General features: G+C 72.8%; 194 protein-coding genes, 1 tRNA gene and 5 pseudogenes. 118 read left to right on the forward strand and 82 right to left on the reverse strand.

Annotated elements, in window-relative coordinates; genetic code table 11:
• Positions 1 to 449 precede the first annotated feature (449 nt).
• The 3 genes from ABZ793_RS11845 (at position 450) to ABZ793_RS11855 (ending at position 3,644) form a co-directional block, all read left to right on the forward strand.
• Positions 450 to 1,499: a mechanosensitive ion channel family protein gene (locus ABZ793_RS11845; protein ID WP_350708517.1), complete on the forward strand. Its 1,050-nt coding sequence runs from the start codon at positions 450 to 452 to the stop codon at positions 1,497 to 1,499.
• A gap of 230 nt (positions 1,500 to 1,729) precedes the next feature.
• Positions 1,730 to 3,163, forward strand: coding sequence for an MFS transporter (locus ABZ793_RS11850; protein WP_357456215.1), 1,434 nt, complete (start codon positions 1,730 to 1,732; stop codon positions 3,161 to 3,163).
• Positions 3,164 to 3,254: 91 nt separating this feature from the next.
• Positions 3,255 to 3,644 (forward strand): globin, encoded by a 390-nt coding sequence (locus ABZ793_RS11855; RefSeq protein ID WP_357456218.1) that lies wholly within the window; start codon positions 3,255 to 3,257, stop codon positions 3,642 to 3,644.
• Between the two features lie 145 nt (positions 3,645 to 3,789).
• Here ABZ793_RS11855 and ABZ793_RS11860 read toward each other — a convergent pair whose 3' ends face one another.
• The 4 genes from ABZ793_RS11860 to ettA all read right to left on the reverse strand — a co-directional run bounded on the left by ABZ793_RS11860 (position 3,790) and on the right by ettA (position 7,381).
• Entirely contained in the window at positions 3,790 to 4,377 is a 588-nt protein-coding gene (locus ABZ793_RS11860) for a YbjN domain-containing protein (protein ID WP_350708519.1), read from the reverse strand.
• Positions 4,378 to 4,526: 149 nt separating this feature from the next.
• Positions 4,527 to 5,240 (reverse strand): hypothetical protein, encoded by a 714-nt coding sequence (locus tag ABZ793_RS11865; protein ID WP_357455700.1) that lies wholly within the window; start codon positions 5,238 to 5,240, stop codon positions 4,527 to 4,529.
• A complete protein-coding gene (locus tag ABZ793_RS11870; protein WP_350708522.1) occupies positions 5,237 to 5,683 on the reverse strand; it encodes a thioesterase family protein in 447 nt (148 codons plus the stop codon). Before ABZ793_RS11870 ends, ABZ793_RS11865 begins: the two co-directional genes overlap by 4 nt.
• 21 nt (positions 5,684 to 5,704) lie before the next feature.
• Entirely contained in the window at positions 5,705 to 7,381 is a 1,677-nt protein-coding gene (gene ettA, locus ABZ793_RS11875; protein ID WP_350708524.1) for an energy-dependent translational throttle protein EttA, read from the reverse strand.
• 325 nt (positions 7,382 to 7,706) lie between these two features.
• Here ettA and ABZ793_RS11880 point away from each other — a divergent pair, with 325 nt between their 5' ends.
• Positions 7,707 to 9,107 carry a trehalose-6-phosphate synthase gene (locus ABZ793_RS11880; RefSeq protein WP_357455705.1) on the forward strand — a complete coding sequence of 467 codons (1,401 nt, stop codon included), beginning with the start codon at positions 7,707 to 7,709 and terminating at the stop codon, positions 9,105 to 9,107.
• Entirely contained in the window at positions 9,104 to 11,710 is a 2,607-nt protein-coding gene (gene otsB / locus ABZ793_RS11885; RefSeq protein WP_357455708.1) for a trehalose-phosphatase, read from the forward strand. The genes ABZ793_RS11880 and otsB overlap by 4 nt, the downstream gene beginning before the upstream one ends.
• A 50-nt stretch (positions 11,711 to 11,760) precedes the next feature.
• On the opposite strand, the gene cobA is transcribed toward otsB, so the two are convergent.
• The 3 genes from cobA to cobC all read right to left on the reverse strand — a co-directional run bounded on the left by cobA (position 11,761) and on the right by cobC (position 15,354).
• Positions 11,761 to 13,008: a uroporphyrinogen-III C-methyltransferase gene (gene cobA, locus ABZ793_RS11890; RefSeq protein WP_357455711.1), complete on the reverse strand. Its 1,248-nt coding sequence runs from the start codon at positions 13,006 to 13,008 to the stop codon at positions 11,761 to 11,763.
• A 64-nt stretch (positions 13,009 to 13,072) separates the two neighbouring features.
• A complete protein-coding gene (gene cobT, locus ABZ793_RS11895; protein ID WP_357456221.1) occupies positions 13,073 to 14,185 on the reverse strand; it encodes a nicotinate-nucleotide--dimethylbenzimidazole phosphoribosyltransferase in 1,113 nt (370 codons plus the stop codon).
• Entirely contained in the window at positions 14,185 to 15,354 is a 1,170-nt protein-coding gene (cobC, locus tag ABZ793_RS11900) for an Rv2231c family pyridoxal phosphate-dependent protein CobC (protein WP_357455714.1), read from the reverse strand. Before cobC ends, cobT begins: the two co-directional genes overlap by 1 nt.
• Positions 15,355 to 15,475: 121 nt before the next feature.
• Between cobC and ABZ793_RS11905 the strand changes: the two genes are divergently transcribed.
• A complete protein-coding gene (locus ABZ793_RS11905; RefSeq protein ID WP_357455717.1) occupies positions 15,476 to 17,608 on the forward strand; it encodes a transglycosylase domain-containing protein in 2,133 nt (710 codons plus the stop codon).
• Positions 17,609 to 17,624: 16 nt separating this feature from the next.
• Here the strand turns inward: ABZ793_RS11905 and ABZ793_RS11910 are convergent, their stop codons facing one another.
• Positions 17,625 to 18,194 carry a GNAT family protein gene (locus tag ABZ793_RS11910; RefSeq protein WP_357455719.1) on the reverse strand — a complete coding sequence of 190 codons (570 nt, stop codon included), beginning with the start codon at positions 18,192 to 18,194 and terminating at the stop codon, positions 17,625 to 17,627.
• Complete coding sequence (locus ABZ793_RS11915) at positions 18,191 to 19,582, reverse strand: cobyrinate a,c-diamide synthase (protein ID WP_357455722.1); 1,392 nt, start codon at positions 19,580 to 19,582, stop codon at positions 18,191 to 18,193. Before ABZ793_RS11915 ends, ABZ793_RS11910 begins: the two co-directional genes overlap by 4 nt.
• A 245-nt stretch (positions 19,583 to 19,827) precedes the next feature.
• On the opposite strand from ABZ793_RS11915, the gene ABZ793_RS11920 reads away from it, so the two are divergent.
• Both ABZ793_RS11920 and ABZ793_RS11925 read left to right on the forward strand, forming a co-directional pair.
• On the forward strand, positions 19,828 to 20,655 hold the full coding sequence (locus ABZ793_RS11920) for an SURF1 family protein (protein WP_357455725.1): 828 nt from the start codon (positions 19,828 to 19,830) through the stop codon (positions 20,653 to 20,655).
• Between the two features lie 112 nt (positions 20,656 to 20,767).
• Entirely contained in the window at positions 20,768 to 21,511 is a 744-nt protein-coding gene (locus ABZ793_RS11925; RefSeq protein ID WP_357455728.1) for a hypothetical protein, read from the forward strand.
• 43 nt (positions 21,512 to 21,554) lie between these two features.
• Here the strand turns inward: ABZ793_RS11925 and ABZ793_RS11930 are convergent, their stop codons facing one another.
• The 4 genes and pseudogenes from ABZ793_RS11930 to ABZ793_RS11945 all read right to left on the reverse strand — a co-directional run.
• Entirely contained in the window at positions 21,555 to 23,138 is a 1,584-nt protein-coding gene (locus ABZ793_RS11930) for an ATP-dependent DNA ligase (protein WP_357455731.1), read from the reverse strand.
• A gap of 72 nt (positions 23,139 to 23,210) precedes the next feature.
• A complete protein-coding gene (locus ABZ793_RS11935; RefSeq protein ID WP_350686124.1) occupies positions 23,211 to 23,417 on the reverse strand; it encodes a hypothetical protein in 207 nt (68 codons plus the stop codon).
• A 77-nt stretch (positions 23,418 to 23,494) separates the two neighbouring features.
• Entirely contained in the window at positions 23,495 to 24,847 is a 1,353-nt protein-coding gene (locus ABZ793_RS11940) for a dipeptidase (RefSeq protein ID WP_357456224.1), read from the reverse strand.
• A pseudogene (locus ABZ793_RS11945) lies at positions 24,840 to 25,608 on the reverse strand (hypothetical protein); the annotation flags it as partial. The gene ABZ793_RS11940 and the pseudogene ABZ793_RS11945, both read right to left, overlap by 8 nt.
• A gap of 260 nt (positions 25,609 to 25,868) precedes the next feature.
• On the opposite strand from ABZ793_RS11945, the gene ABZ793_RS11950 reads away from it, so the two are divergent.
• A complete protein-coding gene (locus ABZ793_RS11950; protein WP_357456227.1) occupies positions 25,869 to 26,270 on the forward strand; it encodes a rhodanese-like domain-containing protein in 402 nt (133 codons plus the stop codon).
• 254 nt (positions 26,271 to 26,524) lie between these two features.
• Here ABZ793_RS11950 and ABZ793_RS11955 read toward each other — a convergent pair whose 3' ends face one another.
• The 3 genes from ABZ793_RS11955 to ABZ793_RS11965 all read right to left on the reverse strand — a co-directional run bounded on the left by ABZ793_RS11955 (position 26,525) and on the right by ABZ793_RS11965 (position 30,453).
• Positions 26,525 to 28,069, reverse strand: a complete 1,545-nt coding sequence (locus ABZ793_RS11955) for a cobyric acid synthase (RefSeq protein WP_357455735.1) — start codon at positions 28,067 to 28,069, stop codon at positions 26,525 to 26,527.
• Complete coding sequence (locus tag ABZ793_RS11960; RefSeq protein ID WP_357456230.1) at positions 28,066 to 29,241, reverse strand: cobalamin biosynthesis protein; 1,176 nt, start codon at positions 29,239 to 29,241, stop codon at positions 28,066 to 28,068. The genes ABZ793_RS11955 and ABZ793_RS11960 overlap by 4 nt, the downstream gene beginning before the upstream one ends.
• 453 nt (positions 29,242 to 29,694) lie before the next feature.
• Complete coding sequence (locus ABZ793_RS11965; protein WP_357455739.1) at positions 29,695 to 30,453, reverse strand: single-stranded DNA-binding protein; 759 nt, start codon at positions 30,451 to 30,453, stop codon at positions 29,695 to 29,697.
• A gap of 345 nt (positions 30,454 to 30,798) precedes the next feature.
• On the opposite strand from ABZ793_RS11965, the gene ABZ793_RS11970 reads away from it, so the two are divergent.
• Entirely contained in the window at positions 30,799 to 31,227 is a 429-nt protein-coding gene (locus ABZ793_RS11970) for an HPF/RaiA family ribosome-associated protein (RefSeq protein WP_357455741.1), read from the forward strand.
• A gap of 95 nt (positions 31,228 to 31,322) precedes the next feature.
• On the forward strand, positions 31,323 to 32,360 hold the full coding sequence (locus ABZ793_RS11975) for an alpha/beta hydrolase (RefSeq protein ID WP_357455745.1): 1,038 nt from the start codon (positions 31,323 to 31,325) through the stop codon (positions 32,358 to 32,360).
• Positions 32,361 to 32,379: 19 nt separating this feature from the next.
• Here ABZ793_RS11975 and ABZ793_RS11980 read toward each other — a convergent pair whose 3' ends face one another.
• Positions 32,380 to 33,078, reverse strand: coding sequence for a hypothetical protein (locus ABZ793_RS11980; RefSeq protein WP_357455748.1), 699 nt, complete (start codon positions 33,076 to 33,078; stop codon positions 32,380 to 32,382).
• Between the two features lie 166 nt (positions 33,079 to 33,244).
• On the opposite strand from ABZ793_RS11980, the gene ABZ793_RS11985 reads away from it, so the two are divergent.
• Both ABZ793_RS11985 and ABZ793_RS11990 read left to right on the forward strand, forming a co-directional pair.
• Positions 33,245 to 33,320 (forward strand) — tRNA-Arg (locus ABZ793_RS11985).
• A gap of 112 nt (positions 33,321 to 33,432) precedes the next feature.
• Positions 33,433 to 34,320: a tyrosine-type recombinase/integrase gene (locus tag ABZ793_RS11990; RefSeq protein ID WP_357455751.1), complete on the forward strand. Its 888-nt coding sequence runs from the start codon at positions 33,433 to 33,435 to the stop codon at positions 34,318 to 34,320.
• Positions 34,321 to 34,345: 25 nt separating this feature from the next.
• On the opposite strand, the gene ABZ793_RS11995 is transcribed toward ABZ793_RS11990, so the two are convergent.
• Together ABZ793_RS11995 and ABZ793_RS12000 are read right to left on the reverse strand one after the other, a co-directional pair.
• A complete protein-coding gene (locus ABZ793_RS11995; protein ID WP_357455754.1) occupies positions 34,346 to 34,963 on the reverse strand; it encodes a hypothetical protein in 618 nt (205 codons plus the stop codon).
• A gap of 155 nt (positions 34,964 to 35,118) precedes the next feature.
• The gene (locus ABZ793_RS12000; RefSeq protein WP_357455757.1) at positions 35,119 to 35,574 is read right to left on the reverse strand and encodes a helix-turn-helix transcriptional regulator; all 456 of its coding nucleotides are present in this window, start codon (positions 35,572 to 35,574) and stop codon (positions 35,119 to 35,121) included.
• Between the two features lie 195 nt (positions 35,575 to 35,769).
• Between ABZ793_RS12000 and ABZ793_RS12005 the strand changes: the two genes are divergently transcribed.
• The 53 genes and pseudogenes from ABZ793_RS12005 (at position 35,770) to ABZ793_RS12265 (ending at position 69,903) form a co-directional block, all read left to right on the forward strand.
• Positions 35,770 to 36,042, forward strand: a complete 273-nt coding sequence (locus tag ABZ793_RS12005) for a helix-turn-helix transcriptional regulator (RefSeq protein ID WP_357455759.1) — start codon at positions 35,770 to 35,772, stop codon at positions 36,040 to 36,042.
• The gene (locus ABZ793_RS12010; protein WP_357455762.1) at positions 36,039 to 36,272 is read left to right on the forward strand and encodes a hypothetical protein; all 234 of its coding nucleotides are present in this window, start codon (positions 36,039 to 36,041) and stop codon (positions 36,270 to 36,272) included. The genes ABZ793_RS12005 and ABZ793_RS12010 overlap by 4 nt, the downstream gene beginning before the upstream one ends.
• Before the next feature lie 91 nt (positions 36,273 to 36,363).
• Positions 36,364 to 36,708, forward strand: coding sequence for a hypothetical protein (locus ABZ793_RS12015; RefSeq protein WP_357455765.1), 345 nt, complete (start codon positions 36,364 to 36,366; stop codon positions 36,706 to 36,708).
• On the forward strand, positions 36,705 to 36,962 hold the full coding sequence (locus ABZ793_RS12020; RefSeq protein WP_357455769.1) for a hypothetical protein: 258 nt from the start codon (positions 36,705 to 36,707) through the stop codon (positions 36,960 to 36,962). Before ABZ793_RS12015 ends, ABZ793_RS12020 begins: the two co-directional genes overlap by 4 nt.
• Positions 36,959 to 37,144, forward strand: a complete 186-nt coding sequence (locus ABZ793_RS12025; protein WP_357455772.1) for a hypothetical protein — start codon at positions 36,959 to 36,961, stop codon at positions 37,142 to 37,144. The genes ABZ793_RS12020 and ABZ793_RS12025 overlap by 4 nt, the downstream gene beginning before the upstream one ends.
• The gene (locus ABZ793_RS12030) at positions 37,144 to 37,491 is read left to right on the forward strand and encodes a hypothetical protein (protein WP_357455775.1); all 348 of its coding nucleotides are present in this window, start codon (positions 37,144 to 37,146) and stop codon (positions 37,489 to 37,491) included. The genes ABZ793_RS12025 and ABZ793_RS12030 overlap by 1 nt, the downstream gene beginning before the upstream one ends.
• A complete protein-coding gene (locus tag ABZ793_RS12035; protein ID WP_357455778.1) occupies positions 37,491 to 37,721 on the forward strand; it encodes a hypothetical protein in 231 nt (76 codons plus the stop codon). Before ABZ793_RS12030 ends, ABZ793_RS12035 begins: the two co-directional genes overlap by 1 nt.
• Positions 37,718 to 38,098, forward strand: coding sequence for a DUF4326 domain-containing protein (locus tag ABZ793_RS12040; RefSeq protein ID WP_357455781.1), 381 nt, complete (start codon positions 37,718 to 37,720; stop codon positions 38,096 to 38,098). Before ABZ793_RS12035 ends, ABZ793_RS12040 begins: the two co-directional genes overlap by 4 nt.
• A gap of 82 nt (positions 38,099 to 38,180) precedes the next feature.
• Complete coding sequence (locus tag ABZ793_RS12045) at positions 38,181 to 38,633, forward strand: hypothetical protein (RefSeq protein WP_357455784.1); 453 nt, start codon at positions 38,181 to 38,183, stop codon at positions 38,631 to 38,633.
• Positions 38,630 to 38,884, forward strand: a complete 255-nt coding sequence (locus ABZ793_RS12050) for a hypothetical protein (RefSeq protein WP_357455787.1) — start codon at positions 38,630 to 38,632, stop codon at positions 38,882 to 38,884. The genes ABZ793_RS12045 and ABZ793_RS12050 overlap by 4 nt, the downstream gene beginning before the upstream one ends.
• Positions 38,881 to 39,096: pseudogene (locus ABZ793_RS12055) on the forward strand (WhiB family transcriptional regulator); the annotation flags it as partial. The gene ABZ793_RS12050 and the pseudogene ABZ793_RS12055, both read left to right, overlap by 4 nt.
• A gap of 200 nt (positions 39,097 to 39,296) precedes the next feature.
• Positions 39,297 to 39,827 carry a hypothetical protein gene (locus ABZ793_RS12060; protein WP_357455790.1) on the forward strand — a complete coding sequence of 177 codons (531 nt, stop codon included), beginning with the start codon at positions 39,297 to 39,299 and terminating at the stop codon, positions 39,825 to 39,827.
• Positions 39,824 to 39,967 carry a hypothetical protein gene (locus ABZ793_RS12065; RefSeq protein ID WP_357455793.1) on the forward strand — a complete coding sequence of 48 codons (144 nt, stop codon included), beginning with the start codon at positions 39,824 to 39,826 and terminating at the stop codon, positions 39,965 to 39,967. Before ABZ793_RS12060 ends, ABZ793_RS12065 begins: the two co-directional genes overlap by 4 nt.
• Positions 39,964 to 40,113, forward strand: coding sequence for a hypothetical protein (locus ABZ793_RS12070; RefSeq protein ID WP_357455795.1), 150 nt, complete (start codon positions 39,964 to 39,966; stop codon positions 40,111 to 40,113). The genes ABZ793_RS12065 and ABZ793_RS12070 overlap by 4 nt, the downstream gene beginning before the upstream one ends.
• Positions 40,110 to 41,117: a hypothetical protein gene (locus tag ABZ793_RS12075; protein WP_357455798.1), complete on the forward strand. Its 1,008-nt coding sequence runs from the start codon at positions 40,110 to 40,112 to the stop codon at positions 41,115 to 41,117. The genes ABZ793_RS12070 and ABZ793_RS12075 overlap by 4 nt, the downstream gene beginning before the upstream one ends.
• Before the next feature lie 64 nt (positions 41,118 to 41,181).
• Positions 41,182 to 41,664: a hypothetical protein gene (locus ABZ793_RS12080; RefSeq protein ID WP_357455801.1), complete on the forward strand. Its 483-nt coding sequence runs from the start codon at positions 41,182 to 41,184 to the stop codon at positions 41,662 to 41,664.
• A 107-nt stretch (positions 41,665 to 41,771) separates the two neighbouring features.
• A complete protein-coding gene (locus ABZ793_RS12085) occupies positions 41,772 to 44,558 on the forward strand; it encodes a hypothetical protein (protein ID WP_357455804.1) in 2,787 nt (928 codons plus the stop codon).
• Positions 44,559 to 44,886: 328 nt separating this feature from the next.
• Positions 44,887 to 45,228 (forward strand): hypothetical protein, encoded by a 342-nt coding sequence (locus ABZ793_RS12090; protein ID WP_357455807.1) that lies wholly within the window; start codon positions 44,887 to 44,889, stop codon positions 45,226 to 45,228.
• Between the two features lie 9 nt (positions 45,229 to 45,237).
• Positions 45,238 to 45,915: a RusA family crossover junction endodeoxyribonuclease gene (locus tag ABZ793_RS12095; RefSeq protein ID WP_357455810.1), complete on the forward strand. Its 678-nt coding sequence runs from the start codon at positions 45,238 to 45,240 to the stop codon at positions 45,913 to 45,915.
• 11 nt (positions 45,916 to 45,926) lie between these two features.
• Positions 45,927 to 46,325 carry a hypothetical protein gene (locus ABZ793_RS12100; protein ID WP_357455813.1) on the forward strand — a complete coding sequence of 133 codons (399 nt, stop codon included), beginning with the start codon at positions 45,927 to 45,929 and terminating at the stop codon, positions 46,323 to 46,325.
• Between the two features lie 3 nt (positions 46,326 to 46,328).
• Entirely contained in the window at positions 46,329 to 46,865 is a 537-nt protein-coding gene (locus tag ABZ793_RS12105; protein ID WP_357455816.1) for a VUT family protein, read from the forward strand.
• On the forward strand, positions 46,825 to 47,619 hold the full coding sequence (locus tag ABZ793_RS12110) for a hypothetical protein (protein WP_357455818.1): 795 nt from the start codon (positions 46,825 to 46,827) through the stop codon (positions 47,617 to 47,619). The genes ABZ793_RS12105 and ABZ793_RS12110 overlap by 41 nt, the downstream gene beginning before the upstream one ends.
• A gap of 8 nt (positions 47,620 to 47,627) precedes the next feature.
• Positions 47,628 to 48,299: a hypothetical protein gene (locus ABZ793_RS12115; protein WP_357455821.1), complete on the forward strand. Its 672-nt coding sequence runs from the start codon at positions 47,628 to 47,630 to the stop codon at positions 48,297 to 48,299.
• Positions 48,299 to 49,468: a DNA cytosine methyltransferase gene (locus ABZ793_RS12120; protein ID WP_357455824.1), complete on the forward strand. Its 1,170-nt coding sequence runs from the start codon at positions 48,299 to 48,301 to the stop codon at positions 49,466 to 49,468. The genes ABZ793_RS12115 and ABZ793_RS12120 overlap by 1 nt, the downstream gene beginning before the upstream one ends.
• A 133-nt stretch (positions 49,469 to 49,601) precedes the next feature.
• On the forward strand, positions 49,602 to 49,850 hold the full coding sequence (locus tag ABZ793_RS12125) for a hypothetical protein (protein ID WP_357455827.1): 249 nt from the start codon (positions 49,602 to 49,604) through the stop codon (positions 49,848 to 49,850).
• Positions 49,851 to 49,975: 125 nt separating this feature from the next.
• On the forward strand, positions 49,976 to 50,251 hold the full coding sequence (locus ABZ793_RS12130; RefSeq protein ID WP_357455830.1) for a hypothetical protein: 276 nt from the start codon (positions 49,976 to 49,978) through the stop codon (positions 50,249 to 50,251).
• Entirely contained in the window at positions 50,248 to 50,976 is a 729-nt protein-coding gene (locus ABZ793_RS12135) for a recombinase family protein (RefSeq protein ID WP_357455833.1), read from the forward strand. The genes ABZ793_RS12130 and ABZ793_RS12135 overlap by 4 nt, the downstream gene beginning before the upstream one ends.
• A gap of 14 nt (positions 50,977 to 50,990) precedes the next feature.
• Complete coding sequence (locus tag ABZ793_RS12140) at positions 50,991 to 51,335, forward strand: hypothetical protein (RefSeq protein WP_357455836.1); 345 nt, start codon at positions 50,991 to 50,993, stop codon at positions 51,333 to 51,335.
• Positions 51,332 to 51,649: a hypothetical protein gene (locus tag ABZ793_RS12145; protein ID WP_357455839.1), complete on the forward strand. Its 318-nt coding sequence runs from the start codon at positions 51,332 to 51,334 to the stop codon at positions 51,647 to 51,649. Before ABZ793_RS12140 ends, ABZ793_RS12145 begins: the two co-directional genes overlap by 4 nt.
• 492 nt (positions 51,650 to 52,141) lie before the next feature.
• Entirely contained in the window at positions 52,142 to 52,378 is a 237-nt protein-coding gene (locus ABZ793_RS12150; protein WP_357455842.1) for a hypothetical protein, read from the forward strand.
• 163 nt (positions 52,379 to 52,541) lie between these two features.
• Positions 52,542 to 53,015, forward strand: a complete 474-nt coding sequence (locus tag ABZ793_RS12155; RefSeq protein ID WP_357455845.1) for a hypothetical protein — start codon at positions 52,542 to 52,544, stop codon at positions 53,013 to 53,015.
• Positions 53,002 to 54,042 (forward strand): hypothetical protein, encoded by a 1,041-nt coding sequence (locus ABZ793_RS12160; RefSeq protein ID WP_357455847.1) that lies wholly within the window; start codon positions 53,002 to 53,004, stop codon positions 54,040 to 54,042. Before ABZ793_RS12155 ends, ABZ793_RS12160 begins: the two co-directional genes overlap by 14 nt.
• Positions 54,039 to 54,617 (forward strand): terminase TerL endonuclease subunit, encoded by a 579-nt coding sequence (locus ABZ793_RS12165; protein ID WP_357455850.1) that lies wholly within the window; start codon positions 54,039 to 54,041, stop codon positions 54,615 to 54,617. The genes ABZ793_RS12160 and ABZ793_RS12165 overlap by 4 nt, the downstream gene beginning before the upstream one ends.
• 15 nt (positions 54,618 to 54,632) lie before the next feature.
• Positions 54,633 to 55,973 carry a phage portal protein gene (locus ABZ793_RS12170; protein WP_357455853.1) on the forward strand — a complete coding sequence of 447 codons (1,341 nt, stop codon included), beginning with the start codon at positions 54,633 to 54,635 and terminating at the stop codon, positions 55,971 to 55,973.
• Between the two features lie 4 nt (positions 55,974 to 55,977).
• The gene (locus ABZ793_RS12175) at positions 55,978 to 56,868 is read left to right on the forward strand and encodes a hypothetical protein (protein WP_357455856.1); all 891 of its coding nucleotides are present in this window, start codon (positions 55,978 to 55,980) and stop codon (positions 56,866 to 56,868) included.
• A gap of 48 nt (positions 56,869 to 56,916) precedes the next feature.
• Complete coding sequence (locus tag ABZ793_RS12180; RefSeq protein ID WP_357455859.1) at positions 56,917 to 57,465, forward strand: hypothetical protein; 549 nt, start codon at positions 56,917 to 56,919, stop codon at positions 57,463 to 57,465.
• Positions 57,466 to 57,488: 23 nt separating this feature from the next.
• Positions 57,489 to 58,421, forward strand: coding sequence for a phage major capsid protein (locus tag ABZ793_RS12185; RefSeq protein WP_357455862.1), 933 nt, complete (start codon positions 57,489 to 57,491; stop codon positions 58,419 to 58,421).
• Between the two features lie 10 nt (positions 58,422 to 58,431).
• A complete protein-coding gene (locus tag ABZ793_RS12190; RefSeq protein ID WP_357455865.1) occupies positions 58,432 to 58,770 on the forward strand; it encodes a hypothetical protein in 339 nt (112 codons plus the stop codon).
• Positions 58,771 to 58,792: 22 nt separating this feature from the next.
• On the forward strand, positions 58,793 to 59,392 hold the full coding sequence (locus ABZ793_RS12195) for a hypothetical protein (protein WP_357455869.1): 600 nt from the start codon (positions 58,793 to 58,795) through the stop codon (positions 59,390 to 59,392).
• A 1-nt stretch (position 59,393) separates the two neighbouring features.
• The gene (locus tag ABZ793_RS12200; RefSeq protein WP_357455872.1) at positions 59,394 to 59,804 is read left to right on the forward strand and encodes a DUF6093 family protein; all 411 of its coding nucleotides are present in this window, start codon (positions 59,394 to 59,396) and stop codon (positions 59,802 to 59,804) included.
• Complete coding sequence (locus tag ABZ793_RS12205) at positions 59,804 to 60,208, forward strand: hypothetical protein (RefSeq protein ID WP_357455875.1); 405 nt, start codon at positions 59,804 to 59,806, stop codon at positions 60,206 to 60,208. Before ABZ793_RS12200 ends, ABZ793_RS12205 begins: the two co-directional genes overlap by 1 nt.
• Positions 60,205 to 60,612, forward strand: a complete 408-nt coding sequence (locus tag ABZ793_RS12210; protein WP_357455878.1) for a hypothetical protein — start codon at positions 60,205 to 60,207, stop codon at positions 60,610 to 60,612. The genes ABZ793_RS12205 and ABZ793_RS12210 overlap by 4 nt, the downstream gene beginning before the upstream one ends.
• Before the next feature lie 26 nt (positions 60,613 to 60,638).
• Positions 60,639 to 60,839, forward strand: coding sequence for a hypothetical protein (locus ABZ793_RS12215; protein ID WP_357455881.1), 201 nt, complete (start codon positions 60,639 to 60,641; stop codon positions 60,837 to 60,839).
• Complete coding sequence (locus tag ABZ793_RS12220) at positions 60,836 to 61,342, forward strand: hypothetical protein (RefSeq protein WP_357455884.1); 507 nt, start codon at positions 60,836 to 60,838, stop codon at positions 61,340 to 61,342. Before ABZ793_RS12215 ends, ABZ793_RS12220 begins: the two co-directional genes overlap by 4 nt.
• Positions 61,339 to 61,917: a hypothetical protein gene (locus ABZ793_RS12225; RefSeq protein ID WP_357455887.1), complete on the forward strand. Its 579-nt coding sequence runs from the start codon at positions 61,339 to 61,341 to the stop codon at positions 61,915 to 61,917. The genes ABZ793_RS12220 and ABZ793_RS12225 overlap by 4 nt, the downstream gene beginning before the upstream one ends.
• Positions 61,918 to 61,928: 11 nt before the next feature.
• Entirely contained in the window at positions 61,929 to 62,279 is a 351-nt protein-coding gene (locus ABZ793_RS12230) for a hypothetical protein (protein WP_357455890.1), read from the forward strand.
• Positions 62,280 to 62,282: 3 nt separating this feature from the next.
• Positions 62,283 to 64,445 (forward strand): hypothetical protein, encoded by a 2,163-nt coding sequence (locus ABZ793_RS12235; RefSeq protein ID WP_357455892.1) that lies wholly within the window; start codon positions 62,283 to 62,285, stop codon positions 64,443 to 64,445.
• Positions 64,446 to 64,455: 10 nt separating this feature from the next.
• Positions 64,456 to 66,291, forward strand: coding sequence for a hypothetical protein (locus ABZ793_RS12240; protein WP_357455895.1), 1,836 nt, complete (start codon positions 64,456 to 64,458; stop codon positions 66,289 to 66,291).
• 10 nt (positions 66,292 to 66,301) lie between these two features.
• Positions 66,302 to 67,924 carry a hypothetical protein gene (locus tag ABZ793_RS12245; protein ID WP_357455898.1) on the forward strand — a complete coding sequence of 541 codons (1,623 nt, stop codon included), beginning with the start codon at positions 66,302 to 66,304 and terminating at the stop codon, positions 67,922 to 67,924.
• Positions 67,925 to 67,942: 18 nt separating this feature from the next.
• Entirely contained in the window at positions 67,943 to 68,167 is a 225-nt protein-coding gene (locus ABZ793_RS12250; RefSeq protein ID WP_357455901.1) for a hypothetical protein, read from the forward strand.
• Positions 68,167 to 69,081 (forward strand): N-acetylmuramoyl-L-alanine amidase, encoded by a 915-nt coding sequence (locus ABZ793_RS12255; RefSeq protein ID WP_357455904.1) that lies wholly within the window; start codon positions 68,167 to 68,169, stop codon positions 69,079 to 69,081. Before ABZ793_RS12250 ends, ABZ793_RS12255 begins: the two co-directional genes overlap by 1 nt.
• Positions 69,082 to 69,085: 4 nt before the next feature.
• The gene (locus tag ABZ793_RS12260) at positions 69,086 to 69,502 is read left to right on the forward strand and encodes a hypothetical protein (protein ID WP_357455907.1); all 417 of its coding nucleotides are present in this window, start codon (positions 69,086 to 69,088) and stop codon (positions 69,500 to 69,502) included.
• On the forward strand, positions 69,502 to 69,903 hold the full coding sequence (locus ABZ793_RS12265; RefSeq protein ID WP_357455910.1) for a hypothetical protein: 402 nt from the start codon (positions 69,502 to 69,504) through the stop codon (positions 69,901 to 69,903). The genes ABZ793_RS12260 and ABZ793_RS12265 overlap by 1 nt, the downstream gene beginning before the upstream one ends.
• 1 nt (position 69,904) lies before the next feature.
• On the opposite strand, the gene ABZ793_RS12270 is transcribed toward ABZ793_RS12265, so the two are convergent.
• Positions 69,905 to 70,093 carry a hypothetical protein gene (locus ABZ793_RS12270; RefSeq protein ID WP_357455913.1) on the reverse strand — a complete coding sequence of 63 codons (189 nt, stop codon included), beginning with the start codon at positions 70,091 to 70,093 and terminating at the stop codon, positions 69,905 to 69,907.
• Between the two features lie 93 nt (positions 70,094 to 70,186).
• Between ABZ793_RS12270 and ABZ793_RS12275 the strand changes: the two genes are divergently transcribed.
• A complete protein-coding gene (locus ABZ793_RS12275; protein ID WP_357455916.1) occupies positions 70,187 to 70,537 on the forward strand; it encodes a hypothetical protein in 351 nt (116 codons plus the stop codon).
• 81 nt (positions 70,538 to 70,618) lie between these two features.
• Here ABZ793_RS12275 and ABZ793_RS12280 read toward each other — a convergent pair whose 3' ends face one another.
• Positions 70,619 to 71,017: a hypothetical protein gene (locus tag ABZ793_RS12280; protein WP_357455919.1), complete on the reverse strand. Its 399-nt coding sequence runs from the start codon at positions 71,015 to 71,017 to the stop codon at positions 70,619 to 70,621.
• Positions 71,018 to 71,150: 133 nt separating this feature from the next.
• Between ABZ793_RS12280 and ABZ793_RS12285 the strand changes: the two genes are divergently transcribed.
• Positions 71,151 to 71,393 (forward strand): hypothetical protein, encoded by a 243-nt coding sequence (locus ABZ793_RS12285; protein ID WP_357455922.1) that lies wholly within the window; start codon positions 71,151 to 71,153, stop codon positions 71,391 to 71,393.
• 4 nt (positions 71,394 to 71,397) lie between these two features.
• Here the strand turns inward: ABZ793_RS12285 and ABZ793_RS12290 are convergent, their stop codons facing one another.
• The 6 genes from ABZ793_RS12290 to ABZ793_RS12315 form a co-directional block, all read right to left on the reverse strand.
• On the reverse strand, positions 71,398 to 73,494 hold the full coding sequence (locus ABZ793_RS12290) for a hypothetical protein (protein WP_357455926.1): 2,097 nt from the start codon (positions 73,492 to 73,494) through the stop codon (positions 71,398 to 71,400).
• 32 nt (positions 73,495 to 73,526) lie between these two features.
• Positions 73,527 to 73,931 (reverse strand): hypothetical protein, encoded by a 405-nt coding sequence (locus ABZ793_RS12295; protein WP_357455929.1) that lies wholly within the window; start codon positions 73,929 to 73,931, stop codon positions 73,527 to 73,529.
• A gap of 1,131 nt (positions 73,932 to 75,062) precedes the next feature.
• On the reverse strand, positions 75,063 to 75,251 hold the full coding sequence (locus ABZ793_RS12300; RefSeq protein WP_357455932.1) for a hypothetical protein: 189 nt from the start codon (positions 75,249 to 75,251) through the stop codon (positions 75,063 to 75,065).
• 27 nt (positions 75,252 to 75,278) lie between these two features.
• Complete coding sequence (locus tag ABZ793_RS12305) at positions 75,279 to 75,455, reverse strand: hypothetical protein (RefSeq protein WP_357455935.1); 177 nt, start codon at positions 75,453 to 75,455, stop codon at positions 75,279 to 75,281.
• A gap of 2 nt (positions 75,456 to 75,457) precedes the next feature.
• A complete protein-coding gene (locus ABZ793_RS12310) occupies positions 75,458 to 76,366 on the reverse strand; it encodes a DUF2637 domain-containing protein (protein ID WP_357455938.1) in 909 nt (302 codons plus the stop codon).
• On the reverse strand, positions 76,363 to 76,560 hold the full coding sequence (locus ABZ793_RS12315; protein ID WP_357455941.1) for a hypothetical protein: 198 nt from the start codon (positions 76,558 to 76,560) through the stop codon (positions 76,363 to 76,365). Before ABZ793_RS12315 ends, ABZ793_RS12310 begins: the two co-directional genes overlap by 4 nt.
• 142 nt (positions 76,561 to 76,702) lie before the next feature.
• Here ABZ793_RS12315 and ABZ793_RS12320 point away from each other — a divergent pair, with 142 nt between their 5' ends.
• The 4 genes from ABZ793_RS12320 (at position 76,703) to ABZ793_RS12335 (ending at position 80,853) form a co-directional block, all read left to right on the forward strand.
• Positions 76,703 to 77,347, forward strand: coding sequence for an NUDIX hydrolase (locus ABZ793_RS12320; RefSeq protein ID WP_357455944.1), 645 nt, complete (start codon positions 76,703 to 76,705; stop codon positions 77,345 to 77,347).
• 235 nt (positions 77,348 to 77,582) lie between these two features.
• Positions 77,583 to 77,801: a winged helix-turn-helix domain-containing protein gene (locus tag ABZ793_RS12325; RefSeq protein WP_357455947.1), complete on the forward strand. Its 219-nt coding sequence runs from the start codon at positions 77,583 to 77,585 to the stop codon at positions 77,799 to 77,801.
• Between the two features lie 199 nt (positions 77,802 to 78,000).
• Positions 78,001 to 79,488, forward strand: a complete 1,488-nt coding sequence (locus ABZ793_RS12330) for a tyrosine-type recombinase/integrase (protein WP_357455950.1) — start codon at positions 78,001 to 78,003, stop codon at positions 79,486 to 79,488.
• A gap of 267 nt (positions 79,489 to 79,755) precedes the next feature.
• Entirely contained in the window at positions 79,756 to 80,853 is a 1,098-nt protein-coding gene (locus tag ABZ793_RS12335) for a pentapeptide repeat-containing protein (protein ID WP_357455953.1), read from the forward strand.
• Between the two features lie 6 nt (positions 80,854 to 80,859).
• On the opposite strand, the gene ABZ793_RS12340 is transcribed toward ABZ793_RS12335, so the two are convergent.
• Positions 80,860 to 81,378: a DUF4265 domain-containing protein gene (locus ABZ793_RS12340; RefSeq protein WP_357455956.1), complete on the reverse strand. Its 519-nt coding sequence runs from the start codon at positions 81,376 to 81,378 to the stop codon at positions 80,860 to 80,862.
• A 233-nt stretch (positions 81,379 to 81,611) separates the two neighbouring features.
• Here ABZ793_RS12340 and ABZ793_RS12345 point away from each other — a divergent pair, with 233 nt between their 5' ends.
• On the forward strand, positions 81,612 to 82,646 hold the full coding sequence (locus ABZ793_RS12345) for an NAD-dependent epimerase/dehydratase family protein (RefSeq protein ID WP_357455958.1): 1,035 nt from the start codon (positions 81,612 to 81,614) through the stop codon (positions 82,644 to 82,646).
• Here ABZ793_RS12345 and ABZ793_RS12350 read toward each other — a convergent pair.
• Positions 82,626 to 83,894 carry a hypothetical protein gene (locus tag ABZ793_RS12350; RefSeq protein WP_357455961.1) on the reverse strand — a complete coding sequence of 423 codons (1,269 nt, stop codon included), beginning with the start codon at positions 83,892 to 83,894 and terminating at the stop codon, positions 82,626 to 82,628. The two genes, ABZ793_RS12345 and ABZ793_RS12350, sit on opposite strands and share 21 nt — an antisense overlap.
• 146 nt (positions 83,895 to 84,040) lie before the next feature.
• Here ABZ793_RS12350 and ABZ793_RS12355 point away from each other — a divergent pair, with 146 nt between their 5' ends.
• The 10 genes from ABZ793_RS12355 to ABZ793_RS12400 all read left to right on the forward strand — a co-directional run bounded on the left by ABZ793_RS12355 (position 84,041) and on the right by ABZ793_RS12400 (position 92,003).
• Complete coding sequence (locus ABZ793_RS12355; RefSeq protein WP_357455964.1) at positions 84,041 to 84,283, forward strand: helix-turn-helix domain-containing protein; 243 nt, start codon at positions 84,041 to 84,043, stop codon at positions 84,281 to 84,283.
• A gap of 340 nt (positions 84,284 to 84,623) precedes the next feature.
• Positions 84,624 to 84,863, forward strand: a complete 240-nt coding sequence (locus tag ABZ793_RS12360; RefSeq protein WP_357455967.1) for a DUF6284 family protein — start codon at positions 84,624 to 84,626, stop codon at positions 84,861 to 84,863.
• 13 nt (positions 84,864 to 84,876) lie between these two features.
• Entirely contained in the window at positions 84,877 to 85,251 is a 375-nt protein-coding gene (locus tag ABZ793_RS12365) for an RRQRL motif-containing zinc-binding protein (protein WP_357455970.1), read from the forward strand.
• Positions 85,248 to 85,457 (forward strand): hypothetical protein, encoded by a 210-nt coding sequence (locus ABZ793_RS12370; protein ID WP_357455973.1) that lies wholly within the window; start codon positions 85,248 to 85,250, stop codon positions 85,455 to 85,457. The genes ABZ793_RS12365 and ABZ793_RS12370 overlap by 4 nt, the downstream gene beginning before the upstream one ends.
• Positions 85,454 to 86,329 carry an ABC transporter permease gene (locus tag ABZ793_RS12375; protein ID WP_357455976.1) on the forward strand — a complete coding sequence of 292 codons (876 nt, stop codon included), beginning with the start codon at positions 85,454 to 85,456 and terminating at the stop codon, positions 86,327 to 86,329. Before ABZ793_RS12370 ends, ABZ793_RS12375 begins: the two co-directional genes overlap by 4 nt.
• Before the next feature lie 91 nt (positions 86,330 to 86,420).
• Complete coding sequence (locus ABZ793_RS12380) at positions 86,421 to 88,628, forward strand: cell division protein FtsK (protein WP_357455979.1); 2,208 nt, start codon at positions 86,421 to 86,423, stop codon at positions 88,626 to 88,628.
• A 141-nt stretch (positions 88,629 to 88,769) separates the two neighbouring features.
• Positions 88,770 to 89,021 carry a hypothetical protein gene (locus ABZ793_RS12385; protein ID WP_357455982.1) on the forward strand — a complete coding sequence of 84 codons (252 nt, stop codon included), beginning with the start codon at positions 88,770 to 88,772 and terminating at the stop codon, positions 89,019 to 89,021.
• On the forward strand, positions 89,018 to 89,320 hold the full coding sequence (locus tag ABZ793_RS12390; protein ID WP_357455986.1) for a hypothetical protein: 303 nt from the start codon (positions 89,018 to 89,020) through the stop codon (positions 89,318 to 89,320). Before ABZ793_RS12385 ends, ABZ793_RS12390 begins: the two co-directional genes overlap by 4 nt.
• Before the next feature lie 179 nt (positions 89,321 to 89,499).
• Entirely contained in the window at positions 89,500 to 90,408 is a 909-nt protein-coding gene (locus ABZ793_RS12395) for a bifunctional DNA primase/polymerase (protein ID WP_357455989.1), read from the forward strand.
• Positions 90,405 to 92,003, forward strand: coding sequence for a YfjI family protein (locus ABZ793_RS12400; RefSeq protein WP_357455992.1), 1,599 nt, complete (start codon positions 90,405 to 90,407; stop codon positions 92,001 to 92,003). Before ABZ793_RS12395 ends, ABZ793_RS12400 begins: the two co-directional genes overlap by 4 nt.
• 277 nt (positions 92,004 to 92,280) lie before the next feature.
• Here the strand turns inward: ABZ793_RS12400 and ABZ793_RS12405 are convergent, their stop codons facing one another.
• Both ABZ793_RS12405 and ABZ793_RS12410 read right to left on the reverse strand, forming a co-directional pair.
• Positions 92,281 to 93,771, reverse strand: a complete 1,491-nt coding sequence (locus ABZ793_RS12405) for a hypothetical protein (protein WP_357455995.1) — start codon at positions 93,769 to 93,771, stop codon at positions 92,281 to 92,283.
• 501 nt (positions 93,772 to 94,272) lie between these two features.
• Positions 94,273 to 94,875 carry a hypothetical protein gene (locus ABZ793_RS12410; RefSeq protein ID WP_357455998.1) on the reverse strand — a complete coding sequence of 201 codons (603 nt, stop codon included), beginning with the start codon at positions 94,873 to 94,875 and terminating at the stop codon, positions 94,273 to 94,275.
• Between the two features lie 278 nt (positions 94,876 to 95,153).
• Between ABZ793_RS12410 and ABZ793_RS12415 the strand changes: the two genes are divergently transcribed.
• Both ABZ793_RS12415 and ABZ793_RS12420 read left to right on the forward strand, forming a co-directional pair.
• On the forward strand, positions 95,154 to 96,047 hold the full coding sequence (locus tag ABZ793_RS12415; protein ID WP_357456001.1) for a septum formation family protein: 894 nt from the start codon (positions 95,154 to 95,156) through the stop codon (positions 96,045 to 96,047).
• A gap of 57 nt (positions 96,048 to 96,104) precedes the next feature.
• Positions 96,105 to 96,929 (forward strand): class I SAM-dependent methyltransferase, encoded by an 825-nt coding sequence (locus ABZ793_RS12420; RefSeq protein WP_357456004.1) that lies wholly within the window; start codon positions 96,105 to 96,107, stop codon positions 96,927 to 96,929.
• A 495-nt stretch (positions 96,930 to 97,424) separates the two neighbouring features.
• Here the strand turns inward: ABZ793_RS12420 and ABZ793_RS12425 are convergent, their stop codons facing one another.
• From ABZ793_RS12425 to ABZ793_RS12470, 10 genes are all read right to left on the reverse strand, one after another.
• A complete protein-coding gene (locus tag ABZ793_RS12425; RefSeq protein ID WP_357456007.1) occupies positions 97,425 to 98,405 on the reverse strand; it encodes a DJ-1/PfpI family protein in 981 nt (326 codons plus the stop codon).
• 4 nt (positions 98,406 to 98,409) lie between these two features.
• Positions 98,410 to 99,018, reverse strand: coding sequence for an isochorismatase family protein (locus tag ABZ793_RS12430; RefSeq protein WP_357456009.1), 609 nt, complete (start codon positions 99,016 to 99,018; stop codon positions 98,410 to 98,412).
• Between the two features lie 94 nt (positions 99,019 to 99,112).
• Positions 99,113 to 99,862 carry a lysophospholipid acyltransferase family protein gene (locus tag ABZ793_RS12435; protein ID WP_350708577.1) on the reverse strand — a complete coding sequence of 250 codons (750 nt, stop codon included), beginning with the start codon at positions 99,860 to 99,862 and terminating at the stop codon, positions 99,113 to 99,115.
• 152 nt (positions 99,863 to 100,014) lie between these two features.
• On the reverse strand, positions 100,015 to 102,075 hold the full coding sequence (locus ABZ793_RS12440) for a glycogen debranching N-terminal domain-containing protein (RefSeq protein ID WP_357456012.1): 2,061 nt from the start codon (positions 102,073 to 102,075) through the stop codon (positions 100,015 to 100,017).
• Positions 102,075 to 102,452, reverse strand: a complete 378-nt coding sequence (locus ABZ793_RS12445; RefSeq protein WP_350708581.1) for an SCP2 sterol-binding domain-containing protein — start codon at positions 102,450 to 102,452, stop codon at positions 102,075 to 102,077. Before ABZ793_RS12445 ends, ABZ793_RS12440 begins: the two co-directional genes overlap by 1 nt.
• Before the next feature lie 267 nt (positions 102,453 to 102,719).
• Positions 102,720 to 103,136 (reverse strand): CBS domain-containing protein, encoded by a 417-nt coding sequence (locus tag ABZ793_RS12450; RefSeq protein ID WP_357456015.1) that lies wholly within the window; start codon positions 103,134 to 103,136, stop codon positions 102,720 to 102,722.
• Positions 103,137 to 103,291: 155 nt separating this feature from the next.
• A complete protein-coding gene (locus ABZ793_RS12455) occupies positions 103,292 to 103,732 on the reverse strand; it encodes a PPOX class F420-dependent oxidoreductase (protein ID WP_357456018.1) in 441 nt (146 codons plus the stop codon).
• A 116-nt stretch (positions 103,733 to 103,848) separates the two neighbouring features.
• Entirely contained in the window at positions 103,849 to 104,874 is a 1,026-nt protein-coding gene (locus ABZ793_RS12460; RefSeq protein ID WP_357456021.1) for an aspartate-semialdehyde dehydrogenase, read from the reverse strand.
• Between the two features lie 277 nt (positions 104,875 to 105,151).
• On the reverse strand, positions 105,152 to 106,498 hold the full coding sequence (locus tag ABZ793_RS12465; RefSeq protein WP_357456024.1) for a pitrilysin family protein: 1,347 nt from the start codon (positions 106,496 to 106,498) through the stop codon (positions 105,152 to 105,154).
• Complete coding sequence (locus ABZ793_RS12470; protein WP_357456028.1) at positions 106,498 to 107,790, reverse strand: pitrilysin family protein; 1,293 nt, start codon at positions 107,788 to 107,790, stop codon at positions 106,498 to 106,500. Before ABZ793_RS12470 ends, ABZ793_RS12465 begins: the two co-directional genes overlap by 1 nt.
• A gap of 89 nt (positions 107,791 to 107,879) precedes the next feature.
• Between ABZ793_RS12470 and ABZ793_RS12475 the strand changes: the two genes are divergently transcribed.
• The gene (locus ABZ793_RS12475) at positions 107,880 to 108,620 is read left to right on the forward strand and encodes a phosphodiesterase (protein WP_357456031.1); all 741 of its coding nucleotides are present in this window, start codon (positions 107,880 to 107,882) and stop codon (positions 108,618 to 108,620) included.
• Here the strand turns inward: ABZ793_RS12475 and ABZ793_RS12480 are convergent.
• The gene (locus ABZ793_RS12480; protein WP_357456034.1) at positions 108,587 to 108,802 is read right to left on the reverse strand and encodes a hypothetical protein; all 216 of its coding nucleotides are present in this window, start codon (positions 108,800 to 108,802) and stop codon (positions 108,587 to 108,589) included. The two genes, ABZ793_RS12475 and ABZ793_RS12480, sit on opposite strands and share 34 nt — an antisense overlap.
• Before the next feature lie 301 nt (positions 108,803 to 109,103).
• On the opposite strand from ABZ793_RS12480, the gene ABZ793_RS12485 reads away from it, so the two are divergent.
• From ABZ793_RS12485 to ABZ793_RS12495, 3 genes are all read left to right on the forward strand, one after another.
• On the forward strand, positions 109,104 to 110,201 hold the full coding sequence (locus tag ABZ793_RS12485) for a 3-deoxy-7-phosphoheptulonate synthase (RefSeq protein WP_357456037.1): 1,098 nt from the start codon (positions 109,104 to 109,106) through the stop codon (positions 110,199 to 110,201).
• A gap of 471 nt (positions 110,202 to 110,672) precedes the next feature.
• A complete protein-coding gene (locus ABZ793_RS12490) occupies positions 110,673 to 110,921 on the forward strand; it encodes a hypothetical protein (protein ID WP_357456040.1) in 249 nt (82 codons plus the stop codon).
• Positions 110,922 to 111,014: 93 nt separating this feature from the next.
• The gene (locus ABZ793_RS12495; RefSeq protein WP_357456043.1) at positions 111,015 to 111,224 is read left to right on the forward strand and encodes a hypothetical protein; all 210 of its coding nucleotides are present in this window, start codon (positions 111,015 to 111,017) and stop codon (positions 111,222 to 111,224) included.
• Between the two features lie 96 nt (positions 111,225 to 111,320).
• Here the strand turns inward: ABZ793_RS12495 and ABZ793_RS12500 are convergent, their stop codons facing one another.
• From ABZ793_RS12500 to ABZ793_RS12510, 3 genes are read right to left on the reverse strand one after another with little or no spacing between them, the layout of a single operon-like run.
• Positions 111,321 to 111,857: a DUF1360 domain-containing protein gene (locus ABZ793_RS12500; RefSeq protein ID WP_357456046.1), complete on the reverse strand. Its 537-nt coding sequence runs from the start codon at positions 111,855 to 111,857 to the stop codon at positions 111,321 to 111,323.
• A 38-nt stretch (positions 111,858 to 111,895) separates the two neighbouring features.
• On the reverse strand, positions 111,896 to 112,216 hold the full coding sequence (locus tag ABZ793_RS12505; RefSeq protein ID WP_357456049.1) for a hypothetical protein: 321 nt from the start codon (positions 112,214 to 112,216) through the stop codon (positions 111,896 to 111,898).
• Positions 112,216 to 112,539: a DUF6158 family protein gene (locus ABZ793_RS12510; protein WP_357456052.1), complete on the reverse strand. Its 324-nt coding sequence runs from the start codon at positions 112,537 to 112,539 to the stop codon at positions 112,216 to 112,218. Before ABZ793_RS12510 ends, ABZ793_RS12505 begins: the two co-directional genes overlap by 1 nt.
• A gap of 121 nt (positions 112,540 to 112,660) precedes the next feature.
• On the opposite strand from ABZ793_RS12510, the gene ABZ793_RS12515 reads away from it, so the two are divergent.
• Complete coding sequence (locus ABZ793_RS12515; protein ID WP_357456055.1) at positions 112,661 to 113,077, forward strand: hypothetical protein; 417 nt, start codon at positions 112,661 to 112,663, stop codon at positions 113,075 to 113,077.
• A 26-nt stretch (positions 113,078 to 113,103) separates the two neighbouring features.
• The gene (locus ABZ793_RS12520) at positions 113,104 to 113,433 is read left to right on the forward strand and encodes a DUF3817 domain-containing protein (protein WP_357456058.1); all 330 of its coding nucleotides are present in this window, start codon (positions 113,104 to 113,106) and stop codon (positions 113,431 to 113,433) included.
• 6 nt (positions 113,434 to 113,439) lie between these two features.
• Here the strand turns inward: ABZ793_RS12520 and ABZ793_RS12525 are convergent, their stop codons facing one another.
• The gene (locus ABZ793_RS12525) at positions 113,440 to 113,874 is read right to left on the reverse strand and encodes a DUF6232 family protein (protein WP_357456061.1); all 435 of its coding nucleotides are present in this window, start codon (positions 113,872 to 113,874) and stop codon (positions 113,440 to 113,442) included.
• Between the two features lie 594 nt (positions 113,875 to 114,468).
• Between ABZ793_RS12525 and ABZ793_RS12530 the strand changes: the two genes are divergently transcribed.
• A complete protein-coding gene (locus tag ABZ793_RS12530) occupies positions 114,469 to 115,443 on the forward strand; it encodes an NlpC/P60 family protein (protein WP_357456065.1) in 975 nt (324 codons plus the stop codon).
• A gap of 72 nt (positions 115,444 to 115,515) precedes the next feature.
• On the opposite strand, the gene ABZ793_RS12535 is transcribed toward ABZ793_RS12530, so the two are convergent.
• The 3 genes from ABZ793_RS12535 to ABZ793_RS12545 all read right to left on the reverse strand — a co-directional run bounded on the left by ABZ793_RS12535 (position 115,516) and on the right by ABZ793_RS12545 (position 119,000).
• On the reverse strand, positions 115,516 to 116,505 hold the full coding sequence (locus tag ABZ793_RS12535) for a sigma-70 family RNA polymerase sigma factor (protein ID WP_176737563.1): 990 nt from the start codon (positions 116,503 to 116,505) through the stop codon (positions 115,516 to 115,518).
• Positions 116,506 to 117,132: 627 nt separating this feature from the next.
• Positions 117,133 to 118,089 (reverse strand): N-acetylmuramic acid 6-phosphate etherase, encoded by a 957-nt coding sequence (murQ, locus tag ABZ793_RS12540; RefSeq protein WP_357456070.1) that lies wholly within the window; start codon positions 118,087 to 118,089, stop codon positions 117,133 to 117,135.
• The gene (locus tag ABZ793_RS12545; protein WP_350708619.1) at positions 118,086 to 119,000 is read right to left on the reverse strand and encodes a MurR/RpiR family transcriptional regulator; all 915 of its coding nucleotides are present in this window, start codon (positions 118,998 to 119,000) and stop codon (positions 118,086 to 118,088) included. Before ABZ793_RS12545 ends, murQ begins: the two co-directional genes overlap by 4 nt.
• Positions 119,001 to 119,303: 303 nt before the next feature.
• Between ABZ793_RS12545 and ABZ793_RS12550 the strand changes: the two genes are divergently transcribed.
• The gene (locus ABZ793_RS12550) at positions 119,304 to 119,996 is read left to right on the forward strand and encodes an SDR family NAD(P)-dependent oxidoreductase (protein ID WP_357456074.1); all 693 of its coding nucleotides are present in this window, start codon (positions 119,304 to 119,306) and stop codon (positions 119,994 to 119,996) included.
• A gap of 41 nt (positions 119,997 to 120,037) precedes the next feature.
• On the opposite strand, the gene ABZ793_RS12555 is transcribed toward ABZ793_RS12550, so the two are convergent.
• A complete protein-coding gene (locus ABZ793_RS12555; RefSeq protein WP_357456077.1) occupies positions 120,038 to 120,754 on the reverse strand; it encodes a dTMP kinase in 717 nt (238 codons plus the stop codon).
• Between the two features lie 101 nt (positions 120,755 to 120,855).
• Between ABZ793_RS12555 and ABZ793_RS12560 the strand changes: the two genes are divergently transcribed.
• Genes ABZ793_RS12560 through ABZ793_RS12575 form a run of 4 tightly spaced genes read left to right on the forward strand, consistent with a single transcriptional unit; the run spans position 120,856 to position 122,683 of the window.
• Positions 120,856 to 121,491, forward strand: coding sequence for a nucleotidyltransferase (locus tag ABZ793_RS12560; protein WP_357456080.1), 636 nt, complete (start codon positions 120,856 to 120,858; stop codon positions 121,489 to 121,491).
• Positions 121,488 to 121,763, forward strand: a complete 276-nt coding sequence (locus ABZ793_RS12565; RefSeq protein ID WP_350678265.1) for a hypothetical protein — start codon at positions 121,488 to 121,490, stop codon at positions 121,761 to 121,763. The genes ABZ793_RS12560 and ABZ793_RS12565 overlap by 4 nt, the downstream gene beginning before the upstream one ends.
• Before the next feature lie 9 nt (positions 121,764 to 121,772).
• Entirely contained in the window at positions 121,773 to 122,549 is a 777-nt protein-coding gene (locus ABZ793_RS12570) for a metallophosphoesterase (RefSeq protein WP_357456084.1), read from the forward strand.
• Positions 122,540 to 122,683, forward strand: coding sequence for a GPGG-motif small membrane protein (locus ABZ793_RS12575; RefSeq protein ID WP_018786997.1), 144 nt, complete (start codon positions 122,540 to 122,542; stop codon positions 122,681 to 122,683). Before ABZ793_RS12570 ends, ABZ793_RS12575 begins: the two co-directional genes overlap by 10 nt.
• A gap of 176 nt (positions 122,684 to 122,859) precedes the next feature.
• Here the strand turns inward: ABZ793_RS12575 and ABZ793_RS12580 are convergent, their stop codons facing one another.
• Positions 122,860 to 123,633, reverse strand: coding sequence for a peptidoglycan DD-metalloendopeptidase family protein (locus ABZ793_RS12580; protein WP_357456088.1), 774 nt, complete (start codon positions 123,631 to 123,633; stop codon positions 122,860 to 122,862).
• 247 nt (positions 123,634 to 123,880) lie between these two features.
• Here ABZ793_RS12580 and ABZ793_RS12585 point away from each other — a divergent pair, with 247 nt between their 5' ends.
• The 5 genes from ABZ793_RS12585 (at position 123,881) to ABZ793_RS12605 (ending at position 130,193) form a co-directional block, all read left to right on the forward strand.
• Entirely contained in the window at positions 123,881 to 125,221 is a 1,341-nt protein-coding gene (locus ABZ793_RS12585) for an ABC transporter substrate-binding protein (RefSeq protein WP_357456091.1), read from the forward strand.
• Positions 125,222 to 125,292: 71 nt separating this feature from the next.
• Positions 125,293 to 126,342: a sugar ABC transporter permease gene (locus tag ABZ793_RS12590; protein WP_357456094.1), complete on the forward strand. Its 1,050-nt coding sequence runs from the start codon at positions 125,293 to 125,295 to the stop codon at positions 126,340 to 126,342.
• Position 126,343: 1 nt separating this feature from the next.
• Positions 126,344 to 127,312, forward strand: a complete 969-nt coding sequence (locus tag ABZ793_RS12595; RefSeq protein ID WP_357456097.1) for a carbohydrate ABC transporter permease — start codon at positions 126,344 to 126,346, stop codon at positions 127,310 to 127,312.
• A 60-nt stretch (positions 127,313 to 127,372) separates the two neighbouring features.
• A complete protein-coding gene (locus ABZ793_RS12600) occupies positions 127,373 to 128,452 on the forward strand; it encodes a LacI family DNA-binding transcriptional regulator (RefSeq protein WP_357456100.1) in 1,080 nt (359 codons plus the stop codon).
• Between the two features lie 64 nt (positions 128,453 to 128,516).
• Positions 128,517 to 130,193 (forward strand): alpha-amylase family glycosyl hydrolase, encoded by a 1,677-nt coding sequence (locus ABZ793_RS12605; RefSeq protein WP_357456233.1) that lies wholly within the window; start codon positions 128,517 to 128,519, stop codon positions 130,191 to 130,193.
• Positions 130,194 to 130,227: 34 nt separating this feature from the next.
• Here the strand turns inward: ABZ793_RS12605 and ABZ793_RS12610 are convergent, their stop codons facing one another.
• The 4 genes from ABZ793_RS12610 to xylA all read right to left on the reverse strand — a co-directional run bounded on the left by ABZ793_RS12610 (position 130,228) and on the right by xylA (position 135,549).
• Positions 130,228 to 131,652 (reverse strand): MFS transporter, encoded by a 1,425-nt coding sequence (locus ABZ793_RS12610; RefSeq protein WP_357456103.1) that lies wholly within the window; start codon positions 131,650 to 131,652, stop codon positions 130,228 to 130,230.
• Between the two features lie 62 nt (positions 131,653 to 131,714).
• Positions 131,715 to 132,827 (reverse strand): DUF5925 domain-containing protein, encoded by a 1,113-nt coding sequence (locus ABZ793_RS12615; RefSeq protein ID WP_357456106.1) that lies wholly within the window; start codon positions 132,825 to 132,827, stop codon positions 131,715 to 131,717.
• A 40-nt stretch (positions 132,828 to 132,867) separates the two neighbouring features.
• A complete protein-coding gene (gene xylB / locus ABZ793_RS12620; protein ID WP_357456109.1) occupies positions 132,868 to 134,349 on the reverse strand; it encodes a xylulokinase in 1,482 nt (493 codons plus the stop codon).
• A gap of 12 nt (positions 134,350 to 134,361) precedes the next feature.
• On the reverse strand, positions 134,362 to 135,549 hold the full coding sequence (gene xylA / locus ABZ793_RS12625) for a xylose isomerase (RefSeq protein WP_357456112.1): 1,188 nt from the start codon (positions 135,547 to 135,549) through the stop codon (positions 134,362 to 134,364).
• A gap of 76 nt (positions 135,550 to 135,625) precedes the next feature.
• On the opposite strand from xylA, the gene ABZ793_RS12630 reads away from it, so the two are divergent.
• Positions 135,626 to 136,864, forward strand: coding sequence for an ROK family transcriptional regulator (locus ABZ793_RS12630; RefSeq protein ID WP_357456115.1), 1,239 nt, complete (start codon positions 135,626 to 135,628; stop codon positions 136,862 to 136,864).
• 371 nt (positions 136,865 to 137,235) lie between these two features.
• Positions 137,236 to 137,985, forward strand: a complete 750-nt coding sequence (locus ABZ793_RS12635; RefSeq protein ID WP_357456118.1) for a PP2C family protein-serine/threonine phosphatase — start codon at positions 137,236 to 137,238, stop codon at positions 137,983 to 137,985.
• A gap of 56 nt (positions 137,986 to 138,041) precedes the next feature.
• Here the strand turns inward: ABZ793_RS12635 and ABZ793_RS12640 are convergent, their stop codons facing one another.
• Positions 138,042 to 138,581 carry a MarR family transcriptional regulator gene (locus tag ABZ793_RS12640; protein ID WP_357456121.1) on the reverse strand — a complete coding sequence of 180 codons (540 nt, stop codon included), beginning with the start codon at positions 138,579 to 138,581 and terminating at the stop codon, positions 138,042 to 138,044.
• Positions 138,582 to 138,678: 97 nt separating this feature from the next.
• Between ABZ793_RS12640 and ABZ793_RS12645 the strand changes: the two genes are divergently transcribed.
• Complete coding sequence (locus ABZ793_RS12645; protein WP_357456124.1) at positions 138,679 to 139,809, forward strand: PP2C family protein-serine/threonine phosphatase; 1,131 nt, start codon at positions 138,679 to 138,681, stop codon at positions 139,807 to 139,809.
• Positions 139,810 to 139,824: 15 nt separating this feature from the next.
• Here the strand turns inward: ABZ793_RS12645 and ABZ793_RS12650 are convergent, their stop codons facing one another.
• From ABZ793_RS12650 to ABZ793_RS12690, 9 genes are all read right to left on the reverse strand, one after another.
• The gene (locus ABZ793_RS12650; RefSeq protein ID WP_357456127.1) at positions 139,825 to 141,306 is read right to left on the reverse strand and encodes a sugar transferase; all 1,482 of its coding nucleotides are present in this window, start codon (positions 141,304 to 141,306) and stop codon (positions 139,825 to 139,827) included.
• A gap of 215 nt (positions 141,307 to 141,521) precedes the next feature.
• Positions 141,522 to 143,282 carry a substrate-binding domain-containing protein gene (locus tag ABZ793_RS12655; protein WP_357456130.1) on the reverse strand — a complete coding sequence of 587 codons (1,761 nt, stop codon included), beginning with the start codon at positions 143,280 to 143,282 and terminating at the stop codon, positions 141,522 to 141,524.
• 132 nt (positions 143,283 to 143,414) lie between these two features.
• Positions 143,415 to 144,452 carry a lactonase family protein gene (locus ABZ793_RS12660; protein ID WP_357456133.1) on the reverse strand — a complete coding sequence of 346 codons (1,038 nt, stop codon included), beginning with the start codon at positions 144,450 to 144,452 and terminating at the stop codon, positions 143,415 to 143,417.
• Positions 144,453 to 144,574: 122 nt separating this feature from the next.
• Positions 144,575 to 145,177 carry an ATP/GTP-binding protein gene (locus ABZ793_RS12665; RefSeq protein ID WP_350708658.1) on the reverse strand — a complete coding sequence of 201 codons (603 nt, stop codon included), beginning with the start codon at positions 145,175 to 145,177 and terminating at the stop codon, positions 144,575 to 144,577.
• On the reverse strand, positions 145,158 to 145,547 hold the full coding sequence (locus ABZ793_RS12670; protein WP_357456137.1) for a DUF742 domain-containing protein: 390 nt from the start codon (positions 145,545 to 145,547) through the stop codon (positions 145,158 to 145,160). The genes ABZ793_RS12665 and ABZ793_RS12670 overlap by 20 nt, the downstream gene beginning before the upstream one ends.
• A complete protein-coding gene (locus ABZ793_RS12675; RefSeq protein WP_350708741.1) occupies positions 145,537 to 145,962 on the reverse strand; it encodes a roadblock/LC7 domain-containing protein in 426 nt (141 codons plus the stop codon). The genes ABZ793_RS12670 and ABZ793_RS12675 overlap by 11 nt, the downstream gene beginning before the upstream one ends.
• Positions 145,959 to 148,604: a nitrate- and nitrite sensing domain-containing protein gene (locus ABZ793_RS12680; RefSeq protein WP_357456140.1), complete on the reverse strand. Its 2,646-nt coding sequence runs from the start codon at positions 148,602 to 148,604 to the stop codon at positions 145,959 to 145,961. The genes ABZ793_RS12675 and ABZ793_RS12680 overlap by 4 nt, the downstream gene beginning before the upstream one ends.
• Positions 148,605 to 148,832: 228 nt before the next feature.
• Positions 148,833 to 150,323 carry a catalase gene (locus tag ABZ793_RS12685; protein ID WP_357456143.1) on the reverse strand — a complete coding sequence of 497 codons (1,491 nt, stop codon included), beginning with the start codon at positions 150,321 to 150,323 and terminating at the stop codon, positions 148,833 to 148,835.
• A gap of 32 nt (positions 150,324 to 150,355) precedes the next feature.
• Positions 150,356 to 150,709 (reverse strand): transcriptional repressor, encoded by a 354-nt coding sequence (locus ABZ793_RS12690; protein ID WP_357456146.1) that lies wholly within the window; start codon positions 150,707 to 150,709, stop codon positions 150,356 to 150,358.
• Positions 150,710 to 150,954: 245 nt separating this feature from the next.
• On the opposite strand from ABZ793_RS12690, the gene ABZ793_RS12695 reads away from it, so the two are divergent.
• From ABZ793_RS12695 to ABZ793_RS12705, 3 genes and pseudogenes are all read left to right on the forward strand, one after another.
• Positions 150,955 to 151,548 (forward strand): hypothetical protein, encoded by a 594-nt coding sequence (locus ABZ793_RS12695; RefSeq protein ID WP_357456149.1) that lies wholly within the window; start codon positions 150,955 to 150,957, stop codon positions 151,546 to 151,548.
• 295 nt (positions 151,549 to 151,843) lie between these two features.
• Positions 151,844 to 152,050: pseudogene (locus ABZ793_RS12700) on the forward strand (hypothetical protein); the annotation flags it as partial.
• Positions 152,051 to 152,807: 757 nt separating this feature from the next.
• A complete protein-coding gene (locus ABZ793_RS12705) occupies positions 152,808 to 153,191 on the forward strand; it encodes a hypothetical protein (protein ID WP_357456152.1) in 384 nt (127 codons plus the stop codon).
• Between the two features lie 244 nt (positions 153,192 to 153,435).
• Here ABZ793_RS12705 and ABZ793_RS12710 read toward each other — a convergent pair.
• A pseudogene (locus ABZ793_RS12710) lies at positions 153,436 to 154,024 on the reverse strand (glycoside hydrolase family 6 protein); the annotation flags it as partial.
• 231 nt (positions 154,025 to 154,255) lie between these two features.
• Between ABZ793_RS12710 and ABZ793_RS12715 the strand changes: the two are divergent.
• Together ABZ793_RS12715 and ABZ793_RS12720 are read left to right on the forward strand one after the other, a co-directional pair.
• Positions 154,256 to 155,311 carry a hypothetical protein gene (locus tag ABZ793_RS12715; protein WP_357456155.1) on the forward strand — a complete coding sequence of 352 codons (1,056 nt, stop codon included), beginning with the start codon at positions 154,256 to 154,258 and terminating at the stop codon, positions 155,309 to 155,311.
• 1 nt (position 155,312) lies between these two features.
• Positions 155,313 to 156,005 carry a class F sortase gene (locus ABZ793_RS12720; RefSeq protein WP_357456158.1) on the forward strand — a complete coding sequence of 231 codons (693 nt, stop codon included), beginning with the start codon at positions 155,313 to 155,315 and terminating at the stop codon, positions 156,003 to 156,005.
• 163 nt (positions 156,006 to 156,168) lie between these two features.
• Here the strand turns inward: ABZ793_RS12720 and ABZ793_RS12725 are convergent, their stop codons facing one another.
• Positions 156,169 to 161,220 carry an NAD-glutamate dehydrogenase gene (locus ABZ793_RS12725; RefSeq protein WP_357456161.1) on the reverse strand — a complete coding sequence of 1,684 codons (5,052 nt, stop codon included), beginning with the start codon at positions 161,218 to 161,220 and terminating at the stop codon, positions 156,169 to 156,171.
• Positions 161,221 to 161,507: 287 nt separating this feature from the next.
• On the opposite strand from ABZ793_RS12725, the gene ABZ793_RS12730 reads away from it, so the two are divergent.
• Positions 161,508 to 163,472 (forward strand): penicillin-binding transpeptidase domain-containing protein, encoded by a 1,965-nt coding sequence (locus ABZ793_RS12730; protein WP_357456164.1) that lies wholly within the window; start codon positions 161,508 to 161,510, stop codon positions 163,470 to 163,472.
• A 664-nt stretch (positions 163,473 to 164,136) separates the two neighbouring features.
• Here ABZ793_RS12730 and ABZ793_RS12735 read toward each other — a convergent pair.
• The 6 genes and pseudogenes from ABZ793_RS12735 to ABZ793_RS12760 all read right to left on the reverse strand — a co-directional run.
• Positions 164,137 to 165,072 (reverse strand): annotated as a pseudogene (locus ABZ793_RS12735) (arginase family protein); the annotation flags it as partial.
• Between the two features lie 66 nt (positions 165,073 to 165,138).
• A complete protein-coding gene (locus ABZ793_RS12740) occupies positions 165,139 to 166,056 on the reverse strand; it encodes a tetratricopeptide repeat protein (RefSeq protein WP_357456167.1) in 918 nt (305 codons plus the stop codon).
• Positions 166,057 to 166,217: 161 nt separating this feature from the next.
• Positions 166,218 to 167,906, reverse strand: coding sequence for a methylmalonyl-CoA mutase family protein (locus tag ABZ793_RS12745; protein WP_357456170.1), 1,689 nt, complete (start codon positions 167,904 to 167,906; stop codon positions 166,218 to 166,220).
• A gap of 109 nt (positions 167,907 to 168,015) precedes the next feature.
• Positions 168,016 to 168,429, reverse strand: a complete 414-nt coding sequence (locus ABZ793_RS12750) for an Asp23/Gls24 family envelope stress response protein (RefSeq protein ID WP_350708685.1) — start codon at positions 168,427 to 168,429, stop codon at positions 168,016 to 168,018.
• Positions 168,430 to 168,513: 84 nt separating this feature from the next.
• Positions 168,514 to 169,518, reverse strand: coding sequence for a methylmalonyl Co-A mutase-associated GTPase MeaB (meaB, locus tag ABZ793_RS12755; RefSeq protein WP_357456175.1), 1,005 nt, complete (start codon positions 169,516 to 169,518; stop codon positions 168,514 to 168,516).
• A gap of 112 nt (positions 169,519 to 169,630) precedes the next feature.
• Positions 169,631 to 170,830, reverse strand: coding sequence for an acetyl-CoA C-acetyltransferase (locus ABZ793_RS12760; protein ID WP_357456178.1), 1,200 nt, complete (start codon positions 170,828 to 170,830; stop codon positions 169,631 to 169,633).
• A gap of 62 nt (positions 170,831 to 170,892) precedes the next feature.
• On the opposite strand from ABZ793_RS12760, the gene mce reads away from it, so the two are divergent.
• The 5 genes from mce (at position 170,893) to ABZ793_RS12785 (ending at position 178,368) form a co-directional block, all read left to right on the forward strand.
• Positions 170,893 to 171,363 (forward strand): methylmalonyl-CoA epimerase, encoded by a 471-nt coding sequence (gene mce, locus ABZ793_RS12765; RefSeq protein ID WP_350708691.1) that lies wholly within the window; start codon positions 170,893 to 170,895, stop codon positions 171,361 to 171,363.
• Positions 171,364 to 171,643: 280 nt separating this feature from the next.
• A complete protein-coding gene (gene ccrA, locus ABZ793_RS12770) occupies positions 171,644 to 172,999 on the forward strand; it encodes a crotonyl-CoA carboxylase/reductase (RefSeq protein WP_357456236.1) in 1,356 nt (451 codons plus the stop codon).
• A 276-nt stretch (positions 173,000 to 173,275) separates the two neighbouring features.
• Positions 173,276 to 174,538 carry a cell division protein DivIVA gene (locus tag ABZ793_RS12775; RefSeq protein ID WP_350708693.1) on the forward strand — a complete coding sequence of 421 codons (1,263 nt, stop codon included), beginning with the start codon at positions 173,276 to 173,278 and terminating at the stop codon, positions 174,536 to 174,538.
• 174 nt (positions 174,539 to 174,712) lie between these two features.
• On the forward strand, positions 174,713 to 176,824 hold the full coding sequence (locus ABZ793_RS12780; RefSeq protein WP_357456183.1) for a hypothetical protein: 2,112 nt from the start codon (positions 174,713 to 174,715) through the stop codon (positions 176,822 to 176,824).
• 275 nt (positions 176,825 to 177,099) lie between these two features.
• On the forward strand, positions 177,100 to 178,368 hold the full coding sequence (locus tag ABZ793_RS12785) for an AI-2E family transporter (RefSeq protein WP_357456186.1): 1,269 nt from the start codon (positions 177,100 to 177,102) through the stop codon (positions 178,366 to 178,368).
• Positions 178,369 to 178,443: 75 nt separating this feature from the next.
• Here the strand turns inward: ABZ793_RS12785 and ABZ793_RS12790 are convergent, their stop codons facing one another.
• From ABZ793_RS12790 to ABZ793_RS12820, 7 genes are all read right to left on the reverse strand, one after another.
• On the reverse strand, positions 178,444 to 179,253 hold the full coding sequence (locus tag ABZ793_RS12790; RefSeq protein WP_357456189.1) for an alpha/beta hydrolase: 810 nt from the start codon (positions 179,251 to 179,253) through the stop codon (positions 178,444 to 178,446).
• Positions 179,254 to 179,319: 66 nt separating this feature from the next.
• On the reverse strand, positions 179,320 to 179,646 hold the full coding sequence (locus tag ABZ793_RS12795) for a hypothetical protein (protein ID WP_176737387.1): 327 nt from the start codon (positions 179,644 to 179,646) through the stop codon (positions 179,320 to 179,322).
• 56 nt (positions 179,647 to 179,702) lie between these two features.
• Entirely contained in the window at positions 179,703 to 180,755 is a 1,053-nt protein-coding gene (locus ABZ793_RS12800; RefSeq protein ID WP_357456194.1) for a hypothetical protein, read from the reverse strand.
• Positions 180,752 to 181,246, reverse strand: coding sequence for a SigE family RNA polymerase sigma factor (locus ABZ793_RS12805; RefSeq protein WP_357456197.1), 495 nt, complete (start codon positions 181,244 to 181,246; stop codon positions 180,752 to 180,754). The genes ABZ793_RS12800 and ABZ793_RS12805 overlap by 4 nt, the downstream gene beginning before the upstream one ends.
• 40 nt (positions 181,247 to 181,286) lie before the next feature.
• Complete coding sequence (locus tag ABZ793_RS12810) at positions 181,287 to 183,077, reverse strand: 3-hydroxybutyryl-CoA dehydrogenase (protein ID WP_357456200.1); 1,791 nt, start codon at positions 183,075 to 183,077, stop codon at positions 181,287 to 181,289.
• A 152-nt stretch (positions 183,078 to 183,229) separates the two neighbouring features.
• A complete protein-coding gene (locus tag ABZ793_RS12815) occupies positions 183,230 to 184,297 on the reverse strand; it encodes an alpha/beta hydrolase (protein ID WP_357456203.1) in 1,068 nt (355 codons plus the stop codon).
• Between the two features lie 74 nt (positions 184,298 to 184,371).
• Positions 184,372 to 184,917, reverse strand: a complete 546-nt coding sequence (locus tag ABZ793_RS12820) for an FHA domain-containing protein (protein WP_357456206.1) — start codon at positions 184,915 to 184,917, stop codon at positions 184,372 to 184,374.
• Positions 184,918 to 185,239: 322 nt separating this feature from the next.
• Between ABZ793_RS12820 and ABZ793_RS12825 the strand changes: the two genes are divergently transcribed.
• Positions 185,240 to 186,736, forward strand: a complete 1,497-nt coding sequence (locus ABZ793_RS12825; protein ID WP_357456209.1) for an aldehyde dehydrogenase family protein — start codon at positions 185,240 to 185,242, stop codon at positions 186,734 to 186,736.
• A gap of 18 nt (positions 186,737 to 186,754) precedes the next feature.
• Here the strand turns inward: ABZ793_RS12825 and nucS are convergent, their stop codons facing one another.
• The gene (nucS, locus tag ABZ793_RS12830) at positions 186,755 to 187,414 is read right to left on the reverse strand and encodes an endonuclease NucS (RefSeq protein ID WP_076472317.1); all 660 of its coding nucleotides are present in this window, start codon (positions 187,412 to 187,414) and stop codon (positions 186,755 to 186,757) included.
• A 71-nt stretch (positions 187,415 to 187,485) separates the two neighbouring features.
• Between nucS and ABZ793_RS12835 the strand changes: the two genes are divergently transcribed.
• A complete protein-coding gene (locus ABZ793_RS12835; RefSeq protein WP_350708713.1) occupies positions 187,486 to 188,103 on the forward strand; it encodes a DUF4126 domain-containing protein in 618 nt (205 codons plus the stop codon).
• A 136-nt stretch (positions 188,104 to 188,239) separates the two neighbouring features.
• Here ABZ793_RS12835 and ABZ793_RS12840 read toward each other — a convergent pair whose 3' ends face one another.
• Positions 188,240 to 188,836 carry a hypothetical protein gene (locus ABZ793_RS12840; RefSeq protein ID WP_357456212.1) on the reverse strand — a complete coding sequence of 199 codons (597 nt, stop codon included), beginning with the start codon at positions 188,834 to 188,836 and terminating at the stop codon, positions 188,240 to 188,242.
• Positions 188,837 to 189,390 lie beyond the last annotated feature (554 nt).

Consider the following 189,390-nt stretch of genomic DNA (forward strand, 5'->3'; position numbering starts at 1 on the left):
GCCCTGCCTGTGCTGCCTGGGGTGGTCACGCACCGTCGAGCCGGCCGGCACCTCCCCGGCACCGGCCGGTCCCGACGTGACCCCCGCCGCCCACCGGGCGGTGTGAGGGTCCAGATGGCCCGCTGTGGCCCGCCCCATCAACCGGTGGGGAGTCGCTCGCCAATTCGGCGAGGATCCACAACCCCACCGGAAACCCGGTGAACGTTAGTGGACACAGCACTAGGAACTGGTGAGGTATTGCGCCATGGTCGAGGGTGGGCCGTCCGTGCGGCATCGCCAACCGGGGATCGCACGTACCAATCCGGGGTCACTCCGGAAGGGTTTCCCCGTCCGTCACGATGACCGGTTCGCCCTCGTACGGACCGCCGCGACCCGCGCCGCGCGGGGCCCCGGTCACGGCCCGGAGGGTCGGCGGGAGTACGAGGCCCCCGGTGCGGTACGAAGACAGCGTGACCGCCAGCCTCCTGCCGCTCGCCCTGCCCGCCGTCGAGGCGCCGACGCCGGACCCGTCGCCGACCTGCCTGGACGACGCGCTCTGCCGCAGCGTCTTCGACATCACCAACTCGGTGTGGTTCGCCGAGGGCAGCTACTGGATCCTGCTCAAGCCGCTGCGGATAGTCATGATCCTGCTGCTGGCGGTCGCCGCCCGGTGGCTGGTGCACCGGACGATCAGCCGGCTGGTGCGCACCACCACCGACGCGGGCGTGCCCACCATGCTGCGGCCCCTGCGCGAGCGGATCCCCACCGCCGCCGCCGAGCCGGGCGAGTTCGTCCCGGAGCGGCGCCGCCAGCGGGCCGAGGCGATCGGATCGGTGCTGCGCAGCCTCAGCACGGCGTTCATCTTCGGCATCGCGGTGCTGATGGTGCTCAAGGAGTTCAGCTTCGACCTGGCCCCGCTGCTCGCCAGCGCCGGCATCGCGGGCGTGGCGCTCGGCTTCGGCGCGCAGAGCCTGGTCAAGGACCTGCTCGCCGGCCTGTTCATGCTGATCGAGGACCAGTACGGCGTCGGCGACACGGTGGACCTCGGCGAGGCGACCGGCGTGGTGGAGTCGGTCGGGTTGCGGGTCACCACCGTCCGCGACGGGCGGGGCGTGCTCTGGTACATCCGCAACGGCGAGATCGTCCGGGTGGGCAACAAGAGCCAGGGCTGGGCCCTGGTCGTGGTGGACCTGCCGATCGGCTTCGCCGGCACCGAGCAGGCCACGGCGGTGCTGCGGACCGCGGCCGCCTCGGTGGCGGTGGACCCGGAGCTGGCGCCGGAGATCGTCGAGGCGCCCGAGGTGCTGGGCGTCGAGCAGATGACGGTCGAGGGCGCGGTGATCCGTACGGTGGTCAAGACGACCGCCGACGGGCAGTTCGCGGTCGGCCGGGAGCTGCGGCGCCGGCTGGCCGAGGCGCTGGAGAACTCCGGCATCACCGCGAAGATCGCGGCCGCCCGGCTCTATCCCGGCGTGCCGATCGCCGCCCCCGGCGAGACCGGGCAGGGCGGCGCGACCTGAGCCGGCCGGGAGGCCATCGGCGGGGGTCGCGGTCCGGGCGGCCCCTCGGGTATCGTCCGTTCGTTCAGTCGGAGATGCGACGATCAATCCGTTCGCCCTAGCCAGTTGTCAGACGATCGGGCAGAATCCGGTGCACGCGCTCCCCCAGAGCGTGATCACGTCCTCGCTGATCCGTGAATCTGACGACGGTTCCCGGGCCCGTCCATCACGAGTGGACCGCCCCGGGAACGATGGAGGCGACGGTGCCCGACGAGCGACCATCCCCGGAAGGGCCGGCAACCTTCCGTGAGGTGTTCGTCGATCGCGAATACCGCGCCGTCTTCACGGCGAGCGCTCTCTCCTGGATCGGCGACTACATCGCCAAGGCCGCGGTCACCCTGCTGGTCTACGAGGCGACCCGGTCGGTCGCGCTCTCCGCGGCCGCGTTCGCGGTGAGCTACCTGCCCTGGCTGGTCGGCGGCCCCCTGCTCGCGACGCTCGCGGAGCGGCACCGCTACCGGCAGGTCATGGTGGTCTGCGACCTCGTCCGGATGGTGCTGATGGTCGGCATCGCCATTCCCGGCATTCCCGTCCCGCTGATCCTGGCGCTGCTCTTCGCCACCACCCTGGCCAACCCACCCAGCCAGGCCGCCAAGTCCGCGCTGATCCCCCTGATCCTCACCGGGGACCGGCTGGTGCTGGGGCTGTCGATCAACAGCAGCGTGGGCCAGGCCGCCCAGGTCGTCGGCTACCTCGCCGGCGCCGCCATCGCCGCCTTCAACCCCACGGTCGCGCTCCTGATCAACGCGGCGACGTTCGCCCTGTCGGCCGCGCTGGTCCGCTTCGGGGTGGCGGACCGCCCGCCGGCGATGACCGCCGCGCACCGCAGCCACCTGTTGCGGGAGACCGCGGAGGGCTTCCAGATCGTGTTCGGCACCCCGGTACTGCGGGCCATCGCCGTCCTGGTCTTCGCCGCCATGCTCTTCTCCGTGGTGCCGGAGGGCCTGGCCGCCGCCTGGGCCAGCGAGCACGCCGGTCAGCTGGACGCCGGCACCGCCCAGGCGATCATCATGGCGGCCAGCCCCGTCGGCTTCATCGTCGGCGGCCTCGTGGTCGGCCGGGCGTTCGGGTCGGACCGGCGGCTGACCATGATGCGGCCGTTGGCGGTGCTCTCCCCGCTGGCCCTGGTGCCCGCCCTGTTCGACCCGCCGGCGCTGGTGGTGGCGCTGCTCGCCGCGGCCTCCGGGTTCGCGGTCGCCGGCATGCTCCCCGTGGCCAACGGCCTCTTCGTCCGGGCCCTGCCAGCCGGCTTCCGGGCGCGCGCCTTCGGGGTGATGGCCACCGGCCTCCAGGTGATCCAGGGCCTGGCCGTCCTGATCACCGGGCTGCTGTCCGAGCGCTACCCGATCCCGATCGTGGTCGGGGTGTGGAGCGCGGTCGGCGTCCTGCTGATGGCGCTCGTCGCCCTGCGCTGGCCGAGCCGGCCGGCCGTCGAAGCGGCCGTCGCGGGGGCCGAGGCGGCGGGCAGGGCGACAGCGGGCACGGCGGTCCCGCTGGCCGCCGGTGCCGGTACGGAGACGGGGTCGTCGGGGGACGGCCGGCGCGGCCCGTCGGAGCAGCTCGACGGCGATCCGGTGGGCGGCCGGCCGGGCGAGCCGGGCTACCAGCGGCACGCGGTGAGCTGACGCACAGCCGCCACCCCCCGACGCCGCGGATGGCACCTGGCAGGATGGAACGGTGAATCCCGCAGGTGAGTCCGACCGTCCCGGCGCGTCGATGACCCTCTTCGAGGCGGTGGGCGGCGAGCCCACCTTCCGCAAGCTGGTGGACGAGTTCTACGCCGGGGTCGCCACCGACCCGCTGCTGCGTCCCATGTATCCCGAGGAGGACCTCGGCCCCGCCGCGGACCGACTGGCCCTGTTCCTCATGCAGTACTGGGGCGGCCCGCACTCGTACTCCGCCCAGCGCGGGCACCCCCGGCTGCGGATGCGCCACGCGCCGTTCCGGATCGGCGCCGCCGAGCGGGACGCGTGGCTGCTGCACATGCGCCGCGCCGTCGACCGGCTCGACCTGCCGCCGGAGATCGCCACCGCGCTCTGGGACTACCTGGAGCGGGCCGCGTACTTCATGGTCAACATGATGGAGGACCCGGCCGGGCCCGCCTGACCGCGCGCCGGGCACGGGGGTCGGCTCGGGGCGGGCCGCGTCGGCCCCGGACGGTCTCGGGTCGACGCACGGCCGTCTCGGCTCGGCGCACGGCCGCCTCCGCTCGCAGCGCGGCCGTCTCGGCTCGGAGCAGGACGACCTCGACTCAGAGCAGGGCGCCCTCGTCGTGCAGCCAGTCGACGAAGCTGGTGGCGACCGCCGCGCCACAGTCGAGCATCTCGACCAGGAGCGCGTCGTGCGCCCCGGCGCCGAACGGCACCTGCAGCTCCGCGTAGATCGGCAGCTGCCCGCGCTCTGTCGGGTCGCCGATGTAGGCCTTGCAGAAGCGGCGGGTGTGGTTCCACTCGTTGACCACCCGGTAGGCCCGGTCGGCCCAGTCGGGCGGCACCGTCGCGTGTGGACGGGCCCGCATCACCAGGATCTCGTCCTCGGGGCCCTCCAGGGTGACCAGCACCGCGTGCCGCTCCCACATGGCCAGCAGGTTCCCGTCGCCGTCGGCCAGGTAGCGCACGTCGAGCAGGTCGAGCGCGTCGCAGACACGGCGCAGGGTGACCGGCTCGACGGTGGCCGGCATGTCCGCCATCACGGGTCGCTCGGCCGCCGGGCAGTCGTCTCCCGGCTGACGGGGGGCCGGTGGTCCGACCCGGACGGTGCCCTCCACTGTGATCCCGCTCCGACTGTCCGGATCGCCGCCACCGTTGGCGGGACCGGGGCGCCATGACCACCACGGCATCGTTCGCGCACCTCACTCCCCAGCGGATCCAGCCGCCTACGGTGCGTTGGATCCGAGGATGGACGGTACCCGGACAGCCGGGTTGAAGCACCCCCCCAACGACAGCCCCAGGACAGAAGAATGACCATGGGTCATCCGAACGGATGACCTCAGAGGGGCCGCACGGCAAGATCCGTAGCCTTCTGCGACCAGATCGCTCCGTAAGGTCCCACGAGTCCGACCCAACGGCCGACCGTACGCACCTGGACGTCGCCCGCGCCGGTCGCGTCGGCAGCCTCCCCGGCGGCGCCGAGGAAGCCCATCCGGACCAACCCCTGGACCATCCGCTGGGTCACCTCGACCGGCTCGCCGGGCGGGTCGTCGGGGGTGACCACCACCGGCACGTGGTCGAGCAGCGCGTCGCGCAGCGCCCGCTGGCCGACCGCCCGGCCGGCCACGCCGTGCGCGGCGGCGTCGCGCAGGGTGCCGGCCGCCGCCGCGGCGATCCGCCGCAACTCCTCCGCCGGCAGCGTCTCCACCCGCCGGCTGGCCGGGGGCGGCAGCGGCCAGCGCCACCGCTCGTCCCGGCGCCGGGGCAGCGCCCCGCCGCCGGCTGCCAGCTCGGCGAGCAGCTCGCCGGCCCCGACGGTGACGTCGCCGGGGCCGTCGCCGGCCACGGTGCGGACGACCAGCACCCCCCACGGCAGGCGCCCCCAGAGGGCCGTACGCCCCGCCACGCCGGTCGGCCGCAGCCGCACCGGCGCGTCCCGGTCCAGCCGCACCAGGCGGGCGAGGAAGGCCCCCGCGTCGGCCGCGTCCACGATCCCGTGCCCGCCGCCGGCCGCGCCCGCCGGAGTGGGGGCCGGCCCCCCGGCCCCCGTCACGCCGGCCCGAGCCGCGGCGCGTACGAGAGCAGGAACTCGCGCTCCTCCGGGCTGACCCGCCGGGGCGTCTGCCGGGTCAGGTCGAACGGCACCAGCACGGAGCGGGCCCGGCTGGCCAGCACGTCGCCGTCGTACAGCTCGTAGGCGACCGTGAAGGACGCGGCCCGGATCTCCTCCACCCACAGCTCGATGCGCACCGTCGGAGCCGCCTCGGCGGTGGCCCGGCCGAGGGCGTAGTCGACCGGGCGCAGGTAGTCGACCTCGTGCCGACGGATCACGACCCCGTCGGCGAGCGAGCCCACGCCCCACGCCCGGCCACCGGCGAACATCAACGCCACCCGCGCCTCCTCGTAGAGGGTGAGGAAGCGCGAGTTGTTGACGTGGCCGTACGCGTCCAGGTCCGACCACCGCAGGGTGCAGTGGTAAACGAATCGGTCACTCATGTTCGGCAGCGGTCCGCCGCGTCAGTCACGGGTCAGCTTGCGGTAGGTCACCCGGTGCGGGCGGGCCGCCTCGGCGCCGAGCCGGTCGACCTTGTTCTTCTCGTACGCCTCGAAGTTGCCCTCGAACCAGAACCACTTGGCCGGGTTCTCGTCGTCGCCCTCCCAGGCCAGGATGTGCGTGGCGACCCGGTCGAGGAACATCCGGTCGTGGGAGATGACCACGGCGCAGCCGGGGAACTCCAGCAGCGCGTTCTCCAGGCTGCCGAGCGTCTCGACGTCGAGATCGTTGGTCGGCTCGTCGAGCAGGATCACGTTGCCGCCGATCTTCAGCGTCAGCGCCAGGTTGAGCCGGTTGCGCTCGCCGCCGGAGAGCACCTTGGTCGGCTTCTGCTGGTCCGGCCCCTTGAAGCCGAACGCCGCGATGTACGCCCGGGACGGCATCTCGACCTTGCCGACCAGCAGGTGGTCCAGCCCGTCGGAGACCGTCTCCCAGACCGTCTTGTCCCCCGCCAGGCCGGCCCGGCTCTGGTCGACGTACGACAGCGAGACGGTGTCGCCGACCTTCACCGAGCCGGAGGTCGGCTCCTCCAGCCCGACGATGGTCTTGAACAGGGTGGTCTTGCCGACGCCGTTCGGGCCGATCACGCCGACGATGCCGTTGCGCGGCAGCGAGAACGACAGGTCGTCGATCAGCACCCGGTCGCCGAACGCCTTGACCAGGCCGTTGACCTCGATCACCGTGCTGCCCAGGCGCGGGCCCGGCGGAATCTGGATCTCCTCGAAGTCCAGCTTGCGGGTCTGCTCCGCCGCGGTGGCCATCTCCTCGTACCGCTCGAGCCGGGCCTTGGACTTGGTCTGCCGGGCCTTGGCGTTGGAGCGGACCCACTCCAGCTCCTCGTCGAGGCGCTTCTTCATCTTGGCGTCGCGGCGCCCCTCGACGGCCATCCGGGCGGCCTTCTTCTCCAGGTAGGTGGAGTAGTTGCCCTGGTAGCCGATGGCCCGACCGCGGTCCAGCTCCAGGATCCAGCCGGCCACGTTGTCGAGGAAGTACCGGTCGTGGGTGATCGCGATGACCGTGCCGGCGTACTTGGCCAGGTGCTGCTCCAGCCACTGCACGCTCTCCGCGTCCAGGTGGTTGGTGGGCTCGTCGAGCAGCAGCAGGTCGGGCGCCTCCAGCAGCAGCTTGCAGAGCGCGACCCGCCGGCGCTCGCCACCGGAGAGCTTGGTGACGTCGACGTCCGGCGGCGGGCAGCGCAGCGCGTCCATGGCCAGCTCGAGCTTGGAGTCGATGTCCCACGCGTCGGCGTTGTCCAGCTCCTCCTGGAGCCGGCCCATCTCCTCCATCAGCTCGTCGGAGTAGTCGGTCGCCATCTGCTCGGCGATGGCGTTGAACCGCTCCAGCTTGGCCTTGGTCTCCGCGACCGCCTCCTCGACGTTGCCGAGGACGGTCTTGGCGTCGTTGAGCGGCGGCTCCTGGGCCAGCATGCCCACGGTGTAGCCGGGCATGAGCCGGGCCTCGCCGTTGCTCGGCCGGTCCCACCCCGCCATGATCTTGAGGAGGCTGGACTTACCGGCGCCGTTCGGACCGACCACACCGATCTTGGCCCCCGGGAGGAAGCTCAGCGTCACGTTGTCGAGCACGACCTTGTCGCCGTGCGCCTTGCGCGCCTTTTCCAGGACGTAGATGTACTGGGCCACGGTGCGGGCTACCTCCGTAGGTTGCGACTGGGGGCCGGCGGGCGCGGGCTGCGACTTCCGTCCGCCGCCGCCGGCCGCTGGCCGGCTGCACGCACGCCGTCGTCAATCCTGACAGGTACGCGCCCCCGCGCCCACATCACCCCGCCTTCGCCGGCCGGGCGCGCCGCGTCGCCGCCGCAGGCGACCGGCACTGTCGACAAGATCACGTACGGGGTTGCGCCGACGTGGACCGGGTAGGTGACTCCGGCACGGGGCCCCAGACGCCGCAGCTAGGCTCAGTACGCTCATTCGCGGTTGACCCGTCAGCACCCGGAGGTGGCCGAACGTGACCGTCCGCAGCTCCTTTGTCGTAGTGGCGAACCGGCTACCGGTCGACGAGGTGAGCACACCCGAGGGACGGCAGTGGCGCCGCAGCCCCGGGGGGTTGGTGACCGCGCTGCACCCCGTCCTCGCCGAGCACCAGGGCACCTGGGTCGGCTGGGCCGGCGGCACCGGCGCCGCCCCCGAGCCCTTCGACCTGGAGGGCATCCGGCTGCACCCGGTGCCGCTGAGCGCGGAGGAGCTGGAGCGCTACTACGAGGGCCAGTCCAACGCGACGATCTGGCCGCTCTACCACGACGCGGTGGAGACGCCGGCCTACAAGCGCCGCTGGCGCGAGGCGTACCGCCTGGTCAACGCCCGCTTCGCAGAGGCCGCGGCGGAGGTCGCGGCCGAGGGGGCGACGGTCTGGGTCCAGGACTACCAGCTCCAGCTCGTCCCGGCGATGCTCCGCGAGCTGCGGCCCGACCTGCGGATCGGCTTCTTCCTGCACATCCCGTTCCCGCCGATCGAGCTGTTCATGCAGATGCCGTTCCGCACCGAGATCCTGCGCGGCCTGCTCGGCGCGGACCTGGTCGGGTTCCAGCAGCGGCTCGCCGCGCAGAACTTCGTCCGGCTGGCCCGGCACCTGCTCGGGCTGCGCTACGAGGGCCAGATGATCCAGGTCGACGGCCGCCAGGTGAAGGCCGGCGCGTTCCCCATCTCGATCGACACCAAGGAGATGGAGCGGCTGGCCGCCGACCCGGCGATCCAGGCCCGCGCGAAGGAGATCCGCGAGGAGCTGGGCAACCCGAAGACGATCATCCTGGGCGTCGACCGGCTCGACTACACCAAGGGCATCGAGTTGCGGCTCAAGGCATTCCGCGAGTTGCTCGCTGACGGAAAGTTGACAGTCCCGGACGCGGTTATGGTGCAGGTGGCCACGCCCAGCCGCGAGCGGGTCGAGCACTACCAGGCGCTTCGCGTCAAGGTGGAGCGGGAAGTTGGTCGGATTAATGGCGAATTCGGCAGGGTCGGCGTGCCGGCGGTGCATTATCTGCATCAGTCGTACAGTCGCACTGAGCTGGCCGCGATGTACGCCGCTGCCGACGTGATGATGGTGACCCCGCTCCGGGACGGAATGAATCTGGTGGCCAAGGAGTACGTCGCATCACGCGCCGACCAGGGCGGTGCGCTCGTGCTCAGTGAGTTCGCCGGCGCGGCCACCGAGCTGCGTCAGGCGTTCCTGTGCAACCCGCACGACCCCGACGCGGTCAAGGACGCCCTGCTGCGGGCCGTGCATGTCGAGAAGCCGGAGGCCCGCCGCAGAATGCGGACTATGCAACGCCATCTACGCACCCACGACGTGGGGCACTGGGCCAAGTCCTTCCTCACCGAGCTCGGTGTGCCCGAGGCGGAGGAAGCGTGAACGCCGCCAGCGACATCGTCACGCCCGCGGCGGGCACGATGGACCCGGAGCTGCGCGCCGCCATCGGCCGGATCGCCCGGGTGCCGCAGCTCCTGATCGCCTGCGACTACGACGGCACCCTGGCGCCGATCGTGGAGGACCCGAGCAAGGCCGTCCCGCTGCCGGAGTCGGTGGCCGCCGTCCGGGCGCTGGCCGCCCTGCCCCAGACCACCGTGGCGGTGGTCTCCGGGCGGGCCCTGCGCGACCTGGCCGCGCTCTCCCGGCTGCCCAGCGAGGTGCACCTGGTCGGCAGCCACGGCTCCGAGTTCGACATCGGCTTCGTCGAGCGGCTCTCCCCCGAGCTGATCGCCGTGCGCACCCGGCTGCGGGACGCGCTGCGCGAGATCGCCACGGCGCACCCGGGCATCCGGCTGGAGCGCAAGCCGGCGAGCGTCGCGGTGCACACCCGCGGGGTCGACCCGCAGGTCGCCGCCGCCGCCATCGAGGCGGTCCGCACCGGCCCCGCCACCTGGGAGGACGTCACCGTCACCCAGGGCAAGGAGGTCATCGAGCTGTCGGTGGTCGCCACCCACAAGGGCACGGCCGTCGACCAGCTGCGCACCCAGCTCTCCGCCAGCGCGGTGCTCTTCATCGGCGACGACGTCACCGACGAGAACGCCTTCGGCAACCTGCACGGGCCGGACGTCGGCATCAAGATCGGCCCCGGCGACACCCAGGCCGGCTACCGGGTGGCCGACCCGATCGAGGCCGCCCGGGCCCTCGGCCTGCTGCTCGAGACCCGCCGGCACTGGCTCTTCGGCGAGCGGGCGGTGCCGATCGAGCGGCACTCGATGCTGGCCAACGGCCGCACGGTGGCGCTGCTCACCCCCGAGGCCAAGATCACCTGGCTCTGCCACCCCAAGCCGGACTCGGCGGCGATCTTCGCCGACCTCGTCGGCGGCAGCCCGGCCGGGCACTTCAGCGTCGCCCCGGAGCGCGGGGGCATCCCGCTCGGCCAGCGCTACCGCTCGGGCACGATGACCGTCGAGACCCGGTGGTCGGGCCTGACCGTCACCGACTGGCTGGACAAGCCGGCCACCGAGACCACGCCCGACGGCCCGGCTGTCATCACCGGCGACTCGACCCTCGTCCGGGTGCTCACCGGCTCCGGCCGGGTCCGGCTGGAGTTCGCGCCCCGGCCCGAGTTCGGCCAGGTCGCGGTGCAGTTGCAGCCGCTCGGCGACGGCCTGCTGGTGCTCGGCTCCAACGAGCCGGTCGCGCTCTACTCACCCGGGGTCGAGTGGCAGGTCAGCAGCGACGGCGGCAACTACGAGACGGCCAAGGCGGTCGTCGACCTCTCCGCCGCCGGCGGGCAGGTCGTGCTGGAGCTGCGCTTCGCCACGCACAGCCTGGAACACCACCGGCTGCCGGTCCACGAGCGGCAGGCCCTCGCCGAGCAGCCGTGGAAGGACTGGGTCGCCTCGCTCCGGCTGCCCGGCACCGCGCGGGACATGGTGGCCCGCAGCGCGCTGACCCTGCGGGGGCTCTGCCACGAGGCCACCGGCTCGATCCTCGCCGCCGCGACCACCTCGCTGCCCGAGGAACTGGGCGGCGTCCGCAACTGGGACTACCGCTACTGCTGGTTGCGGGACGCGGCGATGACCGCGCGGGCGCTGGTCGACCTGGGCTCGATCGAGGAGGCCGAGGCGCTGCTGCGCTGGGTCGACGGGTGCATCGAGCGCACCGGCGGGCACCCGGAGCGGCTGCACCCGCTCTACACGGTGGACGGCTACGAGCTGGGCGCCGAGGCGGTCATCGACACGCTGCCCGGCTACGCCGGCTCCCGGCCGGTCCGCGTCGGCAACCTCGCCAACCACCAGCTCCAGCTCGACGTCTTCGGCCCGATCGCGGACCTGATCGCCGCCGTCGCCGACGCCCGGGGCTCGGTCCGCGAGGACGAGTGGCGGGTGCTGGAGAACATGGTCGAGGCGGTCCGCCGCCGCTGGCACGAGCCCGACCACGGCATCTGGGAGGCCCGCCTCCCCCCGCGGCACCACATCTTCTCCAAGGTCATGTGCTGGATGACCGTCGACCGGGCGTTGCACGTCGTACGCCAGCACGGCGGCGAGGACCGGCCGGAGTGGGTGGAGCTGCGCGACCGGATCGGCGCCAACGTGCTGGAGTACGGCTGGCACGAGGCCGTCGAGGCGTACAGCGTGGCGTACGGGGACGAGGACATGGACGCCTCGTCGCTGTGGATCGGGCTGTCCGGCCTGCTCCCCGGCGACGACCCGCGCTTCCTCTCCACGGTGCTGCGGATCGAGGCGGACCTGCGCAGCGGGCCGGTCGTCTACCGCTACCACTGGGACGACGGCCTGCCGGGGCGCGAGGGCGGCTTCCACATCTGCACGGCGTGGCTGATCGAGGCGTACCTGCGCACCGGGCGGCGTACCGACGCCGAGGAGCTGTTCGCGCAGATGGTGGACACCGCCGGCCCGACCGGCCTGCTCCCCGAGCAGTACGACCCGCTGGCCGAGCGCGGTCTGGGCAACCACCCGCAGGCGTACAGCCACCTCGGGCTGATCCGCTGCGCCCTGCTGCTGGACAACATGCTCAAGCAGTGACCTGACCAGCTCAGACGGCGGCCGGAGACCCAGTCTCCGGCCGCCGTCGCTCATCCCTCAACACCAGCCCCGGCGAGGGCAGTGACCACGTCTCCCACCACGACGACGGCCGGCGGCCGCAGGTCGGCGGCGACCACGTCGGCGGCCACCGCGCCGAGCGTGGAGCGGAGCACCCGCTGCGAGCCGGTCGTCGCCTCCTGCACCACCGCGGCCGGCGTCTCGGCCGGGCGGCCGTGCGCGACCAGCGTCGCGGTGATCGCGGCGAGGTTCTTCAGCCCCATCAGGACGACCAGCGTGCCGCGCAGCCCGGCCAGCGCCTCCCAGCGGACCAGGGAGGCCGGCGAGTCGGGTGCGACGTGCCCGGAGACCACCGTGAACTCGTGGGCCACCGCCCGGTGGGTGACCGGGATGCCGGCCGCGGCCGGTGCCGCGACGGAGCTGGTCACGCCGGGTACCACTGTCACCGGCACGCCCGCCGCCGCGCAGGCCAGCAACTCCTCGCCGCCCCGGCCGAAGACGTACGGGTCGCCGCCCTTGAGCCGCACCACGAACTTCCCGGCCAGCGCCCGGTCCACCAGGATCCGGTTGATCTCCTCCTGGGCCCGGGACGGCCCGTACGGGATCTTCGAGGCGTCCACGAGTTCCACGTCGGCGCGCAGCTCGTCGAGGAGCAACCCCGGCACCAGCCGGTCGGCGACCACCACGTCCGCCTCGGTGAGCAGCCGCCAACCCTTCACGGTGATCAGCTCCGGGTCGCCGGGCCCGGCCCCGACGAGCGCCACCCGCCCGGCCCGGGCGCGCGGCCGGGTCCCTTCCCCCACCGCAGGCGTCGGAAGGGGGCCCGTCCCCGCATCCAGCAGGTCGCGGACCGCGTCGCGGACGGCCATCGCCCGGCGCGGGTCGCCGCCGCCGAGCACCGCCACGGTCACCGGCCCGTGTCGGGTCACCGCCGGGGTCCAGGCGGTGGCGGCGGCCCGGTCGTCGGCGCGTACGCAGAAGATGCGGCGCTCGGCGGCGGCGGCGCTGACCGACGCGGCGGCGAGCGGGTCGTCGACCGCGACCTGGACCAGCCACGCGCCGTCCAGGTCGTCGGGGGCGAACCGGCGCGGCGCCCAGTGCAGCCGTCCGGCGTCGACGTGCGACCGCAGCGCCGGGGTCAGCTCCGGCGCGACGAGGAAGACGTCCGCGCCGGCGTCGAGCAGGGCGGGCACGCGGCGGGTGGCCACCGTTCCCCCACCCACCACGACCACCCGCCGGCCGGCGAGCCGCAGGCCCAGGGGGTACGGGTTGCCGCTCACGCCGCCCCCTCACTCCGCGCCCCGACGCGGGGCGCCACGCCACTGGGCCGGATGGTTCGCCCGCTCACTTCTCGGCCACTCCCGCCGAGTCGAAGGTGGCGACCTCGTGCAGCACCCGGACCGCGCCGGTGACCACCGGCAGCGCGAGCAGCGCGCCGGTGCCCTCGCCGAGGCGCAGCCCCAGGTCGATCAGCGGCTCCAGCCCCAGCCGGCGCAGCGCGACGGTGGCGCCCGGCTCGGCGGAACGGTGCCCGGCCACCATGGCGGTCACGGCGTGCGGGGCGAGGGCCGCCGCGGCGAGGGCCGCGGAGACCGCGATGACCCCGTCCAGCAGGACCGGGGTCCGTCGGGCGGCGGCGCCCAGGATCAGTCCGGCCAGGGCGGCGTGCTCCAGGCCACCGACGGCGGCCAGCACGCCCAGCGGGTCGGCCGGGTCGGGGGCGTGCCGGCGCAGCGCGGCGCGCACCACGTCCACCTTGCGGGCGTATGTGGGGTCGTCGACCCCGGTGCCCCGGCCGGTCGTCTCCGCCGGGTCGATGCCGACGAACGCGGCGATCAGGGCGGCGGCCGGCGTCGTGTTGCCGATGCCCATGTCCCCGGTGAGCAGGATGCCCGCGCCCGCGTCGACCAGCTCGCCGGCCACCCGGATGCCGGTCTCCACCGCCGCCCGGGCCTCGTCCCGGGTGAGCGCGGCCGTGACCGCCAGGTCCCGGGTGCCGGGTCGGACGTTCGCCGCGACCAGCCGGGGCACGTCCCGGGCCGGCGCGCCTCCGGTGGCGCCCGCCCCGGCGGGGTCCGCCGCCGGCGCGTCGGGGACCGGCAGCGGGGTGGCCACGCCGACGTCGACCACGGTGACGGAGGCACCGGCCTGCCGGGCGAACGCGTTGACCACCGCCCCGCCGGCCAGGAAGTTCCCGATCATCTGCGCGGTGACCTCCTGCGGCCAGGGGGTCACCCCCTGGGCGTGCACGCCGTGGTCGCCGGCGAAGATCGCGACCGCGGCCGGCTCCGGCAGCGGCGGCGGGCAGTGCCCGGCCAGGCCGGCGAGGCGTACGGAGAGCTCCTCCAGGGCGCCGAGCGAGCCGGCGGGCTTGGTCAGCCGCCCCTGCAACTCCCGGGCGGCGGCCATCGCCGGCTCGTCCGGCGGCCGGATCGCCGCGATCGTGGTCTCCAGCATCATGCCTCCAGGATCTCCACCAGTACCTCGGTGAACGCGTCGGTGGTGGCCGGGTCGCGCACGGCGATCCGCAGCCAGTCCGGCCCGAGACCGGGGAACGTGTCGCCCCGGCGCACCGCCCAGCCGCGCTGCCGCAGGGCGGTGCGCACCTCGGCGGCCCCGGGCAGGTGCACGAGCACGAACGCGCTGGCGGGCCGGCCGGCGACGCGTACGCCGGGCAGGGCCGACAGGCGGGCGACCAGGTGCGCGCGGTCGGCGGCGAGCCGGGCGGCGATGGCGCGCTCGGCCTCGACCGCGACGGGCGTGGCACAGGCCGACGCGGCGGCCAGGGCCGGGGTGGAGACGGCCCACAGCGGCTGGGCGGCGGCCAGCCGCTCCAGCAGCGCGGCCTCGCCGAGCAGGTAGCCGATCCGCAGGCCGGCCAGTCCCCAGGTCTTGGTGAGGCTGCGGACCACCACCAGGCCGGGCAGGTCCCGGCGGGCGGCCAGGGACTCCGGTTCGCCGGCCACCCCCGCCGCGACCGTGGTGTCGGCGAACGCCTCGTCGACCACCAGCACCCGGCCGGGCCGGGCCAGCGCGGCCAGGTCGGCGGCGGGGTGCAGCACGGAGGTGGGGTTGGTCGGGTTGCCGATCATGACGAGGTCGGCGTCGGCGGGCACCCGGGCCGGGTCGAGCCGGAAGTCGTCGCCCGCGTCGAGCAGCACCCGCTCCACCTGGTGCCCGGCCGCGCGCAGCGCCGCCTCCGGCTCGGTGAACTGCGGGTGCACCACCACCGGCCGGCGTACGCCCCGCAGCGCCCGGGCCAGCAGCACGAAGCCCTCGGCCGCGCCCGCGGTCAGCAGCACCTCGGCCGGCGGGCGCCCGTGCCGGGCGGCGACGGCGGCCCGCGCCGGCCCCGGGTCGGGGTACGCGGCGAGGTCGCCGAGGGCGGCGGTGATCGGGTCGGCCAGCCAGTCCGGCATGGCGTCCCGCCGCACGTTGACGGCGAGGTCGACCAGCCCGTCGCCCACCTCGGCGTCCCCGTGGTGGGTGAGGTCGGGCTCGTTCCCCGCGGGGTCGGGTGCGGGCGTCGCGGGGTCGGGTGCGGGCGTCGCGGGGTCGGGTCCGGTTCCCGTGGGGTCGGGTCCGGGCTCGGCGGCGGGGAGGGTCTCGGTCGGCTGACCACGCATGTCCGCGATCCTGCCGGGAAGGCGGCGCACGGGACAGCGGATCGCGGCGTGGGGCGCGTCACCACACGGGCGTTTATGAATATTTCTCAGGTGCGAATCGGAATTGTCATAACTTGGCCCTGTGAGCAACCGACCCCTTGCTGCCGCTGGTCGTCTCCTTCCCCTTCTCCGCGCCGGGCTGATCGCCGGCATCGTGGTCGCCGCCGTGGCCTACCCGGTGGCCGCCGCCACCGGCCTCGGCGCGAAGGTCACGGCGCACGCCATGGAGCACAAGACCAAGATCCTCACCACCGCGCTGCCGGCCGAGACGTCGTACCTCTACGCGCCCGACGGCAAGACGGTGCTGACGATGTTCTACGAGGAGTACCGGCAGTACACGAAGCTGGCGGACATCTCGCCGAACATGCAGCAGGCGATCGTCGCCGCCGAGGACAACCGCTTCTACCAGCACCGGGGCGTCGACCCGAAGGGCGTCGCCCGCGCCTTCGTGGCCAACGCCCGCTCCAGCGGCGTCTCCCAGGGCGCCTCCACCCTCACCATGCAGTACGTCCGGATGGCGCTGCGCGACAGCGCGAAGACGCCGAAGGAGGTGCAGGAGGCCACCCAGCAGACCAGCCTGCGCAAGGTCCGGGAGATGCGGATGGCACTGGACCTGGAGAAGGAGCTGAGCAAGGAGCAGATCCTCGAGCGTTACCTCAACTCCGCCTACTTCGGGCACCGGGCGTACGGCATCTACGCGGCCAGCGAGATCTTCTTCTCCAAGCCCCCGAAGGACCTCACGCCGGTCGAGGCGGCCACCCTCGCCGGGCTGGTCAAGTCCCCGTCCGAGTACGACCCGGCCACCTCGGACCAGAAGGACGCCACCGGCCGGCGCAACTACGTGCTGGACCGGATGAGCCAGCTCGGCTACCTCTCGCCCGACGACGTGGCGCAGGCCAAGACCGAGCCGATCCGGCTGAAGCTGACCTACCCGCCGAACGACTGCGCGGCGGTGCCGGAGAAGTGGAACAGCTGGGGCTTCGCCTGCGACTACCTGAAGAACTGGTGGAGCGCGCAGCCCGCGTTCGGGGAGAACCGGCTGGAACGGATGGACAAGCTGCGCCGGGGCGGCTACCGCATCGTGCTCAGCATGGATCCGAAGATCCAGGCGGCCGCCGAGCAGAACGTCGGCAGCAAGGAGAACACCGGCAGCCCGTTCGCCAACGGCATCGTGGTCTCCGAGCCCGGGACCGGACGGGTGAAGGCGATGGCGGTGAACCGGACGTACTCGCTGAAGCTGGACGAGAACCCACCCAGCTCCAACCCGGAGGCCGGGCCGAACGTCAAGGCGAACTACCCCAACACGGTGGCGCCCCTGCTCGGCGGCGGTGACCTGCCGGGCTACCAGGCCGGTTCGACGTTCAAGATGTTCCCGATGCTGGCCGCGCTGAACGCGGGCATGCCGCTGTCCACCTCGTTCAACGCCCCGTACCGGTACCGCTCCGAGGTCTACGACGGCTGGGCGCCGTCCAACGCCAGCGGCGCGATGTCCGGTAACCAGACCATGTGGTCCGGCTTCGGCAAGTCGGTGAACACGTACTTCGTGTGGCTGGAGGAGCAGGTCGGCGCCGACAAGGCGGTCCGCCTCGCCGAGCAGCTCGGGCTGCGCTGGCGCACCGACGTCGACCGGGAGCACGCGTCCCCGGCCAAGGCGAAGACGTGGGGCGCGTTCACCCTGGGCGTCTCCGACGCCACCCCGCTGGAGATGGCGAACGCGTACGCCGCGATCGCCGCGGACGGCCGGTACTGCGAGGCGATCCCCGTGCAGGCGATCTACAACCGGGACGGCACGCCGACCACCTGGAAGACCGCCTCCGGGATCGAACGCGAGGTCGCCAAGCCGCGCTGCCGGCAGGTGGTGAACGCCGACGCGGCCCGGGCCGCCACCGACGCCGCCCGCTGCCCGACCGGCGACACCCCGGCCCGCGGGAGCTGCGGCGGCTGGTCGACGGCGGACAGCGTACGGGGCACGGTCGGTCGGCCGGTCGCGGGCAAGACGGGCACCACCGACAGCACCCGGTCGGCCTGGTTCGTCGGCTACACCCCGGAGCTGGCGGCGGCGAGCTTCATCTCCGACCCGGACAACCCGTTCAACGCGGTCGGCGACGGCCAGTCCCAGATCCCGATCGCCGCGGTCGCGGAGACCCTCCGTGACGCGCTCAAGGGGAAGCCCACCCGCCAGTTCACCCCGCCCTCGGACCGCATCGTCGGCTGACCCGGCAGCCTCACGGTCAGCGGAGGTCGGCGGCGACGAAGGACCAGACCTCCAGGTCGACCCGGCCGCCCCGGACGAAGCCGGCGTTGCGCAGCAGGCCCTCGTAGCTGAAGCCGGCCTTCTCGGCGACCCGGCGGGAGGCCAGGTTGCCGGGGGCGACGCGCAGCTCGACGCGCTGGAAGCCGTGTTCGAGGATCAGCGCGATGGCGAGCGCGTCGACCGCCTCGGCGGCCAGCCCGAAGCCCCGCGCGTGCGCCGCCATCGCATAGGAGACCTCGGTGCACCGGGCGCCCCAGTCGGTGCGCCGGGTCCACAGGCAGCCGACCACCCGGTCGTCCTCCCGCCGCACCACCGCGTAGTGGTCGCCGTCGCCGCTGTCACGCCGCTGCCGGGCCAGGTCGGTGCACCAGGCCAGCCCGTCGATCTGGCCGGACGTGTCGACCAGCGGCAGCCACCGCTGGGTCTGCCGGTCGGCGAAGACCTCGTCGGCGGCCTTCGCGTCGGCGGCGGTCAGCACGCGTACCTCGGTGCGGGGCGTGGAGACCGTCAGCGTCGGGAAGCGGCGCACCGCCACCTGGCCGATCACGCGGGCACCCCGCCGAGCCGGGCGGTCGCGGGGTCGGCCGCCGCCTCCGCCGCCGCGTCGACCAGCCGGGCGGCGAGCTGCGGGTACGCCGCCCAGTGCACGGTGAGCTGCGAGGCGTGCACGGCCCGCCAGACGAAGCCCTCGGGCGCCCCGCCGTCCCAACTCCAGGCCGCACGCGCGCCGGCGCGCGGGGTGAGCACGGCACGGTGCTCCTTGTGCCCGGTCACCACCGTGCCCGCCGGCGCCACCACGCCGTCGGTCAGGGCGGTCGCCTCCCGGTAGCCGACGACCAGGCCGTCCCGGCTGGTCCCGACCGCGTCGAGCACCCCGCACATGGGCAGCCCGTCCAGCTCCCGGGCCAGCCAGAGCAGGCCGGCGCCCTCGGCGACGACCGGCCGCCCGGTGCGGGCCAGCTCGGCGACCGCGATGCAGAGCCGCCGGTTGGCGGAGAGCTGCTCGGCGTACGACTCGGGAAGCCCGCCGCCGACGACCAGCGCGGCGGCACCGGCGGGCAGCGCCTCGTCGTGCAGCGGGTCGACCGTCACCACCTCCGCGCCGGCCGCCCGGAGCAGCTCCGTGGCCTCGGCGTGGCCGTAGCTGCCGCCCGCCGCCCCGGCGACCGCGACGACCGGGCGCGGGCCGGCGGCGGGCCGGTCGGCCGCGGGCGACCACGGCGGCGCCGGCAGGGGCGGGGCGGAGCGGGCCAGCCCCAGCAGCCGGTCCAGGTCGACCGTGGCGGCGACCGCCTCGCCGAGCCGGCGTACGGCGCGGGTGGCCTCACCGGTGCGGGCGAGCGCGGGGACCGCCCCGTGCCGGCGCGACGGCAGCACCGCCGGCAGGTCGTGGCGGCGCAGCACCCCGTAGACCGGTACGCCGATGTCGTCGAGCGCCGCGCGCAGCAGCTCCTCGTGCCGCGCCGAGGCCACCCGGTTCAGGACCACCCCGCCGAGCCAGAGCTGCTCGTCGTACGCCCGGAAGCCGTGCACCAGGGCGGCCACCGACTGCCCCATCGCGGCGACGTCCACCGCCAGCACGACGGGGCTGCGCAGCGCGGCCGCCACGGCGGCCGTCGACTCGCTCTCCGGACGGCCGGCGAGGCTGTCGTACAGCCCCATGCTGCCCTGCACCAGCGCGAGCCCGGCGCCCGAAGCCCCGTGGGCGACCAGCGGGGCGATCCGGTCGGCGCCGACCAGCCGGGGGTCGAGGGTGCGACCGGGGCGGCCCGCGGCCAGCCCGAGGTACGCGGCGTCGACGTGGTCCGGACCGATCTTGAACCCGGCGACGTCGACGCCCCGGTCGGCGAACGCCGCGAGCAGCCCGATCGCCAGCGTGTTCTTGCCGTGGCCGGAGGACGGCGCACTGAGCACCAGGCGCGGCACGACGGTCATCATTGACTCCCTGCGGGGCGGCGGGGGAACCCTGCGGCGGGCCGACCGCGCGGTCCGCCCGCGTGACGATAGCCGACGCGGGCGGCAGGTGGCCGCCGCCGAGCGGACCTGTCGGGCGCGCGGCGCCGGGGGCGGATCGGGGCCGCCGAGACCGGTGACCCGACGCGGATCGGGGCCGCCGAGGTCGCTGGCCGGCGCGGATCGGGGCCGTCGAGGGCGGTGGCCCGGAGCACAGGGGTAGCCTCGTGGTCGTGTACCGGTTCCTGCTGACGCCGCGCTGGCTGGGCATCCTCGCGCTGACCCTGGTCGCCGCGGCGGTGATGGTGCTGCTCGGAAACTGGCAGCTGGACCGCTACCACGGGCGTACGGCGATCAACGAACGGATCGACGCCGGCCTGCGGATGGACCCGGTCCCGCTGCGCGACGTGCTGCCCGCCCCGACCGGCGGCAGCGGCACGGCCGGACCCGCGCCCGCCGAGGAGAGGTCCTGGACCAAGGTCACCGTGACGGGCCGGTACGACTCCGCGAACGTCGTCCTGGTCCGGGGCCGCGCCGTGGAGCGCACGGTCGGCTTCGAGGTGCTCACCCCGCTCGTGCTGGCCGACGGCACGGCGGTGCTGGTGGACCGGGGTTGGATCCCGCCGGCCCCGGGCGGCGACGCGACTGTCCAGCCGGACGTGCCGCCCGCCCCCACCGGTGAGGTCACCGTGACGGGCCGGGTGCATCTGAGCGAGAGCGGCTCCGTCGGCGTCACCCGGCGCGACGGCAAGCTGGAGACCCGGCGGATCGGCGTGCCCCGGCTGGCCCAGGAGCTGCCGTACCCGGTGCACGGGGCGTACCTGCTGCTGGACGAGCAGACCCCGGCGGCCGACCCGACCTTCAAGGACGTGCCGGTCGGGCACACCAACAACTGGCAGAACTTCGGCTACGTCGTGCAGTGGTGGATCTTCGCCGCGATGACCCTCTTCGGCTACGGCTGGGTGGCCCGCCGGGAGGCCCGCCGGCTGGCCGGCGTGGGGCAGGAGCGGCCCACCGACCGCGCCGCGGAGCCGGCGTCGCACAGCGTCGCCTGAGCGACGCGGTCCGCCGCGCCGTCCGGGGCGCTGGACGGACGATCCGGGGTTCCTCGGCCGCACCGGTCCCGTTGTAGGGTCCGCTAATGATCAATTTGTGTGGGGGTTCGCGGTGACCCCTGATCCCACCATGCCGCTGCCGCCCTCGGAGCCGGCGACTCAGCCGCACCCGACGACCGATCCCTGGGCAGCCGCCCCGGTCTCGACCGGCCACCAGGCGCCGCCGGCAGCGCCGCACCACCTCGCACCGCCGTTCCCGGGCCCGGACTCCGCCCCGCCGGCAGCCGCGCAGTACTCCGCCCCACCGGCCCAGCCTTACTCCGCCCCGCCGGCAACCGCGCAGTACTCCGCCCCGCCCGCCCAGCCCTACTCCGCCCCGCCCGCCCAGCCCTACGCGGCGGCGCCCGGTACGGATCTGGTCCGGCCGGGACCGCACCCGCCGGTGATGGCGCCCGCGGCCGGGCAGCCGGGCCCGCTGCCGGCCGGCTACCCGCCGTCCGCGCAGGGCGCGGTGGCGGTGCAGATCGGCGAGATCATGGTGAGCCCGCCGGTGATCCGTACGCCGGCCGGCGTGCTGCCGCTCGCCGGCGCCTCCTGGCACGTCGTCGACCACTGGCAGCAGGAGCAGAAGACCGCCACCTGGGCGGTGGTGTGCGCCATCGTCGGTTTCTTCTGCCTGACCTTCTTCAGCCTGCTGTTCCTGCTGATCAAGGAGACCCGGCACCACGGCACCGTGCAGGTCACCGTGTCGAACGGCGCCCAGCAGTACGTGGCCCGGATCCCCGTCGCGAACCAGGCCCAGGTGCAGCACATCAACAACCAGGTCAACTACGCCCGGTCGCTGTCGAACATGTGACCCGCCCACGGCTCGCGCCGCCCGGCACACCCCCGCCGGGCGGTCAGCCGCCGGCCCGCCCTGCGTGGATCGCGCGTACGGCGTCGATGGTGTCGGCCTCGGCCGCCGTCTTGTCGTCGCGGTAGCGCACCACCCGGGCGAAGCGCAGCGCCACCCCGCCCGGGTAGCGGGAACTGCTCTGCACCCCGTCGAAGGCGATCTCGACCACCTGCTCGGGGCGGACCCGCACCACCCAGTCGCCGCGCTCGACGGCGAGGGAGAGGAACCGCTCGGTCTGCCAGCGCAGCACCTCGTCGGTCAGGCCCTTGAACGTCTTGCCGAGCATCACGAAGTCGCCGGTGCGCGGGTCCCGCGCGCCGAGGTGCAGGTTGGACAGCCAGCCCTGGCGCCGGCCGCTGCCCCACTCCACCGCGAGCACCACCAGATCGAGGGTGTGCCGGGGCTTCACCTTGACCCAGGCGGCGCCCCGGCGGCCGGCGTCGTAGGGGGCGTCGGGCGCCTTCACCACGACCCCCTCCTGGCCGGCGTCGACCGCGGCGGCGAACGCCTCGCCGGCCCGTTCCGGGCCGTCGACCTCCATCCGACCGACCAGCAGCGGAGGGTCGACGGCCGCGGCGAGCGCGGCCCAGCGCTCCCGGCCGGGCAGGTCGATCAGGTCGTTGCCGTCGAGGTGCAGCAGGTCGAAGAAGTACGGCGTCAGCACCGTCTCGCCGGTGGACTCGGCGGCGGCGAGCACGGCCGGGGCGACCGGGGCCCGGCCGGTGGTGCTCGGCGTGGTGCGCCGCGCCGCGCGGCTCGACGTCTCCTGGAAGGGCAGCGGCCGGCCCGTCGCGTCGAGCCCGATCGCCTCGCCGTCGAGCACCAGCTCGCGGGCGGGCAGCGCCCGCACGGCGGCGACCACCTCGGGCACCCGGGCGGTGATGTCGTCGAGGCTGCGGGTGAAGACGGCGATGTCGTGGCCGGAGCGGTGCACCTGGATCCGGATGCCGTCGAGCTTGACGTCGACAACGGCGGGCGTCCCGGTGGCGGCGAGCGCCTCGTCCACCGAGGGCGCGCTCTGGGCCAGCATCGGCGCGAGCGGGCGGCCGACCTGGAGGCCGAAGGCGGCCAGCGCCGGCGCGCCGCCGTCGAGCGCGGCGACCGCGACCGCCCGCAGGTCGCCGGCGAGCAGCAGAGCCCGGCGTACGGCGGCGACCGGCACGTCGGCCGCCCGGGCCACCGCGTCGGCGAGCAGCCCCGCCTGGGCGCCCTGCCGCAGCTCGCCGCTGAACAGGCCGGTCAGCAGCCGCTGCTCGTCGGCGGTGGCGGCGGCGTAGAGCGCACCGAGCAGCGCCCGGCGGCGGGCCTGCGAACCCGGCCCACGCACCGCCGCGATCTCGTCGACGGCCGCGTCGACGGCGGCCACGGTCAGGGTCGGCTCGGCCGCCGGGGGCGGCAGGTCACGCAGGCTCGCCCAGCCCACCCCGGTCTGCCGCTGGCGCAGCTCGCCGGCCAGCCACCCCGAGCCGGCCGCGACCTCGTCGGGGTCGAGCGACCGCAGCGCCTCGGCGAGCAGCTCCACCTTGGCCCGCCGGGCCCGGGTGGCGCCGACGGCGGCGGAGGTGGCTGCCAGGTCGATGAACCGCACGGGTCCATCCTGCCAGCCACCCCCGACACCACCCGGGCATTGCCGTGCCCGGGTCGTCACGCGGCCGGGCGGTCAGGCCGAGACGGGCTCCTCGATGCGGAGCCCGCGGGCGCGGATCTCGTCGGCGACCCGGGAGAGCACCGTGTCGAGCGCGACCAGGGCGGCGGAGAGCTCACCGAGCTGTTCCTTGAGCGTGTCCTCGGGCCACGCGGAGACATCAACGTCCCCCAGAGCGCTGACGGCGGCTTCGAGCCGGCTCATCACCTCGTTCGTACGCATGTTCGAGAGGCTATAACAAGCCCGCGCCCGACACACCGCAAACTCCCACATCGACCCGGAAGTTACGGTTCCGACACCTAACGCCCGTCGGCGCCCGCCTCGGCGACCTTCTTCAGCAGCAGCGCCTCGGCCAGGCAGACCCGGGCGAACTCGCCGAGGTGCAGGCTCTCGTTCGGGCCGTGCGCCCGGGCGTGCGGGTCCTCGACGCCGGTCACCAGGATCGCCGCCCGCGGGAACATCTCCTGGAAGGTGGCGATGAACGGGATCGAGCCGCCGACGCCGATGTCCACCGGGTCGGTGCCGTCCCAGGCGGTCCGGAACGCCGAACGGGCGGCGTCGAACATCGGGCCGGACGCGTCGATGACACACGGGTCACCGTCGTGCTCGAAGGTGACGATCACCCGCGCACCCCACGGCGCGTACTTCTCCAGGTGGGCGCGCAGGGCCGCGTACGCCCGCTTGGGGTCGTCGCCCGGCGCGAGCCGCACGCTCAGCTTCGCCTTCGCGGTCGGAACCAGGGCGTTCGGCGCCTCGCCGGTGGCCGGGGCGTCGATGCCGAGCACCGCGAGGGCCGGCTTGGTCCAGAGCCGGTCGGTGATCCGCCCGGTGCCGATGAAGTCGACGCCCTCGCTCAGCCCGGCCTCGGCGCGGATCCGCTCCTCCGGGTAGTCGACGACCGCGCCCTCCCGGCCCACCAGGCCGTCGACGGCGACGTCGCCGGCGTCGGTGTGCAGGGTGGCCAGCAGCCGGACCAGCGCGGTCAGCGCGTCCGGCACCGCACCGCCGAACATGCCGCTGTGCACGGCGTGGTCGAGGGTGCGCACCTCGACGAAGCAGTTGACGATGCCACGCAGCGAGGTGGTCAGCGCCGGCACGCCGATGTCCCAGTTGCCGGAGTCGGCGATGACGATGACGTCCGACGCGATCTCGTCGCGGTGCTCGGCGAGCAGCCGCTCCAGCGAGTCGGAGCCGTACTCCTCCTCGCCCTCGATGAACAGGACCACGCCCACCGGCAGCGCGTCCCCGAACGCGCGCAGCGCCGCGACGTGCGCCATGATGCCGGCCTTGTCGTCGGCGGCGCCCCGGCCGTAGAGCCGGCCGTCCCGCTCCACGGGCTCGAACGGGTCCGACTCCCACAGCGACAGGTCGCCCACCGGCTGCACGTCGTGGTGGGCGTAGAGCAGCACCGTCGGCGCACCGGGCGGGGCGGGCTTCTTCCCGATGACCGCCGGCTGGCCGCCGGAGCGCACGATCTTGACGTCGAGGCCGCAGCCGCGCAGCAGCTCGGCCACCGCCTCGGCGGAGCGCTCCACGTGCGAGTGGTCGAAGCCCTCGAACGCGATGCCGGGGATGCGGACGAGGCGTTCCAGGTCGGCACGGACGCCGGGCAGCTCCCGCTCGACGGCGGCCCGGACCTCGGACTCGGACATGATCGGTGTGGTCATGACCGGCATCGTATGCCGGCCTTACCGGTCGCCTCGCCCGAGGCCATGGCCACGCTGGCTGGTCAGGGCCGCCGCACGTAGTAGCGGGCGGCGTCGTGCGGCAGGGTCGGCGCGCCGTCGACCACCAGGTCGGCCCGGGCCTCGGTGCGGTCCGCGGCGAAGTGCGCCCGCTCCCCGAGGTGCCAGCGGCGCAGCTCCGGCAGGATCCCGGAACCGTCCCGCCGCACGGCCCGGGTGAGCCGCAGCGGCGCCGGGGCGGTGACGAAGACGGCGAGGGTGCGGTCGGCCGCGGTTGCGACCCGCGCCGCGCTGACCCCCTCGACCACCAGCACCGGCGCGACCGGCACCGGCACCGGGCGGGGAAGGAAGACCCGGCGGACCCAGCTGTACCGGCGGTACGCCCCCGGCCGACCGGCGCGCAGCGGCGCCAGCACGCACTCTTCGAGCCGGGGCCAGAAGGTGAGCTGGTCGTCCCACCCGTCGAGCAGGTCGTCGGTGTGCACCACGGGCGGCCGCCCGGCGCCGGGCAGGTCGGCGAGGGCGTCCGCGAGCCGCGCCGCGAACACGCTCTTGCCCGCGCCGCTCGGCCCGTCCACCACCACGAGCCGGGTCCGCCCCAACCGCGCCGGCCCGGCGAGCACCCGCCGGGCCAACCGGTCGTACGCCTCGACCACCGCCACCGCCACCTGGCCGACGGTAGTGGGAGGCGCGGAGCGGACCAACGACGGGCGAGCCACGCGGAGCAGCCCGACGGGCGAGCCACGCGGAGCAGGCCGACGTGCGAGCCACGCGGAGCGGACCGACGGGCGAGCCGCGCGGAGCGGACCGACGAGGGCGAGCCACGCCGGACGGCGCGTGGGCCGGCCTCTGCGGGGCGTCGGGGGCGACCGCCCTGCGGGCACACCGATCGGGGGTCGCCCGAACGAGCGGTCGTCGGGCTGGCCGGGGCGTTCGGTCGGCGGGGCCCCGGACCGGGCGGGATGATCGGCTGGTGTCCCACAGCGTGATGAGTCCGGGCGTCGACGCCCTGCTGGAACAGGCCCGCGCAGGGGTGCGCCGGCTGACCCCGCACCAGACCGTCGAGGCGGTCCGCACCGGGGCGTTGCTGGTCGACACCCGCACCGACGTGCAGCGCCGGGAACAGGGCGACCTCCCGGGTGCCGTCGTGATCGACCGGACGGTGCTGGAATGGCGGCTGGACCCGGCCAGCGCCTGGCGGATCCCCGAGGCCACGGGTTACGACCGGCGCATCGTCGTGGTGTGCCGGCAGGGCTACGCCTCCAGCCTCGCGGTGGCGAGCCTGCGGGCGCTCGGGCTGCACCGCGCCACCGACATGATCGGCGGCGTACAGGCGTGGCGCGACGCGGGGCTGCCCATGTCCGACCGCCCGGCCGACATCCGCTACTGACTCCGCACCGACGGGTCCGATCCGGCGGGTCTGGTCCGGCGGGTCTGGGTCCGCCGCCCACCGTCCGGCCACTGTCGAGCTGCCCCGTCCATAGAACCACCATCGGTGGCGCGAAGGTGCGCGGCACGGGGCACACCGCAAGCGCCGGCACCACCGCAAGCGCACGCCGCACGGCGTAGGCGCACGCCGCAAGCGCCGGCACACACCGCACGGCAAGGCCGGCACGGCACGGACGTGCGCGGGGCGGGGCGTCGTCAGGGGGCCGGTGGGGCGCCGGGTGGGATGAAGGGGAGGCCGGCCGGCGGGCCGGTCTCGACGAGGCGCCAGAGGGCATCGGTGTCCAGGTGCTCCTCGACCAGGTCGCCGAGCAGGTCAAGGGAGCGCTCGCGGGCGGCGGCGAACGACGTGTCCGGCGCGACCCGGAAGCCGGACCGGCCGGCCAGCCGGGCCACCTCGGTCAGGAAACGGCGGCGGAATTCGTCGGACTCGAAGGCTCCGTGCCAGTGGGTGCCGTGCACGGTGCCCGCCACCGCGCCCTCGCCGCTGCCGTCAGCGCAGGTCAGCAGCGGGGTCAGCGTGGGATCGGCGTGCGAGACGTAGCCGTGGTGGATCTCGTAGCCACGGACCGGGACGTCGCCGCCGGCGGTCCCGGCCGACTGCCGGACGGTCTTGCGTGGGTCGAAGGTGACCTCGATCGGCAGCAGGCCCAGCCCCGGCACGCTCCCCTGCCGGCTCTCCACCGGGTCGTGGATGGCCCGGGCCAGCATCTGGAAGCCGCCGCAGATGCCGAGCAGCGGCCTGCCCGCCGCCGCGTGCGCCAGCACCGCGTCGGCGAGCCCGGTCTCCCGCAGCCAGGCCAGGTCCGCCACCGTCGACTTCGAGCCGGGCAGGACGACCAGGTCGGCGGCGGCCAACTCGGCCGGCTCGACGGTCAGCCGCACCCGTACGCCGGGCTCGGTGGCGAGCGCCTCGACGTCGGTGGCGTTGCTGATCCGGGGCAGCCGGACCACGGCGACGTCCAGCCAGTCGGTGCCGCGCGGGGCGGCCGGCCGGCCGAGCACCCGCCCGTACGCGAGCGAGTCCTCGGCGTCGAGCCAGAGGTCGAGCGCCCAGGGCAGCACCCCGTACGTCGGCCGACCGGTGACCCGGTGCAGCATGTCCAGCCCGGGCCGGAGGAGCCCGAGGTCGCCCCGGAACTTGTTGATCACGAACCCGGCGATCAGCGCCTGGTCGGCCGGGTCCAGCAGGGCGACGGTGCCGAACATCGAGGCGAACACCCCGCCCCGGTCGATGTCGCCGACCACGATCGTGGGCAGGTTGGCGTGCCGGGCCAGGCCCATGTTGACGTAGTCGCCGGCCCGCAGGTTGATCTCCGCCGGGCTGCCCGCCCCCTCGCAGATCACCACGTCGTACGCCTCCCGCAGCTCGGCGAGCGCCGCGTACGCCGTCTCGGCGAGGCGGGGCCGCAGCTGGCGGAAGTTGCCGGCGGTGACCGTGTCGACGGCCTCGCCGAGCAGCACCACCTGACTGGCCAGGTCGCTGCCCGGCTTGAGCAGGACGGGGTTGAACCGCAGGTCAGGGGCGAGCCCGCAGGCCGCCGCCTGCATCGCCTGGGCCCGGCCGATCTCGCCGCCCCGGCCGTCCGCGCCGACGACCACGGCCGAATTGTTGGACATGTTCTGGGCCTTGAACGGCGCCACCTTCACGCCCCGGCGGTGCAACCACCGGCAGATGCCGGCGGTGAGCACGCTCTTGCCGGCGTCGGAGGTCGTGCCGGCGACCAGCAGCCCGCCGCTCACCGGCCGCTCACCCGCCCCGCCGTCACCGCGACGCGGCGACCGGTGGCGCCCACCAACGGACCGGCGGCGCCCGCCAGCCGACCGGTGGCGCCCATCAGCGGGCTGGCGGCGCCCACCAGCGGGCCGGTGGTGCTTCGATTCCCGTCGCGCTGCCCGAGGATGCCCTGCCCGGTGTCGGGCCGCCGCAGCGCGCGCCGCACCACAGCACCCCGGCCGAGGGCGCGGCGGCCGACGGCGGTCACCAGGCGACCGACGGTCAGCGGGTAGGCGGCCGCCAGGCCGAGCGCGGCCAGCCCGACCGCGCCCGAGATCCGGGCGGCCCGCTTCAGGTGCCGCGCCTCGGGCCGGGGGCCGTCGCCGAGGAACGGCCGCACCTCCGAGCGGCCGAAGTAGACGTTGCGCCCGCCGAGCCGTACGCCGAGGGCGCCGGCCATCGCGGCCTCGCACTGCCCGGCGTTCGGGCTGGGGTGGTCGTCGCGGTCCCGGCGCCACACCCGCCAGGCGCGTTCCCGGTCGCCGTCGGCGGTCGGCGCGACGGCGATGGTGAGCAGCCCGGTCAGCCGCGCGGGCACCAGGTTGAGCAGGTCGTCGAGGCGAGCGGCCGGGGTGCCGAACCGGGCGTAGCGGGGCGAGCGGTGCCCCACCATCGCGTCGAGGGTGTTCGCCGCCCGGTAGCCGAGCAGGCCGGGCAGGCCCGCGACCGCGCCCCAGAGCAGCGGGGCGACGACGGCGTCCGACGTGTTCTCGGCGACCGACTCCACGGTCGCGCGGGCCAGCTCGGGCTCGCCGAGCGTCGACGGGTCCCGGCCGCAGAGATGACCGAGCCGCTGCCGCGCCGCCGGCAGGTCGCCGTCGCGCAGGGCCCGCCCCATCACGGCGGCCTCGTGCCGCAGGGTACGCCCGCCCAGCACCGTCCAGGTCCCGGCAGCGACCAGCGCGGCCCGGGCCACCGGGCGGTTTCGGGTGGCAACCGTCGCGGCCACGCCGAGCAGCACCGGCGCGCCGACCGCCAGCGCGGCGAACGCCGTGCCGGCGCCCCTGTCCGGGCGGTAGATCCGCCGCTCCAGGGCTCCGGCGGCGCGGCCGAAACCGGCCACGGGGTGGTAGCGGCGGGGGTCTCCGAGGAGCGCGTCGAGTGCGTACCCCGCGACCAGTCCCGCCGCGGTCGCCACCGGCGTCGCCTGTCGCACCCGCCATCACCTCCGGCCGGCCAGCCTAGCCGAGCGCCTTCCCGCCATCGGGCGGGAGCGACCGGAACTCGCGGGTCAGCGACCGGGCGGCCCGCCGACAGGGGCCGTGCCACGCCGACAAGGCCCACCGACAGGGGGTGCCCGCCGACAAGGACCCCCGGCAGGGGCCGTGCCACGCCGACAAGGACCGCCGACAGGGGGTGCCCGCCGACAAGAGCCCCCGGCAGGGGCCGTGCCACGCCGACGAGGGCCGTGCTCGCCGACAGAGTCCCCCGACCGCCACGGGCCGCGCCCGCCCGCTGCCGGGGGACGCGCCCGCCGACACCAGCCGGGTCGCCGGGCCGGATCGCCGGACCGGGGCGCGGGAGACACGCGGGGTGACGACGGCGTGGCCGACGTCACCCCGCCCCCGTCGTGTCGCCCGGGCCCGCCCGGTCACGCCGGCTGCGGCACCCGCCCCCGACCCCGTCGGCCGCGCCCGTTCGAGGTGAGGCCCGGGCCGGTCTCCTCGGGGCGCGAGCCCGCTGGCGCGTCGGACTCCTCGGGCACCGACGTCGGGTCGCCGGCCTCCGGCGCGGGGCCGTCGGGTTCCTCGTCGCGGCTGCCGTCCGCCGGGTCGTCGAAGGGGTCGAGCGAGCCGTCGAAGCCGGCGTCGGCCGGCAGGCCGGGGCCGGCCCCGGACGGGCCGAAGTCGGGCAGCTCGAACTCGACGTCGAGCAGCCGGCCGTCGGGCAGGGCGGGGGCGTCCTCGTCCGGCACCGGCTCGGTCGCCTCGCCGTGCACCCGGTGCTCGGCCTCCGCGTCCTCGACGGTGCTGGTGGTCATGCTCGGCCGGTTGCGCATGAACCGGCCCCGGCCCCGGGACAGGTCGTGACCGACGGCGACCGCCTCCAACTCGTAGAGGGCGCGGTGGTTTCCGGCGTCGTCGGTCCAGTCGCGGGTGTAGAGCCGCCCGCAGACCACCACCGGGTCGCCGACCATCACCGAGGCGGCCACGCCCTCGGCGAGCTTGCGCCAGCAGTTGACGCGGACGCGCAGGCTGTTGCCGTCGACCCAGCGACCGCTGTCGCGGTCGAGCCGGCGCGCGGTGGAGGCGACCTTGAAGTTGGCCACCAGGGTGTTGCTCTGGGTGGTGCGGCGCCACTCCGGGGCCGTCAACACGTTGCCCACGATCGTGACGTAGGTGTCGAACATCGTCCCTCCAGGGGGAGATCGGGCTTGCCATCGCGAGTCGACTCGGTGTCGAGCCTGGGCCGTCGGGCACGACCGGCGCCACCGTCGCCCGCCGGCCTGTGGACAGCCGGACCGCCTGTGGACAAAGACCTGATCAAGGTCCCGGTGTGCTAGGGCCGAGCGGCCCTGGGGGCGCGCACGGCGTCCGGCAGATGATCGGGACACCGGAAAGGTCACGTTCCGGACGGAAGGCGGCGGGGTATGGATTCGATCAACCGCACCGCCGACAGCACGACGAACGAGAGGGTCAGCGATCATGATGATGACCAGCACCGCAACCGCCTTCGTCTCCGGCCAGGTGCGGCGATGAGCGCTGTCGCCAACCCGGCCACCGTCGCCGAGTGCCTGCGGGTCGGCGCCGGGTTCTCCCAGGGCGACCGGAACTGGATCGCGGAGCAGTTCGCCACGCTGGACGCCCGGCTGGCCGGGTTCCACGCCGACGCCACCGAGCTGGAACTGTCGGTGAAGGACCGGGAGGCCAAGGGACAGAAGGTCACCCTGGAGTGTTGGATCGCCGGCCGGCAGAAGATCGTCACCACGTCCGCCGAGGAGGACCTGCACGCCGCGCTCAACGACGTCCGGGACGACCTGCGGCGGCGGCTCAACGACGCGAAGACCAAGCAGGAGCCGCGGCACAACAAGCACCTGCGGGACGTCGGCCAACCGGCCGCCGAGACCGGGACCGGGAGCGACCCGGACACCGACCCGGCCCGCGCCGAGGTGGAGACGGTCTGAGGCGTACGCCCGAGGCCCCGTCCGTGGTGCGGGCGGACGGGGCCGGGGCACGGCGGGGCTACCGCCCGGTAGCTCGCCGGCGTACCGTCGCGTTCGTGGAACCGGACGTGCTGGGCCCGCCGTACGAGCGGCAGACGATCGACCTGGGCACCGACGACGAGGGGCCGGTGGTGGCCACCCTGGTCCGTCGCCGCGCCGACCGCCCGACCCGGCGGGCCGTGCTCTACACGCACGGCTTCACCGACTACTTCTTCCAGGCCCACCTCGGCCACTTCTTCGCCGAGCGGGGGTGGGACTTCTACGCCGTCGACCTGCGCAAGCACGGCCGCAGCCTGCTGCCCCACCAGACCCCGAACTTCTGCCGCGACGTCAGCGACTACTTCCCGGAGCTGGACGCCGCCGCGACGATCATCCGCGAGGACGACGGGCACGACACCCTGCTCGCGATGGGCCACTCCACCGGCGGCCTGATCATGCCGCTCTGGGCGCACGCCCGCCGCGACGCCGGGATCATCGACGGGCTCTTCCTGAACAGCCCCTTCTTCGACATCAACGCCCCCTGGGCGGTACGCCGGCCGCTCGCCGCCGCCGTCGCCCCGCTGGGCCGCCGCGCGCCGCGCCGCGTCCTGCCGTTCGGGCTGGGCACCGTCTACAGCCAGACCATCCACGCCGACCACCACGGCGAGTGGAACTACGACCTGGCGTGGAAGCCGCTCGCCGGGTTCCCCGTCCGGGCCGGTTGGCTGAACGCCATCCGCACCGCCCAGCGGCAGCTCCGCGCCGGGCTGGACATCCGGGTGCCGGTGCTGCTCGCCTGCTCGACGCGCTCGTTCAAGGGCACGAAGTGGCACGAGTCGGCCGCGCTCGCCGACGCCGTCCTCGACGTCGAGCACATGGTCCGCTGGGCGCCCCGCCTCGGCCGGCACGTCACCGTGGCACGCTTCGACGGCGGCATGCACGACCTCACGCTCTCCGGCCCCGCCGTACGCGAGAAGGTGTTCGCGGAGGTCGGGCGCTGGGCCGACGCGTTCTTCGACGCCGGGCCAACGGTCCGTGACGGGGAGCGGCCACCGGCGAGCCGGCGGCCCGCAGACGGGGCCGACCAGGCGGGCGTGCCCGCGCAGGGCGGCTGAGCCGGCGGCCGACGCATCCTCAGATGGCGGCGACGGCCTCGCGGATGCGGTCGAAGGTGGCCAGCGGGTGACCGCCGTCGCGGGCCGGCAGGACGAGTCCGAGACACCGCAGGCCCACCTCACCGTCGCCGGCCTGGACCCCGAACACCGGCGCGCCGACGTAGCCGAGCGGCAGTTCCGCGGTGATCCGGACGGCGTCGCCCACGCGCGTCACCCGCTCGATCGCCACCTCCAGCGGCCGGGCGCCGTCCGCGCCGGCCCCGTGGGCGAGCACGATGGCCGAGCCCGGCTCCGCGCCGATCCGGGCGATCGCGTCCCGGTCGGCCGCGATCCCGTCCGGCACCTGCTGGGTACGCCACCGCCAGCCCTCGCCGTCGGCGTGCTCGTGCAGGCCGCCGGTGGGCATGACGGCGACGCCGAGATCCTCGCGATGGTGCCACCGCGCGGCGTAGTCCGGCAGGGCCACGGCCTCCGCCGACACCCCGGCCGGCTCGGTCACGCTCGCCCGCAGCCCGATCTCCCCGGCCGAGGCGTGGGTGAGGGCGTCGGCGGTCAGCAGGTACTCCCGCCCCTGCCCGGTGAAGAAGAACGCCGTGCCCTCGTCCCGGCCGCCGTCCGCCGGCCCGGCGTCGGTCCGGCGGATGGGCAGGATCGCGCGGCCGAGGAGCTGGCACAGCTCGTAGGCGACGTCGTTCTCGGTGTCCGGGTCAAGCAGCACCAGCCGAGGGTACGACCCGTCGGCCGCCGGGCCGCGCCGACGGCGGAACCCGGGTGACCTCCGCCGGGGGTGCGTGCGACCCTGATCGACGACGTGGGACGCGACCACCCGTTCCACCGGCCACCCCGTGGTCGGCGGTACCCTTCTGGCGCGACACGTACGCCGCGCGCCCGTAGCTCAGCGGATAGAGCAGGGGACTTCTAATCCCAAGGCCGCAGGTTCGAATCCTGCCGGGCGCACCACCAGCATAAATAGAGATCAGATCGCCCCGCAAGGGTTGCTACAGCGGTACCAGGACAGAGTATTCTCCTCCCAACACCCTAGCGCTGTAGCAACCTGGGGAGGCCCCCGCCGATGGACGTGAACGAGCTGCACCTGGCGTCGTACGAGCGATACCACCGCACCAAGCGCACCTCCCCCGACACGGTGAAGAGCTACCTCATCACGCTCCAGCAGCTCGCCGAGTTCCGGCCCGGACAGCCCATCGTCGACCTCGGCCGCGAAGACCTCGAGGAGTTCCTCATCGCCGCCGCGGCCGTCAACGCCAGCGCGACCGTCCACAAGAAGTTCCGCAACCTGCGCGCGTTCTACCGGTGGTGCGAGGCCGAGGAGATCATCGACCGGACGCCGATGGCCCGCATCGCCGAGCCGAAGGTGACCAGCAAACCGGTGCCGATCGTGCCCGACGACCAGATCGCCGCCCTACTCAAGGCGTGCTCCGGCCGCGAGTTCGGCGACCGACGCGACACCGCGATGATCCGCCTCTGGTGCGAGGCCGGGTCACCCCGCGTGTCAGAGATGGTCGGCATCTGCCTCGACGACCTCGACATGCGCCACGACAAGGTCACTCTCCACGGCAAGGGCGACAAGATCCGCGTCATTCCGTTCGGTGCGAAGACTGGCCAGGCCATCGACCGGTACCTGCGGGTCCGCGCCCGCCACAAGGACGCGAACAAGCTGGACAACCTGTGGCTCGGCCAGCTCGGCGGGGCGCTCACCACCTCCGGCGCCTACCGGCTGCTGGAGCGCCGCTGCCGCGAGGCAGGCATCCCCCGCATCCACCCGCACAAGCTGCGGCACCTGGCCGCGCACCTGTGGGCCGACGCCGGCGGCAGCGAGGGCGACGCGATGGCCCTGTTCGGGTGGTCGTCGGCGGAGATGCCGCGCCGCTACGGCCGGTCGGCGCAGGTGGAGCGCGCACATAGAGCGGCCCGCCGGGTCTCCCAGGCGGACCGCTTCTAGGCCACAGTGTGACCGAACTTGCCTATCAGTCTTCCGGGGGCACGACGTACAGCCCGCCGCCTGGCAGGCGGTGGCCGTCGTTGACGGCTTGGCGCAGTTGCAGTTCGGCGTCAGCGTCGGCCACACCGATGACGTCGGCCATCTCGCGGCGGACGGCGGCCACGCTTGTGGCGAGCTGTCGCATGAGCTGCATCTGCTCGGCCTGCCGGTTGGCGAGGTCGTTCATGCGGTGAGATAGGGCGTCTTGCCGGGCGGACAGCTCCTGGTTTCGGGCGAGGATCCTCTCACCAATGCTGATGAAGGCTTGGTGGTTGCGGTGCATCCGGTCACGGACGATGACGATGGCCACCGCGATCCATGAGGTGGCGGAGCCGGTGGCCAGCAGCAGCATGGTGGTGTGGGTGACGACCGGTGCGTTGCGTGTCTCCTCGATGGCAGCGAGGGCGACGGTGGCGGTGAGGACGACGGTGGCGATGCAGATGATGGCGGCGAGCAGCCCGGACATGCCGCTGGGTGGGTTGCTGGTGGCGCAGTAGAGGCCGGCTTTGGAGACGATGGGGAGCTGGATCTGACTGGTGTCGCCGTCGATGGCAGGGGGTGTGTGGTCGCCGGGGTCCGGAGGGTTCCCCGAGGCGGTTGTCATGCTGGCCCTCCCTGAGGGATGGGGTTCGTACGTATGTACGACTCAGGATCGATGATTAGCGAAACCTTAACGGTGATCTTTCCCGCACGAAAGGCGACCACGGGATAAAATTCCCACGGACGCCAATCCCGCCCGCATGGACACCTGCGGATGCGTCACGCAGTGTTGCGACGGCTCCGAGACCTCAGCCTCGCCGACCGGCGGTAGGGCTCAAGGTACTGGTCCAGGAACGCAGCGATGGCCTTGCGCTCCGCCTCGGGTAGCGGCGAGCTGTCAGCGAGGAGTCCGTCGATCTCGCGGGCAAGTGGGTGACCGACGACCTTCGGCGGCTCGGGGGCCGCCTCGAGGCCGAGATCCTCGGGCCGAACCCGGCAGGCGAGGACGAGCAGATCACGCAGCGGAGCCTTGATCACGGGCGCCAGCTTCTCCAGGCTCTTCACGCTGGGCTGCTCGGCCCCGGAGAACCATTTGGAGTAGACGCCTGGCTTGATCTGGGTGGCTCGGGCCAGGTCGGCAACGCTTTCGATGCGCGCGTTGGCGTTGGCTGCCATCCGTAGCACGTACGAGCGGAAGGCCGCTCCGGCCTCGGGACCCCACGCTTGGGTGCTCACGTGCACGAACCCTATGGCATTTCGCGCACGAAAGCGAGCGGCCCCCCTATCAAACGGCCGACAGTGGCCTACCTGTCCGTCTAGCGGTTCGATCATGCACGTAACCCTATACGGAGATTTCGTGCGCGAAAGTCACCCGAACGGGTGAGTTAGTGGATGTTGCTTTCGAGCGGCCACAGCGCTAGCGTCTGTTTCGTGCTCGAAACACAAGGCCGGCAGACCCCTGACCAGCCGCGCGTTCGACTCCGCCTCGACCAGATCGACCGGATAACCACAGCGCTCGGCCACACCACCGACTCCGACCGCGCCGCGTTCCTCGGCATCAGCCCCGCCGCTCTGTCGAAGATCCGCAACGGCGTCAACGCACCCAGCGAGAAGACCATCGCCGCCATCTGCTCCGCGCTCCCCCGGGTGCCCTTCGAGCGGCTCTTCGTCATCACCACCGATTCGGAGGAGAAGAAGGGATGAACCACGCAACCGCAGGACGCATCGGCGCCCACAAGCGGTGGGGACGGACCCCCGACCGCAGCGCCGCCACCGAGCCGGCACGCAAGGCCGCCGCCGACAAATGGCTCCGCGAGATCCAGGTCGAGTTCCCGGATCTCGACCTGGCCACCCAGCAGCAGATGGCCGACAGCCGGCGACGCGAACACATGATCCGCATCGCCCAGCTCCCCCGCCGCCGCAAGGCCGCCTGATCCACCCGGTGCCCGCCCGGGCCCGGAAACAGACCAGCGCTCCGTATCCAGCCACGGACATCACGGAGCGCCGACCGAAAGGAATTAGACCATGACCGACACGGTCACCACCCCCACCGAGGACAGCAACACTGCCGACGCCCTGCGCGGCCCGTGGCAGGCGTGCCTCACCGACGACTACGGCTTCGTTCTCGACAACCTGGACGACAGCGACCCGGCCGACGAGGTCCGCATCTCGATCCGCCGAGGCTCGGCGCTGCCGAAGGACCGGCACGGCAACCTGCGGCTGCCCGGCACCTGCCTGTCCGGTGACGTGATCGACCTGTGGGACGGCATCTACGTCGAGGACGGCGACCTGTCCACCGACGCCGCCGCGCGGTGGGCGCAGGCGCAGGCCATGGCCGACGGACTCAACGCCGCCGGCGGCACCCGATGAGCCGCATCAACCGCGCCCAGGCCGCCGCCGACCTGCACGCCTACGCCGACGCCATCACGGCCGGCACCGCCAACGTCCCCGCCCTCCGGCACGTCAACGACAGCAGCGGCAACCGGATCCGGGTCGTGCCCCGCGCCATCCACAACGTGCTGTGCGGGTGGCGGGTCGGCACCGCCCAGGACACCACCCCGGTTGTCATCGGCTGCGCCGGGTGCGGCCTGGCCTACCCCCGCGAGGGCGGTGAGCCCCGATGACCGCCCCGCTCGACCTTGCCGGCCTGGCCGCCTGGGTGTCCCGCCCCGACGCCACCCCCGCCCCCACCACCACCGACTGCGGGCACATCGCCGGCGACCGGTGCACCGACACCTGCCAGAACACCCGCGACCTGATCGAACTCGCGTACGCGCCGGTCTGGGACCTGCGGGAGGTGTCGTGATGGCCACTGACACTCACACCACCGCAGTCGACGAACTGGCACCCCTGCACCCCGACGCCGTCGGCTTCACCCTCTTCCGCGTTCTCCCCAACGGGGGAAGCCGCGCCTACACCGCCGTTGAGTTCACTCGCGGATGGGCTGGAGCCGACCACTTCCTCCGGCAGCTCCGCGCCTGCGGCTACGTCCGCAACAGCAGCACCGCCCCCGACGGCTGGCACGTCCTCGACGTGCTGGACGCGAACGGCGACATCGTCCAGGACTACGCGATCCCGCCTCACCCGAGCCGGGCGTTCGCCTACATCAAGCGGAAGCTGAAGCTGACGGTGGCGTCCGAGGACGGTGCCTGATGGCCCGCCTCGCCGTCGCCCTGATCGCGCTCACCGCATGGTCCGTCCTGTGCTTCACCGCCGGCGGCTGGCACCTGCGCTGGCGGTCCTACCGCCACCAAGTCCAGGCGACCGTCACCGCCGTCCGCGACCCGCAGCTACGCGCCGACGCCCTCGCCTGGCACCGCCGGCAACTGCCCCGCGTGCTGCGGCTGCACCTGCCCCACTTCCACCTCAGGAGCGTCCGATGACCGCCCCGAAGCGCATCCAGCGCAAGCGCACCGCCGGCTGGCGGATGCCCGAGAACACCGTCTACGTCGGCCGGCCCAGCCACTGGGGCAACCCGTACCGCACCGACACGCCGACCGTCTGGGGCGTCCGCCCCGACGGCACTCGCTACCGCATCGATCGGGTGCTCACCCCCGCCGAGGCCGTCGAGTTGTACCGCATCACCGAGACCTGGGGCGACTGGCTGCCGGTGTTCACCGCCGCCGTCCGCCGCGAGCTGGCCGGCAAGAACCTCGCCTGCTGGTGCCCGCTCGACCAGCCCTGCCACGCCGACGTGCTGCTGGAGATCGCCAACGCGCCCGCCGTCATCGACGTCGCGCTGCCCGGGGTGTCCCGGTGAGCCGCCGCCGCACGTGGGGCCTCGCCGGCCTCATCTCCGCCGCCCTCTGGGTCGCCGCCATCTCCCTGATCGGAGCCGTCGCATGACCACCAACGACACGACCGCCACCACCGAGCCCATGACCGTCGCCCGTCAACTCGCCATGCTCGTCGGCAAGGAGAACGCCCGCACCGCCATTGAGGCCGGGTGGGCAGCCATCCGCAGCCTCAACGCCGAGCACACCAACCCGTTGGTTCACCCCGGCGTCGCCGACTACGTGGCAACCGCCGCCATCCTCGCCGCCGTCGAAGCCGGCCTGTGCGACACCGCCGAGTTGACCACCGCCCACACCGAGGGCGCGCCGTCGTGGGACGACTGCGCCGCAGTGGCCAACGCCCTCACCGCCGCCCCAGGCACCGGCGAAATCTGGCGGACCCACAACGGAGACATCACCGGCGAGCCCCTGTCGCTCGCCCGCGTAGCGGTAGAGGCGCTGGCCAACGCTGGCCGGCTGGCTCCGTCCTCTGCCCCCGCGTCCGAGGCGGTGGCCCGATGACCGACCTCGACCTGCTGCCCATCACCATCGCCGCCCGCATCGCCACCCGCCGCCACAAGCGCAACTACACCGGCCGCCACCACACCCGGCGCAACGCCCCCGCCACCTGGCGGCTCAGCCCCGCCGCCTACCAACTCGTCACCCGCACCACAGAGCACGTCCCCGCCACCCCCGACCAGGACACCGGCCTGCTCGACCTCACCGCCATCCGCGCCGCCGTGAACAGCATCAACACCCGGGAGGAGCTGTGAGCATCGTCCCCGAGTGGCAGGAGCGCGCTCTCTGCCAGCAGACCGACCCCGAGGCGTTCTTCCCCGAGCTGGGCAAGCCCTCCGACCCCGCCAAGCGCATCTGCGGGCTCTGCGACGTCCGCACCGAGTGCCTCGACTACGCCCTCACCACCAACCAAGAGTTCGGAATCTGGGGAGGCACCACCGAGCGGGAACGCCGCAAGCTGAAGAAGGAGCGGGCCCCGCGCGGCGGACCCGTCACCCCCATCCGCAAGCGGCAGCGCGCCGGCATCGCCGACCACCACCACACCATCGTCGAGATGCTCGCCCGCAAACCGGAGCCGGCCACCTGGGCGGAGATCGCCGACGCCATCGGCTACAGCCTCGACGCCGTCAAGACCTACTGGCAGCGCCAAAAGCAGGCGGTGGCGGCATGACCATCGACCACCCGGGCGATGCCGCCGCCCGCAACGCCCTCGCCCGCCGCCTGCGTGGCATCCGCGAAACCGCCGGTATCAGCCAGTGGGCACTCGCCGACGCCCTCGACATCACCGGAAGCGGCACCTCCGACCTGGAGCACCGCCGCAACTGGAAGGTCGCCACCGTCCAGGCGTGGACCCGGGCGCTCGGGTTCCGCCTCGACATGAGCATCGACGGCCTGACCGTCCCCGACGACGGCGACGCGCTTGCCGCCCTCTACGCCGCCCAGCAGCCCACCTCGGCCGCCGCCGAGGACCGGCTCGACCTGCGGACCATCGTCAACAACCTCGCCCGGATCCGCCGGGCGCAGGACGTCACGCTCGCCGAGCTGGGCGCCCGGCTGGGGTGCAGCGAGTCGGCGGCATGCCGCCGGGAGACGCACCCCGACCGCCTCATGCTCCCCACGCTCCAGGCGCACGTCCGGGCCCTGGGCGGGGTGCTGATCCTCGGCCTGGCCTACGTCCCGACGGCGGTGGCCGCATGAGCACCGTCCTGCCGATGGGCTGCGCCCGCTGCGGAGCCGTCCGCCGCCAGCACGACGCCGACGACCACCGCTGGATCAGCCCCACCATGCGCACCGTGCTCGCCCGCGCCGAGGCATGGCGAAAGCAGGTGGCGGCATGAACACCTGCGTCACCTGCGACCTGCCCGAGACCCGCTGGGACCCCACCGACCCGCTCCACATCGACGGCACCCACCAGTGCCCCGACTGCACCCGCGTCGACCTCGACGCGGAGAAGCTCCTCGACCACGCGGAGGCGACAGCATGAGCGTCGACCAGGCCACCCTCGACTCGGTCATCGCCAGCCTCACCGCCAAGAAGGCGGCGCCGGCGGCGGCCCAGCCGAAGCCGTACTGCCTCGCCAACTGCGGCGAGCGCCTTGACCCGATGCTCGTCATCGACCCGGCCACCGGCTCCGGCTGGCACATTGGCTGCGAGCCCGAACCGGCGCCAGCGCCGGAGCCGGTAACCATCGCCACGCTGCCGGCGGCAAGCGGCAAGAGCGCGGCGATGGAGCGGTTCGTCAGGGCCGTCACCAGCCCGCCGCCGCCCACCCTCGACGACCTGCGCGCCGTCCTCTACGACCACGAAGCCAACTCGGCGCGCAGCCGGCAGAAGAAGATCGGCCCGTCGGAGATCGGCGTGCCCTGCCAGCGGGCCCTCGCCTACAAGCTCGCTGGCGCCCCCGAGCAGCCCGACCTGCGGCTGCCGTGGGCGCCCATCCAAGGCACCGCCGTCCACGCCTACATCGCCGACGCCCTCACCGCCCACAACGAGATCCTCGGCCGCGAACGGTGGATCGTCGAGCAGAAGGTATGGCCCGACGACACCATCTCCGGCTCCGGCGACGCCTACGACTGCGACACCGGCACCGTCATCGACTGGAAGCTCGTCGGCGACTCCTCCATCACCAAGTACCGCAAGCAGATGCGCCCCGAGTACCGGGTGCAGGCCCACCTGTACGGCCTCGGCCACCAGCGCGCGGGCCGCGATGTCCGCTGGGTGCGCGTCGTCTGCCTCTCCCGCAGCTGGGACTACGGCAAGTCGTGGGAGTGGACCGAGCCCTACGACCCCGAGCTCGCACAGAAGGCCCTCGACCGGCTCTACGCCACCGAGAGCCTCCTGACCGACCTCGACGTCGCCAACAACCCGGCCATGTGGGGCGCCGTCCCGGCCACCCCCACCAAGGACTGCCGGTACTGCCGGTTCTTCCGACCCAACACCCCCGCCGACGACACCGGATGTCCCGGCAACCCCGACCCCTGGGCCTGACAGCCCAGGCGCACCACCCCAACCCGGCCCGGCCCGAGCCCGGCCCAACCTGAAGGAGCACCACATGTCCGTTTGGGACGACCCCGAGATCCGCGAAGGCGGCGCGTTCGTCAAGTTCGAGAACGTCGGCGACACCGTCTCCGGCACTGTCACCGCCGTCCGCTCCCACCGCTTCGACGACGGCAAGGTCGCGCCGCAGATCCTGCTGACCACCGACGACGGCGAGGAGCGCACCGTCACCGCCGGCCAGGTCCGCCTCAAGGCGGCTCTCGCGGAGAAGCGGCCCGAAGCCGGCGACCACCTCACCGTCACATTCACGCAGAACGAGAAGCGCGCCGGCGGCAAGACGCTGAAGCACTTCGAGGTGACCGTCCGCCGAAACGGGACGGCCGTCGCCGCGCCCGCGCCGGCCGTCGAGCCGGCGCCCATCACCGCCGGGCCTTCCGCCGTCGGCGAGCTGGTCAAGCCGGCCGCCGTCGACCAGGCCCTCTGGGACGTCCTCGGCCCCGAGCAGAAGGCCAAGGTCGTCGCTGCCGCAGCGGCCTAGGAACTGGTGCCCCCGCGTCGCCGGCCGGCCACCACCTCACGGCCGGCCGGCGGCCCCGGAGCCCCAGCACCACCCTCCCCGAACCAACCAGCTCAGGAGCCAGATAGATGACGAGCACCGAGCACCACACCACCGTCCTGGACGCCACCCTGGCCCGGACGTGGTTCGACGTGCTCTACGTCAACACCCCCGGCCTCGTGCACGTCAGCTCCACCGGCAACTGGACCGGGCAGACGTTCGCCGACTACGACCAGGCCGCCGCCTACGTTACGCACCTCGACAAGGCCCAGCCCGAAGGCATCTACCTGCGGGTCACCACCCTCAAGGGCAAGCCCGGCACCGGTGGCCGCGGTAGCGCCGCCGACAGCCTCGCCCTTCCCGGCCTGTGGGCCGACATCGACATCGCCGGCCCCGGACACAAGCACGACGTCTGCCCCGCCGACTGCCAACTCAAGGACCGGCACGTCTGCGTCACCCGACCCCTGCCGCCCACCGAGGACGCCGGCCGCCAGATCATCGCCGAGTCCGGGCTGCCCGAGCCCACCCTGTGGGTCCACTCCGGCGGCGGCCTCTACCCGTGGTGGCTGCTCAACGAGCACATCGACATCACCGCCGACAACCTCGCCAACATCAAGGAGTTGTCTGCCCGCTGGCAGACCGTCATCGCCCGCTCCGCGGCCAAGCTCGGCTACCACTATGGGCCCGTCGGCGACCTCGCCCGGATCCTGCGCATCCCCGGCACCGTCAACCGCAAGGAAGGGCTTGCCCGTCCCTGCCGTATCACCGACGCCCGGCCCGACCGGCACAGCCGCGGTGACATCCGCGCCGGCCTCGCCGCCGCCCTCAAGCAGCACCCGGACCCGCAGCCCACCCTCGCCGCGCCGCGGCGCCTCGAAGTCGTCCGGCCCGCCGGGCACATCACCCCCAACGACGACTTCGAGCAGCGCGTCGAGTGGGACGACCAGATGCTGCTGGGCGGTGCCGGCTGGCGGGTCGCCTCCGGCCAGCCCGGCGCCTACTGCGAATGGGTACGGCCCGGCAAGACCACCGCCGGTATCTCCGCCACCACCGGCAAGGACCCCGCCCGCGACCGCCTGTGGGTGTTCTCCACCGACTCCGGGCTGCCCACTGAGGAGCCCATGACCAAGCCGTACGTGTACGCCCTGCTCAACCACGGCGGGGACAAGAAAGCCGCCACCCGCGAACTCGCCCGCCTCGGCTACGGCACCCCGCTACCGCCTCGGGAGAAGCCCGCCGCCCCGCCGCCGGCCGCACCGCGGACCATCGCGCCGGTTGACGGCACCGCCGCCCGCGTCATCGCCACCTCCGACGACACGATCAAACGGTCCATCAAGCTCGACGGCGACGCCGACACCATCCGCCAGGTCCAGGACGCCATCAACAACGGCGCCCTCCCCGACACGTACGTCACCAACGGCGAACTCGTCGAACTCACCCGCGTCTCCGGCGACAGCTCCGCCGCCGGCCTCGCCCCCGCAGAGCAGCCGCCCCTGCCCGTCATCTCCACCCCGCTCAGCCCCGACGGGCTCGCCGCGCTGCTCGCCCACCACACCTACACCCACCGCATCAAGAAGACCCGCGACGGCGACCTCTACGAAGAGGAAATCACCCCACCCGCCCGGACCCTCGCGTCTGTGCTGTCCCGCCGCTACTGGCCTGGCGTGCCCGCCCTCCACGGCATCGTCGGCTCCCCGGTGCTGCGGCCCGACGGCACCCTGCTCCAGAAGCCCGGCTACGACCCCGCCACCGGCCTCTACTACGCCGCCACCGTCGCCGTCCCGCACATCCCCGAACAGCCCGGGGCCGAGCTCGTCGACCAGGCCCGCCAGTTCCTCCTCGGTGACTTCCTCGGCGACTTCCCGTGGGTCGACCCCGCCGACCGCGCCAACTACATCGGGCTGCTCATCGCCCAGATCCTGCGGCCCTACCTGCGAACCATCACCCCGTTCGGGCTCATCTCCGCCGCCAGCCCGTCATCCGGCAAGACGATCCTCTCCGAAGGCATCGGCCTGCTGTTCGGCCAGCGCGTACGCACCTGGGTCCGCTCCGAGAACGAGCAGCGCAAAGCCATCACCGCGGTGCTCGACGAGAACGCGCCCACCGTGGTGTTCGACAATATCCGCGAAGGCGAAATCATCGACTCGCCGGTCCTCGCGATGCTCATCACCACGCCCGTGTGGACCGACCGGCTGCTCGGCACCAACAAGACGTTCACCGCCGCCAACGACCGGCTGTGGCTGGCCACCGGCAACAACGTGCGCCTCGGCGGGGACATGGCCACCCGCACCGTGCTCGTGCGGCTCGACCCGAAGACGCCCCACCCCGAACTCCGCACCGGCTTCGCCATCCCCGACCTCGACCGGTGGGTGAAGACGCCCAGCAACCGCACCACCCTGCTGAGGCACCTCCTCATCCTCGTTATGGACTGGATCGCCAACGGCGCCGCCCGCACCGGCCACACCATGCGCCAGTTCTCCACCTGGGCCGCGGCCACCGGAGGGTTCCTCGCGCACCACGGCATCGACGGGTTCCTCACCAACGCCGACGCCGTCCACGAGCTCGACGAGCAGAAGTCGGAGTGGATCGGCTTCCTCGCCCGCTGGCACAACCTGTACGGCAGCACCCCCAAGCTGGCCCGCGACATCCGCCAGTCCGCCGACGTCGAGTTCAACAACGGCACCACCTACGACCGGTGGCAGGGCGACTTCATCACCGACGGCGAGAGCAACCTGCCGAAGAACGCGGTCGCCCTCAGCGCCCGGCTCCGCGGACACGTCGACCGCTTCTACGGCGACTTCGTCCTTCGGGCGAAGCGCGACACCGACAAGAACGTCACGTGGTGGTGGGTCGAGCAGGGGGGTGAAGAGGCGTGAGCACCCCGTCGCCGGAGTTGACCCGGAGTTGCAACTCCGGAAATCCGGTTAACTCCGGGTCAACTCCGGGTCACGTTTCCGCAGGTCAGAGCCAGTGCCCGAAGATCAACCGGAGTTACCGGAGTTGGATCGGTGACTTTACGCGCACACGCGGGAGAGAGATTGAAGGCGTCTCGCGCACATGCGCGTATGGAACGGCCGAATCAACTCCGGCAACTCCGGGCCGCGCCGACATCCACGCCCTGACCAGCAACAACGACTCCCGGAGTTACCCCCGGAGTTGGCGTCGCGGGCCGGAATCAGCTCCGGGACAACTCCGGGAGCTCCGATGACCGGGCCGCTGATCACCACCGCCATCAAGGTCACCACCCACCCCCGCTGCGGCGCCCCCGTGCTCACCGGCCACGCCGAAGGGCTCCTCGCCCGCGTCGACCTGATCCCGCTCAACCGCGCCGGCGAAATCCACGCCCTCGTCGCCGGATTGCAGACCTACACGCTCACCCGCCTCGGCCTCATCCACCGCGACGCCGGCCGCATCGCCGGCACCGCCCTACGCGACGCCGGCCCCGTGCTTGCCGAACACCGCTGCTGGCGGCAGATCCCCGCCGACCAGCGCGCCACCACCACCCCAACCGCCGCACCCGTCGCTGTCGACGGCTGCCCGTTCTGAGGAGAAGCCGTGAGCACCCCGCCGCACGTCCTCGCCTGGCTCCAACAAGCCGCCACCAACCACACCCCCGGCACCATCGACGACCCCGACCGCCTCCGCGCCCGCATCCAAGGAGCAGCCGTGACCACCCCGCTGACCATCAAGGTGTACGGGCAGCCCGCCCCCCAAGGCAGCAAGAAGTCCTACGGCCCCGGCCGCATGGTCGAGTCATCCAAGAAGGTCAAGCCATGGCGCGAAGACGTCCGCGCCGCCGCCGAGCAGATCGTCCGCTGCACCTGCCCCGACGACTGCGGCGGCCTCGCCCCCGGCTACCCGCTCGACGGGCCGCTGGTCGCCCGCATGGTGTTCACATTCGCCCGCCCGAAGGGCCACTACCGGACCGGCCGCAACGCACACCTACTCCGCGACAACGCACCCGCCCAACCGCAGGGCACCCCCGACCTGTCGAAGCTGATCCGCTCCACCGAAGACGCCCTCACATCGGCCGGCGCCTGGCGGGACGACGCCCGAGTCGTCGAATACCAGCGGGCGGCGAAGGTGTGGGCCGGTGAGGACCCGGAGGCGCTGGACGCGCCGGGCGTGGTCATCCGCATCTGGCTGCTGGAGCAGCTCACCGCCGAGCCCCGGCCCGTCGTCGTGCCCTACAGCGCCACCACCCCGCCCGCCCACACCATCCACCAGCCCTGAGGAGCCCCGCCATGAGCGCCCCGGACCCGGCCTGCCCGGACTACCCGAACGAGTGCGTGCATCCGTGGGCGCACGCCCGCACCCGCCGCATCGCCCTCGACCGGCCCACCCCCGACGAGCAGATCCGCAACCTCACCCACGAACTCAGCCGGCACGTCGGCGCCCTTCAGGACGCCAACCGCCGGATCGACAGGCTGGAAGCCGACCTGCGCAGCGCTCAGCGGGCCCTCGCCTCGGCGCTCGCCGAACGGGACCAGGCCCGGCGGATCGCCGAATCCCTCAAGGACGACCTCGCCGACGCCGCCCGCGAGATCGCCGACCAGGCCGCCCTCATCGAACGGATGCGCGAGCACGACGAACAGCGCGACCGCATCTGGCCCGACCACGACACGAGCGGACAGGAGGGCTGACCCGTGAAGACCCTCGCCCTCTCCGCCGCCTACATCGCCACCATCGCCACCGCCAACCTCGCCACCACCCACTTCAACCTCGTACACCTCGGCCCCATTGCCGTCACCGCCGGCACCTTCGCCATCGGCCTGTCATTCGTCGCCCGCGACGCCCTCCACGAATCCGCTGGCCGCCGCCGGATCGTCCTCGCCGCCATCGCCGCCGCAGCCGCCATCTCCGGCGCCCTATCCCCAGCGCAACTCGTCGTCGCCTCCGGACTCACCATCCTCGCCGCCGAGCTGGCCGACATGGCGGTGTTCACCCGCCTCCGCGAACGCCACCGCCTCGGCGCGTGGATCGCTTCCAACGTCGTCGCCGCCCCCATCGACTCGGTGCTGTTCCTGTGGCTCGCCGGCTTCCCCCTCGCCGGCTGGTGGGGGCAAACCGCCGTCAAGGTTGCCGTCGGCACCCTCATCCCGCTGCTGTTCGCCCGCGCCCTGCGCAAGGAGGTGACCACCAGTGATCTACTACGCCACCGCCTCCACCGAGCGAGTGCGTGACGCCATGCGCGCCGACCTGCTCGGCCAGATCATCACCCCCGCCGCCGGCAACCGGCTGGAGGACTGGGTCGACTGGATCGCCGACAACGGCATCTACTCCAACGCCTACCCCGGCGACAAGGGCTACCTGCGCTGGCTTGACAGCCACGCCGACCAGCGGGCCCGCTGCCGCTTCGCCGTCGCCCCCGACGTCGTCGCCGACCATCAGGGCACCTACGCCCGGTCCCTGCCGATGTTGCGTCCCATCCGCGAGGTTGTCGGGCGGGTCGCCTTCTGCGCCCAGAACGGTGCAACCCCGACCACCATGCCGTGGGACCAGATCGACGCCGTGTTCCTCGCCGGCATCGTCGAATGCGTGCCCTGCGGGTGGGTGCCCGCCATCGAAACCCTCCCGCAGACGATCTGCCGGCACTGCGGCAGGCAGCTCGTCGAGTGGAAGGTTTCCGACATGGCCGCCGCCATCACCGCTGAGGCCAAAAGCCTCGGCAAGTGGGTGCACATGGGCCGCGTCAACTCCGAACAACGCCTCACCCGCGCCCGCGAGATGGGTGTCGACTCCGCCGACGGCACCTACATCGCCTACGGCCCCGACATCAACCTCATCCGCCTCCTCGGCTGGCTCTACCCCAACGACTTCCGGTGGATGCGCGCCGAGCAGCGCACCACCGCCCGACCGAAGCCCGCCAGCGTCACCGCCCTGCCAACCGAGCTGGACGGTCAGGGCGACCTGTTCGAGTTCGTCACCGCCGCTTGAGGAGCACCGTGACCCACACCGCCGCCCTCCACGCCCGAGCCGCCGCCCACAGCCTCGGCGACGCCCTCACGGCCCTCCGCCGGACTGCCGCCGCTGAGGCCGCCCACATCGCCTGTGAGGGCCTGTACGCCGCCGACGGGCTCCGCTCCACCACCTACGGCGTCCGATACGGCAGCGGCGGCCACAGCGACCCCACCGCCACCACCTACCTCACCGCTGGCGAGCCGTTCCGCGTCAACCGCAGCCGGGCGCTGCTGGACGACATCAGCGAGCAGCTCCACCGGCTCGCCCAACCCCTGCCGCCGCTGCCAGCCTTCGCCGCCCCGACCATCACCGGCACCGGAGACATCCGCTGGGAGGCGCAGACCCGCGACACGCCCCTCGACCGGATCCACGCCGCCATCCCCAACCAGCGGCCCGACACCGCCGCCCGCCTCGCCGACGCCCTCACCCGGCTCGACGAGGTCGCCCGCCGGCACCTGAAGCTGCCGCCCGCCCGCGAACCCCTCACCGGCCAGCCCTGCCGCTGCTGCGGGCAACGCCGCCTGGAGGCGACCACCGCCGGGCCGGTCGCCGAGCGGGTGGTGGTGTGCGCCGCCTGCAACGCCGTGTGGCCCCGCGACACCGTCATCGGTGCGGTCGCGGGGGCCGCACCCGCTGCCACCGCCAAGGAGGCGTGATGCTCAAGCTCGGCTCCCTCTGCACCGGCTACGGCGGGCTCGACCTCGCAGCAGAGCACGTCCTCGGCCCGCTGGAGCACACCTGGCACGCCGAGATCGACCCCCACGCCGCCAAGGTGCTTGCCCACCACTGGCCCACCACCCCCAACCTCGGCGACCTCACCACCGTCGACTGGACCACCGCCCCCGCAATCGACGTGCTCACCGCCGGCTACCCCTGCCAGCCCCTGTCCCTAGCCGGCCGCCGCGCCGGCCTCACCGACGAAAGATGGATCTGGGATGACGTCCACCGCGCCATTCGCGCACTACGACCCCGACTCGTGCTGCTGGAGAACGTCGCAGGGCACCTTTCCCTGGGCTTCGGACGAGTTCTCGGAGACCTGGCCGCGGCGGGGTTCGATGCGGAGTGGGGCTGCTTCCGAGCGTCGGACGTCGGCACCCCGCACCGCCGCGAACGCGTCTTCATCGCCGCCTGGCCCGCGGACTGCCCGCCCGATGCCGGAACGCTCGCCGGGCGAGTGGGAGTCGGTGCCGCTGCCGCTGACGGCGTGACCCTGCTGCCGACGCCCCGAGCGTCCGACACGGGCACACCGGGCCGCCGGGCGTCGGAGGGCTTCCGGCCGCCGCTGTCCGAGGTGCTGCTGAACCTGCTGCCGACGCCCACCCGAGCGGACGGTGAGAGGCGTTCGCACACCTACGCCCGGGGCAACCCGACGCTCATCGGGGCGCTGTTGCCGACTCCGACCGGGCGTGACGGGATGTCCGGCCCCGGACACGCAGCGTCCGCGGAGGGATCACCGGACCTCCGCACGACCGTGACCCTGCTGCCCACCCCGATGGCCGCGGACGGTGGCAGTGACCGTGCCAGCTCCGCCGGGTTCGGGCTCCGCGACACCAGCCGGCAGATCCCCGACCAGTGGGGGCAGTACGCGCCGGCCATCGCCCGCTGGGAGGCCGTCACCGGTCGACAGGCACCCAGCCCCACCGAGCCCGGCAAGAACGGCCAGCCGCGACTGGCGCCGCCCTTCGTCGAGTGGCTCATGGGACTTCCCGCCGGCTGGGTCACCGACCACCTCGGCCGCGGCCCGTCGCTCAAATGCCTCGGCAACGGGGTCGTCCCCCAGCAGGCCGCCCACGCCTACGCCGAACTGCTGGGAGCGGCGGCGTGAGGGGGTGTGCCACTTCCAACACAGAGGCCCAGGGCGCGACAGTCACCGCCCGTCGCGTCCGGGCCGAGGGTTGTGGCGCAGCTTCCGGCCCACCCCTGATCCGCGACACCAACCACTGACCGAGGAGACCGAGATGAAGCGACGCGTGAAGCTCGCCAAGCGACTGTTCGATCGCAGCAGGGCAGCCCGGACCCTGTTCGTGCTCACGGTGTGGCCGCCGCTGCACCTCGCCGACCGGGTGCGGGGTGCGATCGAGGGATGGCGGGACGTTGACGCCGCGTCGTGGCGGGCTGGCCTCGACTGGGCGCGCACCGGCGACGCCGACCACCTGCCGACCATCCCGACCAGCGACACCCCGGCCGTCGTTCGTCGCCAGTCCTGATCCGCGATAACTCCCCGGTCCCACGAACCAGAGCACCACGAACCACCCCGAACCAGACACCCAAAGCGCCGGACCTATCTCAATAGCTACGGCACCGCAGGTCAGAGCACATGAGAGGACGAGAGATGAGCGAGATCCCCACGGTTCGGGTCGGCCAAGTCTGGGCCGACAACGACAAGCGCAGCGAGGGCCGCCGGGTCCGCGTCATCGCCATCGAGCCCGCCCAGCCCGCCGCGCCCCACCACCGGGCCGTCCCCGCCCGCGCGGTTGTGGAGCGCGTCGACGCGAACGGGCAGGCGATGACCAACGGCAAGGGGACGGTGCCGCATACCCGCATCCGCCTCGACCGGTTCCGCCCCACCAGCACCGGCTACCGGCTCATCCAGGACGTCCAGCCGTGATCGCTCTGCCGCCGCTGGTCGCGTACCTCCGCGTCAGCACCGACCGCCAAGCCGAAGACGGCTACGGCCTCGACGTCCAAACCGAAGCCATCAAGGCGTGGGCCAAGACCAACAAGCGGCGCATCATCGACTGGCACCGCGACGACGCCAGCGGCACCCTCGCCGAACGCGACGGCTGGGCTGACGTCGAACACGACATCGCCACCAAGCGCGCCGGCGGCGTCGTCATGTTCAAGCTCGACCGCCTCGCCCGCGACATGATGATCCAAGAGACCTTCATGCAGGCCATCTGGAAGCTCGACGGCGAGGTCTACTCCACCGCACCGAACGAGAACAACCTCCGCGACGACCCGGAGGACCCGACCCGCAAGTTCGTGCGCCGGATGTTCGGCCTGATGGCCGAGTACGAGCGGGACATGATCGTGCTCCGCATGCGGCGCGGCCGACGCATGAAGGCCACCAAAGGCGGCTACGCCTACGGCAGCCCCGCCTTCGGCCAGCGGTCCGTCAACAAGCAGCTCGTCAAGGACCCCACCGAGCAGAAGACGCTCAAGCGGCTCATCGAGCTGCGCCAGGGCGGCGCATCCACGCGGCAGGTCGCCGCCCAGCTCAACGCCGAAGGCCACACCACCAAGCGCGGCCGGCAGTGGACCTCCGCCGGCGTGTCCGACGTGCTGCGCCGCCACGCCACCGGCCGCCACCGAGGCAAGACCACCATCCGCTGAGGGAGAATCGAACCGTGACGAGCATCCTCGACACCATCGACAACGCCATCACCGACTACGAGACGTCGACCGATGCCATGCGGTGGACGCCGGAGCCGCCGGCCACCCCGCCGGCCCCTCCCGTGCTGCTGCCTGCGATCACGATCACGCCCGAGCAAGCCGAAGCCATGCGCGCCCGCCTCGCCGCCGCCTTCGAGCCCGTGCGAGCGCACCTCGCCCGGATCGGCGAAGCGCTCAAGCAGTCGTGGGACGGCATGCAGCCGATGCTGAGCGAGGCGCAGAGGTTGGAGCAAGCCCGCGCCGCCCGGGTCTCCCGCATCCGGGGCGACTACCGGGCCAAGCGAGGACGGCGCTGGTGACCTGCTGGCACTGCGGATCCCGCCTCGACGCCACCGGCCAATGCCCCGGCACCCAACCCCTGCTCGACCCCCGCCGCGACGGCCACCTGTGGGGAACCGCCGCCCAACTCGCCCACCACTTCGGCACCGACGTCACCACCGACATGGTCCACAACTGGCGGAAACGCGACGGCCTGAAGCGGTACCGCGTCGGCCGCGACGTGTACTCGCCCGTCGACCAAACCGCCAGCATCGAACGCGACAAGCGGCTCCAACTCGAAGAGACCGGCCGCGGTCGGCCGCGTCGACTTGACGCCACCCTGGCCGCTGCCTGATCATCGAATTGACCACCTGACTGACAGGTGGTCTGTGCCCACAGCCCGGCAGGTTGACCCCCCAGGTCCCGCCGGGCTGTCGCGTACCCGGGAGCGGGACGCAGGGCGAGGGGAATGCGGGCAGGCCAAGCGGCGGGCTGGCCTGCCCGCACACGCCCACCACGGAGGCGGAGATGCCCCGCGCGCTGAAGGTTTGCTCCACGCCAGGCTGCCCCGAACTGACACCAGGCGGGCCATGCGCCACGCATAGACGACAGGCAGACAAGGCGCGAGGCAGCAGACAACAGCGAGGCTACGACCGGGCACACGAACGGGAACGTGAACGGTGGCGCCCAGCCGTCGAGCAAGGCGAGGTGGACTGCGCCGCACCCACCTGCGTCATGTCGACCCGCCGAATCCTGCCCGGCCAAGCGTGGGACCTCGGGCACACCGAGGACCGGACAACCTGGCGCGGACCTGAGCACATGCAGTGCAACCGAGGATGGAGACGCAATGGCTGAGCAGCCGGCCGGCCCCATCCTCGATGGCCTCGGCATCACGCTCAACCTGGATGACGGCGACCTTGTGGCCAGTGCCATGGTGGTAGCCAAGGTGATCCGAGAAGACGGACAAGCCACGCTGCTCATCGAGGACAGCGAAGGCATGACCTGGCTCGACCAGTACGGACTCATCGCTGCCGCGTCCGACCTGATCCGCGAGCCGCGCTTCGAGCGCGAGGGCGACGACTGACCGTCACAGCGCGTGACGACAGGGGTGGGGGGTGACCCCCAACGCCGCAGGTCAGAGGACCGCCGGGGAGGTGGCCCGCTGGTCCGCAGGGTTCAGACGTTCCCGACTGTGACGCAACGTGACGGTCGGTGGTGCCGCGAAACGTGGCGAGAGGTGAGCAACCATGTCCCGTGGAGGTGCGCGTAACCGGTCCGGGCCGCAGCCGGATGAGAACTCGCTGAAGTCGGCGAAGACGGGCTACTCGCTGACGGCGTTGCCGTCGGAGGGCTACCAGGGTGAGATCCCTGCGTTCCCGCTGCCGGACGCCACCACCCGCGAGGCGGAGGTGTGGCAGCAGGCGTGGCGGACCCCGCAGGCCGCCGCGTGGTCGATGCAGGCGTGGCGGCACCGCACGGTGGCGTTGTGGGTGCGCTGGTCGGTGCGAATGGAAGACCCGGAGGCCGGCGCCGCGCTGGGCAACGTGGTGGTGCGGCTGGCCGACCAGATCGGCATGACCCCGGCGGGGTTGAAGGAGAACGGCTGGAAGATCGCCACGGATCAGGTAGCGGCGAAGCGCGCCGACAAGCAGACCGAGACGGCCCCGGCGGCGCCGTCGGCCCGGGACCGGTTGAAGGCGATTGCTGGTGGAGGGGCGTAGCTCGCAACCTCTGGCGGTCGCGCTCGACTGGATTCCCCGGCACTGCGTCATCCCTGACGGGTTCCGCCGCGGCCGGCCGTTCGCCCTCTACGACTTCCAGTTCACCTACCTGGCGAACTTCTACCTGGTGCGCGGTACCGCCCGCTGGCAGCCCGACGATCCGATCCTCGGGCCGGCGTTCGTGTACCGGCGTGGCCTGCTGGTGGACCCGCAGAAGAAGGGCAAGGGCCCGCTGTCGGCGGCGCATATCTGCCTCGAGGGGGCGGGCCCGGCGTTGTTCGCTGGCTGGGCTGGACGCGACGACGGGTATGTCTGCGCCGAGCATGGCTGCGGCTGCGGGTGGGAGTACCCGTACGAGTCGGGTGAGCCGATGGGCATGCCGTGGCCGACGCCGCTGATCCAGATCACCGCGCTGTCGGAGGAGCAGACCGACAACATCTACGGCGCGCTGCGCCCGATGATCGACCTCGGGCCCTTGGCGGACCTGATCCCGAAGACGGGCGAGGAGTTCATCCGCCTGCCCGGTGGCGGCCGGATCGACACGGTGACCAGCTCGGCGCAGTCGCGGCTCGGTCAGCGGGTGACGTTCGTGCCGCAGGACGAGGTCGGGCTGTGGACGAAGGCGAACCGGATGCTGCACGTCGCCGACACCCAGTACCGCGGCTTGGCCGGCATGGGCGGGCGGGCCAGCCTGACGACGAACGCGTGGGATCCGGCGGAGCAGTCGGTGGCGCAGTTGCAGTTCGAGTCGCAGGCGCAGGATGTGTACCGGCAGTTCCGGCAGCCGCCGGCGAACCTGTCGTACCGCAACAAGCAGGAGCGACGGCGCATCCACCGGTATGTGTACGGGGAGGCGTTGAAGGAGAACGGCGGGCACGTCGACCTCGACAGCATTGAGGCTGAGGCGGCGGACATGCTGGAGCGGGATCCGGCGCAGGCGGAGCGGTTCTTCGGCAACAAGCTGGTCTACGGGCAGGGTTCGTGGCTGCGTGAGGGCCTGTGGGACTCCCGGGCGGTGCCGGCGTGAAGCGGCAGGTGTGCCTCGGCTTCGACGGGTCGCTGAACAACGACTGGACGGGCATCCGGGCGGAGACGCTCGACGGGTTCCAGTTCACGCCCCGCTACGGCCCGGACCGGCGGCCGACGGTGTGGGATCCGGCGCAGTGGGGCGGCGAGATTCCTCGCGGCGAGGTGCGGGCCGCCGTCGATGAGCTGTTCTCAACGATGGACGTGGAGCGGTCGTACTGGGACCCGGAGGACTGGGAGTCCGACATCGACGAGTTCGCCCTGCTATACGGGGAGAAGCGGGTCATCCAGTGGCGCACGAACCGGACGACGCAGATGTATGAGGCGATCCGCCGCATGGAGACGGATCTGATCACGGGCGCGATCACGCACGACGGCTGCCCGATCACGGCGGTGCATGTGGCGAACGCCCGGAAGGTCGCGAAGCCGGGCCAGAAGTACGTGCTGGGGAAGCCGAACGAGCATCAGAAGATCGATATGGCGATGGCGTCGATCCTCGCCCACGAGGCGGCGGCGGACGCCCGGGTGGCGGGTTGGGGTAAGCCGGTCGACCGGAGGGTGGTCGTGTTCCGATGAGAGGTGGTGACGGCCGTGGCACTGTCCGCTGACGAGTCCGCCGCGGTCGAGCGCCTCTCGCAGAAGCTGATGGACGCCGAGCCGGCGCTGCGGGCGGCGCACGCCTACTACGAGGGTGAGCAGCGGCTGCGGCAGCTTGGTCTGGCGGTGCCTCCGTCGTTGCAGCAGTTCCTGACGATCGTGAACTGGCCGCGGATGGCCGCTGACGGCGTGGAGGAGCGTCTCGACATCGAGGGTTTCCGCTTCCCGGGTGTGGACGAGGCCGACGACGAGCTGTGGCGGATCTGGCAGGACAACAACCTCGACGAGGAGTCCCAGCTCGCCCACCTGGATGCGCTGATCTACAGCCGGTCGTACATCTGCGTGGGTGCGAACGAGGACGACGATGCGACGCCGCTGGTGACGGTGGAGTCGCCGTTTGAGCTGGTGCATGAGATGGATGCCCGCCGGCGGGCGGTGGCCAGGGCGCTGCGCCTGTACGACGTGCAGAACGGCCGCGCCCAGCAGGGCACCCTGTACCTCCCGGACGCGACGGTGTGGCTGTCCTGGGACGGCTCAGGGGGCCGCTGGGTGGACGTGGACCGAGACGACCACCGCATGGGTGTGGTGCCGGTGGTGCCGGTGGTGAACCGGGCTCGGGCGTCGAACCGGGGCGGGGTGTCGGAGATGAAGGACGTCATCCCGCTGACGGACGCCGCAGCCCGGTCGTTGACGAACTTGCAGGTGGCGCAGGAGACGCACATCGTGCCGCAGCGGTTCGTGGTCGGCGCGGCGGCGGGAGACTTCGTCGACCAGCACGGCAAGCCGTTGACGAAGTGGGAGGCGTACTTCAACAGCGTGTGGACGCTGGCCAACGATCAGGCCAAGGTGGGGCAGCTCCCGGCGGCGGAGTTGAGGAACCTCACCGAGACTGTCGACCACTACGCGCGGCTGGCCAGCGGGGTGTCGGCGCTGCCGCCGAACTACTTCGGTTTGGCCGCCGACGACGCTGCGAGCGCGGACGCGATCCGGTCGCGGGAGGCGCGGCTGGTGAAGCGCTGCGAGCGGAAGCAGACGGCCTGGTCGGGGGCGTGGGAGCAGGCGATGCGGCTGGTGCTGTACGTCGCGACTGGCGAGGAGAGCCCGGAGGCCCGCCGCTTGCAGACGCTGTGGCGGGATCCGGCGACGCCGACGCGGGCGCAGCAGGCCGACGCGGTGGTGAAGCTGGCGCAGGCGGGCATTCTGCCGCGTGAGGGCGCCTGGGATGACCTGAAGTACAGCCCGGCGCGGCAGGATCGGCTGCGGGAGCAGTTCCGCCGGCAGGAAGAGTCGGACCCGGTTGGCGTGCTGACCCGGGCGGCCGGCCAGGTCGCCTGATCCGGTGGGCGCCCTCGACATCGCCGACCGGCACGCCCGGCGGCAGGTCGTTCTCGCCCGTCGCGCCGCTCTCGAGGTGGCGCGGCTGTGGGCGCGTGTGGACCGGCAGCAGATCGGCTCGTCGTGGGCGGCGTCCGTGCCGGCGGCGGTGCAGGTGCTCGGGTCGGCGCAGGCGATCGCGGCGGCGTCCGCGGGCGTCTACCTCGACGACCTGCTTGACGCGTACGGCCTGGACTCGCAGCCGGAGGGTCGGGTGGTCGCGGAGGCGTTCGCCGGTGTCGCGTCGGACGGCCGGGATCTGGCGGGCCTGCTGTACCAGCCGGCTGTTTCGGCGCTGATGGCGTTGAAGGGCGGGGCGACCGAGGCGCGGGCGATGGCGGCGGGCCGGTTCTCGGCCGACATGATCGTGCGGTCGCAGGTCGCCGATGCCGGCCGGGTGGCTGACGGGGTGGCGTTGGCGGTGCGTCCGCAGCTCGCCGGTTACGTGCGGATGGTGGTCGGCGGCACGTGCGACCGGTGCCTGATCCTCGCCGGCCGTTGGTACCGCTGGAACGCCGGCTTCGAGCGTCATCCGCGCTGCGACTGCCGGCACATCCCTGCGTCGGAGGACGCCGCGGGGGACCTGCGGACGGATCCGAAGGCCGCGTTCGAGGCGATGTCGGCCGCCGAGCAGGAGCGGGTGTTCGGCAAGGCCGGGGCGGAGGCGATCCGGGACGGCGCCGACATGGCGCGGGTGGTGAACGCGCGCCGCGGCATGCAGGTCGTCGGCCAACGCAGGTTCACCACGGAGGCGGCCGGTCGTCGGCCGCGGCTGATGCCGGAGCAGATCTACCGCGACGCCCGGGACCGCGACGACGCGATCCGGCTGCTGCGGCTGCACGGCTACATCACCTGACCATCCGTCCCGCAACGGGGCGGCGTACCCGAAACGGGAGTGCACCACATGTCGGAGAGCAGCACCGCGACCGAAACCACCACCACCGAGACGGCCACCGCAACGGAGACCGTCGACTGGAAGGCCGAGGCGGAGAAGCACGCCGCCGAGCTGGAGAAGTGGAAGGGCCTGTCGCGGAAGCAGGAGGAGCGGGCCAAGGCCAACGCTGCCGCCGCGAAGGAGCTGGAGCAGCTCCGTGCGGCGCAGATGACGGAGGCCGAGAAGATCGCCGCCGAGGCGGAGAGCCGGGGCCGCAGTGCCGCGCTCGCCGAGGTCAGTCAGCGGCTGGTGCGCGCGGAGTTCGCCGCCAGGTCGCAGGGTCGCATCGGCGCCGACGTCCTCGACGACCTCAACCTGGCGAAGTTCCTCACCGAGGACGGGGACGTGGACACCGCAGCGATCGACAAGGCGGTCGCCCGGCTGGCCCCGCCCGCCGAGCAGGAGACCAGCCGCAAGCCGGGGCCGCGCCCGGACCTGTCGCAGGGCTCCAGCAGCACCATGGCGCTCAACGGTGACCCGCTGCTCGAAGACCTCAAATCCAAGCTCGGCATCGGCTGATGCCGCTCCCGTAGGAGGACACCGTGGCGATCACCGCCGCAACCCAGACCAGCAACTTCTCGGGGTTTCTGACCCCGGACCGGGCCGCCGCCATCTTCGAGCGCGCCGCCCGCATGTCCGTCATCCAGCGGCTGGCCCGGCAGGTGCCGCTGGGCGCGAACGGGGTGGAGATCCCCGTCGTGACCGGCCGCATGTCCGCCGGGTGGGTGTCGGAGGCCGGGCAGAAGCCCGCCAGCTCCGGCTCGATGGCGCTGAAGACCATCACCCCGAAGAAGCTCGCCGCCATCGCCGTCGTGTCGGCCGAGGTGGTGCGGGCGAACCCGGGCAACTACATGAAACTGCTGCGCGAGCAGATCGCGGAGGCGTTCGCGATCGCGTTCGACAACGCCGCGGCGCACGACGCTGGCCCGGACGGCACCGCCGGCGCCGGCCCGTTCTCGACCTACCTCGACCAGACCGCCAAGGCCGTCGAGCTGGGGTCGACCGCGCAGGCCAACGGTGGCATCCACGGCGACCTGGTGGCGGCGCTGACGCTGCTGGTCAACGACGGCAAGAAGCTGACCGGCTGGGCGCTCGACGACCGGGTGGAGCCGCAGATCCTCGGCGCGGTCGACTCGACGGGCCGGCCGCTGTACGTGGACCTGCCCACCGACGAGACCAGCCAGGCGGTGGCCCGCCCGGGCCGGCTGCTGAACCGGCCGAGCTTCATGGGCGAGGGCCTGTACTTCAACACCACCGCCGACATCTACGGCTACGCCGGCGACTGGACGCAGGCCGCGTGGGGTGTCGTGGGCGGCATCTCCTACGACGTCTCGACCGAGGCGACCGTCACCATCAACGGCGCCCTGACCAGCCTCTGGGAGAACAACCTCGTCGCGATCCGCGCCGAGGCGGAGTACGGCTGGCTGGTCAACGACACCGCCAGCTTCGTGAAGCTCACCGAGAACCTGCCGTAAGGAGAGCCTGATGGCTGAGAAGAAGACCAGCGAGGAGGCGGTGGCGTTCACGCTGCCGTCGGGCACGCGGGTGTCGGCGTCGAAGGAGCTGGCGGACCGGATGCAGGGCAAGGCGTCGGGGTTCGGTGGCGGGGACCGTCGCAGCTCGGACCAGGTGACGACCCTGGACAGCCTCGGGGTGTCGCGGACCAGCGACTTCGAGCAGCAGTTCGCGGACCAGCCGGGTGGCGGCCGGGTTCCCGGCTCGGACCCGGTCGCCGGTGAGCCCGGCTTCCGGCAGGTCGAGTCGGACGGCAACACCCGCCCGGCCCGGCGCAGCTCGCGGTCGAGCAGCTCCGACAAGTCCTGACGATGGAGGGTGGTGAGGTCCGGTGGCGGACCAACTGGCATCGCTGGCGGACCTCGCCGCCCTGCTCCACGTCGAGGTGGCGGACCTGCACGCGCCGGCGGCGACGCTGCTGATTGAGTGTGCCACCGCGGTGGTGCAGGAGACGGCCGGGCAGCGGATCGTGCGGGCCACGTCCACGGTGACGTTGGAGCCGGGCCCGGGCCGCTGGCTGTGGCTACCGCAGTTGCCGGTCGTGTCGGTGGCGTCGGTGAGCCTGGACGGCACGGCCCTGGTCGTCGGCGAGGGCTACAGCGTGCGGGGGCATCGGCTGTGGCGGTCGGCGGGCTGGCAGTCGGTCGGTTCGTGGGAGACGGCAGGCAGTGTGGCGCCGTCGGAGGTGGTCGTCGAGTACACGCACGGCTACGAGGCGGGCGCGCAGGAGTTGCAGCGGGCCCGGCAGGCGGTGGTGGCTCTGGCGGGGGCGGTGTACGCGAACCCGTCGGGTGTCACCCGGGCGCAGATCGACGACTACGCGGTGGCGTTCGAGGCGATGTCGGCGCGGATGGAAGCGGCGCCGTACCTGCGGGATGGGCTGCGGCGCTACTACGGCCGGTCGGCGGGTCTGATCACGTTGGGAGGCTGACGTGTCGGTGGACATCCTGCTCGCCTCCGGCCGGCGCGCGATCGAGCGGCTGATGGTCGACGAGTGCGTCATCGAAGCGGTGACGGGCTCATCGACGGACCTGGAGACGGGTGAGGTCGTCGACACCGTGGAGCAGGTGTACGCGGGGAAGTGCCGGGTGCAGCAGGGTGCTTCGAGAGGCGGCGTTTCCGCTGCTGACACGACAGTTGGTGAGGCGCACTTACTGATGCTCCAGTGGGTGCTTCAGTTGCCGGTGCTCGCGTCGGCGGGTGTGCGGGCCGGTCACCGGGTGCGGATCACCGCGTGTGTGCATGACCCGGACATCGTCGGGCGCCGGTTCACGGTGCGGGCCGAGTTCGCCAAGTCGCACGCGACATCGAGGCGGGTCGGGATCGAGGAGGCGACGAGCTGATGCGCTTCAACGTCACCGTCTCCGGCCTGGACCGGCTCGTCAGTGACCTGGACAAGGCGCCGGAGAGGGCGCACCGAAACAGCCTGAAGGCTGTCGAGTTCACCGCGAACGGCATCAAGCGCACGGCCCGGGCGACTGCTACGGGCATCTCGTACGCCCCCGACTACCCACGGAAGATCACCTACGACGTGGATGACCGCGGGGTGGGCGACGGGGCGTCAGCCGAGATCGGCCCGGACAAGGCGCTCGGCGGGCAGGCACCCCTGGGCGTGTTCCTGGAGTACGAGTACGGCACGCCGTGGTCGGCGCCCCGCCCGCATCTGGGACCGGCGCTGGACAGGTGGACCCCCGATTTCGTGAAGGGCCAGGAGATCGCCGTAGTGGATGCGCTGGAGGGATCGTGAGCGACGATCCGCACGCTGTGGCGTTCCTGTCCCTGCTGCGCGCTGTGCCTGGCCTGCGGGTGTTCCCGACCCCGGACGGCTTGTACCCGGACGCCCAGACGGCGCTGCCGTACGTGGTGGCGTGGGTGAGTGTCCGCTACGACCTGGGCCCGACGCTCGACATGCGGTCCAGCCGTGGGGTGGCCACCGGGACGATCCACTCGGTTGGCGCCAACGACACCGCTGCGCGGGTGGTCGCCGGACGGGTGCGGGGGGCGCTGCTGGACGTGGTGCCCGCCATGTCTGGCCGGCGGGCCTTCCCGATCCGACACGACGATGGGCCGCCGGCCCGCGTTGACGAGTCCACCGGCCGACGGGTCGTCGATCAGGTGGACGTGTACCGACTGGAATCCCTGCCGGGCTGATCCGGCACCACACCTGAGGAGGAGTCGTGCCGGACCTGGTGCGTATCCGCGACAAGAACACAGGCACCGAGTACAGCGTTGGCGCGCGGCGGGCGGAGCAGCTCGTGGAGCGCGGCGGCGTCGAGGTCGTGAAGGACGGCGACGCGACCGACAAGCTCGGCCGGGCGTTGCCCGCCGCCGAGACCACCACCAAGAGCAAGACCGCGAGCAAGGAGTCGAGCCGATGACGTCCCCGCTGCCCACCTCGGTGCCGTCGGACGGCACCCTCCGCATCGACTTCGTGCCCGGCCCCATCGCCGACCGGAACGCCCCCACCGTGGCGGAGTTGTCGGCGGCCGGCGCCCAGGAGTTGGCCGGCTACGTTACCGGTGACGGGTTCGCCCCGTCGGGTGAGCAGGCCACGGTCACCGACGAGCGGATCGCGTCCACGCAGACGTTCGAGCAGCCTGGCCGCAAGACGAAGTCGCTGTCGGTTACGTACGTCCACAACCCGGACGACGCGACGAACAACGAGGCGTACCTGACCCTCACCGAGGGCGTCACCGGGTACATCGTGACCCGGTACGGGGTGCCCCGCGCGCAGGCGTACGCGGCCGGCGACATCGTCGACATCTGGCCGATCACCGCCGGGGAGCCGATCAAGAACTGGAACGGCGCGAACAGCGTCCACACGGCGACGCAGCGGCTGTTCGTGACCGGTGACGTGGTCATCGACGCGGTGGTCGCGTGAGCGACTTCGACGCCATCCTGACCGGGGCGCGGCTGCCGGAGGACCAGGTGCCGGTGTGTACGCGCGCCGACCTGGTCGCCGAGTGGAAGCGCCTCGCCCAGCAGTTGACGGAGGCGAAGGCCCGCGACGCCGCCGACCCGCGGCTTGCCGGTGGGGCGACGGCCGCGCTGGTCGAGCGGATGGAGGCGCTGCGCGGGCAGGTGGAGGAGTCGACCGTCGAGTTCCGGCTGCGGGCGTTGCCCCGCAAACGCTGGAATGAGCTGGCCGACGCCCACCCGCCCCGCCAGAAGGACGGGAAGGTCCACCCCGACGATGTGGCGCTCGGCGTCAACATCGAGACGTTCCTGCCGGCGCTGGTCCGCGCGTCCACCGTTGAGCCGAAGCTGAAGGACAAGACGTGGGCGGCGCTGCTCGACGCCGAGGGTGAGCTGCTCGGTGAGCAGCAGTGGCGGCGGCTGTGGAAGTCCTGCTGGAACCTGAACGTCGCGGACGTCAACGTCCCTTTCTCCGTCGCCGGATTGCTGACGAGCCCGGGTTCCGGCAGCGAATCCGGCTCGCCCGAACCCTCGGCGTAGCGCCGCGGCGGTTGGACGGATGGGAGCCGTCCACCGTCTACGAGTACGACGAGCAGGGCCGGCTGGTGCGGTCGACGCCGGAGCCGGAGTGGACTGACCAGCAGGTGGCGCTGCTGGTCGCGTTGGAGGAGTACGAGGCGGGCTTGTGCAAACGCTGCGGCACCGCGCTTGAGGAGTCCACGGATCCGGCGTACGACTTCAACAACCCGCTCGGCAAGGCGTTCTATGCGCCGGCGCCGGGCACGCCCGTGCAGTGCCACTGCTGCGCTGCGCTGGAGCGGTCTGAGCAGCAGACCAACGCGCAGAACCCGCAGCATCCGCAAGCGATGCTGCACGCCGTCCATCTGGTGCCGAGGAGGTGAACGGTGGGCCGTACCGTCAAGGTCGGTTTGGACGTCGACGAGGCCCCGTTCGTCCGTGGGATGGGTCGGGCGGCGGGTGCGGCGGAGAAGCTCGACGACGCGCTCGACGACGTCTCCGGTGCTGCGAAGGAGTCGGCGGCATCGACGGACCGGGCGAAGGCATCCGCCGATGACCTCGGTGACGCGGCGAAGGACGCCGGCAAGGATCTGGCGCGGCTGCGGGCGGACGCTGAGCGGCTCGATCGGCAGATCGACGAGACGACCGGCAGCATCCGTGAGCTGGCCCGGGCCATCGCCGCCACCTCCGATGAGGCGGCCCGGGCGGACCTGACGAAGAAGCTGAATGTTGAGCAGGGGCGTCTGCGTGAGACGGTCACGCTGCGGAAGCTGATCGACGTTGACTCGGCGTCGGATATGGGCGCGGAGCTGGCTCAGGGCGTCTCGGTGTCGTTCGTGCAGCGGCTCGGTCCGATGATCGCCCGGGTGCCAATGTCGGGTGCGGTGATGAACCCGGCGGTGGCCGCGATCGGCGCACCGCTGGTCGCTGGCCTGGTCACGCTGGTCGGTACGGCGGTGGGCGGCGCGATCGTCGGTGGGACCGCAGTCGGCGGCATCATCGGCGGCCTCGTCCTCGCAGCGAAGGACCCTGCGGTGAAGGCCGCAGGCACGCAGTTGGGCACTGATCTGGCGGCGGCGATGGGTCGGGCGTCGTCGGCGTTCGTGCCGGAGACTCTCGGCGCGATCGACACCATCCGCGACCGGGTGCTGAAGCTGGAGCCCGAGTTCAATCGGGCGTTTACTTCGGCGGCCCGATATGTGGATCCGCTGTTGGACGGGCTGCTCGACGCCGGTGAGAACGCCCTGCCGGGGATCATCGATGCGATCGACGCGGCCGGCCCCGTCATCGACGTGGTGGCGCAGGGAGCCCGCGACCTGGGTGACGCGCTCGGCGACGGACTGTCTGACCTTGCCCCCTACGCCGATGAGGGCGCCCGCGCTCTCGATGTGCTGTTCTTCGTGATGGAGGGCGGCGTCCGTACCGCGTTCGCGCTGGTCGAAGGCATGGCGGCCCTGTACGAGGTGGCGGAGTTGGTTGGTGCGCTGATGACCGGCGACGTGGCCCGCTTCTGGGCCCTCGCCACCGCGCAGGACGGGGCGAAGTCGTCGTCGACGGACCTGTCGGGTGTGATCGGCGAGCTGGGCAACAAGATCCGGGCGACGGGTGAGGAAACGAAGTCGGCGGCCGACGCCGCACGCGAGATGAAGACCGCCTTCGACGAGCTGTTCGGCGGCGCGATGGGCTACGACCGCGCCGTGATCGCCTACAAGGAAGGCGTCAAGGAACTCAACGCCGAGCTGCGTGAGGGCAAGCGGTCGCTCGACACGAACACCGAGGCGGGCAAGGAGAACGCCACGGCGGTTCTCGACCAAATTCAGCGAATCAAGGACCTGCGGGATGCCCGCCTGGAGCAGGGCGAGTCCATCGACGTCGTCAACGGCAAGTACGCGACGGAGATCGGCCGTATTCGGGCGAAGCTGTCGGCGCTCGGCTACGAGCAGTCGGAGATCGACGAGCTGATCGGCAAGTACGAGGCGATCCCCGGCCGGGTGTCGACTCGGGTTGACGCGGAGACGATCCAGGCGGAGCGGAACCTGGCGAAGGTCCGGTCCCTGATCGCGCAGATCCGGTCGAAGCGGGTGGTCATCACCACCCAGCACAACCAGATCGTCACCCGGTCTGAGGGCCGGAACGTGCCCATCGGCGACGGCGTGGGTGGCCGACGGTGGGGTGGCATCACCGAACACGCCCAGGTTGGGCTGCTACGCGAGGCGGTCATCGAGACGCCGCGGGCGCCCGCCCGGTACGCGTGGGCGGAACCCGCCACCGGCGGTGAGGCGTTCATTCCCCGCTTCGGTGACCTGGCGCGTAGCCGGGGGATCGCGGAGAAGGTCGTCACGGACTGGCTGGGTGGTCAGGTGCAGTGGCGCGGCAGCCAGGCCGCTCCCGCCAGCGGCGGCACCACCGCGGCGGGCGGTAACGGGCTGGGCTCGCCCGAGCAGCTCGCCCGGGCTGTGCGGTCCGCGCTGATGGGGGTGTCTGTGCAGATGGACGGCCGGACGGTCGGCTACATCCAGGGCCGGCAGGCCGACATCTTGAGCAGGTGAGGGGCGTGCGGTGAGCTACGACCTGCGGTTCGTCGACAGTATCTCCGCCACCCCGAGTGTGCGCTTGGATCTGATGGCGGCGCCGTGGGCGGTGCAGTCGTCGACGGACTTCGGTATGCCGGAACTGCGTCGAGCCACGGCGGGAACGCTGCTCGTTGACGGCGAGCAGTATCCGGCCGCCGCGTACGGCAATCGGGCTATCACGCTCGTCGCGCGGGTGAGGGATGTCGCGGAGGACGAGACGGCGGCGGCGTTGCAGGCGCTCTACCGGGAGTTGAATCGGGCGTCGAACCTGCTGGAGTACCGGCCCGCGACCTCCGCGCCGGTGTTCTTCCGCACCTTCAGGGCGGCCCCTGACTCGGTGGTCTGGGATCCGTTCGTGCGCGAAGTGCGGGCGGTCATCCCCGCGGAGCCGTTCGCGTACGGGCTGAAGGAGACCATCGGCGGCACCCTCAACGCCGACAGCAGCTTCGAGGCTGGCGCCGGCGGCTGGACGGGGCTGGTGGCGTCGGTGGCGCAGTCGCCGACGGTGGCCCGCACCGGCACCTACTCGCTGCGGATCACGCCAGTTACCGGCGGCGGGGTGCAGGGCGCCCGGTCGGAGCTGGTGCCGGTCACGGCGGGCCTGCCGTACGTGGGGTCGGCGTGGCTGTACTCGACGGCGGGCTGGGCGTCGGGTGCCTCGATGGTGCTGGACTGGTGCGACAGCGGCGGCACCGTGCTGTCGTCCACGTTCGGGACGGCTGTGGCGATCCCGGTGGCGTCGTGGACCCGGTACCAGGCGGCGGGGGTTGTCCCGGCCGGTGCGACGCACGTGCAGATCCGGCCGCGCATCGCGGGCTCACCGACGTCGGCTGACCTGGTGTATGTCGATGACGCGACGGTCGGTCAGTACCTGACGGTCTCCAACGATCCGGCGGCGGCGATCAACGGCTGCTGCTTCGACGTCAGGAACATCAAGGGCGACGTGGAGACGCCGCTGTTCCTGCGGCTCGATCAGGACGTGATCGGCTCCGTCTACGACTACCGCAACGTGGTGATGGGAGTGCGCCGGCGCGGCACGCCCGCCCAGGCTCCGTTCGTCCTCCAAGCGGAGGCGATGACGACGGGCACCAACACCACGTTGGGCGCAGCCACCGATCCGCTGATGTCGGGGTCCGGCCAGAACTACATGCGGATCGCCCCTGCGGGAGCACTGATGGAGCAGCGGCTGTACATGCCGCTGTGGCCGACGGCGGCGACCCCGGACGTGCGGGGCCGGTATCGGGTGTTGGCCAGGATGCGCATCTCTGCTGTGACGGACGTGTGGTCGGTGCAGTTCGCGTACGGGGCGAACGCCACTGTGCCGATCCGAAACGAGGCGGTGCGGGTGACGCAGACCTCCGAGATCGCCTACTACGACCTGGGCACCATCCAGGCCCCGGTCGGGTCGGATCCGGTGGCGGACGGCTACTCGGGCACCGAAACGCCGGTCGCTGGCACCCGGATCGCGGTGTGGGCACAGCGAGCGGCCGGCACCGGAAGCCTCGACGTCGACTGCCTGGTGTTCGTGCCGGCCGACGACCGGTATTCGGTGACGCGGGTGTGGTCGGACACTGGCGCGTCTGCGGGAATCATCGACGGCGCCCAGCACATGGCGTACGCGGTGGGTGGGTCCGGTGAGGTGCGCATGCCGGCGCAGCCGGACGCGCCGGTCGGTGGGTTGCCGATGCTGTCGCCTGGCACGACGAACCGGATCGTGTGGCTGGTGGATGGGGGCAGCCCTCGCGACATCCTGTCGTCGACGTCGACGCTGACCCCGTACTACTGGCCCCGGTACCTGTACACGCGCCCACCGTCGAGCTGAGGAGGGTGCCGTGAGCCTGCCGATTCCGCTGACGGTTCGGCTGCGCACCGCCCGCGCGGACCGGCATGTCACCGCCGACGCCCGGGACCTGGTGATGCGGTGGACCGACCCGGGCGGGTACGCGTCGTGCACGGTGCCGCTGGACCGGCCGCTGACCTTGCAGCCCGACGAGGTCGCCTACTACGGGCAGGTCACCGTCTACGACGCCCGCGACGGTTCGGTGGCGTGGGATGGCCGCATGGAGGACCCGGGCCGGTCGGCACGCGACGGCCAGGTGTGGGACCTTACCGCCGTCGGCGGGCAGGCACACACCCGCGACCGGACCGTGCCGCTGTTCTACGTAGACGACCCGCTGCCGTCCATGGACCGAGTCGGCATCAACGCCCCGGGCGGCACCGACAGCCGCGGCGAGGACCCCGGCGGCTCTGGCGACGACGCCTTGATCCTCCAGTTTCCGCAGGGTCAGACGCTCGCCACGGGCGCGCGGGTGGCGATGCGGTACCGGGCGTTGTGGGATGCCGGTCAGAAGCTGGCCCGGTTCGACTACTCGTGGGACGCCGGGGTTACCGACGCCGGGTACACGATCGAGGGCCTCGCAGGCACGGGCACGGGTGCGGCGGAGACGCCACGCACGCAGACGCTGTCGACCGCTGGCGGCGGCAGCTCCCCGCGGACGGTGGTCACGACCTTCGCGAACGGCCGCGACATGCTGTACGTGCGGCTGGTGCGTACCGGTGCGGGCGTGACCGTCGCCAACGACAACACGTGGGTGTCGATCCGGTCGATGCGGGCCACCGCCATGCGGTACCTGCGGGGCGGGGGCGAGCAAACCTCCGGGTACGCCTCGACGGTGCTGGCGTCGGAGGTGGTGGCGGATCTGCTGGGCCGGCTGCTGCCGGACTTCGACGGCACGAACGCCACCATCGCACCCACCACCTACCCGATCGACCAGCTCGCCTACCCCGACGGGGTGACGGCGGCGCAGGTGCTCGACGACCTGCTCGCTCTGGAGTCGGGGTTCACGTGGCGGGTGTGGGAACGCACGCAGGCCGGCGGCTACCGGTTCGAGTGGGTTGCCCGGCCGTCAACGGTCCGCTACGAGGCGGATGTGGCGGACGGCTACGACTCGCAGGGGTCGGCGGATGGCCTGTACAACGCGGTGACGGTGCGGTGGCGGGACACGGCGGGCCGGGTACGCACCACCACCCGCACTGCGGTGGTGCCGGATCTGGTTGCCGCCGATCTGACGCGTCAGGCGTCCATTGACCTCGGGTCGGATGTGGGCAGCCTCGCGGCGGCGCAGCGTGCCGGGGATCAGTTCCTGGCTGAGCATCAGGCGGCGCCGAACGCGGGCCGGCTGCGTGTTGCCCGCCCGATCCTGGACCTGGAGACGGGTCGGATGGTGCAGCCGTGGGAGATCCGGCCCGGGCTGATCCGGGTGCGCGGGATCCTGCCCCGCGCCGACGAGCTCAACGCCACCAGCCGTGACGGCGTCACGGTGTTCCGCATCGTTTCTTCGGAGTTCCGCGCGTCGGACGGCGCGGCGACATTGGAGCTGGACTCGTACGCCAACACCACCCCGCGGCTGCTGTCGACGCTGATGCGCCGCATGGCCTCGTTTCGGCGCCGCTAACCCCCTTGGAGGACTGAGATGACGTACGCGCTGCCCGATCCGCCGGGCACGAGCATGGTGCTGGACAAGGACGGGATCGAGTGGCGGGGGCAGGACGGGTTGTGGACGGCGTCGCCGTGTCCGCAGTGCCGCACGCGGCTCGGCACGATGACGTGGCCGGAGCTGCTGCACATCCGGGGTCCGCTCTCGGACGTGCCGTTGCCGCCGGCGGGAATGGCCACCGCCGCAGGTGGTGAGGGCTGATGCGTCTGACCTGGCTGCCCGAGGTGCTCCGCGCCGCCGGCCTGACCGTGCACGGCGCGTCCGGCTGGAATGAGCGCGGCTCGTCGAGCTGGGGCCCGATCGAGGGCATCACCATCCACGAGACCCGGGGCTCTCGCACCAGCACTGACGCGGGCGAGATCCGGGTGCTCATCCACGGCTCCAACTCCGCGCCGCCGCCGATCGCGCAGCTCTACCTGTCCAGGTCGGGCGAGTGGTGGGTGATCGCGTCGGGTCGCTGCAACCACAACCTTGTCGGATGGGCCGGCCCGAACAGAGGGCTCGGCAACTCGCGGCTGCTCGGCATCGAGGCGCAGCACGCTGCTGGTGAGGCGTGGACGGCCCGCCAGTACGACTCGTACGTCCGGGGTGTCGCCGCGCTGGTGCGGCACCTGCGGATCCCGGTCGGCCGGGTGGCCGGCCACAAGGAGCACCAGCCCTGGCCGGCGCCCGCCGGGCAGACATCAACGAAGTCGGACCCCGAGTTCGACATGACCAAGTTCCGCCGCGACGTCGCGGCGAGACTCACTGGAGAGGACGACAACGTGACCCCTGCCGAGTTCCTGACCATCCTGAAGGACCCGAAGGTTTCCGCCGAGCTGTCGCGGCTTCCGTGGGCGTTCAAGCCCGCCGACCACGACGGGGAAACCGCGCACGGCATCGTGCTGAACAACCTCACGCACAGCCTGCTGACGGCGAACAACCTGGCCACGAACGCCGACACCAAGGCCACCCAGATCCTGGCCCGCCTCGACGGCCTCGACGAAGAGATCCTCGCCGGGCTGGGTGGGCAGCCGGCGCCGGAGGTTGCGCAGGCCCTCGTCGCTGCCGGCCAGGACCCGGCCGCCCTCGCCGCCGAGCTGACCAAGCTGGCCGGCACTACTCCGCAGGGGTAGCCGAGTGGCGACGATTGTCGTCACCGGCCGCCACCGCCCCCACGAGGTCATGTTCCTGATCCTTTCCGCCATCGTGGGGGCAGCGTTCGCCGCTGGCGCGAAACCCCCCACCACCCTCGAACGGCTCGTTGCCCCGTGGGTGCTGTGGACGTGGTATCTGCTGCTGCTCAGCTCCGGCGTCATCGGTCTGGTCAGCATCGCCATCTCGGACACCTACCGGGCGCTCGTGCTGGAGCTCGCCGCGATGCACGGGCAGACTGCGGCGCCGCTGCTGTACGGGCTGGCGTTGCTGTCCACCGGGCGGGCGCCCGCGATATTCGCTATCGCGTTCTACGCCACGTGGGCGGGGGCGTCGGCGTGGCGGGGCTGGCAGGTGTGGCAGGGCATGCGCGGTTTACGTCAGGCGGGGGAAGACGAGTGATGAACAACGTGTGGGCGCTGCTCGCGGCGGCCGTCGGCGGCGGGGGGCTCGCGGGTGTCATTGGCACGCTGATCACGGGAATGGTGTCCCGGCCGAAGGTCCGCGCGGACGCTGTCGCCACGCTCACCGAGTCCGCTCTTCAGCAGGTCAACGAGCTGCAGGAGAGGACCAAGGAGGCGGAGGAGGAGGCGAGAGCGGCCCGGGCTGAGCTGGTCCAAACCCGCAGGGAGATGCGGGCGCAGATGCGGGAGCAGATGCGGGAGCTGAACGAGGAGATCGACGCGGCGGTGGCGACGCTGCGGACGTGGCGGGCAGCGATCCTGAATCCGGCGGTGGACCTGGACCAGCTTCGGCTGATGGTCCGCGATCCGGGCGGCACCATCAACGGCCGCCACCTGTAAATCAGTACCCGTCGTGGCGGTGGACCTGCCACTGGCCGTGCGGAACGCCCTCGGCGTAGATGCTCTCCACCACCACCCGCGCGGACGCCTCATCAGGGCGTTCCCAGCGTTTCGGCTGCTGCTGCTCGGCGGGGCTGTTCAGCAGCACCTCCCACACACCTGACCCGTCCATCCGCTCGATGAGGCGCACCAGCGCCAGCGGGATGTCCGGGTCGTCGCCCGTACAGCCAGGCCGACTCGCGGACCTGCGGTTGACCTGCCATTCCCTGACCTTAGGAGAACCGTGAAGATCTTCGGACGCGAGCCCACCCTCTACATCCAGGCCCTGTCGGCGCTGCTCGGCGTGTTCGTGACGTTCGGGCTGCCTGGCCTGTCCGCGACGCAGGCCGCCGCGATCGTGGCCGCGCTGACCGCCGTCACGACCGCCGTGAACGCCGCGATGGTGCGTCCGGTCGCGCCGGCCGCGTTCACCGGCGTCGTCACCGCGCTGGCGGTGCTCGTCGCCGCGTACGGTCTCGAGGTCAGCCAGGAGACGGTGGGTGCGGTGCAGGTGGCCGTCGTGGGCGTGCTGGCGCTGCTGACCCGAACGCAGGTCACGCCGACAGCCGACCCACGCCAGTCGATCCGCACCTGACCGCACCGCCCCAACGACTGCGCCCCCTCTCTGCCGCCCGGTTCGGGCTGGTAGAGAGGGGGCGCTTCGTCGTTCGTGGGGCTACTCCCAAGGGCCGTCGCCGAACTCGTCGGCGCACGCCTTCGCCACCGCGATCACGGCCCGGTCCAAGGCCATGTTCGCGTCGAACCCGGGCTCGGCCACGGCGTCGTTCGCGGCGTTGACGAGGTCAAGGCCGGCCTGCTTGATGCCGGGCACCGTGGATTCGGCGGCGAGCGCGCCGGCGTCGCGGTACGCAGTCGGCTCGGACTTACCGTCGAGGGCGTCCACGGCACGACAGCCCCGCTTGTCGTCGACGCTGGGGGACGGGCTCGGGGCGGCGCTGGTGGGGGCGGGCGCCGACGTGGTGGGGGCGGCGGCCGGCTCAGGGTCGCTGGTACAGCTGGCCAGCACAGCGGCGGCCAGGGCTAGGGCGGCGGCGTAGTGGGGGAGGCGGGTCATCCGGGCAGGGTAGCTGCCGTCCGCCCGCGGGGCAGGGCATCGTCGGGTTGCGGACGCAGAAGCGCCCCCGTCCAGGCTTTCGGGCCGGGCGGGGGCGCTTCTGCGTGTCGCTCAGCTATGGCATGGTGGAGGCATGGAGACTGACGCCGCTCGCTGGACCCGCCGCGTCGGCGACGCCGCGACCGAGGCCGTGCTCGCCGGCGCCGACCCCGCTGACCTGCTCGCCGCCGTTCAGGCCGGCATCCGCGAAGGTCAGCGCGTCCACGCCCTCCGCAACCCGGCCGCCACGCCCGCGCAGGCTCCCCGCCCGACGACTGTCACGCCGGCAGCCGGCAGCGCCGTAGAGCGGCTTCTGCGCGCCACCAACGCCGCCTGACCGTTCACGGCAGCTCGTAGCCGGTGCCAACCTGACGCACCTCCCCCTTGCTGGTCAGCGCGGTGAGAAGCTGGTGCACGCGCTGCGGTGACACCTCATATCCCGCCTCAACGACCCGGGCGTGGACCTGCGCGTTGGTGAGCAGGTCGGGGCGGGCGTCCCGCAGCACCAACAGGATCGCCTCCCGCGCCGTCGCGGGCCGCGACCCCGACTCGCCAGGGGTGCCGTCGAGCGCAAGGTGCTCCGGCGACAGCAGCGCCTCCGCCTCAGCCAGCATGTCCCGCTGCCCGGCCGGCTCCGGCTCGGGACGCCGCGGCTGCGGGGCCGGCTGCTCCACAACCACACCGGTGCCGAGCAGGAGACGCTCCGCCGCGCTGCCCGGTGCGGCAACAGTCGGACGGTCCGGGACCGCCGCCGGCAGCAAGGCCGGCTCGTCGTCGGGCACGTCCTCGCCACGCAGCTCCGCGAGCATCGCCGCCTTGCGCTCCCAGCGGCCCTCGTACGCCCGCCCGTTCTCCACATCCCGCATGACCGGCAGTCGGGCGATGTCCGGGTTGTCCCGCGGGTCACGGCCGTCGAGGACATCCTGCACGGTGACCTTCGCCGCGACCTGCTGGGCCCGCTCATCGAGCCGGGGGCGCAGGCGGGCGGTGGCGACGGCGTGCTGCTCGATGCTGTCCAAGTCCACGTCGACGGTCCGCGCCAGCACCGGCCGGTAGTCGGTGTCGGTGCGGTACACGTACGTCGATCCGATGTGCAGCAGCCGCGCCCGACCCGGGTTCACGCCCAGGACGTGGTCGTACTCGCCTTCCTCTTCCATTCGCAGGCACACCCGCACTCCGGCAACCGAGCGGAGTCCCTTGCCGAGCAGGTCGCCGGTCCCACGCAGGACGCTCATCACGACCCGGCCGCCCTCGGCGCGGGCGATCTGCGCGAGCCGGGCGATGCCGTCGTCGACGAGCCGGGCCAGCAGGCCGGCGGCCTGCCGCACTTCGCCGCCCTCGTCGGTGAGGATCACGAACGCGGGTAGATCCTTGTCGACGGGCAGGACGGTGGTGTTGGCCGCCCGCTTGCGGCGGATCGCCTCCCGGCTGGTCTTGCGGTCCTTGGCGATCGCCCGGCCCACCGCCAGCATTACGGCCGCCTCCTCCGGCGTGTCCGCCACCCAATCGACCACCGGGGCGGAGGCCGCACCGACAGCCCACGGGCGGATCCACGGGGCGGCGACGCCGCCGCCGTTGAAGTCGACCACCCAGACGAGGGTGTCGGTGCAGCGGGCCAGGAAGAAGATGATCCGGTGCAGCAGGGTCGTCTTACCGGACCCGACGGTGCCGCCGATGACGGCCGACTTCTGCCGCAGGCACACCGTCAGCTCCTCGCCGCGGGCGGTGGTGGCTACATCGAACGAGTCGTTGATGCTGGCCGGGCTGGTCGGCTCGGCGATGACCCGGCTGTCGCCGGCGAGGCAGTCCCGCAGCATCACGTCGAGCACGGCGGAGCCCTGGTGGGCGCCGTCCTTGGCTTCGACGACGCAGCCTTGCGGCAGTCGCCGACCGGCGGCGATCTTGTCGCAGATCGCGGCCAGGTCCTTCACCGTCATGTCCACCGGCAGGTCGACGTGGATCTGCTGCCCGTCGCTCGGCCGCGCCCACGGCCGGATCTCCCGGACGTGCAGCTCCTTGCGGGTGAGCTGCCGCAGCAGCGTCTCCCACGACAACACCTCCGTCGGCCGCCGGTCGACCGCCTCGGCGGTCTGCCCGACCCAGCCGATCGGTGCCGGGCGGGCACCCGGGATCGCGTACTCCAGGGCGGCCACGATGAGCGCGCCGCCGACGATGGCTACGGCCCGCCCGTCTGTCCAGCCCGACCGGGCGACCATCGCCGCCCACAGGCACGCGCCTGCCACCGCCAGGGCGCGGTGCGGGACGGCGAACGGCCGGTCCTGGGCGAAGGACACCACCACGGCCACGATGACCGCGACGGGCGCGAACCCCAGCGGCATCCACCACGACATCGGGACGGCGCCCGTGCCGAGCGCGTGAGCCACCAGCATGGTGCCCACCGTCCAGGCGGGGACCCACTTCCAGCCGTTCGCCTCCACGACGAACCTCCTTCCAGATCAGAGTTGGGGGATCAGGTGTCCTGCTCGGCGTGGGCGACGTCGGCGCGCTTCTCCCGCGCCCGGGAGCCGCGCTCACCGGCGAGGCGCGCCTCGTCGGTTTCGTGCTGCCGCATGTACGAGGCGCCGAGAGCGTCGGCGCGGGCCGCGAGTTGCCGCAGCTTTCCCGCCGCCGCCTCGTGCTCGGCCTGGGCCTGCTTCAGTTCGGCGGCGATGGCTGCCGCCTCGGCGGTGACGGTCGGGTGCGCCGGCAGGTCCGTCTCGCCCTGCGTGGCGAGCTTCTGCACGCTGGTGGCGATCGCACCGGCGAGCCGGGTGTGCTGGTCGGCGGCCCGGGCGAGTTCCTCGATGGCGGGGCTGACGGTGCGGAGGTTGCGACCCCAGCGCTGGAGGCTGGCGTCGTCGGAGTGCTGAACCATGCTGTGGGTTCCTTTCGTTTCGGGCCCGGCTTGGTGGCGCGGACGCGGCATGTGGGTGGAGCCCTTGGGCGGCTCCGGCTTGGACGGCACGGGCTTGGCTGCCTCTGGCTGCGGCTGCAGATTCTTGGCCGCGGTCGGGCCGGGTGACGGCTTGCGCTTCACCGCGTCGGCTCCCTGCCGGACGCCCTTAACGAACTCGGCCAGCCCTGACGGCTGCGGCTTTCCGCCCTTTCGGCGGGGGGCGCCGCCGAGCAGGTTGCGGAGGGACCGGCCGGCGCCGGACGCTCGGGCGGGCCGCGCGGGCGCGCCTTTGCTGGAGCCGCCGGGCCGGGATGCCCGGCCGCCGAGCAGGCGCCGGCCGCCGCCGGAACGCATCCGCCCGAGCGCGCCGCCGAGGCCGCCCCGCCGACCAGACCCGGTCCGGCCGCTGACGGCACCGGCGCCGGTACCGGACCGGCGACCCCCAAGCAAGCCCCGGAGACCGGAACCCGCCCGGCCAGCCCCCCTCGACTGACCGGCCGGCACCCCGGCTCGGCTGGCACCGGAACCGGAACGCCGGCCGGCACCGAACAGCCGCCCCAGCCCGCCCTTGCGTCCAGACCCGCCAGCACCAGCGGTCGAACCGCCGCCGCTGCGGCCAGAGCTGGTGCGTCCCCGCCCGAGCAGGCGACCCAGCGGCCCGCTCCTGCCCTTCGCTGCCGGACCCGACTGCACCTGACCGCCCGCCCCCCGACCGGCAGCGGCGGAGGCGGGGGCGACCTGGCGACGCCACCACGACAGCAGCCACCGCAGCGACCCCAGCAGGACCAGCACCAGCAGCACGTTGATCGCAGCCCACCACAGCAGGCCAACCACCGCCCACAGCGCGACCTCGCCGAAGACGAGCAGAAGGCCGGCGGTGACGAGCACGGGCGGGGAAAGCAGCGGGTGCGGCTTCTTCTTCGCTGCACGGCTGGTCGTCTTCGCCACCGCGTCGGTTACGGGGCGTGACGGATCAAGGGGTTGAGGTGTCAAGGGGTTGACGGTGCTGCTGGGAGCCGGGTTCGGGGGGACGTCCCCGGTCGTCGGCTGCTCGTCAAGCCCTTGACGGGGTTGACGCTTCAAGGCGTTGATGTCACGCACGGTTACCCCTCAGGCGGTCAGGTCGATGTCGAGGCGCTTCCACCACGGGAGGCGCTTCTCGGAGCGGATGACACGGGCATTGGCAGCCAGGTAGGCGGGCGTCACCTCACGGTCCCGGTCGCTGACGCGGGCCAACTCGCGGCGGGCGGCCCGGTGTGCGGCCCGCGCCTTGCGGGTCTTCTCGCTCATGCGAAACATGGCGGCTCCTCCTTGGCGGTGGATGGGTCAGTCCTCGAATCGCTGCCAGCCGGTGATGACCAAGTCCGGCAGTTGCGGGGTCGTCAACGCGCGGGCCACCGCGTGGACGTCACGGATGTCGCGGATCGGCCTCGGGAGGGTGATCTCCGCGTTGCCGGGGCGGCCGTCCGAGACGAAGGCGATGAAGTAGCGGTGCTGCTGCATGGTCAGTTGCCCTTCGTGGTTGATCCGGCCAGCTCGAACTGGTGGCCGTTGGTCTGCGTCGCCTCGCGGCGCTTGTTCACCTCGCGCCGCAGCGACGCCTCCGGCACGTCCGCGTCACGGGCTGCGCCACGGATCGACGCGCCGCCCTTCAGCACCGCGTCAAGCGCCTGCGCCATCGCCGCGTCACGGTCGGCCGGAGGGGCGCTAACCGGGCGACGCATGACAACCTCGCGGGTGCGTCGCGGCAGCGCGTCGGCCTGCGTCACGAACCGCGTCACCGCAGGTTGCGCGGGCTTCGGGGCCGCTGACGCGGGCGCGCCAGACGGTGCGGCAGGAGCCGCGTCAACCGCCTGCGTCACGACCGGCGCGGGCCGCGTCACCGGCAGCGGCGCGGGCGCGTCGGCTGGCTTATCCGCAGGTGCGTCAGCAGGGCGCTGCGGGGGTGCGTCACCCTCGCCGGCACCAAAGACGCTGGCGGCCTCAACGAGCGTCACGAGCAGGTGCACCGACAACGCCAGCATCACCGCCGGGATCGCCGACACCGCGAACCGGACCCAGCGCTCCGGGATAACCAGTTCAGCGCCGGCCGGCGGAATGGCATGCAGCCCGTTGCAGGCGATCGAGATGGCGGCACCGATGAGGACGACCACCCACGGGTAGACGGCAGTCTTGCCGGTCATCCGGCGCAGCACCACGGCGGCGATGGTGCCGACGGCCATCGCCCCGTCGACGGAGACGGGCAGCAGCCACGCCCACTCGGTGCGGATGCGGGAGGCGATGCCGACAGCCCGGATGGCGTCGTAGGAGAGCGCGAAGCCGGCGACGGTCACGGCGATCGTGCCGGCGGAGGCGACGACTCCGGCGAGGATCCCGAAGGCGATGGTGCGGATCTTCGGCCAGTTCCAGTTCATCGCTCGGCTCCGACCATCGCGACGTGCTGGGCGCGACCGTGGCCGTCGGAGATGTAGACCTCGGCGTAGTCGAGGCCGAGGGCGACCACCATCTGCCGCGCGGCGTCGATCGCCTCGGTCTCGTGGCGGGCGACATACCGCTCGGTGCGCTGGAACTGGGCGCCGGCGGCGTAGAGGTCAGCTCGGTACTCCATGCCGGTCAGCATGACACATCTTGGAAAGGTTGGAAAGGTTGGTAGAGTGCTTCACATGTTGAGTCCCCCGCTCGCTCCCGCGCTGGGCCTTGCCGTGCGACCATTGGTCAACTTGCAAGACCTGGAAAACCTGGGAGACGACGTGGCCGAGACCGGATACCTGACCATCAAGCAGGTCCGCGACCGCCTCGTCGCCGCCGGCTTCAACGACAGCGGGCAGACAATCCGCCGGCTCGTCGACTCCGGCCACTTCGGGCAAGAAGGCACCGACTGGTACCTCACCGAGATCGGCCGGTACCGCATGGTCGCCGCCGACGCCGTCGACCGACTCATCGCCCGCCGGCGACCGGCCGGCCTCCAGAAGGGGGACCACGTGCCCGACGAAGCCACCACGCCCGAACCCAGCCCCGTCGTGGCGAGCATCGTCACCAGCGACCTAGGCGTCCTCATCGGCCGACGCAACGACGGCAAGCCGCCGTGGACCTTCATCGCCGGTGAGATCGAGCCCGGAGAGTCCCCGGCCGACGCGGCGGTCCGTGAGGTCAAGGAGGAGACGGGCCTGCTGGTGCGCGCCGCCGAGCGCGAGATCGGTCGCCGCGTGCATCCCAAGACCGGCCGCACGATGATCTACCTGGCGTGTCACCCGCTCGGGAAGCTCGACGTGTTCGTCGGCGACGAGGACGAACTCGCCGAGGTCAGGTGGGCGTCCCTGGAGGAAGCGCAGCAGCTTCTACCCGGCCTGTTCGAGCCGGTGCTGGCCCACCTGCGGCGCGAACTGGGCACCTGACGCCCCACAAAACAGCGGCCACCCCTTCGTCGGGGGTGGCCGCTGTTTTGTGTCGAGAGACAGAAGGACCGGGAGGCGCGGGGCCTCCCGGTCCGGGGTGTTGCGACCCGGCGCCAACCAGGGACGGAATACCCGCAGGTCAACCTAGGTCACAGTGTGGCCATAGGTCAATCACTGCTTGAGGTGGGGCAGCGGGTCGTGATCTCATCGGCGGGCCAACCAGGGAGCCACCGCCATGCCCATACCGATGTCGTCGCGGCAGATCGCGGACGACCTGACCGCCCGTATCCGCAGCGGGGAGCACAAGCCGGGCAGCAAGCTGCCGTCGCTGCGGGAGCTGGCCGAGCTGTACTCGGTCAGCGTGTCGACGATCCAGCGCGCCCTGGAACTCACCCGGGAGCGCGGGCTTACCGTGGGAAGGGCCGGCAGCGGCGTCTACGTAGCCGAGGAATAGCGCTGTAGCAGAGGGCAGAGTATTCGCAGACTCTCGTTCTTCAGCGACCTGCGTTTACGCACGTCGCCACAGCGCTAAGGGCGGGGGTTCTTCTAATCCCAAGGCCGCAGGTTCGAATCCTGCCGGGCGCACAGGTACTTCTCTCATCTGGCCGGCTCGCGTGGGGCCATCCGTGGTGCGAGCGCGCTACGGTGACCCCGTGGCAGCCTCGAATGGACGTAGCAAGCGCCAGCGCGGCGAGATCGAAACCCTGCCCAGCGGGTCACTCCGCGTGAAGGTCTATGCCGGCGTCGACCCGATCAGCGGCAAGCGGCACTACCTCACTGAAACCATCCCGGCCGGACGGACCGCCGCCAAGGAAGCCGAGAAGGCGCGTACCCGACTGCTGGCCCAAGTGGACGAGCGACGCAACCCGCGCACCCGCGCCACGCTCGACCAACTCCTAGACCGCTGGCTTGAGGTGGCCGACATCGAGGCCACCACCCGCATGGGCTACGTCAACAAGCTCAACAAGCATGTACGGCCGGTGCTCGGCAAGCTGCCGGTCGGTCGACTCGACGCCGAGACGTTGGAGTCGTTCTACGCGAGCCTGCGCCGCTGCCGCGACTGGTGCGGCGGCAAGGCGTACGTGAAGCACCGGGTAGAGGGCGAGCACATCTGCACCGCGAAATGCCGGCCGCACGTCTGCAAGCCGCTGAGCGCGTCGTCCGTGCGGCAGATCCACTGGATCCTCAGTGGTGCCCTGAGCCGGGCCGTTCGGTGGCGCTGGATTGCCGTCAACCCCGCCGGGCAGGCTGAACCACCCGCGCCGCCGCACCCCGACCCGCAACCACCGAACCCGGCCGACGCGGCCCGCATCATCAACGAGGCGTGGCGCGACCCGGACTGGGGCGCGCTGGTGTGGCTAGCGATGACGACGGGTGCCCGCCGCGGCGAGCTGTGCGCGCTCCGCTGGCACCACCTCGACCTGACCGCCGGCGTGTTGACACTTCGGCGCAGCGCCTACCTGGACGAACATGGCGAGCTGCGGGAGAAGGACACCAAGACACACCAGCAGCGGCGGGTGGCGCTCGACCCGGAGACGATCGACGTGCTGCGCGAGCTGCACGGCCGGTACCTCGACCGCCTGGCGCAGCTCGACGCGGAGGCCGACCCTGCCGATTACGTCTTCTCCCCCGAGCCGGACAACGGCCGTGGTTACCGGCCCGACACCATCACCCAGCGGTACGGCAGACTCGCTACTCGCCTCGGCATCGACAGCCACATCCACGCCCTCCGCCACTACTCGGCGACCGAGCTGATCAACGCGGGTGTTGACGTACGGACGGTCGCCGGCCGGCTCGGTCACGGTGGCGGCGGAACAACCACGCTCAGGGTCTATGCGGCTTGGCTGTCCGAGTCGGACCAGCGGGCCGCTGGGACGCTAGCCGCTCGGATGCCCCCGCGCCCGGTCGCACCAACGCAGCGCACCGTGGCAAACAGCCCGTACCAGACGATCGCAGCTGAGCTGCGCGGAGAGATTACCGCTGGCCGGATGCGACCAGGGGATGCACTCCCTACGGTTGCCGAGCTGGCCGCCGCATACGGCGTTTCCGTTAGCACTGCTCACCGCGCGATGGCTCGACTAGCCGCAGAGGGCTTAGTGGACGTTGTTCGAGGTCGCCGAGCAACCGTCGCACATCGTTAATGAGCTTCGGCCCAGCCGCGCCTCGCCGCTGACCCCAGCAAGCTGGGCAGTCGTGCGCAAGGCAGTCGATCGTGGTTATGCTGCCGCCCGACAAGGTCAGACGTGGTGCGCGGGTGGAGAACTATGACGAAGCCGTCTAAACATGACTCACCCCTGCAACGCGTGAAGCGCTTTGCGATGAGATTCGCCTCGCGACTTCGCAAGGTCGCAAAGTCGCTCGTCTTCGGCCCCGAGCCGGTGTCCATACAGGGTCGACACGCTCCTCGAATGCTAAGGTTCTCAATTGCTCTCCTGATGTCGCTTGGAGCGGCCGTCGCCCTTGCTGCTGCGACATTCTTGCTACTTGCCTCTCTACGAGGGGCCGTGAATAGTTTCTGGCCCATTCGACTTTCAAGTACGAAGCTCACGTCGAAGGATATCTACGAGTTAACGAGGAGCACGATCACTGCCGCCGGATTAACAGCAGGCGTCTTCGCAGCGGTTTATGCGTATAGAAAGCAACGCGTCGAGGAAGCCGCCAGTCGTCGGGCTGACTCAGAGCACCTTTCTTCGAGGTATCAGAGCGCAGCAGACCAACTCGGCAACGATAAGGCAGCAGTGCGGCTCGCTGGCGTCTATGCTCTAGCGAGACTGGCAGACGAGTGGCCGGAGCAACGACAGACATGCATTGACGTTCTTTGCGCATACTATCGGATGCATTCAGAAGGCGAAGAACTGGCAACCGGAGAACGAGAGGTAAGGGAAACCATCCTCTCATCCATAATGGCACACCTTGACGAGGACAGCGACGAATCTTGGCGTGGCTACGGATTCAACCTCCAGCGAGCATTTTTCGACACCGACATCTACCTGCTCGATGGCATTGGAGAGGAAACATTTTTTGATGTAACGGGCGCCGTGTTCGCAGACAGCAAGCTCGTCATCAACAAACCACCGGGCGGGAATTTCGGTATATTCGTCGCCCAGAGAGCCACCTTCAAGGGGTCAACAACAGTCGAAATAGCGGGATGGTACAAGGAGGGGGCTATCGACTTCCGAGATGCCGAGCTGCAAGGAGGCCGGCTCGACCTAACGCGCATTCGGGTTGACGGCGTAGACCTTGACTTTCAAGGTGCCACCTTCTCCGGCACCTCCGCATACTTCTCGGGAGCGAACTTCGTTGCCGGTCACGCTCGATTCGATCGGACAGTTTTCAAAGCGGGTGACGTAGACTTCAACCACGTCACATTCGGCACAGGAGTCGCGTCCTTTAGGTATGCGTCCTATGAATCAGCCAACCTCACTTTTGAGGACGTCGAGGGCGAGCAACCGATCGGGCTTCCAGGTAATCTCTGGCAACCACGGCCAGCAAGGACGCCTGGGTAAGGCGGACTAGAGAGAGTCCACCTCCAAGATCCGCGCGTTCCGCCCTAGCACGCCTTCCAACAGTTCGTACGGATCTTCATCCTTCGGAAAGCTGATTGTCAGCAGATTCGGCTGGCCCCATTCAATCTGGCCATCATGGGGCTCAACCGCCTCGCGTATTCGCTGCCTTTCCGCTCTATTCGGCCACGGGAGGTCGAACGATATCCGAACCGTGCGCCGCTTCCGGTCCACAATCTCGACCACCTCCAAAACCGGCCACTTGACACGAACACGAACGACGTCACCCCTGGAAACTCGCGCAAAGAATCCATTGTTATCTAGTCGATAAAGGTCACGTCCAACCTTTTCGGCCCACATACTTTCACCCGAAGGCCCATCGCCCCTATGATCTAGGGGAAAGTAGACCTTTTCGACATCTCCCACGTCGCCGTCAAGAAGGCTGCCGTTCCTCCACCTCGTCCACAGGAAGTACCTGGCGCGCCACCAGAGCATCTGAACGCGGCCCCGCCACCTACGAAACCACATGGACGCACCCTCCCAAACGAACTCTCATGATGTAGCAGTCCCTGCATTAGCCTTGTCGCTAGGATCGACTTTCTACCATTAAACAATCAGGCTCGTCACCTAGGAACGCGGGTCACTGTGTCACGGTAGGCGAAACGAGGCGTGCCGCCTCTAGTCTGCGAGGCTCGGGGAGGGAGACACCGAGGGTCCACCCCCGGCCATCCTGTCCGCACCTCGCTCTGCATGATGGTCCAATGCGTCTGTTAGTGCTCGGCGGGACCTGGTTCGTGGGTCACGCGATCGTCACGGCTGCGATCGACGCCGGCTGGGAGGTGACGACATTCAACCGGGGCACCTCGGATCCCTTCCTAGAAGCGGTGCGATCCATCCGGGGAGATCGGACCCGTCCGGAGGACCTAACTGGCCTTGCCGCCGCTGGCCCTTGGGACGCCGTGGTCGACACGTCGGGATACGTGCCGAGCAACACCCTCGCCGTCGCCCGCGCGCTTGCGCCCGTCGCTGCCCGCTATGTCTTCATGTCGACGGTCAGCGTGTACCGAGACTGGCCGGTCAAGCCGCTGAGCGAGCGATCCGAGGTGCTCTACTGCCCGCCGGATGCCGGCCCGGACTACGGCACCGACACGGAGGACGGACCTACCCGCTACGGCTATCAGAAGGCCGGTTGCGAGGCTGCGGCAGTCGCCGCGTTCGGAGCAGACCGGACGACGATTCTGCGGCCCGGTGTAGTGCTCGGCCCGCGTGAGTACGTCGGCCGCCTGCCCTGGTGGCTCCGCCGCGTGGCCGCCGGTGGCGAGGTGTTGGCACCAGGCTCTTCCGATCGGACCATTCAGCCGGTCGACGTACGCGACCTGGCCACATTCGCGCTGCGCACCATCACCGACAAGTCGTCCGGCGCGTTCAATGTCTGCGCCCCGGTGGGCAGCGCGACCTTCGGCGAACTGCTCGCCCACTGCGCCCACTCGACGCGGGCTGATGCCTCCTTCACGTGGGTGCCGGATGACTTCCTGCTCGGGCAGGGCGTTCGGCAGTGGTCCGAGCTGCCGCTCTGGCGCACCTTCGACGGCGTGTGGCGGGTCGACACGGCTGCCGCGCAGGCCGCCGGCCTCCGTACCCGGCCGCTCGCCCTGACCGTGCGGGACACCTGGCGGTGGCTGGTCGACAGCGGCGAGGTCAGCAACCATGACCGTGCCGCCGAAATTGGCATCAGCCGGGAGCAGGAAGCGCGGGTGTTGGCCGCCTGGCGCCGGTCAGGCGAGCGGCCGAGCTGACGTTTCCGACAGCCACACCGAGATGCGCTCGGCGAGCTGCCGCGCCTCGGCGTCGCCGCTCCATGGTGTCTCGTTCAGCAGACGCTCTATCCGAGCCAGCCGACCGGTCAGCGAGACGTTGCGCTTCTGGGGCGGCAGATCCAGCACAGCACGCAGCGCCTCCGCAGCCCCGTCCTTGTCCCGCATGTGGAGGTGAGCAGCGGCCACGTCGATGTTCGTCCCGTTGATCTGCGAGTACGGCCGCCGCGCCGCCGGCAGCGCTTCATAGACGCGCAGCGCATCGCGGGCGTACCTCGCGGCCTGGTCGCCGTTACCAAGGTCAAGCCAGGCGGCGGCGGCGCACGCCGCGGCGCGTGCGTCTCCGAATGCAAACTCCCCGCCGGTCGACGTGGCCAGCTCGTCCGGCCGGCTTTCTGCCGCCTCCCTGTCTCGCTGGGCCGCATCCAGGACAGCAGACACCGACTCGGAGTCATCGAGCAGGGCGTGGGAGCGAGAGGCGATGTAGCGCAGCCTCAGCTTCGGCTCGCCGTCAGGGGCCATGCGCATCGCTCGGGCAAAGTAGCTCAGGGCGGCATCCGGCTCGTTGCGCCAGTTCGCCAGCGTCATCTGGAGGCCGTACGTCCACGCCTTCAACGACGCGTGGCCAGCGAGATCCGCGTACTGGGTTGCTGCCCTTGCCAGCGCCGCCGACTCGTTCCAGTGCCCGAGGTCGAAGGCGGTGGAGGCCATGAGCGACGTGCCCTGGCCAATCACCACGAACAGGTCGGCCAGGTCTCCCGGCCGGCGCGTCCGCTCAGCCAGTGCTCGCGCTTCGTCACGCAGCCGGCGAGCGCTTGAGAACGTGTCAAAGGCAGCCATTCCGCCGGACCGGGCCAGTAGTGCCATGTCCTGTTGCAACGCCTCTATCGAGTCGTGCGGAACCCCGATGCTCGACCACAGCGAGTCATTAGCGATTGCGTCAGCGGCGTCACTCACGACATCACCAACAGCATTTCCACTGCTGGCTCTTCCCTGCTTTTCGGCAACGTCGCTGACGCTTTGAAGGAATCGCGTCCTTACGGCGTCCGAAAGCCGATCGAATGCGGCGCTCAGTAGCTCTTGATTCGCGTTGCCGGGCACGGTCCCCGGCCGGCTATGCCAGTAAGCGACCGTCCTGACGGCTATACCGAGCCACCCGGCAAACCCCTCGTTCGTCATGCCGGCAGCGGCTTGCAGCGCACAGGCGAGGCGGCCCGTCCACTGCTCCACTGTCGTCATCGTGGCCCCCCGCGCTTACGTTTGCATCGGATTGCGCACCGTTGCACCGGTCTTGCATGGGCGCACCGTCCGTCTTCGACTTCACTGGGTGCCAGCGAGCCAACAAACGCCAACGTCAGACTACTGAGGAGACTCCCGTGGCTGAACCCCTCGCCCGCACCCACGACCGCCCCCGCTTCCGATCCGTCGCGGACACCGCAGCGATCCTCGGCATGTCGGAGGTGACTCTCTACCGAGCCATTCACGCGGGCCAGTTCCCGGCTATCAAGGTTCGGGGGCGCTTCGTTATCCCCACCCGCGCCATCGACGACCTGGAGGCGTCCGCACTGGCTCACGGCCTGGTCGACGCCAGCAGCTATGCGCTGCGTACCGCCAGCTAGCCCGCACGCTTCGGCCCTGGTGGCGCGGGTGGGATGTCGTTCTCGCGCGCCAACTTCCGGATGTACGCACCGCTGAACGGCGACAACCGTTCAACCTCGGTCGGACCGACACCCTCACGGAGAGCGGCAAGGACGGCCGCCACTACGGCCTCTCGTGCGGCCTCGTGAGCCGCTTCGGTCCGCTGGTACCGCTTCGTCGCTGCTGAGAGCACATCTCGGGCGTCGCTCATCGCACCAACATACCGCTACCCCCTTGCGCAACAGAGCCGCGTATCGCTACTTTGTTGCGCAACAGAGAAGCGCTTCACCGGATGCGCTTCGGTCGCAGGAAGGACACGACGTGACCAGCTCCGAGGACTTCCCCACACCGGATCCGAACGCCGCAGATCTGGCCGAGATTGAGCGGGAGCTTCCGCTGATTGAGGCAGAGGTGCTGCTGCTCGACGCTCAGATTGCCGTGTTGACCAGCGACGGCGGTCCGAGCGATCTGGACTGGCAACGGCTGCGCCGAGCGCAGCGGCGGATGCTGCGCGAGGCTCGCACGCTTCTGGCCATCAAGCCCACCGGCCAGGCGGCGTAGGCGGTAACGGGTCATGAGTCGGATCCGCGCCGCATTCCATGACCCGGACGGGGCGCGGTACAGCATCCCCACCTACTGGTGGCGAGGTGCCCCGCCCGGCTACGCCACCCGCCGCCAACTGACCGCCGCCGGGCTGCGCCCCGGTGGTCAGCCGGTCGCCGCTCAGATCCTGTGGCGCGGCGTCGGTGGCACCCGCGCCGCCTACCTGTACCGGGTCGACCTGGCCCGCCCCAAGCGCACCGCCACCCCCGCCCAACTCCGCGCGGTCCGGGCCGCGCTGGCCGCCCGCCGGACCTGCCCGACCTGCGGCACGGTCCGCCCCTACTACATCCCGCGCTCGCTGGGCGAATGTCTCGCGTGCGCCTATCCACAGGAGGTGGCCGCGTGACCCGCCGCTACCCGATTCCCCGCCCCGCCGATGACCCGCGCTTCACGTTCGGCCTCGTGCTGGACGTGGCCGGGGTGCTCGCCGAGCACGGCTACCCGTCGATGGCCGAGTCGTACGACGGGTGCGGCCCCGATCTGCTCGCGCTGCAAGACGCCCTGTTCGGCCTCATCTACGCCCCCACCGACACCTCGGAGGTTCCGTCGTGACTGCCCCCACTATCAACGGCACCCGCTACCCGCAACCCATCGACGCGCTGTTGCCCGCCGCCCGCGCCCTGGACCTGCCGGACGGTCAGCCGTTCCCGTCGCGCAACCGGCTCATGCGAGAGTTCCGCATCGGCGCGCCCAAGGCTGACGACCTGCTCGCCCGCCTCAAGGCCGAGCACGCCCAGCGCACTCGCACCAAGCAGACCCGCACCGCGATGATCGTCCGGGGCGCGCTCCTGACGCCCCCCACCGACCCCGACTCGGCCCCGGTGCCGCTGGACTACGCCGAGCCGATCGGCCCGCACCCGGCCCCCGCACCGGCCGTACCCGGGCACACCTCGCCGGCCGACCCGACCCCGGTCACCCCGCCGAAGATCGCGCCCACCGACCCCGCCGGGCAGGTCACGGTGGTCGGTCACCCGGACACGCCCACCCCGACCCCGCCGGCCCGCCCGGCGGTGGTGTGGCCGGTGATCCTGCTGGCCCTGCCGGCGTTCGTCGCCGTGTGGTCGGGGTGGGTCGGGCTCGGCGGACTGACCGGGTTCGGGGTGGTTCACCCGCTGCCCGGTATCGCGGACGGGTTCAGCATCAACACCGCGATCACCCTGCCGATCGGCGTCGAGACGTACGGCGCGTACGCGCTTTACGTCTGGCTTTCCGGTCGGGTGCCGGACGCCGCGCGACGGTTCGCCAAGTGGTCCGCGCTCGGCTCCCTCGCGGTCGGCGCGCTCGGACAGGTCGCCTATCACCTGCTCGTCGCGGCCGACGTCACCTTGGCCCCGTGGTGGATCACGACCGCCGTATCTGTCCTGCCGGTCGCCGTGCTCGGCATGGGCGCCGCCCTGGCGCACCTCGTTCGCGCGCACGACTAGCTACGCCCGGCGGCACGGCCTCTGGCCTAGGAACCCGTGCCGTGCCGCCGGTCCCCCTGCCGATCCGTAGACCGTTGGAGGAACCCCCATCATGACTTCCCCCCGAGACGATGACCGTTTCGACTGGCAGGCCGCAGAGGCGGACCTGACCGCCGGACCGGATGCGGAGGTGGTCGACCTGGCCGCCGCCCGCCGCCGCAAGCCCGACGCGCGGGCGTTCGCCGTCGACCTGGACGACGAAGCGGACGACCTGGACGACGACACGCCGCCGCCGGTGGACCCGCCCGCGGTTTCCGAGCCGTCCGGCATGGCGGCGGTGCTGGCCGGCAGGTCGGCGATGCGTCGGCCGATCGTGCCGCCGTGGCTGCGCTCGCGCGCCGAGTTGGTCACCGCCGGCCGGTGGGCACTGTCGCACGTCACCCACGTCAGCGCCTACCACCTGACCCGCACGCCGAAGTACGCCGGCCGGCTGGCGTGGCGTGCCCCGTTCGGCATCGCGCGGCTGCTGGCCGGGACCGTGCGGTGGGCGACCGACGCGGAGGGCATCCCCGTCCGCCTGGCCGCCGTGCGGCGCGAGGATGCCGAGCTGTACCTGAAGCTGTCGCGGCAGCGTGATGCGCGGGTGCGGTGGCGGGGCATGGTCGTGGCGGCGGTGCTGCTACTCGGCCTGCCCACCGTGACCGTGCTGGCGGTGTTGGCCGGGTCGTGGCAGCGGTGGCTGATGCTCGCCGCCGCCGTCGCGGTGTTCGGCCTGGCCGGGTCGCCGAAGGACAAGCCGCTGTTGGACGTGGCGGCGGTGACGCCCAGGGCGCGGCGGCTGTCGGCCGACGTGGTGACGCGGGCGTTCCTGGCCGCTGGGCTGTGCAAGCCGGATGACCTGATCACGTTCCCGATGCCGATCATGCGGGACGGTCCGGGGTGGCGGGCGGTGGTCGACCTGCCGTTCGGCGTGACCGCCGACAAGGCCGTGAAGCGGCGCACCGACCTGGCCGCCGGCCTGGACCTGGACGAGGTGCAGGTGTGGCCGGAGCGGGTACGCGGCACCGCCGGGTCGGCCCGCCGGGTCGCGCTGTGGGTCGCTGATGAAGACCCCTACGCCAAGTCGTCCGGGCTGTGGCCGCTGATCGACAAGGGCACCGTGGACATCTTCGCGCCGTTCCCGTTCGGCGAGGATCAGCGCGGCCGGGCCGTGCCGCTGCTGCTCATGTTCACCTCGCTGCTGGTCGGCGCGATCCCGCGCATGGGCAAGACCTTCGCCGCCCGCCTGCCCGTGCTCGCCGCCGCGCTCGACCCGAGCGTGGAGCTGCACATCTACGACGGCAAGGGTGGGCAGGACTGGCGGGCGTTCGAGCGCATCGCCCACCGCGCCGGGTTCGGCGTCCGCGACGACGTGGTGGCCGCCCTGGTTGACGACCTGCGCGCCCTAGTGGCGGACATGAACCGCCGCTACGACACCATCGCCACCCTGCCGCCGGACCTGTGCCCGGAGTCGAAGGTGACCCGGCAGATTGCCGACAAGCGGTCGTTGAAGCTGTGGCCGGTGCTGGTCGCGATCGATGAGTTCCAGCGGTACAGCGGGCACCCGGAGTACGGCAAAGAAATCGTGGAGCTGCTGACCGAGCTGTGCAAGGTCGGCCCCTCGGTCGGCATCATCATCCTGCTCGCCACGCAGAAGCCGGACGGCAAGGCCGTGCCGACCGACCTGCGCGACAACATCGGCACCCGCTTCGCCCTCAAGACCATGACGTGGCAGTCATCGGAGGCAGTGTTGGGTGCCGGGTCCTACCCGGCCGGCTACGACTCGTCGCGGTTCCAGCGCGCCCACAAGGGCGTGGGCATCCTGCTCGGCGCGGACGACTCCGGCGCGGTGGAAGAGGCCGTGACCGTGCGGACGAAGTTCGCCAAGACCGAGCACGTCGAGAAGGTCATCACCCGCGCCTACGTGCTGCGGGAAGCGGCCGGCACGCTGACCGGGCACGCGGCCGGGCAGGCCCCTGAGCCGACCGGCGGCCCGGCCGACACCCTGCTGGACGACATCCTGACCGTCGTGCCGGCCGCCGAGCCGAAGGTGTGGTCCGAAACCGTCGTCGCGCGTCTGGCCGAGCTGCGGCCCGAGACGTACGGCGGGTGGGAGCCGGCACAGTTGGCCGCCGCGCTCAAGCCCTACCGGGTACCGGTCGGCCGGCAGGTGTGGGGCACCGACCCGGCCACCGGCAAGGGCGCCAACCGCAAGGGCATCCACCGCGACGACATCACCACCGCTGTAACCGAGCGTGATCGGCGACGGAAGGCCGGATAGCCCATCGCGGGCCGCTAGGTCTAGCGCCTAGATCCGCTAGACCTAGCGGCACCGCTAGCCCCGCATATCAACCCCCATCAGGACGCTAGCGATCTAGCGCCCTACCTGCTCTGCACCCTGAAACCGCCCGTGGAGGCACTTGTGGACTCCCGCACCATGATCGCTAGCCTGCCCTGCCTCGCCTTGATCCTTGTCACGCTCGGTTACCTCGTCCTGTGCGTGGTTTCCCCGTTCGGGCGCTGCCGCACCTGCCACGCCACCGGCCGCACGCGTTCCCGGCTCGGCCGCATCCACCGCGACTGCCGGCACTGCGCGGGTACCGGACTGCGGTTGCGCGTCGGCCGGCACATCATCAACCACCTGCAAGACGAGTACGAAGCGGCCAAGCGATGAACGCCCGCACCGACCGCGCTGGTCACACCGACTGGTGCGGCCGAGACCACCGATGCGGCCTCGGCGAACACCGCTCCGACGAAATCGTGGTCGACGTCGCCGGCCACGCCCGCGCCGTGCTGGTGCGGGTGCGCACCGCCGCCGGCCGCGATCACGCCGAGGTGCGCGTCAGGGTCGCGCTCGCCCCCGGCGAGGTGGCCGCCCGCCGCCAGTTGGCCGGGTTGCTCGGCGACCTACGTCAGGCCGTCACCCGCGCCGCCATCGCGGCCCGGCCCCGACCCGGGAGGGCCGAGCGGTGAGCGTCGGGCGGTGCGGCCACTGGATCGGCACCGCCGGCCGCTACTGCCACACCGCCGAAGGGCTGCGGCCCTACCTGCAAGGGCTGCGCTGCCCCGCCCACACGCCCGCCGCTCTGGCGGGGAGGCCCGAGCCCCCGTCGACACCACTGCACACCCCGATCCCACCGGAAGGGAGCACCATGCCTACCGCTGACCTGCTCACCGCCGCGCTCGCCCACGCCGAACGCGGATGGCACGTCTTCCCGCTACGCCCCAACGACAAGCGGCCCGCGTTCCCCGACCACGCGGCCGACGACTGCACCGGCCGCGACCCGCGCTGCCGCGCCGCCGGCCGCCACCTCGGATGGGAGCCCCGCGCCACCACCGACCCCGACCGCATCCGGCGCGCGTGGTCGGCCCGCCCCTACGGCATCGGCCTCGCGTGCGGGCCGTCCCGGCTCGTGGTGGTCGACCTGGACGTGCCCAAGGACGACACCACCGACCGGACCGGGCTGGACACGCTCGCCGAGCTGGCCGCCGCGCACGCCACCGGCATCGACGCCACCTACACCGTGCGCACCGGTCGAGGCGGCACGCACCTGTACTACCGCCACCCCGCCGACGGGCCGACGCTGCGCAACACCGCCGGCACCCTCGGCCCGATGGTCGACACCCGCGCCCACGGCGGCTACGTCGTCGCCGCCGGCAGCACCGTGGCGGGACGCTCGTACGTGGTCGACCTGGACACCGACCCGGCTCCACTGCCCGCGTGGCTGGCCGCGCTGCTCGCCCCGGCCCCGCTGCCGCCGCAGCGTCCGGTTGTGGTCGACCTGCCCACCGACCGCACCGGCGCGTATGTCCGGGCCGCGATCAACCGAGAGGCCGAGCGGGTGACCACCGCGCCGGACGGAGAGCGCAACCGGTCGCTCTACATCGCCGCCGTGGCCCTCGGCCAGCTTGCAGCCGGTGGGGCGCTCGCCGAGGACGACGCCCGAGCAGTGCTGGAACAGGCCGCAGCGCGCGCCGGGCTGGGCCACGTCGAGACGGCACGCACCATCCGATCCGGGCTAGCCGCTGGCGCCCACCGTCCCCGAAAGGTGGCCGCATGACCGCCGCCCGTCTGCACCTCGTCACCGACCACCCGCAAGCCACCGGCGAGGAATCCGCGGGCGGCCCGCTGTGGGATGTTCCAGTGCCCTTGACAGGCCCGAACATCGCGCCGCCGCCGTTCCCGGCCGACGTGTTCCCCCGCTGGCTCGGCGACATGGTGACCGGCGTCGCCCGGTTCACCCAGACCGACCCCGCGATGGCCGGCACCCTCGCCGTGGCAGTGCTCTCCGCATGTGCCGGTGGCCGCCTGGAGGTGGAGCCGGTAGCCGGGTGGCGAGAGCCGGTGAACGTGTTCGCCGCCGTCATCGCCGGCCCCGGCGAACGCAAGTCACCCGTACACCGCGCCATGACCGCGCCGCTGTTCGCGGCACAGTCGACGCTCGCCGAGGCGATGCGGCCCCGTATCGCCGAGGCCGCCGCGCTGCGCGACATCGCCGACCGGCAGGCCGAGCAAGCCAAAGCGGCGGCGGCCAAGGCCAGCGACCCAGCCAAGCGCGATGAGGCATCGGCCGAGGCGGTGGCCGCCGCCATCGCGGCCGAGGCGATCACCGTTCCCGGCCTGCCGAAGCTGATCGTGGACGACGCCACCCCGGAAGCCCTCATCGGGCTGATGGCCGCCAACGGCGGGCGTATGGCGATCATCAGCGATGAGGGCGGCATCTTCGACACCCTCGCCGGCCGGTACTCCGGTGCCCCGAACCTTGACCCCTACTTGAAGGGGCACGCGGGGCAGCCGATGAGCAACGAGCGGCAGACCCGCGAGGGTGCCTCGGTCGAGAAACCCGCGCTGACCGTGTGCGTGATGGCGCAACCGACCGTGCTGCGCAAGTTCGGCGGCAACGCCGACCTCGCCGGCCGAGGGCTACCCGCCCGGTTCCTGTTCGCCCTCCCGCGCTCGCTGGCCGGGTACCGGGCGGTCGACACCGCGCCAGTGCCCGAGCAGGTGACCGCCGGCTACGCCCACCGTGTCCATGACCTGGCCGCCACCCTCGCCGAGTGGACCGACCCGGCGGTGGTCACCCTCACCGAGGAAGCCGGCCGCGTACGGCGGGCCGCCGCCGAGCAGGTCGAGGCCGAGCTACGGCCCGGCGGCAGCCTCTACGACATGCGGGAGTGGGGCAACAAGCTGTCCGGCGCGACGCTGCGGCTGGCCGGGCTGCTGCACGTCGCCCACCACCCCGCCGACGCCTGGCGGCGGCCGGTCGACGCCGACCGGATGGCCGACGCGGTGAGGCTGGCCGAGTTCTTCGCCGCGCACTACCGGGCCGCCGCCGCCACCATCGGCACGGACAGCGCGATGGAGAACGCCCGGTACGTGCTCGGGGTGCTCACCGCCAAGGGCATGGCCACCTTCACTCGGCGAGAGCTGCACCGTCGGGTCGCCCGCCGGCTGCCCAAGTCCGAAGAGGTGTCGGCGGTACTCGCCGAGCTGGCCGCCCTCGGGTGGGTCCGCCACGGGCCGGATGGCCGGTACGAACTGCACCCCCGCGCCGTGGCGGAGGACCCCAGGGGCGCTGACACGCTGACAACCTCCCCCGGCGGCGACGTTTCCGCAGCTCAGGACACCCGCGGCGGTGTCAACGGCACGCGTTGACACCCGCTGACAGGCGCTGACACCCGCCCGACGGCACCCCGGGGTGTCAGCAGGTGTCAGCGCCTGTCAACGGGGGGCGTTGACACCTCCGCACCGGCCTCTACCTGCGGAAACGTCCGCGCTTCAGCCGATTGTCAGCGTGTCAGCGCCCCTCCCGGCCCCCTCGCCGGCAATCCCCGGCCACCGGGTAGCCTGCCGGCGCCCCGGAAACGGCCCACTGAGAGCCACGGATACGGTTCGGCCTCATGCTGTACGTCGAAACAAACAGTCAAAGCCACTAGTTACTCTTGTAGAAGAAGCGGCGATAGTCGTCGGGCCGGGCGATCCAGTCCAACAAGTACAGGTATCCCAACAAAGGTAGATCATGAGGTATGTCGCCGTCATGATGCGCCAATAGCGCGTTGGTTTGGTCTACCAGATTGACGCTCTTGGCACCGTGTCCGTGAGTTGCGTTTCGCAACACCTTCACGTACCGGGCCGCCGCAACGTCCTTAGACAGTCCTGCTACCTGTCCGCTGGCCAACTGCCCTGGCATGAAGAACCCATCTTGAAGTTCTTTCAAGGCAACAACAGCACGCTGCGCTAGCGGCAATAGGATCGCGCCCGCCGCTGGCGGAACACTTGCCTCCAACTCCTTAAGCTTCTTTTCGGCGAACGGCAGATAACAGAGCCTGTCAATATCCCGCCCCGTCAACCTTTCGACCGTGTCAAGCACTGTGAACAGAAGCACCCGCTGGACGTGGGCATCTCGTGGTGAGGTTAGCAACGAGCCAACTCGACGGAATAATTGCTCAACCGTCAGGAGGGCCTGCAAGTGCTTGCGCGGATTATACAATCCACTTCCATCCGCGAAAACCGCTAGGTCACTTACGACGCCAAACAACGCATCAAGTCGAGCAGCCCACCACGCCACAGCCTCCGAGCAGGCAATGGGCGGCAGGTCAGTGATGGACCATGTCGCCCGAAGAGCTCCTTGACTCGGTAGCAGGTGGAGAAATTCGCCAGGCCCGGAACGGGTTCCGTTGATCGTATGACCCAAGCTGAAAATTAGCGGCCCGAAGGTACGGTGAGCCGAAAACGCCCAGAAGGTCGGCGTCATGGCACCAAGAAGCGGACCCAAATAGGTATCGAATAGAAAGATTCCCTGCAGGAGGTTTTCGCTGCTAGAGAAGACCCTCTCCCCCGCCGCACTCAACGCCTGAACATGCCGGATATCACCGCCAGAAAGCGTCTCGTCATACGCGACTCGCAGCAACACTCCAGCAATCTTGGTTCTATGGAGAAGCACATCGGATCGGCGAATAAGATGCACTCCCGCATTCCGGAACAACCTTAGGCCTGGATCGCCCTCCGCAGGCATTCCAGCGAGGCTGGCATGTATGTCAGCAACGACCGTCGCGAACTCGTGAGGCTCAGCAACGGTGGCCAGGAGTTGCCAGTAGTAGAAGAGGCGAGCCAGATCACTCGACTTCTCGGCACGTTGGCCAGCTGAATCTATTTGACCAAGCGCCTCTTTGTCTTTTAGATTTACACCCGCCGCCGCATCTTGAGCGACGCGGGTCAAGATATCAAACCTAGCTTTTCGCTGCGCCGGCCCGGCGATATGCTCCGCAACTACGAGCCCGGGCCGGACTCGCGAATAACTCTCCTCAGTCTGCACTAGCCAGCGCTGCGACTGAGCGACGGGGCGACGAACCCGAAGGTTTGCTTTAGTAAAAAACTTACCTGGCGCACCGCCCCATAGCCAAGGCGGCACCTCGACGGCCACTGAGGCTGGAATCGGATCCGACGGGGGCATATGTACAGGTTATGCAGAAGGTCAAGAGGATTCATCACCCGCCCACTGCGCCAACCAACAGGGAAGGGCACCGCCAACGCGTGGGGCCATCCGTGGTGCGAGACCAGGGGCCACCACAGAAGTTCCCGACAGCCGCATATGGCAGAACGGCAGCTCAAGAGACTAGCGACAGAGAAGCGCAATAGGTAGACGCCACTTCTAATCCCAAGGCCGCAGGTTCGAATCCTGCCGGGCGCACTCACGTCAACCCACGTCCTCGGAGTCCCTGAGCGCGTGGAAAGCGGTGGCCACGGCGGCGCGGGCGAGGTGTCCGGCCACCGGTCGGGCTCGGCGATGGTCTGGTTCCAGGCGGCCGGCGGAAGCGGGTAGGGCACTCAGGCAACTCGCGGAAGGGCGGCCCGGGAGGCTCGACGTGGGGCACGCGCGGAGGACAGGCGACGGCTACGACACGTGGCCGCAGCGTCGGGGCGGTCACCCGAGCCGGACGTCGAGGGTGGGGAAGTCGTACCAGCTCAGCTCGAAGGACGACGCGGCCTCCGGGACCACCGGGTAGACGGCCCAGCTGTTGATCTGCTCGCCCGGCTCGATGCTGAAGGACTGACCGGCCCGCGTCGTGGCGCACCAGGTCCTCTCGGGACGCACGGTCCGCCCGTCCGACAGGGTGAGGTGTGAGGAGACCAGGTCGACGTCGACGGCTGGGCAACTCACCGGCCACGCGAGCCGTGAGTCGTTGCGGTACCTGATGTTCAGCCGCAGTTTTCCGCCGCTGGTCTCGGCGCTGACCAGCGTGACGCTCAGCGACGCCTGTTGGTGGATCGGCCGGTCGAGCCGGTACGTCCGGGGCCCGGGCTGCGCCTGGCTGGGCGACGCGGACGGGCCCGGCGACGCCGAATGGCCGGGGTCGGCGTTCCCGGATCCGGTCGATGGGCGGCCGGTGCCGCCGGTGACGGCGGCGGTGGGATCGGGCTGCCGGGTCCCGGTGCGGTCGGCCAGGTACGCGCCGGCGAGGGTGCCGACGACGGCGAGGCCCGCCGTCGCCACGATGACGCCGAACAGGCCCACGTACCTCTTCACGGTCGGCTCCTGGCGGGTGAGGCGGCGATGGCGTGAACGTAGCACCGGCGTCGAAATGGCACGGTGCGACGCCTGCGCCCGCCGACCGGCCTGTGCCGTACGCGAACCGGGCGCTGGCGGCGCTCGTGCTGCACGTCAACCGGGAGGTCGTCCCCACCTCGCCCAGGTCGCGCTGCTGCGCGACCTGGGCCTGCGACTGGGCTGAATCCGGCGGCACGCGCTCCCGCCGGCCGGTGCCATATGCTGCGCCGGTTGTCACGGGGCACGGGGAGGGCGACATGCGACGCTGGCTGGGCGTCACGTTTTCGGCCGCGCTGGTCGCGGGGGTGCTGAGCGGGTGCGGCACCCCGCCGGGCACCGACGGCGACCTGACCGACGACTGGCGGCCGGTCGCCGAGGCCCGCCAGTTCGTACCGCAGGCAGGTGAGTGCCACGCGGTCGCCGACCCGACCGCGTACCTCACGAGCCACCAGCCGGTCGACTGCGCGAAGTCGCACCTGGTCGAGACGTTCCACATCGGCACGTTCACGGGTGAGCTCGCCGCGCGCCCGATCCCGCCCCGCGTCGAGTCGATGGCGATGCGCACCGCGTTCGCCGAGTGCGACGCCAAGGCGAAGGTGTTCGTCGGTGGCGAGTGGCGCGGCGCGCGGTTGTCGGTGCAGGTGGCGCCCACCTCGCCGCCCGGCTGGGCTGGTGGCAGCCGGTGGTACCGCTGCGACCTGCTCGAGCTCGCCGCAGGCGGCACCGGCGGCGGCGTGGTCGACCCGGTCGTGCCCCGCACCGGCACCCTGCGGGGCGTCCTCAAGGCTCCCTCCTCGCTGACGTTCACCTGCGCCGAGGAGAACCGCTGGGGCAACCTGGAGCCGGTGGCCTGCGGCAAGCCGCACCGGTTCGAGTACGCGGGCGTCTGGACCGCCCCGGACGGCCGGTACGACGACGCGACGAAGGACGAGGACGCGATCCACGCGAAGTGCCGGACGGTCATCGCCCGCTACGCGAAGGTGCCGGTCGACGGCATGCTCCGCTACCGCACCGGCACCACCTACCGGTTCCCGTCCGAGGAGGCGTGGGCACGCGGTGACCGGGGGGTGCGCTGCTGGTTCTGGTCGGGTGGACGGAAGCTGACCCGGTCGATCGCCGGCGGCGGCCCCAGGGTCCTGCCGGTCAACTGAGCGCCCGGCCGACAAATTGACGTGACAGCACTGCCGGCTCGTGGCCAGCATCGACGGATGGCGGGGTCCCGACCGGCGGAGCCGGACATCGTGCGCTACTACACCGACGTCTTCGTGGAGGCGGACCGGCTGGAGCGGACCCCGCTGGGGCGGCTGGAGGGGCTGCGCACCCGCCAGGTCCTGACCCGGCTGCTGCCGCCGGCACCGGCGACGGTGCTGGACGTCGGCGGCGGCCCCGGCGCGTACGCGGGTTGGCTGGCGGCCGCCGGCCACCGGGTGCACCTGGTCGACCTGGTCCCCGCGCACGCGGCGGCGGCCCGGCGCGCGCATCCCGGGGTGAGCGCCACGATCGGCGACGCACGGCGTCTGCCGCTCGCCGACGGCTGCGCCGACGTGACCCTGCTGCTCGGGCCGCTCTACCACCTGACCGGTCGCGCGGACCGGGTCGCCGCACTGCGCGAGGCGGCCCGCCTGACCCGGCCCGGCGGCCTGGTGGTCACGGCGACGATCAGCCGGCAGGCGCCGCTGATGGATCTCACCCGGCAGGGGCGGGTGGACGACCACACCCGTCCCGCCCTGCTGCGCACCTACGCGACCGGCGTCAACGACGCGGGCAGCGGCTTCACCACCGCCTACTTCCACCGGCCGGACGAGGTGGTCGACGAGTTCGGGACGGCCGGGCTTCCCCGGCCAGACCTGTACGGCGTCGAGGGTCCGCTGTGGCCGCTGTTGGCCGTGGCGGGCGGGCCGGAGGCCGACGGGCCGTTGTTCGCGGAGGTGTTGCGCTGCGCGACGCTCTTCGAGCGCGATCCGGAGGTGATCGGCGCCAGCGGGCACCTGCTGGCGGCGACGCGACGCGGAGCCGACCGAGCTGGCGGCTGAGGGGCGGCGGCGGACACGGCTCGGAGCCGACCGAGCCGGCGGCTGAGGGGCGGCGGCGAGCACGGCTCGGAGCCGACCGGCCCGGCGGTGACGCAGGTGGCGGCCGACCGGCGGATCGCGTACGTCGGGGACGGGCCGCGGCTCGCCGTGGCCGACGGGGCGCGCGACGGCGCCCGGCACCGCCGGGTCGTCCGGCTGCCGGGCCTGGTCAGCGGCCAGATCCGCTGGCAGTGGCCGTCCCGGCTGGAGCTGCTGCCGCCCGGGCCGGACGAGCAGGCCCGGCTGCTGGTGGTCTGCGACGCGCTGCGCACCATCCAGCAGCCCGCCCTCGGCCTCGCCGGCCCCGCCGAGGAGGTCGCCGAGCTGGCCCGCCGGGTGCGCCGGGCGGTGGCCGCGTTCCGGCTGGCCCACCCCGAGCTGGTGGATCTCTCGCCGCCGGAGCGGGACGTGCTGGCGGTGCGGGCCGGGGCGGGGTTGTCCGCCGGCGCGCCCGGATCACCCTGCCGGGGTCGCTGCCGGTGGAGTTCCGTTCCCGGGACGACTACTACCAGCGGGGACGCTTCGACCGTGGGTGGCACGGGCCCGCAGCCGGCGCAGCATCCGGGCATCGGTGAACCCGACCGTGCGGGCGGCCGCCTCCACGGTGGCGCCGTGCCCGATGAGGTGCTCGGCGCGCTCCACCCGCAGGGTCTGCTGGTAGCCGAGCGGGGTCAGCCCGGTGGCCTGCCGGAAGAGCCGGGTCAGCGTCCGCTCGGCCACCCCGCCCGCGGCGGCCAGGTCGGCCAGCGGCAGCGGCTCGGCGAAGTGGTGGTCGATCAGGTCCTGCACCCGGTGCACCGCGTCGGACAGGTGCGACCGGTGCCGCATCATGGCGCTGGCCTGCTGCTCGTGGCCGTTGCGCCGGGAGTGGACGACGAGCGTGCGGGCGATCCGGGCCGCCGCCGCCGGGCCGTGCCGGGTGGCCACCAGGTGCAGCGCCACGTCGATGCCGCTGGCGATGCCGGCCGAGGTGACCACGCGGTCGTCGACCACGTAGAGCACGTCGCGCACCACCCGCGCCTCCGGGAACTGCCGGGCCAGCTCGTCCTGCACCTCGTGGTGGGTGGTGCAGCGGCGGCCGTCGAGCAGGCCGGCCCGGCCGAGGGCGTACGCCCCGGCGCAGACGCTGGCGACGGTGCCGCCCGCGGCGTGGTGGTCGGCCAGCCGCCGCAGGTCGTCCGGCCCGACCGGCCCCTGCGGCCCGTGCGCGCGGGGCCGCCACCCGGGCACGACCACCAGGTCGTCGCGGGTCAGCTCGGGCCATTCCAGCCCGGCCACCAGCGGTACGCCCTGCACGGTCGGCACGACCTCCCGGTCGGCGACGTAGTGCAGGCGGTAGTCGTGCCCGAGGTCGGCGGCGGTGGAGAAGACCTGGGCCGGCCCGGCGAGGTCCAGCAGGTGCACCTGCGGGACGAGCAGGAAGACGACCCGGGCCATCGACTCAGCCCCGTACGCCGGCCGGGACCGCGCCGGTCACCTCGGCGACGGTGCGGACGGTGGCGAAGCGGCCCGCGAGGGCGTACTCGGTGCGGGCGATCATGTCCTCGTTCGACAGGGTGCGCGGGTCGGCGAGGACCTCCTCCAGCGTGGCGGTGGCCGGCAGGTCCCGGTGCGGGGTCGGGAAGGTGACCGTCGCGTCCGTCACGAAGGTCACCTCGTAGCCGAGGTCGCAGCCGACCCGGGCGGTGGTCTCGACGCACTGCTCCGTGCGGATCCCGCAGACGGTGATCTCGCGGACGCCCGCCATCGTCAGGGTCTGCTGGAGGTTGGTGGTGGTGAACGCGTTGTGCGACGTCTTCACCAGCGTCGGCTCCCCCGGGGCCGCCGACAGGCCCTCGATCAGCCGCACGTGCCCGCCGGCCGGGTCGAAGACGCCGCCGCTGCCCGGCTCGGCGTGCAGGACCCAGACGACCAGGTCACCGCGCTCGCGGGCCGCGTCGACCAGCCGGCCGACCTGGGCGACGATGTCGGGGTTCGAGGCGTACGCCCAGTTCGGGCGCTGCCGGAAGGACTCCTGGACGTCGATGACGACGAGTGCTGCTCTGCTCATACGGTGAATCCTGACCGGGCGGGCGCCGGCGCGGCAGACACCATCCCGCCCCGGACCGGACCGATCCGGCCACCCGCCCGGCCTTCGCGGTGGGTCAGGGGGTGGCGGGGCGGCGGGCGGGGGCGTCCAGGGCGGCGGCCTCCTCCGGGGTGGGGGCGGTGCCGCCCAGGTGCGCCGGGAGCCACCAGGTGTCGTCGGGGCCGGCGGGCTGGTCCGGGTACTCCCGCTGGGCCCGGTCGACCAGCGCGCTCAGCCGCGTCTTCAGGTCGACGGTCATCGCGTTGGCGTCCGGGTAGGCGGCCGGGTCCATCGGCTCGCCCACCAGGATGGTGATCGGGGTGTGGCGGCGGGTCAGGGTGCGCGGCCGGCCCTTGGTCCAGAGCCGCTGGGTGCCCCAGAGCGCCACCGGGAGCACCGGCACGCCGGCCTCGGCCGCCATCCGGGTGGTCCCGCTCTTGAGTGCCTTGACCGTGAACGAGCGGCTGATCGTCGCCTCGGGGAAGACGCCGACCACCTCGCCGCGCCTGAGCGCGCTGACCGCCGTCGCGTACGAGCCGGCGCCCGCCCGCCGGTCCACCGGGATGTGCCGCATGCCGCGCATCAGCGGGCCGGACACCTTGTGCGTGAACACCGACTTCTTGGCCATGAACCGCACCAGCCGCCTCGACGGGTGCGCGCCCAGCCCGCAGAAGATGAAGTCCAGGTAGCTGACGTGGTTGCTGGCCATGACCGCCCCGCCGGTACGCGGGACGTGGTGGTCGCCCTCGACGGTGATCTTCAGGTCCAGGACCCGGAACATCGTCTTGGCGGCGGCGATCACGGGCGGGTACACGAGTTCCGGCATGGCGCGAACTTACCCTGCCGACCTGGGCCGCTCGCCAGCCCGCCGACCGGTGGCGCGTGGCCCATCGAGCCGCGTCGCCGGCCGGCCGCGGTGCGGTCGGCCGGCGGGCATGGTGGGACGGGCCGGGTCGCCCGCCGGGCCGGGACCGGTCGTCACTCGGTGAGCCGGTGCATGTCGAGGCGGCCCCGGGCGAACGCGTCCACCCGGCCCCACCGGCCCGGGATGTCCAGCACCTCGATGCGGCCCATCCCGATCGGCAGCCGGGGGTCCACCGCGAGGTGCCCCTCGTGCGGCTCCAGGCCGAGCATCGTCCGCAGCAGCAGCAGCGGCGTGCCGGTCGACCAGGCCTGCGGGCTGCACGCCGTCGGATACTCGACCGGGAACTTGGTCAGCTCCCGGGGATAGCCGCCGAACGCCTCCGGCAACCGGCCCTGGAAGTAGGTACTCGCGTCGAGGATGCCGCTGGCGATGACCGCCGCCTCCTCGGCGAAGCCGTACCGGCGCAGGCCCCAGGCGATGAACGAGTTGTCGAACGGCCAGATCGTGCCGTTGTGGTAGCCGACCGGGTTGTAGCGCACCTCCCCCTCGGCGAGCGTCCGCACCCCCCAGCCGGTGAAGAGCCGGGGCCCGACCAGATGGTGGGCGATCTTCTCGGCCCGCTCGTGGTCGACGATCCCGCTCCACAGCAGGTGGCCGATGTTGGAACTCAGCACGTCGCACTGGCGGCCGTCCGGGTCGAGCGCCAGCGCGTAGTACTCGCCGTCCTCCACCCACCAGTCCCGGTTGAACCTTTCCTTCAGCGCCGCCGCCTCCCGCTCCAGCCGGTCGGCGAACTCCGGGTCGTCCCAGAACTCCCGGGCCAGCCGGGCGGCCCGCAGCTTCCCGTCGTACGCGTACCCCTGCACCTCGCAGGTGGCCCGGGGGAACGGCGGCAGCGTGCCGTCCCGGTAGGAGATGGAGTCCCAGGAGTCCTTCCAGCACTGGTTCTCCAGGCCGGTGTCGGTGTTGCGCCGTTCGTACCAGATGTAGCCGGTGCCGACCAGGTCGGCGTAGTCGTCGATCCACTTCAGCGCGGCGCGGCACTCCCGCTCCAACTCCCTGACCAGTTCGACGTCCCCGGTCCACTTCTCGTACTCGTCGAGCAGCACCAGGAACAGCGGGGTGGCGTCCACCGACCCGTAGTACGGCGAGTGCGGCTGTTCCTCGAAGGCGGCGGTCTCGCCGTACCGCATCTCGTGCAGGATCCGGCCCGGGTCCTCGTCCCGGAAGTCGTCGAACCGGGTGCCCTGGAGGGAGGCCAGGATCCGCAGCGTGGTCTTCGACAGGTCCGGCGTGAACGGCAGCGTCTGCAGGCAGGTCAGGATGCTGTCCCGGCCGAACATGGTCATGAACCAGGGCAGGCCGGCGGCCGGCAGTGACGCCCCGCCGAGCGACAGCGGCGAGAAGCGCAGCGCGGCCAGGTCGATCAGGCTGCGCCGGTAGGTCGCGGCGACCCGGTCGTGCTGGCTGTTCACCTTGGGCGCCCTGGCGATCCACTCCTCCAGGTCGTGCTGGAGGGCGAGCCGCTCGTCGCCGTGCGCCCCCAGCCCCATCCGCAGGTCCCGGCCGCCCTGAGCGCCGGCGAAGGTGCCGACCTCGATCTGGGCTTCCCAACTCTGGTTGGGTTCGAGGTGGATCGTGTAGGCGAAGCCGTTGCGGTCGTACCGGGCCGGCGGGGACGCGGAGATGGTCGTCTCCCGCCTGAAGTTGCCCCGCCGGTAGCCCAGGCGCAGCCGGTCGGTCTCGACCTCCGTGAAGATCTCGCCCTTCTTGTTCAGGATCTCGTCCTTGACCTGGAACAGGTCGGCGAAGTCGGACGCCGCGTCCATCCTGATCTCCAGGTCGACCGGCTTCTCGTCGTGGTTGAGGATGGTGAGCTGCTCCTGGAAGCTGCCCCCCACCGTCCGCTCCCGGATGATCGACAGCTTGGCGTCGATGTAGTGCGTCGCCATCCCCGGCACCAGGAAGAACCGCGCCTCGTAGTACTGGAGGTCGTCGTACGACAGCGGCGTGAGCCGCTCCCCGTTCACCGTCAGCACCCACTTGGACAGGAACCGGGTGTCCAGGGAGAAGAATCCGGTCGGCTCGCTCGGCGTGGCCTCGATGTCCCCGGTGTCCTCCGACACGACGAAGGTGCTGCCGTCCAGGATCCGGATCGTGTTGTTCTGCGCCATCACCGCACCTCCCGCTGGCCCTGGAAACGCCGGCGGGGGCCGCGGGCGTCCGGGTGGCCGGGGAAGAGCCGCTCCAACTGCACCAGCAGCCGGAGTTGCCCCGACACCGTCAGGTCCCCCCGCAGCAGCGCCGCGATCCCGTCCTCCCGCCCGGTGGCGAGGTCCTCGAAGAGCGCCGGGGTGGTGCCCACCACCGTGTCGGCGTCCTGGTCCTCCTGGCTCACCCGGACCCGGCCCCGGTCTATCCGCACCAGCCAGTGCGTCGTCTGCGCCCCCTCGTGCAGGTCCAGGCGCAGGGTCCCGGAGGACTTGTCCAGCAGGGGCTCGTACTCCCGCCGGTCGAGGTCCTCGAAGAACCTCGTCGTCGCGTCCACCATCGGGTCCTCTCCTCCCCGTCGGTCATGTCCCGAACGGGGTCCCCGTCCCGTGCCGGGTCAACCTCGCCCGGATCGGGTGAGGCGGGCCCGCCGGCGACGGCGGCGAGGTCGTCCCCGCGCAGCAGCGTGCGGGCAGGGCTGGTCGGGAGCGGAGGTCGGCACGGGCGGGTCCATCGGCGGACGGCGCGCGGTGCGGGTGCGCCCGCCGCCCGCGCACACCGCGACGCCGGCCCCCCGGGACGGGAGCCGGCGCGCCGCGGCGGACAGTCAGTTGTTCGGTTCGTCGGCGCTGATGTCGGCGAGCACCGACTGCGGTTCCCGCTCCACGGCGAGGTCACCCATCGAGACCAGGCCGACCAGCCGCCCGCCGTCGATGACCGGCAACCGGCGCACGGCGTAGGTCCGCATCAGGTCGGCGGCGGCCACCGCGTCGTCGTACTGGCTCACCGTGATCACGTCCTTGGAGGTGATCCGGTTGAGCGGGGTCGTGTTCGGGTCCATGTTCTCCGCCACGCCCCGGACCGTGATGTCCCGGTCCGTCACGATGCCGATGACATCGTCGCCGTCGGTCACCACCACGTCGCCGATGGCGCTGTCGCGCATCTCCTGCGCCGCGGCGGTCAGCGTGTCGTTGCCGTCCATCGTCACCAACCGGGTCGTCATGAACTCTCCGACCGTTGTCATGGTGCTCCCCTCTCGGTGTCGGCACAGGCCGTCTACCCGCCGGCCGAGCCGGGTAACGCGGACACGATCCGAGGAGGCACGCGGTGGCCCGGCCCGGCCGCCGCGCCGGACGACCGACGACGAACGGGAGGTCCGCGACGTCGTCCCGGGCGGGCTCAGCCGTGCGGCGGGGCGCCGTAGAGGCGTTCGACGTGCAGCCGGAGCACGAGACGGCGCTCGGCGACCATCGCCCGCCGGTAGTCGGCCCAGTCCGGGTGCTCGCCCTGCACCGTCCGGTAGAGGTCGACCAGCTCCGCCACGGTCGCGTCGTCCGGGTCGGCGGCCACCGGCGTCAGCTCGGCGCGCGCCTCCGCCACCGCGTACGCCCAACCGTCGTCGCTACTGACGTGGAAGCTGGCCCGGGAATCCCGGCGCAGGTTGGCCGTCTTCGCCCGGCCGTCGGTCACCGAGACCCGGATGACCGCCGACGCGGGGTCGAAGGCGTAGATGACCGTGGACAGTTGCGGCCGGCCGTCCCGCTTGAGAGTGGCCAGCACCCCGAGCCGGTGACCGGCGATCAGGTCCGTCAACGCCCGCCGGGTCTGGTCGTCCGCCACGGCATCCTCCCACTCGGCCGGTCCTGATGCCCCCATCGAACCACGGCGTACGCCCCAGCGGGCGCCCACCCGACGGGGCCCGCCGAGGTCGGCGGGCCCCGTCGCGCGCCCGTCGGTCAGCGGCGCTCGGCGGCGACCAGCTCGGCGATCTGCACCGCGTTGAGCGCGGCGCCCTTGCGCAGGTTGTCGTTGGAACAGAACAGGGCGAGCCCGTGCTCGACGGTCTCGTCGGCGCGGATCCGGCCGACGTAGGTCGGGTCCTGACCAGCGGCCTGCAGCGGCGTCGGCACGTCGCTCAGCACCACCCCGGGCGCGCCGTCGAGCAGCTCGCGGGCCCGCTGCGGGGTGACCGGGCGGGCGAACCGGGCGTTGATCTGGAGCGAGTGGCCGGTGAAGACGGGCACCCGGACGCAGGTGCCGGAGACCTTCAGCCCGGGGATCTCCAGGATCTTGCGGCTCTCGTTGCGCAGCTTCTGCTCCTCGTCGGTCTCGAAGGAGCCGTCGTCGACGATCGAGCCGGCGAGCGGGAGCACGTTGAACGCGATCGGCCGCGCGAACGAGCGGGGGGCGGGGAACTCCACCGCCGCGCCGTCGAAGGCGAGCCCGGTGGCGTGCTCGGCGACCTTGCGGACCTGCTCGTCCAGCTCGGCCACGCCGGCCAGGCCGGCGCCGGAGACCGCCTGGTAGGTCGAGACGACCAGGCCGACCAGCTCCGCCTCGGCGTGCAGCGGGCGCAACACCGGCATCGCCGCCATCGTGGTGCAGTTGGGGTTGGCGATGATCCCCTTGGGGCGTACGGCGGCGGCGTGCGGGTTGACCTCGGCGACGACCAGCGGCACCTCCGGGTCCGTCCGGAACGCCGAGGAGTTGTCGATGACGACGGCACCGGCCGCGGCGACCCGGGGCGCCAACTCCTTGGCGGTGCCCTTGCCGGCCGAGAAGAGCACGATGTCGAGCCCTGAGTAGTCGGCGGTGGCCGCGTCCTCCACCGTCACCTCGCCGCCCCGGAAGGGCAGGGTGCGCCCGGCCGACCGCGCCGAGGCGAACAACCGCACCTGCTCCGCCGGGAACTCCCGCTCCGCCAGCACCTGCCGCATCACGCCACCGACCTGGCCGGTGGCCCCCACAATGCCGATCCTCATGCCCGCGAGGCTACCCAGCCCGGGCCCGCGGCCGGGAACGCTTTCCCACCGCGCGGACGGACGTCACGCCCGGTCGGGCGGCAGCCGAGGCGGGCCCGGGGCGGCCACCCGCCCGGAACGTCACCGCCCGATCGCACCCGCGGCGAGAAGATCCGGGGCTCCGACCGCGCCCCGCCGGAGCATTGCCGCCGGCCGGCCGGCCCGCGCCGGAGCACCCGCCCCGCCCCGACCGCGACCGACATCACATCGCGGGCCGCCCCCGGGCCGGGGGCAGCGGTCAGGGGGCGGCGTTGACGACCTCGCCCAGGCCGGTGGCGACCAGCTCGTCGCGGATCACCGCGGCGTCGCCCTCCACCACCAGGGTGAGCGCCTCCGGGCGCAGGTGGGTGGCGGCCGCCGCGGAGACCTGCGTCACGTCGGCGGCGAGCAGCGACTCCCGCAGCCGGGCGTGGTAGTCGTCCGGCAGGTCGTGCACGACCAGGGTGGCCAGCGCGGAGGCGATCGCCCGGGGGCTCTGCAGCTCGACCGAGAGCTGCCCGGCCCGCCAGAAGCGCGCCACCGCCAGCTCCTCCTCGGTCACCCCGGTCTCCTGCGTACGGGTGATCTCGCCGACCGCCTCGACCAGCGCCGGCGCGGTGACGGCCGTCTGCACGCCCGAACTGACCGCGAACCGGCCGAACCGTCGGGACGAGGCGAAGTCGCCCCGGATGCCGTACGTGTAGCCGTGCACCTCGCGGATCAGGTGGTTGAGCCGGGAGGTGAACGCCCCGCCGAGCACCGTGCCGGCGAGGGCCATCGGCACGTGGTCGGGGTGGGCGCGGTGCGGCGACGGGTGGCCCAGCCGCAGCGTGGACTGCACCGAACCGGGGCGGTCCACCAGGATGATCCGCCGGCCGGGGCGGGTCGGCACCTCGATCGGGCCGCCCCGGTCGACCGGACCGCCGCCAGCGCCGGCGAACGCCGCCGCGCCCAGCGCGTCCAGGTCGAGCCGGTCCAGGTCGCCCGCGACGACCAGGGTGCCGGGGCGGATGAACCACTCGGAGTGGAAGACGGTGACGTCCTCGACGTCCAGGCCGGCGACCGAGTCCGGGTCGCCGTACATGGGGCGGCCCCAGCGGTTCTGGACGCCGAACAGGTCCGCGCGCAGCGCCGCGTCGGCGCGGGGGCCGGGGTTGGCCCAGTCCATCCGCAGCGCGGTCGCCTCGTCGTCGCGGACGCGCCGGACGTCCTCCGGGTCCAGCTTCGGGGTGCGGACCGCCTCGGCGAGCAGCTCCACGGCGGCGCTCAGCCGCTCCACCGGCACCTGCACGCTGACCTGGAAGGAGTCCCAGTCCAGCCCGGTCACCAGCTCGGTGCCGAGCGCCTCGATCGCCAGGGCGTACGCGGTCGCGTCGCGCTGCGCGGTCCCCTCCTCCAGGGCCTTGGCGAGCACCCCGCCGAGCCCTTCCTTGCCGGTCGGCTCGCGCCCGGCGCCCGCGTCGAGCAGCAGCAGCGCCACGGCCAGGTTCTGCCCGGGCAGGTGCGCGGCGACGACCTGGCCGCCGGCCACCGTGCGGCGGACCACCTGCGGGAACCGGTAGGGGCGGGCGACGCCCGGCCCGGGTCGGTCGGTGATCAGCGTCATCAGGGCTTCTCCTCGGGCAGGTAGGTCAGGGTCACCCGGTCGTCGGCGGCGAGCACCTCGGCGGCGGCCTCGGCGATCTGCTCGGCGGTCACCGCGAGCCAGGCCGGCAGCCGCTCCGCGGCCTTCGCCGGGTCGCCGAACTGGGTGGTGTAGCGCCCGAGCGTGTCCGCCCGGCCCTCCACCGTGGACATCTGCCGCCACCACATGGTGCTGAGCAGGGACTTGGCCCGGTCCAGCTCGGCGGCGGTGACCGGCACGGTGGCCAACTCGTCGACCACCTCGGCCAGCCCGGCGGCCAGCCGCTCGCCGCTCACCCCGGGGCGGGCCGTGGCGGTGGCGATCATCGGCGCGGGGGCGTGCGCCAGGTCCACCCCGTACGCCCCGACGAGGTCCGGCTGGGCGATCCGCTCCCCGTCGGCGAGGCGCTGGTAGAGCCGGCTGCCGCGACCGCTGCCCAGCACCGTGGCGAGCACGGTCACCACGTCGTAGCCGGGGCTGCCGAAGGGGTGGGTGCGGTGCGCGACGTAGACGCGGGGCGCCGGGACGTCGCCGGTGACCGTCTCCACGGCGGGCCGCCCGGTGGCCGGGACCGTCCGGCCGTCGGGCGCGGACGGGATGTCCTCGCGGGGCGGGATCGCGCCGAAGTACTTGTCCGCCAGCGCGAAGACCTCGGCGGCCGGGGCGTCGCCCGCCACGGTCAGCACGGCGTTGTTGGGCGCGTAGTACGTCCGATGGAACGCCTGGAAGGTGGCCAGGTCGGCGGCGTTCAGGTCGGCCATCGACCCGATCGTGGCGTGGTGGTACGGGTGCCCGGGCGGGTAGAGCAGCGGCAGCAGCCGCAGCCACGCGTCGCCGTACGGGACGTTCTCGTAGCGCTGGCGCCGCTCATTCTTCACCACGTCACGCTGGTTGTCCAGCGTCTCCTGGGTCAGCGCCGGGACCAGGCCGCCCATCCGGTCCGCCTCCAGCCAGAGCGCCAGTTCGAGGTGCTCGGCCGGGACGGTCTCGAAGTAGTTGGTGCGGTCCGGGTTGGTGGTGGCGTTGAGGGAGCCGCCCGAGCCCTGCACCAGCTTCATGTGCTCGGTCTTCGCCACGTTGACCGAGCCCTCGAACATCAGGTGCTCGAAGAGGTGGGCGAAGCCCGTCTGCCCGGTGGGCTCGTGGCGGGAGCCGACGTCGTACCAGAGGTTCACGGCGACCGCGGGGGCGGTGCGGTCCTCGCTCACCACCACGCGCAGGCCGTTGTCCAGTCGGGTCGTCTCGATGGGCCAGGGGTAACCGCTGTCGGGCATGGCACGACGCTATCCGATCGGGCGGGACGGAAGGGGACGCGCCGCTCGGGACGAGGCATCGACCGTCGGCGGCCGGGTACCGGGGGAGGATGCCGCCTGCCGCCACCGTGACCGACCGCGCCGCCGTCGCGGTCGACCGCGCGACCGCCGCCCTGACCCGGCTCCGCCGGGGCCGCCTGCTGCACCCGGCGGGCCGTTCCTTCGCCGGCGAGGTGACCGTCTGGGGTACGCCGGGACCGCCGACCGGGGTGCCGCTGCTGGACGCCCCGGGGCGCTTCCGGGCGACCGTCCGCCTCTCCAAGGGGGTGCCCACGCCGGGCAGCTGGCCGGACGTGCTGGGGCTGGCCGTGCGGCTGCACCGGGACGCCGGGCAGCCGTTCGACCTGCTGGTCAGCTCCAGCGGGGCCGCGCCGGTGCTGCGGCACCTGCCGCTGCCGCGGCGGCGCTTCGCCGGGACGTACAGCACGATCATGTCGTTCCGGGCGGGCCGGCGCCGGCTCCTCCTGGCCGCGCTGGCCGACCCGGAGTCGCCCGACCTGGGCCGCAGCCTGGCCGAGGTGGCCGCCGCGGCCCGGACGGACGCGCCGCGCCTGGTGCTGGCGGTCGCGTCCGCGGTCGGGCCGTGGCGGCCGTTCGGGCAGGTCACCCTCGGCGGGCAGCTCGGCGCCGGGGAGGACGCCGCGCTGGCCTTCGACCCGGTCGGCAACCTGCCGCCGGGGCTGCGGGCGGCAGGCCCCGTCGCCTGGCTGCGGGAGCACACCTACCCGGCCTCGCAGCGGGCGCGCGGCGCCGTGCCTCAGTCGGGGGGCTCGACGGGGGTCACCGTCTGATCGGAGGTACGCCGCTCCAGCACGGTGTCCGGCGCGGCGTTGCGGTCCTCCTCCCGGATGTCCGACTCCTCGAGGATGACCTCGGCCTGTGCCTGCGGGTCCTCGCTGCCGACGGCCGCCTCCTCGGGCAGCAGGTGCGCGCGGGACTCGACCCGTTCCTGGTCGCTCTGCTCGTCACTCATGCCCGCCCACATACCCGGCCGGGCGGACGGGCACGCCCACATGATCGCGCCCGACCGGCGGTGACCTCCCCCCGTCGTTTCCCGACGACCGGGTGGACCTTCCCGGGCCGTCGGGTACGCTGGGCGGCGTGACGCGTTCGTATCGATGGTTTAGGCAGCCGGCTCGCACGCCGGTGACTTCACCATGATCTGACGTCACCGCCATCGAGCCGGCCGGGCAGGAGCTTTCGTTCCTGCCCTTTTGCGTACGAGCAGCCGGCTCGTACCCGGGCACCGGCCCCGGGGCACGGTCGGCGGAAGGATGCCCACCGTGACGACCCCGGAGACCGATCGGGTCAGCGATCAGCGGATCGACCGTGTCGTGCCGCTGACCACCCCGGCCCTGCTGCACCACGAACTGCCCCTGGACGACACGCTCGCCTCGGCCGTGCTGGCCGGCCGGCGCGCCGTCGGCCGGGTGCTGGACCGCGCCGACGACCGCCTGCTGGTGGTGGTCGGCCCGTGCTCGGTGCACGACCCGGCCGCCGCGCTCGACTACGCCCGCCGGCTGCGCGTCGCCGCCGACCGGGTCTCCGACGACCTGCTGGTGGTGATGCGGGTCTACTTCGAGAAGCCGCGCTCGACGGTCGGCTGGAAGGGCCTGATCAACGACCCGGGGCTGGACGGCTCCGGTGACGTCAACACCGGCCTGCGTACGGCGCGGGCGCTCCTGCTCGACGTGCTGCGCCTCGGCCTGCCGGTGGGCTGCGAGTTCCTCGACCCGATCACCCCGCAGTACATCGCGGACACGGTGGCGTGGGGCGCGATCGGCGCGCGGACGGTGGAGAGCCAGGTGCACCGGCAGCTCGCCTCCGGCCTGTCGATGCCGATCGGCATGAAGAACCGCCCCGACGGCAGCATCGGCACGGCCGTGGACGCGATCCGCGCCGCCGGCGTGCCGCACGTCTTCCCCGGCATCGACGTCTCCGGCACCCCGGCGATCCTGCACACCCGGGGCAACGCCGACGGACACCTCGTGCTGCGCGGCGGGGGCGGCCGGCCCAACTACGACGCCGAGTCGGTCGCCGGCGCGCTGGAGCTGCTGCGGGCGGCCGGGCTGCCCGAGCGCCTGGTCGTCGACGCGAGCCACGCCAACAGCGGCAAGGACCACCGCAACCAGCCCAGGGTGGCGGCCGACGTGGCCGCCCAGCTCGCCGCCGGGCAGCGCGGCATCGTCGGGATCATGCTGGAGAGCTTCCTGCTCCCCGGCCGCCAGGACCTCGACCCGACCCGCGAGCTGACCTACGGCCAGTCGGTCACCGACGCGTGCATCGGCTGGGAGACCACGGAGGAGGTCCTGACCCACCTGGCCGCCGCCGTCCGCACCCGCCGCCGCACCCCCGCCCCCACTCCCGCCTGACCCACCCACCCGACGTTGATCATGGGGTCGGCGGCGGTCGGGGAGATCCACCTCGCCGCCGGTCCCGTGGTCGACGCCGGGGGACGGAAAGCCGTGGTCGACGCCGGGGGACGGAAAGACAGCGCCGCCCCCGGGCCTTGTGGGCTCGGGGGCGGCGCTGGCGTCGGTGTGCAGGTCGCCTCTCGGCGAGTGGCGCGACGCGGCTCCAGCCGGACGGAATTCCGCGAGGGCAATATGGGTGAGGCCCGGGGACACTGGACACACCGACACCTCACTCAACCGGCCCCCCGCCGCCGGTGTTCCGGCCCCGACCATGACCACCGTCACACCTCCGCGTCCCGCACCGGGGACCCGTTCGGGGCCGAGGCGGCCACCGGTTGCCCCGACGGGCCGCGCTCGGCAGGTCCGCCACGCGGGGGCCGGCCCGCGTGGTGACGTTTGACCGATTCGGTCGCGGGTAGCTGAGCCGACGTGACCGACGACGCACCCGTGACCGAAGCGCCCGTGACCGAGGCGGCGGAGGAGCCGGACATCCGGCGCCTCGACGACCTGCTCGAGGACCTCTACCGCGGCCAGGAACGGATCAGCCAGGCGGACATCTACCGCCGCGCCGTCTCCGCGGAGCTTCCCGCGCAGCTCCTCACCCGGATCGCCGCGCTGCCCGAGGGCGAGTACGCGGTCGACGAGGCGGCCGACCTGCTCGGCGGATCGGTCACCTGACGACCCCGGCAGCCCGTACGGCCGGCTCGTGGCGTCACCGGCGGGCCGGCAGCCTCCCGGCACGGGCGGCCGACGAGGAGTGAGGAGAGCGAGATGTCCCACCACGAGGAGCAACACGAGAAGCTGCCGGCGCTCGGTCAGCCCCCCGAGGGCACGGACACCCTGCCGGAACCCGACTTCGCCAGCGAGCACGACAGGACCGCCGTGGACCGGGAGGTCATCACCGGCGCGGACGAGGACGAGCGGGAGCCGGAGGCGTCCCGGGGCTGGGCCGGCGAGGACCACGGCACGACCCCGACGTGACCGGGGCACCAGCAGACCCGACCGCTGGGCGGGACATCGCGAAGGGGGCCGGCACACCGCCGGCCCCCTTCGGGGCGTCTCCGCCCTCCCGCGTGCTCAGCCGTCGTCGGGCCCGGGGCCCTCGGCGGCCCGCTGCGCCATCGCGTACGCCATCTGGAGGAAGTCCGAGGCGGCCACGGCGGTCAGCGCGGTCGCGACCAGCCGGGTCAGCCGGGGCGAGAGCACGAGCCCGCCGGTGAGCCCGGTGGCGACCCAGACGGCGAGACAGAACGGGCAGCTCAGCAGCTCCCCGATCGCGTGACGGGTGCCGCTGCCCTGGTCTCGGACCTGCTCCATCACCTCGCCGCTGCCGATCGGCCGGTCATAGCGGGTGAACGGCGCCCGCAGGGGGCTGGTGACCGCGTCCTTGGCCAGCAGCCGGCTGAGCTTGTGCGTCGCGATGCCGAGCAGCACCACGTCGGCCGTGGCGGGACGGTCGGGCACGTGCTGGCCGGTCGCCTTGACCAGCCCCGCGAGCGCCCCGGTCACCGCGGCGTAGGCACCCATCGACACCAGATAGCCGCCGAGCGGCCGGTGCTCGTGCGGCGCGTACGCCCGGCGTAACCGCGCCACCTTCTCCTTCACGTCGGTCACCCCGGTCTCCCTCTGTTCCGCAGGTCGGCCGGCCCGGCTCAGCCGGCCTGCAGGTTGTCGGCCACCTCGCGGGCGAGGCTGTCCAGCGCCTCCTCGGCCATCCGGTCGGCGTCCGGCCCGCCGGTCAGGTCGAGCCGCGTCCGGGCGCCGCCCGCCTGGGCCGGGTCCACCCGGATCTCGGCGCGCCAGTCCCCGGCGGCGCTCCACCGGGCCCGCAGCTCCTCCACGCTGATCTCCTCCGCCGGGCTGCCGTCGCCGCGCAGCGCGTCGGGCAGCCAGGCCGACGCCCGGTCGGGGTCGGTAGCGGTGTTGAAGACCACCTCCGGGGGCGCGGACATCCCGCGCTCGGCGTGCGCCATCACGCGTCCCGCAGGCGGCTGGGGTCGACCTCCCGCCCGGGGTGCCGGGCGAGGTACTCGGTCTCCAGTTCGGCCGTGCGCCGCAGGTGGTGGGCGAGCGCGGAGTCGGCCGCGTGCCGCAAGGTGTCCAGCCGGGTGCGGTGCAGGCTGTGCATCTCGCGGATCAGGTCCTCGTCCCCCAGCTCGGCCGGGTCGACGCCGAGCAGCTCGCCGTCGACGTCCGCCTCGCCGGAGGCCGTGTCGTGGACGTGGTCGCCGTCCCACGCGGGCATCCGCTGCTCCGGGCTCCCGAACTCGTCCTGCCGTATCGATCCGGTCATCATCGCCCCCCTGGTCGTTTTGGGCTGGCGTCTAAACGGATGCCCACACCGGGTGGCACCAAACCATTCCCGGCACTACGACACCGCGTCGGAGACCGCGGGCCGCCCCGGTACTCTCGATGCCATGAAGCGGCTCTGGACCCCGGCGTGGATCGCACGCCACGTGGCCATGGTCGTGCTGGTCGTCGGGTTCCTGGGGCTGGGCTGGTGGCAGGTCAGCCGGGCCGCCGCCGGCAACGCGATCAGCTGGGGCTACGCGATCGAGTGGCCGGTCTTCGCCGGCTTCGTGGTGTTCCTGTGGTGGCGTGAGGTCCGGCACACGCTGCGCGGCCCGCGGGCCCCGGCCGCCGAGCCGTCGGCCGCCGCCGGGTCGCGGCCGGCCGACGCCCCGGCGCGTCCGGTCGTACGCCGCCCCGTGCGGGTCGCCCGCGTGCCCGCGGCGGCCGTCGACGGCGAGGACGCGGACCTCACCGCCTACAACCAGTACCTGAAATGGTTGACCGACAACCCGGGCGCCAAGCCCGGTGACTACCCCGGCTGAGGCCGGGCGCGGAAGGACGGACGAAGGTGGGCGCAGCCCTGACCCGGTACCGCGTGATCGCCTGGATCGTCGGCGTGGCGCTGATCCTGCTGGTCGTCATCGGCATGCCGATGAAGTACGGCTTCGACAACCCGATCCTGGTGGAGACCGTGGGCCAGGCGCACGGCTTCCTCTACATGCTCTACCTGGTGGCCGCCTTCGACCTGTCCCGCCGGGCCGGCTGGCCGCTGAAGCGGATGGTCCTGGTCATGCTGGCCGGCACGGTGCCGTTCGTGTCGTTCTACGCCGAGCGCCGGGTCAGCAACTGGGTGACCGCCGACCGGGCCGAGCGCACCCCGGAGCCGGTGGCCGGCTGAGCCGAGCTACCGGCGGGGCCGCCACGGGTCCACGGAGGCGATCGGGTCCTCCCAGCCGCCGTACCGGTTCATCTCCCGGGCCCGGCGCAGGGCCCGGGTGACCTGGCCGAACTGCCGCTCGTTGTCGCTGCTGAACAGCAGCACGTGCTCGCCGCGCCGCCGGCCCCACAGCTCGTACGCCGGCGGTCGCCACCGGTCCCCCACCACGGCGACCAGCACCGGCAGCAGGAAGACGGCACCCAGGATGAGGTACGCCCCGGCGGTGAGCCGTTGCAGCCCGCCGGTGAAGCCGAGCAGGAGCCCGACGCCGCCGAGCATCGCGCCCGTGACCACCACGGCGCGGACGGCGACGCGATCGTGCGGCCCGCGGCTGGTCTCCAGGTGGGTCAGTTCCGTCACCCGCCAGCTGTTGCGTCCGACGGTGAACCGGTCGACCGTCACGATGATCCCGGGTCGGGCGTAGAGCAGAGTGTTCCGGCCGCCGGTCGCCCCCGGTGACCGCGTCTGTCGTGTCGTGGCGCCTTGAGGATTCACTGCGCTACCTCCCGCGGCTGTGTGCCGGGGTCGGCTCCCGCCGACGGATCGCATCAATGCCGGTCGACGGGATTCCCGGCTCCGCGGTTCATTGTGTGGCGCACGTGCCAGCCGATACGGCGCTTTCGCCCCACGGCGACGGGCGGCCGGCGGCGAGACCGTCGGGTAGCGGCCGCCATGTCCGTCTTGTCGGTCATAGCGCCCCAGGCTCCGCCGGCATACGCCCAGAACGACGAAAGCCGCGTATCACCCGATCGACAACAATCAGCGCCATCGTCCGGCGACAGCGCACGATCGCCGGCACGTATGCCCACCGGCACGACCGACACACCCCGCCACTTTGCCAACATTCGCCCCGGCTTCAACTGCGGGCGACTCCTGCCCCGGGTTACGTTGTCCGGGCCGGCCGGTCGACCGCCGTCCACCAGGACTGCACCGGCCCGGTGTCGCCGGGGGCCTCAGCAGCCCGCGGCGGCGTGCTGGGAGAGGAGCCTTCCGCTCTTGTCGTCCCTCAGGAACACGCTGCGCGCCCTGGTGGTCGCCGCGGTGACGGCCACGCTGGTCGCGCCCGCGGTGCCGGCCCGGGCCGAACCCTCCCCCGCCGAACTGACCCGGCGGATCGAGAAGTCCTCCACCGAGCTGGAGCACGTCGTCGAGGCGTACAACAAGCTCCGCGAGGAGATGAAGGCGAACCAGGCCGCCGTGACCCGGGTGCAGGGCCGGATCGGGCCGCTGGAGCAGCAGGCCGAGCGGAGCCGGGCGGACGTCGGCGAGCTGGCGGTGACCGCGTACAAGACCGGCAGCCACCTGTCCACCACCGAGGCGCTGCTGCGTCCCGGGGGCTCCGACACCCTGCTGGACCGGCTGCACATGATCGACCGGCTCACCCAGCAGCGGCAGGAGACCATCGCCACCTTCACCAACGACCAGCGCCGCCTGCTCGCCGAGAAGACCCGGCTGGACGTCACGCTCGGTCGGCAGGCCGCCCAGGCCCGCGAGCTGACCGCCGCGAAGAAGCGGATCGAGCGCGACCTGGCCGAGCTCTACGAGCTGCGCCGCCAGGCGTACGGCCGGGCCACCGAGAAGCCGGCCGCCCGGCCCGACAGCGCGGGCGACGCTCCCGCGGTCTCCGGCCGGGCCGGCGTCGCCGTCCGGTACGCCTACGGCGCGCTCGGCAAGCCGTACGTCTGGGGCGCCGACGGACCGAACGGCTACGACTGCTCGGGCCTGACCTCGGCGGCCTGGCGGGCGGCCGGCAAGTCGCTGCCGCACAACGCCCGCATGCAGTGGGGCGCGGTAGCCCACATCAGCAAGGGCGAGCTGCGCCCCGGTGACCTGGTCTTCTACCGAGGGCTCGGGCACGTCGCGCTCTACGTGGGCGGCGGCCAGGTGATCGACGCGCCGAGCGCCGGGCGCAACGTGCTCAAGCGGGGCATGAACCTGATGCCCATCCAGGGCTACGGCCGGGTGCGCTGACCGCACCCGGATACGGCGAACGGCCGGCGTCCCCCTATCGGACGCCGGCCGTTCGCCGTCATTCCTACCAGCTCAGGCTGCCTGCAGCCCCTCCGCGCGGGCCAGCTCGCGGAGCCGGCCGAGCGCCTGGATCTCCAGCTGCCGGATCCGCTCCCGGGAGAGCGAGAACCGCGAGGCCACCTCGGTGAGGGAGTGCTCACGGCCGTCCTCCAGCCCGTAGCGGGCCCGCATGATGCCGGCCGACCGGTCGTCGAGGTGGTTGAGCAGGCCCTCGATCCGCTGCCGCTCCAGGCCGGTGAGGACGATCTCCTCCGGCGACGGGGCGTCGCTGTCGGCCACCAGGTCGCCGAGGTTGGTGTCGCCGTCGTCGCCGACCGGGGTGTCCAGCGACACCGTGTCCTGCGACCAGCGGACCAGCTCGTTGACCCGCTCGACGGTGACCCCGAGGGCCGCCGCGATCTGCTCCGGCTCCGGGTCGCTGCCCAGCTCGCGGGTGAGCTGCCGGGCCACGTTGCGCATCCGGTTGACGTCCTCGACCAGGTGCACCGGCAGACGCACCGTGCGCTCCTGCTGGGCGATCGCCCGGCTGATGGCCTGGCGGATCCACCAGGTCGCGTAGGTGGAGAACTTGTAGCCGCGCTCATAGTCGAACTTCTCGACCGCCCGCACCAGGCCGGTGTTGCCCTCCTGGATCAGGTCCAGCATGGGCATGCCCGAGCGGACGTAGCGGCGGGCGATCGACACGACCAGCCGCAGGTTGGCCCGGATGAACAGGTCCTTGGCCCGCTCACCCTCGGCGACCAGCCGCTCCAGGTCTTCCCGGTCGACACCGGCGGGGACGCGGTCCTCGCCGAGCAGGTGCTCGGCGTAGAGGCCGGCCTCGATGGCCTTGGAGAGGTCGACCTCCTTGGCGGCGTCCAGCAGTGGCGTCCGGGAGATCTCGTGAAGGTAGACGCCGACCAGGTCGCGCTCCTCGGCAACCTCGTCGGTTCGCATGCCGATGTTCTTGTCCACGTTGCCCACGGTCCCCTCGCTCGCGCCGGTTGCCCGGTTCCTTGCCATCCCCACGTCCATCAGCCCTCCCCCGTAACTTCCGCTGTGCCCACCGGTGCTGACACCTACACAACAGATGAGACGCGTCGGGGATTCCATGTCGTGAGTCGAAAGTGTCACGAATGCCTGATAATCCGCTGAGAGCACGATCCACGTTTGCTGTCAGCACCCCGTGTGGCGGCGCTCCGATGGGCACCACGCAGGGTCGGCGGGTCGACGCGTCGCCGTTTCCCCGGTACATGGCAACATCGCCCACCCCGGTGACACAGCGACCCGGCTCACCGCAGCACTGCGATCCTGGTCACTGCCAGATACGCGCCCGTGGACCGGTCGGTTCATCCACGCCCGTGGTAATACCCCACCCCCCGATGAACAATCCGCGCCCCGGATCTATGCCCGGCACGTGACGCAGCTCGCAGGGAGGGGCGAACGGGAGGCGGTGCGGCGCTGCGGCGGGGTGGGCCCGGCGACGCGAACGCGCGGTGACGTGGCGGCGGGCGAGGTGCGGGGTGACTCGGGCAACGGGCTTGATACGGGCGGCCGGGTGAGGTCAGGGTGACGCGGGCGCGGTCAGGGGTGACGCGGGGACGGGATGGAGGCGTGGGTGGGCCGGGGGGGTGACGGCGGGCGCCCCGGTCAGGAGGCCAGCAGGGCCAGGGCGCCGCGGACCTGGTCGGCGGAGCGGGCGAGGGCGGCCCGCGCGGCCGACACCTCGACCCCGGAGACGAGCGAGACCAGCGCGGTCTTCATGTCGCCGTCGGCCTCGCCGAGGGCCCGCCGGCAGATCTCCTCGGAGCAGCCGGTGGCCTCCATCAGGATCGAGATCATCCGGCCGCGGAGCTTGGCGTTGGTGGCCACCATGTCGATCATCAGGTTCGAGTAGACCCGGCCGAGCCGCACCATGACCGCCGTGGAGAAGGTGTTGAGCACCAGCTTCTGCGCGGTGCCCGCCTTCATCCGGGTCGACCCGGTGACGACCTCGGGTCCGGTGTCCACGCCGATGAAGACGTCCACCGACCGGGCGGCCTCCGCCTCCGGGTTGGCACAGAGCAGCACGGTCGAGGCGCCCTTGGCCCGGGACGCGGCGAGCGCCCCCAGGACGTACGGCGTGCGCCCGCTCGCGGCGAGTCCGACCACGAGGTCGCCGGCGCGTACGCAGTCGGCGGCCTCGGCCGCCCCGCCCCGGTCGTCGTCCTCGGCGTCCTCGACCGCCCGCCACATGGCCTCCGGCCCGCCCGCGATGTGCGCGCAGAACCAGTGCCGGGGCGAGTTGAAGGTGGGGGCGAGTTCGGCGGCGTCGATCACGCCGAGCCGGCCGGAGGTGCCGGCGCCGAAGTAGTGCACCCGGTGCCCGCCGCGCAGCGCGGCCACCGCCAGGTCCACCGTCGCGGCGATCTCGTCCAGGACGTCCGCGACCGCGCCGGGCACCCGCCGGTCCGCCTCGTTGATCACCGAGAGCACGTCCCGCGTCGACATCAGGTCGAGGTCGGCGCTGTGTGGATTGCGCCGCTCCGTCGGCGCGCCGACCCGGATCACCGGCCGGGCCGCCATCGGAGTGGTCACGTCCTGCGGTTCCACCGCGCCGGCCGTCATGCCCGCCTCCGTCCCGAGCCGACCCGGTGGGACTGGACCGCCTCGGCGGTCGCCTCGAGGGCCTTGCGGGCCCGCGACCGGTTGCGCGCCGCCACCCCGACGAAGAGGCAGTCGACGACGGTGAGCTGGGCGAGCCGGCTCGCCATCGCGCCGGAGCGGTAGGTGGTCTCGCGGGCCGCCGTGGTGAGCACGAAGTCGGCGACCTCGGTGATCGGCGAGCGGGGGAAGTTGGTCAGCGCCACCGTGGCGGCGCCCCGGGCCCGGGCCTGCTCCAGCACCTCGACCACGTCGGAGGTGGTGCCGGTGTGCGAGATGCCGACCGCGACGTCGCCCCGGCCGAGCAGCGCGGCCGACGTCAGCGCGGTGTGCACGTCGGGGAAGTAGAAGGCGGTGCGGCCGATCCGGTGCAGCTTCTGCTGGAAGTCGGAGGCGACGAAGCCGCTGGCGCCGGCGCCGTAGACGTCGATCCGGCCCGCGCCCGCGATGGCCTCGACGACCTGCTCACAGATCGCCGGGTCGAGCTGCTCGGCCGTCTCCTCGACGGCGCGCGCGTCGTTGAACGCGATGGTGGCGATGATCTGGGCGAGGTCGGCGCCGGGCGGGATGTCACCGCCGACGACCCGGGCGTCCGGCGGCTCGACCCGGCGGGCGGCCTCGGCGGCGAGCCGGATCCGCAGCTGTGGGTAGCCGTCCATGCCGACCGACCGGCAGAACCGGATGACGGTCGCCTCGGATGTCTCGGCGGCGGTGGCGAGGTCGGTGATGGTCCGACGCGCGGCGTCGGCCGGGTCGGCGACGACCAGCCGGGCGACCCGCTGCTCGGCCGGCGACAACGACGGGAGCAGGCCGCTGATGTGGACGATCAGTCCACCCGGCTCGTGACTCGCAGAAATCTTCGGACTCTTCGCCACGGATGAAACTTACTTTCATGAGGCGTGAGCGTCAACCATGACTCCACGTGTTGGGGGAAACACCGCCCGCCGGGACCGCCGGATCTGCTCAGGGTGCCACTCCCCCGACGCCGTCACCTCCCCCGGGAGGGCATCTGGCCCCTGCCGGTCGGCCGCCGTCTCCGGAAAGACCATGCCACCTTTCCGCCTTCCGCGACGTCCCGTCGCCCCGGCGACGCCCCGGGCCCGGCCCGCCCCACGCCTCCTCCCGGACGACGTCCCGGCGGGCGACGCCGGGGCCGGGCCGGCACTAGCGTGTGGCGCATGGCGGATCGCAGTGTGCTGGTCACCGGGGGAACGGGCGGACTGGGCGGGGCGGTCACGGCCGCCTTCCTCGACGCGGGGTGGCGGGTGGTCGTACCCGGACGGGAGCGGCCGCCGGCGACGGAGCCGGCGGCGGGCGGACCGGTCCGACTGGTCGCGGACCTCACCGACCCGGCCGGCGCGGAGCGGGCGGTCGCGGCGGCCGCCGACGATCCCGCGGCGCCGCTGCGGGCGGTGGTCAACCTCGTCGGCGGGTACGCCGGCGGCGGGCTGGTGCACGAGACCCCGGTCGAGGAGTTCGACCGGATGCTGACGGTGAACCTGCGACCGACCTGGCTGGTGACCCGGGCGGCGCTGCCGCGCCTGGTCGCGGCCGGCGGTGGCGCGGTGGTCTGCGTCTCCTCCCGTGCGGCCGTCGCCCCCTTCCCCGGCGCCGCCGGCTACGTGACCGCCAAGGCGGCCGTGCTCGCCTTCGCGAACGCGGTGGCCGTGGAGTACCGGGCGGCCGGGGTGCGCTGCAACACGGTGCTGCCGAGCGTCATCGACACCCCGGCGAACCGCGCGGCCCAGCCCACCGCCGACCACTCGCGCTGGGTCACGCCGGCCGAGATCGCGCCGGTGGTCCGCTTCCTCGCCTCCGACGAGTCGGCGCCGACCAGCGGCGCGAGCATCCCGGTCTACGGCCGCGCCTGACCGGCCCGGTCGCCCACGGCCAGTCGGCCGCGCCCGGCGGGTCAGACGGTCAGGCGGCCCGCCGCGACCGGCGCGGCCACGACGGCGGGGGCGGCCACCGCGCGGGGCGGGCCGTCCCCGTGGGCGGCGTCGAGCCAGCCGGCGAGGTGGCTCCTGATCTGCCGGGACACCTCCTCCGGCGGGCGCCCGGCGTCGACCACCACGAAGGTCGGGTGCTCCGGCAGCGCCCGGTACGCGGCGTCCGCGGCGGTCAGGTACCGCATGCTCTCGTGGTCGGTGCCGCGCTGCTCGATCCGCCGGTACGCCTCGGCCGGGTCGACGGTCAGCAGGAAGGTCACCTGCGGCCGCGGGAAGACCCGGTAGCCCACCCGGGCGAGCCGCTCCCAGCGCTGGCCCCCGTGGGCGCGGATGCTCGCGTACTGGCAGGCGGAGTACCGGTCCATGACCGCGATCCGGCCCGTGGCCAGGCAGCCGAGCAGGGCGGCGGCGATGGCGAGCCAGCGCAGCACGGACTCCACGGCGAGCAGGCCGCCGCGCCCGACGAGACGCTGGGCGTCCGGCCGGCCGAGGCGGTGCGCGACGCGGCCGAGCCAGCGGCGCCCACCCGCGTTGCGGTGGTAGGTGGCGGGGTGCCCCGCCGCGGTGAGCGCGTCGGCGAGCCGGTGCGCCTGGGTGGTCTTGCCCGAGCCGTCGATGCCGATCAGGGCGACGGCGCGCAATCGGGCCCTGCCGCGCCGTGCCTCCGATGATCTGGACACCCTGCACAGGTTATCCGACCCGCGCTCGCGTTGCCGGAGATTTGTACCGTCTGCTCCCGGTTGACCCCACCCGCGCCTCCTGCCAGGTGTGGCCCCCCGGGATGCCGGGTACCGGAGTTGGAGCCGCCTACCACCATCGACGGGAGACGCCAATGGCCGAGCGCGGGGACGAGAGCCTGGTGCACACGCTGAAGAAGGTCGCCGCCGTGCTCAAGCAGGAAGAGATTCCCTTCGCGCTCGGCGGCAGCTTCGCCGTGTACGCCCACGGCGGCCACTCCAGCGAGCACGACGTCGACTTCCTCATCCGGGAGGTCGACGTGGAACGCGCCCTGGAGGCCCTGGTCGCGGCGGGTTTCACGGCCGAGCGCCCGCCCGAGGACTGGCTGGTCAAGGTCTTCGACGACGGGCGGATGGTCGACCTCATCCACCGGCCCATCGAGACGCCGGTGACCGAGGAGACGTTCGCCGACACGATGGTCCGGCCGGTCGACGCGATCCACATGCCGGTGCTCTCGGCCACCCAGTTGATGGTGCACAAGCTGCTCAGCTTCTCGCAGCACTACTGCGACTTCGCCCGGGGCCTGCCACTCGCCCGTTCGTTGCGGGAGCAGATCGACTGGGAACGGGTACGGAAGGAGACGCAGCACTCGCCGTACGCGGAGGCGTTCCTGGTGCTGCTGGACCGGCTGGACGTGGTGCCGTACTCCGGCACCCCGCAGCGAGAGGGGACACCGTGACCGAGCACCGCGACGTCGCCACCGGGCCGCCCGACGAGTACGTCGAGGCGGAGGTACACCGGCTGCTCACCGAGGACCCGGACGTGGCCGAGCAGGGGATCACCGTGGTCCGCCGGGAACGCGGCCTCGTGCTGTACGGCGAGGTGGAGAGCCCGCACCGGCGGGAGGAGATCCTGCGCCGGGTGGCCGAGCGCTTCCCGGACGTGCCGATCACCAGCGACATCGGGGTGATCCGCGCGCAGGCGCCCACGGAGATCGAGCAACTGCCCTGAGGGAGGTGCATGGTGATCCGGATCGCCGCCGTGGGCGACGTGCATCTGGACGAGGACGTGGTCGGCCGGTTCCGGCCGGCGCTGGAGGAGCTGCCCGAGCACGCCGACGTGCTGCTGCTCGCCGGTGACCTGACCCGGCACGGGACGGAGTCGGAGGCCCGGTGCGTGGCCACCGAGTTCGGCGGGCTGGGCGTGCCGGTGGTGACCGTGCTCGGCAACCACGACCACCAGTGCGACCAGGTGCCGCAGGTGGTCAAGGTGCTGGAGAGCGCCGGGATCAGGGTCCTGGAGGGCGACGGCATCGTGCTGGAGTGCGCCGGCGGCCGGCTGGGCGTCGCCGGGGTGAAGGGGTTCGGCGGCGGGTTCGCCGGGCGCTGCGCCAGCGACTTCGGCGAGCCGGAGATGAAGGCGTTCGTCCGGACCACCACCGACAGCGCGGACGCGCTGGCCGCGGCGCTGCGGGGGCTGGACTGCGACGTGCTGGTGGCGCTCACCCACTACTCGCCGGTGCCGGACACGCTGGCCGGCGAGCCGCTGGAGATCTACCCGTTCCTGGGTTCGTACCAGCTCGGTCAGGCGATCGACTCGGCGCCGACCGCGCTGGCGTTGCACGGGCACGCGCACGCCGGGACCGAGCGGGGCACCACGCCCGGCGGGGTACGCGTCCGCAACGTCGCCCACCCCGTGATCAAGCAGGCCTACAGCGTCTTCCACCTGGGCGACCACCTCGATCAACCGGAGGTTTCCCGCGTCGGCGGCTCGGGTATCCAGCAAAAATGGAGCTGATTCTCTGGATTCTCGCAGTCGTACTCGTGGTCGCCGGCATCCTCGCGCTGTTCCGCCGGCAGATCCTGTGGGGCATCGTCCTCATCGTGGTGGGCCTGCTGGTCGGGCCGGGTGGTGTGAGCATCTTCAGTTGACGTGGCGGCCGTCCGCCGCCGACCGGGACCCGCCGGGGTCGTCGTGACCGGAACTCCGTCCTCCCGACGGGAGCGTCCGGACCCGACGACCCCGGCGCCGTGTTGTCCGCGGGTGGCCGCTCCCGGCGCGCGCCGGATGACGGGGCCCCGGGCGGTCCCGGGGCCCCGTCCCGCGCTCAGCAGCGCGGCACGTTGGGGATGTAGCCGTCGTGGCCGGTGTAGACGTACGCGTCGGCGATGTAGCGTCCGCTGCCGATCCGGTCCCAGATCGAACTGGTGCCGTAGGTGCCGGTGACGGTGGTGCCGCTGGTCTGGCAGTAGATGGTCACCCGGGTGCCGTCGGCGACGGTGCCCACCGCCTCGTAGCCGGTGCCGGGGCCGGAGCGGACGGTCAGCGGGGTCCCGCTGGTGTTGACCGTGCCGGAGCCGGTGGTGCTGCCGCAGCCGTTGTCGCTGGTGTAGGTCTTCGTCCCCCAGTAGAGGGCGAGCGTGCCGTTGAAGCGGACCTGGATGTCGTTGCCGTCGAGCCGCTGCTCGTAGTGCAGGTGCGGGCCGGTGGAGCCGCCGGTGCTGCCGACCCAGCCGATCACCTTGCCGTAGCCGACGGTCTGTCCGACGGAGACGTTGAAGCCGTTGAGGTGGGCGTAGTAGGTGGTGTAGCCGCCGCCGTGGTTGATCCGGACGTACTTGCCGTAGCTGGTCCCGCCGAGGTCCGTGACCCGGTCGACGGTGCCCGGCGCGCTGGCCACCACCGGGTCGCCGAGGTCGTCGGTGCGGTTGAAGTCGATCGCGTACGCCGGGCTGTGGCCGGTCCGCGTCTGGCCGGACCAGGACTGTCCGCAGGGGAACGGCACCTTGAACGTCGGCGCGGCCATCGCCGGGGCCGCCGGGAGCAGCGCGCCCACGGCCAGCAGACCGGTCGCGAGCAGGCTGAGCCATCGCTTACGCATCCAGAACCTCCAATGTTGAAATTCTTCTATACCTACCTCCAGCGTGACAGAAATCGCCACTCCTGAAAAGATGCCGACGCGTGTCATGGGAGCGCGCCCACACGGCAACGACAGGGTTTCCGGATTGTTACTCGGTCGTGTCCGGTCTGGGGTGGACCGGGTCGGATGCAAGCGCTTACATGTGTTGATGCCCAATCGGACCGGCGCGCGTTCGATCCCCCACGCGCCGGCAAGGAAGGAGAACGGCATGGCGTTTGCCAGATCACGCCCGGCTCTCGCGATCGCCGGCGTACTGGGGCTGGCGCTGAGCGTCACCGCCTGCGGCACCGGCAGCGACAAGAAGAGTGACACCGCGGGTTCCGCGGAGTGCGCCGCATACGAGAAGTACGGCGACAACAAGGGCAAGAAGGTCACGATCTACTCGTCGATCCGGGACATCGAGGCCGACCGCCTGGCGGAGTCCTGGAAGCAGTTCGAGGACTGCACCGGCATCGAGATCGACCACGAGGGCAGCGCCGAGTTCGAGGCGCAGCTCGGCGTCCGGGTCGACGGCGGCAACGCGCCCGACCTCGCGTTCATCCCGCAGCCGGGTCTGCTCAAGCGCTTCGTCGACTCCGGCAAGCTCAAGCCGGTCGGCGCCGACACCAAGAAGATGGCGGAGGAGAACTACCCGGCCGACTGGCTGAAGTACAGCACCGTCAACGGCCAGTTCTACGGCGCCCCGCTCGGCTCGAACGTGAAGTCGTTCGTGTGGTACTCGCCGAAGACCTTCAAGGAGAAGGGCTGGACCGTCCCGAGCACCTGGGACGAGCTGATCGCCCTGAGCGACAAGATCGCGGCGACCGGCACCAAGCCGTGGTGCGCCGGCATCGAGTCCGGTGACGCCACCGGCTGGCCGGCCACGGACTGGATCGAGGACGTGATGCTGCGGACGCAGACCCCCGAGGTCTACGACCAGTGGACCACCCACGGCATCCCGTTCAACGACCCGAAGGTCGCCGAGGCCGTCGACAAGGCCGGCACCATCCTCAAGAACGAGAAGTACATGAACGGCGGGTACGGCGGCGTGAAGAGCATCGCCACCACCGCCTTCGGCGAGGCCGGCCTCCCGATCACCACCGGCAAGTGCGCGCTGCACCGGCAGGCGTCCTTCTACGCGAATCAGTGGCCGAAGGGCACCAAGGTGGCCGAGGACGGCGACGTCTTCGCCTTCTACTTCCCGGCGATCGACCCCGCCAAGGGCAAGCCGGTGCTCGGCGGCGGCGAGTTCGTCTCGGCCTTCACCGACCGCCCCGAGGTCCAGGCGGTGCAGACCTACCTCGCCTCCGGCGAGTACGCCAACAGCCGCGCCAAGATCGGCGACTGGGTGTCGGCGAACAACAAGCTCGACCTGGCCAACGTCGCCAACCCGATCGACAAGCTCTCCGTCCAGATCCTCCAGGACAAGAGCTCGGTCTTCCGCTTCGACGGCTCCGACCTGATGCCGGCCACCGTCGGCGCGGGGACGTTCTGGAAGGGCATGGTCGACTGGATCAACGGCAAGGACACCGCGACGGTGCTGAACGGCATCGAGAGCAGCTGGAAGTGATCTGAGCCGGTGGCCCGACCCCTGCGGAGGTCGGGCCACCGGTCCACGACCGAACCCATGAAGGAGGGTCGATGGAGTTCGACTTCATCGAGGAGAAGGACAAATTCCTCATGCTGGGGTACGGGCTGCTCGCCTTCGTCGCGGTGGTGGGCGGTCTGCTCCTGCTCCTCGACGTGGTGCCGGCCTGGTTCGCCCGCCGCCGGGAGGCGCAGCTCGTCGCCGTCTCCGCGAGCGGCGCCCCGCTCCCCCGCCGCCGCAAGCCGCGGGAGGGCGTGTTCGCGCTCTTCTTCCTGCTGCCGACGCTGCTGCTGCTGACCGTCGGGCTGGTGGTCCCGGCCATCCGCACCACGATGCTCTCCTTCATGGACGCGGGCAGCAACGACTGGGTGGGGCTGCGCAACTACGGCTGGATGTTCTCGGAGGACTCGATCGTCCGGGTGCTGCTGAACACCCTGGTCTGGGTGCTCCTGGTCCCGCTGGTGGCCACCGCGTTCGGCCTGATCTACGCGGTCATGGTGGACAAGGCCCGGTTCGAGGCGGTCGCCAAGTCACTGATCTTCCTGCCGATGGCGATCTCCTTCGTCGGCGCCAGCATCATCTGGAAGTTCGTGTACGCCTACCGCGGCGACGGGCAGGAGCAGATCGGTCTGCTCAACCAGATCGTGGTGAGCCTCGGCGGCGAACCGAAGCAGTGGCTGCTGGAGTCACCGCTGAACACGCTGCTGCTGATCGTGATCATGGTGTGGATCCAGGCCGGGTTCGCCATGGTGGTGCTCTCCGCCGCCATCAAGGCCATCCCCGCCGACATCGTGGAGGCGGCCCGCCTCGACGGGGTCACCCCGTGGCAGATGTTCTGGCAGATCACCATGCCGAGCATCCGGCCGGCACTGATCGTGGTCGTGGTGACGCTGTCGATCGCCACCCTCAAGGTCTTCGACATCGTCCGGACGGCCACCAACGGCAACTACGACACCAGCGTCATCGCCAACGAGATGTACAACCAGGCGTTCCGGTACGGCCAGAACGGGCAGGGCTCGGCGCTGGCGGTCTTCCTGTTCATCCTGGTGGTGCCGATCGTGATCTACCAGATCCGCAACCTCCGACAGCAGCGGAAGGGCTGAGATGACCACCGCAACGCCCACCGTCGCCGCCGGCACCCAGAAGACCGACGGCCGCACGTCCACCGCCGCCGCGCGGGTGCGCAAGCGGCTGAACAGCCGCACCGCCACCCTCGTGTCGATCGTCATCGCGGTGCTCTGGACCGTCCCGACCTTCGGCCTGTTCATCTCGTCGTTCCGGCCGGAGGACCAGATCAAGAGCAGCGGGTGGTGGACCTTCTTCACCGACCCGCAGTTCACCTTCGAGAACTACCAGGAGGTGCTGTTCGGGCGCTCCTCGTCGTCCGGGCAGCTCGCCAGCTACTTCATCAACTCGCTGGCGATCACCATCCCGTCGGTGCTCTTCCCGCTCGCCTTCGCGGCCCTGGCCGCGTACGCGCTGGCCTGGATCAACTTCCGGGGGCGGGACTGGGTGTACATCGCGATCTTCGCGCTGCAGATCGTGCCGCTGCAGATGGCGCTGGTGCCGCTGCTGAAGTTCTTCTCCACCGGGGTCACCGTCGCCGGGGTCACCGTGCTGCCCGCCTGGGACCTGGTCGACGAACAGAAGTTCGCGCAGGTGTGGTTCGCGCACACCTGCTTCGCGCTGCCGTTCGCGGTCTTCCTGCTGCACAACTTCATCTCGCAGCTCCCGGGAGACCTGATGGAGGCCGCCCGGGTCGACGGGGCCACCCACCCGAAGATCTTCCGCACCATCGTCCTGCCGCTGATCACCCCGGCGCTGGCCGCGTTCGGCATCTTCCAGTTCCTCTGGGTCTGGAACGACCTGCTGGTGGCGCTGATCTTCGCCGGTGGCGGCGACGAGACCGCTCCGCTCACCGTCCGGCTGGCCGAGATGGCCGGCACCCGGGGCAACGAGTGGCAGCGGCTCACCGCCGGCGCGTTCGTCTCGATCGTCGTACCGCTGATCGTCTTCCTGTCCCTTCAGCGCTACTTCGTGCGGGGCCTGCTGGCCGGCAGCGTCAAGGGCTGACGCCTCTCCGCCGCCGCCGGGACACCGGCGGCGGCGGAGCCGGCGCGAAGCGGGGGTACCGTGACGAAGATCGATGATGTCGCACGTCTGGCCGGGGTCTCCACGGCCACCGTCTCCAGGGCGCTGCGCGGGCTCCCGGCGGTCTCGGCCGCGACCCGGCGGCGCGTGCTCGCGGCCGCGGAGCAGCTGGAGTACGCCGTCTCGCCGAGCGCCTCGCGGCTGGCCGGCGGGCGCACCGGCACGATCGCGGTCGTGGTCCCGCGGATCACCCGGTGGTTCTTCGCCACCGTCGTGGAGTCCGTCGAGGAGTTCCTCCACCAGTCGGGCTACGACCTGCTGCTGCACAACCTCGGCGGGCGGGAGCAGACCCGCCAGCGGGTGCTGAGCGCGGCCAACCTGCACAAGCGGGTGGACGCGATCATGCTGGTCGCCACGCCGCTGCGACCCGCCGACCTGACCGCCCTGACGAAGCTGGCACTGCCCGGGGTGACCGTCAGCTCCGGCTCGGTCGTGCCGGGCTGGCCCTGCGTACGCATCGACGACGTGGACGCCGCGCGGACCGCCACCCGGTACCTGCTCGACCTGGGCCACCGCCGGATCGCGCACATCTCCGGCGACCCGAAGGACGAGCTGGCCTTCACCACCCACCTCGACCGGCGGCGGGGCTACCGGGAGGCGCTGCGCGACGCCGGCCTCGCCCCGGACCCGGGCCTGGACGTGGAGTCGCAGTTCACCATCGACGGCGGCACGCGCGCCACCGAGGAGCTGCTCCGCCGCGGCGACCCGCCGACGGCGATCTTCGCGGCCTGCGACGAGATGGCGATGGGGGCGATGACCGCGCTGCGGGACGCCGGGCTGCGGGTGCCGCAGGACGTCAGCGTCATCGGCGTCGACGACCACGACCTGGCCCGCGTCGTCGGGCTGAGCACGATCGCCCAGCCCGCGGCGGAGCAGGGCCGGCTGGCCGCCCGGATGTTGCTCGACCCGCTCGTCGGCCGGCGGCCGGAGCCGCCCGGCCCCGACGCGGGCGCGGACCTCGCCCCGGGCCGCCGGGCAGCCGGCGACCCGCCGGAGCGGCCCGTGATCCTGCCCACTCGACTTATCGTGCGGGAATCGACCGCGCCGCCCCGGGCACACTGACGGGGACCGCCGATCCCCCGGCACCACGCACCCGACCGTACGGCTCGACACACGGGAGAAGGCCCTGAACAGCAACCCGACACACCAGGACACGCCTGCCGACGCCGCCACCGGTTGGTGGACGCGGGCCGTCATCTACCAGGTCTATCCGCGCTCCTTCGCCGACTCCGACGGCGACGGGATCGGTGACCTGCCCGGCATCACCGCCCGCCTCGACCACCTCGTCGAGCTGGGCGTCGACGCGGTCTGGCTGTCGCCGTTCTATCCGTCGCCGCAGGCCGACGCCGGCTACGACGTGGCCGACTACCGCGACGTCGACCCGCTCTTCGGCGGCCTCGCCGACGCGGACCGGCTGATCGCCGAGGCGCACTCGCGCGGGCTGCGGGTGATCGTCGACCTGGTGCCCAACCACACGTCGTCGGCGCACCGCTGGTTCACCGCGGCGCTCGCCGCCGCCCCGGGCAGCCCCGAGCGCGACCGGTACGTGTTCCGGGACGGCCTGGGACCGGACGGCGACCGGCCGCCGAACGACTGGCAGAGCGTCTTCGGCGGGCCGGCCTGGACCCGGGTCACCGACCCCGACGGCCGACCCGGCCAGTGGTACCTGCACCTGTTCGACACCGGGCAGCCCGACCTCAACTGGGAAAACCCCGAGGTGCGGGCGGAGTTCCTGGACGTGCTGCGGTTCTGGCTGGACCGGGGCGTGGACGGCTTCCGGGTCGACGTGGCGCACGGCCTGATCAAGCAGGCCGACCTGGCCGACTGGCAGGAACCACAGGAGATCCTCTCCGGGCGGGAGGTCGACAAGCCGCGCCCGCCGATGTGGGACCAGGACGGCGTGCACGACATCTACCGGGAGTGGCGCCGGCTGCTGGACGGCTACCCGGGCGAGCGGATCCTGGTCGCCGAGGCGTGGGTCGAGCCGGCCGAGCGGCTGGCCCGGTACGTGCGCCCCGACGAGATGCACCAGGCGTTCAACTTCGAGTACCTGTTCGCCTCGTGGACCGCGCCCGCCCAGTACGCGGTGATCACCCGCTCGCTGGAGGCCACCGACGCGGTCGGCGCCCCCACCACCTGGGTGCTGTCCAACCACGACGTGGTCCGGCACGCCTCCCGGCTCGGGTTGCCCGTCGGCGGCAAGCGGCCCAACGGCATCGGCATCGGCGACCCGCAGCCGGACGCCGCGCTCGGCCTGCGCCGGGCCCGGGCGGCCACCCTACTGATGCTCGCCCTGCCCGGCTCGGCCTACCTCTACCAGGGCGAGGAGCTGGGCCTGCCGGAGCACACCACGATGCCCGACGAGGCGCGACAGGACCCGACCTGGGTACGCAGCGCGTACACCGAGCGGGGCCGGGACGGCTGCCGGGTGCCGATCCCGTGGGAGGCCGACGCCCCGTCGTACGGCTTCGGCCCGACCGACGCGAGCTGGCTGCCGCAGCCGCCGGTCTGGGCGGAGCACGCGCTGGACCGGCAGCGGGGCGTGCCCGGCTCGACGTACGAGCTGTACCGGACGGCGCTGCGGCTGCGCCGCGAGCACGACCTCGGCGCGGGCCCGCTGGAGTGGCTCGCCAGCGGCGACGAGGTGCTCTCCTTCCGCAACGGCGGGCTGACCGTGCTGACCAACTTCGGCGACGCCGCCGTGCCGCTGCCGGCCGGCACCGAACTGGTGCACGCCAGCGCCCCGCTCGACACCGACGGCGCCGTGCCCACCGACGTGACGGTCTGGGTCCGCCCGGCCTGACGTGTAAGGAAGGGCCCCTGCCAGGGGCCCTTCCTTACAACCGCTCGGCGCGGGTGTGCAGGAGGTCGTGGACGTCGGCGATGTCCGTCGGCGAGGTCCGCGACGCCAGCCAGTACATGATCCCGGTCGGGATGAAGAAGAGCTGGAACGCGGCCAGCCCGACGGCGTAGTTCAGCGGCGGCGGGAAGGCCGCCCGCAGCCCGTGGAAGGCGACCCCGACCAGCCCGTTGCCGGCCGCCCGACCGACGCCGTTCACCAGGTTGCCGAGGCTGTAGACGGTGCCCCGGTGCTCGGGCGGGTTGACGTCGGCGATCAGGGCGAACCAGTTCGGCGAGTTCGCGGAGGTCAGCGCCAACGCCACCACGGCGGTGAGCAGGCTCAGCCCGACCGTCGGCTCGGTGACCACGCTGGCCAGCACCGCCCGGACCACCGTCCCCGCGCCGGCGCCGTCGGGCACGTCGATGCGGATCGGCACGAAGAAGAGCACCAGGTAGAACGGCAGCGCCGCGAGGATGCCGACCGCCGCGACCAGCGCGCGCCCCCTCGGCGTACGGCGTTGCAGGGCGTCGCCGACCAGCCCGCCGACGATGGAGAGCACGCCGCCGAGCTGGAACAGGGTGGCGAAGACGCTGCCCACCACCACGGCGGTGGCGGCGGAGTAGCCCTGGTCCTCGGCCCGCTCGGCGAAGAGCACGGGCAGCCAGACCAGCGACCCGAAGGCCGCCTGGGCGGTGAGACCCTGCAGGATCAGCCACCGGTTCGTCCGCCGGCCGAGGATCCTCGGCAGGTCCGCCCGGCTGATCCGGTAGTCGTACTCGGCGCCGGTGGCGAGCGCGTCGGCCAGCTCCGGTTCGCTCTGGCCGCGGCGGATGTCGTAGGTGAACAGGTAGGCGGCGGTCGCCAGCAGGCCGACCACGGTCAGCGCCAGGAACGGCCGCCGCCAGTCGGCCGCCCCGAGCAGCCCGCCGACCAGCGTGCCGGCCAGCGTGCCGACCCCCTGGGACAGCCCCCAGAAACTCATCACCAGCCCCCGCCGGCGGGGTGAGATCAGGTCGGTGACGACCGAGAACCCGACCGACCCGACGGCGCCCAGCCCGATCGCCGCCAGCAGTTGCGCGGCCAGGAACGCGGGGTAGTTCGCCGCGACCGCGCTGCCGCCGGTGCCCAGCGCCCAGATCAGGGTGCCGACCATCAGCAGCGGCTTGCGGTTCGCGCGGTCGCCGACGTACGCCCAGCCCACCGCCGCCACCGCGCTGGCCAGGAAGCTCACGGCGGTGACCAGGCCGAGCAGCCGCCGCGGCACGTCGAAGGCGTCGGCGATCGGCCCGTACAGCGGGGGCACCAGGCCGATCGCCACGTTGTCCAGCGAGGCGAGCAGCACGAAGACCACGACGCTGTAGAACCGGTGCGCGGTCGAGCCGCCCCAGACCCGCGCCGCCCCGCCCCTCATCAAGGTCATGAGCGGCAGCCAACCAGGGTCAGGTCACGAGCGGGTGACGGCGCGCGGGCGGGTCGGGCGGCTCAGAGGTAGCCGCCGATCGCGGGCGGGGCCGCGGGCGTGGCCGGCGTGCCCGCGCGCAGCGCGTACAGCTCGGCGAGGGTGGCCCCCTGGGGCGGCACCCCCGCCGACGTGCCCAGCCAACCCGTCGCCTCCTCGTACGACAGCGGGCCCACCTCGATCCGGGCCAGGCAGCGCCCCGGGCGGACCACGGCCGGGTGCAGCCGGGACAGGTCCTCGTTCGTGGTGATGGCGACGAGCACGTCGCGCCCCTGCCCGAGCAGCCCGTCGGTCAGGTTGAGCAGCCGGGACAGCGCCTGGCCGGCGGCCTGCTTCGCCTCGCCCCGGATCAGCTCGTCGCAGTCCTCCAGGATGAGCAGCCGCCACCGGCGACCCGTGCCCGGCTCGCCGTCCTCGTCCCCGACCGCCACCTCCGACAGGTACGCCGGGTCCGCGAAGAGCACGTCCGGGTCCAGCACGGCGTCGACCTGGCACCACTCGCGCCACGCCCGGGCGAGGGCGCGCAGCGCGGTGGTCTTCCCCGTCCCGGGCGCTCCGTGCAGGAGCACCAGCCGGCCGGCGAGTTGCTCCGGGGTGGTCGCCATCAGCGCGTCGAGCGCGGTGCGCGCCCCGGCGGCGTAGTTCGGCCGGATCTGCGCCCACTCCGGCGCGGCGATCGACCGCACGTCCCGCTGGCTGCCGCGGCGGGGGTTCTGGTGCCAGAAGCCGATCCGGCCGGCACCCGGGTCCTCCGGTTCGGCGGCGCCGTCGACGATCCGGTCGAGGGCCGCCCGGCCGACCTCCTCGGTCACCGCCGTGACGGTCACCTCGGCACCCCGCCCCTTCCAGGTGACCACCCGGGCCGTCCAGCCGTCGCCGGCCAGCAGGCGGGACCGCTGCCGGTTCTCCACCGCCGTACGCAGCAGCCGCCCGTCGGGGGCGGTCAGGGGCGCGTCGGGGCGCACCCGAGAGAGCCGGACCGTGTGCGACCACGGGTGCCGGCCGGTGACGAAGTCCGCCAGGACCAGCGCGTCGATGACGTCGCAGGGGGTGTCCGCGTCGTCGTACTGGAGCATCGAGGGGATGCCGGTCCCGACGGTCACCGGCGCCTCGTCCGCTTGGGGGGTGGTTCGCATCCGTCGATGATCGCGAGCCGGGGCGCGCCCGTACAGCCGTTTACCTCTCGCCGGCCGGGTCGCGGTCGAGCCGGTCGAGGAAGCGGTCGCGGGCGGCGGCGTACCGCTCGCGGACGGCGGGGACGGGCGCGGCGGCGTACTCCTCGGTGTCCCGGACCGACCAGGTGGGGGGCGCCGCGCCGCCCAGGGCGACCCAGGCGGCCTGGCGGGCGGCGCCGTCGGCGACGTACTCCCCCGGCGGCGGGACGACCACCGGCACCCCGAGGACCTCGGGCGCGATCCGGCGCACCGCCACCGAGCGGGCTCCCCCACCGACGAGGATCACCCGGCGCACGGTGGCGCCCTGGGCGGTGAGCGCGTCGAGGCCCTCGGCGAGGGCACAGAGCAGGCCCTCGACGGCGGCCCGGGCCAGGTGGGCGGGGGTCGAGGTGCGCAGGGTCAGCCCGTGCACCGCGCCGGTGGCCAGCGGCCGGTCCGGGGTCCGCTCGCCCTCTAGGTAGGGCACCACGACCAGGCCGTCCGCGCCGGCGGGGGCGGCGAGCGCCAGCGTGGCCAACTCGTCCAGGTCGACCCGGAGCAGGGCCGCGGCGGCGTCGAGCACGCGGGCGGCGTTGAGCGTGCAGACCAGCGGCAGGAAGCGGCCGGTGGCGTCGGCGAAACCGGCGACCGCGCCGGTCGGGTCGGCGGCGGGGGTGTCGGCGACGCTGAACACGGTGCCGGAGGTGCCGATGGAGAGCACCACGTCGCCCGGCCCCGCGCCGACCCCGAGCGCGGCGGCGGCGTTGTCCCCGGTGCCGGGGCCGAGCACGGCCTCGTCGGGCAGCAGCCCGCCGGGCGCGGATCCGCCGGCGGGGAGGGCGTCGGGGCGCAGCGCGCCGGCCGGTTCCGCCGGGCCGAGCACGGCCGGCACGTGCGGGCGCCGGCCGAAGGCGCGCTCCAGCAGGTCGAGCCGGTAGTCGCCGGTGGCCGGGGACCAGTAGCCGGTGCCGCTGGCGTCGCCCCGGTCGGTGCGCAGCGCCGCCAGGCCGGGCGCGCCGGCCAGCCGCCAGGTCAGCCAGTCGTGCGGCAGGCAGACGGCCGCCACCCGGGCCGCGTGCTCCGGCTCGTGCCGGGCCAGCCAGCGCAGCTTGGTGGCGGTGAAGCTGGCCACCGGCACGCTGCCGACCGCGTCCGCCCAGAACCGGCGGCCGGCCGCCACGCCGCCGGCCTCCTCGACCAGCTCGGCGGCGGCCCCGGCGGAGCGGGTGTCGTTCCACAGCAGCGCGGGCCGGACGACGGCGCCCGCCTCGTCGAGGCAGACCATGCCGTGCTGCTGGCCGGCGACGGAGACCGCCGCGACGTCGGCCAGCCCGCCGGCGGCGTCGACCGCCGCGGCCAGCGCGGACCACCACGCCGACGGGTCGACCTCGGTGCCGTCCGGGTGCGGTGCCCGGCCCTGCCGGAGCAGGGCACCGGTCTCCGCGTCCCGGACGACGACCTTGCAGGACTGGGTCGAGGAGTCGACCCCGGCGACGAGCGGCATCTCCGACGGCCCTCAGCGCGCGCCGAGCAGGTGCTCGACGGCGAGCTGGTTGAGCCGGACGAAGCCGAAGCCCCGCGCGGCGGCCCCGTCGACGTCGAACTCCTCGAACGCGGAACGGTCGGCGAGCAGCTCAACATGGCCCTCTCCCGGCGCCAGCGTCGGCGTGCCGAGGTCGGCGACCCGGCTGGCCGCCAGCGCCTCGGCCACCTCCGGATCCGCTCGGAAGGCCGCCGCCCGCTCCTTGAGCAGGAGGTACGTCCGCATGTTCGCCGCCGCCGACGCCCAGACGCCGGTCGTGTCCTCGGTGCGCGAGGGCTTGTAGTCGAAGTGCCGGGGGCCGTCGTAGGCGGGCACGCCGCCGGGGCCGCCGTGCTCCAGCAGGTCGACCAGGGCGAACGCGTTGAGCAGGTCGCCGTGGCCGAAGACCAGGTCCTGGTCGTACTTGACGCCGCGCTGGCCGTTGAGGTCGATGTGGAACAGTTTGCCCTGCCAGAGCGCCTGGGCGATGCCGTGGGCGAAGTTCAGGCCGGCCATCTGCTCGTGCCCGACCTCGGGGTTGAGCCCGACCAGCTCGGGGTGGGCCAGGGTGGAGATGAAGGCTAGGGCGTGCCCGACGGTGGGCAGGAGGATGTCGCCGCGCGGCTCGTTCGGCTTGGGCTCCAGGGCGAAGCGCAGGTCGTAGCCGCGGTCGACGACGTACTGGCAGAGCAGGTCGACGGCCTCCCGGTAGCGGTCCAGGGCGGCCCGGACGTCCTTGGCGAGGTCGTACTCGGCACCCTCCCGGCCGCCCCACATCACGAAGGTGCGGGCGCCGAGGTCGGCGGCGAGGTCGACGTTGCGCAGCACCTTGCGCAGCGCGTAGCGCCGGACGTCGCGGTCGTTGCTGGTGAATCCGCCGTCCTTGAACACCGGGTGGGTGAACAGGTTGGTGGTCACCATGGGCACCACCAGGCCGGTCTCGTCGAGCGCCTTGCGGAACCGGGCGACGTGCCGGTCGCGGGTGGCGGCGTCCGCGCCGAAGGGCACCAGGTCGTCGTCGTGGAACGTGATCCCGTACGCCCCGAGCCCGGCGAGCCGGTGCACCGCCTCGACCGGGTCCAGCTCACCACGGGTGGCGTCGCCGAACGGGTCGCGGGCCTGCCAGCCCACCGTCCAGAGGCCGAAGGAGAACTTGTCGGCGGGGGTGGGACGGGGTGCCATGGCAGACCTCCGGGGGTGTCGTCCGCTATTTGTTCAGTGGTTGAATTATTTGATCGGCCTGTGGCAGCGTCAAGGGGTGACCCGACCCGACGCCCCGTCCGGGCCGGTCCGGCAGGGCAGCCTGCGCGAGTGGAACCTCGCCGTGGTGCTCGGCCGGATCGCCGCCGCGGACCGCCCGCCGTCCCGGGCCGAGCTGGCCGCCCGGACCGGCCTGACCCGGGCCACCGTCTCGGCCGTGGTGGAAGACCTGCTCGCGGGCCGGCTGGTGAGCGAGGCGGAGCCGACGCCGCGGACCGGCGCGGGGCGGCCGTCGCGGGGCCTGGTGCTCGCCGCCGACGGTCCGGCCGGGCTGGGCCTGGAGGTCAACGTCGACTACCTGGCCGCCTGTGTGGTCGACCTCGCCGGCCGGGTCCGCCACCACACGGTGCACCGCGCCGACCTCCGGCCGGTGTCGCCCGCCGAGGCCGTGTCCCGGCTGGTCGACCTGGCCGCGCGCGCCCGGGCCGACGCGGCCCGCGAGGGGCTCACCCTGGCCGGCGCGGCCCTCGCGGTGCCCGGCCTCGTCGACGACGCCGGGGTGGTCCGCCTCGCCCCGAACCTGGGCTGGCGCGACGTGCCCGTTCCCGCCCTCCTCGCCGGGCATCCGCCGCTGACCGCGCACGTGGACGGCGTGCCACCGCTGGTGGTCGACAACGAGGCCAACCTCGCCGCGCTGGGCGAGCTGCACGCCGGACCGGCCGGCCCGGCCAGCTTCCTGCACGTCTCCGGCGGGGTCGGCATCGGCGCCGGGATCGTCCTGGACGGGTCCCTGTTCCGGGGCGCCCGCGGCTGGAGCGGCGAGATCGGCCACGTCCCGGTCCGCCCCGACGGCCGGCCGTGCCGGTGCGGGGCTCGGGGCTGCCTGGAGACGTACGCCGGTCAGGAGGCCATCCTCGCGGCGGCCGGCCTGGCCGGCGCGGACCTCCCGGCGGACACCGCGACGACCCGGCTCGCGGAGCTGGCCGGAGCCGGCGACCCGGCGGCGCTGCACGCCCTGGCCGACGCCGGAACCGCGCTCGGGGTCGCCGTGGCCGGGGTGGTCAACCTGCTGGACCTGGACACCGTGGTGCTCGGCGGCGGATACGCCCCGCTGGCGCCCTGGCTCCGCCCGCCGGTGCTCGCCGAGGTCTCCCGCCGGGTGCTCACCGCGGCCTGGTCGCCGGTCACCGTCCGTGCCGCGGCGCTCGGCGGCGCGGCGGCGGCCGTCGGCGGGGCCGGTTCGGTGGTCCGCCGGATCCTCGCCCGACCGGCCGGCTGGCTGACCCGGCAGCCCTGAGCCCGGCCGCCTCCGATGGGCGTCGGGCAGCCTCCTCGGTACGCTTGCCCCGAGGCAACGATCCCCACCTGAGGAGTGCACGACCAGCATGCGCACAGGTCGACAGACCGGGGCGGCCGGCGAGCGGCGGTGACCACCACCCGCCGCGGCGGTGCCCCCGGCCCGGCGGGCGGCGGTGGGCAGCCCGCCCGATCCCGCAGCCCGCACTCCCCCGACAACGCGCTGTCGGCCGGCTCCGGGCTCACCCGCGAACTGCTGGACGGGCTCACCGAGGCGGTCGTGACGACCGCCGGGGCGGGACGGGTCACGCTGGTCAACGCGATCGCGAGCCGCCTCCTCCCCGAGGTCACGCCCGGCACGGCACTGCCGACGTGTGCCGTGGCGGCGTTGCCCACGCGGCCGGCGGCGGCGAGGACGCCTTCGACGCCGAGCACCGGGGCCGCCGGCTGCGCGGCGTACGGCGTGACCTGGGTGCCGGGCGGCACGCCTGGTACGTGCGCGACGTCACCGAGGAGCACACGCGTGACGAGGCGCTGCGCGCCGAGCGCTCCCGGACGGCGTTCCTCGCCCAGGCGGGCAGCCGCCTCGGGCTGTCCATGGACCGGGGCCAGACGGTGCGGACCACGGCCAGGCTCCCCGTCCCCTACCTCGCCGACCTGGCCCTGGTCGTCCACCTGCCGCCCCCGCCCGCCGAGAACCGGCCGCACTGGGTCCGGTACGCCGAGGGCGACGCGCCCGGCGGGGGGCTGACGGTCCGGGTCGCCGGCGGCGGCCACCCGTCCCCGCTGGTCGTCCGCGCCGACGGCACCGTCGCCCCGCTCCCGGTCGGGGGAATGCCGGTGGGCGCGCTGGCCGCCGCCCGGTTCGCCGAGGCGGAGGCCCGGCTCGCCCCCGGCGAGCTGCTGCTCGCGTACACGAACGGGGTGACCGAGGCGTGTGGCGGCCCCCGGGGCGGCGAGGTGTTCGGCGAACAGCGGCTGCGCGCGGCGCTGGCCTCGGCGGCCGGACTGCCTCCCGCCGCGCTCGTCGACCGGCTCCTGCACCGGGTCGAGAAGTGGATGGACGGGCAGAGCCAGGACGACATCGCGATGCTCGCGGTGGCCGCGGCGCCCGACGCGTGACAAGCCGCCCCCGCCCGGGCACGCGGTGCGGACGGTCCGGGCGTGCCGCCTGCGGGTCAGGCCGTCCTGGCCACCCTCGGCTCGTCGCCGGGCCACTCCTGCTTCGGTAGGCCGACCGGTGGCCCCGCCGGGCCGCCCGCGTCGGACCAGGGGCCGGCCGGCTCGACGGACTGGACGGACGCGTGGCGGCGACGCGCCGCCTCGTCGAACTCCCGCATGCCCACCAGCAGGGCCTGCCGCCCCTCGGGGGTCATGTCGCCGAGGATCGCCGCGAGCTGCTGGCGCCGGTCGTCCCGCAGCTCGGCGAGGAGCCGGTGGGCCTCCGAGGTGAGGTGCAGCGAGATCTCCCGCCGGTCGAGGCGGCCGGGCTCGCGTTCCAGCATGCCGGCGGCGACCAGCCGGTCACAGAGCCGGCTGGCGGAGGAGAGCAGCATGTCGAGCCCGGTGGCCAGGCGGCGGAGGTTGATCCCGTCGTGCTGCTCGACCCGCATGATCGCGCGCAGCTGGGCGCCGGAGACACGGCTGGTCGTGCGCTCCCGCGCGGCCTCCCAGACCGTCAGCAGGGCGTCGGCCACCGCGTCGAGCTCGGCAGCCATACTCGTCTGAGGCCCCTGGGGACCGTGCACTTCCGCCATGGTGCGCCCGAGACTACTCCGAAACCGCTGGTGCGGGCTCGCGACCAAGGAGCGAAGGATGAGCGAACCGGTCAACCGGGTACGGCGCGCCCTCAACGAGGCGCCCGCCGATCTCCTGCTGGACCGGGTCGCCGACACCCTGGCCGGGGCCTACGGGATCACCCGGGTGCAGCTGCTCCAGGTCGACTACCGGCTGTCGGCGTTGCTGCCGCTCGGTGACGGGGAGACGGTCACCAGCCCGGGGCACCCCGCCTGGCGCTGCTTCGACCACCAGACCCCGATCGTCGCCGACGACACCGCGTACCTGCCGGTGTCGATGCGCGGGGAACGCCGGGGGGTGCTGCGGGTGGCGCCGGCCCCCGGCGACCCGGGGACGCTCCACGAGCTGGCGGAGGCCGCCACCGCGCTGGCCCACGAGATCGCCGCGGTCAGCGCCGGCACGGACGTCTACCGGGCCGCGCGGCGCAGCAGGAGGCTCACCCTCGCCGCCGAGATGCAGTGGGAGATGCTGCCCGGCCGCAGCCGGATCCGGCCCTCGTTCAGCCTCGCCGGGCAGCTCGAACCGGCGTACGCGGTGCGCGGCGACAGCTTCGACTGGTCCGACGACGGGGAGCGCGTCTGGCTGTCCACCATCAACGGCACGGGCGAGGGGGTGGCCGCCGCGATGCTCACCTCGCTCGCCACGTACGCGCTACGCAACGCCCGCCGGGCCGGGCTCGGCCTCGCCGACCAGGCGGCCCTCGCCGACCAGGCCATCTACGACCTGCACCGCGGCGGCCAGCACCTCGCGGCGCTGCTGATGGACCTCGACCTGCGCTCGGGGGTGCTGACCGTGGTCGACGCCGGGTCGCCCCGCCTCGTGCTGCTGCGCGACGGGGAGGTCCGCCAACTGCCGCTGAAGGCGCAGTTCCCGCTCGGCATGTTCGAGGCCACCGACTACCACGAGCAGCGGTTCGAGCTGTGCCGGGGCGACCGGCTCTTCGTGGTCAGCGACGGCGTCATCGACGCCACCGGGCAGGACGTCCGGTACGGCGAGACCGCGCTCGACCGGTTCCTGCGCCGGACCGGGCCGATGGAGCCGCTGGACGCGGTGCGCTCGCTGATCGGCGACCTGCGCGCGTTCGTCGCCGGTGACCTGGTCGACGACGCGGTCGTGGTGTGCCTGGACTGGACCGGCCCGCAGGACTGATCCCACCGGGGCGGGTCAGTACGCCCCGCGACTGTTGACCACGGCACCGAAGGTCTTCCAGAGGATCGTCAGGTCGGCCGCGAGCGACCAGTTCTCCACGTAGTAGAGGTCGAGCCGGATGCCGTCCTCCCAGCTGAGGTCGGACCGGCCGCTGACCTGCCAGAGCCCCGTCATGCCGGGCTTGACCAGCAGCCGGCGGGCCACGTCCCCGTCGTAGCGGGCCACCTCGGAGGGCAGCGGCGGGCGGGGGCCGACCAGGCTCATCTGCCCGAACAGGACGTTGACCAGTTGCGGCAGCTCGTCCAGCGACCACTTGCGCAGCAGCCGGCCGATCCGGGTCACCCGCGGGTCGTCGCGCATCTTGAACATCAGGCCGTCGGTCTCGTTGCGGGAGGCCAGCTCCGCCAGCAGGGCGTCGGCGTTCACCACCATGGTGCGGAACTTGTAGACGCCGAACTCCCGGCCGCCCTGCCCGACGCGGGTCTGGCGGAACAGCACCGGCCCCCGGCTGTCGAGCTTGATCGCCAGCGCGATGACGGCCAGCAGCGGCAGCAGCAGCGTCAGGGCCAGTGAGGAGGCCGCCCGGTCGACGAAGCCCTTGACCAGCTTGCGGGCGCCGCGGAACTCGGGTGCCTCGACGTGGATCAGCGGCAGGCCGGCGACCGGCCGGGTGTGGATGCGCGGGCCGGCGACGTCGGTCAGCGCGGGCGCCACCACCAGGTCGACGCCGGTGCCCTCCAGTTGCCAGCCCAGCCGCCGCAGCCGGGTGGCGGTCAGCTCGCCGGAGGCGGTCACCGCGACCGTGTCCGCGCCGATGGCGGTGGCGGCCTCGGGGATGCCCCGGAACGAGCCGACCACCGGCACGTCGCCCAGCCGCTGGGCGACCGGGGCGAGCAGCGCGTCGGGGATGCACGCGCCGACCACCTGGTAGCCCGCGTACGGCTCGCGGCGCAGGGTGTGCACCAGCTCCAGCACGTGCGCGGTGTCGCCGACCACCAGCACCTTGCGCGACCAGCCCGCGCCCCGGGACCGCGCCCGGTGCAGCCGCTTGCGCGCGGCGAACCGGGCCACCTCCAGACCGACGGCGCCGACCGCGAACGAGATGCCCAGGAAGCCCCGGGAGACGCCGACGTCGGCGATGTAGCCGACGATGGCGATGCCACCGGCGAGGCGCAGGCTGGCGGCACTGACCCGCCGGTACTCGTCCGCGCCGTACCCGAGGACCCGGTCGTCGTAGCAGCGCAGCACCCGGAGCGAGATCAGCCAGGCGACGACGAGCCCGGGAGCCACCACGACGTACGGGACCTTCGAACCGCCCGGGGTGTCACCGCCGAAGCGGGCCACGTACCCGATGAGCACGGCGATGGTCAGGATGGTGGTGTCCAGCACCACCAGGGAGCGGACGTAGGCGCGCTCGTCGGTGCGGGCCGCCTGCCCGGACCACGGCTGGTCCGGCGACGCCGCTCGGGCGGGGGTCAACAGCGTCGCCGAGGTCACCGGCCCTCCCCACTTCGCATGCCGACGGCCCCGGTCGCCGACCGACCCCGTCGCGGGCCGGCCGCGGAGCACTACGACATCCTGCCCCGACAACCACGGTGGACGATCGCTTCCGACGTATTGCCGTCACTTTTCCCGAAGGGGCCGGTGGCGGAGAGGGCCCGCGGTACCGGATCCGGCGGTACGACGGGCCCCTGCACGCCCTGGTCCGTCGGTCAGGCCGGGGCCTTGCGCAGCGCGACCGCCCGGAGGAAGATATCGCCGATCTTGGTCGGGTCCTCGGTGACGAAGGCGCCGCCGCCGGTCACGTCGGTGATCGACGTCAGCTCGGCCTTGCTGACGTCGCCGCCGATACCGATGATCACGACCTGCACCGGCCGCTCCGGGTCCTTGATCTTATTGAGTTCGGCCAGCAGCTGCTGCTGGGTGATGCCGTCGGAGTCCTCGTTCTTGCCGTCGGTAAACAGCACGATCGAGTTGACCCGGCCCGGCTCCCAGTTGTCCTGCACCTTCTGGTACGCCGCCAACATCGTGTCGTAGAGGCCGGTGCTGCCGCTGGAGGACCGGATCGAGCCGAGCGCCTGCTCCAGCTTGCCGCGCTGCCGCGACAGCGGCCCGATGGCGACCAACTCCTGGTGGTCGCGGGAGCCGACCAGCTCGGTGGAGAACGTCCAGAGGCCGATGGACCAGGAGTCGTCGAAGAGGTTCAGCCCGCGCCGGGCCGCCTCCACGGTGACCTGCTGCCGGGTCGCGTTGCCGGCGTTGGCCACCTTCTCCTTCATGGAGCCGGAGACGTCGATGACGGCGAGCATCCGGCCGGACTGGGTGGCGATCGACCAGCTGGAGAGCGCGCGGTCCATGTTCTGCGGGTCGGGCCCGCCGGTCGCCGCGGTGCCGCCGGTCGCCGGTGGGGTCGACGCGCCGCCGGCCGGGCTGGGTGCGCCCTGCGGGGCGTCGAAGCCCGCGCCCCAGTTGCCGTCCGGCGCTCGCAGCGCCTGGGCCGCCAGCCTGTCGCGGAAGTCGGCGGTGGTGAGCACCTCGTAGAGCACCCGCGCCGCCGACGCCTTGGCCGGCTCGATGCCGGGCAGCACCGCGTACGGGTAGTCCAGCGGCGCGGGCGCCGGCTCCAGGTAGAGCGCGGCCAGCGGCACCGGCGGCTTCTTGCTGTTGTACTGGATCACGTCCTCTTCGGACAGCGCCGCCGCGCCGAGGCTGCTGGCGATCGTCGTCGCGTCCGACGCGGTGGGGAACCGGGCGAGCAGGTCCGGCCGCAGCGCCGAGCGGTCGGTGGCCAGCGCCCGCAGCGCGGCGACCTTGTCCTTCTCGGCGTCCGGGCCGCCGGTGGCGCTGGCGGCGGTGGTCAGCGAGAGCAGGCCGGACAGGCCCGCCGCGTCCCGGGTCGGCTCGACGATGCCGGTACGCAGCGGCTTGTCGCTCTGGACCTGCTGGAGGAGCTGGGTCCAGCTGAACTTCTTCTGCGGCCAGCCCAGCCGCGAGGCGATCGGCACCGGCATCGCCACGACCACCGGGCTGCGGGCGATGGACGTGCCGTTGCCGGGGTCGAAGGCGGTGGCGCCGCCGGTCTTGAGCCGCAGCAGCCAGGTGGAGGAGTCGGGCACCCAGACGTCCGGGCTGACCGCCGTGCCACTGGCCTGCCCGACGCCGGCCAGCGTGACACCGTGCTTGGCGGCGACCGTCGCGGCCACGTCGACCGGGTCGGAGGCCGAGACCTTCACGGCGATGCAGGTCCCGCCGACCGCGGCCCCGTCCTTGACCCATTGCGCGGCCGCCGCGTCGACGGCGGGGGCGAGTTCGTCGGCGACGGCGACGGACAGCTCGATCCTGCCGGAGCAGTCCGGTTGCGCCAGCTGCTGGTAGCCGAACCAGCCGCCCGCCGTCACGGCGAGCACGCCGACGGCAGCGGCGGCGGTAGCTGCGTGAACGTTGGTACGCATGCGATGGCGGCCTGCTGACACGCTGACCATACTGCGTACCCGCCCTGGTAGCTGCCACAACCGTTCGGACGAAAGTTACGCAGGAGATACAGTTGACCACCAAATTGTCGACGACGAGTAACCGTCTCGCCTCGGCGCGTTGATCTGTCCTGGTCAGGGCAGGACGCAGGTGGGGCTGGGCACCGGCACCGGCTCCCCGACCGGGGCCGGGACACCGGTGGCCGCGTCCACCCGGAAGACCCGGACCATGTCGGCCCGCTCGTCGGCCACGTAGAGGTGCTCCCCCGCCCGGGCGAAGTGCCGCGGCCACTCCCCACCCGTATCCACCTCGGCGACCAGCTCCGGCAGCTCGCCGGCCAGGGCGAAGACCGCGACCGTGCCCACCCCGCGGTTGGCCACGTAGAGGAAGCGGCCGTCCGGGCCGACCGCGATCTCCGACGGCTGGACGTGCCCGGGCCGGTCGCTGGCGTCGACCCGGCCCCGCTGGTGCAGCGCGCCCTCGGCGGTCAGCTCGTACGCGGTCACCGAGGCGTCCAGCTCCCCCGCCACCCAGCACCGCCGGCCGTCCGGGTGCCGGGCCAGGTGCCGGGGACCGGAGCCGGCGGCCGCCCGCACCCGGGGCGCCCGGGGCACCAGCCGACCGGAGGCGGCGTCCAGGTCGTAGCGGTAGATCGAGTCGGTGCCGAGGTCGACCGCGAGCAGCGGGCCCCGGCCCGGGTCGGGGTTGACCATGTGGGCGTGGGCGCCGGCCTGGCGCTCCGGGTCCAACCCGTGCCCCTCGTGCTGCACCAGGTCACTGCGCTCGCCGGGCACCCCGTCGGGGCCGAGCGGGAACACCGCCACGCTGCCGCCGCCGTAGTTGGCCACGACGAGGTGGCCGCCGTCCGGGACGACCGCCAGGTGGCAGGGCTCCGCGCCCCCGGTGGGCCGGGTGCCGAGCGGGGTGAGGTCGCCGTCGGCGGCCACCCGGAAGGCGCTGACCTCGCCGTCGGGCAGCTCGTTGACCGCGTACAGCACCGGCAGCCGCGGGTGCCGGGCGAGGAAGGAGGGCGCCGGGGTGACCGCGACGGTGCCGAGCGGGAACAGCTCGCCGGAGCCCGGGTCCCGCCGGGCCGCGACGATGCCGGTGCCCCGGCCCCCGCCGTGTGCCGTGTAGCCGCCGATGTGGACGACCGCGCCCTGCTCCGCCACCGGTTCCGCCCTCCGCCGATTCCTCCGTCGATCCAACCAGAGGCTCGCCCCTGTGCTGGCTCCTTACCCAGAAAGCCGCGCCGAGTCACGGCCGGTCGACGGGACCGGCCGCGCCGGCGGGCTCAGGCCGCCGGCACCGGCTCGCCCCGCTGCCGGGCCACGTGCTCGACGAGGGCGATCAGCACCTCCTTGCCGGACTGCCGGTCCCGGGCGTCGCAGAGCACCAACGGCACGTCGGGGTCGAGGTCCAGCGCCTGGCGTACGGTCTCCAGGCTGAACCGCCGGGCGCCGTCGAAACAGTTCACCCCCACCACGAACGGGATGCCCCGCTGCTCGAAGTAGTCGATCGACGGGAAGCAGTCCGCAAGGCGACGGGTGTCGGCGAGCACCACCGCGCCGAGCGCCCCGAAGGCCAACTCGTCCCAGAGGAACCAGAAGCGGTCCTGGCCCGGGGTGCCGAACAGGTAGACTTGGAGGTCGTCGTTGATCGTGATCCGGCCGAAGTCCATCGCCACCGTCGTGGTCGACTTCGCCTCGACGCCGGACAGGTCGTCGGTGTCGACCCCGGCCCCGGTCAGGATCTCCTCGGTCTGCAACGGCCGGACCTCGCTGAGCGCGCTCACCAGCGTCGTCTTGCCGGCGCCGAAGCCCCCGGCGATGAGGATCTTCAGCGCGAGCGGGATCCGGGGAGCGGAACCGGCCTCGTCACAGCGCACGGAGTCCACTGACCACCGCCTTCAGGATGTCGTCGTCGGGCAGGTAGGCGGCGGCCGTCGGCTGGTGCACCGCGACCAGTCCCCGGGCCAGCAGGTCGCCGAGCAGGACGCGGACCACGCCCAGCGCGAGGTCCAGCTCGGCCGCCAACTCGGCGACGGGCACCGGCCGGGCGGCCAGCGACACCAGGCGCCGGTGCTCGGGGTGCAGCTCCGGGTGGGCGGCCGGGTCGGCGGCCGGCGCGGCCAGCACGTACGCGACCAGGTCGAAGCCGTCCGCGGACGACCGGACCCGCCCGCCGGTGAGGGTGTAGGGCCGCACGACGGGGCCGGCGTCGTCGTCGAGCCACTCGTGCTGCGGCCCGGGGGACTCAGCCCGCATCGGCAGCCCCCGCCGCCGACCGGGCCGGGGCGCTCAGGTACTCCCCCACCCGGGTGACCAGCATCGCCATCTCGTACGCCACCAGGCCGATGTCCGCGTCCGCGTCGCTGACCACCGCGAGGCAGGCGCCCTGCCCGGCGGCGGTGACGAAGAGGTACGCCGACTCCATCTCCACCACGGTCTGCCGAACCGCCCCGCCGGCCACCTGCCGGCTCGCGCCCCGGGCCAGGCTCGAGAAGCCGGACGCCAGCGCGCACAGGTGCTCGGCGTCGGCGCGGTCCAGGTTGGTCGAGGAGCCGAGCAGCAGCCCGTCGGCCGACAGCGCCACCGCCTGGCGGGCGGGCGGCACCCGTTCCACCAGGTCGTCGAGCAACCAGTCGAGATCGGCGCTCTGCCTCGTCGGATGCAGCATCAGGCGTCCCTCTCAGTCGCGGTCACGGGGTCCGGTTCCGCCGGCGGCTCGGCCGGCGTCAGGGTCGGGGTGGGGGCCAGGGTCGGGGTGGGCTCCGCGGCCTGCTCCGGTGTGTCGCCACCGGCCGCCGGGGCGCCGGCGGCCACGGCCCCGTCAGCCGTCGCGCCGCCGGCCGCGGCGCGGCCACGGGCGGTGCCCGCCTGCAGGGCGGACATGGCGCGCCGCGCCTCCTCCGGAGTGCGCGGGGTCGGGCTCTCGATCACCGGTGGCCGCGGCGCCGGGCCGTCGGCGACCGGGTGCCGGGCCGCCGCGGGGTGCCCGAGCGCCGGACCGCCACCGGGGGCGTCCGACGTCGACCGCCGCCGGACGGCCGGCCCGTGACGCCGCACCCGACGCGGCAGCCCGTCGATCTCCCCGGCGCTCTCGGCGGGGCCGGGGCCGCCGGGCACCCGGCCGGCGGGGGCTGGGTCTCGGGACGCGGGGGCGGCCCGACCCGGCCCGGCGGAGGCCGGGCCCCCGACGCCGGACGCGGCCGGGCCGGCGGCGCGACCGGGCTGGTCCGGCGCGGCGGAGGCGGGAGCCGCGGAAGGCGGGGCTGCGGCGGACGGGGCTGCGGAGGGCAGCGTCGCGCCGGGTTCGGCGGCTCGGACGGAACGGGGCCGGGGCAGCGTGCTCAGCCGACTCGCCCGGGCCATCCGCCGTTCCTCCGACGTCGCCCCGGACTGGTCCTCCGGCGGGGCGACGCCCTCGGGCAGCAGGGACGGCTCGTCGGTGACCAGGTCGGCGGGGATGAGCACGACGGCGGTCAACCCGCCTCCGTCGGACGGGCGCAGCCGCACCCGGACCCCGTGCCGGGCGGCGAGCCGGGCCACCACGAAATGGCCGAGCCGAGCCGTCTCGGCGGGCTCGAAGTCGGGGGACCGGGCCAACCGCCGGTTCGCGTCCTCCAACGCGGCGGCGGTCATGCCCAGGCCGCGGTCGGTGACCTCGACGGCGTAGCCGTTGGCCACGTGCTGCCCGGAGACCTCCACCCGGGTGTGCGGCGGGGAGAACGCCGCGGCGTTCTCGATCAGCTCGGCGAGCAGGTGGATCACGTCGCCGACGGCCCGCCCCAGCGCGCCGCCGGGCTGCACGGCGGCGATGTCGACGCGGTCGTACGACTCCACCTCGGAGATGGCGCCCCGGATCAGGTCGACCATCGCGACCGGGTTGCGCCAGCCCCGCCCGGGGGCGGCGCCGGCCAGGATGACCAGGTCCTCCGCGTGCCGCCGCAGCCGGGTGGCGAGGTGGTCGACGCGGAACAGCTCGGCCAGCTCGTCCGGGTCCTCGGTGTGCCGCTCCATCCGGTCGAGCAGGGCGAGCTGCCGGTGCACCAGCCCCTGGCTGCGGCGGGCGATGTTGAGGAAGACCTCGTTGAGCCCCCGGCGCAGGGTCACCTCGTCGACGGCCGAGCGGACCGCCGTCCGCTGCACCTCGGTGAAGGCCCGCGCCACCTGGCCGATCTCGTCGCCGCCGTACTCCAGCGCGGGCGCCTCCCGGGCTACGTCGACCTGCTCGCCGCGGCGCAGGCGGGCCACCACGTCGGGCAGCCGGCGTTCGGCCATGTCCAGCGCGGCCGTGCGTACGCCGGTGAGCCGCTGCGCGAGGGAACGACCGACCCGCAGCGCCACCAGGACCGAGACCACGACGGCGGCCAGGCCGAGCACCCCGGCGGCGGCGAGCCGGACGAGGATGCCGACGGCCGTCGGCACCGACCGGTCGGCGAGCCCGTCGGCCTGGGCCAGCTCGAACTCCCGCAGCGCCTGCTGCACGGCCTCGTAGCTGGCGTGCCACTGCGCCGGGTCCACCGCCGGCCGGGTCGACGACCGGGCGCCGACCAGGGTGTCCTGCATCGCCCGCAGCCGGCCGAAGACCTCCCCCTCGGTCAGCCGCTGGAACGCGGCGCGCTCCGCATCGGGCAGGTCCGCGACCGCCGCCTCGGCGAGGAACCGCTGGTTGGCGATGGTCTGCACGACCTGGGTGTGCTCGCCCTCGGCGAACCGGCCGGCGGTGAACGCCCCGGCCAGCAGGGCGTCGGTCTGGCCGAGCAGCTCCCGGCTGCGGCCGAGCGCGGTGACGGCGAGCGCCTGACGGTTCAGGTCCTGGTCGGGCAGGTTCGCCATGGCCGAGAACGCCTGGAAGGCCGAAGAGATCATCCCGCTGTAGAGCCCGACCGCGCCGGCCCGGTCGACCTCGCGCCGGTCGATGAACCCGCGCCCCGCGGGCAGCGCGTCCAGCGCGGTGACGAGGTGGTCGACCCGGGTGTCGAGGTGGTCACCGGCGGCGTCGCGCAGTTCCTCCCCGCCGACCCGGCGGCGCAGCTCGGCGACCGCTCGGTCGGTCCGCCGGCGCTGCTCGGCGAGCCCGGGCGCGACGTCCCCGCCGGCCAGGTGCACCACCGAGAGCCGACGCTCCCGTTGCAGCTCGGCCACCACCGTCTCGCCGGGGCGGCCGAGGTCGTAGAGGAGGGTCCGGGCGGCGAGCAGGTCGAGGGCCGGCCCGAAGGTCAGCGTCGTGGCGAAGATCCAGAGCGCCAGCAGCGCGGTCACCGGGACGACGACCAGCGCGGTCAGCTTGGAGCGGATCGGCCAGTCGCGGGATTTCAATCAGACCTCGCCCGGAAGGTGTGGCTGCCCGGCCGGCGCCGGCCGGGCAGCGTCCGGGTCGGACGGTCACGGCCGACGGTGCCGGCCCGTCCGACGGACGCCTTGGGCAGGATACGTAAATCCCGCCCGATGCACTACCGTCCGTCGCGTCGGGCCTACCGGACGGACGTCCACAGCGGACGAACGCCCCGCCGGGGCCGGCGGGGCGTTCGGTGGGTGGTGTGCGGATCAGGCGCTGACGGAGATGCCGAGACCCTCGGCGACCCGACGGCCGTAGTCCTCGTCGCACTGGCTGAAGTGCCAGACCATCTTCTCCTGGATGTGCTTGTCGCACTGCGCCAGCAGGGTGGTCAGGTTGAGGATCAGGTCGTCGCGCTCCCAGTCGGCCATCTCGCGGTAGCGCCGGCCTGCCTGGGAGTAGTTGTTCTGCCGCTCGATCGGGGCCTTCATGACCTGACCGGAGACGAACGGGCGGTACTCCCGGTAGGACTCGTCGGCCTCCCGGAGCCCGGCGACCGAGGACGGCTCGAAGTTGATGTGCGGGTTGCCGCCCCGGTTGTCCACCCCGTACGACATCTGGCCGCCGCCCTGGTTGGTGCTGACGACCACGTCCTCGCGCGGGCGGTTGACCGGCAGCTGGAGGTAGTTCGGGCCGACCCGGTACCGCTGGGTGTCCGAGTAGGAGAACGTGCGGCCGACCAGCATCTTGTCGTCGGAGAAGTCGATCCCGTCGACCAGCACGCCGGTGCCGAAGGCGATCTGCTCGTTCTCGTTGTGGTGGTCGGTGATGTTGCGGTTGAGCGTCATCATGCCGACCGGCAGGTAGGAGAAGTCCTCCTCCGGCCAGATCTTGGTGTCGTCGAGCGGGTCGAAGTCCAGTTCCGGGTGCTCGTCGTCGCTCATGACCTGGACGTTGAGTTCCCACTTCGGGTACTCGCCGCGCTCGATCGCCTCGTAGAGGTCCTTGGACGCGTGGCCCAGGTCGGTGGCCTGGATGGCGTCCGCCTCGGCCTGGGTGAGGTTGTGCTCGCCCTGCTGCGACAGCCAGTGGAACTTGACCAGCACGCCCTCGCCCTCGGCGTTGACCAGCCGGTAGGTGTTCACCCCGGACCCGCGCATGGTCCGGTAGTTCCTCGGGATGCCGTACGGGGAGAAGAGCCAGGTCAGCATGTGCATCGACTCGGGCGTGTTGGACATGAAGTCGAAGATCCGGTTCGGCTCCTGGCGGAAGGTCACCGGGTCGGGCTTCAGCGAGTGGATCACGTCGGGGAACTTGATCGCGTCGCGGATGAAGAAGACCTGGAGGTTGTTGCCCACCATGTCCCAGTTGCCGTCGTCGGTGCGGAACTTGACGGCGAAGCCGCGCGGGTCGCGGGCCGCCTCGGAGGAGTCCCGGCCGCCGATGACGGTGGAGAAGCGGATGGTGACCGGGGTCTTCTTGCCCCTGGTCTGGAAAAGCTTGGCCCGGGTGTACGTCGACGCCGGCTGGTCGCCGATCGTCCCGTACGCCTCGAACTCGCCGTGCGCGACGAAGCCGCGCGCGTGCACCACCCGCTCCGGGATGCGCTCCCGGTCGAAGTGGCTGATCTTCTCGAGGAAGTGGTAGTTCTCCAGCGTCGCCGGGCCACGCGAACCGACCGTCCGCTGCTGCTGGTTGTTGTGCACGGGGTGACCCTGACGGGTGGTGAGGATCGGCTTGCTGGCCTGCGGGTCGCTCATGGCGCTCCTCCTGGTCGGTGTGACGGCTGGCGTCAGCGGTGGTGTCGCTGCTGGCACGTGGGGCACCGGCCCCAGTAGGTGACCTCGGTGGACTCCACGGCGAAGGTGGCGCCCCCCGGGTCGAGGCAGGGCCCGGGGGCCCGGTTGCGACGGGTGTCGACGATCGCCCCGCACTCCCGGCAGACCAGGTGGTCGTGGTCGTCCCCGGCCAGCTCGTAGCGGGCCGGCCCGCCGGCCGGGGCGAACCGGCGCAGCAGGCCCGCCCCGGTGAGCGCGTGCAGGACGTCGTAGACCGCCTGGACCGAGATCCGCCCGAGGCGGACCCGGGCGAGCCGGGTGATCGTGTCGGCATCCAGGTGCGGCCGGTCGCGTACCGCCGCGAGCACCGCGAGCCGGGGGCTGCGTGACCCGCAACCCGGCGGCCCGGAGGCGTTCGACGTCGGTCTCGACCGGCATCACCCCACCCAAGCGCCTTTTCTGGAATGAGTCAAGTTTTCGCGGGGCGATCACTCTGTGCGACTCGTCATGTCGGTACGGGGAATGCCGCCAGGTCGGGTTCGTCAGGAAAGTGCCGCGGAACGGGATTGGCGATCACGGAGCGGAGGGAATACCACTGGCCGAAGGAGGAGCCATGTCGCCCACGCAGGTAATCGTCATAGTTCTCGTCGTGCTGGTGATCGCGGCGCTGGCCGTGGCCGCCCGGTCGTACGCCCGCCGTCGGGCGTTGCGGTCGCGGTTCGGTCCCGAGTACGACCGCGCCGTCGCCGAACGGGACAGCCGTACCGCCGCCGAGCGGGAGCTGCGCGAGCGGCAGCGCCGCCACGCCGACCTCACGCTCACCCCCCTCGCCCCCGAGTCCCGCGCCCGGTACGCCGCCGCCTGGGAGGAGATCCAGGTCCGCTTCGTGGACTCCCCGGCCGAGACCGTGGGCGACGCGGACGAACTGGTCACCCGGCTCATCGCCGAACGCGGCTACCCGACCGGCGACTTCTCCGACCAGATCGCCCACCTCTCGGTGGAACACGCCCGCACGCTGGGCCACTACCGCGACGCCCACGACATCCACCTGCGCAACTCGCGCGGCGAGGCCAGCACCGAGGAGCTCCGCCAGGCCGTGGTCCACTACCGGGCCCTCTTCGCCGACCTGCTCGGCGAGGAGCCGGTCGGGCACCGGCCGCCCGAGCAGCGCAGTCCGGACAGCCAGCACGACGTCACGAGCCGCTGAGGAGACCGCGATGCGACAGGAAGAGCAGCGGGTGGGCAACGAGCACCCCGAGGCCGTCCGCTCCACGCCGGTGCCGGTGCCGCCACGAGGCGACCAGGCCGGCCGCGCCGAGGTGCCCGAGGACGCCCTCGACGAGCGGGGCACGTTCGACGACCCGGCGGTCGCCGGCGAGCGCGCCCCGCGCCGCGGGACCGCCGACGACGAACGGTCCGGCGATCGGGACGCCGACGCGGCACGGTCCCGCGACCGGAACGCCGGCGCGGCACGCTCCGGCGGCCGGGACGCCGACGGCGGGCGGCCGGAGTTCCACGAGCCCGGTCCGCTGCCGACGGCCTTCGGCGCCACCACCGTCGGCGACGCGGTGGCCGCGTCCGCCCTGGCCAGCCCCCGCCCGGAGGACGAGGTCGACCCGCGTACGGAGTCGACCGCGCGTCCGGGCGACGGGGCCGTGGACGGCGCCCGGGAGGGGCGCCGGGCCGACCCGACCGCCGAGTTCCGCGGTGCCGGTGAGCGTGGCGAGGGCCGGCCCGACGAGCGCGGCGGGTCACCCGGCGGCACGACCGTGCTGCCGCCGGACGCCACCGACGGTGGCCCCGAGCGCCGGACCGACCTGACCGGCTGGACGGGCGACCCGGAGACCGCCGCGGCCGGCGGGCCCGGGTACGGCAGCGCCACCCCCGCCATGGTCGACCCCGACGCCGAGCACGCGTCGGCCGGGCGCACGGGTGCTGCCGCCGGCTCGCTGGAGTCGGCCGGGACGTCCCGGCCGGCGGGTTCGACCGTCGCCGCCGAGCCGGCCACGCTCTTCGACCCCACGGCGGCGCAGGGTTTCCGGGACCGCTGGCGGGACGTCCAGCTACGGTTCGTGGACGACCCCCGCGCGGCGGCCGGGGAGGCGCAGTCGCTGGTCGACGAGGCGATCCAGGCGCTCGCCTCGGCGCTGTCCGCACAGAAGAACAAGCTGGGCGGCTGGCAGGACGCCGGCTCGGCCGACACCGAGCAGTTGCGGATGGCGGTCCGCCACTACCGCGACTTCCTCGACCGCGTGCTCGGACGCTGACCGCTCGCACGGGCGCCCCCGGGGGGACCGGGCCCGGGGGCGCCCGGCGGTGCGCTCGTGCCGGCGCGGGCCCGCGTCGGCGGCGTGCCCGGCGCGACGGCCGGGCCGGCCGTTCGGCATCCGGCGGGGGGCATGGGCGCCGCCACGCGGGGTACGCCAGGAGGATCAGGAAACCACCTGGCGGCAGGAGGGCAGCGACATGACGGATCGTGACCGTGACCGACCGCTGGAGGAGAGCCCCGAGGTGGCCGCGGCGGTCGAGGACGACACCGGCATCCCCCAGCTGATGACCGGCGGCGGCGCCGACCGGGACACTCCGTCGTTCGCGGAGCCCGGTGACCAGCCGCGGGGCGGCGCGCCGACCGACCAGCTGATCGGTGACCCGTACGCCGCCGGCACCGGGGCCACCGGCACCGGCACGGGGGCGGCGCCGGACAACATCCGCACCGGCGCGGAGCAGCCCTGGGAGCCGGAGGACCTGGTGGCGGCCAGGGGCCAGGACCTGACGCCGGAGAACATCGAGCGGGCCCGCCGGGACCTGGCCGAGCTGGGCCGGGCGGCGATCGAGAAAACGGTCCCCTGACCGCCGTACGTGACAGGCCCCCGGCCCGACGGTCGAGCGGTCGGGCCGGGGGCCGGGAACCCCGCCGCCGGAGCGCCCCCACCTGCTGCCAGCGGCGGGTAAACGCCGTGTCGGGCCCCTGTTCGTACCAGTTGCCGGGTGGATCCGCCGGTCCACCGGGCCGCTGTTGACGTAGGTGTCCACACTGGTCGTCGCGCCCGGCCGGTGGGCCGGGCGGAAGCCGCCCCTTGTCGGTGACCCTGACGTACGGCTCCCGCAGGGCCAGCAGTTGGCCGTGTTGACGATGAAGCCGTGCGCCTCGTCCACGATGCTGCCACAGGCGACCGCGGCGCTCTTCAGCATGTCGGCGGTCGGACCGAGGTTGCCGTCCCAGCCGATCCAGCCGTGGTGGGCGGCGTCGATGTGGTTGTAGACGTTTGTTTCGGGTCGCCCTGGATCGCGGCGATCGGGTCGCTGCACTCGGCCTTGTGGCGAGGCAGGTCGTTCGGGCCCAGCTCACCGTTGGACGCCGGCGCAGTGCAGTCCCGGCCGGGCAGGGTCGCAGAGGACGACCTGGATTTACTTCGCCCCGCTCCAGCGCCTCGCCAGGTGGTCCCGCACGCCCGTCGCGCCGTTGGTGCTGCTGTCCGAGGTCCCGTTGACGGCGGCGATCCGGTCGAGCCACCCGGCGGTCGAGGTTGTTCGGCACCCGGTTGCCGCCCGGCACCGACTCGGCCTTGGCCGTCCACTCCGGGTTCACGTGCCCCTGGGCGTTCAGGTGGGGGTTGTCCACCCGCTGCCAAGGGCCGGGCGGGGGTGGTCGGCGGGGGCGTCGTCGACGGCGGGGTCGCCGGACAGGACGACACCCACCGAGCGCCCCGGCCGGCACGAGGCAGCCGTCGCGGTGCCACCGGGACAGGAAAGCCGTATAACGCTCAAAACCGGGCATATCACGCCTGCCGCCCGGATGCCTGACATAGGGGCAAACACGAATCTTTCCCTGCATAGCTCATGAAACGGTCTAACGTCGTTCGTAGCTCGGTTGCCACCGAGCCTAGGACAACAGGGATGGAGTGACGCAGGTCATGGCAAACAAGATGCTCGGGAAGGTCGTTGCGGGCGCTGCCCTCGGTGGTGCCTCCCTGCTCGTGTTCACGCCGGGTATCGCGTTCGCGGACGGCCACCACGACGAGGGCAAGGTCTACGCCAAGCCCCACGTCGTCAAGGCGGGCGAAACGGTCAAGCTGCTCGAGGTCTGCTCGGAGCGCCAGGAGCACGCCTACGTGTGGTCCAAGGTCACGGGCAAGGTCAATCTCAAGCCGGCCGAGGGCCGCGACGACTGGCGCGGGGAGAAGGGCTCCGGCGACCACGACAAGGGCAAGGAACACGACAAGGGCAAGGACCACGACAAGGGCAAGGACCACGAAGGCAAGGAGCACGACAAGGGCAAGGAGCACGACAAGGACAAGGAGCACGACAAGGACAAGGGCAAGGAGCACGAAGGCAAGGACGAGACCGCCAAGCCGCAGCCGACGACCACCTACGGCCAGGGCGGCGGCGCCGCCGACGAGGGCGACTGGAAGGGCTACGAGCACGGCCAGGACGCCGAGGGTGGCCGCGAGGGCGAGGAGCGCAAGGACCACGACAAGTACGGCTCGGACGAGCGAGGCGACAGCGGCCGCGAGGGCGAGGACCGCAAGGACCACGACAAGTACGGCTCGGACAGCTGGGGCTCGGACCGTGGCGACGGCGGCCGCGAGGAGGACCGCAAGGACCACGAGGGGTACGGCTCGGACGAGGGCGACCGGAAGAAGGACCACGAGAAGAAGGACTGGTCCGACGAGGAGTCCCGGAAGGACGACAAGGACAAGGACCGCTGGGAGCACAAGCGTGACTACGTCTACTACGGCGAGGCCGAGGTCTCCGAGGACGCCAAGCCGGGCCGCTACGAGCTCAAGGGCTCGTGCGGCGAGGGTGAGCTCGTCGTCCTGCCGCGCGGCGGGGTCGACGGCGGCGACGGCGGCGCCGGCGCCGGGACCGACCGGGGCCTGGCCGCCGGTGGGGCCAGCCTGCTCGGCGCGGCCGCCCTGGGCGGCCTGGTGCTGATGCGTCGGCGTCAGACCGATGAGTCGCTGGTCTGACATGACGGCGAGATGGGCCGGCGGCCGTCACGGGAAACCGTGGCGCGCCGCCGGCGCGGCCACCGTCGTCCTGCTCGCCGTGGTGGGCGCCGGCATGATCGGCGCGTCGGTCATGACCGCCCCCGCCCCCCGCCCGCCGCAGCCCCTGGCGCAGGCCGGACCCGACACCTCCGGGGCGGCGGTGTCGGGGCCCGACGGCGCGGACCCGGACGTCGCCGGCGGGGCCGCGACGGGGCTGGCCCGTTCCACCCCCACCACGATCAGCATCCCCCGGATCGGGGTCGACGCCTCGATCATGTCGCTCGGCACCAACCCGGACGGCACCGTCCAGGTGCCCCCGCTGGAGCAGGCGCAGCGCGCCGGCTGGTACGAGCCGGGGCCCAGCCCGGGGGAGGTCGGCAACGCGGTCATCGTCGGGCACGTCGACTCGGCGGTGATCGGGCCGGCGGTCTTCTTCTCTCTCGGCGCCCTGCAACCCGGTGACACGATCGCCGTCACCCGCGAGGACGGGCAGCGGGTCACGTTCACGGTCGAGTCGGTGAAGGCGTACCCGAAGACCGAGTTCCCGACGGAGCAGGTCTACGGCCCCAGCGACCGGCCCGGCCTGCGGGTGGTCACCTGCGGCGGCGTCTTCGACGAGGCGGCGCGCAGCTACCCGGACAACGTGGTCGTCTTCGCCTCCATGACCGCCTGATCCAGGGCCTCCGCCGGCGGGCGGGTCCGCGCCGGGCGGTGGCGGCCCGCCACGTCGTGGCCCCGGCGCCGCGGCACGGCAGCGGAGGCGGGACGCCGGGAAACGACGACGCGGTCCGGCCGGTCGGGGAACCGACCGGCCGGACCGCGCGGCGTGTCCGGCGTCAGGCGGCGGCGGAGGTCCGCACCAGGGTGCGGATCTGGCGCAGCAGCACCGACAGGGCGGCGAGGTCAGCCCGGGACTCGTCGAACTCCCCCATCGCCCGCTCGGCCCGGTGGATCGACGTGGCGTTCGACTGCTCCCATTCCTGCACCCGCTCCTGCGGCGGCAGGGTGCCGGGGGTGGAGTCGAGCACCTCGGCGGTCAGCGCGGCCAGCGCGGCGTACAGGTCGTAGCGCAGCGCCATCCGGGCCAGCGTCTGCCAGCGGTCCTCCCGCGGCAGCAGGGAGATCTTCGACAGCAGCGAGTCGACCCGGAAGCGGTCGGAGAGCACGAAGTAGACCGGGGCCACCTCGCCGACGTCGCGCCCGCTGCTCGCCGCCGTCTCCACCACGTCGAGCAGGCCGAAGCTGTACATCAGCCGGGTCGTCTGCTCGGCCAGGTCGCGCGGCAGCCCTCGCTCGGTCAGCGAGTCGATGTGGGCCGCCAGCGACTCCCGCTCGCTGCCGTAAAAGCGCTCCTCCAGGTCGGGCAGGAGCCGGGCCACGCCGTCGCGCAACCGGGCGATCTCCGCCGGCACGTCGATCGGCGAGCGGCGGTTGGTGACCAGCCACCGCACCGCCCGGTCCAGCAGCCGCCGGCTGTCCAGGTAGACGCTCGTCTGCAGCTCCGGGTCGACCTTGTTGTCCAGGGCCTCCACGGCGTCCCACAGCTCGCGCAGCCCGAAGACCTCGCGGACCACCACGTACGCGCGGATCACGTCCGCCGCCGAGGCGGCCGTCTCCTCGACCACCCGGAAGACGAACGTGATGCCGCCCCGGTTGATCGCCTCGTTGACCAGGACGGTGGTCACGATGTCCCGGCGCAGCCGGTGCTGGCCCATCCGGTCGGCGAACCGCTCGCGCATCGGCGTCGGGAAGTAGTTGACCAGGACGTCGGTCGTCCACTCCTCGTCCGCGAGCCCCTCGGCGAGGATCTCCGTCTCCAGGACGATCTTGACGTACGCCAGCAGCACCGCGAACTCCGGCGCGGTCAGCCCGGACTCGGTCCGCACCGCCAGCTCGTCGTCCGGCGGCAGCGCCTCCAGGGACCGGTTCAGCGCCCCGGAACGCTCCAGCTCGGTGATCATCCGCCGGTGCACCGGCAGCAGCGAGGCGGCCTGCGCCTGCGCGTTGTTGATCGCCCGGGCCTGGTCGTAGTTGTCCCGCAGCACCAGCTCGGCGACCTCGTCGGTCATGTCGGCGAGCAGCTCGTCCCGCTCGGGGAGGGTCAGCGCGCCGTCGGCGACCGCCGTGTTCAGCAGGATCTTGATGTTCACCTCGTGGTCGGAGCAGTCCACCCCGGCCGCGTTGTCGATGAAGTCCGTGTAGATCCGGCCGCCGGTCTGGGCGTACTCGATCCGGCCGAGCTGGGTCCAGCCCAGGTTGCCGCCCTCGCCGGCCACCCGGCAGCGCAGGTTCTTGCCGTCCACCCGGATCGCGTCGTTGGACTTGTCGCCCACCTCCGCGTTGGTCTGGCTGGAGGCCTTCACGTACGTGCCGATGCCGCCGTTCCAGAACAGGTCGACCGGCGCGGTCAGGATCGCCTTCATCAGTTCCTGCGGCGAGAGTTGCTCCACCTCGGCGTCCAGGCCGAGCCGCTCGCGGACCTGCGGCGAGATCGGCACCGACTTGGCGGTACGCGGGTACACGCCGCCGCCGGCCGAGATCAGCTCCCGGTTGTAGTCCTCCCACGACGAGCGGGGCAGCTCGAACAACCGCTTCCGCTCCGTGTACGAGGTGGCGGCGTCCGGGTCCGGGTCGAGGAAGATGTGCCGGTGGTCGAACGCGGCCACCAGCCGGATGTGCTCCGACAACAGCATCCCGTTGCCGAACACGTCGCCGGACATGTCGCCCACGCCCACGACGGTGAAGTCCTGGGTCTGGGTGTCGTGCCCCATCTCGCGGAAGTGCCGCTTCACCGACTCCCAGGCGCCCCGGGCGGTGATGCCCATCTTCTTGTGGTCGTACCCCGCGGAGCCGCCGGAGGCGAACGCGTCGCCGAGCCAGAAGTTGTGCGCCGTGGAGATCTCGTTGGCGATGTCCGAGAACGTCGCCGTGCCCTTGTCCGCCGCGACCACCATGTACGGGTCGTCGCCGTCGTGCCGGACCACGTCCTCCGGCGGCACGATCTCGCCGCTGACGATGTTGTCCGTGACGTCCAGCAGCGCCGAGATGAACTCCTTGTAGCAGACGACCGCCTCGTCGCGGTCCCCCGGCTTCTGCTTGAGCACGAAGCCGCCCTTCGCGCCGACCGGCACGATCACGGCGTTCTTCACCATCTGCGCCTTGACCAGGCCGAGCACCTCGGTGCGGAAGTCCTCCCGGCGGTCGGACCAGCGCAGCCCGCCCCGGGCCACCGGCCCGAACCGCAGGTGCACGCCCTCGAAGCGCGGCGAGTACACGAAGACCTCGAACTTCGGCCGGGGCGCCGGCAGGTCGGGGATCGCCTGCGGGTCCAGCTTGAACGCCACGTACGACTTCGGCCGCCCGTCCTCGCGCTTCTGGTAGAAGCTGGTGCGCAGGGTGGCCTGGATCAGCGTCAGGTAGGCGCGCAGGATCCGGTCCTGGTCGAGGCTGACGACGTCGTCCAGCGCGCCCCGGATCTCCGCGACCAGCTTCTCGCTGCGCTGCTCCCGCTCCTCGTGACCCATCGCGCCCGGCGCGAACCGGACCTCGAAGAGCTCCACCAGCAGCGTGACGATCCTCGGGTACGCGATGAAGGTCGACTCCATGTACTCCTGCGAGAAGACCGCGCCGGTCTGGCGCAGGTACTTCGCGTACGCCCGAAGCACGACCACCTGCCGCCAGGTGAGGCCGCTACGCAGCACCAGCTCGTTGAAGCCGTCGACCTCGGCCTCGCCCCGCCACGCCGCCGCGAAGGCGTTCTCCACGTGCGGGCGCACCTCGGCCAGCTCCTGGTGCCCCTCCGGCAGCCGCAGCCCGAAGTCGTAGAGGTAGACGCGGCCGTCGATCCGGTCCACCTCGTACGGGTGCTCGTCGACCACCCGGACGCCGAGGGAGTGCAGCACCGGCAGCACTGCGGAGAGCATCATCGGCTCGCCGTACCGGTAGACCTTGAAGCGGACGTCCATCGCCTCGTCGACGTCCGGGCCCCGCCCGCCGGCCCGCGGCGCGGCCTGCTTGCGGAACAGGTGCATCTCCAGCTGGCCGGGCTCCTCCAGCAGCTCCAGCTTGGCCAGGTCCTTCATCGCCTCGTACGGCGTGTGGCCGTCCTTGTAGCCCTCCGGGAAGGCGTCGGCGTACCGGCTGAACAGGTGCTTGGCCTGCTCGTCGCCGAGCTTGCGCTCCAACACCAGCCGGTAGTCGTCGTCCCACAGCCGGGTGGCGTCGGCCAACTCCTCGGCGAGCAGGTCGGCGTCGATGTCGCTCGGGGGCTTGGTCGGGTCGGTCCGGACGGTGAAGTGCACCCGGGCGAGCATCGACTCGGTGACCCGGGTCGTGTAGTCGACCCCGACGCCGTGCAGCTCGCGGAGCAGGATGTCCTGCATGCGCAGCCGGTTCTGCGTGGTGAACCGGTCCCGGGGCAGGTAGATCAGGCAGGAGATGAACCGCCCGTACGCGTCCCGGCGCAGGAACACCCGCAGCTGCCGGCGACCGGCCATCCGCAGCACGCCGATCACCGCGTGGTAGAGGTCGTCGGTCTTGATCTGGAACAGCTCGTCGCGCGGGTAGGTCTCCAGGATCTGGAGCAGGTCCTTGCCGGAGTGGCTGCGCTGGCTCAGGCCGGAGCGGTCCAGCACCTCGGCCACCTTGCGGCGGACCACCGGCAGCTCGCGCACGCTGGTGCGGTACGCCGCCGTGGAGAACAGGCCCAGGAAGCGCCGCTCGCCGACCACCTCGCCGGCCTCGTTGAAGATCTTGAAGCCGATGTAGTCGAGGTAGGCGGAGCGGTGCACGGTCGCCCGCGAGTTCGCCTTGGTGATGATCAGCAGGCGCTTCTCGGTGACCTTGTCGTGCGCCTCCGGCGTCATCGACGACAGCGGCCGGGCCTCCGGGGAGTCCTGGCGCAGGATGCCCAGCCCGGTGCCGAGCACGGCCTCCAGCGCCTGCCCCCCGTCGCCGGTGTCGGCCAGGCGGTACTCCCGGTACCCGAGGAACGTGAAGTGGTCGTGGGCGAGCCAGCGGAGCAACTCCACCGAGTCGGTGATGTCCTTCTCCGGCACCGGCGGCCGGTTGTCCGACGTCCGCGCGGCGGCCAGCTCGTCGGCGAGGGCGAGGGCCCGCTGGCGCATCTTCGGCCAGTCCTCGACCGCCTCCCGCACGTCGGTCAGCACGCGCTGGAGCTCGCGGCGCAGCTTCTCCCGTTCGGCGGCGTCCCGGACCGGGTCGATCTCGATGTGCATCCAGCTCTCGACCAGGTCGCCGGCGAGCGCGTCGTCGGGCTCGACGTCGGCGGAGACCTCGACCAGCCGGCCCAGCGGCTCGCGCCGCACCACCACCAGCGGGTGCACCAGCAGGTGCACGTCCAGGTGGCGCGCGTTGAGCAGGGCGGTCACCGAGTCGACCAGGAAGGGCATGTCGTCGGTCACGATCTCGATGACCGTGTGGTGCTGGTCGGCGTCGGGCTCGTGGATGCGGAGCTTCAACTCGCCCGGCACCCGCTGCTGGGCCAGGTCCCGGTGCGCGCGCGCCGCTTCGAGCATCTCCTCGGCGGTGAAGCCGATCAGCTCCTCGTCCGGCGCGAACCGCCAGAAGCGGCTGACCAGGGTCGCCACGTCGTGGTCGTCGCCGGCGAGCGCCACGGCCTGGGCCACCAGGCGCTCCGCGTTGGGTACCGGCTCGTCGAGCTCGTTGTCCTCCACGTCGTCGGCCAGCGCGTCAGCGGGTAGGCCCAGGTCGTAGATCGTGTCGATACTCGTACCGGTCATCCCGGTCACCCCTGTGTCGGGCCGGCCGAAGCCGTCCCCGTCGGTTGCCGAATCGAAGCTGTCGTCCCGGCTGGTGTCAGCCTGCCGGAGGTCGGGTCCCGGTTTGATCGCCGGACGCCGGTCCATCGGTGCCACTCCCCTCGACCCACCGCGTTGTGGGTCACTCTGCCGCCCAGCCTAGGCCCTACCGTTCCGCGCCTTCGTCGGCGGACCACGGTGCGGACGTCCGGTTCCGGACTTTGTCCTTTCACCCGTTGCGGATACGAGGTTGGCCGGTCGGGGGTTACCCCGCCACCGGTTGTTCATCACCCCGTCGCAGGCCCGTCTTTGCGCACGTCGCAGCCGCCTCGGGACGGTACGGACGGCGCGGCCGTACTAGCGTGACGGCAGTTCCGAGATCGGAGGACTGCTCCATGCACCCCTCGTACCCCAGCCGTCACCCTCGCAACCGGCTCCGCCCGTCGCTCGCGCTGCTCGCCGTGACCGCGCTCGCGGCCGGCGCGCTCACCGCCTGCTCGGGCAACGACGGGCCGGAGCGCAGCGTCGACGCGTTCCTGGCCGGCTGGCGGTCCGGGGACCTCCAGGCCGTCGGGTTCGTGGACCCGGCGGGCGCGAAGGTGCCGGCCGCCGACGTGTCCCGCGAGATCAAGGAGCTCTCCGGCGAGCTGGCGGCCACGCCGCCGGCGCTGACCCGCCAGGGCGACGCGAAGATCACCGCGGACGTCGCGACGGCGGTGGTCACGGTCGAGTGGAGCCTCCCGGGCCAGACCCGCTGGGCGTACGACCGGCAGGTGCGGCTCAGCCGCGGCGGCGACGACGAGTGGCGGGTGATCTGGGAGCCGCAGCTGGTGCAGGAGCAGCTCAGCCGGGGCGACCGGCTCGGGCTGCGCCGGGACCCCGGCCCCCGGGCCGCGGTGCTCGACGCCGCCGGCCAGCCGATCGTGGCACCCCGGCCCGTGGTGCGGGTGGGGCTGCAACCGAGCGAGGTCACCGACGTGGCGGGCCTGACCCGGAAGCTGGACGCGGCCTTCCGGGCGATCCGGCCGGCGATCACCCCGCCGGTGGACCTCTCCGGCCTGCCCAAGCGGCTCGCCGACGCCGACCCGGGCGCGTTCGTCGAGGTGGTCACCCTGCGCGAGGAGGCGTACCGGCAGATCAAGACCCGCATCTACGACCTGCCGGGCACCAAGTTCCGCAGCGACAAGCTCGACCTCGCGCCCACCCGCGAGTTCGCCCGGGCGGTGCTCGGCTCGGTCGACCCGGCCCAGGCCGACGACCTGGCGAAGCACCCCGACCGCTACGCGGCCGGCGACCTGGTCGGCCACGGCGGCCTCCAGGGCCGCTACGACGAACGGCTGCGCGGCGCGCCCGGGCTGACCGTGATCACCGAGCGGCCCGGCCCGGACGGCACGCTGGTCCCCACCGGCACCGAGGTGTTCCGCCGCGAGCCGCAGCCGGGGCAGCCGCTGAAGACCACGCTCGACGTGGCCACCCAGAACGCGGCCGACGCCGCCCTGCGCGCCGAGAAGCGCCGGGCGGCGCTGGTGGCGGTGCGGATCAGCGACGGTGCCGTACTCGCCGCCGCCAACGGTCCCGGCGCGGCCGGGGAGAACCTGGCCTTCACCGCCCAGGTCCCGCCGGGCTCCACGTTCAAGATGGTCAGCGCGCTCGGCCTGCTCGACCTCGGCGCGGTGACGCCGGACACGACGGTGGCCTGCCCGAAGACGTTCACGGTGGACGGCCGGCCGTTCAAGAACTCCGACAACTTCGAGCTGGGGGCAGTGCCGTTCCGCACCGACTTCGCGAAGTCCTGCAACACGGCGTTCACGGCGCTGGCGCCGAAGCTCGGCCCCGACGGGCTGGCCGTCGCCGGCCGGTCGCTCGGGCTGGAGGGGCAGTGGGACGTGGGCCTCGACGCCTTCACGGGCAAGGTCTCCGCGAACGGCGGCGCGACCGAGCAGGCCGCCGCCGCGATCGGGCAGGGCACCACGGTCGTCAGCCCGCTGGCCATGGCGTCCGCCACCGCGGCGGTCGCCCGGGGGCGATTCGAACAGCCGAAACTGGTGCTTGACCCGGCCCCGGCCCAGCCCGCCGCCCCCGGCCCGCAGCTCAAGCCGGAGTCGGTCGAGGCGGTCAAGGCGATGATGCGCGAGGTGGTGACGGCGGGCTCCGGCACCGCGCTGAAGGACGTGCCGGGCGCGCCGGTGCACGGCAAGACCGGCACCGCCGAGTACGACAACAACCCGGCGCACACGCACGCCTGGTTCGTCGGCTGGCAAGGCGACGTCGCGTTCGCGGTCTTCGTCGAGCAGGGCGGCGCCAGCACCGCCACCGCCGTCCCCGCCGCCGAGCGTTTCCTGCGCGCCCTGGCCCGCTGACGCGCCCAGCGCGCCAGCCCTACCACGGGTCGCACCCGACCGGACCGGGGTGACGCGGACCGGGCCGGCTGACACCCGACCGCGGCGTACCCGCCGGCTCGACGCTGTCGAGCTGCCCCCACAGGCGGGGCAGTCGCGACGCCGCAGGGCCGACACCGACCAACGTCGGCAGAGCGCACCGATGGGCCGGCTCTGTCGGAGACCCCGACAGCCGTCAGGCGATGCCGGCGGTGGACGGCGAGGTGCCGTCGTCGGTCGCGGACGGCGAATCCTCCGGGCCCAGGCCCGCGAACGGCGCCCGGCGCAACAGGCCAGGCCCGGCGGAGGCGGGCGGACCGACCGGTTCCGGCGCGGCCAGGCCGGGACCGGTGCCGTCGGCCACCGGGGCAACCACCCCGACCGCGTCAACCGGGCCGACCGACCCGAGAAGAGCTGGCGGAACGCCCTCGGCGCGCGCCTCGACGCCGCCGCCCGGGTGACGGTCGTCATCGTCGTCCTCGGGGGCGGGGACGGCGGCAGAAGCGGGAACGGGCGAGGGCGTGATCGGGGGCTCCGGACGGCCGTTGCCCCGCCGGGCCGGCGGTACCGACAAGGAGCGGACCGAGGAGTTGCCGGCCGACGAGGCGCGGACCGCGGGGGCGGTAGCCGCCGACGAGTCCGGCAGCAGCCGGGGCGGCAACGCGCCCGGGGCGGAGACGGGGCGCAGCCCGGCCACGACGGTGTTGACGATCTCGGCCGCGTACGCGCCGTCCGGGTCGTAGTCGGGGTCGAAGACGGTCAGCTCGACGCCGAGGCAGTGCGGGGTGTCGACCAGCCCGGCGAGCAGGATCTCCAGCTCGGCGAAGGCGATGCCGCCCGGGTCGGGGGCGTCCACGGCCGGCATCACGGCCGGGTCCAGCACGTCCACGTCGATGTGCACCCAGTAGCCGGCGCAGTCGGCGAGCTGCTCGTGCGCCCACTGGGCGGTACGCGCCGCACCCTCGGCGCGCAGCGCCGGCACCGGACGGGTGGTGATCCCGGCGGCCTGGAGGTCGAGGCGGTACTCGTCCTGCGCGCGGATGCCGAGCACCACCACGTCGATGTCCCGGAAGTACGGCCGGCGCCCCTCGATGGCGGCCAGGTCGGCCTGCCCTCGCCCGGTGACCAGGGCGAGGTCCTCCCCCGCCGCCGCGCCCACGTACGAGGCGTTGCCGGGGTGCCGGAAGTCGGAGTGGCCGTCGACGAAGACCAGCCCGATGCGGCCGCCGACCGCCTCGCCGAGCCGGTGCATGGCCAGCGCCGAGCCGAGCAGGATCGAGCAGTCGCCCCCGAGGACCAGCGGGAACTCCCCGCGGTCGATGATGGCGCCGATCCGCTCGGCGAGCGCCGCCGAGTAGTCGGCGATCTCCCGGGCGTGGCAGACCCCGTCGCCGGGTCGCCAGTCGCCGGGGTCGTAGCGGGGCGGGGTGAGGCAGCCGGCGTCGCGGGCCCGCAGCCGGGCGAGCAGCCCCTGGTCGCGCAGCGCGCCGGGGGCCTTGGCGCAGCCCGGCACCGAGGTGGACGTGGGTGGGCGCAGGCCGAGGTTGCTGGGCGCGTCGAGGACGGCGATCCGGCGCATCATGGGCTCCCGTCCTCAGGTGTCGGGCGGGCCGGCCGGAACGCCGGCCCGCGCTGGCGTGCTACGTGCTCAGAACAGGGCGCTGGCCAACGCCCGGCGGGCCGAGGCGACCGCCGGGTCCTCCGGCCCGGCGACCGCGAAGAGGCCGACCAGGTGCTGGCGTACCTTCTCGCGGTCGTCGCCGGCGGTGCGGCGGACCAGGCCCACCAGGCGGGCGTACGCCGCCTCGGCCTGACCGCTGAGCACCTCGATGTCGGCGGCCAGGAGCTGGGCCTCGACGTCGTCGGGGTTGGCCTGGGCGGCGGCGATCGCCGCGCCCGGGTCGGCCCCCGCCACCCGGCGGGCCAGCCCGACCTGGGCGAGGCCCGCCTCCGCCGCGGCGTCCGCCGGGGACTCGGCGAGGATCTTCTTGTACGCGCGCTCGGCCGCGTCCAGGTCGCCGCTCATCAGGGCGTCGTCGGCCTCGTCGAGGCGCGGGTCCTCCGGCTCGGCGACGGTCACGCCACCAGCCTTGAGCACCGCCTGGATCCACTGCCGCAGCTGTGCCTCGGGCACCACGCCCGAGAAGGCGTCGATCGGCTGGCCGCCGACCACCGCGTAGACCATCGGGATGCCCTGCACCCGGAACATCTGGGCGATCCGCGGGTTGGCGTCCACGTCGATCTTGGCGAGCACCCAGGCGCCGCCGCCCTCCGCGGCCAACCGCTCCAGCACCGGCGAGAGCTGCTTGCACGGCTCGCACCACTCGGCCCAGAAGTCCACGATCACCGGTGTGGTGAGCGAGCGTTCGAGAACCTCGGACTGGAATGTCGCCTCGCTGACGTCGATGACGCTGACGCCGCCGCCGGCGGTGCCGGGCAGGCCTCCCGAGGGGCCGGGCTGGGCGGGGGCGGTGGGGCGGGCGGGGGCCGGTGCGGGGGTGCGCAGCGCGCTGAGGTCGACCGCGCCGCGGGTGAAGATCGACGAGGTGATCCGTGGGTCGCTCATGGTTACCTAGTCTCGCACGCGACCCGCCGAACTCAGATCAACCGCGACGGCGACAGTTGCAACTGTCACGACCGGTCGTCGCAGGTGTGGGGCTTCTGCCGGAAAGCCGACGGCGCCGGGGAGTTCCCCGGCGCCGTCGGGCGGATCAGAAGCGGGCGGGATCAGAAGCGGGCGGGCTCGCGGTAGACGCCCCACTCGGCGCGCAGGGCGTCGCAGATCTCGCCGAGGGTGGCCTCGGCGCGTACGGCGTCCAGCATGGCCGGGATCATGTTCCCGTCGGTCCGGCCGACCGCGACCATCCGCTCGATCGCCGCCTTGACGGCGGAGTCGTCCCGGCCGGCCTTGCGCTCGGCCAGCACCCGGCGCTGCTCCAGTTCCACCTCGTGCGAGATGCGCAGGATCTCCAGGTCCTTGGCGACCGTGCCGGTGTGGCAGTTGACGCCGACGATCTTCTTGTCGCCCTTCTCCAGCGCCTGCTGGTAGACGAAGGCCGACTCGGCGATGTGGCCGGTGAACCAGCCGTCCTCGATGCCGCGCAGGATGCCGGAGGTCATCGGGCCGATCTGGTGCGGGCCCTCCCCGCCGAGCTGCCGGATCCGGGCGAAGATCGCCTCCGCCTCGGCCTCGATCTTGTCGGTGAGCGCCTCCACGTACCACGACCCGCCGAGCGGGTCGGCCACGTTGGTCACCCCGGTCTCCTCCATCAGCACCTGCTGCGTACGCAGGGCGATCTCGGCGGACTCGTCGGTGGGCAGCGCGAGGGTCTCGTCCAGCGCGTTGGTGTGCAGGGAGTTGGTCCCGCCGAGCACCGCGGCGAGCGCCTCGACGGCCGTCCGCACGACGTTGTTGACCGGCTGCTGGGCGGTCAGCGACACCCCGGCGGTCTGGGTGTGGAACCGTAGCCAGAGCGCCTTCTCGCTGGTCGCGCCGTAGACGTCGCGCAGCCAGCGGGCCCAGATCCGGCGGGCGGCCCGGAACTTGGCGATCTCCTCGAAGAAGTCGACGTGCGAGTCGAAGAAGAAGCTCAGGCCCGGGGCGAAGACGTTGACGTCCAGCCCGCGCGAGAGCCCCAGCTCGACGTAGCCGAACCCGTCGGCGAGCGTGTACGCCAGCTCCTGCGCGGCCGTCGCGCCGGCCTCCCGGATGTGGTAGCCGGAGACCGAGAGCGGCTTGTAGCGCGGGATCTCCCGGGCGCAGTACTCCATCAGGTCGCCGATCAGGCGCAGGTGCGGCTCCGGGTCGAAGAGCCACTCCTTCTGCGCGATGTACTCCTTGAAGATGTCGGTCTGCAGCGTGCCGTCCAGCCGGGACAGGTCGGCGCCCTGCCGCTCGGCGGCCACCAGGTACATGCAGAACACGGGCACGGCCGGCCCGGAGATGGTCATCGAGGTGGTCACGCCGGCCAGGTCGATGCCGTCGAAGAGCGTCTCCATGTCGACGGCGCTGTCCACCGCGACGCCGCAGTGGCCCACCTCGCCGAGCGACTGCGGGTCGTCCGAGTCCCGGCCCATGAGGGTGGGCATGTCGAAGGCGACCGAGAGGCCGCCGCCGCCCGCGCCGAGGATCATCTTGTAGCGCTCGTTGGTCTGCCGGGCGTTGCCGAAGCCGGCGAACTGCCGGATGGTCCAGGTCCGCCCGCGGTAGCCGGTCGGGTACAGACCCCGGGTGTACGGGTACTCGCCCGGCCAGCCGATCCGCTCGAAGCCCGGGTAGGCGACGCCCTCCGGCGGCCCGTAGACCGGGTCGACGGGCATCCCGGAGAGCGTGGTGAAGTCGGCGTCCCGCTTGCGCGCGGCGTCGTAGCGGGCCTGCCAGCGTGCCCGTCCGGCTGCGATCTCGTCGGCGTTCATCCGCGGGGCTCCTCCTCGAGTCCTCGACCTGCACGTCGAGTGTAGAGCCCAGCCTGAACGATCGCTAAGGCAACTCGTACCGGCCGGTAACCTGAGCTGCCCGCACCGGTCAGGCGGTCGGCGCGGCGGGCTCCCCCAGCGTCACGTCGTCGACCCGGATGTTGATCTCGTCGACCCGCAGCCCGTACGCCTCGACCGCCTCGGTCACCTTCACCCGGACGGCGTCGGTCACCTGCGGCACCGGCCGGCCCGCCTCGATCACGATGACCAGGTTGACCACGGCCGCGCCGTTCGTGACGTGGGCCGAGCAACCCCGCCGGGCGTCGCCGACCTGGTCCAACCCGACCTTGTCGAGCACCGCGTTGAAGAACCGGGCCACGTCGCCGCCCAGCTCGGCCACCCCGGGCACCGACCGGGTGGCGGCCACCGCGATCTTCTCCACCACCTCGTCGGAGACGTGCGTGCTCCCGCCCGCCACCGCGTCCGGCGTCACCGACAGCTCCTGGGTCGCCTCGTCGCCCATCGTCCCCCCACTCGCCGCGCACCGCCCCACGGGTCCGTGGAGCGGTGCGAGCGTACTAGGTCGGCGGGAACCGGAGGGGACGCCTCAGGAGCCGAGCTGGGCGAGCAGCTCGTCGGCCGCCGCGTACGGGTCGAGGGCGCCCTCGGCCACCTTCGCGGCGAGGGCCGGCAGCTCCGTACCGTCGCGCAGGGAGCCGATCCGGGCGCGGAGCACGCCCAGCGCGATCGCCTCGATCTCGGCGGCGGCCCGCGCCTCCTGGCGGCGGCGCAGCTCGCCGTGCTCGACGAGCCAGCCGCGATGCTTGTCGATGGCGGCGGCGATGTCGTCGATCCCCTCGCCCCGCGCGGCGATCGCACGGACCACCTGCGGTCGCCAGTCGCCCGGGCCGCGCTCGCCCAGGGCGATCATGCCCTGGATGTCGCGGTAGGTGGCGTCGGCGCCGTCCCGGTCGGCCTTGTTGACCACGAAGACGTCGGCGATCTCCAGGATGCCCGCCTTGACCGCCTGGATCGCGTCACCCATGCCCGGGGCGAGCAGCACCAGCGTGGTATCGGCCAGCGAGGCGACCTCCACCTCGGCCTGCCCGACGCCGACGGTCTCCACCAGCACCACGTCGCAGCCGGCGCCCTCCAACACGCGGACCGCCTGCGGCGTGGCCGCCGACAGCCCGCCGAGGTGCCCGCGGCTGGACATCGAGCGGATGTAGACGCCCGGGTCGGTCGCGTGGTCCTGCATCCGGACCCGGTCGCCGAGGATCGCCCCGCCCGTGAACGGGCTGGACGGGTCGATCGCCAGCACGCCGACCCGGTGCCCCCGGGCGCGCAGCGCCCGGACCAGCTCGTTGGTGGTGGTGGACTTGCCCACGCCGGGCGAACCGGTCAGGCCGACCACCTGGGCCTGCCCGGCGTACGGCGCGAGCGCCGCCGCGATCCGCGGCAGCGTCTCGTCGCCCGACTCGACCAGGGTGATCAGCCGGGCCACCGCGCGGGGATCCCCCGCGCGGGCCCGCTCGACCAGCATCGGCACGTCCCGACTGCGGCGCACCGGGGGTGCGCCCGCCGCCGGGACGTCGTCGACGATCTCGCTCACTGCACCGCCTCTGTTCCCGACTGCGGGGCTCGCAAGACCGGCTCACTCCTCCCGCTCACTGTGCTGCCTTCGTTTTTTTCGGCGGCTGTACCCGATCAGCGGCGCGTCGCGCTCACTGGCCGCTCTCGCCAGGGGCCGGGACGTGGATGACCAGTGCGTCGCCCTGGCCGCCGCCACCGCAGAGCGCGGCCGCGCCGGTGCCGCCGCCGCGACGCTTGAGCTCCAGGGCCAGGGTGAGCACCAGCCGGGCGCCGGACATGCCGATCGGGTGGCCCAGCGCGATCGCGCCGCCGTTGACGTTGACCTTGTCCGGGCTGATGCCGAGGTCACGGGTGGACTGGATGCCGACCTGGGCGAACGCCTCGTTGATCTCGATGAGGTCGAGGTCCTCGACGCTCAGCCCGCCCTTCTTCAGGGCGTGCTGGATGGCGTTGGACGGCTGCGAGTGCAGGGAGTTGTCCGGCCCCGCCACGTTGCCGTGCGCGCCGATCTCGGCCAGCCAGGTCAGGCCCAGCTCCTTGGCCTTGGCCTTGCTCATCACGACCACGGCGGCGGCGCCGTCGGAGATCGGCGAGGAGCTGCCGGCGGTGATGGTGCCGTCCTTGGTGAACGAGGGCCGCAGCTTGGCCAGCACCTCGACGGTGGTGTCCGGGCGGATGCCCTCGTCCTCGCTGATCACCAGCGGGTCGCCCTTGCGCTGCGGGATGACCACCGGGGTGATCTCGTCGGCGAAGTGGCCGTTCTTCTGCGCGGCGGCGGCCCGCTGGTGGCTGGCCGCGGCGAACGCGTCCTGCTCCTCGCGGCTGATGCCGTGCTTCGCGCCGAGCCGCTCGGTCGACTCGCCCATCGAGCAGCAGTCCCAGGCGTCGGTGAGCCCGTCCAGCGCCATGTGGTCCTTGACCACGACGTCGCCGTACTTGTAGCCGCCGCGCTGACCGAGCAGCAGGTGCGGGGCGTTGGTCATCGACTCCATGCCGCCGGCCACCACGATGTCGAACTCGCCGGCCCGGATGAGCTGGTCGGCCAGGGCGATCGCGTCCAGGCCGGAGAGGCAGACCTTGTTGATGGTCAGGGCCGGCACGGACATCGGGATGCCCGCCTCGACCGCCGCCTGGCGGGCCGGGATCTGCCCGGCACCGGCCTGGAGCACCTGACCCATGATCACGTACTGGACCTGCTCGGGGGCGACGCCGGCGCGCTCCAGCGCCGCCTTGATCGCCACGCCGCCGAGCTTGGTCGCGGAGAGGTCCTTGAGGTTGCCCAGCAGGCGCCCCATGGGGGTCCGCGCGCCGCTGACGATCACCGAAGCCATTGCCTGCCTCCGAGGGGGTGCCGACCTGTACGCCTTAACGATTGTTCGGTCAGACTAGCGCCATGGCTGAGAACTCCCCCGTCGAGACCGCTGCCGACTATGTCACAGACATCGGCCTGCTCCGCATCGACCACGTCGGGGTCGCCGTGGCCGACCTGGACGCCGCGATCGACTTCTACCAGCGCACCTTCGGAATGCGCTGCGTGCACACCGAGACCAACGCCGAGCAGGGCGTACGCGAGGCGATGCTGGCCGTCGGCCCGACCACCGAGGGCGGCTGCCTGCAACTGCTGGCCCCGTTGACGCCCGAGTCGACCATCGCGAAGTTCCTGGACCGCAAGGGGCCGGGCGTGCAGCAGGTGGCGTACACGGTCGCCGACATCGACGCCGCCTGCGCGGCGCTGCGCGAGCGGGGCGTGAAGCTGCTCTACGACACCCCGAAGCGCGGCACGTCGAACTCCCGGGTCAACTTCGTCCACCCGAAGGACGCCGGCGGCGTGCTCGTCGAGCTGGTCGAGCCCGCCGCGCACTGACGCCCACGACCGGCCCCGCCACCGACCGGGGGCCGGTGACCACCGGCGTCGAGCGCGGCGCTGCGCGGTACGACCGCCGCCCGGACACCTCCACGCATCGGCCGATGCAGTTTTTCACAGAGGGCTTCCAGCCCTAGCTACCGTTCAGTAACGTCCCGCCCCAACAGGAGCTCGGCCGTGCCGGATGTGTCGGATGCCGACATGGCGGCCGGCCGCACTCACGCCGACGATGGCAGCACCCAGGCCCGCGTGCGCGGGTGCGGACGAACGGGAGGTCGACGTGCAGGACATCCTCGAAGCGATCATGGCGGCGGAGGGATCCGACCAACCGGAGCGGGAGCTCGGCGGCATCGCCGGCCTGCCGGTCCCGGAGTCGTACCGGGGCGTCGTGGTGCGCGCCGACGAGACCCGGATGTTCGACGGCCTGGCCACCCGGGACAAGGACCCGCGCAAGGCGCTGCACGTGCAGGAGGTGCCGACGCCGGAACTCGGGCCGGGCGAGGCGCTCGTCGCGGTCATGGCCAGCGCGATCAACTACAACACGGTCTGGACCAGCATCTTCGAGCCGCTGTCGACCTTCAAGTTCCTCCAGCGCTACGGCCGGCACTCCGAGCTGACCAAGCGGCACGACCTGCCGTACCACGTGGTCGGCTCGGACGCCGCCGGCGTGGTGTTGCGCACCGGGCCCGGGGTGACCCGCTGGAAGGCCGGCGACGAGGTGGTCGCGCACTGCCTCTCGGTGGAGTTGGAGGACGCGGCCGGGCACGACGACACCATGCTCGACCCGCAGCAGCGGATCTGGGGCTTCGAGACCAACTTCGGCGGCCTCGCCGAGTTGGCCGTGGTCAAGGCCAACCAGCTGATGCCCAAGCCGCGTCACCTGAGCTGGGAGGAGGCGGCCAGCCCCGGCCTGGTCAACTCGACGGCGTACCGGCAGCTCGTCTCGCACCACGGGGCGAACATGAAGCAGGGCGACGTCGTGCTGATCTGGGGCGCCTCCGGCGGCCTCGGCGGGTACGCCACCCAGATGGCGCTCAACGGCGGAGCGATCCCGGTCTGCGTGGTGTCCTCCCCCGACAAGGCGGAGCTGTGCCGCAGGATGGGCGCCGAGCTGGTGATCGACCGGGCCGCCGAGGGCTTCCGCTTCTGGAAGGACGAGGAGACCCAGGACCCGGACGAGTGGCGCCGCTTCGGCGAGCGGATCCGCGAGCTGACCGGCGGCGAGGACCCGGACATCGTCTTCGAGCACCCGGGCCGGGAGACCTTCGGCGCGAGCGTCTACGTGACCAAGCGCGGCGGCACCGTCGTCACCTGCGCATCCACGAGCGGCTACCAGCACCAGTACGACAACCGCTACCTCTGGATGCACCTGAAGCGGATCGTCGGCAGCCACTTCGCCAACTACCGCGAGGCGTGGGAGGCGAACCGGCTGGTGGCACTGGGCAAGATCCACCCGACCGTGTCCAGGACCTACGGCCTGGAGCAGACCGGCCAGGCCGCGTACGAGGTGCACCGCAACGCGCACCAGGGCAAGGTCGGCGTCCGCTGCCTCGCCCCCTCCGACGGGCTCGGCGTGCGCGACCGCGAGCTGCGCTCCCGGCACGAGGACGCGATCAACCGGTTCCGCGGCCACTGACCACACCGACGACCATTGGGGGCGAACGACGATCGTTTTCCGCCACCGACGCGGGGCGCTCATTCGAGTGCCCGGCCATGCGCGACAAAGGGCCGCGGCGATCTCCCGCGGCCCTTTTCCGTAGTCACTCTCCGTGCCGTCCGACCCGCCCGGGACCTGCCAAGATCGCCGGTTGGTCCCGCCTCCCGGGGCTCCCGCAGTTGACCATGTAAAGAGGACGCGAAAGCTCGGGACCGCTCTTGCGAAGCACCCTGGGGAGTCTGCGAGTATGTCCCAATGCCCCAGCAGTCCTCCCCTCTTGCGTTCTTCGATAACGCGAACTCCCAGCCCGATTTCACCGTCGGCCTACGCGGCTACAACACCCACCAGGTCGATGACTTCATCGGCCGGATGACGGCCGCGCTGACCCAGTCCGAGCAGGCCCGGGCCGAGGCCGAGCAGCGCATGAACGACGCCCAGCGCCGGCTCCGCCAGGCCGAACAGCGCATGAGCACGCTGGAGCAGAAACTCGCCGACACCAACAAGCAGCTCGAGGAGAACAGCCGGCCCACCCTCTCCGGCCTCGGCACCCGCGTCGAGCAGATCCTCCGGCTGGCCGAGGAGCAGGCCAACGACCACCGCAACGAGGCCAAGCGCGAGTCGGAGGGCATCCTCTCCGCCGCCCGCCTCGAGGCCCGCGAGATCACCGACAAGGCGCGCGCCGAGGCGGCGGCGATGAAGGCCACCGCCGAGCGGGAGGCCGGCAGCGTCCGCACCGCCGCCGAGCGCGAGGCCGCCGAGGTCCGTGTCCAGGCCCGGCGCGAGGCCGACACGCTGCGCGCCGACGCCGACCGCGAGACCAAGCAGCTGCGCACGGTCACCGCGCACGAGGTCGCCGAGCTGAAGTCCACCGTCGAGCGCGAGGTCGCCACGCTCCGGGCGACCGCCGAGCGGGAGATCACCCAGCAGCGGGCGAAGGCCGCCCGGGAGGCCGAGGAGAAGCGCGCCGAGGCGACCAAGCTGCTCACCGACGCGCGGGACAAGCGCGACAAGGACCTCCAGGCCCTGGAGCTCCAGCTCGCCGAGCGCCGGGAGAAGGCCGAGCGCGAGGAGTCGGAGCGGCACGCGGCGCAGGTCGCGCAGACCCAGAAGCTGGTCAGCGAGGCGGAGCAGCGGGCCCATGCGGCGCAGGAGCGGGCCAAGGAGATCGAGCAGCGCGCCGAGGCCCGCCGGGTCGAGTCGGAGCGCACCGCCAACGAGACGGTCGACAAGGCCAAGGCGCTGGCCGAGAAGACGCTCGGCGAGGCGAAGGCCGAGGCGAAGCGGCTGCTCACCGAGGCGCGCACCGAGGCCGAGCTGACCACCCAGGCGGCTCGCCGCGAGGTCGAGGACCTCACCCGGCAGAAGGACGCCGTTACCTCCCAGCTCGGCCAGATGCTCTCCGGCCTCGCCGGCATCGTGCCGGGCGTGCCGGCCACGCAGCCGGCCGCGCCGGCCAAGCCCGAGGCGAAGAAGGCCGACGGCGCGGACGAGCGGGTGGCTGCCGAGACGTCCAACTGACCGACCCGACCGGGGGCATGACGACGGCGTGGGGTGACACCGGGTGACCGGTGTGCCCCGCGCCGTATGCGTTTGCCCGCCAGGGAATTGCCCGGGCGTGGCCGCAGTGAAGTAGGTCCCATCCGGGGCGTCCGTATCGCCCCAGCAGAGCCGGATGCGTGTGAGGATGGGGGCATGTCGCACGGCGAGGAACTGTTCGCTCTCGGCGGAGACGTGACCACGGAGCCCAGCTTCGAGTCCGCTCTGCGGGGGTACGAGAAACGACAGGTCGACCGGTACGTCGCTCGTGCGGAGCACGAGATCGCGGCCCTCGCGGCCGAGCGGGAACAGGCCTACACACAGATCCACAAGCTCGCCGGCCAGGTGGAGGTGCTCCAGCGGGACCTCGCCCAGGCCCGCAAGTCGTCCGGCGCGCTGGAGAACGTCTCCTTTCGGCACCTCGGCCCGCGGGTGGAACAGATCCTCACCCTCGCCGAGGAGCAGGCCGACGCGGTCCTGGTCGCCGCCAACCAGGAGATCGAGGCGCGCCGGGCCGCCGCCGAGCACATCATCGAGGAGGCGCGCGAGCAGGCCGCCACCGCGCTCAAGGACTTCGAGATCGCGCTGGCCGCCCGCCGGGCGGAGGAGGAGCGGCACAGCGCGGCCCGTAAGGCCGAGGCGGACGCCGCGGTCCGGGCCGCCAAGGAGGAGGCCGCTCGGCTGGGCAAGGCCGCCCAGGAGGCGCTGGCGAAGGCCCAGCAGGAGGCCACCCAGCTGCGGGACGCGGCCAAGGAGATCCACCACCGGGCCCAGCAGGAGGCGACCAAGCTCCGCGAGGCCGCCAAGGAGGTCCACGCCAGGGCCCAGCAGGAGGCCACCCAGCTCCGCGAGGCCGCCAAGGAGGTCCACGCCAAGGCCCAGCAGGAGGCCAAGCGCCTGGTCGACCAGGCCACCGAGGCGGGCCGGGCCACCCACGCCAAGGCCCAGCGGGACGCCAAGCAGATCATCGACGACGCCGCCCAGGCCGGCCGGGCCACCCGCGACAAGGCCCGGCAGGAGGCGGAGCGGCTCACCACCCAGGCGGCCGAGGCGGCCAAGCGCAGCCGCGCCGAGACCGAGGCGTACGTGCAGCGAATGCGCACGGAGACCGAGGCGTACGTGCAGCAGGCCCGGGCGCAGACGCAGCAGGAGCTGGGCGCCTGGCGGGCCGGGGTGGAGCAGGAGGTCAACAGCCGCCGCGAGGCGGCGGACCGTGAGCTGACCCAGCGCCGGACGACCGCCGAGCAGGAGTTCACCAAGCGCCGCGACGACCTGGAGAAGCAGTACAAGACCCGCCTCGCCGAGCTGGAGCAGCAGCACAAGAGCCGGCACGACGAGCTGGAGACCGGGTTCGAGTCGCGCCGCGCCACGCTGGAGTCGGAGTACACCAGCCGGAAGAACGAGATCGAGCAGGGTGCCGCCGCCGTCCGGCAGGCCGCCGAACGGGACGCGCTGGCGATGCGCCGCCAGGCCGAGGAGGAGGCGGCGGCGCTGCTCGGCCGGGCCGAGTCGGAGGCGGCCGAGAAGCGCCGCAAGGCCGACGAGCACGTGGCGACCTCGCGTCGCCAGTTCGAGGAGTACGCGGCGACGACGCAGCAGCACCTGGCCACCACCCAGCAGCACCTCGCCGCCACCCAGCAGGAGGCCGCGGCGAGCCGTCAGCAGCTCGCCCAGGTGATGCTGGAGATCGCGCAGGCCCAGCAGCAGCTCGCCGACCTGCGGCAGGAGACATGGAAGTCGCGGCAGGAGTCCGACGAGCTGCAGCGGCAGGTGGCCGAGCTGCGGTTGGGGCTGGTCGGTGCGGCCGACGCACCGGGCGGGACGGCCACCGCCGCGGCGAACGGCGGGAAGGCGTCGACCGCCGCCGGGGCGGGCGAGGCGAAGAAGGAGGCCACGCCGGCCGGAGCGGCAGCGGCTCCGGCGGGTGGGGCCGGGGGCAAGGAGGCCGCCCCGGCCGCGGGCGGCAGGCCCGGCGCGGGCAAGGTCGAGCCGGCGGAGGCCGGCCAGCCGGCCAAGGGTCGGATCGAGCCGGCGGACGCCGGGCAGCCGGAGAGCGGCAAGGTCGCGTCCGTGACCACCGTCGACGGCGGCACCGCCAGCGCCGGCGTGGAGGGGGAGCCGACCGTGGCGGCGGTGCCGGGTGAGGCCGGCCGGGGCGCCACCCCGACGAAGATCACCAGCACCGGCGAGAACGGCAAGCGGCCGACGAAGCCGACCACCGACGAGCGCAGCGCCAAGCCGAGCAAGGTCGTCGTCGAGAAGGACTGACCACCCGCCCCGTCGCACGGTGGGTCGGGTGGTGTGGGCGCCGGGCGGTGGCATCCTGTGGGGTCCGGTTGTGCCCCGTCAGTGAGGGCAGCTCGACAGCGGCCGGAGCGGCATCCCGTGGGGTGGGCCGGTGGCCGGACCGACGCGACCCGGTGGACGGACGGGTCGGTCCGGCGCCCTGACGACCACTACGCTCCTGATCGGAGCCCCCGGACCTGGGGTCCCCGCGCCCGGGGGCCGGCAGGCGCCGGCGGAAGTCGATCAGGGAGGTCCGGATGGCACAGGACGGACCCGCGGCGTCGGGCGCCGACCGGGAGCCCGGAACCACCCCGGACCCGGCCGGGACGGCCGCCGAGCCGGAGCGGAAGCGGGCCGCCGAGCCGAAAGGGACGGCCGAGCCCGGGTGGGAACGGGCCGCCGAGCAGGAACGGACCGGGGCGGTGCCCGGGGGCACGGCGTCGGCTCCGGACGGCGACGAGCCGCCGGCCGTCGGGACGGGACGGTTCGGCACGCCGGGGCGACCGCTGCGGCGCAGCAGCTTCCTGGTCGGCTTCACAGGTGCGGCCGGGGTGCTGCTCGCGTACACCCTCTACCTGGGCCTGCGCAGCGCGGCCGGAATCCTCGTCCTGGTGGTCATCGCGCTCTTCCTCGCCGTGGGCCTGCACCCCGCCGTGGTCCGGCTGCGCTCCTGGGGGCTGCCGCACGGCGCGGCGGTGGCGACGGTCGCGCTGACGGTCGTGCTGCTCCTCTGCGGCGGCGTGTTCGCCCTGGTGCCGCCGATCGTCACGCAGACCGGACAGTTCGTGGACCAGTTGCCGAGCTTCCTGGACGAGTTGCGCCGCAACCGGACGGTCAACGACCTGGTGGAGCGGTACGACCTGATGGAGCGGCTGCAGAACGCGGCGAACCCGGCCACGATCGGAGGGGCGCTCGGCGGGGTGCTCGGCGGGGCCCAGATGGTCTTCGGGACGGTGTTCCGGGGGCTGACCGTGCTGGTGCTGACGATCTACTTCCTCGTCTACTTCGACCGGCTCCGCGACCTGGGGTACTCGCTGGTGCCCCGGTCCCGCCGGGAGCGGGTGCGGCTGATCGGCGACGAGATCCTGGCCAAGGTCGGCGCGTACATGGTGGGCGCGCTCAGCATCGCCGTGCTGGCCGGGGCGACCACGTTCGTCTTCGCGCTGGTCGTCGGGCTGCCGTACCCGTTCGCGCTGGCCGTGGTGGTCGCGGTGACCGACCTCGTCCCGCAGATCGGCGCCACGCTGGGCGCGGTGATCGTCAGCCTGGTCGGCTTCGCCACCGACCTGCCGGTCGGCATCGCCTGCGTGGTGTTCTTCCTGATCTACCAGCAGGTGGAGAACTACCTGATCTATCCCAAGGTCATGCGCCGGTCGGTGGCGGTCAACGAGGTGGCCGCCCTGGTCGCCGCGCTGCTCGGCGTGTCCCTGCTGGGCGTGGTGGGCGCGCTGATCGCGATCCCGGCGGTGGCCGCGTTCCAGCTCATCCTGCGGGAGGTGATCCTGCCCCGGCAGGAGTCCCGTTGACCCCGGCCGGGACCGCGACGACCACCCCGGCCCGCGGGCGGGCGGGTCAGCCGGCCTGGCCTGCGGGCGGGCGGGTCAGCCGGCCTGGCCCGCGGGCGGGCCGGGCACCGGGCGGTCGGCGAAGGAGGCCACCGTGCGGTCGGCGTACGCGCTGACGTCGCCGGTCTCCACCGGGCCGTCCCAGGTGGTCGGCAGCGGCACGGCGGCGGCCGGGTCGACCCGGCGGGCCACCTCGTCCAGCACGGTCTCGGCGTCGCCGACCCAGAGGTGCTTCGCGCCGGGCACCCCGACCACCTCGGCCTGCGGCACCGCCGCGAAGCGTTCCCGCGCCTCGTCGGGGCGCAGGTAGTCGTCGAACTCCGGCACCAGGGCGGTCAGCGGCTTGCCGGACGCCGCCCAGTGGTCGAGGTCTGCCGGGGTGGAGTAGCGCAGCGGCGGGGAGAGCAGGATCGCCCCGGTGACCGCCGGGTCGCAGCCGTACTTCAGGGTCAGGTCGGTGCCGAACGACCAGCCGAGCAGCCAGATGTTCGGCAGCTCGGCGAACTCGGCGTACTCGATGGCGGCGGCGACGTCGAAACGCTCGCCGACGGCGTTGTCGAAGGCGCCCTCGCTGGTGCCGCGCAGGCTGCTGGTGCCCCGGGTGTTGAAGCGGAGCACGGCCAGGTCGGCCAGGGCCGGCAGGCGCCACGCCGCCTTGCGGAACACGTGGCTGTCCATCATCCCGCCGTGGGTGGGCAGCGGGTGCAGGCAGACGAGGGTGCCCACCGGCTCCCGGTCCAGCGGTCGGGCCAGCTCGCCGACCAGCCGCAGTCCGTCCGCGGTGTGCAGTTCGATGTCCTCGCGACGCCCGGGCAGGATGGTGGACGCGCGGATCGGTGTGCTCACCCGTCCAGTCTCACCCGTGCGGCCGGGGACCGCCGGGCGGGGCGGAAACAGGGTGATCCAGATCGCTCAGCCGTACCGGGGGGCGCCGCGGCCGCGCTGCACGACCGGCCCGCGCCGGTCCCGGGCCCGCCAGCAGCCGCTGTGCCAGTGCCGCCGGTCCGTCAGGTCGCCCCGCCCGTCGGCCGGCCACGCCACCAGGTGCGCCACCCCGGGCCGGATCTCCTGGTCGCAGCCCGGGCAGCGGTACGTCTTGGTGGACGCCCCGCCGCTGATCCCGCGCACCTGCCACTCGCCGTCGCGCCACTGCTGCACCGAGGCGACGCCCTGGCGGACCCGGTCGGAGTCGAGGTGGGCGGTGTCATCGCGGCGGGGTCGGTTGCGACGGGGGCTCACGGTCACCAAGCGTACGGGCCGACCCGTGGGCCGGCCCGGCACGGGCGCACGACCGGTCAGTCCCAGGTCTCCGGGCGGATCGGGTCCTCGGCCACCCGCGCCCCGCCGAGTACGAGGGCGGCGTCCTGCTCGGTGAAGCCGTCGAAGGGCCAGCCGAAGTCGGCCACCAGGTGGGCCTTCGGGAATCCGAGCAGCTCCAGTTGCTCGCCCTGCGGGTAACGGTAGGCGGGCCGGCCGGCGATCGTCCGGTTCCCCTCGGTCCGGCTGCTGGCGCTACTGCTCGCGTACTCGAAGGACACGGTCATCTGCCGCTGCTCGCTCGCGGTCACCCGCAGCGACACCCGCAGCGCGTCGGGGAAGGAGTCCGCCTCGACCCGGCAGCCGGTGAGCCGGGCGCCGGTGGGCAACGTGGTCAACCGTACCGGGTCGCCGCAGCGGCGTGAGTCGCCCAGCTGAAGGGCGCGGAGCGCCACGTCGATCTCCCGGGCGGTGGCGGCGGTCACGGTGGCCCGGGCGTACAGGCCACGGGCCGGTTGCCAGAGCCGGACCCAGCTGGGCGTATCTCCCCTGCCCCGGTGCCGGCGATCGCTGCCGTCGTAGGCCTCCTCGACCGTCATACCCGACAGGTCGACCGGCAGTCCGTTGACCACACCGTGCATGAGCGCGGCGGCGGAGGAGGTCAGCTCGACGGTGACCGCCCGGCCCCCGCCGACGTCGGCCCGGACCAGCTCCACCCCCGACCAGACCTCCCAGCCCAGATAGCGGGCCCGTGCCGGGTCCAACCCGAAGTGCAGCACCTGCGGATCCGTGCCCACCAGGTCGGGCCGGCTCGCGGCCCCCGGTACGTCGTCCGCCCAGGGTGGCGTCACCGCGGAGGTTCCCGGCGCGGCGGCGTGCGGTGGACGTACCCCCTCCAGCCAGCCGACGCCGGTGCCGACGGTCAGGCCAAGCACCGCCACCAGACCCACCGCGGCCCCCGCGCCGGCCCGACGACGACGGCGGCGGGCCTTCCCGCCGGCGACGGCACGCGCCGTCAGGCGGTCGGTGTCGACCGTTCCCTCGGCGCGCTCGCGCAGCGCCCGTACGATCCGTTCGTCGAGGTCGGTCACGGCCGGCTCCCGTTCGTCGTCGGGAGGTCGCAGCGCTCCCGGAGGTGGGCGAGCGCCCGCATGGCATGGGTGCGGACGGTGACCGGCGAGCAGTCCAGGATCTGGGCGATGGTCGCGTCGTCGAGGTCCTCGTAGTAGCGCAGCACGAGCACCGCCCGCTGGCGTTCCGGCAGCCCGAGGACGAGCCGCCACATCGCGTCCCGGTCGGCGGTCTCGCCGCCGAGGTCGCCGCGCTGCGGCCGCTCGGCGAAGTCAGCCGTCGCCAGTTCCCGGTTCGTACGCCGGCGCCACCAGGAGTGGTTGGCGTTGACCAGCATCCGGCGCACGTACACGTCGGGCCGGTCCGCCCTGGCGATCCGCCGCCAGTGCACGTACGCGCGGGCGAGGACGTCCTGGGTGAGGTCCTCGGCCCGGTGCTCGTCCCCGGTCAGCAGCCGGGCCAGCCGGATCAGGGCCGGCCCGCGGCTGCTGACGTACTCCTCGAAGGTCACACCATGCAGACGCCGTCACCGGCGCCGGGCGTTGACCCGCTCAGCGACGGGTGTGGTCGCGGAAGCCGCGGCCGCTCTTGCGACCCAGGTAGCCGGCCGTGACCAGGTGCTCCAGCAGCGGGGCGGGCGCGAAGCCCGGCTCGCGCAGCTCCAGGTAGAGCTCCCGCTGGATGGCCAGCGAGACGTCCAGGCCGACCACGTCGAGCAGCTCGAACGGGCCCATCGGGTAACCGCAGCCCAGCTTCATCGCGTAGTCGATGTCGTCGGCGGTGGAGTAACTGGCCTCCAGCATCTTCACCGCGTCGTTGAGGTACGGGAAGAGCAGCGCGTTGACGACGAAGCCGGACCGGTCGCCGCAGACCACGCCCGTCTTGCCCAGCGTGGCGCAGACGGCGCGGGCGGTGGCGGTCGTCTCGGCCGAGGTCCGGATGGTCTGCACGATCTCGACCAGCGGCATGACGGGGGCCGGGTTGAAGAAGTGCAAACCGACCACGTCGGCGGGCCGCTGGGTGGCCATCGCGACGTCGATCACCGGCAGCGACGAGGTGGTGGTGGCGAGCACGACGCCCGGCTTGCAGATCTCGTCGAGGCTGGCGAAGAGGGCCTTCTTGACGCTCAGCTCCTCCACCACGGCCTCGACCACGAGGTCGACGTCCGCGAGGTGCTCCAGGGTGGCCGACCAGTTGATCCGGCCGAGCGCGGCGTCCCGGTCGGCCTCGCTGACCTTGCCGCGCACCACGCCCTTGTTGAGCGAGGTCTTGACCGCTTCGCAGACCTTCGCGGACTTCTCCGCGCCCCGGGTCACCGAGACGACCTCGTAGCCGGCCTTGGCGAAGACCTCGATGATCCCGGTGGCCATCGTCCCGGAGCCCACCACGCCCACCTTCGCGATGGCGCGCGCGCCGTCGGCCAGCGCCGGCTCCGCGGCCACGGGCGTCCGCTCGTCCGGTACGACCTTCGGGGAGCCCGGCCGCTCGTAGGTGTAGAAGCCCCGGCCGGACTTGCGGCCGAGCAGCCCGGCGGTGACCATCTGCTTGATCAGCGGCACCGGGGCGTGCCGGCGGTCCCGGCCGCCGCGCCGGTACATGGTGTCCAGGATCTCGTACGCGGTGTCCAGGCCGATCAGGTCCATCAGCGCCAGCGGGCCCATCGGCAGGCCGCAGCCGAGCTTCATGGCCGCGTCGATGTCCTCGCGGGTGGCGTAGTGCGACTCGAACATGCCGACGGCGTGGTTGAGGTAGCCGAAGAGCAGCGCGTTGGCGATGAAGCCGGCGCGGTCGTTGATGGTCACGTCGACCTTGCCGAGCCGCTCGCAGAGCGCCTCCACGTCGGCGACCACGTCGGCGGAGGTGACCACCGTCCGGACCACCTCGACGAGCTTCATGACCGGGGCCGGGTTGAAGAAGTGGATGCCGATCACCTGGTTGGGCCGGCTGGTGGCGACGGAGATCTCGGTGACGCTCAACGACGAGGTGTTGGTGGCCAGGATCGCCTCGGGCTTGCAGACCCGGTCCAGCTCGGCGAAGATCCGCTGCTTGAGGTCCAGGTGCTCGGGCACCGCCTCGATGACGAGGTCCACCGAGTGCAACGCGTCCAGCCCGACCTGCCAGTGGACCCGGCTCAGCAGCGCGTCCCGGTCCGCCTCGGCGAGCTTGCCCTTGGCCACGGCCCGGTCCGTCGAGCCGGTCAGGGTGGCCCGGCCGCGCTCCAGCGCGCCCTCGGAGATCTCGACCGCGACGACGTCGACGCCGTTGCGCGCGAATACCTCGACGATGCCGGCACCCATGGTGCCCAGACCCACAACGCCCACGCTGGTGAACTCGCGCGCCACGACCGGCCTCCCCAATGCTCCGCACAGCCGCGTGAACGGCCACTAAGGTTATGCGCGCGAGTCTGCCACGTGACGTTCGGTTGTCGAGACGCGGTGGGGTATTTCACGGACGGTGCGGCCCGTCGGGCCGCCCGTCGTCGGCCCGCCCGTCGTCAGGCCGCCCCGCCGGTCAGCCGGAGCAGCTCGGCGACGAACTCGGCCGGCCGCTCCAGGTGCGGGCTGTGCCCGCAGCCGGGCAGCAGCACCTCCCGGTACGCGCCGCCGGCCGCCGCGTAACGCTCCAGCACCGCCCGGGTCTGCCCCACCATCGGCTGCGCCGGGCAGGCATCCGCCCCCGGCCATCCCGGCACCGCGCCGAGCGAGCCCAGGTGGGCCAGGTCGAACAGCGAGGTGTCCGAGACGATCACGTCGGCGTCCCCGTGGATCCAGGTAACCGGCGGCTTGTCGGCGACGGCCACGAGTTCGTCGGCGACCCGGAAGTACGCCGGGGAGAGGGCGTTGAGCACGCCGCGCCGGCCCGGAGCGGTGCCGGGCCAGTTCGCCGAGTCCACCGCCGTGCCCGGGTAGTTGTCGTCGCCCGTCGCGGTGGTGAGGAGGGTGTCCAGCAGCAGTTCCTCGTCGTCGCCGAGCGAGGCCGGGTCCGCCACGTAGGTGGCCCGCAGCACGTTGCGCGGGCTGGCCTGGCTCTCCGTGCCCCGGTCGCCGGCGGCCAGCCGCTTGACGAACTCCTGGTTGGCCGTGCCCGCCCCGGTGCCGGCGAAGTCGGGCGTGGTGGGGGTGCCGACCAGGTCGCGCGTGCCCCCGTAGCCGTACGGCGAGACCGGCGCGGCGAGCAGCAGCGCGGCCACCCGGTCGGGGTGGTCGACCAGCAGCCGCATGGCCACTCCCCCGCCCAGCGAGTGCCCGACCACCACCGGTCGGGCACCGGGCGCGAACAGGGACGGCTCGTCCAGCAGCGCGGCGAGGTCGTCGGAGAAGTCGGTCAGCCCCCGGGTCGCGTCCACCGGGGCGGTGTCGGTGTACCCGTAGCCCCGCAGGTCGGGCGCGACCACCCGGAGGGTGTCCGGCAGCCGCCGCACCAGCGGCTCCCAGAACGCCGCGGACGAGCAGTTGCCGTGGATCAGCAGCACCGGCACGCCGTCCGGCGGCCCGGCCACCCGCACCGCCTGGGTGATCCCGTTCGCCGACACGAGCTGCTGTCCGGTCTCCATCCGCGGCATGCTGCCACGACACCCCGGGCGCGTCCATGGGTCCCCCCGCCATGTTCCCTGGTCGGGAAATGTGCGGCGACAGGTCAGAACGGGGCGGAGCCCAGCGCGCCCACCGGCAGCGGCGGCACCGCGCCGGGACCCTGGAGGGCCGGCATCGCGGCCGACAGCGGCGGCACCGGCTGGGCAGCCGGAAGGGCGGGGGTCGCGAGGGGGTCGGCGCCCGGGAGGGCCGGCGTCGCGATCGGCAGCGGCAGTGTCGGGCGGTGGTCCCGGCGCGGCTGGCCGAAGCTGAACCCCACCGGATCGGTCCGCGCCACGCCCGGGTCGAAGAGGCGCAGCTCGGTGCGTCCGACCCGGATCACGTCCCCGTCGGCCAACCGCTCCACGCCGGTGATCCGCCGGTCGTTCAGCCAGGTGCCGTTGGTCGAGCCCAGGTCCGCCAGGCAGGCGCCCTCGTCCGTCAGCCAGACCTCGGCGTGCCGGCGGCTCAGGTGCGCGTCGTGCACGACGATGTCGGCCGTCGGCACCCGGCCGATCACCTGCCGCACCGGGCCGACCCGGAAACTCAGCCCCCGCATCGCCCCACCCGCCACCGTCAGCAACGGCATCAGTTCCGGACGTTCCTCCATGGACAGTCAGCCCCCCACCCCGCACGGTCACCCCGCGCGTCAGCCTGCCACCACACGGTAGTCACCCTCGACCGCCGGGCGGTCACCTCCACGCCCCCGGCCGGACATCTCCCGTTCGCCGGTTCGGCGTCCACCGGCTGACAAAGACCGCAAACAGTCCCGGCCGGCCCGACGCCCCGACCACGTCCACGGAATCGGGCACCACCGCTTTCGACAAGGCCGGGCGGCGGCCGGAAGCTCATCCGTACGGGCGGCCCGGCGGACCGGAACGAGCAGGCTCGCCACCCTACCGGCGAGTAATCCTCAGGTCTAGACTTCCGTCATGACGGCTGTGCATGTCCCGGGAACCCCGGTCATCGAGGACGGTCGGCTGGTGTCGACGAGCCCGGCGACCGGCGCGGAGGTCGGTCGCCTGCCGGTGGCGACCGCCGAGGACGTCGCGCGGGCGGTCGACCGCGCCCGCCCTGCCGGCGAGTGGTGGGCCGGGCTCGGCTTCGCCGGGCGCAGGGAGCGGCTGCTGCGGTGGCGGGCCCTGCTCGCCCGGCGGATCGAGGAGCTGGCCGAGCTGGTGCACGCCGAGGGTGGCAAGCCGTTGGCCGACGCCGTCGTGGAGATCGTCAGCGCCGTCGAGCACGTCGACTGGGCGGCCCGCAACGCCCGCCGGGTGCTGGGCCCCCGCCGGGTCCGCTCGCGGCTCGTCCTGGCCGAGTTCTCCGCCCACCTCGAATACCAGCCGCACGGGGTGATCGGCGTGATCGGGCCGTGGAACTATCCCGTCTTCACCCCGATCGGCTCCGTCGCGTACGCGCTCGCGGCCGGGAACGCGGTGGTGCTGAAGCCCAGCGAGTACACCCCCGCCGTCGGGCAGTGGCTGGTCGACACGTTCGCCGAGGTGGTGCCGGAGCACCCGGTGTTCACCGCGGTGCACGGGCTCGGCGACGTCGGCGCCGCGCTCTGCCGCTCCGGGGTGGGCAAGGTGGCCTTCACCGGCTCGTCCGCCACCGCCAGGAAGGTGATGGCGGCCTGCGCCGAGTCGCTGACGCCCGTGCTGCTGGAGGCGGGCGGCAAGGACGCGATGATCGTCGACGCCGACGCCGACCTGGACGCCGCCGCCGAGGCGTGCGTCTGGGGCGCGCTCACCAACGCCGGCCAGACCTGCATCGGCATCGAGCGGGTCTACGCGGTCGAGCCGGTCTTCGACGCCTTCGTCGGGAAGGTGGTCGAGCGGGCCGGTCGGTTGACCGTCGGCCCCGACGACGCCGACATCGGCCCGATCACCATGCCGAGCCAGCTCGACGTGATCCGCCGGCACATCGACGACGCGCTGGCCCGGGGCGGCCGGGCGGTGCTGGGCGGCGCCGACGCGGTGCAGCCGCCGTACGTGCGCCCGACCGTGCTGGTGGACGTCCCGGAGGACTCACTCGCCGTACGCGAGGAGACCTTCGGCCCGACCCTGACCGTCAACCGGGTCCGCGACGCCGACGAGGCCGTCGCCCGGGCCAACGCCCTGTCGTACGGCCTGGGGGGTTCGGTCTTCGGCCGGCGGCGCGCGGTGGCGATCGCCCGGCGGCTGCGCTCGGGGATGGCGTCGGTCAACTCGACGCTGACCTTCGCCGGGATGTCCACGCTGCCGTTCGGCGGCGTCGGCGACTCCGGTTTCGGCCGCATCCACGGCGAGGACGGGCTGCGCGAGTTCAGCCGCGCCAAGGCGATCACCCGCCGGCGGGCCCGGTCGCTGCTGGCCTCCACGACCTTCGAGCGGACGCCGGCCGACGTCGCCCGGCTCGTCAGGGCCATCAAGACGATGTACGGCCGGTGAGCCACGGGGCGGAGGGCGTCAGAAGAGGGTGAGTTCGTCCCGCTCGATGCCGCGCAGCTTGTCGTAGTCCACGACGACGCAGCGGATGCCCCGGTCCGTGGCGAGCACCCTGGCCTGCGGCTTGATCTCCTGCGCGGCGAACACCCCGGCGACGGGCGCGAGCAGCGGGTCGCGGTTCATCAGCTCCAGGTACCGGGTGAGCTGCTCCACGCCGTCGATCTCGCCACGCCGCTTCACCTCCACCGCAACGGCGCCCTGGTTGGCGTCCCGACAGAGCAGGTCCACCGGGCCGATGGCCGTCATGTACTCCCGGCGGACCAGCGTGAACCCCTCGCCGAGCGTCTCCGGGTTGGCCGCCAGCAACTCCTGGAGGTGCGCCTCCACGCCGTCCTTGCGCAGGCCTGGATCGACGCCCAGCTCGTACGAGGTGTCCTGGAAGATCTCCTCCAGGGTGATCCGCAGCTCCTCGCCGGCCTTGTTGACGACCCGCCAGACACCCGGGGCCTCCTCCAGCCGGCAGGGCGGGCTCATCCAGTTCAGCGGCTTGTACGCCCGGTCGTCGGCGTGGATCGACACCGACCCGTCCGCCTTCACCATCAGCAACCGGGTGGCCGGCGGCAGGTGAGCCGAGAGCCGTCCGACGTAGTCCACCGAGCACTTCGCAATCACCAACCGCACCCGACGAGGGTAGCCGAGGCCCCGGCCCGCGCCACCGAGCGGCACTGGCGTGGCGGTGGGATGCTGAGACGGTGCTCGAAGTTCTCACCGGTACCGGCCTCGCCGCCTCGGCGGGGCTGAACGCCTACATCCCCCTGCTCACCATGGGGTTGCTGGCCCGCTACACCAGCCTGATCGACCTGCCCGCCGGCTGGCAGTGGCTCGGCAACGGCTGGGTGCTCGCCATCCTGGCGGTGCTGCTGGTCATCGAGGTCGTGGCCGACAAGGTGCCCGTGGTCGACCACGTCAACGACGTGGTGCAGACCGTGGTCCGGCCCACCGCCGGTGGCCTGGCCTTCGGCGCGGGCTCGTCGTCGGAGACGGTGACGGTGAGCGACCCGGGGAGCTTCTTCTCCTCCCACCAGTGGGTCCCGGTGGTGACCGGGGTGCTGATCGCCCTCGGCGTGCACCTGCTGAAGTCCGCCGCCCGACCGGTCGTCAACGCGACCACGGCCGGCGTCGGCGCCCCGGTGGCCAGCACCGCCGAGGACGCCACCAGCGTGGTCATGTCGGTGGTGGCGATCATCCTGCCGGTGCTGGTGCTGGCGTTCCTGCTCGGGCTGGTCCTCTTCGTCGTCTGGTTCGTGCGCCGCCGGTCCGACCGACGCCGCGAACGTCAGGCGGCCCGGGCCGCCGGCTTCCGCGTCTGACCCTCGTACGCACCGACGGCCGGCCACCCCGCGTGGGTGGCCGGCCGTCGGGTGGTGGGAGATGTGCCGCTGGCCGGCGCCCGTGTCGGGTGCCGGCCAGCGTTCCCCCTTGTAGTGGAAAGTCTGTCTCTGCGGGTCAGTTGTTCCAGTGCTTGGCGACGAGGTCGGCGGCCTGCTGTTCCCACTGGGCGTAGTGGTCGGGGTACGCCGACACCTGCACCGTCTGCGCGGCCTCGGTCAGGGGCATGTCCTGCCACCCGTCGACCTGCTTCAGACCCTTCAGGAACGCCATCGTCGAGTACTCGGGGTCGGTGATCTGCTCCACCGTGCCCCAACCGCTGGACGGGCGCTGCTGGAACAGGCCCTGCGAGTCGTGGTCGTTGCGGTCACCCAGATGACCCAGGTTCTCCAGCTTCGACTCCTGCAACGCCGTCGCGATCGACACCACCGCGGCCCGCTCGTCCATGCCGGCCTTCTTCGTCGCCGCGATGATCGCCTTCACGTTACCGACCTGCTCGTCCGACAGGTCGATGCGCGACTGCGCACCCTGCACACCATGCGGGATCAGCTTCGCGGTGTCCACGGCCGGCTTGTCCGCCGCCACGGCCACGGCGGTGATCGGGGTGCTCTCGACCGTCGGGGCGGCGTGAGCAGCAGCCGGACCGGCGAACACACCACCGGCGAAGGCCAGACCAGCAATACCGAGAACGCTCTTACGCATGATCGTGTTCATCAGATGCTCCATTCGGGGGTTGGCACCACACGCCGAAAGGGGGGTTCAGCGGGGCGCAAGCACCGTCCGGCGCTCAACAAACTCGGGGGATCCGGCGTCACGCGCCGGGAAGAATCAGACCGGCCATATCTGGAGACCGGGAGTGGCCCGTGCCGCGCGGGGCGAGGGGGTCGCCCCTTCACTGGCCGGGACCATGTGTAACGACGGCGGCCCACCATCATTCCGGGGCCGGCGCCGGGGCCGGGGCCGGGGCCGGGGCCGGGGCCGGGGCCGGGGTCGCATACCAACCCCTGTCGGGGCGGCGGCGTGGTCGTGCTCGGTCGTACGCATGGTGTAACGACCCCGGCCCGGCCACGATTCCGCGCCCACGATGCCCCCGGTCACACCCGAAACCGGACCCACGGGACACCGCCACCCGGACCGTCGCCTCCCGACGGCCCATTCGCCGGATAACGGACAGCCAGGCACGGACGGCGCGCGACCACCGACGGGGTGTGGCCCGCCGTGCCCGGCGCAGGGATCAAGCCTGACCGCCCGGAGCCGGGCACGGCGGG

The sequence above is a fragment of the Micromonospora sp. NPDC047465 genome (genome assembly GCF_040643125.1).
Lineage (GTDB): Bacteria > Actinomycetota > Actinomycetes > Mycobacteriales > Micromonosporaceae > Micromonospora.

Excerpts from the sequence above, each read along its gene's own strand:
- ABZ793_RS11850 (WP_357456215.1), top strand. The coding sequence starts at position 1,730 with ATGGAGGCGACGGTGCCCGACGAGCGACCATCCCCGGAAGGGCCGGCA.
- ABZ793_RS11855 (WP_357456218.1), top strand. The coding sequence starts at position 3,255 with ATGACCCTCTTCGAGGCGGTGGGCGGCGAGCCCACCTTCCGCAAGCTG.
- ABZ793_RS11860 (WP_350708519.1), bottom strand. The coding sequence starts at position 4,377 with ATGCCGTGGTGGTCATGGCGCCCCGGTCCCGCCAACGGTGGCGGCGAT.
- ABZ793_RS11870 (WP_350708522.1), bottom strand. The coding sequence starts at position 5,683 with ATGAGTGACCGATTCGTTTACCACTGCACCCTGCGGTGGTCGGACCTG.
- cobT (WP_357456221.1), bottom strand. The coding sequence starts at position 14,185 with ATGCTGGAGACCACGATCGCGGCGATCCGGCCGCCGGACGAGCCGGCG.
- cobC (WP_357455714.1), bottom strand. The coding sequence starts at position 15,354 with ATGCGTGGTCAGCCGACCGAGACCCTCCCCGCCGCCGAGCCCGGACCC.
- ABZ793_RS11915 (WP_357455722.1), bottom strand. The coding sequence starts at position 19,582 with ATGACCGTCGTGCCGCGCCTGGTGCTCAGTGCGCCGTCCTCCGGCCAC.
- ABZ793_RS11935 (WP_350686124.1), bottom strand. The coding sequence starts at position 23,417 with ATGCGTACGAACGAGGTGATGAGCCGGCTCGAAGCCGCCGTCAGCGCT.
- ABZ793_RS11940 (WP_357456224.1), bottom strand. The coding sequence starts at position 24,847 with ATGTCCGAGTCCGAGGTCCGGGCCGCCGTCGAGCGGGAGCTGCCCGGC.
- ABZ793_RS11950 (WP_357456227.1), top strand. The coding sequence starts at position 25,869 with ATGAGTCCGGGCGTCGACGCCCTGCTGGAACAGGCCCGCGCAGGGGTG.
- ABZ793_RS11965 (WP_357455739.1), bottom strand. The coding sequence starts at position 30,453 with ATGTTCGACACCTACGTCACGATCGTGGGCAACGTGTTGACGGCCCCG.
- ABZ793_RS11970 (WP_357455741.1), top strand. The coding sequence starts at position 30,799 with ATGAGCGCTGTCGCCAACCCGGCCACCGTCGCCGAGTGCCTGCGGGTC.
- ABZ793_RS11990 (WP_357455751.1), top strand. The coding sequence starts at position 33,433 with ATGGACGTGAACGAGCTGCACCTGGCGTCGTACGAGCGATACCACCGC.
- ABZ793_RS11995 (WP_357455754.1), bottom strand. The coding sequence starts at position 34,963 with ATGACAACCGCCTCGGGGAACCCTCCGGACCCCGGCGACCACACACCC.
- ABZ793_RS12010 (WP_357455762.1), top strand. The coding sequence starts at position 36,039 with ATGAACCACGCAACCGCAGGACGCATCGGCGCCCACAAGCGGTGGGGA.
- ABZ793_RS12015 (WP_357455765.1), top strand. The coding sequence starts at position 36,364 with ATGACCGACACGGTCACCACCCCCACCGAGGACAGCAACACTGCCGAC.
- ABZ793_RS12020 (WP_357455769.1), top strand. The coding sequence starts at position 36,705 with ATGAGCCGCATCAACCGCGCCCAGGCCGCCGCCGACCTGCACGCCTAC.
- ABZ793_RS12025 (WP_357455772.1), top strand. The coding sequence starts at position 36,959 with ATGACCGCCCCGCTCGACCTTGCCGGCCTGGCCGCCTGGGTGTCCCGC.
- ABZ793_RS12030 (WP_357455775.1), top strand. The coding sequence starts at position 37,144 with ATGGCCACTGACACTCACACCACCGCAGTCGACGAACTGGCACCCCTG.
- ABZ793_RS12035 (WP_357455778.1), top strand. The coding sequence starts at position 37,491 with ATGGCCCGCCTCGCCGTCGCCCTGATCGCGCTCACCGCATGGTCCGTC.
- ABZ793_RS12040 (WP_357455781.1), top strand. The coding sequence starts at position 37,718 with ATGACCGCCCCGAAGCGCATCCAGCGCAAGCGCACCGCCGGCTGGCGG.
- ABZ793_RS12045 (WP_357455784.1), top strand. The coding sequence starts at position 38,181 with ATGACCACCAACGACACGACCGCCACCACCGAGCCCATGACCGTCGCC.
- ABZ793_RS12050 (WP_357455787.1), top strand. The coding sequence starts at position 38,630 with ATGACCGACCTCGACCTGCTGCCCATCACCATCGCCGCCCGCATCGCC.
- ABZ793_RS12060 (WP_357455790.1), top strand. The coding sequence starts at position 39,297 with ATGACCATCGACCACCCGGGCGATGCCGCCGCCCGCAACGCCCTCGCC.
- ABZ793_RS12065 (WP_357455793.1), top strand. The coding sequence starts at position 39,824 with ATGAGCACCGTCCTGCCGATGGGCTGCGCCCGCTGCGGAGCCGTCCGC.
- ABZ793_RS12070 (WP_357455795.1), top strand. The coding sequence starts at position 39,964 with ATGAACACCTGCGTCACCTGCGACCTGCCCGAGACCCGCTGGGACCCC.
- ABZ793_RS12075 (WP_357455798.1), top strand. The coding sequence starts at position 40,110 with ATGAGCGTCGACCAGGCCACCCTCGACTCGGTCATCGCCAGCCTCACC.
- ABZ793_RS12080 (WP_357455801.1), top strand. The coding sequence starts at position 41,182 with ATGTCCGTTTGGGACGACCCCGAGATCCGCGAAGGCGGCGCGTTCGTC.
- ABZ793_RS12085 (WP_357455804.1), top strand. The coding sequence starts at position 41,772 with ATGACGAGCACCGAGCACCACACCACCGTCCTGGACGCCACCCTGGCC.
- ABZ793_RS12090 (WP_357455807.1), top strand. The coding sequence starts at position 44,887 with ATGACCGGGCCGCTGATCACCACCGCCATCAAGGTCACCACCCACCCC.
- ABZ793_RS12100 (WP_357455813.1), top strand. The coding sequence starts at position 45,927 with ATGAGCGCCCCGGACCCGGCCTGCCCGGACTACCCGAACGAGTGCGTG.
- ABZ793_RS12120 (WP_357455824.1), top strand. The coding sequence starts at position 48,299 with ATGCTCAAGCTCGGCTCCCTCTGCACCGGCTACGGCGGGCTCGACCTC.
- ABZ793_RS12125 (WP_357455827.1), top strand. The coding sequence starts at position 49,602 with ATGAAGCGACGCGTGAAGCTCGCCAAGCGACTGTTCGATCGCAGCAGG.
- ABZ793_RS12130 (WP_357455830.1), top strand. The coding sequence starts at position 49,976 with ATGAGCGAGATCCCCACGGTTCGGGTCGGCCAAGTCTGGGCCGACAAC.
- ABZ793_RS12150 (WP_357455842.1), top strand. The coding sequence starts at position 52,142 with ATGGCTGAGCAGCCGGCCGGCCCCATCCTCGATGGCCTCGGCATCACG.
- ABZ793_RS12155 (WP_357455845.1), top strand. The coding sequence starts at position 52,542 with ATGTCCCGTGGAGGTGCGCGTAACCGGTCCGGGCCGCAGCCGGATGAG.
- ABZ793_RS12180 (WP_357455859.1), top strand. The coding sequence starts at position 56,917 with ATGTCGGAGAGCAGCACCGCGACCGAAACCACCACCACCGAGACGGCC.
- ABZ793_RS12190 (WP_357455865.1), top strand. The coding sequence starts at position 58,432 with ATGGCTGAGAAGAAGACCAGCGAGGAGGCGGTGGCGTTCACGCTGCCG.
- ABZ793_RS12205 (WP_357455875.1), top strand. The coding sequence starts at position 59,804 with ATGCGCTTCAACGTCACCGTCTCCGGCCTGGACCGGCTCGTCAGTGAC.
- ABZ793_RS12220 (WP_357455884.1), top strand. The coding sequence starts at position 60,836 with ATGACGTCCCCGCTGCCCACCTCGGTGCCGTCGGACGGCACCCTCCGC.
- ABZ793_RS12250 (WP_357455901.1), top strand. The coding sequence starts at position 67,943 with ATGACGTACGCGCTGCCCGATCCGCCGGGCACGAGCATGGTGCTGGAC.
- ABZ793_RS12255 (WP_357455904.1), top strand. The coding sequence starts at position 68,167 with ATGCGTCTGACCTGGCTGCCCGAGGTGCTCCGCGCCGCCGGCCTGACC.
- ABZ793_RS12265 (WP_357455910.1), top strand. The coding sequence starts at position 69,502 with ATGAACAACGTGTGGGCGCTGCTCGCGGCGGCCGTCGGCGGCGGGGGG.
- ABZ793_RS12280 (WP_357455919.1), bottom strand. The coding sequence starts at position 71,017 with ATGACCCGCCTCCCCCACTACGCCGCCGCCCTAGCCCTGGCCGCCGCT.
- ABZ793_RS12285 (WP_357455922.1), top strand. The coding sequence starts at position 71,151 with ATGGAGACTGACGCCGCTCGCTGGACCCGCCGCGTCGGCGACGCCGCG.
- ABZ793_RS12295 (WP_357455929.1), bottom strand. The coding sequence starts at position 73,931 with ATGGTTCAGCACTCCGACGACGCCAGCCTCCAGCGCTGGGGTCGCAAC.
- ABZ793_RS12300 (WP_357455932.1), bottom strand. The coding sequence starts at position 75,251 with ATGTTTCGCATGAGCGAGAAGACCCGCAAGGCGCGGGCCGCACACCGG.
- ABZ793_RS12305 (WP_357455935.1), bottom strand. The coding sequence starts at position 75,455 with ATGCAGCAGCACCGCTACTTCATCGCCTTCGTCTCGGACGGCCGCCCC.
- ABZ793_RS12310 (WP_357455938.1), bottom strand. The coding sequence starts at position 76,366 with ATGAACTGGAACTGGCCGAAGATCCGCACCATCGCCTTCGGGATCCTC.
- ABZ793_RS12315 (WP_357455941.1), bottom strand. The coding sequence starts at position 76,560 with ATGGAGTACCGAGCTGACCTCTACGCCGCCGGCGCCCAGTTCCAGCGC.
- ABZ793_RS12325 (WP_357455947.1), top strand. The coding sequence starts at position 77,583 with ATGCCCATACCGATGTCGTCGCGGCAGATCGCGGACGACCTGACCGCC.
- ABZ793_RS12335 (WP_357455953.1), top strand. The coding sequence starts at position 79,756 with ATGCTAAGGTTCTCAATTGCTCTCCTGATGTCGCTTGGAGCGGCCGTC.
- ABZ793_RS12340 (WP_357455956.1), bottom strand. The coding sequence starts at position 81,378 with ATGTGGTTTCGTAGGTGGCGGGGCCGCGTTCAGATGCTCTGGTGGCGC.
- ABZ793_RS12345 (WP_357455958.1), top strand. The coding sequence starts at position 81,612 with ATGCGTCTGTTAGTGCTCGGCGGGACCTGGTTCGTGGGTCACGCGATC.
- ABZ793_RS12365 (WP_357455970.1), top strand. The coding sequence starts at position 84,877 with ATGAGTCGGATCCGCGCCGCATTCCATGACCCGGACGGGGCGCGGTAC.
- ABZ793_RS12380 (WP_357455979.1), top strand. The coding sequence starts at position 86,421 with ATGACTTCCCCCCGAGACGATGACCGTTTCGACTGGCAGGCCGCAGAG.
- ABZ793_RS12390 (WP_357455986.1), top strand. The coding sequence starts at position 89,018 with ATGAACGCCCGCACCGACCGCGCTGGTCACACCGACTGGTGCGGCCGA.
- ABZ793_RS12395 (WP_357455989.1), top strand. The coding sequence starts at position 89,500 with ATGCCTACCGCTGACCTGCTCACCGCCGCGCTCGCCCACGCCGAACGC.
- ABZ793_RS12400 (WP_357455992.1), top strand. The coding sequence starts at position 90,405 with ATGACCGCCGCCCGTCTGCACCTCGTCACCGACCACCCGCAAGCCACC.
- ABZ793_RS12415 (WP_357456001.1), top strand. The coding sequence starts at position 95,154 with ATGCGACGCTGGCTGGGCGTCACGTTTTCGGCCGCGCTGGTCGCGGGG.
- ABZ793_RS12420 (WP_357456004.1), top strand. The coding sequence starts at position 96,105 with ATGGCGGGGTCCCGACCGGCGGAGCCGGACATCGTGCGCTACTACACC.
- ABZ793_RS12425 (WP_357456007.1), bottom strand. The coding sequence starts at position 98,405 with ATGGCCCGGGTCGTCTTCCTGCTCGTCCCGCAGGTGCACCTGCTGGAC.
- ABZ793_RS12430 (WP_357456009.1), bottom strand. The coding sequence starts at position 99,018 with ATGAGCAGAGCAGCACTCGTCGTCATCGACGTCCAGGAGTCCTTCCGG.
- ABZ793_RS12435 (WP_350708577.1), bottom strand. The coding sequence starts at position 99,862 with ATGCCGGAACTCGTGTACCCGCCCGTGATCGCCGCCGCCAAGACGATG.
- ABZ793_RS12440 (WP_357456012.1), bottom strand. The coding sequence starts at position 102,075 with ATGGCGCAGAACAACACGATCCGGATCCTGGACGGCAGCACCTTCGTC.
- ABZ793_RS12445 (WP_350708581.1), bottom strand. The coding sequence starts at position 102,452 with ATGGTGGACGCGACGACGAGGTTCTTCGAGGACCTCGACCGGCGGGAG.
- ABZ793_RS12450 (WP_357456015.1), bottom strand. The coding sequence starts at position 103,136 with ATGACAACGGTCGGAGAGTTCATGACGACCCGGTTGGTGACGATGGAC.
- ABZ793_RS12460 (WP_357456021.1), bottom strand. The coding sequence starts at position 104,874 with ATGAGGATCGGCATTGTGGGGGCCACCGGCCAGGTCGGTGGCGTGATG.
- ABZ793_RS12465 (WP_357456024.1), bottom strand. The coding sequence starts at position 106,498 with ATGACGCTGATCACCGACCGACCCGGGCCGGGCGTCGCCCGCCCCTAC.
- ABZ793_RS12470 (WP_357456028.1), bottom strand. The coding sequence starts at position 107,790 with ATGCCCGACAGCGGTTACCCCTGGCCCATCGAGACGACCCGACTGGAC.
- ABZ793_RS12475 (WP_357456031.1), top strand. The coding sequence starts at position 107,880 with ATGCCGCCTGCCGCCACCGTGACCGACCGCGCCGCCGTCGCGGTCGAC.
- ABZ793_RS12480 (WP_357456034.1), bottom strand. The coding sequence starts at position 108,802 with ATGAGTGACGAGCAGAGCGACCAGGAACGGGTCGAGTCCCGCGCGCAC.
- ABZ793_RS12485 (WP_357456037.1), top strand. The coding sequence starts at position 109,104 with ATGCCCACCGTGACGACCCCGGAGACCGATCGGGTCAGCGATCAGCGG.
- ABZ793_RS12495 (WP_357456043.1), top strand. The coding sequence starts at position 111,015 with ATGTCCCACCACGAGGAGCAACACGAGAAGCTGCCGGCGCTCGGTCAG.
- ABZ793_RS12505 (WP_357456049.1), bottom strand. The coding sequence starts at position 112,216 with ATGGCGCACGCCGAGCGCGGGATGTCCGCGCCCCCGGAGGTGGTCTTC.
- ABZ793_RS12510 (WP_357456052.1), bottom strand. The coding sequence starts at position 112,539 with ATGATGACCGGATCGATACGGCAGGACGAGTTCGGGAGCCCGGAGCAG.
- ABZ793_RS12515 (WP_357456055.1), top strand. The coding sequence starts at position 112,661 with ATGAAGCGGCTCTGGACCCCGGCGTGGATCGCACGCCACGTGGCCATG.
- ABZ793_RS12535 (WP_176737563.1), bottom strand. The coding sequence starts at position 116,505 with ATGGCAAGGAACCGGGCAACCGGCGCGAGCGAGGGGACCGTGGGCAAC.
- murQ (WP_357456070.1), bottom strand. The coding sequence starts at position 118,089 with ATGACGGCCGGCGCGGTGGAACCGCAGGACGTGACCACTCCGATGGCG.
- ABZ793_RS12550 (WP_357456074.1), top strand. The coding sequence starts at position 119,304 with ATGGCGGATCGCAGTGTGCTGGTCACCGGGGGAACGGGCGGACTGGGC.
- ABZ793_RS12560 (WP_357456080.1), top strand. The coding sequence starts at position 120,856 with ATGCCGGGTACCGGAGTTGGAGCCGCCTACCACCATCGACGGGAGACG.
- ABZ793_RS12570 (WP_357456084.1), top strand. The coding sequence starts at position 121,773 with ATGGTGATCCGGATCGCCGCCGTGGGCGACGTGCATCTGGACGAGGAC.
- ABZ793_RS12575 (WP_018786997.1), top strand. The coding sequence starts at position 122,540 with ATGGAGCTGATTCTCTGGATTCTCGCAGTCGTACTCGTGGTCGCCGGC.
- ABZ793_RS12580 (WP_357456088.1), bottom strand. The coding sequence starts at position 123,633 with ATGCGTAAGCGATGGCTCAGCCTGCTCGCGACCGGTCTGCTGGCCGTG.
- ABZ793_RS12585 (WP_357456091.1), top strand. The coding sequence starts at position 123,881 with ATGGCGTTTGCCAGATCACGCCCGGCTCTCGCGATCGCCGGCGTACTG.
- ABZ793_RS12590 (WP_357456094.1), top strand. The coding sequence starts at position 125,293 with ATGGAGTTCGACTTCATCGAGGAGAAGGACAAATTCCTCATGCTGGGG.
- ABZ793_RS12595 (WP_357456097.1), top strand. The coding sequence starts at position 126,344 with ATGACCACCGCAACGCCCACCGTCGCCGCCGGCACCCAGAAGACCGAC.
- ABZ793_RS12610 (WP_357456103.1), bottom strand. The coding sequence starts at position 131,652 with ATGACCTTGATGAGGGGCGGGGCGGCGCGGGTCTGGGGCGGCTCGACC.
- ABZ793_RS12615 (WP_357456106.1), bottom strand. The coding sequence starts at position 132,827 with ATGCGAACCACCCCCCAAGCGGACGAGGCGCCGGTGACCGTCGGGACC.
- xylB (WP_357456109.1), bottom strand. The coding sequence starts at position 134,349 with ATGCCGCTCGTCGCCGGGGTCGACTCCTCGACCCAGTCCTGCAAGGTC.
- xylA (WP_357456112.1), bottom strand. The coding sequence starts at position 135,549 with ATGGCACCCCGTCCCACCCCCGCCGACAAGTTCTCCTTCGGCCTCTGG.
- ABZ793_RS12640 (WP_357456121.1), bottom strand. The coding sequence starts at position 138,581 with ATGGCTGCCGAGCTCGACGCGGTGGCCGACGCCCTGCTGACGGTCTGG.
- ABZ793_RS12645 (WP_357456124.1), top strand. The coding sequence starts at position 138,679 with ATGAGCGAACCGGTCAACCGGGTACGGCGCGCCCTCAACGAGGCGCCC.
- ABZ793_RS12670 (WP_357456137.1), bottom strand. The coding sequence starts at position 145,547 with ATGCGGGCTGAGTCCCCCGGGCCGCAGCACGAGTGGCTCGACGACGAC.
- ABZ793_RS12685 (WP_357456143.1), bottom strand. The coding sequence starts at position 150,323 with ATGAGCGACCCGCAGGCCAGCAAGCCGATCCTCACCACCCGTCAGGGT.
- ABZ793_RS12695 (WP_357456149.1), top strand. The coding sequence starts at position 150,955 with ATGTCGCCCACGCAGGTAATCGTCATAGTTCTCGTCGTGCTGGTGATC.
- ABZ793_RS12705 (WP_357456152.1), top strand. The coding sequence starts at position 152,808 with ATGACGGATCGTGACCGTGACCGACCGCTGGAGGAGAGCCCCGAGGTG.
- ABZ793_RS12715 (WP_357456155.1), top strand. The coding sequence starts at position 154,256 with ATGGCAAACAAGATGCTCGGGAAGGTCGTTGCGGGCGCTGCCCTCGGT.
- ABZ793_RS12720 (WP_357456158.1), top strand. The coding sequence starts at position 155,313 with ATGACGGCGAGATGGGCCGGCGGCCGTCACGGGAAACCGTGGCGCGCC.
- ABZ793_RS12725 (WP_357456161.1), bottom strand. The coding sequence starts at position 161,220 with ATGGACCGGCGTCCGGCGATCAAACCGGGACCCGACCTCCGGCAGGCT.
- ABZ793_RS12730 (WP_357456164.1), top strand. The coding sequence starts at position 161,508 with ATGCACCCCTCGTACCCCAGCCGTCACCCTCGCAACCGGCTCCGCCCG.
- ABZ793_RS12740 (WP_357456167.1), bottom strand. The coding sequence starts at position 166,056 with ATGAGCGACCCACGGATCACCTCGTCGATCTTCACCCGCGGCGCGGTC.
- ABZ793_RS12745 (WP_357456170.1), bottom strand. The coding sequence starts at position 167,906 with ATGAACGCCGACGAGATCGCAGCCGGACGGGCACGCTGGCAGGCCCGC.
- ABZ793_RS12750 (WP_350708685.1), bottom strand. The coding sequence starts at position 168,429 with ATGGGCGACGAGGCGACCCAGGAGCTGTCGGTGACGCCGGACGCGGTG.
- ABZ793_RS12760 (WP_357456178.1), bottom strand. The coding sequence starts at position 170,830 with ATGGCTTCGGTGATCGTCAGCGGCGCGCGGACCCCCATGGGGCGCCTG.
- mce (WP_350708691.1), top strand. The coding sequence starts at position 170,893 with ATGGCTGAGAACTCCCCCGTCGAGACCGCTGCCGACTATGTCACAGAC.
- ABZ793_RS12775 (WP_350708693.1), top strand. The coding sequence starts at position 173,276 with ATGCCCCAGCAGTCCTCCCCTCTTGCGTTCTTCGATAACGCGAACTCC.
- ABZ793_RS12780 (WP_357456183.1), top strand. The coding sequence starts at position 174,713 with ATGTCGCACGGCGAGGAACTGTTCGCTCTCGGCGGAGACGTGACCACG.
- ABZ793_RS12785 (WP_357456186.1), top strand. The coding sequence starts at position 177,100 with ATGGCACAGGACGGACCCGCGGCGTCGGGCGCCGACCGGGAGCCCGGA.
- ABZ793_RS12815 (WP_357456203.1), bottom strand. The coding sequence starts at position 184,297 with ATGCCGCGGATGGAGACCGGACAGCAGCTCGTGTCGGCGAACGGGATC.
- ABZ793_RS12820 (WP_357456206.1), bottom strand. The coding sequence starts at position 184,917 with ATGGAGGAACGTCCGGAACTGATGCCGTTGCTGACGGTGGCGGGTGGG.
- ABZ793_RS12825 (WP_357456209.1), top strand. The coding sequence starts at position 185,240 with ATGACGGCTGTGCATGTCCCGGGAACCCCGGTCATCGAGGACGGTCGG.
- ABZ793_RS12840 (WP_357456212.1), bottom strand. The coding sequence starts at position 188,836 with ATGAACACGATCATGCGTAAGAGCGTTCTCGGTATTGCTGGTCTGGCC.